We start from the raw sequence: 230686 nt of genomic DNA, 5'->3' as shown, positions 1-230686 counted from the left end.
GATAATGACTTTTTAGTAGTTACAGATAACTGGGGTGGTCTTGAAGTATATAGCCTTTCCAATCCTGCAAAGCCTGAACTTGTGAAGATATATAATAATCATACAGACCTTCAAGGGCTTTATGTATCAGGTAATTATCTTTATGCATCAGATAAAAAAGATGGTTTGATTATCTTTGATATAAGCAATCCTGAAAATCCTGTTGAAATTTCATCGAAGAAGACGTTAAACCTTAAATTTTTGCCTCGACGTCTTGAAAAAACATTAAATGATGCAGTAAATGTATTTTCAAAATATAATTATGCTTATATTGCAGATAGACAAAATGGTTTTACAATTTTTGACATTTCAAATTTAAAGGAACCTAAAGTATTATCCAATTATATAGACGTTAAAGAAAATAACAATGTAATTCTTGGCTATACAAATAATTTTATCATTGAAGGAAATAAAGCATTTATAGCAGATGGATATAAAGATCTTGTAATTCTTGATATAACAAATAAAGAGAAACCTCAGATTTTATCAATTAACAGAGTAACAGGAAGAAGCATGGATGTTGCTAAAGTAAATGATTATATATTCCTTGCAACAGATGATGTTGGATTTGAAGTATTTAAGTTTGATGGTAAAGCAGCTGAAAGAGTAAAACCAAAATTTAGAATAAATGGTTTTGCAAAAGATATAGAAGTTTCAGGAGATTATGCATATGTGGCTGTTGACTGGAAATATAAATTGTCAAATTCAACAGTTATTCCAGCTGGTAATCCAGGCGTTTATAAAATAAACATTTCAAATCCTGAAAATGTATCAATTGAGAAGGTATTTTCTTTTAATAATCAGGGTGTGAATAAAGTTAGAATCTTTAATAATATAGGGTTTGCAGCATTAGGTGAAAATGGATTTGTTATTTTTGATACAGTAAATGGTAATATAATTTCCAGAGTTAATACACCTGGAATAGTAAAGGATTTATTTGTAAAGGATGATTACCTATATGTAGCAGATGGGAAAAATGGTTTAATGATATTTAATATTACAAATCCTGGTAATCCTGTATTTGTAAAAAAGATTTTCTGGATGACATTTGGTAATATAAATTAATAATTAGTTTGAGGGGGTATAACAATGGATAACTCAAAAGCTATAGTGTTATTTGAAAATGATGACCACAAATATATATATCTTGGAGTAGAAAAGAATAACCTTGAAGGGATATTTACAAATCAGTTTTTAATAATTCACAAGGGAAAAGGTGTTTTGCTTGATCCTGGAGGAGTTCATGTTTTTCCAAGGGTGCTGGCAAATGTATCAGAATATATTGATACAGATGATATTATAGGTGTATTTTATTCACATCAGGATCCAGATGTATCCTCTGGTATAGCGTTGTGGAGCTCTACATTAAATAATGCAAGATTTTATGTTTCAGCATTGTGGGAAAGATTTTTACCTCATTTTGGTGTTTTTGATTCATCGTCTCTGGTGCCTTTAGAAGATAAAGGGGGTAAAATTGAATTTCCAGATGGTGCTTATCTTGATATAATCCCTGCACATTTCTTGCATTCTCTTGGTAATTTTATAGTATATGATCCTATTGCAAAAATATTATTTTCTGGAGATATTGGTGTTGGAGTTGTTCAGCCATCTGAAAGTAAGTATTTTGTAGAGAATTTTGATGACTACTCAAAACATATGGTAGGCTTCCATCAAAGATACATGGCTTCAAATATTGCAGCAAAAAAATGGGTGTCCATTGTATCAAAACTTGATGTAGAAATGATGACACCTCAACATGGATTATTGTTTAAAAAGAGGGAATATGAGCAATTCCTTGATTGGTTTAAGAATTTAAAATGTGGAGTAGATTTAATAGATGATATATACGGGATGTGATAGTTATGTCGGATAACAATAGATCCTTAAAAAATACAATTGAAAAATTAGCCCAGGGAATATATCATGAAAATGTTTTAACATCATTTATAGAAAACCTTGACGAGGTATTGGGAGACAGATTTGAAACAGCAAAGGACGTAACTGAACAGGTTGGTAATAAGATTATAGAAACAATTGAAAATACCAATCATATTGCTCATGAGATTGAAGAAATGTCTAAACGCAGTTTCGATGAAAAAGAGGAAATATCTAAACTGAATCAGAGTATAATAGAAAAGTTAAAGAATATAGGTGGAAACCTTGAACAGGTAAAAACAGATGTAAATGAATCTATAAATATGGTATCAGAGGCATTAAGCAGTTTTGATGAAGTAATGGAAATAACAAAGAATATAAATAAAATTGCCAGAAAAACAAATATGTTATCTATTAATGCCTCAATTGAAGCTGCAAAGGCAAAAGAACATGGAAGAGGTTTTGCAGTGGTTGCAGAAGAAATTCAGAAATTATCGCAGGAAACAAATGAAAGTGCCAAACAGATAAATGAGAAGATTAATTATCTTTCTCAGGAGATAAAGAATGTTTTGGAAAAGATTAATTATATTGCAGAATTGTTTGGTGTGGTAGCAGGGGTTACCGAAGGTTCTCTTGAAATTCTTGAAAAAAATGAGAGATTTTTAGAAGAGCTGGTTAATAATCTTCAATCCAATACATTAATATTGGAGGATAATATAGGAAATCTTAATATGTCAAAAGAAGATATTATGGATCTTATAAATACTATCTCTATGCTAAACTCAGTTATAAAAAATGTTTTAATGATGCAAAAAAAGATAAAAGATATAAAAATATAGTGGCTCTCTTAGAGAGCCACTTTGTTTTTCAATATATAATAATTATTTATCCAGTTTATTGTATCTTTCAGTGAAGTATATATACTTCGAGGATTATAATGTAGAATTTTTTTTGCTTTTTCACTGGAAAATTTATAATATCCAGTTAATGTATGAACTGTATAAGGGCTAAAAATGAGGTTTTTATTGGAAAATAGATGATGCAAAACACTTCCGTATGAAATAATGTAAGAATTCACAGGGGAGATAAATTTAATTTTTTCATTTTTCTCCGTAATAGAGTTTAGATATTTAAAAAATCTTCTCATGCTTATATTTTCACCACTTAGAATAAATTTTTCATTTTTTTTATTGAGCTTTGATGCAGCAATAATCCCATCAACTACATCCCTAACATCTACAAAGTCAAATACTCCATCAACACAATATCTAATTTTTCCATCTAAAAAGTCTTTTATTACTTTTCCTATTTCTGAAAGCTTATAATCATATGGTCCAATAACGCCACTTGGGAATAATATTTTATAATTAATTTCTCCTTTTTCACCTGCTTCAATAACCTTTTGCGTAGCGATAGCCTTTGACTTTCCATATGCTCCTGTGGTTAATTTAGGCGAAATGGGAGTTTCTTCGTCTATCGTAGCTCCACGTTCTATTTCTGCAAATGCATGAACAGAACTTACATAAATCAGGTCTTTGATATTATGAAATTTCATAGCATTTAAAATATTTTCCACACCGCCTATATTTACTGAGTATACCTTTTCATTTTTCCAGGGTAAAATGGAAATTATTGCAGCAAGATGAAATATTTTGTTGACTCCTTCTGTTGCTTTTAGCACATCATCTTTATTTCTAATATCTCCATAGACAATGTCCATATCCATGTTATTAAAAATACTTATATCTTCATCCGGTAAAACGAAGATACGTATTTTTTCTCCCGTTTCATATAATTTTTTTACCAGTACATTTCCAATATGCCCGGTGGCTCCTGTAATTAAAATCATAAAATCCCCCTCCATAAGTTTAAAAACTATCTGTATAAACTTATTATTTTTTCAAATCCTTTTTCAATGATTTCAAAATCTTCTTTAGATACTTTTTTCATAAAATCTTCGAAAATTAATTTGAAATTTTCTGTTGTTTCATTAAAAACATTTTTCCCTTTTTCTGTTAATTCTATTAGTATAACTCTCCTGTCATCTTTTGATCTGTTTCTTATAACATATTCCCTTTCTTCAAGACTGTCTATAATATTTGTAACGTTGCTTTTAGTTGTGCTGAATATTTCAGCTATCTTTGCCATTTTTTGAGGTCCTTTTAGTCCAAGAAAAACAATTATATAAAATTCTATAGTTCTTAATTTTTCTGCTTCTGAAAAATTTGATATTATTTTTGTGAAATTGGACATAAGATCAAATAACATATTTAAAATATCCTTTTCTGAAAGTTGCATATTAATCACCTCTATAGTTGTAATTTTTTATAATCAATTATTTAGACTATTAAATTTTAAAATAGTTCAAAAATTTAATAATTTAAAAATAAAAAATAGGGCATTTTACAAATGCCCTATAAAATCTTTTATTTTATATCTTTTGTTTTCCAGCGAATATATATTAGGATTCCATTGCTATATGTAATTTCAATTTTTTCATTTTCTGTTATATTGCTTATTCCTATGGGATTATTAAAGTATAATATTCCATTTTCTAAAGGATATTTAAAACCTTTTAAAGTAATATTATTGCTTTTTTCAGTAAGTGAAAGAATAGACCATGTTTCTCCAATAGAAACTGTTTTTGAGAATTTTTTGGATATTCTGGATATTTCGATAAATTCTTCTTCAAAAATAATACCAATATCCCTGTATTTTGATAATAAGAATAAAGCTCCTAATATATGGTCAAGACGTTCACCGAGAAACGCTGAAACAAAAATATTATCAGCACCTTTTTCAATAGCAAATTTAAAAGCGAGATCAATATCAGTAAAATCCTTTTCTGGCAAATATTTTATTATTTCAACACCATTTGATTCAGCCCATTCTATGCTTTCCTGAGATGCAGAATCAAGATCTCCGATTAAATAATCAGGTTCAATATGGAGTTTTTGAAATATTTCAATGCCTTTATCTACAGCTATTAATATATCCGAATTGTCTATTAATCTTTTATAATAACTTAAATCACTTTTTTGTTCTCCACCTGAAATTATAAATGCGTTAATTATCTTCACCTCTTTTTATTAGATTTTTGTATTTATTTATTGTTCTTCTTGAAACTTTTATATTTAATTCCGAATTTAATAATGATGATATTTTGCTATCAGAAAGATTCATATGTTTTTTTATAAAATCGAATATAATTTTTCTGGTGTTTTTCTGGGAGTCTTTTGTATTAAATATAACAGAAAAAGGGAATATAATATTATTTGTATTCATAAAATATTTCGTTGAAACAATTCTACTCATTGTGGAAGGTGAAATATTTAGATGATTTGCAACTTCACGTATTCCAAATTTCCTGGGATTAATATTTTTTAATAAAAATTCATTATTTGTATCAATAATAAATTGTGCCAGTATTTCCATGTATTCTTTTCTTTTTTTCAATGAGCTTTTTAATAAAGAAAGTTTTTCCATTTCTTTTTCAATATATTTTTGGGTTTTTCTGTCATTTAATTTTTTTAGATTATTTAAATATATTTCGTCAACTTCTGGAAGTTCAGGTATATTTATTTCCCAGATTATTTTATTTCCCTTCTTATAGAAAATAATATCTGGAGATGAATTAATATATGAAATATTGTCCAGATTTTCCAGAGAAGATAACGGCAATCCCATTTCACCGCTTTTTTTTCGTAATTCAATGGCTTTTTCCAATGATTCTTCTGCAAAACCTGTTGGACCTAATTCCTTTAGTGTATACAATAATAAATTTAAATCTTTTTTAGATATTTTAAGTTTTTTAAAAAGTTCTTTTTTCGTAACGGATAAAATGCCTTTGTTGTCTATATAATTAAGAATTTCTTCTCCAGCCTTTTCTAAATGATCTGGTATAATTGCAAGAAATATAGGTTTAATTTTTTCAATATAACTTATTTTTTCGCTTATTTGTTCTGTTATATATTCCATACGATCGAGACTATATAATTCCATATCGTTTTTTTCAATTTTTAAAAATACATTTTCAAGAATCAGATTATTTACCTCTTCTTCTAATTTTGATAAAGGCATCTGTATTATGTGTAAAGCTTGAATTTGTTTTTGAGTTAATAATTGTTTTTGGCCAAGTTTTTGCAATAATTTGCTTTTATACATTCAGTACCTCCGATATAGCTTTATATAGATTTTTTGCAATATCAAGAGGTGTTGCATAATATTCAGTAATCTCATCGCTTATAATTTCTGCTGTTCTTCCAGAAAGATAAGAAGCAACAATACTTGCCTCCATTACATCAAGTCCTTGAGAAACCAAACCTGCAATAATACCCGTTAAGAGATCACCACTTCCGCCTTTTGCTAAAGCTGTATTACCTGTAATGTTGAAATATGTTCGTTCGCCGTTAGTAATAATTGTTGTAGCATCTTTAAATACTATAGTGGCTCTTTTATGTTTTGCAAACTTTTCTGTGTATTCGTAATTCTGTCTTATATTAATTTCATCTGTTCTTACAATTCTTTTCATTTCACCAACATGAGGAGTTAATACTATATTTTTTCTTAAACTTAATGAATCAACTGCATATAATGCATCAGCATCAACGACAATAGGTACTCTTGAATATTCAACTACATTTCTTACAAATTGCATGGTTTCATCAGAGCGTCCAAGACCAGGACCTATAACAATAACAGAAGCTTTTTTGAGTTCTTTAGAGATTAAGTCAAAATCTTTTAAAGAGAATTTGTCTTTCATTAATGATTTATATATAATTCCCGGTTCATGATTTAATACATATGAAGATAATGGTGTAGGAGTAATTAATTTAACAAGTCCAGCTCCAACTTTTTGAGCTCCAATTGCAGATAAAATAGATGCACCAGGAAATTCAGAAGAACCGGCTAAAATTAATACATTTCCATAGTCATATTTTTGAGAAAATTTAGGTCTTTTGGGAAGTAATTTTTTTACCATTTCTGGTGTTACTAATTCCCTATGGGAAATATTGAATAAACTTTTTGGAAAAGAAAGCGGAGCTACTTTTATAGTTCCGGAATATTCTCTGCCTGGGAAGAATATATGTCCCAATTTAACACTGCCAAAAGTAATAGTTTTATCGGCTAAAATAGCGTTTCCCATTATTTCTCCAGTATTTGCATTAATCCCGGAAGGAATATCCACAGATAATACCTTTCCACGTTTAAATGTGTTTATTATATCAATAACGCCTTTAATTAAATCATTTGTATTTCCATTTAAACCAATACCAATTAAACCGTCAATTATACAATCTGCAGTGCTAACATGATTTTTGAAATCAACATTAAATTCAAAAAAGTCTAAGAATCCAAATTGTTTTAAAGTGTTTAATTGCTTTTTAAATAATCTACTACCTTTATTTTCATCACCTATAATACATACCTCTATGTTTTCATATCCTTCATTGTGTAGAATCCTTGCTGCAGCTAAAGCATCTCCACCGTTATTTCCAGTTCCAACCATAAATAATAAATGGGAATTTTTATTAAAGTCTTTTTGAATTTCACCAACAATGGCCATGGCAGCCTGTTCCATTAATACTTCTTCTGTGATTCCAAAATCTGTTGAAGTTTTTTTATCAATTTCTTTCATTTCAGTTGAGGTTAAAACATGCATAGAGAAAGCCCCCTTTTTGGATGGTATAATTTAGGTCTCAATTTAATTTTACCACATAATAAAGACTAAAAAAAACCCGGGAAATTTAATTCCCGGGTTTTTAAACAAATGTTTTTATTGTTCTTTTTTGTCTTTGTTATAACCAGTTAAATAGAAATCTATTCCCTGAGCAGCTTTATGACCATCTGCTATACCGTGGATAATATCAGGACCATGAACAATGTCTCCACCTGCGAATAACCATGGAACACCTACAACCTGGTTATATTCATCTGTTTTAATTCTTCCTCTTACTATTTCAATTTTTTCTTTGATTTCTTCTGGTAAGTATGAATAATCAGGCATTTGACCTATTGATTCAACTACCATGTCAGCTTCTAATTCAAGAATCTGTGATTCATCATATTTTGGATTGAATCTTCTATTTTCATCAAAGATAGATAATACTTTCTTAAATCTTGCCTTTTTAATTTTGTCTCCGTCTGTTACTATTTCAATTGGACCCCAACCTGGATGGAAGATTACGCCTTCTTCTCCACCTTCATGTTTTTCATCCCAATCAGCTGGCATTTCATCTAAAGTTCTTTCCAAACTTACAACATGCACTTCTGATTTTCCATATTCTATGTTCTGTAATCTTACCATTGTTCTGGCAACGTCCATTGCAACGTTACCTCCACCAATTACCACCAGTTTCTTTGGAATATATGGTTTTGGTCCATCGCCAGTGAGATAGTATTTCATATCTTTCAATATTACCATTGCCTGTTTTACCATTGGATGATCTGTTCCAGGTACTCCTGTTGATCTTCCAAGAACAAAACCTGATGAAAGGAATACAGCATCATAGTTATCCTTTAATTCTTCAAGAGTTACATCTACGCCAACTTTTGTATTTAATCTAAATTCTACACCAAGTGATTCAATGTATTTCCAGTCTTTTTCAAATGATTCAAGAGGCAATCTGTAGGTAGGTGCACCGTAATTTAAAACACCACCAGGTCTCTTTTCTGCTTCAAATACTGTAACTTCATATCCCATAAGTACAAGATAATAAGCTGCTGATAAACCTGCAGGACCTCCACCAACAACAGCGATTTTTTTGTCAACTTTCTTGATTATCTGCTGTTTGTGCTGTAATACTCTATCATATTCTTCTGCAGGAATCTGATCTACAATATATCTCTTTAACCATCTTATTGAAACTGCTTCACCTCTATGACCAATAGTACATGCAGTTTCACATCTATGAGTACACATTTTACCACAAACTAAAGGTAATGGGTTTGTTTTATATAACCATCTCATACCTTCTTCTACATTGTCATCATATACTGTTCTTATGTAATCTGGAATATCCATATGTGCAGGACATGTTTTTGTACATATACCACAATCCACACATCTTGCAGCTTCTTCTATTGCCTGTTGTTTTGAGAATCCTTTTACAACTTCTAAGAAAGATTTCTTTCTTGTATCTGCATCAAGTATTTCCATTGGAACTCTTTCGAGATCAAGTAATTCTGATTCTTCGGTTCTCTGATATGCTTTGTCGAATTTAATATGATGTATACCATCTTCTTTTGGTAAGAAGAAGAATGAGTTTGGATCCTGAGAAAGATGTACATATTCTTTTGACATGTTTAAAGAACCTGTGGTACAGATATCAACACATAACCCACAGAAAGTACATCTACCATAATCAAAAGCAGGTCTTTCTGGTTTTGAACCTTCCTCATCTGGTAATTCAGGAATTCTTATCATTTTTATTGCTTCAGCTGGACAGATCTTTGAACATGTACCACAACCTATACATGTCTGCCAATCATTAGTATGAAATCCTCTATAATTATCTGCAGCTTCTCTTGGATTATCAATAATATTTTCTAATGGAATTGAAACAGGTTTCTTTGTTAAATATTTCCAAGCCTTTGCTGGTGAAAAGAAACTTTTATTTATTTCAGACATTTTCTCACCTCACCTACCTATCGATTTCTGGAGCACATACGCCCATAGTATCTAACCATATTGCAACGTCATCAATTCTTGTTCCTGGTAAATATTTTTCAATTCCAAGCAATCCCTGTGGATATGATGCTCCTCTAACCGCAATTCTGTATGGTTTATTTGAACCATCTGATACTATATAATAACCATATTCTCCACGAGCACATTCAATATGGCTGAATACCTGTCCTTTTGGGACTCTCCATCTTAGTGCGCTACCTCTTGAGAAACTAACTCTTACAGGACCTTCTTTTGGCATTTTATCCAATACCTGTCTTAATATTCTTATACTCTGCTGTATTTCTTTGTATTTTATTGTTAACCTTGTATATGCATCAGAATATGTTGCTGTTGGAACGTCAAATTCAACTTCATCATATCTTGCATATGGATCAACTTTTCTTATATCATATGGTTTTCCTGATGAAGACCTTAATCCAATACCAGTTACACCAAGTTCCCAACATACTTCTTCTGGAAGGATTATATTGTCTTTTGTTCTTGCCTGAACCATTGGGTTTTTAAGAATTAAATCTTCATATTCTGGCAATCTCTTTTCTAAATAATCTAAGTATTTTTCTAATTTCATTTCAAGCCCTTTTGGAAGATCTTTTCTAACTCCGCCAGGTACAATATACATATGGTATACCCTTGCACCTGTAATTTCTTCAAACATATCAAGTATTAAATCCCTATCTGATGTAGCCCAGTTAGGACCTGTATACAATCCTGTAGGACCACCAATTCCACCTAAAGCCATTAAGTGATTTGCAATTCTTGCTAATTCGAGAATTATCATTCTGATCCAGTGTGCTCTTTCAGGTATTTCTATATTTGCAAGAGTTTCAACACCCTGAGCATATACCATTTCATTAATATCTGGTTCAGGAACACAGATTCTTGGTATTAAAGCAAGATTATTCATCCATAGTCTTCTTTCCATTAATTTTTCAAATCCACGATGAAGCATACCAGGTAATGGTCTTGCTTTTTCAACTATATCACCATCTACGTATAGATGAACACTGAAGTTACCATGCATACCTGGATGGTTAGGACCTAAGAATAACTTTACCTGTCTTTTCATTCTGCTTCACCTTCTTTCGGAATAAAATCAACTTTATAATCTCTTACATCGAATTTTTTCTTTGAATATGCAAGTGGATCAAAATCTTTTCTCATAGGTGGTATATCATCCCATAATTCGAGGAATAGTTCTTTATTTGCATTTTCATTACCTTCAAAGGTTACACCAAAGAATTCATGAACGTCTCTTTCGTAATATTCTGCTCCAGGGAAGATGTCTATTATAGTTCTGAAATTAGGTTTATCCCTATCTATTTTTGTTCTAACCTGAATTGTAATACCTTCATCCCAGTTGAAAAGAAGGTATACTAACTGGAATTTATTTTCTTTTATCCAGTCTACACATGTAAGCATTGTTAATTGCTTCCAGCCTTTTGATTTTAAGTAAGATAATACTGCATGGATTTGATCGCTTTTAAAATCAAAGGATATTTGATTTTTCTTTGGTATTTCATGAAATTCTGGATTAAATTTTGCTTTTATATCTTCAATTATATTATTCATGGAATTCATCTTTTACATACACCTCCCCAAGGGCGCGAATCTGATTCTTTTTATACCAATCATAATATTTTTGATATCTTTTCCATCCTACAGCTTCACCCTTTTTAATTAAATCCATTAGTTTTTTAAATCCACTCATTACAGCTTCTGGTCTTGGCATACAACCTGCAATATATAAATCTACAGGTATATAGTAATCAAGCCTTGAAATAACTGCATATGAATCGTAATATACTCCACCATTTAATGTACATGAACCAAAACCTACTACATATTTTGGATTCTGCATCTGTTCATATGTATATATAATTCTTCTTAATGTTTTTACACTTAGATATCCTGTAATTAATAATACATCTGCCTGTCTTGGTGTTGCCATTGGTGCCATACCAATTCTTTCCATATCGAATCTTGAAGTCATAGTTGGAGGCAATTCCATAGCTCCACAACCTGTACAGTAGTGAAGCATCCAGATTGATTTGCTTCTGAATATATTTCCAAATTTTTCCCAGAAAGTTAATGTATCAGTACAATCCATTTCATTAACGTCTATTTCATTTATCTTTTCATTTTCATTTAAAGCCATATGCTCACCCCCAAACCGGTGAAGATTATAATTGCTGTTTGAATAAAGGCTAATGCAAGAGGTACTTTATAGTAAAATGCAACTAATTGATCAATTTTAAACCTTGCTACTACTGAAGAAATCATTGTTGCAAAAATATATACTACAAAATATTTGATTAAAAATTCTACAATTGTTCCACCACCAAGGAATAAATTTACAAATAATCCAACTTCAACAAATGTTGCAAAGTCGTGTTGAAGCATAAGCATACCAAGATGTTTTCCGCCATATTCTACCAATGGACCTGAAGCAATTTCTGCAGGTGCAACAGGTGTATCATATGGTTTTTTACCAAGCATACCCATTAATGATATAAATCCAACTATTGTTCCTAAAGGCATTCTAAATAAATTCCAACCTAAAATGCCCATACCTTGTTGTGCTGCTGCAATAGCAGAAATAGATGCAGTTTTATTTGCAAAAATAATTCCAAATACTGTCATTATATATGGTAATTCATAACCGAGCATCTGAGTTAAAGCTCTCATAACACCTATTGAAGCCCATGGGTTTCCAGAACCAACAGCACTCATAGCCATACCCAATGAACCAACTGCTAAAAGATATACAATAACAAAGAAATTATCGAGATTTTTAAATACAACGATATTTCCCGCTGGAACGAAAATTAAAGTTGCTATTGTTCCTCCCAAAGCCATTAAAACACCGAAATCATATATAAAACCGTGTGAAATTGAACTTTTACTGAAAGCTTTGAATAAATCAATAAAGTTCTGGTACCATGGAGAACCAACTCTCATGTGTATTTTAGCAACTACTTTTCTTTGAATACCTGAAAGGGTTACCTGCCAGAAGAAGGCTAATAATACTAACCCTGTGGCCATAAAGAATGTTGTCATATTTTATCACCCCACATAAATATTGCAGTTATTACAATTGAAATCCAGAAAACAGTAAATGCTGGATTTTCATTGAAGAACCATGTTCTTACCAACTGTCCAAGTTCTTTTACCCTTAATGCAATTGCATCATAGAACTTTTCAACAGAAGGATGATTTGCATATAATCTTTCAAATGGGGCATAGTAATTTGCTGAATAGTGATATAAATCTGGATCATGAATAAATTCTGCTGATGTATAAGTATCCATTAATCCTACGGACTTTGATTTTGGCAATACAAAATAAAGTATTGTAGCTACAATAAATCCTGCACCAAATACCAATGTAACTATCCATGAATCCCACATACCATTTGGAGTCATAACTTTAAAACCATCAATTACAATAGGTTTAATTCCTACAACTTCCTGAATTTTAGCTATATATCTTAGCATTAATCCTGGATATACACCATATAACAATGTTAAACCGGAAATGATCAACATTGGTATTTGCATTAAGAAAGGAACTTCTTTTACATCTTCATGTTTTGGAGATAATTGTCCTAAAAATGCGCCTGCTAATGGTCTGAATACATACATAAATGATCCAACACTTCCAAAGAATGCTGCAAATGCAATGAACATGTTTCCTTTTCTAATTAATCCCTGGAAGATTAACCACTTTGATGCAAATCCACTCATAGGTGGTATACCTGCTAATGAAATAATTGCAATAAGATATGCAGCAAATGTTACAGGCATTTTTTTGATTAATCCACCAAGTTCTGAGATCTTTGTTGTTCCTGTTCTGTAAGCTACTGCTGCAAAAGCAAGGAACATTGCTGCTGAAGCCATAGCATGATTAAATACGTGCATCATACCTCCAGCAAATGCTGTTTGATCTGTTAATGCAAGACCTATTAATATATAACCACTATTACTTACTGTTGAGTAAGCAATTAATCTCTTTGCATCGTCCTGTTTTATAGCCATTAATGTTCCAATTATTATACTAATTCCACCGAGTAACATTAAAATATAATTTTCAAATGGGTGACCCATAATCTGGAAATGATTTGAGAATACTTTAAATGTTGGGAATACAGCTGTCATTAAAAATGCAACAAAACCACCCATTTTTACAAGACCACCTGACAATACAGGTGAGAATGTATGTGGAGCATTACCGTGTGCAATTGGTAACCATGTATGGAATGGGAAAATACCCAATTTTGTTAAACCAGCCATTACAATTAAGAAGAAGAATAAAACTGCAAAGTTTGGATCTTCAGCCATTTTTGATACTGTTGTTGAGATATCAAATGTTCCGTATTTTGAATTTAATAATAATATTGCATATAACATTGAGAATGAACCTATTGTACTAATTCCATAATATACAACTGAAGCTCTTCTGGATTTACCTAAAGGAATAATAAACATTGATGACCAAACTACTAATTCCCAGAAGATGAATAAAGTTAAAAAGTCTTTTGAATAAAATACACCTATAGTTCCACCTAAAGATAATACATAGAAAAGATTATATGCTGCTGGATGTATTACCTTTTCCATCCAGTATGGATTAAAGAATGAAACCATTGCATATACAATAACCATTACAATTGAGAAGAACCATGCATATGATGAAGTTACAAGATCAAGTGAATAATTCCCGTATGTAAATACATTAAGTACTTCACCTGCTGAATCCTTTAATGTATATACAACAAATAATGCAACAACTGAGATTAATATTGTTAAATAAGCTCCTGCTTTATCATTGAACTTTGAAACTGCATATGTAACCAATCCGCCGAGTAATATAAATAAGATTAATGTATTTAAAGCCACGTCACATCCCTCCCGCTATGTTGGAAAGGTAATTGCTTATGCCTTGAGTAATAAATTCAGGATTAAAACTTACATAAATGATAAATGCTGCAACTACAACAGCTAAAAGTGCATAAGCAAATGTGTTTTCCAAGGATAATTTTGTTGTGTATTCGTCTTTTGATTCTTTTCCTTCTTCACCAGGATTCCAGAGTTTTACCAACATTCTGATGTAATAAATACCTTCAATTAAACTTGCAAATAAGATAAATGCAGGAATCCAGAAACTTTTTAATGTAAATAATGTTGATAAAGCAAATACCTTTACGTAGAAACCGTAGAATAGAGGTAATCCTACCAATGATAATGCTGCAACACTAAATCCAAAACCAATTAATTTATGTTTTTTAAATAATCCCTGTAATTTTTCTACATTATCTGTTCCAGTATATACAAACATTGCACCGGCTATTGTAAACATTATTAATTTTGCTAATGCATTATTAGCAACCTGCATCATTGCCCCGCCAGTTACACCTGATAAGAACAATGTTGCAATTAAACCAGCCTGTCCAACACTTGAAAATGCAAGAATACCTCGTACATTTCTTTGAGCAAATGCTGCAATTTCTCCAAACACAAATGTCAATACTGCAATTGTTAAGAATATTGTTTTAAGTGTTCCATCGACAACAAGGATTTGTGTAAATAATCTACCAAATACCATTATTGCCGTTGTTGCATATGCTGAAGCAAAAATAGCGCCATTTAAGTCATTTGTGTTTCCATAAACCATTTTTACCCAACCGTTAAATGGTAATAATTTAGATTCTACTGCAAAACCAGCAAAGATAAATGTAAGTGCTAATAATAATACATCGCTATTTATTCCAGAGAGTTTTGCGTGCATGTCAGCCATATTTAATGTTCCTGCAGTGGCATAAAGGATAATTATACCTAAAAGGTATAAATTTGAACCCAATGCACCGAGGATAATGTAATTAAATGTTCCTTTGTAATTTTTTGTCATTGTAGAAAGAATATATGCTGAAATTGATGCAATTTCAAGGAAAACGAATAAATTGAATAAGTCACCTGTCATGAGCAAACCGTTTAATGAAGTTAATGAAACCAATAATACAGTTGAATATTTTTTAATTGATGACATTGAAGTTAATACTGCAAGTGCAAATACAACATTTACTATCATCAATCCATAAGCTGCATATTGATCAACAACAAGATTAATACCGAAAGGAGGCTTCCAACCACCTACGATAATAGTTCCCTGTTGTAAAGCAAATGAAGCAAATGCATTAAATAAAACAGCAATTATTAATAATGTTTTATCTAAAGTTTTAAACATTACAGATAAAAATGCGAATAGTAATGGTATCGCGATTAATAAGATAGGATTAATCATTGCTTTCACTCCCCATCTCGTCCAATTCTAATGTGCCGTATTTTGCGTATAATTTTCTTACAACTGTTAATGCCAATGCTGTTACACCAACACCAATAACAATAGCTGTAAGTACCAATGCTTGAGGTAATGGATCAACAAAAAGACTGTTTGTTGTTTTTACACCGTTGAATAATATAGGAGCAACACCATCATTTACATAACCAACTGAGATTATGAAAAGATTAACTCCTACTTCCAAAACATTTAAAGCTACAACAAGCTTTATTAGATTTTTTTGAGTTAAAAGACCATATATACCAATTAATATTAAAATTATAAATATGTATTGTATCATTTATTTCCCCTCCTCTGAGAGAAAATCTGAGATCAAGTTTGAAAGCTCAGATCCTACTTTTAAACCAACAAAGATGTAAATAATTGGAACAATACCTGCACTGAACAATTCACCAACAGTTCCTGTTGGAAGGAAGTTATAAAGGAAGTATCCTCCATATGCTAATCCTAATAAACCGAATATAAGATATAAACTTCCAGCAGTTCCTTCTAATAATTTAAATGATTTCATCTTTGTTTTAAATTCATCATCTGATAAATAGAATAATAATACTGCTGAAGCGATCATAGAACCGCCAGGAAAACCTCCACCAGGGGTAAGATGCCCATGAATGAAAATGTAAACACCTGTAATTAATATTACTCCAGCAATAACCCTAACTGCAGATTTTAAAATGAAATTAGGCGGTGTTTTAAATTTCATTCTTGATTTTCCGCTTAATAATAATCCAACACCAAGAGCAGAAACAAATAATACAGTAACTTCTCCTAAAGTATCAAAAGACCTGTAATTTACGACAATAGAAGTAACCATATTTGCTGAACCACTTTCTGGGTCTTTTGTTTCTTTATAAACAACTTCACCGTTATCACCGGTTACATTCTTTTTTACAAATTTGTCTGAAACCCTTTCACTTAAATTTGCCTTTCCAAATTCTGGAAAGAATTTTCCTTCACTGCTTTTTGGAGCATAAAGGCTTGTGAAGATAAATATTCCTAAAACTATTACAATTAAACCTGCAATAACTCTTTTCATCATTCTTTATCACCAGCCTTTTTCATGGAAAAGAGTGTAAAGATAAATACAGCGGTTACAAGACCTGAACCAATTACTGCTTCTGTAATTGCAACATCAGGAGCCTTCATAAAGATAAATGAAACAACAGAAAGCATACTTAATATTGATAAATAAATAACTGAAGTAATAATCTTTTTTGATTCAATTGCCAATATTGCGAATACTATTAATGTAATACCTACTAATAACTCAATTATCTGCATTTTCATCACCTCTACTTTTGTTGTAGAGTTCGTCTAACTCATTTTTTACTAATTTAAAAGGTTTTGCGCCGTAAATATATGAAGCCTTAGCTAATACAGAACTTCCAACAGGGTTGGTAATTGTAAGAAATACAACAATTAACAAAGTTTTAATAAACCATGCTGGTTGAGCTATACCTACACCTAAAACCAATGAAAATGTTCCAAGAGTTGTAGCTTTTGTTGCTGCCTGAAGTCTATTGTAAACATCAGGCATTCTGTATAAACCCAAACCACCTAAAACATAAAAGAGCGCACCTATTATCATTAATATATATCCTATAGCACTCATTTTTTCCCCTCCAAATAACGAGCAATTACCACTGTTTCAAGGAATGATAATGCTCCATAAACTAATGCAATATCAAGATATAACTCACTTTTGAATAAGAAAGCAAGGAAAACTATTGATCCTGTGATAATAACGTTTAAAGTGTCGATAGCAACAACTCTATCAGGTGTCGTTGGACCTTGAATTAATCTGATAATAGAGAAAAAAGCTCCAATTGCGATTAATAAGCCTATTAATGTATTCATTCATAAATCCCTCCCAAAATCTTTTCAAATTTTCCAGAAACATACTTCTGATATTCTTCGGGAGTTTCACCTTTTACATCAATCCAGTGGATGTAAATATAATCGTCATCAGCATCAATAGATAATGTACCTGGAGTTAATGTAATGGAATTTGCAAGAGTTAATTTTCCAACGTTTCCTTTTAATTTTGTTGGAACCTTAACAAATCCAGGGTTTAATGGTAATGCTGGATTTAAAACCCTTGCTGCAACGTTGAAATTCGCCTTTACCATTTCAACAATAAACACAGGAACATAGATGAAAACAAACTTTAAAACCTTTGGAATTACAGAAAAACCAAATTCATAATCTACAGTTTTAGCTATAATTCCAGCTAAAACTAAAGATACAACTAGCCCTGTAAGTAATTCTGGAGTGCTGAAATTTGTTAGAGCAATCCAGATAACCCATAGGGTCAAAAATGTGGAAATAAATTTTTTCAATGTACTCCCTCCTTTAGGAAAAATTTGTGAAAAATATCTTTATTTTTGATAAAACCACTTTTTATTTCACAAAAAGCAATCAGGAATTCTTTATGATATCATGAGCTTCATTCAATTCTTGTGAAATTATTCTTTTTCCGTGGGATAAAAGTTCCAGTACACATTGATATTTTAGAATACAATATACAGAATTTCCTCGTTTCTTTTTTACAATGATACCGTTTTCTTCAAGGATTTTAAGATGTTGTGAGATACTTGATTGACTTGTTCCTAACCTTTCAACAATTTCATATACAGATAGTTCTTTTTCACTTAATAATTTTACGATTCTTAAACGAATAGGATGTGCGAGACTTTTGAAAACGTTTGATATTAATTTGCATTCATCCAAAATATCATCCCCTTATAGAAAATAAAAGAATATTAGAAAATTCTAATATTATTATATTACAAAAACACCAGATATTAAAACTATGATTTTAAACTGTTATTATCTATAATTACCTATAATACATTTTAATCTGCTATATTCATAAGAAATGCTAAAAAATAAAAAAAGAGCGCAAAATGCGCTCTTTAATCATATTTTTACAGGTATTTAATCTAAGACCAGTTATATCATAATTACTGATTTTCTTTCTCTCTTTCTCTTTCCTGAATTATTTTTTGTTGTATATCAGGTGTTACTTCCTGATAAGTTGAAAATTTCATTGTAAAGTATCCTTTTCCACTTGTAATTGAGCTTAATCTTGGCGAGAAATCAAGCATTTCTGCAAGAGGAATTTCTGCTTCAATTTTATCAGTTCCTCTACCTAATGATTGCATTCCCATTGGCCTTCCGCGTTTTGAGGAGATTTCACCCATTACATCACCGGTATATTCTGTTGGTGTGTAAATTTCAACTTTCATTACTGGCTCAAGAATAACAGGATTTGCATTCTTCATACCATCTTTAAATGCCTGTCTTGCTGCAATCTGGAATGCTATATCTGATGAGTCAACTTCATGATAAGAACCGTCATATAGTGTAACCTTAATATCAACAACTGGATATTCAGCAACAACACCTTTTTTCATAGCTTCTTTTATTCCTTTATCTACTGAAGGAATAAAGTTCTTTGGAATTACACCACCAACGATTTTATCAACAAATTCATATCCTTCTCCTCTTGGAAGTGGTTCTAATTCAATTTTTACGTGACCGTATTGCCCATGACCACCAGTTTGCTTTTTATGTTTATATTCTGCTTTAACCTTTCTTCTAATTGTTTCTCTGTAAGCAATCTTAGGTTTTCCAACTTCTACATTTACCTTAAATGTTTTCTTTAATCTTTCTATCATAATTTCAAGATGTGTAGTTCCAAGACCAGAAACAATTGTTTCACCTGTTTCTGGATCAAATTCCCATGAGAATGTAGGATCTGATTCCTGTAATTTGGAAAGTGCATTATTAACTTTGTCAATTTCATTTTTGGAAGTTGGTTTTACTGATTTAGAAATCATTGGTTCAGGGAATTCAGGTACATCAACTTTTACCTGTCTGGAATTATGAGCTACAGTATCATTGATTTTACTCTTTTTAAGTTTTGGAACAACGATTATATCACCAACTCCAGCTTCTGATACTTCTTCATTTTTATCAAATCGAGGTATATATATATGAGATACTTTTTCATTGGAATCTTCCTGAACTTCAACAAATGAATCACCTGATTTTACCGTTCCAGCAAGTATTCTAATGTATGTAAGTTTTCCCACAAATGGATCAACGGCATTTTTTACAACAAGACCTACAAATGGCTCATCTTCTTTTCCTTCTATTACCAATTCTTTATCTTCATATTTTGCATTAAATGTTCTTTCATCTGGATGCATACCAACAAGATAAATCATTTCCATAAATCTATCTAAACCAATATTCTTTTCTGCTGAAGCAACAACTATTGGTACAACTTCATCATCTTCAAATGCTACGTGTAAAGCTTTAAAAACATTTTCAGGATTTAAAGCTTCTTCTCCCTCTTCTAAATATTTTTCCATTAATGCTTCATTTGTTTCAACAACATCTTCCATTAATTCCTGATGATATGCTTCATAATATTCTTTTGCTTCGGCTGGTATTTCATCTAATTTTTTATCTTTTCCACTTTGATCGGTTTCATAAACAAATGCTTCATGTGTTAAAAGATTTACAAGTCCTTTAAATTCAGGTCCTTCGCCAATTGGAACCTGTAAAGGAACAACCTTTACACCATCTTCAAATAATTCCTTTAATTCAGAAACTACATTACCAAAATTTACGCCTTCTTTATCCATCTGGTTTATTAAAATAAAGATTGGCTTTTTATTTTCCCTTGCAATTTTCCATATTCTTTCTGTTGTAACTTCAACACCTGATGAAGCATTTACAACAAGAACAACGTTGTCAACAGCATTTACTGCAACATCAATGTCTCCGAGAAAATCTGCCATTCCTGGAGTATCAAAGAAATAAAATCTTGAATCTTTATAATCTACTGACACAATATGATTTGAAAATGTTGAACCTTTGTCTTTTTCTACTTCTTCAATGTCTAAATAGCGCTGTCCAATCCTATCTGCGCTATCAAAGTTTTTTAATATGGCATCCATTAATGTGGTTTTTCCACATCCATGATGTCCAAATAACCCCACTATCCTTTTTTTATCTGACTTGATCATTCCCATATCAATGCACCCCCACTGTAGTAATCTTTATCTATCTTTTTTAAATACCCCTAAAAAAGCAGGTATTTTACTTCTCCAGTTTTCTGATCGATAATTTAAGATGGACCCGTTGTAATAGAATATAGAAGAACTTCCCCCATCAAGCATCATAGCCTGTTTTATATTTCCTATTTTTTCAAGGAGCAATATTGCTTCGTCATAATTTATTCCAGGATTTGATTCCATGTATCCATCTACTACAATAAATAATACCATATCATCGTTATTAATTGCAACTATCGTTCGAGGTGTTTTTCGGTTAATAATGCTCCATGAATAGGCTAATTTCTCTTCTTTCATCGCTTCTGGCATTATATCATTACTTTTAAGTAACGGTCCGCTTTCAATTAACTCTTTTATAGCAATATTTTGATTTATATCTATATCAAATATTACTTCATCTCCTTCTGCGACATCTTTTATGTACTTCAGGTATTTTCTTTCAATTAATAATAATTTTTGATTATTTATGGGTCTTTTTTTACCAATATATACAATATAATCATTTTCTATTAAAAGGAATAAATAATCATCTTCACTTTCTTTTATTTTTCCTTTATATGCACTGGTATATAGCTTTACATCCCCTTTCCATGCTGTATTTATAGCTTTTATCCAGAATGGGACACCTCTTATGTATATTGTGTATTCCATATTTACCTTTTTTATATACGGAACTCCATATTCATCAACAATAAAGCATGGTCTATAATATGAAGAAATGTGCTGAATTTTTCCATCTGTAATTATTTTTCCTATTGGTTCCAGAGTTGAAACATCAAAATATCCAGCATTAATTGCAACTAATGGATTTTCTTCATTTAAATATTTTTCAGCGTCTTCAGGATTTCCAAGATTGTTGAACATAACCTTTATTTCTAATTCTTTTGGATTAATTGTGGCGATATGCACAGGAACAATTCGACCGTTTAAGTCTATCATTTTATTTTCCACTTTTAAAAGTTTTGTATCAATTTGCAATTTTTTAGAGTTTTTTTCCTCACTTGCGTTATTATTGTTTGCTTTTTTATTTTCATTTATGGTGTTAGAATTATTTACTAAATCATTTTCTTTGGTTTCAATATCATTTTTATTTTCAGTTTTTTCGTTGATATTGTTTTCGATATTTTTTTTCTCAACTACATTATTGCTTGAATTGACAGTTTTAATATTTTCAGGAGAATTATTGTTCTTCTGATTTAAAGTTAAGATTATACTTCTTCCTGAAATTTGAATATCATAATTATTAAAATCTTTTATTTCATATTCAACAACATTATCTCCCAGCATTTTAAAGTTAATATCTGATGGAACAGAATATTCATTAATAGCTGGAACTATTACTATACCGTTTTTATTTTTTATTACCATTTCTTTATGTACTATATGACTCACTGAGAAGATAATTTTATTTACCGAATAGTCTATCTTTATTATTCGAGGAATAGAAGCATAAATATAAGTATTTCCATTATAATCGAATTTTTGATATCCCATAAATTTCACAAAAGCATCAACAAGAAGATAATATTGATCATTGTTTTTTAACACTGCAGATGCAAAAGAATCATTAATATTAAAATTGATTCTAACAGTTCCGTTTATTAAATTTAGTTCAAGAACATCCATTTTACTTCCAATATGTCTGATGAGATAGATAATGTTTTTAGAAGGACTTTTCTTGAGGTTGAAGATTTTGGAAATCTCTTCAACCTCAAGATATTTGTTATTGGAAAATGTAATATAATTTAATTCTGTAGATTCTTTTGTTAAATCAACATAAATTATTTTTCCATATGAAATAATAGCAAATAATAAAATGCTTAATATAAAAAGCAATTTTTTAGGCATTATTTACCTCCTGAAATTTTTTCATATATTAATTTCATTTTATGTTCTGTTGGAGGATTGTCTGTAATTTCATATGCTTCTTTCATTAATTCAAGCGATTCTTCTACATTACTTTTATCTGATACATATAATAAAGCAATAGTATCTCCTTTTTCAACCTTTGCACCTAATTTCTTCATAACCTTTATTCCAACTGAATAATCTATTTCATCTTCTTTTTTCTTTCTTCCAGCACCTAACACCATTGAAGCAATTCCAACTTTTTCTGCATCTATATGTGATACATATCCAGATTTTTCTGCTTTGAATTCAACGATATTTTTTGAAATAGGCAATATTTCTTCTGGATTGTCAACTACTCTTTCGTCTCCACCTTGAGCTTTTATCCATTTTCTCATAATTTCTAAAGCTTTTCCATTTTTGATGTTTTCTTCTAATATTTTTCTTGCTTCTTTATATTCATATATACCTGCAAGGTCAATCATGCTTGCGGCAAGTTCAAGACATAATTCAGTGAAATCTTCAGGACCATTTCCTTTTAATGTTTCTATTGCTTCCCATACTTCAAGGGAATTACCAACCATTTCACCAAGTGGTTGATCCATATTTGTTACAACAGCAACTATTTTTCTATTATTAAGTTCAGCAATTTCAACCATTGATTTTGCAAGAGCAACGGCATCATCAAGATTTTTCATGAAAGCTCCACTTCCAGTTTTTACATCTAAAACAATTCCATCAGAATTTACAGCAAGTTTTTTACTCATTATACTTGCAGAAATCAATGAAATTTCATCTACAGTATCTGTAACGTCTCTTAATGCATATAATTTTTTATCTGCTGGTGCAATATTTCCTGTCTGGCCAGCAACAACCATTCCTACTTCATTGGCAATTTTAAAGAATTCATCTTTTGAGATAGCTGTTTTAAATCCAGGTATGGATTCTAACTTATCTATAGTTCCACCAGTATGACCAAGCCCTCTTCCTGAAAGTTTTGATACCTTTAATCCAGCAGAAGCTACAAGCGGTCCTACAGCAAGAGTTGTTTTATCTCCTACACCACCGGTAGAATGTTTATCAATTTTAATTCCTTCAATTCCTGATAAGTCTATTATATCCCCGCTATTTCTCATGGTCATGGTAAGATAATATCTTTCTTCCTTATTCATTCCATTAAAATATATTGCCATTAGCCATGCAGAAATCTGATAATCTGGAATGCTTCCATCTACATATCCATTTACCATAAATTCTATTTCTTCTTTTGTATTAATTCCACCATTTCTTTTTTTATGAATTATGTCTACTGGTCTCATTTAAACTCCTCCCTTTAAATATAATCTTTATTAACGTACCCTGTTGTTCTTCACTATCTACTTCAATATATGCTCTATGTTTTTCAAGTATTTGTTTTACAATATACAATCCTATACCGGTTCCTGGAATTTGTCTTGATCTTGATTTATCAACTCTATAGAATAGATTAAATATTTTATTCCTTTCTCTTTCTGGAATTCCAATACCTGTATCTTCAACTTCGAATATTATTTCATCTTCTTTTCCAGAATACAATCTAATAAATATTTCTTTTGGACCATTTTCTTTTATATAGGTAAATTTCACAGCATTATCGAGAATATTGTAGGCAACTTGCATAAGCCTGTCTTCATCACCGGTAATAATTAATTCCTTTTCTATATCAAGATAAAGTTTTACATCCATATCTTTTACCAGAGATTCAAATATCATATATACCTTTTTTATTAAATTGGAAATATTTAATTCTTTGAAATGATATTCATAGTCCTTTCTTTCAAGACGACTTATATCCTGTAAATCATTAATTAATCTTGTTAGTCTTGAAGATTCATCTTCAATTATTCTCAAAAATCTAATTGCCTGTGGAGACATATTTTCATCGCTCATAAGCAATGTTTCTGCATATCCATGTATAGCAGTAAGTGGTGTTTTTAATTCGTGTGACATAACGGTGAGAAATTCTCTTCTCATTAAATCGAGTTCCTTTTCTTTCGTGATATCTCGTAAAATAACTATTCTATAGTTTTGTTCATGTTCTGTATCTAAAGTTACTTTTTTTATCTCGCAATTAAAGAAAGATTTTTTAGGGCTATATATAATGATCTCTTCCTTTAAGTTCTCATTTTTTCTATAACTTTTTAAAATTAAGTCTATAAGTGTATGATCTTCAAGGATTTCTGATAACGTTTTCCCTAAAAAATCAGAAGTTATGAAAAGATTTTGAGCTCCTTTGTTGGCATAATCAAGTATTAATCTATCAGAACTTTCATTATAAAAGACGAGCATTATAGCTTCAGAGATATTATTCAAAATAGAATAGATATTTTTTCTTTTTCTTTTTTCTATATCCATTTTTTTATTTAAGTCTTTTATCTTTTCTTCAAGAGAATGTACCAAAAATTCAGTGGCAGGATCGCTGGCACTGATAGATAATACTCTTGATATAGATGATTTTAATTTCGAAGTTTCTTTTTTTAAAGACATATATGCGGTTACAACATAATATAGTACAACCAAAAAAATGGATATTAATAAAAAGTATGTCACCATTTTATCACCTATTTCAAAAAAGCGACAGAAATCCTTCTGCCGCTTTTAGTTTTTTATTAGTCTAATTTTTCCTTTCCAGGATCTCTGAATTTATAACCTTTTCCTCTAACTGTAATTATGTATTTTGGATTTGAAGGATCTTCTTCGATTTTTGTTCTTAATCTTCTTATATGTACGTCAACTGTTCTTGTGTCTCCAAAATAGTCATAACCCCATAATTTATCCAATAATACATCTCTGCTGAATACTTTTCCTTCGTTTTTAGCGAGGAAGGTCAATAATTCAAATTCAAGAGGTGTTAATTCAACAGGGTTACCTCTAATAAGAACTTCATATCTTTCTGTATCAATTTCAAGATCCTTTGCAATAATCTTCTTTGGACCTTCTTCTTTTATTTGCATTGCCTGTTGTTGTCTTCTGAAAATTGATTTAATTCTTGCAATTAATTCTCTTACGTTAAAAGGTTTTGTTACGTAGTCATCACTTCCAAGTTCAAGTCCAGCAACTTTATCAGCTGGATCATCTTTTGCACTTAAAATAAGAACAGGTGCATTTTTGAATTTTTCATTGCTCTTTATTGTTCTTATGAAATCAAATCCATCCATTGAACCAGGTAACATAATATCAACTATGAAAAAGTCTACATCCTTTTCTTCTATTACCTTTACTGCTTCATCTGCATCTGAAGCTAATACAACATCATAACCTTCCTTTGTTAAATTAAAATTCAGCATTTCGGAAATTGCTGGATCATCTTCAATGATCATAATAACCTTTTTACCCATTTTAATTTCCTCCCTTCGAATATTGAAAATTTACATTAATTTTGTTGATTTGTCGTTTGTTCTTCTTTTTAAAGCTTTGCTGTTGACTATTACACGTTTAAATTCTACTTCTGCAATTTTTTCCATTTCATCAAAAACTTCTACAAAGAATTTTATCTTATTTCCCTTTACATATACAATCTTTATTTTCATATATACTTTAAAACCATATGGTGTTGGAGCGATATGATTTATTTTAGCCGAGGATACAACCATTACATGTTCAGGAATTAAAGGACTGACTATTTCTGTAGAAGCCCTAAAAACCTCTTCTAATAATGCTGTTGTTGATAATAGATGAAAATCTTTAAACTCTTCTTTTTCAGACCATAAGAAGCTTTCATCATTAACGGAAAAAGAGTAGTTAAATTCTTTCCCCTCTAATTCCTTAACTTCTTTCCAGATCACCTCCATCGTTTTCCACCCCCTCGGAATCTTCAATAGGTGAATCTTCATTTTTGGAATTTGATACACCCAATAACTCGTTTAATTCTTCACCGCTTAATGTTTCCTTTTCAAGCAATATTGCAGCAATAGAATCAAGTTTATCTCTATTGTCAGATAAAATCTTTTTTGCTTTTTCATAAGACTCTATAATAATTCTTTTTACTTCATTGTCTATTTCGCTAGCGGTTTCTTCACTGTAGTTTTTCATTTTTGCTAATTCTTTACCAAGGAATACTTCTTCTTCTTCAGCACCCCAGGCTACTGGACCAAGTCTTTCACTCATTCCAAATTTTAAAACCATAATTCTTGCATATTCTGTAGCTTTCTGGAGATCATTTGCTGCTCCGCTTGTTATTTGATTAAATACAAGTTCTTCTGCAGCTCTTCCGCCTAAAATACCTGTTATTCTATCCAATATCTCTTCTTTTGTCATTAAATATCTATCTTCAAGAGGTAATTGCAATGTAAAACCTAAAGCCTGATGACCTCTTGGAACTATTGTAACCTTATGGACTGGATCTGCATTTGGCAATAATGCACCAACTATAGCATGACCTAATTCATGATAGGCAATAATCTTTCTGGTTTTTTCAGATATTACCCTGCTTTTTCTTGCTGGACCTGCAATTATTCTATCAATAGCCTCTTCCATTTCTTCCATTTCAATAATCTTTTTACCCTTTCTTGCAGAAAGTAATGCCGCTTCATTAATAAGATTTTCAAGATCTGCACCTGAAAATCCTGGAGTTCTTCTTGCAAGTACATCAACATCAATATCTGGAGAAATAGGTTTTCCTCTCATATGTATTTTTAATATTTGAGCTCTTCCTTTTACATCAGGCATATCAAGGACAACTTTTTTATCAAATCTTCCAGGTCTTAATAATGCCTTATCTAAAATATCCGGTCTGTTTGTAGCAGCCATTATAATTATACCTGATCTTGGATCAAAACCGTCCATTTCAACAAGTAATTGGTTAAGTGTCTGTTCTCTTTCATCGTGGCCGCCACCAAGTCCTGCGCCTCTTTGACGACCGACGGCATCTATTTCATCAATAAATATAATTGCTGGAGCATTAGCTTTAGCCTGAGAGAATAAATCCCTAACTCTTGCAGCACCAACACCAACAAATAATTCAACAAAATCGGAACCACTTATATAAAAGAACGGTACCTTTGCTTCACCAGCTACTGCTCTTGCTACAAGAGTTTTACCGGTACCTGGAGGTCCAACAAGCAAAATTCCCTTTGGCATTCTTGCTCCAAGTTTGTTAAATGATTGTGGATTTTTTAAAAACTTTACTATATCCTGTAATTCTTCTTTTGCTTCGTCAACACCAGCAACATCATCAAATGTAACTCTTTCCTTTTCTGGATCATATTTTCTTGCAGGACTTTTTGTAAAGTTCATTCCCTGTGGTCCTCTACCGGTAAGAGGTCTTAACATTATCATCCACAGGAATATTAGTATTACAAATGGAACTACATAGCTTAAAATTCCATATATCCATCCAGAAGTTACATCCTGTTTGAAATCAACTTCCACTTTATTTTGAATAAGCTTATCTATAAAATCAGTATCTTTTAAAACAACCGGAGCAAAAAGTTCATAATTTTGACCATCAATAGTTTTTATTTTTACTTTACCTGTATCTTCAACAATTACCTTTGAAACTTTATGGTTATCAACGAGATCTAAAAACTGTGTGTAACTAATAGTAAGATTTGTTGTATCAACTGACATACCTTTTATAATAAAGAATATAATCAGACCAATTACTAAATATACAGAAATAATTCCTATATGCTTTTTGAAATTTTTTCCATCATTATTCTTATTTTCCGCCAAGAGAATTTACCTCCTTTGATATCTCTAACTTATCTTTATTCTTTATTATTATTAATCCGTTGATTTTTCTTTTTCCTTTTGATTTCATTTTTAATAATTTTTCTGTTTCTTCTTTTGAAGGTGGTAACTTGTTTAATTTTAAAAAAATAAGCCTTAGAATTTCATTGTCAATAAAGTCATTTTCTAAAGAAAGAATGTAAATGTTTTCTTTTATTTCAACTCGCGAATTAAAGATATTTTCTACGAAATTCCTGTATTCCCATGTTATTTCAGCAAATCTAAATATTGCATTTTCGTATTCTTCATTTATTTCTTTGAAATAAGGAAGGATTTTATGCCTTATTTTATTTCGGGTATATTTTGTATCAAAATTCGACTGATCAATTACATAGTTAACATTGTTAATTGTAACATATTTTTCGAGATTTTCAAAATTTAAAATTAATATCGGGCGTGTAACATTTTCGTTTATGGGAAGCAATCCTCCAATGCCATATATTCCTGTACCTTTTATCAGTCTATAAACCACAGTTTCGCTTAAATCTCTGGAATAATGAGCTATAGCTATTTTATTATATTTTTCTTTTTTTAAAATTTCCCTAAAATAATTATATCTTAAAGTTCTTGCAGCTTCTTCAATGCCAATTTTATGCGTTTTTGCATAGTTTTTAACATCTTCTTTTTTAGAATAAAATGTAATTTTTCTTTTTAATACTTCACTTTTTACAAAATCTTCTTCAGAATCTGCTTCTTTTCTGAGCGAATGATTAAAGTGCGCAACTCCTATCTCTATTTTCAAAATATCTTTTAATTTATCCATTATATCAAGCATTACCATTGAATCACGTCCGCCGGAAACCCCTAATAATACCCTATCTCCCGGAGAATACATATTATATTTTCTAATAAATTTTAATACTTTAAATTCAATTTTCATAAAATCACTCCATTTCAAAATTAATTATAACATAAAATTAACTCAGGAAAATGATATACAAAAAAGAATTATTATAATGAAAAAAACAAAAAAATCTCCTGTTTTAATACAGGAGATTCTGGAGCCGGTGAAGGGAATCGAACCCCCAACCTACTCATTACGAATGAGCCGCTCTACCGTTGAGCTACACCGGCAAGAATATTGACGAAATAATTATATATTTTAAAGATGATTTTGTCAAGTATTTATGCTTAAAAAACATAAATATGGTATAATTATATAGAAATAACATTTTTTTTGAATGGAGGCATGAAGATGGGATTCGAAAAACATAAAATCTACGATCCTACAGGATTAAGTAGAAAGGTTTTAAATAAATTTTTATTTGAATATGTAGATACCCCTAAAAATACGGTTATAAGAATTTCCGATAAGCAGATGGAATGTGAGATGCCCTACATTTTGATAAAAGATAAAGAAATACAGTTAATTAATGATGAAAGGTTTCCGAAATCAATTCCAAATTCTGAAAAGGCATTTCAACTTCTCTTATTGAGTATGTTATCTGATTCATTTGAGGAAGCTCCATTTGAACTTTTATATTTGCTTGAAGAAAAAAGAAAAGAGGTTGCAGAGTTTATAAAAAATTTAATAGTACTTCTTGAAGTTGAAGATAAAAAGACAAGTATGAGTCATACACAACGTGTAGCATTTTATTCAAAAAAATGGGCGGAATATATGAAAAAAGATCCTGAAGAAATTGAATTAATATATGATGTAGCTATGTTACACGATGTAGGAAGAATTGGTATTGAACAATTAATGCTATTTTCAAAAACAAGGGTTTTTGATTTAGAACAATGGGATTTAGAACATACAGTAGCAGGTTCTGTATTTTTAGGAAATAGAAAAGAACTCTGGTATGCCATGGATGTAGTAAGATCTCACCATGAGTTCTGGAATGGAACAGGATTTCCAGATCACCTAAAAGGTGAAGAAATTCCATATCATGCACGTTTAATAGGAATTGTTGATTGGTTTGATTGGGCCACTCACACAGCAACTTCTGAACATTTTGGAATTTTATCTCCGGAAGAAGCTTTAAATTATATTGAGTTTAATCTTGGAAAGAAGTTTGATCCAAATCTTGGACAATCATTTATAGATTTTATGAAAGATTTTCTTAAGACAGAAAAATTTATTTAAGTATTAAATATCCCCCATTTTCAAAAAGATGGGGGATATTTTTGTTAAAAAATGGGGGGATATAATGAAAATACTTATAATTGAAGATGAAAAAAGCATTCTTGATCTTATTAAAATGAATCTTATTTTAGAAGATTTTGAAGTTATTTCCTCAGAAAGAGGAGAAGATGGGATAAATTTGTTTAAAAGCGAAATGCCAGATCTTGTTATATTGGATTTAATGCTTCCTGATATTGATGGATTTGAGGTTTTAAAAAAGTTGCAAAATATGGATTATAATATTCCAATTATTATTTTAACTGCTAAAAATAATCAAAATGATAAATTATTAGGTCTGGAATTAGGGGCGGATGATTATATTACAAAACCATTTGACAGCAAAGAATTGATATTAAGAATAAGAAATATATTAAAAAGAATAAAAAAATCAAGATTTTCTAATGATGATAAAACAGCTCTTAATGTGAGGAATAAAATTTTAATTTATCCTGATGAAAGAAAGGTATTAATAGATTCAAAGGAAATATATTTTACAAAGAAAGAATTTGAATTATTCTATTTGCTTGTAAAAAATACAAACAAAGTTTTATCAAGAAATGCTATATTGGAAAAAATCTGGGGGTTTGATTCATCTATAGACACAAGAGCTGTAGATATGACTGTTCAAAGAATAAGAAAGAAGATAGGCAAATGTGGATATTTAATAAAATCTTTATATGGAGTTGGTTATAAATTTGAAATTTCAAATGAAGAATAGCATTAGAAATGAGATATTATTTTTGAATATTTCTCTCACATTTACCATATTATTAATTATATTTTTTGTTATTCTGAATATTTTTCAGAATAACATTCTGGATAATGTAATAAAAAAAATGATAAAAAATAGTCAGGAATCACAGATATATATAATGGATACATTAAAAAATTTCAGTTTTGAAGATGTATATTTTCAACTTGAAGAACTCTCGCCATTTCTTGCCGATTATATCTCTAATAAATACAATCTTCGGGTTCAATTGTATAATAACAAAAAAAGACTGTTATTTGATACTGCTTTTTCAAATAAAAAGTATTTTGTTTATCAGGATATACATTATGCATCAAATAATATGAAAAATTATATAATAAAAAAATATGGAAAAGAAAAAATTCTTTTCTTTTCCTCACCCATATTATTTAAAAATGAGGTAATAGGGGTTATCAGATTTATATATCCAATGAATAATGAATTTAGAATAATAAATTCTATAGCTAGAAAGCTTATATTTCTTGATTTCATAGCTATAATTTTTGTTATATTATTGAATTATTATTTTTCTAACAGTATAGTAAGGCCAATAAAAAAATTAAAGTTAGAAACAGAAAAAATAGCAAATGGTAATTTTGACTCAAGAATATATATAAAAAGCAATGATGAAATAAATTCACTTGTTAATTCATTTAATAAAATGGCAGAAAACCTTGAAAAATATATATATTCTTTGAAAGAAGAAAAAGAAAAACAAAAAATGTTTATAGATAACGTAACTCATGAATTAAAAACACCCATAACCTCTATATTAGGACATGCTGAATTAGTAAAAAGATTAAAAAACAAAGAAGATATAAATAAATCCTTAGATTATATCCTTTCAGAAGGACATAGACTTTTAGATATGGTAGAAGAAGTATTATATCTTTCTAAAATAAACAAAAATTCATTTGATTTTGAATTTTCATTTATAAGAATCGAGGAACTTATAAATGATGTTATCTCTTTATTGAATCCAAGATTTAAAAAGTTTGGTATTAAAATAATAAAAAATTTTGAAGAAGAATTATTATGTATAGATTATCTCAAGATAAAAGAGGTTTTATTAAATATTCTGGATAATTCAATTAAACATAGTAAATGTACAGAAATATTTATCTCATCTTATAAAGAGTTAAATTATTATTGTCTGGTAATATCAGATAATGGAATTGGTATCGATGAAAAAATAAAAAAAGAAATTTTTCAGCCATTTATTTCGTCAAAAGGGAAAAACAGCTTTGGTCTCGGACTGACAATTTCAAAAGAGATTATGGCAAAGCATAATGGTGAAATTCAAATGGAGTCTTCGAATACCGGAACAAAAATAGTATTAAAGTTTCCGCTTGATAAAAAGAGGTGCAAAGATAATGAATAAAACCATAAAAAAATATATAATAATATTTTTATTTATAACGATTTTTATAGGTTTTTGGGGAGTTATTTCATTAAATAGAGTATTTGATAAAGTTTATTTTATAAATGATTCAAATGAAGTATTAAAAAAATATATGTCTTCAACACCAATAAAAATAACGTTTAAGATTGATTATTTGCCTCAATGTGAGATTACAGAGCCGGAGATTATTTTAAATGTATGGCGAAGAATTTCAGAACTTCCTGTATATAAATATATAGAAAGTTCTAATAATCCTAATTTGACAATAATTGGAAGTATCTTTTTTCTCGATGGTTCAAAAAAAGATTTTTTGGTTAATAAAGACCTTAAAATTGGAAAATATATATATGGTTCAGATGAAGATATAGAATTCTTTAAGGAGATATTGAAAGAAAAATTATTCAACATTTCAAATATTTCAAAATTACTTTTTGACAATAGGGCTAAAATAATTTTTTTTGATAAATTAAATGGTGCTTTAATAAATGATGAGAAGCTAATAATGGAAATATATAATACAATAAATACATCGCTTCAAATATATTCTTCAGAAAAGATAGGGAAAATTCTTCAAAATAAAAAAAATTCCATATATAAAGTAAAAGTTATTTTTGACAATATAGATGTTATAACCTTTGAAATATTTGATGCAGAGACTTTTGCTGTATATTATATGGACAAATTTTTGTATCTCAGAAAAGGAAACATATTAAAGGTATTGGAATTTGGGAGTAAAGAATAGTATGATATAATAAAATGTTAAAAAGAAATAATTAGAGGTGATAGTCTTGAAAATAGCTATAACAGGAGTTACTGGTTCTATTGGCACTCAAACGCTTGAAGTTTTGGAATTTCTTAAAAATAAAGGGTTTGATTTTGAAATTGTTGGAGTAAGTGCAGGTTCAAACGATAAAAAATTAATTGAAATAATAAAGAAGTGGAATCCAAAATATGCTGCAATTGAAAAAAAGGAACTATCGGAGAAAATTGAAAATACGAATGTATTTTCTGGCAATGGAGCAACATTGAAAATGCTTAAAAATTCAAAACCTGATTTTACTATTGTTGCAACTGGTGGTGCAGCCGGGATACGCCATACATTAAAAGCAATTGAAGTTTCAAAAAGAATAGGCCTTGCAAATAAAGAATCAATAGTATGTGGTGGAAATATGCTCTTAAATTATGCAAAAGAGCATAATACTGAAATAATACCTGTTGACAGTGAACATAGCGCGCTTTTTCAATTAAAAAACGGTGATGATATTCCATATAAATTAATAATAACAGCATCAGGTGGTGCATTAAGGGATGTTCCGCTGGAAGAATTAGAGAACGTAACAGTTGAAGATGTGTTAAATCATCCTGTATGGTCAATGGGGAAAAGGATTACAATTGATTCAGCAACAATGGTTAATAAGGGATTAGAAGTAATAGAAGCATATTATCTTTTTGGAATAAAGAATATAGATGTTGTAATAAATAGAAATAGTCACATTCATAGCATAATTGCATATAAAGATGGGGTTATGAAATTTCATTACGGTATTCCAGATATGAAAATACCTATTGCATATTCAATTACATATCCAAAAAGAATATTTGAATATAAATTGCCAGATATAACCTTAGAACCTGTAAAGTTTGAAAAGGTGGATTATAATAGATATCCGGCATTAAAACTTGCTTTTGAAATTTTAGGGAATCAAAAGCTTCAGATAACTTTTAATGCAGCCGATGAAATTGCAGTTAAATTATTTCTCGAAAGAAAGATTAAATATACAGACATCTATAAAATTGTAAAGAACAGTGTTGATTATTTTGAAAAGCAAAATATAGTTTTAAATGACTTTGAGGATATTATTAATCTTGATAGAGAAGTTAGGATATACGCTGAAAAAATATTTTCTTAATTTGTGGAGGGGATTTAAATGACCCGATATGATTTTATTTCAAAACATTATGATACATTTTTAAGAAGCCTTGAAAGAAATACATTGGATATGTTCAGACAAAGATTTGTACCGATGATAAAAGGATATACACTCGATCTTGCAGTTGGAACCGGGAATAATATAAAATATTATCCTGAAAATTCAAAAGTTGTTTTAATAGATAAAAGTGTTAAAATGCTGGAAATTGCAAAACAAAAGTCTTTAGATAGAAAAGATCTGGATCTGAAATTTATAAACACATCTGTTGAAAATATGCCTTTTGAAGATGAGACATTTGATACTATATTATCTATAGACGTATTTTGTTCGGTAAAAAATCCATTTAATTCTATGTTGGAGGTTAAACGAGTTTTGAAAAACGGTGGAACCGGGATATTTGTTGAACATGGATTAACAGGAAATATTTTAAAGGATTTTATGTTATATCTTACAACGCTTATTACCTATCCGCTTGCAGGTTCTTCGATGGTTAGAAAACCTCTTGACTATATTAAGCATGCTGAATTTCAAATAAAGGAATATGGATATCTTAAAGGTTCTTTTTATTATTTTATTGTAAGGAAGGAGTTTTAAAATGAAATATGAAATAGTATATTTTGATTTAGATCATACGTTATTGGATTTTCCAAAATCTGAAAGATACGCATTATTTGAAGTGTTAAAATCTTTAAATGTTGAACCTAAAGAAGAATTTATAGAAATATATGTACCTATAAATGAAAAATGGTGGAAATTATTTTCTGAAGGGAAATATCCTAAAGAAGTGATTATAGTAGAAAGATTTAAAGAATTTTTTAAAGAAGCGGGCATAAATAAAGATGTGGATTTTCAAAAAATTTCTAATTTATATCTTGAAAACCTTTCAAAAGCCGGTTTTTTCTTTGATGGAGCTGAGGAATTTCTATTTAAGTTAAGAGAAATGGGACAAAGAATGGCAGCAATTACAAATGGTGTTGAAAAGGTTCAACAGGGAAGAAGCAAAATTTTAAAATTAGATCGTTTTTTTGAATTTGTCTTAACTTCTGAAAAAGCTGGAAAACCAAAACCTGACCCCATTATTTTTTATAAAGCTGCAGAAATTTCTGGTGTTCCAATTGAAAAATCAATATATATTGGTGATAATCCTGATTCTGATTATCTGGGAGCCAAAAACGCCGGAATGGATTTTATACTATATGATCCAGAAGATATTCATCAGGATTTACAATGCAAAAGAGTAAGAAATTATGAAGAAATATTAAGGGAGTTATTATAAAAAATCCTGCACATAGAAGTGCAGGATTTTTTATAATAATATCCAACACTCTCGCAAATTTCATCAGGATTTATTTTTTTAATATTTGACACACCTGCATCAATAATATATAGAACTATGCTGAGACACTAGTTTGAACCTACTGACCTGTATTTTTCAGTAAAGATTTGAAATAATATTATTCCTGTTAAAAATAAAATTATAGCCAGTAGTGTTGAAATACATAAATAATTTATTTTCACATTTTTATTCAGTATGAAAGAAATTGGTAAATAGGATATATAAGCATATGGAATAAAATAGGTTAGTATTACCTGGATAAATTTATCGAAAAAACTTAATGGATATTTTGCAAATCCTGTTATAAGCGTTAAAAATGATGCTGGTGATTGCCTTGTTTTCATCACAAAACTAAATGAAGTTAGAATTATTGTCAATCCAAAAAGTATTAAAAATCCTGTTATTATATTCCAAAACATTAAAAATAAAGATAATATATTTAATTTTACATGTATCATTATCCCAAATATTATTGTAAGCGCTATATTGAAAATTAATGGAATTAATCTATAGAGAGATATATTTTCAAATATTAAAAGGCTTAATGTATTAAATGGATATGCAAGTAATTTATCAAATTTTCCGCGATGAATATACATATATGGCAATGTGAATAATCCACCGCTGAATATATAATATATATCCAGTATTATACTGGTATAAGAAAACAAAAACAATAATTCATACTGACTCCAGCCATTAATGATTATATCGTTTTTATATACAGTAAATATCAAAATTAAATTCATTAATTGAAATACAAGCGTTTGCAGGGAAGATATATATACCATATTTTTAGCTCTTTTTAACTTCCTAAATTTTATTTTTATATATTCCATAAATATTGTTGTATAATATCTTATTTCGCTATCCATTTATATACAACCTCTCTCCTATATGATTATGTATCCACTTTACAATAATATATAAGATTACTATCCAGAATATTTGAATTCCTATAATCCTGAAAAATATATTTTTATTAAAAGATATAAAAAGTATTATTGGTTCATATGCCATATATCTAAATGGTAAAATACTGGCTATTTTTTGCAACCATAAAGGAAAGAAATTTAACGGTATTAAAAAACCGGAGAATATTGAATATATCATTGTATATATATGCTTTACCATAAGGCCATAAGTATTTGAAAAACTTATAATACCATTTTTCCATTATAATAATCATTTTTAATTGAGGCATGTACTTCTGTAAAGGTCAATTGTGAAATCAGAAAATTTATAATAAAGTATTGTAAAAGATTTTCTTTTGTAAATCCGTTTATTACTTGTTTTTTAGCATAAAAAAGATTGGAAAACAAAGCGTACTGAATAAAGACCATTGTTACATTCATTATCAGCATCATTATATATTCCTGTGTATATAAAAAATATCGCTTTAATTCTATTTTGAAATTTTCAAAATAATAATTAAAATTGGCCATATTTTTCACTTTCCTTTTTTGTGATTGAAATTATTATATCTTCAAGTTTTTTATTTGTCATTTCATTTATTCTCACCACATTATAATTCTTAAAGCAATAATTTATAAATTCAATATGGACATTATGATTATTTGATACAAAAGATATTTTATTATCGCTTGTTTTAAACTCAAGGAATTTATCTTTAAAATCTAAAAAGTTATTTATATCAATCTTCTTATCAAATTCAATCATAAATGATTCCGGTATTTTATAATTTTGTTTTAATTTTTCAACCTCACCTGAATATATTTTCTTTCCTTTATCTATTAAAATTAATTTTGTATTTACCTTTTCCACCCAGCTTATATCATGCGTGGTTATAAAGAATGTGGTTTTATTTTTCTCATTATGTTCCTTTATAAATTCGAATATTATCTCTTTTGATAATATATCAACCCCTATTGTTGGCTCATCAAGATATACAATTTCAGGTTCATGAATTAAAGCACATATCATATCAGATTTTACTCTCTCACCAAGAGATAAAAACTTTGCAGGTTTATTCAGTACATGTGTGATATTTAACTTTTCGGCCATATATTTTATCCGTTCATCTGATACTTTTTCAGGGACTTTATATAATTTCCCCACCAATTTAAGCGATTCTATAACTGGAATGTCCCATATTAAATGGGACTTGTTACCTATACTTATTCCGATTCTTTTCAAATATTCTTTTTTATATTTTTTCTTTAATTCATTATTGTTTATTAATATTTTTCCATCATCTGGTTTTAATATTCCAAGCAATAATTTTATTGTTGTTGATTTCCCAGCTCCATTTGGCCCGAGATAAAAACAGATATCTCCCTTTTCTATTTCAAATGAAATTCCTTTAAGTGCTGTTACCGCCTTATCTTTTTTTAACTTATATTCTTTTACAACATTTTCAAATTTTATCATTTTTTTCACTCCTGTTTATTAATACCATATATTAATTATACATTTTTCATTTTCACAAAGTTTTTATGTATTTTGCTATAAAGCTTTTGATTTTGAATTAATTCATTGTGTGTTCCTTTTTCAATTATTTTTCCTTTATCTATAACTATTATCTCATCTGCTAATTCTTTTATAATATTTATCTTATGCGATATTATTATTCCATTTTTGTTTTTTATATATTCTTTTAATATTTTGAGATTTTTTTCTTCAGATATCGCATCAAGACTTGTAAATGGTTCATCTATTATAAATGGCCCATTATGTTCTGGCAACAAAAATCTTGCCATACATACTCTATTTTTTTCACCACCGGATATTTTTTTACCTCTTTGCCCTAATTTTCTATTTCCCAATTTCTCAAGTTCCAATTCTTTTATTATATTTTCATATTTTTCCAGTATGTAGTAATCACGCGAGAATAATATTTCAGCCACAAATGAGACATTAATTTTGTTATCTTTTATTTTTTCAATTATTTCATATAGAAGATTTTCTTTCTCTACATAACAATCATTAATATTAAAGATTTCATATATCATATTTATATATTCATAATCAAGATTTTTTAAATTTAAAGGCTCTTTCATTGTCTTTATTTTTTTTATAAGTTTAAATAATTGTGCTTCATAATTTTTTAATTTTTCCATATATTCATTTTTAGATAGTCCAATTTTTCCAAGGGTTACATTAAAATTTAAATCTTCATCGAATATTTCCATTTCCTGTGAATAATATCTTATACTGGAATAAACAAAAGGTTTATGTATATTTCTTACATCTTTATTTCCAAATTCCACATATCCTCTAAGCGGTGAAATTTCTCCAAAAATCATTTTTAATATTGTGCTCTTTCCCTCTCCTGATAATCCAACAAGCCCTATTTTTTTATTTATCTCTAAATTAAGATTTTCTATTATTTCTGTATTAGAATATGAAAATGAACAATTGCTTATTTTTATTTTATTGTTCTCAGGTAAATCCAATTTAGGTTTCTTTAAAAGATTGTCTTCTATACGTTTGTAAAACATTTCGAATTTATTTATATTGGAATATATTTCCTGAATTGAATCTATGGGTTTAAACACTATAGGGAAATATGATAATATTGCTATAAATGCTGATAATTCAAGATTTCCTTTCTGTATTTGAAACATTGAAAGTATAAAAAATATTGTCAATACTATATTTTTTATTGCTACTATTGATGAATTACCAAATATTGATGCATATGATGCTTTTTTAAAATAATTATCTCTTTCTTCAAATAATTTATATATCCTATTTTCAAGCTTTAATATATTTCCATATCCGCTTATACTCCTTTTGTTTTCAATAAATTCCAGTACTTTTGGATTTGTTTCAAATACCAATTCTCTTGCTTTATTGAAATTACTTATATGAATTTTGTTTGTTATCTTTATTATTGAAAAAATCAATATATAAGAGCCTACAATTAATAGTGGAAATGTTAATGTCCATTTTGCAGAAATTATCAATGCAAATAAACTTACTATAATACCTATAATCATAGAAAAATAATTCTTTTTTAATAGCATAGCTATTTGTTCTGAATTACCAAAAAGACCTGTCATATATGCGCCAGGTCCTCTTTGGTCAATAATTTTATTACTTTGTCTTGTTATGGATGTCAATAATTCATATTGTATGCGTCCCTTCAAATTTCTAAATAGTTTTTCTAATAATAATGATTCAATTATATATATCAACGAAATGGTTAATCCTGATATAAGAAAAATAAATATTAATCCATTTTCTAAATTACTCTTAACAATAGCGTCTATTATATTTTTTTGGAACAATGGCAAAATAATGGCAAGAATATTTGCAATTAGTGAGACTATTATTATTAAAAATACGCTTCCTTTTATTTTATTTCCTAATCTTGAATATATGAAATTTATAATATTTTTTATCTTTTTCATATTCAACTCCTTTCAAGAGAATATAAAAAACAAAAACGTGTATTTGTCAGTTAATATTTAAATTTTTGTAATTTTTTTATTTCTCTTCCATTTTTTAGAGGTCAGGCCGATTTATATATTTAAAGAAATATAAAGCATTTATTTAATGAAATTTATTTAGATAATTTAAATTTCACCTCTTATTTTGAATTTTACCATTTCTGACATGACTTGCAAGTGTTTTTTCAAAAATAAAAATCCGCTTTTTATCAGTATTTCAGAAGTTGATTTTTATTACATTTTAATTAACTCATGTAACATCGAAAAATCCGGGATTTTATTTCGTTTTTTAAAATACTTTTATATTCATTATTTTGTCTTTTTCTTAATTTTTTATTATGTTACAAGAGAATGTTAATTTTAAAGTTTCTTACTTTCAAAAAAGATTAGTAAAAATAGTTTTAACTTTTTGTAAGTTGGAGATTAAAAGAGTATTTGAAGAAAACTGAAAGGAAATTATTGAATTCTGAAGATGTTGAAGATACAGAATATAATATTTCACCATTTTATTTAGCAAGAAAAAAACTCATCACTGAGCTTTTTAAGAAACCAAAGAACTTTAAGGAATTTGTTTTTAATTATTTTAAGCTCAGCGATGAGGAAATGAAAGTTTTTGATATGTTTTTAAAAAATTGCGTTCGATACGATATTAAATGGCCAATTACTCCTTATCCAAAAGGGAAGGTTCGTGATTTTGCTCTTAAATATGGTTTAGGTTATAAGCGTGTTGCTTTAGGATATTATTTTTTTGAAGATGATGAAAGAATTTTACTTGATAATATTATTGAGAGGTTTTTAAAATAGACCTTCCAGAATTTCTGGAAGGGTTATCAGATTGAAGAATCCTGCACTTCTATGTGCAGGATTCAATTTTTTGATATGGAGTAGGTATATCAAGTACTTTTTCAACAGCGGTTATAGCATTATATACAGAGTTTTCAATATCGAAATTTTTAATATAATTATCGATAAAAAAAGCATCAAAAATATCTCCAAGTCCGGTGGTGTATTTTGCCTTTTTACCATTTGAAGGATATAATTTATTATTATAATAAACGCCGCGTATTCCTGCTTTTATAATATCAATTTTTTTATTAAATAATTTAGCTTCATTTTCATTTCCTAAAATAAAGACATTTTCAGAAAAGGAAATATCATTAATTAAAAAAGGTCTTGGTCCTATATCTATAAATATATAATCATAGTTTAAAGCTAATATTTTTTCAATATTTTTTATAGATATTTCACTTGTTATTACAGCAACTTCGCCATGTTTTTCAAAATCAGAAAATTCAATATCATTTATTTTTCTTTTTACTGCCAGTGGAATATCGTTTTTGGAAATGAAAACAGCTGTTTCCTGATTTTTAATTTCCTTTATATTCTTAAAAGGTGTTTTTTCTTTTAAAAAGTTTCCCTTAAAGTCATTTCCTATAACTCCATTGAAATAAACCTCATTTCCTAATTTATATAAAGTATAGGAAATATTAAAACCGGAACCTCCAGGAAATTCTAAAATCTCACTTTTATGTGGTTCTTCTCCGTAAATATAAATGTCATAAAATATAGCGCCATATACATCTATTTTCATAATTATACCTCGATTAATTCGTAATCTCTTGTTCCAAGTCCTATTTTTTCTCCGTGAATTAAACCTGCTTCCCAATCAGCATTTGGATGAACAAATTTGAATTTATCTTCACCTACAAATTCATGTTGATGTTCATGAGAATATATTTTACTTCCAGGAAGTACCGGAGCACTTTTTACAAGATCAACACTGGCCATATCTAATGCAACTGGATCAAAAGATGCAGCAATTCCAATATCAGGAACAAGTGGATAATCATTATGTGACCAGCAATCACAATCTGGAGAGACGTTCATAATAAAATTAATATAAAAGGCAGGTTTATCCTTGACAATAGCATAAGTATATTCAGCAATTTTTTTATTCATAATTTCTGAAGCTTCATTCCATACTACCTGAGCAGCATTATATTGGCAAACAGCCACACATTGACCGCATCCAACGCATTTGTCATAATCAATTACAGCAACTCTATTTTCGTTTAGATGAATGGCATCATATGCACAGCTATTTACGCATATGCCACACCCCACACAGTTTCTTGTTTTTATAACAGGTTTTGAAGTAGAATGTAATTCGAGTTTTCCACCGCGTGATGCACAACCCATACCAAGATTTTTTAATGTTCCACCAAAACCAGCCTGTTCATGTCCTTTGAAATGAGCCATAGAAATTATTACATCACTTTCTGCAATTTCAGTTCCAATCTTTGCGGTTTTACAATATTCAAGATTTATTGGAATCTCTTTATAATTTGTCCCTTTTAAACCATCTGCAATTACAACATGACAACCAAGAGTATGTGGGTTAAAACCATTTTCGTAGGCACTTTCTAAGTGGTCTAAAGCATTTGAACGTCTTCCAGTATATAGCGTGTTTGCATCAGTTAAAAAAGGCTTTCCGCCCAATGACTTTATAATTTTTACCAATCTTGCAGCGTAATTAGGTCGTATATAAGCAAGGTTTCCAGGTTCTCCAAAATGAATTTTTATTGCTACAAACTTATTTTTAAAATCTATATTTTCAATTCCAGCTTTTTTCACCAATCTTTCGAGTTTATCAAGCAAATTCATTCCAGGTCTTGTTCTTAAATTGGTAAAATAAACCTTTGATGACATATTAACACCTCCAGTATTTAAATCCATTCAATATCAATTATAACATAAAATATGTGTTGAATATTATGGATAATATACCTTGATTTTTTGTGAAATTATATTTATGATATAATATTAAATATAAAATATATTCAAATATTTGAGGTGAGTTATGAAAAAGAGTATTTTAAATACTATGGCTATAATCCTTGTTTTTTTAGGTATTTTAGCAATTTCAGGTAACTTTTTTTTACAAATCCAAAAGGAACAAAAAAGCCTGGTTATTTTAAAAAAATCAATAGAAGTTATTAAAAATACATCTAATGCAATATTTCATCTTCAAAAGGAAAGAGGATATATGAATATGCATATATGTGGAGATGAAAATATTATAGAAAAAATCAAACATGAGCAAAAAGAAGTTGATTTTTATCTCAATAATATAGAAAAAGCTTTTGTGGACGATAGTTGTTGTGCAAATATTGAAAAAATCAAATACTCTATTGAAAATATTAGAAAGGAGAATTTTCAGAAAAAGAGTAATATAGATATATTTGTTGAATATACCAATATCATAAATGAATTATTGAGATTTTATTATTATCCATTAAAAGAAGATTCTTTTCCTGAGACAGCAAAAACTCTTTTATCTATATATCTAATAGAGGAAAATAAGGAATTTATCGGTGAATTTAGAGGAATTTTTTCTGCTCTGATTGTTGATAAAAGGCCACCGTCAGAAAGAGAATTATATATCATTAATAAGAGCTATTATGGATTAACAGAAATAATTAATTTTATGGAATTTCCATTTAGAGAAGAAACATTAAAAAAATTAAAAAATATTAAAAATATGGATCAATATAAAGATCTTGAAAATTATTACAAATCTCTTTTTAATTTAACTTATTATCATTTAAATGCTGGAGAGGTATTTGACAATTTATCAGAGCTTATTTCTTATACACAGGAAATAATTAATATTGAAATTAAAGAACTTGAAAGTAATGTGGCAAGTATATTAAAAGAAAAACAGAAGATGATAGTTCTTGATGCGGGATTTATATTATTTAATATAATTCTATTGACATTTATAGTATATAATTATATGGCTTTAAATAAAGTAAAAGAAAATCTTGACTACACGGCAACACATGATTCGCTTACAAAATTACCAAATAGAAAATTCTTTTTTGATAATGCAGAAAAAATGCTGGAATTGGGAAAAAGAAATAATTTAAAGTATGCAGTTTTATTTATGGACCTTGATAATTTCAAATCAGTAAATGATAATTTTGGACATGATAAAGGTGATGAATTACTAATTGATTTTGCCAATATTTTAAAAGCACATATGAGAAAATCAGATTTAATAGCAAGATTTGGTGGAGATGAATTTGTTGTTTTAATGCAATATAAAGAAATAGAAGATATAACTCTTGTTATAAAAAGGATTCAGGAGAGTACAAAAAGGGAATATAAAATAAAAAATAAAAGCTTTATTGTAACTACGAGTATAGGAGTTTCATTATTTCCTGAACATAGTCAGGGAATTGAAGAATTGCTTAAATTAGCGGATATGGCTATGTATAAAGCTAAAAAACAAAAAAATACCTACGTAATATATGAAATGGAGGAGAAATAATGACATTTTTTGAAAGATGGAAAATGAGATGTCCCATAATTAGATTTATTGAAAAAATAAGGATGAGAAAAGTTAAAATAAAAGTAAAGGATATAAACTTAAAAAAATAAATTTAATATTTAATTAAAATTTTTGTAAATCTTTTTTGTTAAACTACAGCAAAAGTTAATATGTATAACGAACAAACGGAGGCGCAACCAAGAAGAGTAATCTATCTATCGCCCGGGTAGGCTTGGGATAGATGAAAGGCGAGGTTGCCGAAGGGTACAGGACTTACCCATCCTGTATGCCTGGTTATATGGGGAATACCCATGTAACTGTCGCATTTGAGAAAATGCGGAGAGCCGTTTGGAATAAAGGTTGTTATATGCTGAAATAGTATATAACATAGATTATTTCAAATATAGGGTCTTCCGTATTTTCGGAAGACCTTTTTTTATATAAATTTTTAAGGAGGAGAGAGAATGAAGGTTGGAATTGTAGGCGCTACAGGTGAGGTAGGTAGAACAATGATAAAAGTTCTGGAAGAATCGAATTTAAAAGTAGATGGATTAAGGCTATTTGCTTCAAAAAAATCAGCAGGTAAAAAATTAAAATTTAAAGATAAAGAATATACAATTGAGGAAATATCAGAAAATGTTATGAGAGAAAAATATGATTATTTATTGTTTTCGGCAGGTGGAAATGTTTCAAGGAGATATGCACCAATTGCTGCTGAAGCTGGAAATGTAATTATTGATAATTCATCAGCTTTCAGAATGCAGGAAAATATACCATTGGTTGTGCCAGAAATAAATGGTGAAATAATAAAAAATTACAAAGGAATAATTGCAAATCCAAATTGCTCTACTATTCAAATGGTCCTTGCATTATCTGAAATTCAGAAACAAATAGGAATAGAAGAAATATTTGTAAGTACTTATCAGGCAGTTTCTGGAGCAGGTAATAAAGGAATTCAAGAATTGTTAAATCAACAAAATGGAATTAATAATACAGCCCATTTTCCGGATATAATTATGAATAATGTAATTCCGCAAATTGGTCCTATATTGGAAAATGGTTTTACTGAAGAAGAGATGAAAATGGTTAATGAAACAAGGAAAATTTTTAATGATGATTCGATAAGTGTTTATCCTACTGCAGTTAGAGTTCCTGTATTATATGGGCATTCAGAAAGCGTAGTTTTCAGGATAAAGAAAGATATTCCTTTAGAAACAATTAAAAATCTTATTTCCGCAACAGAAAATGTTGTATATACAGAAAAGTTGTTAACTCCTTTAATGGTTGCTGGAAGTAATATAACCTATGTTTCACGTTTAAGAAAAATGGGAAAAAATACCTTTTTAATTTGGATAGTTGCCGATAATGTAAGGGTTGGAGCTGCAACAAATGCGGTAAGAATATTATTAAAACACCTGGAAATGAGGGATTAAATGAAAAAAATACCTATACCTGAAGAAAAAATTTATGAATTATCTAAAAAATATCCAACACCATTTTATATATATGATGAAAAAGGAATCATAGATTCATTAAAAAGTCTTCAAAATGCATTTAATTGGTGTAATTACAAGGAATACTTTGCGGTAAAAGCAACGCCTACTCCATATATATTAAGAAAATTAAAAGAAAACAATTGCGGTATGGATTGTAGCTCTATGACAGAATTAATACTTTCAGAAAGGGTAGGAGCAGTGGGTGAAAATATTCTATTTACTTCAAATAATACTCCTATGGAAGAGTATAAAAAGGCATTGGAATTAAAAGCGATAATTAATTTTGACGATATTAATCACATTCAAAAGCTTAAAAGATTATATTCTCTTCCTGAAATTGGTTCTATACGGTATACACCTGAAAAAGCATATGGAACGGGAATTATAGGGAATCCTAAAGAAGCAAAGTTTGGGGTGCCATATAACAGGTTAATTGAAGGATATGAATTATTAAAACAAGAAGGAATTAAAAAATTTGGATTACATGCCATGATAATTTCAAATACTCTGGACATAAATATAATTGCTAGAAATACAGAATTGATTTTTGAAGCAGCTTTAAAAATATCCAAAAAATTAAATATAAATTTTTCTTTTATAGATATTGGTGGCGGATTTGGTATTCCTTACCATCCGCAGGAGAAAGAAATTAATCTTGAAGAATTGAGTATAAGGATTAAGGACTTATACTTTGAGTATTTTATAAAAAACAATATGAAACCACGTATTTTTACAGAAAATGGAAGATATATAACAGGTCCTCATGGTTACTTGATAACAAAGGTTTTGTATATAAAGGAAAGTTATAAAATATATGCCGGGGTAGATGCAAATATGTCCAGTTTAATGAGGCCTGCAATATATGGAGCGTATCATCATATAAGTGTGTTAGGAAAAAGCAAAACAAAAAAAGTTAGAAAATATGATGTTGTTGGATCATTATGTGAAAATAACGATAAATTTGCTATAAATAGAGAATTGCCAGAATTAGAGGAAGAAGATATTTTGATTATTCATGACGTTGGAGCACATGGCCATTCAATGGGATTTAATTATAATGGAAAATTACGTCCTGCGGAATTTATTTATGATGGTAAAGAATTTAAAATGATTAGAAGAGCAGAAACAATAGATGATTATTTTTCAACAATACAGGGAGGCGATATTTATGTTTAAAGGTGTAGGAACTGCAATTATTACTCCATTTGATAAAGATAAAAAAGTTGATTTTAAAGCATTAGAAAAATTTGTTGAATTTCAGGCAAAATATGTAGATGCAATTATAGTTCTTGGAACTACCGGTGAAGCACCAACAATTTCAGAGTATGAAAGAGAAAAAATTGTTAATAAAGTTGTTGAAGTAGTAGATAAAAAAATACCTGTAATTGTGGGGACTGGTTCAAATAATCCAGAACACGTAATTACGAATAATATGCTTGCTAAAAAGTCTGGTGCAGATGGGTTATTAATAGTTAATCCGTATTATAATAAATCCACACAAAATGGACTTGTTGAATATTACACATATATAGCCGAAAGAACAGATTTACCAATAATCTTGTATAATGTTCCTTCAAGGACAGGATCAAATATTTTACCAGAAACAGCAGTAAAAATATTTGAAAAAAATGAAAATGTAATTGGAATAAAAGAAGCAAGTGGAAATATATCTCAAATTGCAGAATTAATTTCAGTAAAACCGGAAGATATGAAAGTTTATTCCGGGAATGATGATCAGGCTTTACCTCTGATGGCTTTGGGAGGAGATGGGGTTATATCAGTATTTTCAAATGTTTTACCGGAAGTTATGAAAAAGCTTACTCATGCGATAATAAAAAATGATTACAAAACTGCACAGGAAATAAATAAAAAATATAATGTTTTAATGAGAAAGCTATTTATTGAAGTGAATCCTATACCGATAAAATATGCCGTTTCAAAACTTGGATATTGTAAAAATATTTTAAGATTACCGCTTGTTGAATTAAGTGAAAATTCAAAAAAGATAATTGATAATTTGTTTGAGGAGTTGGGAATATGAAGTATGGATTAATTGGAAGAAATGGAAGAATGGGAAATGAAATATATAATTTATTTTCTGAAAAGGGACATCAGCTTGTTTTTTCATATGATAAATCAGGTGAGTTTTTTGAAGAAAAACCAGAAATATTAATAGACTTCTCTTTGCCAGAAGCTTTTAATAAAGTTATAGAATATGTTGATAAATTTAAGGTTCCTTTAGTAATAGGAACAACAGGATTAGATGAAAATCAAATTAAACAATTACATGAAATTTCGCAAAATATCCCTGTTGTTCAAAGCTATAACTTTTCAATTGGAATTCAGGTTTTATTAAGGCTAACAAAATTAGCAGATTCATTATTAAAAGATGTAGATATAGAAATTTTAGAAACGCATCATAGATTTAAAAAAGACAAACCTTCTGGTACTGCTAAAATGCTAAAGGATGTGTTAAATAAAGATGTAAATATTTCTTCGATAAGAGTTGGAAATGTTCCAGGAGATCATACAGTTTATTTTGGTACGCTTGGTGAGGTAATTACTATTTCACATAGAGCATTGTCGAGAAGGACATTTGCAGAAGGGGTTTTGAAATCTGCGGAATTTGCAATAAAAAGCATAGCAGGATTTTATACATTCAATGATGTGTTCAATCTAACAATAAATTAATAAATGAGGTGATATCTATGAATTCATATGAGATAATAGAGTATATTGCAAAATCCAAAAAAACAACTCCTGTTAAAGTATATTTAAAAGGAGATCTTAAAGATTTGCCTTTTAATGATTATTTTGGTGATGAAAAAAGTGGAGTGTTATTTTGTGAATTAGAAGAGTTTGAAAGTTTTTTATCTGAAAATCGAGAAAAAATAGAAAATTATAAAATAGAATTAGATAGAAGAAATTCTGCCATACCTTTATTGGATTTGAAAAAAATTAACGCTCGAATAGAACCAGGTGCAATAATAAGAGATCTTGTGGAAATTGGAGATAATGTTGTAATTATGATGGGAGCTGTAATAAATATTGGAGCTAAAATTGGAAGCAAAACTATGATTGATATGAATGCGGTAATTGGTGGAAGAGCAATTATAGGAAACAACTGTCATATTGGTGCAGGAGCAGTTATAGCCGGTGTAATAGAGCCGCCAAGTGCAGATCCAGTAATTATAGCAGATAATGTATTAATTGGAGCAAATGCAGTTATTTTAGAAGGAATAAAAATAGGGGAAAATTCCGTTGTTGCAGCAGGTGCAATTGTAACCTCTGATATTGAGCCTAATTCGGTTGTAGCAGGAGTTCCAGCAAAAATAATAAAAAAAGTAGATGAAAAAACCAAGAGCAAAACACAAATTCTTGATGCTTTAAGAGAATTATAGGTGATAATATGAATATAGTTGTTCAAAAATATGGAGGTTCATCTGTTGCAACACCAGAAAAAATAAAATTTGTGGCGAAAAAAATTTCTAATAGAGTTCAAGAAGGCTTCAAAGTAATTGTAATAGTTTCTGCAATGGGAAAAACCACAGATAAGCTGATAGAGCTGGCAAAAAAAGTTTCCAATTCTCCACATCCAAGGGAATTGGATATGCTTTTAACAACTGGAGAACAAATGTCTGTTGCGTTATTGTCCATTGCATTAAATGATTTAAATATTTCATCAAAATCGTTAAATGCTTTTCAGGCAGGTATTTTTACAACAGGTGATTATAACAATGCAAGAATTCAAAAATTCAAAACAGATAAAATACTTTCTCTTTTTAAAATATATGATGTTCTTGTTATTACAGGATTTCAGGGAATTAATGAAGATGGCGACTATACCACACTTGGTAGAGGAGGTTCTGATACATCTGCAGTAGCTATAGCTGCTGCTTTAAATATTAATTGTGAAATATACAGCGATTTTGCAGGTATTTATACATTTGATCCTAAAATATATCCAGAAGCAAAAAAATTAAAATATATTACATATGATGAAATGTTGGAAATGGCAAGTTTAGGAGCTAAGGTGTTACATAGTCGAGCAGTGGAAGTAGCAAAAAAATTTAATGTAAAAATATACTGTGCCTCGACTTTTTTAAATGAGGAGGGAACATACGTGATAGCAGATAATATAGAAAATCCAGTTGTTACAGGAATGAGTATATTGGAAAATCAAACTCAGGTAACAATAACAAATCTACCACTTGATCATGAAAAGGTGTATAATATATTTGATAAGATTGCCCATAAAGGTTTTAATGTGGATATGATATCTATAATAAATATAAATAATAAATTGAATCTTTCGTTTACAATAATAGAAGAAGAAATGGAACATTTTGATAGATATTTAAAAGAAGCTCTGGAAGATGTAGATGGTTCTGAAATAAATTATGAACACGGATATGTTAAGGTTTCTGTTGTAGGAATTGGTATGAAAACAGAAAAAGGAGTTGCTTCAAGATTTTTTAGAGCTTTGAGAAATATACCTATAAAAATGGTTACAACATCTGAAATAAAAATTTCATGTTTAATTGAAAAGCAATATCTTTCAGAAGCTATAAATTCTATAACAAAGGAGTTTGAATTATGATTCTTGAAATGTATGATTATTTTGATATTGAAGTTGAAAAAGCAGAAGGAATATATATATACGACAAAAAAGAAAATAAGTATATTGATACATTTTCTGGAATAGGAGTAATGGCATTTGGACATTCATACAAACCATTATTACTAAAATTTCAGGAAAAAATGAAAAAATATATGCATATTTCAAATTTTTTTCTTGATGAAGATGCATTATATGTTGCAGAAAAACTCATATCTTTTACTGGTAAAAAAGGGAAAGTCTTTTTTACTAATTCTGGAACTGAAGCAGTGGAAGCAGCTCTAAAAGCAATAAAAAAGATTTCTCATAATAAAAAGAATAAAATAATTTATTTTAAAAACGGATTTCATGGAAGAACATTGGGAGCATTATCTATAAATGGTTTTGAAAACTTAAAAGCTCCATTTAGACCGTTGCTTTCAAAATGTCAGGAATTTTTATTTAATGATGTCAACGGATTTAATGATTATATGGAACATCATGGGGAAGAGGTTATTGCAATTTTTGTAGAACCAATTCAGGGTTCAGGAGGAATTATCCCCATAACTGATGATTTTTCAAAAGCAATTAATTTTTGGAAAGAAAAATATAATTATTTAATAATATCTGATGAAATACAGGCTGGAATAGGAAGAACAGGAAAATTTTATTCATATGAACATTTTAATTTGAAACCTGATATAATTACATTGGGGAAAGCCCTTGGTGGAGGATTACCATTAGGAGCTACATTATTTCTTGAAGAAACAGCTGAAATTTTAACAAAGGGTGATCATGGTTCAACATTCGCACCTAATCCAGTTTCAATAGCTGGTGCAAAATATATTGTTGATAATATTCCTCATATGTTAAATGATATTGAAGAAAAAGGTAATTATTTCTTTGAAAAATTAGAAAATTTAAATTCATTTAAAATTATGGATATTAGAGGAAAAGGTTTAATGATAGGAATCGAATTAGATGATTCATATCATGAATTAAAAAAGATTGCATTAAGTAAAGGATTATTATTAAATATGATTCAGAACAATTTTGTTATACGATTGCTGCCAGCATTAAATATCAAATATGATGAAATAGATAAAATAATTAATATTATGGAGGGTTTGATATGCTAAATGCTGTTGAATTAAGACATATTTTACATCAAAATCCAGAATTGGGATTTCAGGAAATAAAAACTACTGCAATGCTCAAAAAGTACATATCTAATTTAGCAGAAGCGTATGAAGTCGATATAAAAATTCATACACCATTAAAAACAGGATTGATTATAGAATATAGCCCTCTGGAAAATGAAAATGAATATATTTTATTTAGAGCGGATATTGATGCATTACCTATAAAAGAAGAAACAAATGCTATATTTAAATCATATAATGGAAATATGCATGCATGTGGTCATGATGTTCATATGGCAATTTTATATGGATTGATAGATTATGTTTTGAAAGAAAAAATTCAAAAAAATATTTTATTTTTATTTCAACCTGCAGAAGAAGGTGGAGGAGGAGCTTTAAAAATTATAGAAAGTGGTATATTTGATAAATTTAATATAAAAAGAGCTTATGCGCTTCATGTTACTGATGAATATGAAAAAGGAATTATTGCCACAACAGAAGGTATATTATTTGCATCGGCTGTTGAAATAGATATTGAATTTTTTGGTAAAAAGTCACATATAGCATTTCCACAAGATGGAATCAATGCATTTAATGCGTTAAGAACATTTCTTGATAATGTAGACAGATTGAATTTAAACCCTGTTGAGCCAATATTATTTGGAATTGGAAAGATAAAATCAGGAGATGTTAGAAACGTTATTCCTTCATATGCAAAAATAGAAGGAAGTATAAGATCATTAAGTTTGGAATATACAGATAAATATATAAAAAAATTAGAAGAAATTCTTAAATCAATTAAACAAAGCATGGGAATAAATTATAAAATAACTATTGGTTCAAGGTATAAGGAAGTAATTAATAACAAAAAATTGTATAAGGATTTTATAGAAAAAGTTTCAGATGATTTTAAAGTTATAGATTGTGGATATAAAATGACAGGAGAGGATTTTGGGTTTATTGCTGAAAAGTATCCGTCATTAATGTTCTGGCTTGGTACCAGAACTAATAAAAGAGTAGGTTTACATTCACCCCTTTTCTTACCTGATGATAATATTATTGAAATTGGAATAAAGGCATTTCAAAAAATATTAGTTTGATTTTTATAAACAAATTAGTTTCAATTTTGTAATTTTTGTGATATAATAAAAATGAGGAGCGATTATAATTAAAGTTTTTATAATAATAGGCGATATATATATTTGAAATTTTTGAAAGGGGTGGTTTAAAATGAAAAGAAACATTATTTTTATCCTTACCATATTTATGGTTATTACAGCATTTTCTGCCATTAACGCATTATCGCCATGGAACCGGGAAGTGAATCCGGCTTTAATAGCATGGTCAGCAAGAAATAATATTGAATTAGGAGGAACTTTAAACTTAGGAATAGTACAGGATGCAAATTTATCCTTTGAAGAAGCAATGGACTTGAATCTTGTTGGAAATATATCTGGTTTATATGATTTAGAAGAAGCTAATATTCTTGGAAGAAAACAAATTCTTGATTTATATTCAAAACTAAAGTTAGGTGCATTAGTAGTGGCTCCTGAATTAAATATAACAAATAAGGATTTTATCGATTATAACAAATTTCTTGAAAATTCATTATGGGTAACAGGAGGAGTTTATTTTGGATTAAAAGGAAAGGATTTTTCATTTGGAGCAACTGTAAAAAGTCATGTTCCTGTGTTTGATGTGAGATGTGATAGTGAAAGCGAAAAATTTATTGTAGTATCAGCATTTAAAGGAAGAATCCATGAACTTCCATATGACTATTCCCTTTTATTTGATGATATGAAGATATTTGAAGATATTGAAGATTTATCAGATAAACTTATGAATAATGGAATAATCACAATGGACATAGGATTTGTAGCAGGTAAAAATTACCCTGCAATAGGTTTTGGATTAAAGGATATTACAATTTCTCAGGGTAGTGATATATATAAATATGATACAAATTTTGTATATGGAGAAATGGACACTGAATATGTTGAATTTACAAACTTTGAAATAGGTAGCTTAACAAATGAAGAGCCATTTAAAAGTATGCCTCCATGGAAAATGACCTTCTTCCTGACATTACCTATAATATTTGATTTTGTTCCATTTATTGAATATGCACCAGATACAGAGGATACAGTATGGGGCGTTTCTGCGGGAAAAGCTTTATTCTGGGGATTATTACCAGTATGGGCAGAAATAAGAAATTACTCATATGATGGAGGAAATATAAATTTCTGGAGATTTGATGGAGGACTTGGAGTTAATGTTTTCTTTGGTGAATTAAATATATCAGTACAGTCAGAAGCACCAGATACAGACAAATTATTTGATGGTGTAAATACTGGATTAAATATTAATTTTGCTGTAGGATTTTAATGTATAAAATAAAAGCTCCCATATGGGAGCTTTTATTTATTATATTATTCAACAGAGTTAATAATTTCCATTATTTTTTCTTTCATAAGAGCTAATTTTTCTTTTGATTTTTCTTCATTTTTATCCTTTGAGTAAATATAAATTTTTAATTTTGGTTCTGTTCCTGACGGTCTTACAGCATACCATGAACCGTCATCAAAGAAAAATCTTAAAACATTGGATTTTGGTACATCTGTTTCTTTTTCTTCACCTGAAACAAGATCTTTATCCTTTCTTTCAAGATAATCTATATATCTTACAAGTTTCATATCTCCAATTTCTTTTGGGAATTCTTTTCTGTATGTTTCCATAATTCTCTTCATCTTTTCCATTCCTTCAAGACCTTCTATAATCAATGAGAAGTTGTTTTCAAAATAATATCCAATTTCGTTGTATAAATCGTATAATACATCTACAAGTGTTTTCCCCTGTGTTTTATAATATGCAGCAGCTTCTGAAACAAACATTGATGAAATTACTCCATCTTTATCCCTTACAAATGTACCTGTTACATAACCAATACTTTCTTCATAGCCAAATTCAAAATCATATTTCCCTTCTAATTCATTTTCAAGACCACAGATATTCTTAAATCCTGTTAAAGTTTCAAAGGTTACAATTCCATATTTTGCAGCAAGTTCCTTACCGAGATCTCCTGTAACAATAGATTTTATAATCATACCTTTATTTGATAAAGTGCCTTTTTCTTTTCTTCCTTCAATAATATATTTTATTAAAATAGCACCTGTTTGATTTCCGTTTAGAGGAACATATTCTCCATTGTGTTTAACTACTACAGCTGTTCTATCACAATCTGGATCAGTTGCAATAATTAAATCAGCATCTTTTTCTTTAGCCAATCTTTTTGCATATTCAAAAGCCTTTAAATCTTCCGGGTTTGGATAACCAACAGTTGTGAAGTCAGGATCTGGATTTTCCTGTTCAGGAACAACAAAAACATTTTTAAATCCTCTTTCTGCAAGTACTCTTCTTACAGGTTTATTTCCTGTCCCATTTAAAGGTGTATAAACAATCTTTATATCTTTATCAATTTCTTCTCTTATTGCAAGACCTTTTACTTTTTCAATATATTCGTCTTCAATTTCTTTTCCTACATATTCCAATAATCCTTTATTTAAAGCTTCTTCCTCAGTAATCTTTTTAATCATAGAGAAATCTGTTAATTTCTTTATATTTTCCATTACAGGAATAGCAACATCATCAAGAATTTGTGATCCCTGTTCCCAATATACTTTATAACCATTATAATTTTTAGGATTATGACTTGCTGTAATAACAATACCAGCAGCAGTTTTTAATCTTCTAACAGAATATGACAATAATGGAGTTGGTGCAATATGATCAAATAAATAAACCTTTATGCCATTTCCAGCTAAAACTAAAGCAGCTGTTTTTGCAAATTCAGGTGACATATGTCTAACATCATAGGCAATTACCACACCACGTTTCATATATTCTTCGCCTTTTGATATGATAAAGTCTGCCAATCCCTGAGTAGCCTTACCAACTGTGTATATATTCATTCTATTTGTTCCTGCACCAAGCACACCTCTTAACCCTGCAGTTCCAAATTCGAGTTCTTTGTAAAATCTTTCCATGATTTCCTTTTCATTATCCTTTATGGATAATAATTCTTTTTTTGTATCTTCGTCTACATATGGGCTATTTAACCATTCTTCATATACTTTCATGTAATCCATTTTCATCACTCCTTTTTTATGATTTTAATGGTATTATTTGTATTGATAACGTTTTCTGTTTATAATAATATTATACCATAACTTTTTAGAATTTATAATAAGAAACATTATAACGATATTTTATAAATTCTTGAAAAAAATGAAATATTATGATATAATATGCATGATTTATATATATATTCTTTTTTTAAAATAAAAATTTACACTAAGTTGTGAATAAATTCTCATTAAAAGGAGGGGATTTCATGAATAACGAATTAAAAACAGCGAAAATTTTAGCGGGAGTGGGGGCAGTATTGGGATTTGCTGGGCATTTTGGAATAATTGGAGCAATTCTTGAACTTATAGGAGTTTATAAGATAAGTCAGATTGTAAGAGATAAACGTATTTTTAATTATTTGTTATGGCCAACTATATTTATTTATGCCATTTATGCATTTGGTTTTTTAGGAATTTTAAAAGATTTTCACGATACTGTCACAGGGGTTAATTATTATAACGTGGAAACAAATTTCTTTTTTTCATCTTCCTTCAGGGTTTTGTTATTATTTATTGCATTAATGATAATTCCTGTAATTTATAAAATTAAAGCATATAATCTTTTAGGTGATTATTTTGGGAATGATTATTTTTATAAAGCAGCAACCTTTACAAAATGGGGGCTTATATTATTTGTAATTCTTATAGGGTTTGTTCTTTACTTTATTGCCTCTATATTTGTGATAATAGGTTATTTCTCTTTACCAGATGAATATTATCAACCGGAAAATAATGCAGAATTTAATTGAAGCCAGAGGAATTTCCTCTGGCTTTTTTAGATGTTAATTGACTTTTGAAGGCATTCATTATATAATATTTATAAATTATATCGAGAAGGTGAAAATATGAAAAAAAACACAAAGTCCAATATTGAAATATGCCAGACAATAGAAGTTCATGGGGATATTGTAAAAAAAGTTCAGACTAATACTCCGGATGAAGAAACATTGAATAAATTAACAGAACTTTTTAAGGTTATTGGTGATAAAACGAGAATGAAAATTTTATATACTTTAATGCAGGTTGAAGAAATGTGTGTATGTGATTTGTCTTATGTTCTTGGAAAAACAATTTCTGCCGTTTCACATCAGTTGAGGGTTTTAAGACAGGCTAATCTTGTAAAATATAGAAAAGTTGGAAAAGTAGTGTATTATTCCCTTGATGATGAACATGTAAAAGAATTAATAGAAGTTGGATATATTCATATAAATGAAAAAAAATAACACTCGCAAAGTCGCGAGTGTTATTTTTTTAAAATTCTTAATGTATTAAATACTGCCATTAAAGTTACACCAACGTCAGCAAATACGGCCCCCCACATGTCTGTTTTTCCTAATGCACCAAGTGTGAGAAATAATACTTTTATTCCAAGAACTAATATTATATTTTGCCAGGTTATTTTTAAAGTTTTTCTTGAAATCATTATTGAATCAATTAATTTGGAAATATCATCGTCCATAATAACAACATCAGCTGCTTCTATTGCTGCATCTGAGCCAAGACCTCCCATTGCAATACCAACATCGGCTCTTGTTAATACAGGAGCATCATTTATTCCATCGCCGACAAAAGCAGTAGAAACTCCATTTATAAATTTTTCAAAAAGTTTTATTTTATCCCCGGGAAGTAATTCGGCATAATATTCATCAATTTCAAGTTCTTTTGCAACAGATTCCGCTACTTTTTTATTATCTCCAGTAAGCATTACTGTCTTTTTAATTCCTAAATTCTTTAGATTTTTTATTACTTCAGCGACACCAGGCTTTATTCTATCTGATATTTCAATATATCCTGCAAATTTACCCTCAATAGCAACAAATACTATAGTTCCATTGTATTTAATTTCTGGAGTTTTTATTCCATACATACTCATTAATTTTTTATTTCCTACTAATATTTCTTTTTTATTTATTTTTGCTTTTATTCCATAACCTGAAATTTCTTCATAATCTTCTATATTATCTTTAGTTATATTTTTTCCAAATTTTCTTTTTATTGATTCCGCTATTGGATGATTTGAATGCTTTTCGGCATATGCAGCTATTTCAAGTATTTCTTTTTCTTTAAAATTATTAAAACCTTTTATATCAACAACTTCAAAAACTCCCTCAGTTAATGTACCAGTTTTATCAAAAATTATTATATCTAAATTTTTAAGCCGTTCCAGGTAATTTCCGCCTTTTACAAGAACTCCACGTTTAGACAAGGCACCTACTCCTGCGAAATATCCAAGAGGTATGGAAACAACAAGACCACATGGACAGGAAATAACAAGGAAAATCAAAGCCCTGTATAACCATTCATTAAATGATGCACCTGTAATTAATGGAGGTAATGTTGCTAAAGCGATAGCCAGAAATACAACAACAGGTGTATAATACTTTGCAAATTTTGTTATAAGTTTTTCAGTTTGTGCTTTTTTTGCTGCAGCATTTTCAACCATATCAAGTATTTTAGAAATAGTAGATTCTGCATATTCTTTATCAACCTTTATTGTAATAACACCATTAAGATTTATAAACCCGCTCATCACTTCATCATTTTCTTTTATTGTTCTGGGAACAGACTCACCTGTTAAAGCAGATGTGTCAACCATAGAATTTCCTTTTACTATAAAACCATCTAATGGTATTTTCTCACCAGGTTTTACAATTATTAGGTCACCTTTTTTAACTTCTTCTGGAGATACTTTTATTTCTTTTCCATTTTTCAAAAGATTTGCATAATCCGGTCTAATATCCAACAAAGCTTTTATGGATTTTTTTGAATTATCTACAGCTATGTCCTGTAATAGTTCACCTATTTCATAAAATACCATAACTCCAACTGCTTCAGGAAATTCACCTATTGAAAAAGCACCTATTGTTGCAACACTCATTAAAAAATTTTCATCAAAAAAATTTCCACGTATAATATTTTTAAAAGATCTTATTAATACCTTTCCACCAGAAATTAAGTATGCAATAATGTATAATGAAATCTGAAGCCAAACAGGCTCTTTTACAAACAAGGCAGTTAAAAATATACCAAGTGCAGAAATTAATCTGATAATTTCAAATTTTCTGTTAAATTCTTCATCGCCATGATTATGACCGTTTTCATTATTTTTTTCATTTTTATTGTTTTTTTCGTATACCAATACTTCTGGTTCAATATTTTTTACTAATTTTTTTATTTCTTCTATTTTATCTTCATCATCTACATTAACAGACAATGTTTTGGTAATAAAATTTAATTCTACTCCTTCAACATTTTCCAGATTTTTTACGTTTTCTTCTATTTTTGCAGCACAACTTGCACAATTTAAACCGTCGAGTACAAGTTCCTTTTTTTTCATTTTTCTCACCTCTTTTATTTGAATAATTGAATAATCATTCAAATATATTATAACAAAAAAAATAAAAAAAGCAAAGGACTTAACAATCCTTTGCTTCTTTCATTATATACATCTCCTTATCGGCTTTTTTTAATGCTTCAAGGTAGTCTTCGCCTGAAAATTCAGATATTCCGTAAGAGATTCCAACTTCAAAATCAAATTCATTATTCTGAATATCTTCACAAATTTTATTCATTTTTTTCTTTATATGATTTATATCCGTTTCTGGAAAAACAATTAAAAATTCGTCACCACCATATCTAACAGCTATATCCATTTTTCTTATTCCATCATTTATCTTTTCTGCTACGTATTTTAGCACTTTATCACCAGTTAAATGCCCATATGTATCGTTTATTTTTTTAAATTCATTAACATCAATCATCACAAAAACAGAGTTTTTCTGACTTCTTTTCAGGTATTCTACATGTTTTATAATCCATTCATTAAAGAAGTATCTGGAATATAATCCTGTTAATTGATCTTTATTGGCAATACTTTTAAAGTATTCTTTTTCTTCATTATAATTTTTTATAACTCTTTTATATTGAAATGTAATATATATCTGATTCATAATTAGTGAGATTAATTTTTTATCTTCTTCCGAAATGGCTTTATTTTTGCCAAATATAAAGATTGCAGAAGCATTTTTGTCGCCGGAATGGTATAAAAATATTCTGGAATAAAATATTTTATTTTTAAATATTTCATGATTTAGTATGTATTTTCTATTGCCGATTTTTATTTCATTATTGAATATTGGCACATCTAATTCTTTCATATTGTTTTTTCTAATATATTCAAGGGCCAAATCAGGTGTGGGTTTTAGAATTCCATTATAAAACACGTTATTGTAATATATAAATTCTTCATAATAACCATTTTCTTTTTCATATTTAAAAACACCAAAAAGGTCTATCATATTTATTTTTTTCAAATAATTGTATATTATTCCTATGTCATTTTTTAGATCAAAATCTGTTGAATATGAAAGTTTAAGGATATCATTTAATATTTCTGTTTTTTCCTTAAATTCTCTTAATTCATTTTCTTTTTTTATTATTTCTGTCATATCTTTATAGATACTTAGAAATAATTGTTTTCCAAATACATCTATTTTTTGTGTATTTAAATAATAAATTTTATTGTTAATGGTTCTAAATCTATCTGGAACTTCTTTTCCCTGTTTTAACGCTTCATATGTTTCTATTATTTTTTTTCTTTCAGATTCAGGAAAGAGTTCAATATACTCTTTGCTTGTATTAATATCTTTTCCAATCATTTTTTTAAATTCTAAGTTGTTATAATGTATATTTTCTTTATCATGTATAACAATGGAAAACGGTAGCATATCAAGAATCTTATATGCATCTTTTATAATGTTGTTTAATTGTTCATGTCTTTTTCGAACAAAGTAAAGATGGAGAATAATTAGAATTATTCCAACAGATATAAAATACAATAACATCTTTAAAACTCCCTTTGAATTTCATCAGGATAGGTTAAATTAATTAAAGGATTTTCTTTAAAGATAATATAACCATTATTTCTATCTTTACTGTCAATTAATTTTGGCGAATAGATTATTGTCTTTAAAATATAATCCATGGGTAATCCTGAGAAATTTAAGATTTTTGCATCTCTTACCCAATCTGGTGTTTCAACTGGTGCATCAGAAGAAAAGAACATAGGAATATTATGATTATAAATTTCTTTAAATCTATATGTGAGAACTTTTCTATTTCCTAATCTTTCATTTAACATTTTATCATCGGATTTCATAAATTGCGGTTGCATATCTAAAATAAGTTTAAACCTTTTAATTTTTTCAATTTGTTCATCATGTAACATTGAAGCGTGAATAATTCTATGCCATTTTTCAGGTTTTAATTCCTCAAAAGAGTCAAGAATAATATCTATAGCCTTATCTCCTATTGCGTGCATTGCAAGGTGTAAATTGTTATTTTCACAAAATTCTATCACCTTTTTAAGTTCATCTTTTTTCCAATTTAATATACCGTATGTATTTTTATTATCATTATATACTTCTCTTAAATATGCGGTTCTTCCTCCAAAAGAGCCATCTATATAAACTTTTACAGCTTTATATTTTTTGAATATTTTCTTATTATTTAATTGAATTAATTCATCAAAATTATTTACAGCTATTTTTTCATATATAAATAATTCCTCATCTTGTGGAAGTTCATTTATATCAATTCCGTGTAAATCATCAGAATGTATATAACCATATCCTCGTTTTAATAGATAATCTTTTGCAGTAGAAAATGCTTTATTAATATCAGAAAAATAGCCATATTTATTATAAATTTCTTCAAGTGCTTTTTCTTTTACTAATCCGGTTTTTACATCAATATTTTCTTTATTTTTAAAATCAATATCTTCAAAAACTTTAGAATTAACTAAAGCAATATGACCACAATTTCTTATCATAATAATAGGAATATCTTTGGTAATATTATCCAGCATACCAATATTTATTTTTGTATTCATCCAACCTCTTAGAATGATTTTTTCAGGTGCTTCATTTATTTTTTTTAGAATTAGCTCAATTATTTCATTATCTTTCATATGTAAAAGGTCAGGATTTAAAAGTTTTTCACCAAATCCCAATATATGCATATGTGTATCTGTAACCACTGGAATTGCAAAGCTTTTGTTATTAAATTTAGTGTTTTTATATATGAATTTTCCATCTTCATTGAAATAATACATAATTATCCCTCTTTAACATTTGAATTTTTTTTCTTTTTTTTCATTATATACATTTTTTCATCAGCTTCTTCAAAAGAAGTATAGAATTCTTTAAAATCAGAAATACCATATGAAAAGTCATAACCAGTTTTGTTTTTAAAAATATTTCTAATACGCTCTATAATATTTTCAGCATTTTTGGCATTAATAATTAATATAAATTCATCTCCGCCCATTCTTATTACATAGTCTGATTCTCTCAGATTGTTTTTTGCAATTTCCACAAATTCTTTTAATATTTCATCGCCTTTTTTATGGCCAAATTCATCATTTATCTTTTTTAAATCATCAAGGTCTATTAATACTAATTTCCCCTTATGTGGAATTTCTTCAAGAAAACTTCTATTATATGCATTGGTAAGTGGATCCATGATAGCTTTTTTATACATTTTATTACTATGTTCAGCAAGAAGTCTATAATTAATTACCAGATGAAAACCATAGCTTAAACTTACAATTAACATACCATAATTAAAGATTACCGGTTGATTTATTTTAAATAATACTACTATAATTGATTGAAATGACGTAAAGAGCAAAAACCATGTTGAAAAATAATAAAGGTTTAAAGCGTTTTGATGTATTCTAAATACCGCTGCCAAAAGATTTAAAATAATTATTAAATTGGATATGTCATAGACCTTTTTTAATATATAAAAGTTAGGAGTGGCCCAGATTATCAAAATAGCTAAAAATGTTAATATAATTAAAAATTTATCCTTTATATAGCTGTAAATATAGAATTCTACACTTTGCATTATATATAGAGAACTTAGAAAAGAAAAAGTTATCAGTATTTTCTTTAAAATAAAATATTGCATTAAGCTTCCATTGCTTACACGTGTATGGAAATCTATTAAATATAAACCCACAAATATTAGAGATAGCCCGAGAAAAAAGAAATGTTTTCTATTAATTTCTCTATAGGATAAAAGTATTAAAATAATACCGAGAATTAAAGAACTACCAATTATTATCAGGTAAATATCTTCGTTGAATATTTTTATCAATAAATAATATTTATTGGCTACATTTTCTGAAACCAAATATGGATAATATCTTAAACCATAATCATATGCACCTTCAATTACAAGTTTTAAAGTATTATTTTCATTTAATATATTTTTGTTGAAACGTACAAGAAAAGCTTTATTCCAGAGATTTCCAGAACTGCTTCCAAAATCATATATCATATTATTATTGATAAAAACCTGTATTCTTGTTCCCGCTATTTTTGGGATTATCAAAGAATTATAATCAACTTTTTTAAAAGTTGTTTCTAAGGTTATTTTATCTGGAGTTTCAAGAATTTTATAAAATGGAACTTCAATATTCCAATCTTTTAAAACATATCCTCTTGGTAGAAATAACCATGAAACAAAAAAAAGCAATGCCATAAAAAGAAGTAAAGAGGTAAGAAATTTTTTCATAACGGGCCCCCTTATTTTAATGTTAAAATAATTATATTAATATTATTATAATAATAGATTACAATCTAAAACCAATTCTTGAATTAATTTTAGCTTTTCCCATATTATATGTTTTTCCTAAAGCTAAAACAACAGCTAATTCAACAGGTAATCCAACATTTACAATTTTTTCTATGGTAGTTTTTACATTATATTTTACTTTAATGAATTCATAAAAATAAATGCCATTGAATATATCCATAATTAAATATGTAGCTAAGGGTTCCCCGTCTTTTGTTCTTCCTACACTTCCAGGGTTAAGTATAACTTTTCCATTAATATGTTTTGCCATCATTAAATGTGTATGACCAAATACAAATATTTCTGAATTATTATACCGGGATATTTTTATGAACTTTTCTGCATTATCAGAAGGTTTTATATACTCAAATAAATTATCAAAAGGGCTACCATGGGTTAGAAAAAATCTGAGATTTTCTTTTTCAAATTCCATATATAATGGTAATTCCCTTAAAAATTTTTTATTTTCTTTTGAAGTATTTTTTATAGTCCAGTTTATCGATTCATCACCAACTTCTGTTTCTCTTCCAGGGTTATATGCACATCCGCAGCTTTCTTTTTCAAATCCTATTGCATCATCATAATTTCCTCTGACACATTTAATATTTTTATTTTTAATTATTTCAATAACTTCATTTGGATTTGGACCATAGCCAACTATATCTCCAAGACAATAAATTTCATTTATTTCTTTTTTTTCAATATCCTTTAAAACAGATTCAAAAGCTTCTAAGTTTGCATGTATATCTGAGATAAAAGCTATTTTCATTAATTTGCTCCTTTCTATTTTAACTTTATTTTAATTATATCCATAAAAAGTTTATTTTATATTAATTAAAGTATCAGACGCGTTAAAAAAAATCAAGGATTAAAATCACGTTTTTAGATTTTTCAATGAGATATAATTAAATATGACAGATTATATCTTTAATTTTTTCTTAATAATATCTATTTATAAAAATCCATATTTTTATTTTTATTTTAATTTTTAAAGGAGTATAATGTATAACAGAAGGAGGTGTAAAAATGGAATATTCCCCAGAAGAAATAGTTAAAAAACTTGTAAATGCTGAAGTTGAACATTCTAAAAAATTGGAAACTGCTGAACAGGAATTAAAAAAGCTTTTTGAAAAAAAGAAAAAAGATATTGACAATGAAAAAGAAAAATTATTCCAAGAGATTGAAAACGAATGTAAAGAAATAATAAATTCTGCAAAGGAAAAAGAAAAAAAGCTTTTTGAAACGCTTGAAAACGATATCAAAAAATTAAAAGAAAGGTATGATAAATTAAATGATAATATAGATGAGATTAGTAATAAAATTATTGAAAAAATTATAATAAAATAAAATTGGAGATGATAGCCTTGAAATTTCCAGCCCTAATGTCAAAGGTTAAAGTCTTGCATTCAAAAATATTGACAGAGGAAGACTTTAATAATTTGATAAATACAGAAACGGTTACAGAGGTAACCGAATATCTTAAAGCAAATACACATTACAAAGAATATTTTGAAAATGTGGATATTTCAAAACTACATAGAAGAGATGTAGAAATACTTATAAGACAGGCAATTTTAAAAGATTTTTATAATATATATTTCTATCTTCCAGTTGAAGGTCAAAGATTCTTCAAATTAATGGAAAAGAGATTTGAAATAGAAAATATAAAATTTATCCTTCGTTCCCTGCATTCTGAACATCCTGAATATATTACAGAGGAGAAATTCTTCCCCTTATACCACCAGAGTATATCCACAGATACCCTGCTTACTATTAAATCTTTTGATGATGCATTAAATGTATTTAAAAATAGTGTGTATGGCTCCATATTTGAACCTGCTTACAGTAATTATCAAAAGAATGGAAAAATTCAATATCTTCTTAATGCTTTTGATTTCTGGTATTTTACCAATATGAAATCGATGTTGAGTTTAATGCCAATGTTTGGAAAAAACTTGAAATATCTTTTCTATGAACAAATGGATCTTGCTAATATACAGTGGATATATCGTTCAAGAATATTATTTAAGTTGTCTCCAGAAGAGGTTTTGAATTTTCTAATGCCTATACATTATAGATTAACTCAGGATGAATTAAGAGAACTTGCAAATGCTTCCAATACAGATGAATTTCTTGCAAAATTAACTGAAAATAAATATGGTGAATTCTTTAAAAATATTGATCCGGAAATTTTTCCATATATTATTGAAAGGTTATGTGAAAGAATTTTGTTGAAATCATCAAGGAAGCTAATATCTCATACACAAAATGGATTTGATGTAATGAGTGGATATTTGTATATAAGGGAATATGAATATAAGGATTTAATAACATTAATTGAAGGAAAAAGATATAAATTGCCAAATGAAAAGATTAAAGAGTTTTTGTTATTAATGGGGGTGTAATAAGATGAAAAAAGAAATGATACCATTCACTATAATATCCAATAAATATGAATTGGAAATTATTTCAAAAAAGATTCTCGATTCTAATAATATAGAAATAGTTCCTCTTGAAAAGGTAATAGATAAAAAAATATTAAAACAATTGAAAACAGAAAAAGAAAATCCATATAAACAGATATATGATGATTTTATGAATATATTCAATAGTGTAAATAGAACCCCCAAACCAAAAGTTAAAGAAATAGATTTCCCTATGATTATAGATAAGGATGAAATAAGTAATTTTTCAGAAAAGTTGAATACAGAACTGGAAAATATATCAAATAAAATGTCAGAGTTAAGCGAAAAAAAAGAAATTTTGTCAAAGGAAATTGAATTATTTGAAAAATTGAAAAATATAGATATAGATGTATCAGATCTAAAAAAAATGAAACGTTTAAAATATAGGATAGGAAAATTAAATAAGCTTTATTTTGAAAGGTTTTGTGACAGTATAAAAAAGGAGAATATAATAAGCATTATCCTTGACTCGGATGAGGTAAATACCTGGGTTTTTATAATATATGATTCCAATTTAAAAATAGAAAAGATTTTATCCATAGCAAATTTTGTCGAATATAAGATTAATGAAGACTATGCAGGTTATCCAAAAGACATATTACTTTTATTATATGATGAATACAAGTCCATTGAGTATGAAATAGAAATGCTAAATATGGCAAAAAAGAAGATATTTTTCGAAAATAGAAGATTTATATACAAATATTTTGATTACATATTTGTTCTAAAAAACATATATGATCTTGCTCAAAATGTTAAGTTTACAGAAAACTTTTTTGTAATATCTGGTTGGACTACCAGAGAAACATATCAAGAACTTGAAAAACATGTAAATACAAATGATTACATATTACTTTTAAGATATGCATTTAATGATAAAGCACCAACTATTTTAAATAATAAGGGATTTTTCAAACATTTTGAATTTATTGTGAAAATGTTTGGTGTTCCATCAAGTGATGAAATTGATCCAACGCCGTTAATAACTTTAATGTTTTTGTTTTTCTATGGAATGATGTTTGGTGACGTAGGACATGGTTTTATACTTTCGGCATTAGGTTTTTGGTTATATAAAAAGAAAGGTTCCGATTTGTTTTATGTAATAGGTGCGTCAGGGTTATCTTCAATGCTATTTGGAGTTTTATATGGAAGCGTTTTTGGGTTTGAAGATATTATACATCCATTGTGGAAACGTCCTATGGATAATATAAATTATTTCTTATTGCTTTCTGTGTATTTTGGTATAGCAATTATAACTGTGGCAATGATTTTAAATATAGCAAATAGAATTAGACGTGGAGAAAAAAGCTTTTTATTATTTGATCCAAATGGTATATCTGGAATAGCCTTGTATTGGATATTATTAGGTTCAGTATTCTATATGATGAAAAATGGGGTATTTCCAAAAATAAGTTATATATTCATAATTACATTAGTAGTTTTAATATATTTAAGAAGTATTTTATTTGAAGAAGGGAAATTTGGAGAGAAAATTGTTCAGGGATTCTTTGATTTATTTGAAGTATTATTGGGATATTTGAGTAATACGCTTTCATTTATAAGGCTTGGTGCTTTTGCAATGAATCATGCAGGCTTGTTTTTGGCTTTTTATATGATGGCAAAAATGACAAATAATCCCGTATCGTCATTTGTTATTTTATTGCTTGGAAATATAATAATAATCGTTCTTGAAGGTCTTGTAGTATTTATTCAAACGTTGAGGCTTGAGTATTATGAATTTTTTACAAGATTCTTTAAAGGTGATGGAAAGGAATTTAATCCTATAAAATATAAATTTTAGTAAAATTTTTTTAAAGGTTAATATGAAGAAAATAGTACGAATAATGTTCGCTCAAACGGTAGAAAATTCTAATCCTCAAAAATTCTCGTTCCTGCCGGTCGTTGCAGACTCACATCCATGTTCGTCTTCACTCAAAATCACATCCGTGTGATTTTGACCGGCTCCACTTCGAATTTTTTCGGGAATTTTCAAGTTTTCGCTCACATTATTCTAACTATTTTCTTATAATAAATACAAACTAAAAAATTTCACTATCTAAAAGAACTTTTATTTTTAATTATTAAAAATATATTTAAATTTTAAAATCACGGAGGTGTTAGTTATGGCATATGTTATCTCATTGATGTTTTTAGTTATTTCAACAGTATGGGCAGGTTTTTACTTTTCAAAAAATCCAGAAAAAGCTAGATTATTCGCTAAAAAGGTGTTTGCCGGAAACATAGCTTTATTTGTGGCTATTTTAGTGTTTGCAGTAATAGGACTTTTCCCAACAAATGTATTTGCTGAAGGAACTACACAAGCAGCAGTAACAGATACAAATAACAACCTTGGATTAGGTCTTGTTGGTGCCGCATTGGCAACAGGACTTGCAGCTATTGGTGCAGGTGTTGGTGTAGGTATGGTAGGTGCTGCTTCAGTTGGTGCAATTAGTGAAAAACCAGAATTGTTGGGTAAAACATTGATATATGTTGGTCTTGCTGAAGGTATAGCAATTTATGGATTAATTGTTACTATTATGATTCTTGGGAGGATTTAACAATGAAATTCTTTCTTATTAGCGATAATATTGACACATCTATAGGATTGAGATTAAGTGGTGTCAATGGTGTTGTTGTTCATGAACGTGAAGAGATATTAAAAGAATTTAATAATGCAATTGAAAATAAAGAAATAGGGGTAATCTTAATAACTGAACTTGCTGCAAATAAAATACCTGAGGAGCTAAAAAATCATAAATTATCAGGTAAATTACCTTTGATTTTTGTAATTCCCGATAGACACGGTTGGCGTGGTGAAAAAGACTTTATTACCAGGTATGTTGAAGAAGCAATTGGGGTGAGAGTCCATGAGTAGTATAGAGAATAAATTAAATAAAATGATAAATTTATTAGAAAAAGATTTTGAAGTTGAATACGAATCAATGAAAGAACAATATGATGAAAAATTAGAAGAGTATAAAAAACAGATTAAAAAGGAAATTGAAGAATATAAGAATAAGAGGCTTTCAGATGTGAAATTTGAAAGTGAAAGGATAATAAAGATAGCAAAATCAAAAGTGGAATTAAAATTAAATCAAGAAAATACATATTTAAAAAATAAGTTTTTAGAAAGGATTTTAGAAAAGGTTAAGGAAGATTTATATAATCTTGATGCCAAAAGAAAAAAGTTTTTTTATCAAAAATTATATATAGAAGCAAAAAATTTAATAGATGAAGAATATGTTGTCTTATGTAATCCCGATGATATTGAAATTGTAAAGTCTTTTGTAATGGATCACGAAGTAATTGGTGATTCAAATATTGAAGGTGGAGTATTATTAAAAGGTGAAAAGGTGAATATAAGAAACACAATAGATTCATATATTGAAGAAATAAAGGGCGAAATATTCACTCTTGTTTTAGAAGAGGTAGGTGATTTAAATGCAAATTAAAGAAATAAATGGTCCTGTTGTTAAGGTAAAAGATGCAAAAACTTTATTTATGAATGAAATGGTAAGAGTTGGTAATTATAAGTTAATAGGTGAAGTTATTGGGATAGATGGAGATATTGCTACAGTACAGGTATATGAAGAGACATCTATGTTAAAACCTGGAGAACCTGTGGAATCTACAGGGAAAATGTTATCTGTAGCTCTTGGGCCGGGATTGTTAAGCAGTATATATGATGGAATACAGAGACCTTTAAATGAGTTGATAAAAAAGTCTGGATCGTTTATAGGAAGAGGAATAGATGCATTTGGATTAGATACCAATAAATACTGGGAAGTAAAGATAATAAAAAAACAAGGGGATTTGGTTAAAGGTGGAGAAGTAATTGCAGAGGTTCAGGAAACAGAACATCTTGTCCATAAAATAATGGTATTCCCAAATTTATCTGGTAAAATCGTTGAAATTGTAAATGATGGAAATTATAAAGTAACAGATATAATTGCAAAAATAGAGGATAATAATGGAAATATTCATGAAATAAAACTATATCAAGAATGGCCTGTAAAGGTTCCAAGACCTGTAAAAAAAAGATTGGAACCATCAATACCATTAGTTACAGGGCAACGTGTAATAGATATATTCTTTCCAATAAGTAAAGGTGGAACTGCAGCTATTCCAGGAGGTTTTGGTACTGGAAAAACAATTACGCAACATCAATTGGCAAAATGGTCAGATGCTGATATTATAGTGTATATTGGTTGTGGAGAACGTGGAAATGAAATGACAGAAGTTTTAGAAGAATTTCCACAGTTGAAAGACCCAAGAACAGGAGCACCTTTAATGAATAGAACTGTATTAATAGCAAATACATCTAATATGCCTGTTTCAGCAAGGGAAGCTTCCATCTATACTGGAATTACAATTGCAGAATATTTTAGAGATATGGGATATAATGTTGCGATTATGGCAGATTCAACATCAAGATGGGCTGAAGCTCTTAGGGAGTTATCAGGAAGACTTGAAGAGATGCCAGCTGAAGAAGGTTATCCTTCCTATCTTGCATCAAGAATAGGGCAATTTTATGAACGTGCTGGAATTAGCGAAAATCTTAACGGAACAAAAGGTTCTATAACAATTATAGGGGCTGTTTCTCCTCCCGGTGGTGATTTTTCAGAACCAGTTACTCAAAATACAAGAAGATTTGTAAAATGTTTTTGGGGATTGGATAAAAACCTTGCATATTCAAGACATTATCCATCGATAAACTGGTTAACGAGTTATAGTGAATATACGGAAGATTTAAATGACTGGTTTAAAGAAAATGTGAAATCCGATTGGAATGAATATAGAGATGAAGCAATGAAACTGCTTACAGAAGATGATAGATTACAACAAATTATTAAAATAGTTGGTGAAGATGTATTGCCAGATAATCAGAAATTAACGGTTTTAATAGCTAAGATGATAAAAATTGGTATATTGCAGCAAAGTGCATTTAGCGAGGTTGATTCTTATTGTCCGCTTGAAAAACAATATTATTTATTAAAAATAATAATGGATACGTATCAAAAGGCAAAGAAATATGTTGATAGGTCTATTGCATTAAGTCAGGTTTTACCACCTGAAATAATATCAAAGTTACTAACTATGAAGGAAGAAATAAAGGAAATAAAAGAATTTGAAGGTATTGAAAAGATGCTTGATGAACATTTTGAAAAACTTGAAAGTACCTATCATGATTAAGAGGTGATACAATGGCAGTACGCGAATATACAGGATTATCTCAAATAAAAGGACCACTTGCAATTATTGAAAATATAAAAGATGTAAAGTATGATGAAGTTGTAGATATAATTCATAATAATCAAAAAAGAAGCGGAAAAGTTATTATGGTTAGTGAAGATGCTGCTGTAATACAGATTTTTGAAGGTACTCAGGGATTATCTTTGGGAGATACAACAGTTAGATTTTTAGGGAAACCGCTTGAAATAAATCTCTCTCCAGATATTCTTGGGAGAACATTTGATGGTTTAGGTCGCCCAATTGATGGAATGGGAGAAATAATTTCCAAAAAAAGTGTTGATATAAATGGTTCCGCTATTAACCCAGCAGCAAGGGAATATCCAAGAAATTTTATTCAAACAGGAGTTTCGGCAATTGATAGTATGCTTACTCTTATAAGAGGACAAAAATTACCTATTTTTTCAGGAAATGGACTTCCTCATAATAAACTGGCAGTTCAAATTGCAAAACAGGCAAAATTAAAATCAAATGAAGAGTTTGCAGTTGTGTTTGGTGCAATTGGATTAAAGAAAGACGATGCAAATTTTATAATCAAAAACTTTGAGGAAAGTGGATCAATAAAAAATATGGTAGTTTTCTTAAACCTTGCCAGTGACCCAATAGTAGAAAGAATTGCAACTCCGAGAATAGCTTTAACTGTTGCTGAATATCTTGCATTTGAATTAGGAAAACACGTATTGGTTATATTAAATGATATGACAAATTATTGTGAAGCGTTAAGAGAATTATCAAATTATAGAGGTGAAATTCCAGGGCGTAAAGGATTTCCGGGTTATCTATATTCTGATCTTGCTTCAATATACGAAAGAGCTGGTATGATTAGAGGAAAAGAAGGTTCTGTTACACAAATTCCAATTCTGACAATGCCAAATGATGACATAACGCATCCCATACCGGATTTAACAGGGTTTATTACTGAAGGGCAGATAGTTTTATCAAGGGATTTACATAGGAAAAATATATATCCACCTATTAGTGTATTGCCTTCTTTATCAAGGTTAATGAAAGATGGTATTGGTAAAGGATATACAAGGGAAGACCATCCAGATATTTCATCACAGCTCTTTGCAGCATATTCAAGAGTATTTGAAATTAGGTCATTGGCAGCTATTATAGGTGAAGAAGATCTTTCTGATATCGATAAATTATATCTAAAATTTGGTAAAGAGTTTGAGGAGAAGTTTATTAATCAGGGATTTGATGAGGAAAGACCACTTGAGAAAACACTGGATCTGGCATGGGAAATGCTTTCAATTTTGCCAGAAACCGAATTAACACGTGTGAAAAAAGCATATATAGAAAAGTATTATAAACCTCAAAATGCATAAGTTTATTGCATTAAGAATGAAGGTGAAATTATGATATTCAATCAAACTATTCCAACAAAAGGAAATCTTATAAATTTAAAACAACAATATAAACTTGCCAAACAGGGGCACGATTTGCTTGAAAAAAAGAGAAATATAATAATGAAAGAGTTAGTTGATTTAATTGAACAGGCACAGGAAATACAGGAGAGAATACTTAAGATCTTTGAAATAGCTTATGAATCATTGCAACTTGCAAACCTTGATCTTGGAATAGAAAATGTAGAACAATACGCTAAGGGGGTTCCAGAATTCGATGGAATGAAAATACGATTTAGAAGTATTATGGGTGTTGAAGTACCTGAAATATATAAAAATGAGAAAAAAACAGAAATACCATATGAAATATATAGAACCGATGCAGCTTTAGATAAAGCGTATATATCTTTTAAACAGGTTCTTGAACTAATTACAGAGGCAGCAATGATAGAAAATAAAGTATATAAGCTTGCATATGAAGTAAAGAAAACAAAGAAAAGAGTTTCTGCACTTGAAAATGTTGTAATTCCACAGTTACAATCATCTATCAAATTTATTCAGGATACATTGGAAGAATTTGAGAGAGAAGAATTCTTTAAACTGAAAAAATTAAAAAAATAGTAACTTTTATCCTGTTGACAAAATATAAATTATATGATATAATGAAAATGAGATGTTTAAAAATTCGCGACCTGAGAAGAATCAGGTCGCTTTTTATTTATATCATAAATTTAAATTCAGGAGGAGAGAATGTGATTAATGTAGCATTAATAGCACACGATAAAAAGAAACTTGATCTCGTGATGTTTGTTAGAGAGTGGAAACATGTATTTGAAAGATGTAATTTATATGCAACTAATTCAACAGGAAGCTTAATAGAGGAAAAGGTTGGTTTAAAAATTACAAAATTTGCATCGGGACCATATGGTGGTGATTTACAAATAGGAGCGTTAATAACATCAGGTAATATGGATTTTGTTATATTCTTAAGAGATCCACTTACTGCTCAACCCCATGAACCAGATGTATCTGCTTTACTAAGAGTATGTGATGTTCATAATATACCTTTGGCAACAAATCTTGCAACAGCTGAAGGTTTAGTACTTGAAATAGAAAAAAAACTTAATAAGGGGGATGAAAAATGAGTACAAAAAATACTGAATACAAGGAATATACTCTTGGTGAAGAAATCGCCAACGCCATAACTCATGGTGTTGGTATTATCTTCAGTCTGGTGGCATTGATTATATTGATAATATTTTCTGCAAAAACAAATAACTTTTTGAAGACATTAAGTGTTGCTATCTATGGTTCAACTTTACTTCTTTTGTATACTGCATCTACAGTTTATCATAGCATTCAAAAACCACGAATAAAAAAATTTTTAAAAATAATTGACCACTCGTCAATTTATTTGCTTATAGCAGGAACATATACACCATTTACTCTTGTTACACTAAATGGAAAAATTGGATGGACGTTATTTATTACCATTTGGAGTCTGGCAATAGTCGGTATTATTTTAAAGATATTTTTTGTAAAGAAATTCAGAATCCTTTCAACGATTTTTTATCTGATGATGGGATGGTTAGTAGTCGTAGCTATAAAACCATTGGTTGCAAATTTACCATATGGTGGATTAATGTGGCTTGTAATAGGAGGACTTGCATATACAATAGGTGCTGTATTTTATATATGGAAAAAATTGCCATATGGACATATGATATGGCACTTATTTGTTCTTGCTGGTAGTGTTGCACATTTTATTGCTGTATTTTTCTACGTTTTACCGGAATAAAGTTTTAATATGAGAAGAAAGATTATTTTAAATATAATAATAATTTTTTCTTCTATGACATTTCCGTATAAAATTTTCATAACTCCTTCACAGGAACTCTTTTATTTTATAAAAGAGAAATCTTTTTTATCTGAAAATATAAAATTCGTTTCTTTAAGTATTTCACAACCATTTATAGATATACTCGATTCCAGAAAGACAGAAGGATTTATAGAAAATGATTTAAAGGGCAATTTAAATTATATATTGCCTGATAGAAACTATGAAGGTTATTTACACGAAAAGTTTATAATTTTTAACAATAAAAGCGTGTTATTTGGAACTGGAAATTTTACGTCAGGAAGTATTTTTGAAGACATAAATCTTTTTATATATTCTGAAGATATAAAAATTGTAAATTTATTTTTAAAAGAATTTAAAAATTTTGCATCAGGAAAATTTGGTAAGAAAAAAGAAATAATAAATGAAGAAATTTTTACAAAAGAATTTGGAAAAATAAAAATAGTTACCGGTCCTTCTGAAAACATATATAATACGGTAAAAGATTTTATTACGAATACAAATGAGTTTCTAAACATATATACCTTTTCTTTTACTGATTCAAGAATTGCGTATTTAATAGAGAAACTTTCAACAAGAAAAAATATAAAAATAAAAATATATGCAGATGATTGGAATCTGGAAAATATAAATATTCTAAGATACTTAAAAGGTGTTGAAGTAAAATTTATAAAGGATAATAAAAAAAATATGCATTTAAAAATATTAATTAATGAAAAAGGGGTATTAATTGGAAGTTATAATCTTACATATAGAGCTCGTGAAAAAAATGATGAATACCTTTTTATAGTTTTTAATAATAAATTTAAAGAAGAAATTCTTGAAAAAATTGAAAAAAGCTTACAAAAATATTAAGAATATCGAATGTTATAACTGAAATGTTTACAAATTTTATTTTTTTGTATATAATCTAAATGAAAAACTTTTTTTGTGAGGGATTTCAATGAAAAAAAATATTAAAATACTATCTATTACTTTAGGAGCCATACTTATAATTTATGTCATATATTCAATTATGATGCCATTTAAGGTTGGGGTTATAGCCAGTCTAAATGGCAATGAAGCGTTTATGGTTTCTGATACAATAAATGGTATAGAATTGTTTAAAAAATTAAATCCTGATTCTAAAAAACTTGAAATTATTATAGAAGATGATGGGGGAAATATCAAAGATGCGCAAAAAGCTTTTGAAAAATTAAAAAGAAAAGGTGTAAGGGTAATATTATTTGATTCATCGTCCACATTATTTGAACCTATATATAGAAAATTAAAGGATGAAAAGATTATAGGTATTGGCATTTCAATTACTGCAGATAAATTTAAAAACAAAAACGATAATTTTTTTAGGTTAAATATATCAAATGAAAATGAACAAAAAGCAATTGCTAAATATTTAAATAAAACAACAGATGAATTACTTGTGATAAAAGATTTTGAAAATCCGCTTTATATAAATAATTCTTTCGTTAATTTTAAAAAATATTATAACGGAAAAATATATTATGGTGTATTAAAAAATTCTGATATTTCAATATTGGAACAGGTTAAAAATATATACGAAGGACAGAACTTTGTGTATTTATTAATTAATTCTGTAACCAATACAGCAATGATAGCTAATTATCTTAAATCAATTAATAAAGATGTATATATAGTGATAACGCCATGGATTGATAAAAATCAACTCTCTGATTTATTAAATGTAAAAAAGAATGTTATATATTCATATTATTTAAGATATAAACCTCGAGAAGATGTAGAATTTTTTGTAAAATATAAAGAACTATATCAAAGAGAACCAACAATATATGCATGTGGTACCTACGAGGCTCTTGAAGTAATATCTAAAATTATAAAAAATAAAGGTAGAGAAGTTAATGCGATAAGAGATTCATTTTTTAAATATAGGTTTAAAACAACATTTGGTGAATTATCCTTTGATGAATATGGTGAATCTAACCATACAATTCAATTAGGGGTGTTGGAATGAAAAAAGAAATGTTTCTTTTTTTTATTATAATAATAATGGTAACGATTACGATAGCAAGACCATTGACGGTGGTTATATATAGTGCACCACCGGTTATGTATATTGATAATGGGAAGGTAAAAGGTATATTTCCGGAAATATTTGATTATATAGCTAAAAAAGAAGGAATAGATTATAAATATATTTATTTAAATTTTGCAGATGGTCTTGAATATTTAAAAAATGATCTTGCCGATATTATGTTTGGTGTGGCATATACAAAAGAGAGAGCAAAATATTTTGAATATAGCAGAGAACCTTTGCTATTTGATTGGGGACAGATATTTTCCAGAGAAAATGTTACACTTCATGGTTTTATGGATTTGAAAAATAAAAGTGTTGCTGTATTGAAAAAAGATGTATATTATGAAGGACCACAGGGGTTAAAAAAGATAGATAGTGATTTGAATTTAAATATAAAATTTAAAGAATATAATTCATATGAAGAAGTTTTTAAGAGTTTGGAAGATGGTGAAGTTGATTATGCTCTTGCCAGCAGGATTTTTGGTCTAAATACCAGAAAAAAGTATGATATAAAAGAAACACAATTGATATTGAATACAGTTGATATATATATGATATATAGTAATAAATCATTAAAACCAATTATAGATAGACTTGATTTAAGACTTAAAGAATTAAAGAGAAATGATGAATCTTATTATTATAAAATTATCAATAAATATTTATATAAAAAGCAAATTCCAACCTGGATTTTACCGGTACTTTTGCTTATAGGCATAATAACCTTTATATTAATTATTTTTATTTATCTAATGAGAAGAAATATAGAAAAAAAGACAAAAGAATTGTTAGAAAGAAATAAAGAGCTGGAGAAAAATAAAAAGAAAGTTGAAAAATTATATAACACTTTAAAACATAATATGGAAGAGCTTCAAAATACCAAGGGGAAACTCGAAGAATCTCAGGCACTTCTGGAATCATTTATAGAACATAGTATAGATGGAATATTATTTGTAAATAAGAATTTTGATGTTATACTTGTTAATAATGTTTTTAAAGAGAGGACAAGAACGGATTTTCATAAAAATATCACAAAAGGTTCTAATTTAAGAAAAATTTTTGAAGGAGAATTGTTATTTTTATTAGAATTGGAAAAAGCATATAATGAAGAAAGAAGTTTCGTTATAGAAAAACCTATAAAAAGAAGAGATGGCAGTATATATTGGGTAAGTAATAGCTATTATCCAATATATAAAGGTGGAGAAAAATATGGTGTTGCTTTAATTAGCAGAGATATTACAAAGTTAAAGGAAAATGAGATTTTACTTGAAAAACTTGCTCATTATGATTCGTTAACAGGGTTATATAATAGAAGAGCTGGCATGGAAATTTTAAAAGAACTGGCATTATTGTCAAAACGAGAAAACAAGCCTCTTGTAATAGGTTTTGTGGATGTTGACAATTTAAAAACAATAAATGATGTATATGGCCATTCTAAAGGTGATGAAGCTATAAAAAATATAGCAAATATATTAAAATCTTCTGTTAGACATTCAGATGTTGTTGCGAGATATGGTGGCGATGAATTCTTTATGGGGTTATATAATTGTACTATTGAAGATGCAGAAAGAATTAGAGATACAATAAATAAAAAACTGGAGCATTTAAATAAATATAGTTATATTCATTATAGTATAAGTCTTGGATTTGCAAGATATATTCCAAATAGTGATATTGATGAGATTTTATTAAAAGCGGATCAGAATATGTATAGTTTAAAAAATATGAAAAAGAAATTAAAAGATAAAAGTTAATATAACAATGATTAATACCAGGTTTTAATGGTTTTGCATTAAAACCTGGTATTTTTGTTGTTTCATAAAATTAATATATCAATGATATATTAATTTTTATAAAAAATGTGATATAATATTAATAAGAAATTATATATATAATTTTTGTATATATGAAAAAGGGAGTGAAAGTATGAAAAAACTTAAATTTCATCAAACGTTAGGTTTTAAAGTAATTTTCTATGTAACAGTGGTTATAGTTCTTGGATTTTTAATAAATGGATTTTCAACACATAGAAATATTAAAAATCTAACAGACAGATATGTAAAAAATGGAATTTTAAAACAGAGTGTTGAGAGTATAGCAACAACAATGGAAACATACAGAGTTGGGACACAGGAATTACAAAATGAAATGATGAAAGCAGCTATTGATAGACTGGAAACATTAAATGATATAGCTAAAGATATAGTGAATGTATATATTGAAAAAATGAAAAAAGGAGAGATTTCAAGCGAAGAAGCAAAGAATATTATAAAGGAACAGATAAGGATTTTAAGATATGATAATGGAACAGGATATTATTTTATTTTTGATGAAACTGGAAAAACGATAATGCATGCGGCTTCACCATCTCTTGAAGGAAAAAATCTGTCTTCTTTACAATCTAAAGATGGAAAATATATAGTAAAAGAAATGATAGAGTTATCTAAAAAAGCATATGAAAAAGGGGATAATACAGCAACTCTTCAATATGAATGGGGAAAACCTGGAGAACCTGAAGATAAAAAGTTTCCAAAAATAAGTGTAATATTCTGGATTCCTGAATTTAAATGGTTGGTTGGAACGGGAGTATATATAGATGATATTGATAAAAAGTTAGCTGAAAGAAAAAAAGAATTTTTAAATAATTTGTATAATGATTTGTATACTGCTTCATATGTAGGAGATAATACATATCCTATAGTATATACCAGAGATGGTAGGTATTTTATATATAAAGATAAATCTAAAATAGGAAAGCCAGCAACGTCTGTTGATCCAAAAACAGGTAAAAAAATAGTTGATCTGGCTATAGAAAAAGGTGAAGGTTTTTATGAATATTATTATCCAAAGTCAAAAGATTCTGATAAATTGTATAAAAAGATAGCTTATGTAAAAAGGATGAGTGGGGATTTATATGTTGTTTTAGCAGCATATGAGGATGAAATATATAAACCTTTATATGATTCAACCATGCAAAATGCAGTTATTTTAGTTGCTATACTGGTTATTTTGGTTTTTGTTATTTTTTATATAATGAAGATATTAATTACAAAGTCAATAAATATGCTGGTATTAAATATTAAAAAAATTGAACAGGGAATATTAAATGAAGAAATCAAGATTACATCAAAATCAGAAATAGGACATCTGGAACAATCTCTTGAAAATATGAGAGTATCTCTTAAAAATCTTATAGAGTCAATTATAGCCGGTAATAATGAATTAAGTATAGAGAAAAACAATGTGTTAAACGCATCTAATAAATTGAGAGAAGTAACTCAAAAGGTTGAACAAACATTAGACATTGCATTAACAGAATCAGATAATGCAGCATCTTCCATTGAAGAAACAACATCAGGAATTGAAGAGGTTGCATCAGCAGCTCAGATGGTAAGCTCGGCCGCACAGAATTTAAGTCAGAAAAGTACAGATGTAGAAGAATCAGTTAAAATTGGGGAAAAAAGTATAAATGAAATTTTAGAAATAGCATTAGAGGCTAAAAATGCAGCGATAGAAAATACAAAGAGTGTAAAGAGCTTACAGGAAAAATCAGCAAATATTGGTGAAATTGTTGATACAATTATCAGCATTGCAGAACAAACAAATCTTTTAGCATTAAATGCTGCAATTGAGGCTGCAAGAGCTGGAGAAGCTGGTAAAGGATTTGCTGTTGTTGCAGATGAAATAAGAAAGCTTGCAGAAGAAACACGAAAGGCTACAGAAAACATATCAGATCTTTTAAAAGGAATAAAAGATGAAGCTGATATGGTAAGTAAGAAATCAATAAATGTTTCTGAAATAATAGAAAGGGTTTCTTCAAAAAGTTCAGAGGTTTCAAATGAATTTACAGCGATAAAAGATGCTGTTGTAAATATAGTAAGTATGGTCGAAAGTCTTGCTTCAAGCTCCGAAGAACAGAGTGCATCATCTGAAGAAATGGCAGCTGCTATGGATCAGGCATCGAAAAATGTATTAAACGTAAATGAATATGTAAGAGAGTCAAAAGAAGAATTTATTCATATAGAGAGGAGTAGTGAAGAACTTTTGAAAACTTCTCAAACATTGGAAGACTCAGTTAAAAAACTTGAAGATTTAATAAAAAGATTTAAAATTTAAATAATAAAAAAGGGACGTTTTAAACGTCCCTTTTTTATTATCCTTCGATTATTTTTACATAAAATTTTCGCATTCTTGGACCGTCAAATTCGCAAAAATATATTCCCTGCCATGTTCCTAAAAGCAATCTGCCATTTTCTATTATAACAGTTAAAGACGGACCTATTAGTGAGGATTTTATATGAGAATCAGAATTTCCTTCCATATGTGTAAATTCCTTTAAATTAGGAATAAGCTTGCTTAAAAATGATGTCATATCATATCTTACAGAAGGATCTGCATTTTCGTTTATTGTTATTCCAGCAGTAGTATGTGGAACATGAATAATTGCAATACCTTCTTTAACATTGGATTCAGAAATATAACTTTCAACTTGAGAGGTAATATCTATAAATTCATTTCTTGTAGAAGTTCTAATATGAAATTCTTTAAGCATCTAAATCACCTCTTTTACTTGAAAAAGATATTTGTTACTATTGTATAACCATTTTCATCTTTACTAATATGAATTTTGACATTTTTCTTATCAATTTTAGCTTTTTTATAAACATAATCCCTTATCATTTTTGACATTTCATTTACATTAATATTTACATTTGTTCTTTCCATAACAGCAACATTGCCTCTGCTTTCACTTGAGACAACCCTTGTTACCTTTTCTCTCCTATTTCCAACGAGATTTTGCATTCTTTTTAAAGCAATATCTCTACTTGCTTTTTTCTTTCCGAAATTAAACCAGCCCATTCATATCACCTGCCACCAAATATCTTTTGCAGGAATCCTTTGAATCCGGTTTTTGAGGATTCTTTTAATAAAGCAAGGTCGTTTTCAATAGGATTCTCTTCACCTGAGATTCTTTTTGCTATATTCATAAAGATTTTTGAAATCTTTGATTCATCTTCCATTGTAACAGGGATTCCTTTATTCGTTGCAATAATTATTTCTTCGCTATCCGGAACAATACCTAATAATTCAACAGCAAGTCCAGACCTTATATCTTCAGGAGATAGCATTTCATTTCTATTTACCATGTGAAGTTTTACTCTGTTTACAATTAATGATATACTATCTTCATCATATTTTTCATTTTCCAATAACCCAATTACTCTATCAGCATCACTAATAGCTGTTAATTCAGGAGTTGTTACAACAATTGCGTGTTGTGCAGCAACAACAGCATTTTTAAATCCTCTCTCAATTCCAGCAGGTGAGTCAACAATTATATAATCAAAATGTTTTGAAAGTTCATTTATTATCATTTTCATATCTTCTGGAGAAATCATATCTTTATTAGCTATTTGCGAAGATGCAAGTAAGTTAAGCTTTTTTAATTGTTTGTGTTTTACAACAGCTTCAAGAGGAGATTTTCCGCCTTTTACAACATCAAGGATAGTGTAAACTATTCTATTTTCCAATCCCAATACAAGATCAAGATTTTTTAATCCAATATCCGCATCTATTAAACATACATCATATCCCAATAAAGCAAGAGAAGTGCCTATGTTAGCGGATATGGTGGTTTTTCCTACTCCTCCTTTTCCAGATGTAACAACAATTACTTTGCTTTTTTTCATATTAGCCCCCTCCAGATTGTAATTAACAAAATTTCAATTCTTATTATACAACATTTTTTCAAAATATCAAAATCTATAATTCGCAAAACATGCATTTTGCAATTTATTGAATAAATTTTATATAAAATTGAATAAAAAAGACCAACCTTTTCCAAGGTTGGTCTGTAAGAGGATATTATTCTTCAATTGAGATAGCCTGTGTTGGACATGAATCAGCTGCGTCCTGTGCGCATGGTAAATCTGTTTCTTCCATTAATGTTTCTGCTTTACCTTCGTCATTGATTTTGAATACATCTGGACAAAGGTTTTCACAAACACCACAACCGATACATGCATCTCTATCTACGAATACTTTCACGGTTAACACCTCCATATTTTAAATTTTACAAGTATATTATAACTCAAAATATAGCAAAAATTATTAAAATAATTTAACAAATTACATATTTTTTACTATATCAACAATTTTATCTACCAATTCAAGCCCTACTCTTTTTTGCGCTTCTTTTGTTGTTGCGCCAATATGAGGGGTTGCAACAACCATTGGGTGATTTAATAATTTCATTTGTATTTCTGATGTTGGAGGTTCAGTTTCAAACACATCCAATCCAGCACCAAGAACCTTTCCGTTTTCGAGGTATTTTAATAATGCTTCTTCATCGACAACTCCACCTCTTGCTGCGTTGATAATTACAACATTATCCTTCATCATTTCAAATTCTTTTTCTGAAATGAGATGTCTTGTTTTTTCTGTTAAAGGTACATGTAATGTAATTATATCAGAGTTTTTAATTAATTCTTCTAAGGATACCTGTTTTACATTATATTCTTTTTGAACTTCTTCTGGAATTTCGAAAACATCAAAAACAAGCACTTCCATATCAAAACCTGTTACTAATTTTCTTACTAATTTTCCAATATTTCCAAATCCTACTATACCAAGGGTTTTTCCTGTTAATTCAAAACCCTTTAATTTTTTCTTTTCCCATTTTCCTTCTCTTAATGTAACTGTTCCTGTTACTAAATGTCTGTATACTGAAAGCATGTATCCAACAACTAATTCAGCAACTGATAATGAATTTGCACCTGGTGTATTTATAACCTTTATTCCTTTTTCTTTTGCTGCTTCAAGGTCTACATTATCTAACCCCATACCTGCCCTTGCAATTAATTTTAAATTAGTTCCATTTTCGATAACTTCCTTTGTTGCTTTAGTTGCACTTCTTACAACCAAAACATCAAAATCTTTAACCTTTTCAATTAATTCATCTTTTTCAAAATGTTCTATTGTTATTTTTGCTTCAGGTAAAGCGGCCTTAAGTTTTTCTGTTGCTTCACTATCAAGAGGGTCATTTATATGAATCCACATATTAAACACCTTCTTTCATGAATACTTCCTGTGCAGCTTTAACGCCTACACCTAATTCAACATCAAATCCGAATTTCTTTAATGCCATTTCAAGAGCACTTATTCCAACAATTACATCGTATTTTGACATATAACCAAGATGTGCAATTCTTATTATTTTACCTTTTAAGTGATTTTGACCACCAGCAAATGTTACTCCTTCTTCATCTCTTAAATATTTTAATATTTTACCTCCATCAACACCTTCAGGAACTTTTACTGAAGTTAAAACATTTCCAGGATTTTTAGCAAATAATTCTAATCCCATTGCTTGAACTGCAGCTCTTGTGGCATCAGCCATAATTCTGTGTCTTTCCCATACATTTTCAATACCTTCTTCTTCAATCATTTGAACTGATTTTGCTAATTGATATACTAGGTTAACTGGTGGTGTGTATGGTGAATCTGGATATTTCTTTTTGTATGCTTTTAAATCAAAGTAATAATGATAATTTTTATTTTCGTCGATTACTTTCCATGCTTTATCGCTAACTGATATTAAAGCGATACCTGGAGGCATCATAAATCCTTTTTGAACACCTGTTACTACAATATCAAGATTCCATGCATCCATTTCTAATGGTTGAGCTAACATACCACTAATAGCATCTACAACCATTATTGCATTTGTATCTTTAACTATTTCAGCAATTTCTTTTATTGGATGAACTGTACCTGTTGATGTTTCACTTAATGTTGTAAATACAGCTTTTACATCAGGATTTTTTTCTAATAATTCTTTTATTGTTTCTGGTTTTACATAATCTCCCCATTCAAGGTCAACTACTATTGGATCTATTCCATAAGCTTTTGCAATTTCCATCCATCTTTCTCCGAATTTACCTGCTACAACAACTATTGCTTTATCTCCTGGATTTAAGGTATTTGCAACAGCTGTTTCCATAGCTCCTGTACCTGAAGAGGATAAAATAAATACAGGATTTTCAGTTCTGAAAATATATTTAGCACCATCTAAAGCAACCTTTTGAATTTCTAAATACTGAGGTGTTCTGTGGTGAATTGTATCCTTTGCACCTTCTAATAATAAATCAATTGGAACTGGTGTTGGACCTGGTGCCAACAAATAATTTTTTCTTATCATCTTTGCCATTTTTATATCCCTCCTTATTGGATTGTAATTTTCCATCTTATTATACCATACTTATTTTACCTCAAAAACTTTACAAAGCAACGGTTATTCTCGAAATTTATCAAATAATGAAAAATTTTTCATTATATTTGTCTTTTTTGCATTTTTCCTATTTTTTAGTATAATTAAAGATGAATTAACAAAAAGGAGGTTTTTTATATGTATGTTGAAAAAATGAAAGATTTAAACTATGATATTAAAGATACTGCAATTTTATGTGTTGATTGCCAAAATGGTTTTACTCTTAGATGTCCAGAAGAATTGCCTGTAGAAGGTACGGATGAAAAATGGATAGAAAAGGTTAATGAATTTATAGCGGAAGCAAAAGATATTGGTTATACCATTATTGCAAGTAAAGATGATCATCCTGAAAATCACAAATCATTTAATGAATGGCCACCTCATTGTATAAAAGGAACATATGGAAATGAATTATTTATAAAACATTATGATTTCCTCGTAAAAAAAGGAACAACAGAAAATACAGATAGTTATTCAGCATTTTACGAGGATATGGAAACAAAAAATGAAACAGAACTGGATAAATTTCTTAGAGAAAATAACTTTAAAAAACTTATTATTTTTGGACTTGCTGGTGATGTATGTGTCCTTGCAACAATTAAAACTGCAATTAAAAAAGGATATGATGTTGCTGTAATTGAAGATTTCATAAAAAGTGTAAATGGAAAAAGTATGAAAGAAATTTTGGACTTAGAAAAATTAAAGGTTAATATTGAAATTATTTAAATTAAAATCATATAATAAAATTATTTGAATATGGATTTTTATTTTTTTAATAATACCACTTGACTTTTTTAAAGTTAAGTGGTATTATTTATTATGTAAATAAAAATTTTTAAATTCCTGGAGGTGACATGATGAAGAAAAAACGTTTAACCAGATGTCCTGTATGTGGTGGTGATCTTGTTATTTCTGAATTTAGATGTCCAACATGTGATATTACAATAAAAGGTAGTTTCCACCTTGATGATTTTGCAAAACTTTCAGATGAACAATTATATTTTTTAAAGATATTTATTAAAAACAGAGGAAATCTTTCTGATGTTCAAAAAGAAATAGGCATATCATATCCAACAGCAAAAGCAAGGCTTGAAGGTGTTGTAAGGGCTATGGGATTTGATGAGAAAAAGAATACAGTTGATACCTTGAAAATCCTTGAAAAAATAGAAAAAGGAGAACTTACTCCTGAAGAAGCCAAAGAAATCTTAAAAGGAAAGGGGAATAAAGAATGAATGGAATCTTAACGCGGGATGGAGTGAAGAAGATTGTTATTAAAGCAGTAGGTATTGATCTTGATGTTGTTTCATCAAAAAATGAAACAAATATTTTTGAGTATGATGATCTTCCATCGGATTGTGAAATTGTTGAAAACGTAAAAGGAGATACATGGATTATCGAGGTAAAAAAAGAAGAAAATTCCTTTTTAAAGAAATTTTTTGGATTTTCAGGTGGAGTATATGGTGATGCAACATTAAAAATTTCTAAAGATATTGAAGAACTTTCAATTAATAGTGTTACCGGTGATTGTGACTGTAACGGCATAACTTTAAAAAAATTTGATATAAAAACTGTTTCTGGAGATACTGACATAAATAACTCTTCCATTGATGTAATCAATTTTTCAAGTACCAGTGGTGATCTTGATATTTCAAAAACTCCATGTAAGGTTATAGACTTTAAGAATGTTTCTGGTGATTTAAGTGTGGATTATTTAATCGAAGACTTTGAAAAGGTTTATGTAAAGAATGTTTCTGGTGATTGTGATTTAGTTATTGCTGGAAATGAAAAGGTTTATGTAAATAAAAAAACAGCAAGTGGAGATATATATTTAAAAGGTATAGATGTGGAATTTAATCAAAAAAGAGAAAATAGAATAATTGATTTTATAAGTGTTTCTGGTGATTTAAATATTGAATTAAAAAGAATTGAAAATGTTGAAAAAATAAACAAGGAGAATAATAAAGTTAATGAAAATTTAAAAGACTCTTCTAATTTAAAGGAGGAAAATATGGTATTAACAATTGAAGAAAAGAAGATTTTAGAGTTATTGCTTACTGAAAAAATAACACGTTCTTTTGCCATAGAACTTCTTGAAAGTATAGGTTATACAGAAGAAAATGCTGTTAAATTCCTTGATGAAATGCTTGGAGGGGGAAATAAATGAAAAAGGTATTACTGATTATTATGGTTATATTATCTTTTGTGATAGTATTTTCAGCAAAATATACAATTGATTTAACCTTTCTTCCTGATGAAGCAGCTGTTTGGGGAAATATGACTGTTGAATTGGAAAATGGCGAAAAACCTCAATTTATATTATATCCAAATTTGGATAGCAAAGACAATCCATATCTAAATGCATTATTTGAATCTAATAGTAAAACAAAAATGGAGATTTTAACGGTTACTGATGAGAAAAATGAACCTCTGGATTATACAATTGGAGATTATAACTCTAAATATTTGAGAAAATATCAATTGAAAAATAGCGTGTTACTTGTAAAAACAGATAAAAGGAAGATACATATCAAGTTTAAAACATATTTTGTAAAAATGAACGGTGCTGATAATGTTGCATATCAGGACATATTTATATGGCGTTTTGGATGGTATCCAATGATACTTCCAGAGAATGGCGGATATGTATTAAAAGCGCATAATATAAAAGTTAGGTTTAATTCTATTAATAATAAAGATTATATTCCTGTATTTTCTGGCAAATATATAGATGGTTATTATGTTTCAGAAGGAAAATTTCGTTCTTTTCCAATAGTGTTTGTGAAAAAAAACGTTTATAATGAATTAAAGCTTAAAGCCAGAGATTATGAAATTTCTATCTGGTATAAAAAAGGCCAGGAACAAAGAGCTGCTGTAATGGCAACGCATGTAATAAAAGCGCTTGAAATACATACAGAAAATTATGGGAAATTAAAGTATTCTCATATAAATGTAGTTCAGGATCCATATCCGGGAATGTATGGAATGGCAGCAGATGGAATGTTTTTGCTTGGGGATGGATTTTTTACCACAGCAGATTTATTATTGCCGGGATTGACTGAGCCACTTACATTTTATGTAGTATCACATGAATTGGCACATCTCTGGTTTGGAATAGGTGTTGGCGTTGATTTTTTTGACAATAATTTCATGAGTGAGGCTTTTGCAGATTATTCTGCGCATATTTCCATGTTTGAAAAGTATGATAATGATCCATTAATGAACTTTTATTTGCCAGATTTTTTAACAGAATCTCTTGTTAAAAATATGCCCAAAACATTTTCAGAAATGGATCAAAAAAGTATATTTTATTTAGAGTATTTTGATATAGAAAATGCAGTTTCTGATAACATTGATGAAATTCCATATAACTTTGCTTCCTCAATTTATTATATAAAAGGAAAAAGAGCATTATTTTCTTTAGAAGAACTATTAACCAGAAAGAAATTCACAGAACTACTTGCGAAGTATTATAAACAATATAATGAGAAAGATCCTTCAGAGGAAGAATTTTATGAATTTCTTATAAAGAATGGAGTTAAAAAAGAAATTGTATATGATTTATTTGAAAGTAAAGAGAATTTCGATCCATCAATAAAATATCAGGATAATCATTTCGTTATAGATTTAGATAATAAGCATGTTCCAGTTAGAGTTCAGGTTATAACTAAAGAGGCTACAATAGATTTTGTAACAACAGATAGTACCGTATTAAAATACGATATTTCCAATATAAAAAGAATAGATATTGATCCTGATATGCATACATTTGATGTGAATAGAAGAAACAATCATTATCCTGTAATAATAAAATCAAATTTAATTCCTGAAAATTCAAATTATTCAGATTATGATTCGTATTCTATAAATTTTGAAACAGATTATGAACCAATAAATATTTTAGAATCAAAAAGTACGGCTTATTTAGCATTTGAAGCATATCCATATTATTCTTTAGGTGTAGGATATTTTTCATTAATGAAAAAACCAAAAGATTTCTATTCATGGTTTGATAAAAAACTAATATATGAAGGTATTTATTTTATTGGTAAATACAATCCGTCACCATGGCTTTCACTTTCATCGGACTTTTCATTTGATTATATTAATAAATTTCAGGAATTTAATGTTGATTTATTATTTGCATTATCTCAAAAACTTGATATAGGATTACCTTCAAAAATATTAACAGGGAATAAAGCTTTTTATGGTGGTTTAAAACTTTTTGATTTAGAAAATTATTATGTATATACTGGATTTGAAGTTTCTGAATTATTTAATTCAGGATTATATACAAATGGTAGTTATTATTTTATGAATGAAGATAATGAATATAATTATGGAATTATTGGAAATGCAGCATATTTCTTTGATAATTATTCAAAGTTTTTTAATTCTTTCAGTATAGAAGCTGCATATTCAAATGCTGAGATGTTTAATGCGCTTAATGGCAGGGAAGTAATATTTGATGAAGAATTTCCAAATACATTTACTTTTGAATTTAGCAAGGTTAAATATTATTATGGATTGGATGTTGAATTGTTTCATCAGACTTTTTATGCTGAAAATCGTTTAAATGTATATAATCTATTTTCTTTAGGTAATGTAAATATATCATTGAATGCTTTATATAAATATACCGATGAAAAGAATTTATTAGGGACATCAATTGTATTATCGCCAAAACTTTATTTCTTAACCGATTCAATGATTCCTTTAAATTTTGAATTTGCAGGATTCTATTCTCCAGAATTAAATAAATATAATTTAACCTTATCATTAACAACAACATTGAATGTAGCTATAAGAAATTTAATACAGTAATAAATTTAATTACTTTTCTCTAATGTGGGTATTTATTATATTTAATACCTGCATTAGAGTTTTTTATTATTATGATGTATTATTTGTTTTTATTATTGATTATAAGGTGATATTTTTAATTTTTGTATATTAACTTTTATTTTCTATCTTTTTAAAATTAAACTAAGAATTATATAATTTCTATACTTAAAAAAAAATAACATCTTTTATGAAAGGAGAGGAAAAATGAAAAAGTTAGTGGTAACTTTTGTTTTTATGTTTTTTTTATCTTTTTTTTTCATTTTAAATGGATGTGTTAACCAAACTCTGAAAACATCATATCATGAAAAGAAACAAATTTTAAAAGAAGTTAAAAGTGAATGGGGGAATGCATATTTTAGAGGCACACCAAACAATTGGGGAATTACTCATATGTCTAAAATAGGTCCTCATACATGGCAAATTATAATTAAATTTAATAATGGAGATGGTTATGGAAAACCAAGATTTAAGATAGATCATTTTGGTGATTGGAAAGAAAGTTATCCCGCTAATGATTATGAAGTTGAACCTTACACCACTTATAAAATAACTTTTTATGATGATACTCATTATATAAAAGTTGAAAAATATATAAAAGCTGTAAATGGTGTAATGCTACAGGCCTTTCAATGGTATTTGCCAGAATATAATGAGAAAACCAAAAGCGGATTATGGGTAGAGTTATCAAAAAAAATTCCAGATTTAGCCTTAATGGGGATAACGGCATTATGGCTTCCACCAGCATATAAAGGGCAGGCAGGAAAAAGTGATGTGGGGTATGGAGTCTATGATTTGTATGATCTTGGAGAATTCAATCAAAAAGGTACTATTTCAACAAAATACGGAACGAAAGAACAATATTTAAAATTAATTGAAAATGCCCATTTATATAATATACAGGTTTATGGCGATATTGTATTTAATCATAAAATGGGAGCAGATAATACAGAATGGGTTAATGCAACAAAAGTTTCATGGAATAATAGGAATATTGAAATTGAAAATAAAACAATAAAAGCATGGACACTTTTTAATTTTCCAGGACGAAATAATAAATATTCAGATTTTAAATGGAGATGGTATCATTTTGATGGTGTAGATTGGGATCAAAACACTGGTGAAAAAGCTATATTCAGGTTTAATGGAATTGGAAAGGCATGGGATTGGGAAGTGGATGATGAAAATTTTAATTATGATTATTTAATGGGTGCAGATCTTGATATGGATCATCCTGAAGTTGTACAAGAACTTAAAAAATGGGGTAAATGGTATGTTAATTTTACAAAAATTGATGGATTTAGATTAGATGCTGTAAAACACATAAAATTTAGTTTTTTTAATGATTGGCTGGATTATATGAGAAATGTATTAGGAAAAGAATTATTTACAGTTGGAGAATATTGGAGTACAGATATTAATAAACTAGAAAATTATATATCAAAAACAGAAGGTAGAATGTCTCTCTTTGATGTTCCATTGCATCAACATTTTTACGAGGCATCGAATTCTGGGGGCTATTATGACATGAGAAATATTTTTAATGGAACACTTGTTCAGAAAAATCCTATAAAAGCTGTTACTTTTGTTGAAAATCATGACACACAGCCTGGTCAGTCTTTATCTTCTCCTGTACAGGATTGGTTTAAACCTTTAGCTTATGCAATGATTCTATTGCGAAAAGATGGTTATCCATGTGTTTTTTATGGGGATATGTATGGTGCTCCTGGAATAAAAGAACAATATGGGACAATTAAAAAACTTATTGAAGCAAGAAAGTTATATTCATATGGAAAGCAATATGATTATTTAGATCACCAAGACATAATTGGTTGGACAAGATTGGGAGACGAAGAACACCCAAAAAGCATGGCAGTAATACTTTCGGATGGTCCTGGTGGAAGCAAATGGATGTATGTTGGAAAGAAAAAAACAAAGTTTATAGATTTGCTGGGGAATATAAAAGAGGAAATTTGGACAAATGATTATGGATGGGCAGAATTTAAAGTTAATGGAGGTTCTGTCTCTGTTTGGGTAGAAGAATAAAATTAATATGGTCACCAAAAAGGTGACCATATTAATTTTAAAAAATAAGGTTTATTTACCAAAATAATGGATAACAAAATTTATACTATATACTATGCCAAAAAATATACCATAATACAATTTTTTATTTTTTAATTCGTCAGAAAATAAAATAATCATTATCAGTATTCCAATAAAATTTGTAAATACAAGTAATATATAAAATTTTATTTTTATTTTTAAAAGGAAGATACCTATCAATATAGAGAAGATGTTACTTATTAAAATACCTATTGCTAACTTTAATTCTTTAATTTTCAAATAGAAAAAATCAAAAAATAATTTATTTAACCATATCTCTATTACAAATGAAAAGAAAAAAATAATAAAAGAAATAACTATAATTATTTTATCTAAATATAAAATATTTATATCTATATTTTGAGCTAAATCAACAATATTTTTTTTCATTTCAGGATTATTTTGAAAATATTCAAAAATAAAAGAAATAAATATATATAATGCACCAATATAAGTTAAAAGAAAAATAATGTGTTCTTTTTTAATCACAAAATATCCCTTCCTTTTTTAAGGTTAATTCTATAAATTTATGACTATTTAAAATTCCGTGATAAGTAAATATTATTATTGTTCCTTCAGATACTCTTTTTTTTAACTCATTAAATATAATATTTTGTGTTTTTATATCAATATGAGAAAGAGTTTCATCAATTACAATTAAACTCCACACTTTTGGTATAAAAATTAATGAAAAAATTGTTTTTAAATTTGTCCCCATAGACGCTTTATAAGGAAATATGGAAAAATCATTTATATTTAATTTTTTTAAAATCTCTTTAAAGGTATTTTCTGTAATTTTTATATTATGATAATACATAAATAATCTTATATTTTCTTCTAATGTTAGCCAGTCTTCATTAAGTGAAAATTCTGGAATATACAAAATTTTTTTAAAATTATTTTTATATATTCCTTCACTAAATTCTTCTATATTTGAAAGGCATCTAAGAAATACACTTTTTCCTATTCCGTTTTCTCCTTTTAACCAATATATATTATTATAAAAAGTATAGGATACATTTTCAAAAATAACTTTATTTCCATATTTCTTAGAGCAGTTTTTAAGTTCAAGCATTTAGAATTTTCCTCCTATTATTTATTAGGATATTAAACCTTCTACAAACCCACTTATTATAATAGAAAAAATATTTATTAATAAAATGCTCTTATATTCAGAAAATATTTTTAAAATCACATTGTATTTAAATCTATAAAAATTAAGCATAAGGCAATAGGATATATAAGAATAGATAATATAATTTGGAAATTCTATAACAATATGTGGAAAAAGTTTATCAAAAGTATTATATAAACCTACTGATTTTATACCAATATAAATACTCCAGGTTGTTGAAAATAGATCAATTATCCAGAATACTGGCATTAAAGGAAATAAAAATATATAAGATATAAAATTTTTTAAATTATTTAATATAATATCAATAGCTAATTTAAAGCTATGTTTTTGTGGTATTGCATATATTTCCCCGGATAAACAAAATATCTTATCATAAAAATATATTAATTCAAAACATAAAAATAGGTACAATATTAGATAAATAGAAATATGTCTTTTTCTTGGCATACATTCACCTTTTTTTAAAAATATAATCAGATATCAGTTTATGGATATTAAATATATTTAAAATCATCAAAAAGGTAATTTTAAAGAATTCTCCATATATTTTGCGATACCCTTGGATTTTAAAAAAGATTTTACTATACATATCAGGAACTTGAAAAATTATTGCTACAAATATTATAAATGCAAACAAAAAATAATGATTTATTTTTCTTTTATTTTCAAGAGATTTGTAATAAACGAAAATATAAGATTTTACTATGTACACCATTAGTAAAAGAAGATTTATAAAAAATAATAAAATATAAAAATTTAATCCTTCAGAAAATACTATAAAAAACAAAAATAAAAATATAATAACGGTAAAAATAATTCCTATTTTCAATTCATATGAATTAAGAAACCAATTTTTATATGGACGTATTGTGGTTTTAAAAAATATATATTTACTATATTCTCTGTCAAAATTCAAAAAATTTTTTTCAAAAACTATCTCTAATTCTGCTAGTAACAAAATTATTAAAAAATATTCTGCTGAATATAATCCAAAAAAATGATAGGTAATAATTGCTCCAAAACAAACGAATATGAATTCAGCATACTCTTTTAATGGTAATCTCTTAAAAAAAAGTATTAAAGAGTGACATGAAGTAATTTTTTCTGAATAAAAAAGGTATTCTGAAAACTTTTTATCATTAATAATTATATTTTTTAATTGTGAAAACCATGTGCGATATAAAAATATAACATTAATAATAATAACAGGAATAAAAAATAATATGTTTATTTTTAAAATATACAATAAATAAAGAAAAACAAAAACTATAAGTATATACTTTTCCTTCTTTGTATATATTTTCACAAAAAATAAGGTAATTTGAAGTAAAAAATTAATTAACAAAAATAATAGTTTTTTATAATCATTGTAATATAATAAAAATAACAATATATTTGAAATAATAAATATACTGCTAAAAAGATTCAATCTTAAAAAAGTAAATATAACATATTTAGCAGTAACTTCCCTGGATACTAAATAATGTACATTTCTATACTGTTTTAATAGTGAAATAATATTAGGAAAATTATAGTCAAATAATAGAAATGAAAAAAAATAAATTATTAAAAAATTATTTTTATCTAGAAGAAAAATATATAGAAAAAAAGAACTTAAGATCATGAAAATATATATGAACAAAAAAATAAAGGAGTTTATAAATGTATCTTCAACTATTTTAAAATTATTTATCCAATATTTTATGAGTAATTTGATATTTATCTCCTCCTTGAAAAGGGAAGAATGATTAAATCATTCTTCCCTTTTTAATTAAAAAAGATTACCACATAGTTGCATATCTTTTGCCATATTTTTTTATCATTTTTTTTGCAACAGCAACAAGTCCTGCTGTAATTGCTCCTGCTCCAATAACTGCTGTAATAATTGAAATAATTGTTGTTACCGTTGAAAATGTATCAATGATATCTATAACCTTTTCAGCTGCATGTTTTGAGATTCCAAGCATAGATGCTAAATTAATACTTGAAAAAGTAAAAAAGACACTAAAAAGACTAAGGGTTATAAAAATTTCTATAAAAAATATATTTTTATTCTTCATAAGACTCCTCCTCCTTTGATTAAGTATTATATTAAAGTTTGAGAAAATGTTTTCAAAGAGTTTTTATAATATAATTAAGAAAGTTCTATCGTATATTTCATCTGGTACCAGAAGAACTCAGCCGACTGAATGCAAATGTCAACTAATAACTTTTGACCCCCTGGGGTAAAAAATTGACCTCTTACTTATAATATTGATTTGAATAACGGTTTTTAAAGATTTTTTTCTGTAACTATATCCATTTATACCAGCTATTATAATAATATCATTGATAATATTGTGAAATTTATAACTAATAATTCATAATAAAACCTAACAAATATATATTTTTAATATTTGTTACACTATAATCAAAAGATATTAGTTTTTAATTATTTATTTCACAATCATTATATCAAAAAGAAAAAAAGATATCAATATATAATGTGAAATCCGAGTAAAATTATAATTAATTTTTCTTTTTTTGTCGCATATTTAGAACAACAAACCTCTTTGCTTGATTTAGCAAAGAGGTTTGTTTTCAGTCTATCAGACACATAATATATGGCTGTTTTCTTTTTATAACTTATTAATTAGTTCTCTTTCTATATATTTAAAGCCTTTTTCCCAGAATTCTTTTTTAGTAATATCAATATCCAGTTTTTCAAGTAATTTTTCTGGAGCTGCATTTCCACCGCTGGATAATAATTCTTTATATTTCGGGATAAATGCTTTTCCTTCTTCAAGATATTTTTCATATAATGCAATTACAAGAAGATTTGCAAAGTTATATGCATATACATAGAATGGTACTGCAAGCATATGAGGTATTGTGCTCCATTCGTATTTGTATTCTTCAGGGATTTTTACAGAATCACCAAACATTATTTTTAATTCTTTTTCATATAATTCTGACAATTCTTCCCATGAAGCCATTCCATTTTCATCAATCATTTTGTGTGACTGTATTTCGAATCTAGCAAACATGTTTTGCCTGAACATTGTTGCGAACATATCCTCTATTTTTGAAGCTATAAACATCTGTTTTTCTTCGCCTTCTAATTCCTTTAGTAATTTGTCCATTACGAGCATTTCGCCAAATACAGAAGCTACTTCTGCCATTGTTAATGGTGTATGATAATTTAATAATGACTGTTTTGAAGATAATGTCCCATGCACACCATGTCCTAGTTCATGTGCTAATGTCATTACATCTCTCATGTTTCCTGTATAGTTGAGTAATATAAATGGTTTGTAGTTAGGAATATTATATGAACAGAATGCTCCACCACGTTTTCCAGGTTGAATTTCAGAATCAATTCTGTTTTCATCAAAGAATGATTTTACAATATCCCCAATCTCTTTGTCAAATTCATAGTAGGCATCAAGTACCAATTTTTTTGCATCTTCAAAGGATATTTCCTTTTTTACCGGTTTTAATGGTGCATAGATGTCAGCAAGGGTTATATCGTATCCAAGGAAATCTCTTTTCCATTTATAGTATTTATGAACAATAGGTGTTTGCTCTGTGGTTACATCTATTACCATTTTTACAATTTCATCTTTAACCTCATTTGCCATATTTCTCATGGAAATTGGTTCTGGATAGTTTCTTAATTTGCTTTCTGTATCGTAATATTTTGCAACTGAATTAAATGTGCTTTCTAATATGATTTTATCCTTTTCATATCTTTCAAAGAACATTTTCATTGCTTTTTGTCTTAAATCTTTGTCAGGATGTTGTCTTAATGAACGAATTTCAGCACCTGTCATTGTTTTTAATTCACCGTCAATTTCAATTTCAAATGTATATGAGGAAACTAATTTTTCATATAACTTGCTAAATGCTCTTCTTCCAGCAGGTTCTAAAGCAGATAAAGCTTTTTCAGCGTCTTCACTTAAAACATGAGGTTTTTCTTCAATTAATACTTCAAGTACATGTTTATACTTTTCTAATTCAGGTGAATTTTTTAATTCTTCAAGCTTTTCAAGTGAATGGCTTAATAATACAGGTTTCCAGAATGAAAGTTCCATTTCTCCTTTTGTAAGGTAATCCTGTCCCATAGCAACTAATTTTTGAGCTGTTTTATCCTGAGTATTTGCAGAGTATAATAAACTTGCATATTGCATTGCAAAATATGGTTTTTCAATAAGTTTTTCCAATTCTTCAAGAAAATTTTTAACCTCTTTAGCTGATAATTCTTTTGAAGAAAGTATAGGATAATATTTTTCTTTTAACTTTTTTGCTCCTTCAAGCGCATTTTCAAAATCCTTTTTAATTTGTTCATTTTCTGGTGAATCATAGAAAAAAGTTAAATCCCACTTCATTTTCACACCTCCTGAAATTTAATTATTAAATCTTTTTTTATTTTTATAGTATATAGGATATATTATACCAAGAAATATGGAAAATATGCTAACGCTATATAAAACAAAAGAGACGTTATTTCCAAAAATTGCAGCATATCCACTGGATATGAAATTTCCTATAGCCCAGGCAAATCCCATTGATACCGATGAAGCAAAACTTTTATTTTTAGGCATTAGACTCTGTGCCTCAACAATATTTGCTGACATTGTTAAAAATCCAAAGGCATCAAATAATGCAAAGGCTATTATTCTTAAAAATGATGTATCAACCATTAATAATAATATACCGGCAATACCCATTCCAAGGAAACCAATTAAATTTATAAACCTAATACCTATTTTTTCCATTAATTTTGTTCCATAGAAATTGGTAAACATTCCGATAATCATACCAATACTTAAAGTAGCACCACCTACAACAAGACTGGCACCGTGCAAATTAACGTATATAGGTACAAATGTATGGAATATATCCATTACAAAACCTCTTAGGGTTACCATTAAAAAAATAGGAATTAATGTAAGTGCTTCAGAAAGTTGAGGGAATCTTTTTTCTGCTATTTGTTGTTTTTCATATTTCCATAATTTTTTATATAAATAAGGAATAAATAATAATGCTATAAGCCCAACGTAATAGATTTTTTCAAATCCAACTATGCTGAGATACATTGTAATAAATATTGGTCCCATTGCAGCTCCAAATGTTCCAAATACTGAGAACCAGGCAATATGATGTCCTTTGTTCTCTCTTCCTGCAAAACTGGCACCAATAGGATGAAAAGCAGAATTAAACAATCTTGTAAAAAATATTACTATCAGTGAAATCCAGAAACTGTTTACAAATCCTAAGATAGAAATCAATATTATTTCCATTATCAATATAGAAATAATATATACACCATCGCGTTTTCTCCTATCAAAATATAATCCAAAAAATATTTGCAAAATCGATGACAATGCACCTATTAAAGAAAGTAAGCTTGTAAATGTTCTACTGTCAATATTATATCTTTCAATGAAGTATGGACCTAACGGTTTAAAGAAAGAGTTTAAAAAGTCGGCTAAAAAATGAGCAATTGAAATGGCGAAAGTCACTGTATCACCCCTTTGTTAGTTTTACGAACAAAATTATACCACAAAAATTAAAAATTGTCCAATAATTTATTATATATATAATGCGGCTACAAATGTAGCCGCATCATAAATAGTATTACTTTATTGAATAATTTGGCGATTCTTTGGTGATGGATATATCATGAGGATGACTTTCTTTCATACTTGCAGCTGTGATTTTTATAAATTCTGCTTTTTCATGCAATTCTGCAATATTTTTTGCGCCTATATATCCCATTCCAGCCTTTAATCCGCCAAGCAATTGATAAATTACTTCTTTTGCTTTTCCTTTATAAGGCACCATTCCTTCTACACCTTCTGGTACCAGCTTTTCTGTTTCTTCTACATTGCTCTGGAAATATCTATCTTTACTGCCTCTTTTCATTGCTCCAATTGAACCCATTCCTCTATATGTTTTGTATTTCCTTCCCTGATAAAGTATAGTTTCACCGGGAGCTTCTTCTGTTCCTGCAAATAAACTTCCAAGCATTACGGTATTGGCACCAGCAGCCAATGCTTTTACTATATCTCCTGAATATCGTATTCCCCCATCGGCTATTACAGGTATATTATGTTTTTTTGCAACGCTAACTACATCCATTATTGCTGTTAATTGCGGAACACCTATGCCAGCAACTATTCTTGTTGTACAAATAGAACCGGGACCAATTCCTACTTTTACAGCATCTGCACCGGCTTTTATTAAGTCTTTTGCTGCTTCTGCTGTTGCAATGTTTCCAGCAATAATAGGTACTTCAGGATATTTGCTTTTTATTTTTTTCAATGTCTCCAGTATATTTTTTGAATGACCATGTGCTGAATCGAGTACCAATACATCAACACCTGCTTTTATAAGAGCTTTTGCACGTTCTAACCCATCAGAAACCCCAATTGCTCCACCAACTAATAATCTTCCCTTTTTATCTCTTGAAGCATTTGGATGTTCAACTACGGATATTATATCTTTTATTGTTATTAAACCAATTAATTCATTATTTTCATTTATAATAGGTAATTTTTCTATTTTATTTTGATGAAGTATTTCTTTTGCCTCAACTACTGTAATGTGTGGCCCTGCGACAACAAGGTCTTTAAAAGGTGTCATTAATTCTTTTGCCTTTTTTGATGTGTTTTTTTCAAAACGCATATCTCTATTTGTCAATATTCCCAATAATTTATTATTTTCATCTACAACAGGTAATCCCCCTATTTTGTATTCAGCCATTAATTTTTCCGCTTCGTATATTGTTGTGTCTGGAGTTATTGTTATTGGATCGTATATTATGCCATTTTCCGCTTTTTTTACCTTTTCTATTTCATGAGCCTGTTCTTCTATAGTTAGATTTTTATGAATTATACCAATACCGCCTTCATGGGCTATTGCTTTTGCCATTAAGCCTTCAGTTACTGTATCCATTGCTGCTGAAAGAAAAGGTGTGTTTAAATATATATCTTTAACAAGTATGGATTTTGTTTCAATTTCCGAAGGAATTACTTCACTGTATTTTGGTAATAATAATACATCATCAAATGTCAATCCTTCTCTAAACATTTTATCGCTCCTTTCTATTCCCATTCAATTGTTGCCGGGGGTTTTGAGGTTATGTCATATACAACTCTTCCAACACCATTTACTTCATTTACAATACGACTTGAGGCTTTTTCAAGTATTTCAAAAGGGATTTTTGACCAATCAGCAGTCATTCCTTCTACGCTATCTACAGAGCGTATTGCAAGCACATAATCATAACTTCTTTCATCGCCAACAACGCCAACGCTCTTTATTGGTGTTAAAACAGTAAAAGCCTGCCATACTTTGTTATACCAGTTAAACTCTTTTAATGTTTCTATAAATATATGGTCCGCTTTTTTTAATATATTTAGCTTTTCTTCTGTGATTTCTCCAATTATACGTATTGCCAATCCTGGACCAGGAAATGGATGTCTGTATAATATATGTTCAGGTATTCCCAATAATTTTCCAACTTCTCTTACTTCATCTTTGAAAAGATTCCTTAAAGGTTCTATTATTTTAAATTTCATATCTTCCGGCAATCCGCCTACATTGTGGTGGCTCTTTATTTTTGCCGTATTTTTTCCTGATGCGGCACTTTCAATTACGTCAGAATATATAGTTCCCTGAACGAGAAATTCATATTCATTAGTTGCTTCGTTTTCAAATACGCGTATAAACTCTTCTCCTATTATTTTTCTTTTTTTTTCAGGATCAGTAACACCGCTTAATTTAGATAAAAATCTTTTTTGTGCATCTACAACTGTAAGATTTATACCTAATAATTCATTGAATATCTTTTTTACTTCAATTTCTTCATTTAATCTCATTAATCCGTGGTTTACGAACACTGCTTTCAATTGTTCCCCTATGGCTTTGTGTACCAATACTGCAGCAACAGAAGAATCTACTCCGCCAGAAAGTGCAATGATGGCTTTTGAATTACCAACTGTTTCTTTTATTTCTTTTATTTTATTTTCGATGAGATTTTCAAGAGACCAGTTTTTTTCCAGTTTTGCAATTTTAATGAGGAAATTTTCAAGTATTTCAAATCCAAATTCTGTGTGTTTTACTTCTGGATGAAATTGAATCCCGTAAATTTTTTCAGAAAACTTTACAGCAGCATTTATACCATTATAAGTAGTAGCAATAATTTCGCTTCCTTCTGGAAGTGCAACAACAGAATCGCCATGGCTCATCCAGGTTATAATCTTTTCCGGTATTTCTGAGAATAATACGTTATTGCTTACTTTTATTATTGTTTTTCCATATTCAGAAACTTCTGTTTTCTCAACTTTGCCCCCAAGTTTTTTTGCCAATGCCTGCATTCCATAACAGATTCCCAATATTGGAACATCTAACTTGAATATCCAATCAGGAATTTCTAACGCATCCTTATCGTTAACGCTTTTTGGACCTCCAGATAGTATAATAGCTGTTATATCTTCTAAATTGGTGATTTCAGCGTCATGTGGAGCAACTTCAGAGTAGATTTCCATTTCTCTAATACGTCTTGCTAATAGTTGTGTATATTGCGAACCATAATCAATAATCAATACTTTTTTCATAGGCACCTCCTATAAAAATAATGCACCTCTCAGGAAAAGAGGTGCATTATATATTATTATATATATTAAGCTCCCCTTTTCCTATAGTCAGATGGTTTACGGCCATCTGGTAGAGACTTCCGGACCATATTACCGGAATTATATAGGAAAAGAAAAATTCCAGAATATTTAATTTTTTCTGTATTTTAACAGATAAAAACGTTATTTTTTTTGCTTTATAATTAATACTCTGTTAATTGATTTTCTTTATATAGACCAGATATTCAATATTACCGTCTTTACCTCTAATTGGCGATTCTACCATTCCTTTTATTTCAAATCCATTTTCAATTAATGAATTAAAAACCTTTTTTATAGCTTCTTCTCTATATTCTTCCTTTTTAACTATACCTTTTGATAATTTTGATGGTTCCAATTCAAATTGAGGTTTTATGAGTATTATTCCCTCTGCATTATTAGCAGTAATTTCTTTTATTGATGGAATAATTTTTGTAATTGAAATAAAAGAAACATCACTGGTAAAAAATTCTACAGATTCAAAATCTTCTTTTCTAAGGTATCGAGCATTTGTGTTTTCCATTAAAACTATTTTTTCGTTATTTCTTAAGCTTTCATGAAGCTGATTTGTTCCTGAATCTATACAGTAAACTTTTTTTGCACCATTTTCCAGTAATACCTGAGTAAATCCTCCTGTAGAGGAACCAATGTCTACACATATTTTGTTATTTATTTTAGGTTGAAATTCTTTAATAGCCTTTAATAATTTATATGCAGCTCTGCTTACGTATTTTTCTGTTTCTGTAATTTTTATTGTAGCATTTTCATCTACTTTTTTAGATGGTTTTGTAATTTTTTGATTATTTACATAAACCTTTCCTTCTTTTATAAGCCTTTGTGCTTTTTCACGTGAATCAACGTATTTATTATTAACTAAAAATATATCCAATCTAATTTTTCCATCACCCTTTCTATAAAATTCAAGATTTTTCAATAAGCCTTTTATTAAATTATATCATACCGTGCTTAAAATGAAATGAGGCTTTTTATTCAAAGCCTCATTTGCAATAATTTTATTATTCCTTAAATACCTTACACAATTCAGGGACAATGTCTATAGAAACTGCAGCACCTTCCGGGAAAATCTTTTTTTGTCCAGGATTATCAATTTGAACCATTATTTCACCGTATTCTGTATCAATAAATGATTCTACAGTATTTCCGAGATATACATTTATTTTTATCCTTCCTTCTATTAACCCTTCTTTTTCTTCTTTTAAAATTAGAGACTCTGGTCTTGCCATTAAAACACCTTTATCTCCGCTATTTAACTCTTTATCATACTTTTTCATAATTAATTTTCTTCCTTTAAAATCAATTACTATATTGTCATTTTCTTTTCCTATTACATCAACTGTAAAAAAGGCAACCTTCCCTATAAATCCGGCTACAAATTTAGAGATTGGATCTTCATATATTTCAACAGGTGTTCCAATTTGCATAATTTTTCCATCTTTCATTACTATTATTCTGTCAGACAAACTCATTGCTTCAACACGATCATGCGTAACATATATAGCTGTAATTCCTAATTTTCTCTGTATTTTTTTAATTTCAATTCTCATTTGTTCCCTGAGTAAAGCATCTAAATTGGAGAGTGGTTCATCAAGGAGCAATATAGCCGGTTCTACTATAATTGAACGTGCCAGCGCAACCCTTTGTTGTTGTCCTCCTGATAGTCTTGATGGTGCCCTTGATGCTAAATCCTTTAATCCAACCATTTCAAGCGCTTCAAAAACACGCTTTTCTATTTCTTCCCTGGATAATTTTCTTAATTTCAAACCATATGCTACATTGTCAAATACTGTCATATGTGGAAACAATCCATAACTCTGGAAAACAGTTGCAGTATCTCTTTTATTAGGAGGTAGGAAAGTTACGTCTTCATTTCCTATATATATTTTTCCTTTCGTTGGTAATTCAAATCCGGCAACCATACGCAATGTAGTAGTTTTTCCGCAACCAGAAGGTCCAAGCAATGTAATGAGTTCTCCTGGTTTTATTTCAAAGGTAGAATTGTTTACTGCTATTACCTCTGTATTATTTTTCCTGTCCTTGAATATTTTAGTTACATTTTCCAATCTTAAGGATACCTGTTTTTTCTTCATAATTTTCACCTCTCACCGGAAACGGTTTTTTCAAGTGTTTCACTTTGTCTTACTATTAATCGCATTAATCCGAAGGCTATAAGCACTATAATGATTAATGTTGTTGCAAGAACACTGGCTAAACCAAATCTCAGATTTTCTGAGAAATTATATATCAAAACAGTAATGTGATACCATTTTGCTGATATTAAGAATATTACAGCACTAACAGCTGTCATTGACCTGACAAATGTGTAGGATAAACTTGAAATAAATGCAGGCCTTAATAATGGCAATACTATAGTTTTAAATACCGTTGGTACATCGGCACCAAGATCTTGAGCAGCCTCTTCTATTGATGGATCTATTTGTCTTAATGCTGCAACTCCGCCTTCAACGCCAACAGGCAATTCCCTGATAATATAATTTATAACTATAATAGCTCCTGTTCCTACTAATATTAATGGTGGTTTATTAAATGCAAGAATATAACTGATACCTATTAATGTTCCAGGAATAGCAAATGGAGCCATTATAAGTATTTCAAATATTCTCTTTCCTTTAAAGTTTTTTCTAACAAGAATTAATGCTGTGAGCATTGCAAGAATTCCAGCAAGAGGTGTTGCAATTGTTGCAAGCGTTACAGTGTCTGTAATTGCATCTTTACCTCTTTGAAGAGCCTCTTTGATGTTTTCGAGTGTAAATGTATAATCAATACCCCAATTTCTCACGAAACATCCAGCTACAATTGTACCGTATAATGAAATCAAAAATACCACTATTAATACCATTAAGGTTACCAAAGTTACTTTAACAGTTTTTGATACCAATTCAGTAATACGTGGTGAAGGTTTTCCTGTTACGGTAACAAATGATTTTTTTGATACCCAGAATCTCTGAACAAGAAAAGCAGTAATGGTTGGCATTAATAACAACAATGATAATGCTGCACCATTTCCCAATCTATTCATACCAGTAACTTCAAGATAAGCCTCAACAGAAAGTACTCTATAATTTCCAGATAATATCAATGGATTTGCAAAATCAGCAAGTGAATTGGTAAATACAAGAAGCCAGGCGCTTAATATTCCTGGTACTGACAACGGTAATGTAACCGTTAAGAATGTTTTTAATTTTGATGCGTTTAAATCAAGTGCAGCATCTTCCAATGTTGAATCTATTGCATGAAGTATTCCTGCCATTGTTAAATAGGCTATTGGGAACATTCCCATTGTTTGAACAAGGGTTAATCCCGTTAAACCGTATATACTAAAATTTTGCAAATGCAATATTTTTTTTGTGATAAGTCCATTGTTTCCAAATAGCAATAATATGGATAATGTTAAAGAAAATGGTGGAGAAATAACAGGTAATGTAGCCATTGTGCTGAAAAATTTCTTTCCTTTTATAGATGTTCTTGTTAAGGTAAATGCAAATAGAAAGCCTATTAATGTTGAAAGTGTGGCAGTTGAAATACCAAGTTTAATACTTCCCCAGAAAGCCTTTAAATATTGATCAGTGGTGAGTATTTTTTTCCATATTTCCATGGAAAACTCACCGTTTTTTATAAATGTAAGCCTTACTGCTTCGAAAAGAGGATATGCAGTGAATATACCTACAATAACAAATAATCCTAATATAATAAAATTCATTACAGGATCTCTTGAAAAGAGAATAATCCCATATACTAAAACAAATGCCATAATTATTGAAACAGCAAAAATATTTAATAGTCTATAGAATTTTAAATATCCTTCCATATTAAAAAACATTATTCCTATTCCTACTATATCATACTCAGAAGTTAATATTGGGGCAAAAACTATCTTATACTGCGAATTATCTAACGAATACATATTATCCGTTAAAAAGTATTCGCTATATACAGCACTTTCTAATCCTTTTTCAAAAATAGGATCGGAAAGTTTAGATTTATAAAATTCATAAAATTCTTTATCTTTATAAAACTCTGTAGTTTCCTCAAATTGAGGAAGACCTTTTATATATATAATTCTTATATTTTCATAATTATTTTCGACGTTAGAAATCCATGAATCAATATCCTCTGTTTTATCAGAAACAGAAGAAAATATTATCTTTCCAGTTTCAAGAATATTATCATTTATTATTTTTGTATATGAATCCTTTATGCTGGAGAATATCCATATATCTGCAGAAGCAACAATAAGTAAAAATAATAGAAAGTATATTATCTTCTTTTTTGTGAACATATTTTCAACTCCTGAATATTATTTTAACCAGACGGCTATATGCCGTCTGGTAGGTTTAATTTTTACTTTGCACCAATTTCTTTATTCCATCTTTCTACTAATCTTTCTCTGTTTGCAGCATCCCATACAAAATTCTGATTTACAATTCTTAAATCGTCAATGTTTAAAGGAGCCTTATCCTTTGGAGCAAGTTTTGATACAGGAATTACAAACCATTTTGCTATCATAGCCTGTGCTTCTTTTTGAAGCATCCAGTTATATAATTTCTTTGCATTTACTGGATTTGGTCCGTTTTTAATTAATGACATTGAAGCAAGTTCAAAACCTGTTCCTTCTTCTGGTACTGTAACCTTTAATGGAGCACCGTTTGCGATTAATTTAAATAAATCATGTGCATAACCTATTGCAAATGGAATTTCACCTATAGCAGCCTGTTTTCCACCAGCTGAACCTGATTTTGTATATTGGTCTATACTTCTATCAAGATGATGTAAGAACATAAATGTTAATTCTTCGTCTTCATGGAATAAATGATAAATTGTTGTAATAACATTATATGCTGTTCCTGAAGTATTAGGATTTGCAACCCTTACAAGTCCTTTGTACTTTGAATCAATAATATCAAACCATCCTTTTGGTGCTTCTAAACCTAATTCCTTTGCTCTTTCTTCATTTGTAGCAAATGCAAGTACACCTATATATAAACCAATCCAATAATTTTCTGGATCTCTAAACTGTGCAGGTGTATATTGTGCAAGAGGTGATTTGTAAGGTGTGGTTAAACCCTTTTGTTTTGCTTCAACGTGTCCAAGACCTACTCCTCCTACCCAAATTGATGCTTGTGGATTTTCTCTCTCAGCTTCAAGTCTTGCTACTGTTTCACCTGTGGATAATCTTACCCATTCTACTTTTATCCCTGTTTCTTCTTCAAATCTGTCAAATAATTCCTTGGCAAGCGGTTCTTCAAGCGTTGTATAAGCCTTTACCACATTTGCTGAAAATACCATAATGCCAACGATTAACAAAACTACCAAAAAAATACTCTTTTTCATAAGAACACCCCCTGTGATGTGATGGTTTAATTATTCTTTATTATCCATGCAGCTTTTTTGCTGAAATATAATTTTATTTCTTTGCCAATTGGTGGGATTTCATTTTCAATAGGATTAAAGAGTACTATATCTATTGTTTGACCATCTTTTAATTCCACTTGATACTCTACATGCGCACCAAGAAATACCAACTTTTTTATAATTCCGGTTATATTGTTTTCCTTAGGCTCTGTATTTATAGCTTCAGGTCGTAAGGCAATTAATACGGAATCATTTATACTGAATTCTTCACCACCAATTCCTGTAAAACTTTGATTAAGCGATTCATTGAATATGACATATTCATCATCTTTTTTTTCTATAACCTTGCCTTCTATGAAATTAACCTTTCCAATAAAATCTGCAACAAATTTGTTTTTGGGTTTTGAATATATTTCAAGAGGATTCCCAACCTGCATAATTTTTCCCTGATTCATTACAACAATAACATCTGAAATGCTCATTGCTTCTATTTGATCATGAGTTACGTATATACTGGTAATATTGAGTTCCTTTTGTATTCTTCTAATTTCAGAACGCATACTTTCACGAAGTTTGGCATCAAGATTTGAAAGTGGTTCATCAAATAACAATACCTTTGGTTCCATAACAAGACTTCTTGCAAGTGCAACACGCTGTTGTTGACCACCGGAAATTTGGTCAGGTCTTCTGTTTTCCATGCCTTCAAGATTGGTTAATTCTATTATTCTTTTCACTTTTTCAGTTATTTCATTTCTTGATAATTTTTTTAATTTTAAACCAAATTCTATATTTTCTTTTATAGTCATATGAGGAAATAACGCATAGCTTTGAAACATCATAGAGATATCTCTCTTGTTTGGTGGCATATTGGTAATATCCTCTCCATTGAGAAATATCCTTCCATTGGTAGGAATTTCAAATCCTGCAATCATCCTTAATGTAGTGGTTTTTCCACAACCTGAAGGCCCTAAAAAGGTTACCAATTGCCCTTCTTCTACTTTTAGATTAAAATCATTTACAGCAACTGTTTCTGTCCCTTCGCTTTTAAATATTTTATAAATATTCTTTAATTCTAAACTCATGGGTTATACACCTGCCTATTCTGAAGCAAAATTTTCATTCATCAGAGAAACTTTATTTTTTAAGAATACCTTTAATAGGGAAATAAATATTATAATTATCATTATTAAAATTACAGAAAATGCACATGCTTCTGATAATCTTCCTGAATCCGTTTGGCTTAATATTTGAACAGTCATTAAATTCCAATCCGCAGAAACAAGGAATATAGCAGCACTAATTGCCGTCATTGCCCTCACAAATGAATATACAAGAGCTGAAAAAAATGCAGGAACAATGAGAGGTAAAGTAATCTTTGAAAATACCTGTCTATCATTAGCTCCAAGTGTATATGCAGCCTCTTCTATTGCCGGATCTACCTGATTTAAAAGTGAAATTCCAGATTGAATACCTACTGGCACATATCTAAATATAAAATTCAATACAAGTATCGCAAAAGTCCCTGTTAATAACAATGGCTTTGAATTAAATGCTAATATATATCCAATACCAACTACAGTTCCCGGAACTGCAAAGTTTAATAACGAGACAAACTCCAAGGTTCTTTTACCGGGAAATGTTTTTCGTACAATTAAGAATGCAATAATCATTCCAAGTAATGCAGAAATAGGAGTGGAAGTTAAAGCAATTGTAAGCGTATCTTTAATAGCTTCTCTTCCAACGTCAAATACATATTTAAAGTTCTCCAATGTAAATTCATTATTCATACCCCATATTTTTGTAAATGCACCCCAGAAAATGGTTACATAGATTAATAATATGAATAATGAGACTATCATGCACAGGGAAAATAATACCCATTTTGCACCTTTGCTAACGCTTTTTAATTGAGATGTATTTGGTTTTCCGGTAACAGTAATATATTTTTTCTTTCCTATCCAGTATTTTTGTATGATAAAGGCTATTAAAGAAGGTAATAATAACCATACAGCAAGAGCTGCACCGCTTCTCAAATCGAACATGCCGGTTATTTGAAGATATGCCTGAACAGAAAGAATAGGAAATCTTGAACCAGCTAATATTAAAGGATTACCAAAGTCTGCAAGCGATTCTATAAATAATACAAGCATTGTACTGGCTATTCCCGGAATAGATAATGGAAGAACAACCTTAAGGAATACCTGTAATCTTGTTGCTTTTAAATTAAAAGCAGCATCTTCCAGTGTTGGTGAGATTGTTGAGATTACACCATCTAAGGTTATAAAGGCTACAGGGAAAAAAGTAATTATTTGTGCTATTAATAATCCCCATAATCCATAAACAGGGAAGGTTCTTATACCAAAGATTTTTGCAGTAATTAAACCATTAAAACCAAAAAGCATTATTATTGACAATGCCCCTATAAATGGTGGGAAAACCATTGGAATTACTGCAATTGTTCTGAAAAACCGTTTAAAAGGTATATCTGCCCTGTTTATTGTATATGCATATAAATATCCTATTAATGTTCCTAAAATAGCTGTTAAAGAGGCTACAAGAATACTGTTTCTAAATCCCTGTTTCATATAATCATTGGATAACATATCCTTATATGTCTGCAATGAAAAATTGTTTTCATTATCTGTAAAGCTTATTATAAAGACCTTCAATAATGGAAAAATTATAAATATAAATAGCGATATAAATATTAGAATAAGCAATATAATTAATGAAGGGTTCTTCAGCATATTTTTGAATTTATTTGAAAACTCTTGATTAGCGATATTCATTAAAATCCCTCCAAAAAAAGGGGGAGATTTCCCCCTTTTTATTAAATTACTTTACAGGTAATACCTCTTTTATCCATCTATCTACAATTCTCTTTTTATTCTGTGCAGCCCAGTTTTCATCAACACTGATTAATTTTATAGTTGATAATGGTTGTAATGTTCCAAAATCAACGTCTGGTCTTACAGGATAGAAGAAAGTTTTTGTATCAACAATTGTTTGCTGACCTTTTTTTGAAAGTAACCAGTCAACAAGTACTTTTGCTTCATATTTGTGTTTTGCACCTTTTACAATTGATACACATGCTGCCTCATATGGAACGCCTTCAACAGGGAATACAACTTCTATAGGATAGCCCTGTTCTTTAAACTGGAAGAATGCAGGTGTAAATTGAATTCCCAATCCTGCCTGACCTACACCTACTGATTTTGAAGGACCTGTTCCACTTTGTGTATATGACTGAACGTTCTTTGCTAATTTCTTTAAATAATCAATCATGCCATCTTCTCCATAAATTTCAATAAGTCCTGTGATAAATGCATATGCAGTACCTGAAGTCTGAGGACTTGGATATTGAATCATATTTCTATATTCTGGCTTTAATAAATCCTGCCAGCTTTTTGGCATATCTGCCTTTATCTGTTCCAAAACCTTTAAATTAATTCCAATACCAAGAGGATTCATATAGAATGCGTGATAATAACCTTCGATATCATAGAAATTTGGAGCTATTCCATAAATGCTGGTTGTTTTATAAGCTTCTGTAAGCCCTCTTTCTTTTGCAATAATATGATTTGGCATTGGAGCTCCAAACCATACGTCTGCCTGTGGATTCTTTTTTTCTGCTTCAAGTCTTGCTAATGCAGGTCCAGAAGAAAGGAATATATATTTTACTGTAATGCCTGTTTCTCTGGAAAATGCGTTTAAGATTTTTCTTGCATTTGCCTCATCAACACTACTATAAATAATCAGTTCAGCAAATGAAACAGTTAAAGCGAAAATCAAAAATAATACTAACATCAATCTTTTCATCAGTAATACCCCCTTATGTAGAATATGAAATAACATTCTACTATTATATTAAATAAAAAAATCATCAAAATATCCACAAAATTGTATTAAAAATGTAACAAAATTTTATGTGATGAATTTTGAATATATAAATTAATATTTATATACATATATATATTTTTGTATTAGATTTCTTTGCATTTGTGTAATATAATTAAGAATATGAGAATATTAGAAATATTTAAAATTCTAAAGTAAGGGGGAAGATAATTATGGATATAAAAAATGTAACTATTATTGGTGGAGGTGTTTTAGGTTCCCAAATAGCTTGGCAGGTAGCATATAAGGGATTTGATGTAATTGTTTATGATATTAATGAAGATGCTTTAGAGAAATCAAAAAATTTTCATAAAGGATATGCACAATATTTTCTAAAAAATAAAGGGGCAACTTCAGAAGAAATTGAAGCAACTTTTTCAAGGTTAAAATATACTACAGATCTTAATGAAGCAGTAAAAGAAGCTGATCTTATTAGTGAATCTGTTCCAGAAGTATATGAAATAAAAAAGGATATTTATCAAAAACTTGCTGCTGTTGCACCAGAAAAGACTATTTTTACAACCAACTCTTCAACTATGTTGCCTTCACAATTAGTGAACTTTACAGGAAGGCCAGAAAAATTTCTTGCTTTACATTTTGCCAATCCGGTTTGGGAAGCAAATATTGGAGAGGTTATGGGTCATGAAAAAACATCAAAAGAAGTTTTTGATACGGTAGTTGAATTTGCTAAAGCCATTGGAATGGTCCCAATTCCATTGAAAAAAGAACAAAGTGGATATGTTTTAAATTCGCTTCTTGTACCTTTATTACATGCAGCTGAAACATTGTATTTTGATGGAGTAGCGGATTATAAAAGTATAGATAAAACCTGGATGATAAGTACCGGCTCTAAGTTTGGACCATTTGGAATTATTGATTTAATAGGAATGAACACACTTTATAATATAATAAAAATGCGTGGTGAAAAATTACAGGATGAAAAAATTTTAAAACGTGCAGAAAAAATAAAGGAAATGTTTATTGATAAGAATAAATTAGGAGTAAGTACAGGCGAAGGGTTCTATAAATATCCAAATCCAGAATATTTAGATCCAGAGTTTTTAAAATAAGGCTGTCCGTATGGGACAGCCTTATTTTATATTATAATATTTAAATACACAATCTTTAAATATTTTCAATGTATCAACCATATATTTATTTTTTAACCATGAAAATCCTATTGTCCATTTAAATTTTGGTTCTTTGAGTTTTAATGTTTTTGCAGGGAAGTCTGAATATAATTCAACTATGGATTTTGGAACAAGGGCAACTCCAACACCTGATTTCATTAATTTTTCTAATAAAGATAATTCACCCTCAAAAACGATATTAGGTGTAAAACCTGCTTTTTTATAAATTTCATCGGTTACTTTTCTAAAGTCATAATGATCTACAAGATTTATAAATTTTTCATCTTTTAATTCATATAGACTTATTTCCCTATTTTTAGAAAAACGATGATTTTCTGGAATTACAAGCATTATTTCATCTTCAAATAATATAACAGTTTCTATGTTTTCGGATTTCAGTGGAGGATAAGTAATTGCAAAATCTATTTCCCCTTTTTCTAACAGCTCAATAGCCTCTTCATTATTTGAAATAAATTGTTTTAAGTTAATATCCTTATTTTTTTCTAAAAACTCAATAATGAAATTTGATAAAAATATGGTTCCGGTGGTTGCTAAAATTACCTTTTTATGACAGGCTTTTTTTGCTTCTTTAATTTCTTCTCTGGCATATTCCAGTTCATTAAATATAGTATCAACGTGTTTTAAAAAAATTTTCCCATATTCATTTAAAACAATTCTTCTACCAATTCTATCAAATAATTTTACTCCCAATTCTTCTTCGAGTTTTGAAATAGTAATACTTAAAGATGGCTGAGAGATATGTAGTTTTTCTGATAATTCAGTCATGTGCTGGGAGTATGCCAATTCCCTGAAATATTTTAATTGTAAGAGGTCCATTTCCTCATCTCCAATTATCAAATTTTTAAAATTTATGATATAATTAATATCGTCAAATTTTGGAGTTTAGATATAAAAAAAGCCGGCTTTCGCCGGCTCTGGCTGGGGCGGATGGATTCGAACCACCGAATAACGGAGCCAAAATCCGCCGCCTTACCGCTTGGCCACGCCCCAATCACAATACTTATTATATCATAATTTTTGATTTTGTCAACACCAATATGTTTCTGGATTTAAATAAGATTATTACGAAAAAATAAAAAATGGAGGAGGTATTTTTATGAGATACGAATTGAAGATAAAAGATAAAATTTTATATGCAGAGAAAGGAACAAAGTATATAGAAATTATTAGAAAGATTCAAAAGGAACATCCTTTTAAAATTCTTGCAGTAAAACATAATAATAATATAAAAGAGTTGCTTAAAGAAATAGAGGATTCTGGAGAAATAGTACTTTTGGATACTTCTACGCTTGATGGATTTAGAATTTACCAAAGAGGTGTATTATTTTTATTGTATATGGCATTAAAGGATCTTTATCCAGAAGATAAATTATATGTTCATCATAGTATAGGAAGCGGCTTATACTGTGAATTAAGAAGTGGAAAACCTTCACAGAAAAAACTTGAAATGTTAAAAGAAAAAATGTTAGAATATGTAAAGGAAGATCTCCCTTTTGAAAAGAAAACAATTTCTAAATTTAGAGCTATAAAGATGTTTGAAAATGTTGATTTAGTAGATAAATCTAAATTATTTAAATATAGAAAGAAAGATAAGGTTAATATTTATATATGCGATAAATATTTCAATTATTTCTATGGTTATATGCCACCATCTACGGGATATGTTGATTTATTTGATTTAAAATCTATAGATGATGGATTTGTAGTATTGCATCCAACACCAAAATCTCCTGATAAAGTTCCTGAGTATAAACATTATCCAAAATTATCTTATACCTTTAACGAATATAAAGAATGGTTGAAAATATTAGAAGTAAGTACTGTTGGCGAATTAAACAGTTTAATTGCTAAGGGACCAGAAGAGGCAACTGAATTAATTAGGGTTTCTGAAGCTTTGCATGAAAAGAAATATGCGCAAATTGCAGATGAAATTATTAAAAGAAAAAATATAAAGGTTGTTTTAATTGCAGGACCTTCTTCATCAGGTAAAACAACAAGTGCTAAAAGACTTGCTTTGCAACTAAAAGTAAATGGATTAAAACCTATTCCAATATCATTGGATGATTATTTTGTTGATAGGGAAAAAACACCTCGTGATGAAAATGGAAATTATGATTTCGAATCTATATATGCACTTGATTTAGATTTGTTTAATACTCACCTTTCAAAATTATTAAAAGGTGAAGAAATAGAATTGCCAAAGTTTGATTTTGTTCATGGAAAAAGAGTTTGGAGTGGAAATAAGATTAAAATGGAAGAAGATCAGGTTTTGATTATAGAAGGAATTCATGGGTTAAATGAGCTATTAACAGAAAGTATTCCAAGAGAATTTAAATATAAAATTTATGTAAGTGCGTTAACGCAAATGAATCTTGATTCAATGAATAGAATTACCACAACTGATACAAGGCTTATTCGAAGAATTGTTAGAGACTTTAATTTTAGAGGACATTCCGCTTTAGCAACACTGAAAATGTGGCCAAGTGTTAGAAGGGGTGAAGATAGAAATATTTTCCCATTCCAGGAAGAAGCGGATATTATGTTTAATTCAAATCTTATTTATGAATTATCTGTTTTAAAGATATTTGCAGAACCATTATTATTAATGGTAGATAATTCAAATCCAGAATATTCAGAAGCAAAAAGATTATTAAAATTTCTTGATTATTTCTTGCCAATTACTGTATTGGAAGAAATACCAAGAAAGTCTATTTTAAGAGAATTTATTGGAAGAAGTACATTTAAATATTAATAAATTAATTTATGAGGTTGAAAGGAGAGATTTTCTTTGAGTAAAAAAATGAAAAGTATTATCACAGTCGTTCTAATTATTTCCTCTTTTGTTTTGTTATTAGCTAACACAAAAACTGATACAAGAGATATAGAAAAAATATATCTTGAAAAATTTCAGAATCCTATATATAGTCTTTTATATTATATTGAACATATGTACTATGAAAGAGATAAAGTTGATTATGATAAAGTTTTAGATTCAACATTAAAAGGGTTAGTTGATGGTTTAAATGATCCTTTTGCATGGTATCTTGATGCTCAGCAGGTTAAAGAAAGTGATATTGAAGAATCTGGTGAATATGGCGGCCTTGGGATATTGGTAAGTTATGATTCAAAATTAGAGGCAATCAGAATAGTCAGTCCAATGGTTGGAACACCTGCATATGAAGCAGGATTACAGGCTGATGATTTAATTATAAGTGTTGATGGATCACCAGTTTCTGAAATTGGATATATGGGTGCAATTAACAAGATGCGCGGAACACCAGGAACAACAGTTGAAATAGAAGTGTTTAGAGAAGGTTGGGAAGAAGCTAAAAAAATAACGCTTGTTAGGGCAAAGATTGAAACTATTACAGCAAAATATAAAGTTTTTGAAGATAATGGATTTAAGATAGGATATATAAAATTAACCAATTTTGGTGAAAAAAGTGCGTCTGAAATGAGAAAGGCATTAAAGGCTATTGAAAGGGAGCATGTAGATGGAATAATTTTTGATTTGAGAAATAATCCAGGTGGATATTTAAATGTTGCAATAGATATAGCAAGTATGTTTATTAAAGATAAAACAATAGTTACAGTGCGTTATTTTGATGGTTCTGAAGAAGTGGTTAAGCCAAAAACATTTGAGCATTTTGATTTTCTTGATAAATTACCAATAGTATTATTGGTAAATAAATCCTCAGCATCAGCCTCTGAAATTATGACAGGTGCTTTGAAAGATAATAAAATTGCTACAGTAATTGGAACCACAACATATGGTAAAGCCGCTGTTCAAAGACCAATTCCTCTTGAAAATGGTGGAGAAGTTTGGTTGCCAATAGGACATTATTTCACACCAAATGGAAATGATATACATTTAAAAGGTATTGAGCCAGACATTAAAATTGAAAATCCCAAAAAAGAACTTAAGAATGTTGAAAAATTAGAAGCTAAAAATACAACTACATATGAAGCTGTTATTGATCCAGAAAATGATGTACAACTTAAAAAAGCCATAGAAGTTTTAATAATGGGGGGAAAATAAATTGAGAATATATGGAATGGTAATAGTTTTTTCTATTACCATTCTTTTGTTGAGCTCTATTGTATATTTTCTTTTTGCAAATATTGACGTTGAAAATGTTGTTAGAGAACCAATGCCAGTATATACAATAAATACTTTTCATCAGGGAATAAAAGATTCCCTTGTTAATATTACTATTAATTCCAAAAATTTATCTACTATGTTATTTATTATTGAGGATCTTGGTGTGTTTATAGGGAAAATTAAAATAGATTATCTTAATAATCATATTACTATAGCAGTTATTAATGATGAAATGTTTCAGGAATTAAAGACATCTTTAAAATCCTTTGATTCAAACATAAAAGAAATTCAAAAAAATGTTTTTTATTATGGCTTAAAACTAAAAAAAAGTATTGTTTATTCAAAGAATTTTACTTTATTAAATTATCCCACAATAGCCATTATTGATTTAAATAATCTAACAAATGAAGAATTGACATTTTTAAAATTAAAATATTATGTTATGGATAAAAAAAGTTATAAATCTTATTCATTCAAAACCAAAGTTCTTGAAGCTTTGAAGAATGAAAATGGGGTTATTATAGATAAAGAAATACTTGATTATCCGGGAATTAAACCATTACTTGATGTTTTTGAAAATCTGGGTTTTTCTGTGGTCTATGATATGAAAGTTTATACCGGAGGTTTACACTGATGCTTGAAAATATTTTTAAAATTATTTTTACTCCTCATAGAATAAAAAATGTGAAATATGAAAATATATTTGTGGGAATAATTACATTTATTTTTTTATCGTATTTTCTTTTAATACGTAATTTTTCATATTATATATCATTAAAAAAAATCTTTTTCCTGTTTTTGTTTTTATTTGTAAATAATGCAATAAGAGCATTTCTTTATCCTATTGAAGAATTTAGAAAAATTTTTCCTTATTATATATTAACCTCTGCTGTATTTTTAATGATGGGATTTTTTTCGTTTTATAATAATTTTTATTATTATCCATTTATATGGTATGAAATATTAAAAGGAGTTAAGGACATTAATGAAAAACGATTTTATGCATTGATAGTAGGAATTGTGATTGATATTTTACTATATTATATAATCTGGAGTTGAAAGGTATGCAGAAAAAGTATTTGAAACTATCAAAATTTTTGACAGATCACTACAAGATTATATTATTATTATTTTTAATATTTTCAGTTCTTTCTATTTTAAATTTAAAGAATTTGAAAATAAATTCTGATTTATTGACAATACTTCCGGAAGATGATCCTATAGTTCTTTCTTTAAAAGAGGAAGAGAAAACCAAGAGCAATTCCTCAGTATTGATAACAGCATTTTTTATTGATGAAAATACAGATTATAAAAAAGTTGCGTTGGACTATTATAATAATTTGAAAGAACTTCCGGATTTTAATGGGTTGGCAAAGACAGATCTTTCACTTTTGCTTTCATATGGTTTTTTAAACGTTTCAAATTCAAAATTAATAGATGATCTTGTGAAAAACCTTGAAAGTACGTTTGATTCGTTTTCGAAATTAAATCCATATGATTTTAAATCATTTGAATATATAAATACTACACTTTCGCTTCTAAATCAGGTTGATACAAATTTTAAAGCATCAAATGAGAATGATCCTTTATTAGGTTATTATACTTTGTCTCCTGATAAAAAGGTTATGGTTATGGGATTAACCTTTTTAAAACCAACTTCAGATCTTAACTTTGTTAAATCGATAATTCCCAGGGTAAAAAAGATATCTCAGAATATTTCTCAAAAATATAATATAAGATCTGGTTTAACAGGTTCTTATATATATGATTATGAAGCGAACGAAACTGTAAATTTTGATTTTTCAATTACAACATATCTTTCAATGTTTTTGATAATTTTAATTTTTTATATTACTTTTGCCAATTTACCTTCTACAATAATTGTTTTTATTTCTTTAATTTTATCGACAGGAATTTCTTTAGGTATTTCTACATTAATATTTAAAGAATTAAATATTATTACATCATTTGTTGCGGCTATTACATTAGGTCTGGGTATTGATTATGGAATCCACATTACAAGCCGTCTTATTTCTGAATATAAAGAGAGAAAAAATTATATTGAAGCATTGTCTATAACTTATGAAACTGTATTAATTCCTTTGTTTTATGGCGTGGCAACTACAATTCTTGTTTTTCTTTCTTTAATTTTAATGAATTTGCCGGGATTTACCCAGATGGCGATCATAAGTAGCATAGGACTTATTGTGTTTTTTATAAATATGATTTTTATTGTACCTGTTTTATTTTATCCATTTAGAAATATGATTTTAAAATCATATAAGGAAAATAAAATAAATTTATGGTTTCAGAAACTTGGAGTTTATATACCTAAAAAAAGAAGGTTTATTCTTACGCTTTTGCCATCAGTAATAATTTTCTTTTCAATATTTGGAATAATTAATTTCTCAAATTTTTCATATACACCACCAGGATTGGCTCCGACTAATTCAGAAAGTATAAGGGTTTTCAATGAACTTGCAGAACATTTTGGTGCATCATTGTTTAATGATTTAAAGTTTATTGTTAAAATAGATGAAGATTCTGACAAAATTATTAAGGAGTTAAAAAAATCGCCTTATATTGAGAAAGTGGAAAGTTATCTTGATGTTTTAAAAAAGCAAATTGGAGATTTTAACAAATTAAAATTAAAGACACAGGAAATTTCAAAATTGGTAAATGATCCATTTTCTGTTTCTGTATTGAAAAAATACAATATATATTCTGATACCCTTAAAATTATAGATCTTGCATCAAAATCAAAAAATCAAAAGGATTTTATTCTTGGAATTACATCACTTATACCAGAAGAGTTAAAGCGAAGTATTATGATAACAAAAAATAATCAGGAATATTTTATTATCTATGTTACACCTAAAATTTCCCTTGCAAGAGATAACGGATTAAAATATTTTTTTGATTCAGTTGGAAAGTATCGAGAGAGGTTTTTAGGAGAAAGAAAAGCTTTATATTATATAATGAAATTAATAGAAAAAAAGTTCCCGTATGTTATAGTTGTATCAATTATTTTAATAGGAATATTGACATATATGTCCAGAAAATCACTTAATGAAACCTTTATTGCAATATTTGGATTGTTATTCTCGATTTTAGCTACATTTGGTATTATTTACTTTTATAATATTAAGGCAACCTTCTTAACAGTAATTTCATTTCCATTAATATTTGGTATAGGTGTAGATGGTTACATACATCTTTTCCATGCAATAGATGAAGACAAAGTGCATTATTGGCACACTTTAAAAGCTACAACTCTTTCGTTCTTAACAACCATGTCTTCATTTATAACATTTCAATTATCTCGTGGTGAACTGCTAAAACAGTTTAGTTTAACTATGGTTTTAGGCGTTTTTATTGTGTGGCTTATGACAGTTATTTATATTCCAGCTTTAAAAATAAAGAGATAATTTTAATTTACATTACTGATTTTTTTGTTACTTAGAAAATTCACAATTAATATAAAGGTATTGAAAAGTAACATTTGATTTTGTATACTATAGATGTAAAAAGAAAATCCCCCTATCCCCCCCTGAAATAGATGGATAGACATTTAGCGGATCCGTTGGATCCGTTTTTTTTATTTGTGATATAATAAATGTGTATTATATTTTTTGGAGGAAAAAATATGAAAAATTTCAAAATATTTTTTTATTCAATTTTTTTATTAATTGTCATTACGTTATTTTCATTTTCTATATATATAAAAAATGAGTTGAATATTTTTGTAGCAGATCAACATCAAACAGCGATAAAAAATGAATTTTTAAAGCTTAACAATAAAATAGAAAGTGGAATATCTTCTTATTTAAAAAATAAGAATTTTACATTTAAAATTCTTGATATTATTATCTGGGATGAAAATAAACATATTGTGTATAATGATTTTTATATAAACTCTATAAATGAAATCAATAAAAAACTTTTTATAATAAAATCTCTTATTATTAAAAATAAAAAGTATTTTTATGCATATAGAGTTTCAGATTTAATAGATTTTTTAAATGCATTTACACCTCTTCCAATAATAGCAGTTAAAAAAGGAATATATATAAATAAAAGTGGTGAAATTAATGAGATCTTTTTTGACAATGATTTAATAAAAATCTTAACCTTTAATAATATTGATTTCTATTTTCTAAAAAAAGTGCAATTTCTTGATATATTTGAACCACATATAATATTGATTTATGTGCTGTTGCTTTTCTTTGAGTTATTAATGCTATATTTTCTTATTAAATATACAAAAGAATATACTACTATTGATTTAAAATTTTTAAATGAAAACTTTGATAAATTAGAGGAAGTAGAACCAAAATTAGATGAAGCATTAAAATTAAAAAATAAAATAATAAAAACTCAAACTGAATTGAAAAATAGTTTGGAAGGAATAGAAGAGTTAAGAGAACAAATGGAGACATTATATGTATCATACAAAAGTTTTATTAATGATTTTTCCCATATGATTAATAATCCACTCCAGAATATTTTAGATTATATATTTTTAAATGGCGGTGATGAAAAAAGTATAAAAATAATTAACAATAACATTATAGAAATTAGAAATATTGTTCGAAAATTTCAGGATATTTCAAAATTTGTATATCTTGAGAACGATAATACATTATTTATCTTTTTTAAATTAAATGGATTGCATAATGAACTAATATATTCAATATCGCCAATTTTAAATAATAAAAACATAAAAATTATTTCAGAAATAAAAACTGAAAAGGAATATGTTTTTTCAAATAAAAATGCAATTTTTAGAATAATGTATGAATTGCTTTCGATGTTACTTCAAAATTCAGATAATTGTGATATTACTATTGAATATATAATGCTAAAAAATAATTTAGAGATAAAAATAACTACAACAGATACATTATTAAATGATTTCTTGTTGCTGTTTAATAATAAAAATATAACTAAGATAATAAATTTCGAAGTTTATGGAGTATTGATAATAAAGGAATATTTAAAAATATTGCGAGCTACATATTATATAAATCAAACTTCTGAAAATACATCTATATTATTTAGGATACCGATTAATTATAAAGAATTTTTTGATAAATTTGATTTTGAAAATTTAAAATCAAGGTATATTGAATATCTTGTTGAGAAGAAATACACAGTTTTGCAGGCTGAAGAATTAATAAATGAAATATTGGAATTATACATAGAAATATTAAAAGAAACGAATATTAATAATTCAAAAGAAGTAGGGAGATTAAAAGATTATCTAAATAATTATGAATTTACTGAATTGTACAATTGGTTGAATTATATAGAACAAAATCCAGAAGATAAAGATGTTTTATTTTTTAAAAAAATATTATTAGAAAAACTTTCTTAAAAAATAAAAGAGGCTTGAATCATCGATTCAAGCCTCTTTTAACATTAAAATTTTTCTTTTATTTTATCTGGATCTTCACCAATTTCTTCCCAGATTTTTTCTAATTCTTCATCAGACATTTTTGCAAGTTTTTGAAGTTTTTCAGGCACTCCCTGTCTTTTTCCAGGTAAACATCCATCAGCTTTTACATCGCCATTTACAAATCCTTTTGCGAAACCAGGACATCCAGGATATCCACAAGCACCACAGTTAATACCGGGTAATAAATTTTCTGCGAATATTACTCTAAGATCTTCTTTAACTTCAAATTTCTTTTCAGCAAAAGCAAGAAATGTTCCTGCTAAAAACCCCAATATAGCAAGCAAGATTACTGCATTTATGATTATAGACATTATAACTCCTCCCTTATATTTTTATGAGACCGGAGAATCCCATAAATGCCATTGATAACAATCCAGCTGTAATTAATGCAATTGCTGTTCCTTTAAATGGTTCAGGAATATCATAATAATCCAATCTTTCTCTCATAGCAGCAAAAATTATTAATGCCATACCAAAACCAAATCCTGCACCTAAAGCATTTATAATTGTTTCAACAAGTGTATATCCATTCATTACATTAATTAATGCAAGACCTAAGATAGCACAGTTTGTTGTAATCAAAGGAAGGTAAATACCCAATGCTTCATAGAGATTTGGAGATACCTTTTTTATGTAAAATTCTATAAATTGAACTAATGTGGCAATAACAAGTATAAATACAATTGTTGTTAAGAATTCAAGGCCAAGTTTTACAAGCAATAAATTCAAGAACCATGTTATAGTACTTGCAACAACCATAACGAAAATAACAGCCATTGACATACCTGAAGCTGAACTAATTTTTTTAGAAACTCCAAGGAACGGACATATACCAAGGAATTTAGATAATACAAAATTATTTACTAAAATTGCTGATAAAAATATAAAGAAAAGCTTCATTTCTTATCACCAGCCTTTGCCTTTTTTCTGTTATTAATTGCAATAGCATTAAACATTGCAAGTAACATACCTAAAACTAAGAAGGCTCCTGGTGGTAATATCATAACATATAACTTCATAGCATCTCCCCAAATTGGGAAACCGAAAATAGTTCCATTACCGAGTAATTCTCTTACTGAACCAAGTAATACTAACGCTCCTGTAAAACCTAAACCCATACCTAAAGCATCGTATATAGAATCGAGAATAGAGTTTTTTGAAGCAAATGATTCAGCTCTACCGAGGATTATACAGTTAACAACAATAAGAGGAATAAATAAACCTAAAGTTTTCCATAAATCATATGTATAGCCATGCATTAATAAGTCAACCATAGTAACAAATGATGCGATAACTACAATATAAATAGGAATTCTTATGTTTTTAGGTACCCATTTTTTAATTATAGAAATAACAATATTTGATAATGTTAAAACTGATAATGTAGCAAGTCCCATACCTAAAGCATTTTCTGCATTTGTTGTAGTTGCAAGTGTTGGACACATGCCCAAAACCTGAACAAATACAGGGTTTTGCTGTACTAAACCAGCTTTAAAATTTTTAATATCAGCCATTATTGAATCACCCCTTTAGATTTGAGGTACTCAAATCCAGCATTTATTGAATCTGCTACTGCTCTTGGTGTAATAGTAGCACCTGTCATAATATCACTTGTTTGAACAATACCTTTTTCTTTTCCTTCTTTCATTTGTTCTGGTGTAGAAAGAATTACTCCAGCATCTTTATTAACCTTTACACCGTTTAATAATCCTTCATAACTTATAGGATAAAATCTCTTTTTTACCTTATCTAAAGCTATATTGGCACCTAAGCCAGGAGTTTCCTGTGAGTATGAAATTACTTCAAGATTATTGAAATATAATTCTTTACCATCTTTTACAAAAGAAATTACAGAGATAACTTCACCACCGAATCCTATACCTGAAACTGTTAATACATATATATCTTTACCATCTTTATTGGTATATTTATATACAGGTGAATAAACCTTTGTACTTTTTCCTTCGTATAATATGCCTGTATCTGATGAATCCCATTCAGCACTTTGTAATTGTTGTAAAGAAGTTGGGATTTTATCTTCAGAAAGCAATAATCCACCGTTTCTTGAATCAATTAAAACCTTTTTTATAGCTTTTAATTTTGCATTTAATTCTGCGTTATCAATTGCTGGTTTTGTAGATACATAAACTGTTGCAACAATAAATCCAGAAATGACTATAAATAACATTAATATAAAACCTGTTTTCATGTATTCCTTCATTTTTTACCACCTCTTGTTGTGCCGAAAATGCGTGGCTTAGCATATATATCAATAAGAGGAACTAGAGCATTCATGATTAATATTGAGAATGAAACTCCTTCTGGATAAGCTCCAAAAAGTCTAATAACCATTGTAATAATACCTAAACCTATACCAAATATAATATGTCCTTTTGGTGTCATAGGACTTGTTACCATATCTGTAGCCATAAATAATGCACCTAACATTATACCTCCACTTAAAATGTGGAATAATGGACTTGCGTATTTTGTTGGATCAATTAAATAGAATATACCAGAAATTACGAATACAGTTGTTATATATGAAACAGGAATCAAAATCTTTATTCTCTTTTTATATACAAGATATGCAAATCCTAATAATAATGCTGCTGCACTAACTTCACCAATTGAACCAGGAATTGTACCAATAAATAATGTTTTTAAATTTATTGTATAGTCTGCCCAGTTGTTTAATGAGTCTAAACCTTTTTCTTTTAATATAGCAAGTGGTGTTGCTGTTGTAATAGTGTCATATTTGTAATAAAATGGTCTATACCATGTGGTCATTGCAACAGGGAAAGAAATAAGCATAAACACCCTTCCAACTAATGCAGGGTTAAAGATATTTCTTCCAAGACCTCCATATACATGTTTTCCTAAAACAATAGAAACAAATACACCTATTAATATTTGCCACCAGGTTACTGCTAAACTTAAATTCATTGCCAATAATAAACCTGTGACTGATGCACTAAAATCAGGTTTAAAGTCTTTTTTCTTTCTTAAAACTCTCATTATATAAAATTCAAGAGCTTCTGCTGCAACCATTGAGAATAACATAATCCATACAGCCCTGAATCCAAATACCCAAGCTGATACGAGGAATGATGGGATGAGGGCTATTAATACATCAACCATTACCTTTCTTACACTATCATCTGTCCTTAGATGTGGACCAGCTGCCATATTTAACTTCATTTTTTGGCCCTCCCTTTTAAAGCTCTTGCAACTTTTTTACCTGTTTTAAATGTTTTTACAAGATCAATATTTGCAGGACATCCATATGAACAAGAACCACATTCTATACAATCCATAAGACCATATTCCATAGCTTTATCATATTCTCTCTTATCAATTTGCATTTTAAGCAAATAAGGTAAGAGATTAATTGGACATGCCTGAACACACTTTGAACATCTTATACATGGATATGTTTCTCTATTTGGAACTACATCTTTGGTCATTACAGTTAATGCATTGTTTCCTTTAAATGTTGGTAATTCAATGTTAGGAAGTGGGATTCCCATCATTGGACCACCATATAATATTCTATCGATTTTATCTTCTTCAACAAGACCTACATGATCCAATAAGTCTTTTGCTAATGTACCTATTCTATATATGAAATTACCTGGTTTTTTAACGCCTTCTCCTGTTAATGTAATTCCTCTTTCAACAAGCGGTTTTCCTTTTTCAACAGCTTCGTAAATAGCATATGCTGTTGAAACGTTAAAAACGACAGCTCCAACATCAAGAGGTAATCCCCCTGAAGGAACTTCTCTATTGGTTATTGCATAAATTAATTGTTTTTCAGCACCCTGTGGATATTTGGTTTGAAGAACTTTAATCTCAATAGGTTCACCTGAAGCAGCTTTTTTCATTTCTTCAATCGCATCAGGTTTGTTGCTTTCAATTCCAACATATGCTTTATCAACGCCAATAGCTTTCATAATAATTTTTATACCTTTGATGATGTCTTTTGATCTTTCGAGCATCATTCTGTGGTCTATTGTTATATATGGCTCACACTCTGCAGCGTTGATAATTAAAAACTCTGCTTTTTTCCCTTCTGGAATTGACATTTTTACATGTGAAGGGAACATAGCTCCACCAAGCCCAACAATACCAGCTTCTTTTACAATCTCAACAATTTCCTGAGGTGATTTCTTTGTGTAATCACCGTGGTTTGGAATTAATTCCCATTCATCTTCTCCAGTTCTTTGAATAACGATAACGTCATTCTTTGTACCAGTAGCAGCGTTTGTCATTTTTGTAATTTCCACTACTTCACCGGTAACAGGAGAATGAATGTTTGCTGAAATAAATCCGTTAGCTTCACCAATCTTCTGACCTGTTTTAACCTTCTGACCAACCTCAACAATAATCTTAGCAGGTGCTCCAATATGATTTGTAGTATAAACATATACCTTTTCTGGTAAAGGTAATACCTTAATTGGAACATGTTCTGCTAATTCTTTTTTTTCTGGTGGATGAACCCCACCTTTAAAGGTTAAAAATCCCATCGCCAGCCTCCTTTCAGAACTTCCTACTTTCTGGAATATTATATAATACCTTATTTGGCTTTTCGTTATAATATGGTCGTGTACAATAACTACATCCACTGGTTTTTATTGCTTCTTCTACATCAAAATCTATGTGAGGTAATCTTACTAATTTTTGATTTTCATCAAATACAAAATCTTCTATTGAAACATCGTTTTTTTCTATTATTTCACGAGCATATTGTATAATTCTATATCTTTCAATAGAAGGAGGCTCAAGATTTTCCAATTTAGTGCCTTTTATTGGAGTGAATGAAAATAAAGAAACCAGTACATTTATTTTTTTCATTTCTAGCATTAGTTCAACTAAATCTTTATCACTTTCACCAAGACCAACAATTATATGTGTTGTAATCTTATTAGGATATTTTTTTGATGCATCTGTCAACATACCAAAGAGGAAGTCAAAACTTCCTCCTCTAATTTCAGAATACAAATCTTTATTAGCAACATCAATGGAAATACCCAGATTATCTATTCCATATGAAAATATTTCATCTATTTCGTGAAAATCTTTTGGCCTTAATGAAACTGCTTTTAATACATTAAAATCTTTAATTTTCTCCAAAAAACTTTTTAATTCTTCAAAATATCCAATAGAATTTACTACTTGAATACATAATCTTTTAAATGGATTAAGTTCTTCTAATTTGTTTAAAAATATTTCAACATCATATTCTGGCCATTTTATTCTTGATAAATAATCAACATCTGATTTTGCATCTTTTGCCTGAGCACAAAAACTACAATTATATTGACATTTTTCACCAAGCATTAAATATGCAGTAGGCATTTCAAAGTTGATTTTTCCTTTTTTTAATCCCAAAATTGCAGCTGTTGCATAGGATAATTTTATTTTCATTTTATTCCTCCTGAATTTTTATCCCCTCCACCCCATTGTCGAAAATTAATTTTATTAATGTAGCCTCTTTTGAAGAATATATTATAAGTGTTTTATAATCGCCATTTGAAAACATTTTTTCTGTTTCATTTATTTTTTTTAATCCATTTTCAAATTCTTTATTCCTATATACAGCATTTCTATATATATAATTTACCATATATAAATTAAATACAATACCTATAATTATTAAAGAAATTATTAAGAATAAAGAGTAAATTTTCACTAAAAGACCCCCATCCAGATTCCAAGGAGCAACGCTCCTACAATTAATCCTAATGAAAGTCCTAATATTATAAGAATATCAGATGTTCTAACCTTATTTTCTGGTAAATTTGCTTCTTTTTTTAAACCTGCAATTGAATCTTTTATAACATCGCCTATTATTTTATCTTCTGGTGGATTAAAATATTCTTCTCTTTTTTTATGCATTTCTTCAATTTTTTTTGCATCGACCATCATTTTTAGATTTTTTGATATTACAGCTTTTCCAATAAGCCCACTTCCCAGATCGACCTTAATGAAGAAATAGTCTGTTTCAGGAATCAATTCTTTAGCTACAAGCTGAGATTCAATAGGCATTATATTTTTTCCGCTATCATCAAATTTATCTGGATAAAGTTCCTTTAATTTGTTTACATTTGCAGGATCTATTGGATCAATAACCAATGAATAAATAGGGTCTCCAACATCGAGATTGTTAATGGTTAATCCGGTTAATGGATCAGATAAAGGTAAAACTTCAGGTGAGTTTTGAACATCAATTCTATTTAAATATGATTTTTCTTTATCAGTAAAACTTCTATTTTGTGTCATTAACCATACTAAATCCTGATATGTAAGTTTTTCAGCAACAACTTTTATGTTTACTTCTCCTTCCCATTCTTCCAGGATTTCAGAAAGTATAGCTTTTACAATAATAATGTCTGAATCTCGCACTCCTAAAAACATTTTAGCATTGATAATTTCAGGACCATATTTTTTTATTGTTGATTGAACAAAAGCTAAAAATTGCTTATTTAAGTCAAGAACTGTTGAATCCTTGATAGCATTGTAATAAAGTTCTTCAATTTTAGATTTATACTCAATATATGAGAGATTAATATCCGGTATTTCAAACTTCGGAAGTTTGGATTTTGGTATTGATAACATTTTATATTCAGGGGCACCCTTTTGTTTACCAAACATATACCCAACTATTACTTCGGCTGTTAACGATGATGTTGCAAAGAACTTAACTGCATAAAAATCCATAATTTCCCCTCCTAAAGAATATACCCTCCTGAAGGAATATTGTTTTCAATTTCCTTCACACCATTTCCAATTAAAACATTTTTCCCAATTTCAATTCCTGAAGGGATTTTTACATCGAACCCTATTAAAGTTATTTCAGAATTATAAACTTTTGAATTATAAGAGTTTTCTGCATATTCACCTATACCTATTTTAGAATTTTCACCTATTTCAGCTCTTTCACATATTATAGCTTTTTCAATATAAGCACCTTTTTTTATTACACAGCTGTTCATTATAACAGAATCTTTTACCACAGCACCCTCTTCGATTATTACACCCTGGAAAATTACAGAATTTTCAACAGAGCCATACACTTCACTTCCTTCACTTACAAGTGAACCAATTAAATGGGCTTTTTCTGAAATATATGCTGGGGGTAATTCTTCAGATTGTGTATATATTTTCCAGTTAATTTCATGTAGATTTAATAATGGCATAGGTCCTAATAATTCAAGATTAGATTCCCAGTATGATTGAAGAGTTCCAACATCTCTCCAATAGCCTTCATAATTAAAAGCATATAATTCATTTTTGTTTTCAAGCATTTTTGGTATTATATTTTTACCAAAATCATGATCTGAATTTACGTCTTCAGCATCTTCTATTAATAATTTTCTTAAAATTTCCCACGAAAATACGTATATTCCTAGAGAAGCAAGGTTTCCTTTAGGTTCTGCTGGTTTTTCCTGAAATTCAACAATTTTTCCAAAAGAATTTGTAACCATTATCCCAAATCTATGTGCTTCTGAAATAGGTACTTCCATACAGGCAATTGTTATATCAGCACCTTTTTCAATGTGGTAATCAATCATTTCATTGTAATCCATTTTATATATGTGATCACCTGAAAGAATTACTACAAAATCAGGGTTATGGCTATCAATATATTCTATATTCTGGTATATGGCATCTGCTGTTCCTCGATACCACGATTGATCGGTATTGCTTACGTAAGGTGGAAGTATAGTTAATCCTCCGGTTTTTATATCAAGATCCCATGGACGACCTATTCCAAGGTGTTTATTTAAAATATGGGGTCTATATTGAGTTAAAACTCCTACATTATGTATTCCAGAATTTACACAATTACTTAAAGCAAAATCTATAATTCTATATTTTCCTCCATATGGAACTGCTGGCTTTGCAAGGTATTCGGTAATAGCGCCAAGTCTTGTCCCCTGACCACCAGCAAGTATTAAAGCAACAACATTCATCTTTCTCCCCCCAATACTATATAATAGTACCTTTCTCAATTACTTTAATGCCATTTTCACCAATAATTTTCCTGCCTTCACGTATTTCACAGTCTTTATCAATAATGGCATTTCTTATAACGCTTCCTTCAGAAATTATTGTGTCCTGTAATATAATGGAATTTTCCACTACCGCACCTGCTTTTATTCGAACACCTCGTGAAATAATGGAATTTTTAACCATTCCATTTATTATTGTTCCATCGGCAATAAATGAATTTTTAACGCTGGCATTAATGTTAATTTTAGGTGGCGCATAATCTTTTAATTTGGTATATATTTTATTTTGATAGAATAATTCCTGTCGTATTTCCTTTTTCAATATATCCATATTTGTATTATAATAAGTTTCTATGGATTTTTTTATATTTGACCAGTATCCTTTGAAATCATAGGCATATACTCTTAATTTTTTTAGATTCGGAATTATAATATCTTTTACAAGGTCTTTACCGCCATTAGGAATACTGGTGTAAAGTAATTCTATTAAAAGTGCTTTATTTATAAAATAAACTCCAAGTGAAATTCTTTTTGATTTTATTTCTTCAGGTTTTTCGTAGAATTCTGTAATTCTTCCATCATTTTCTGTAATTACCTGGCCATATTGAGACAATTCCTTTTCATTATCAATTTCTTTTGTTAATATGGATATATCAGCAGCATTTGAAAGATGAAATCTATATAATTCTGAAAAGTCAAAATTATATATATGATCACCAGAACCAATTAAAACGAAATCTTCGTCACCACGCCTTAATAACGTCATATTCTGAAATATGGCATCAGCAGTACCTTTATAAACAGGGATTTCGTCTTTTTTTCTAAAAAAAGGTTGTAAAATAAATAAACCGCCTGTTTTTCTGTCGAGATCCCATTCTTTACCGCTTCCGAGATGATCCATTAAACTTCGTGGATAATATTGTGTCAGCACACCAACTTTTTTAATTTTTGAATTTACAAAATTACTAATTGTAAAATCTATAGCTCTATACTTTCCAAATACCGGAACTGCTGCACTGGCTCTTTTCATTGTTAATTGTTCAATACCGCTTTTTGATGAACCTGCCAGAATTAAACCGAGAACTTTCATTCTATCATTCCCCCTCAAATAAGTCGAAAAATTCCCTTTCAAGATGTTTTAATTTTTCAATATCCTTGTCTTTGATATCTGGATATAAATATGAATAATCCAGGCCAATTAATTTTATAACAGGCATTAAAAGATTTTTTTTGAATATTGGATATTGAAATAATAATTTTAAATTTTTAAGCATTTTTTTGTACGCATAACCATAACTTATACCTGTTATTCCAAATTCTTTTTTTAATACATCATTGAATTTTCTGTCAATAATTTCTATATTTTCAATCTGTAGAATTTTCCACCATTTTTGTTCAATAAAATGCATTCCATATATTTTTAAAGATAATAATTCGTCAAAATTATATTCAAAATGCGTATGAGAAATTGGTTCTGAATAATATGAATTAATGATACCATGTAATTTTTCATCAAGTTCCATATGCAATATGAAACCTTTATAAAAATCATTCGGGAACCCTTTCATTATTTCTTTAAATTCATTAGATGATATTTTATGCAATATATCTCCAATTTCTTTATATTTTTTTTCATTTGCGTAAAAGAATACATCTGGCCCTTGAGCTCCAAGGTATAGTTCCGTGTTCCAATTATTGTGTTTTTTCATTGCGTATATAATATGTGCAAGCATACTTGGCATAAATTCACCTCAAAATTCTTATCCACATACATTTCAAATATAAGCTTTCAGGTATTTGAAGTATCCATGGATGATCGTTAGATTGAGTAATGATATCTATTGCATTTAATCTAATTCCTTCAAATTCAACACTTCTTCTTAAAGATTCTACCAACAAATCTATATCTGCCTGATAGGCGCAGCTACATACGCTTAATATGCCATTATCTTCGAGTTTTAGAATACCGGATCGAGATATTCGTTTGAATATTTGAACGCCTTTATGCCTTTCAGTTTTCTTTTTTATTAAAGATGGTGGGTCTAACATCATAAGATTAAATTTATAATCTGTATTTTCAAGATATTTTTCTACATCTCCATATATTGCTTCGATTTTATCTTCTACACCATTCAATTTTGCATTTTCCTTTAATAATTCAATAGCGTATTCATCTTTATCAACAGCAACAACGCGTTTTGCGCCAAAAACAGCCATGTTTAATGCAAAACCACCTGTATATGAATATCCGTCAAATCCTGTAGCATCTTTTGAATATTGTCTTATATATATTCTATTTTTTCTTTGATCGAAGAAAAAACCAGTTTTTTGGCCATTTTTTATATCGACAATATATTTTATACCTTCTTCTTCAATAGTAAATCTATCTGGTGGATTTTCTCCATATAAAAGACCCACATTTCTTTCAAGATTTTCTTTTGAAGATGTTTCAAAATCACTTCTTTCATATATTCCTTTAATTTCATTTCCAAATAAGTCAATCAATGCATCTATAATTTCATTTTTGAAATTTTCTACACCTTTATTTCTAAACTGAATTACAAGAAATTTTTCATATTTATCTATTATTATTCCAGGAATTCCATCAGCTTCTGCATGGAAAAAACGATATGAATCTCCATATCCTTTTCTTATTAATAATGCGGTTTTGAATTTATTTAAGAAGAAATTTTTATCTATATTTTCATCTTTTAAGGTTAAGATTTTTACAGCAATATTTGAGCTATTTGAAAAAAATCCTTTTCCTATATATTCAAAATCTTTTGAAAAAACATTGCACAATTCACCGTCTTTTTTTTCACCGGTGATTTCGGAAATTTCATCTTTAAAAATCCATAAATATCCATTTTTAATCTTTTTTTCTTTTCCTTTTTTTAAAGTCACTACTATCATAAATCGCCCTGCACATCCAATCTATAGTTTAAAATTTCCTCTTCACTGAAGAAGATTTTCATTTCTCTTTCTGCTTTTTCTGGTGAGTCTGAAGCATGAACAATATTTTTTGTAACACTCATTCCAAATTCTCCTCTTATACTTCCTGGAGAAGCTTTTAATGGATCTGTTGCACCTATTATGTGTCTTACCATTTCTATAACTCTTGGTCCTTCTACTACCATAACAACAGAAGGACCAGATAATACAAAATCAATTAACTCATTATAAAAAGGTTTATCTTTGTGTTCTTCATATAGTTTTTCAGCCTGTTCTCTTGTAAACTGTATCATTTTTAAGGCAATAATCTTTATTCCTCTTCTTTCCAATCTACTGATAACTTCTCCTGTTAATCCTCTTCTTATAGTGTTGGGTTTCAAAAAAATAAATTCTCTTTCTACCATACTTAAATCCCCCCTGTCTCCTTGATTTTACCATTTTCTAATTTTATTGAATAATCACAGTATTGAAGAAGTTTTGATTCGTGAGAAACAACAACAATTGTTTTGCCGATATTTTTTAACTCTTTAAAAAGGTTAAAAACAATTTCTTTGTTTTTTAGGTCTAAACTTCCTGTTGGTTCATCTGCTAAAATTATTTTTGTATCACCAACAATGGCTCTTAAAATACTGGCTCTTTGTTGTTCACCACCAGATATTTCATGAGGATATTTATTTATAATTGATTCTATTCCTAATAAATTAGCATAATCCATAATTTCATTTTTATTTTCTTTTTTTACGCGTATTAATTGAGCTAATCTGGCATTTTCAAAAATAGTGAGCTCGTTTATTAAATTGAAAAATTGAAAAACAAAACCAATTTTTTTCTTATGAAATTCAAAATTATATTCAATTGTTCCAGTTTGAATTTTTAATAAGTTTCCAATTAAAAATAATAAAGTGCTTTTCCCGCTTCCAGAATGACCATAAATGCCGAAATATGAATTTTCCGGAATTGAAAAATTTATATTTTCTAAAACATTATGATTTCCATCATATGAATATGAAATATTTTTTATCTCAATAATATTATTCACCATGAAGCACCTCTACAATATCAAAAGAAAGAAGCTTTCGAGATGAAATAAAAGAAAAAGTAAAAGATAATAATGTGATAAATATAAAGGCTAATATTATATCTGTTGAGGATAAATAAAATGGGATTTTATCGATATAGAAGATATTTTGTGGTATAGGAATATTAACATTTTCAAGTATTTTTACTGTAATTATTGATAAGATGCTTCCAAAAACAAATCCTACAAGAGCAATTATCATACTTTCTCCAATAAAAACCATAGCTATTTTTTGTTTTCCCATACCAAGCGATTTTAAAATTCCAATTTCTCTTTTTCTAACAAAAATAGAGTACATAACAGAATTTGAAATGCTAAATCCGCTCATAAAAACTACAAAAAAGGTAATTAACATTGCAAAATATGAATCCATTTCAACGGCTTTGGCAAAATTTTCATTTTGCTCTTCCCAGGTTGTAGATAAGATTCCATTTAAATATTTACTTTTAATTTCCTGAGCTTTTTCTGGATTTTTTAAGTAGATACCTATATAATTATAAGATTTTTTAGTTGATTCTTGTAAAATGAAAGCAGAATCTACAATGTATATTCCTGATTTGAATATTCCAGAAACTTTTAGTATTTTCATCTTAATATTTCCAGAGTCATCTGTATATATAAGATTTAAATTGTCCCCAATATCTATATTTAAATTTTGAGCTAAAGCATTTCCTATTACTGCTTTTTCAAAGGAACCTTTTACCAATAACTTTTTAAATATTGTTATATCATCTACTTCCATTAAACTTGCGCCGATTTTTTTACCGTAAATATTAAAAAAACCCTGATATGTGGAAAATTTTATTCTTGAAATTTCTTCAGGAATTTTTTTGTTATATTGTTGAAAAATGGTGATGTGTGGATTAAAAGAGGTAATAGACCTTATTAACAAAACATCAAAACCTTTTATTACAGATATAACAACAATCATTCCCCAAACACCTATCAAAATGGATAAAAAAGGAAACAAGAAATGTTTCCTGTTTTTTTTCAAAAATCCTTTAATAAGTATAACTATTTCTTTCATAAATTACTCCCCACTAATATAATAGCATCTGATTTTAAAGTGTTATAGTAATTATTGCTTAAAAATTTTATCAGAGAAAAATACACCATCTCATTTCCTTTTATATCAACAATTTCAAAGGTTTCATTTTTATATCTTTTGCGTATTTCTTCTAATATCTTTTCCTTGTATTCCGGAGTTTTTATAAATATGTATGATTTATTATGTTTTATTCCATCGACATTTGGAAGTATATCTACTATTTCAATTAAATATCCACGCGCATTTGTCCATCTGTTTCTGGTTACAGTATAAAAACTTAAACCAAAACTTTCCATGTTGTTTATTAATGTTACCCATATTTTCTTATTTTCTTTTGGTTCTTCAAATTTTACAAGGTATTGATGCATATATTCTGCATTTTTGGAAGAAAGCTTTACGTAATCATTAACGATTTCAACAGGCAAATTCAAAAAATTAATTTCTGCATTTTTTGAAACCAGAAACAGAGAGAATAATTTTTTAAAATCAAATGAATTTACTGTGTTTTTTAAAACTATATCAATGGATTTAATTATTTTTGACATTCCTGAGCTTTTTGCTGCGTTCATTAAGGCGAATAATACGTCCTTTTGTCTTTGAATTCTCCCTAAATCCCCCATTGCATCATGTCTAAAACGAGCGTAATATAAAAGCTCTTCTCCATTTAAATAGTTATATCCCTGTTTAAAGTCTATATGCAAATTTTGATGATAATCTTCATAATACATATCTTTTGGAACGTATATTCTTACAGGTGCAAATAGATTTCCGACTTCTTTAAATAGACCATAGTCAAAAACAAGATAATCAGATATTTTCACCTTAAACATATTTTCTAATAAATTTATTAATTCTTTAGCACCGTATTTTACATATATTGCATTTACTCTTAAAGTGTTGTTATTTATAGTAACAAGTAAATCTCTGGGAATAGGTAAAACCAGTATTTTTTCTTTTTTTGTATTTACTCCAACTAACAATATAGAATCTGTTCTTGAAACCTTTTCATTAACATCTGTTGTATCCATTCCAAGAACTAAAAAATAATATGTTTCAGGAAGTTTTTCTATATTGGCATATGTTTTTACAAAAGGATATATCATGGAAATAATAACCATGATAGAGAAAATAATTCCCAGAAAATACATGAAATATTTCATTTAATCACTCCATAATAGTTTTCAATGATTCAATATTAGTTTTATCTATATAATTCCTTTTTACATCTTTTTTTAAGTCTGGTAAGTTAATCTCTATTGGCTGAGATAAAAGTGTTTTTATTTCCAATTTATCATAACCAGTAATTGAATATTTTGAAAAAGCCTGTAATAATGCAAACATTCCATTATAAGAGATATTTGTGCTACCGTCTTTTCTGATTATGTCTATTAACTTATTAATTGTAAACATATCCATGAGTCCTGATTTTCGAGTTTTTAAAGTATCAAAGAAATTATCGATGGTTGTTCCACTTCCCTTTAACTTTGCAACTAATGAAGGAACTGTATCTTTTTTTATTGAAAAGTAATATTTTATTGTTGATGGATTAATTTCAAAGATTTCTTCAAAATTTGTTAGAGCTTCCTCCGGTTTTAAGGAATCAATATAAAGGTTTTTTTCTGAATAATAAACATTATCAGGACTCTTTACAATAAATATTTTTCTTGAATTATTTTTTATTCTAACAAAATAAATTTCCGTATTCTTTCCATCTTCATATGAAATGAGATAACTAATTGAGTCGGCCTTTAATTCTGTGCTGTTTTTTAAATTATTGTAAAAATAATATACTCCACCAATACCTGCAATTATTATAATTAATAAAATTATCCATATAAGACTTCCTGATGAACCTCTTCTTGTATTTCCAACCTGTAATCTTGTTGCCACTTACTCCACCTCCATAATATTATAATTCCATGCTTCAACAGTTTCATACAGCAATAAATGTTTTTTTTCAATAGCATAAATTATTTTATTTTTTAATATTTCTATATAAGCTTTTTCAATATCTCTTTTTGCTAATTCTCTCAAATACTCAACATTTTCATAATTCCTTGTAGGTTCAATTGAATCTGAAATAAATAATATCTTTCCAATTATATTTGTATTAAAGCATTTACAGCCACTTGTATGAAAATATATAGCCTCATAAATATCATTACAAATATTATATTTTTTTTTCAAGAATTCAGCGGCTATTTTTCCATGCAATAATATTGGATTTTTGACTTCTACCTTGGAGAGTTCCAATCCATAACTTTTTGCCATATTTAAGAAACGATAAGGTTTCACATCCCTAAAAAGGTCATGCCCAAAGGCGGCTATTTCAGCTTTTAATTCAGATACACCATATAGATTTGCGAGTATTTTTGACATATATGCTACACCCATAATATGTTTTAATCTATAAGGGCTTACGAGTTTATTTAATAGTTCTTTTATTTCTTCTTTTATTGTTTCCAATATATCACCTCATAAAATTTCAAATTCTGAAGAATAAAGTGTAAAACCTTCTGTTTCTATTTCTTCTTCTATGGTTTCAAAAAAGGATATAAGGAAATCTTTATCTTTGGAAAGCGTAACTATAGATATTTCAAGCAATTGTTTATTGTCATGGAAATCGCTTTCAGTTATTGCAAGATTAAATTTTTTTCTCAGTTTATTTATAAGTCGTTTTACAATGCTTCTTTTTTCTTTTAATGAATGTACATCAAATAATCTAATTTGATAATATGCCAATAAAACTCTCATATTCACCACTTTTTATATTCGATTTTATCTTCGATGTATTCTTCAAATCTTGCCATAATAAATAAAAGATCAGATAATCTATTTACGTATTTTATAAGGTATTCATTTACTTTATTTTTTTTAGAAAGAGTTATTATTCTTCTTTCTGCACGCCTTGCTATAGTTCTACAAATGTCAAGTTTTGCTGATTGTATAGTTGTTCCAGGTATAACAAAGCCTTTTAATTGCACTGCATCTTCAAAATAATGGACAAGTTTTGTGATTTCATCTACATCTTCTTTTGTTATTGGTTGAACAAAAAGTTTGCTTTCAGATGCAAGTTCTCCTGCAACCCTGAAAAGGTTATCTTGAACTTTGTGGATAATATCTTTTACTTTATAGGATTTTACATAATGTTTTGCTTCTCCTAAAAAAGATGATAATTCATCAATAGTTCCGTATGCTTCAACCCTGGCATCATCTTTGTCTACTCTTTCGCCAGACCATAAACTTGTTTGACCTTTATCTCCACCGCCAGTGCTAATTGACATTATCTTCCTCCTTCCAGAATCTTTTTCACATATATTATACCATTTTAAGTTACAAAAACAGAAATTAAAATTCAAAAAGTTTTTGAGAAAATAAAAAATACCGCCAGAAGATTTTTCAACTGGCGGTATTTTTATAAAATTATGAGTTTATTATTTCCATATATCTGTCTACAAATGCCTGAACTTCATGCATACCAAAGTTTCTATAGAAACGTGTAATTTCTTTATTATCCTCATCAACAAATACAAGTGTTGGTACAGAGAAAACAAGCATTTGACCTGCGACTTCCATTTTTTCATCAATATCCACATATTCTACTTCAATATTGTTTTCTGCCATTAAAGCTTCGACCTTTGGCCATAATGCCTTACATGTTCTGCATGTTTTGTTTGCAAAGTACATAGCTTTTATCATTTCATAACCCCCTTACTTTTTATTTTTTCTTTCAGGGGGATTTTAACAAATAGACTTTAAATATTAAAGAAATTTTGTTAACAGTGCTTGAAATTTAAAATTCAATATATTCTCCTGGTTTTAAAATTTCACAATTTACTCCGAGACTTTCTACTTTTGTTTTAAATGCCTGTGGATCAGCACTGATAATATCCCATGTATTATAATGGAATGGAACTACTACTTTTGGTTTTATCATCTTTGTTGCAATTACTGCATCTTCAACATCCATTACGAAATTTCCGCCAATAGGTAAGAATGCAATATCAATATTTTCAAGTTCCAATAATTCCATATCTTTAGTTAATCCTGTATCACCAGCATGATAAATCTTTTTTCCATCTATTTCTACAATAAATCCTCCAGGATTACCACCATATATTATTTTATCTCCTTCTATAATTCCAGAACCATGTAAAGCAGGGGTCATTTTTAATGAACCAAAATCAAATTGTTTTCTTCCTCCTATATGCATTGGGTGTATATTTTTTACTCCTTTTGAACCAAGATATTCACAAATTTCAAAGTTTGATATTACAACTGCTCCAGTTTTTTTCGCAAGCTCTACTGTATTTCCAAGATGATCTAAATGACCATGCGTTACAAGAATATAATCTAATTCTTTTACATCGTCAACTTTTAGTGTTGATTGTGGATTGTCATTGAGAAAAGGGTCAATAATAAACTTTTTGCTTCCTTCTATTAATACTGTAGCATGCCCGATAAAAGTTACTTTCATAGTATCCCCTCCTTAGCCGATGTTAATACTGATTCCAATGTATATACAATATAACAACAACAAAATTAACCCCTTAAAAAATCCCATTTCTCTTTTTCTAAACATAAATAATTCTGTTAATATTATTATTCCAACCATATAATAAGCATCGAATATTACATTTCTATCAGGTACAATTGGATGAATACTTGCAGAAATTCCAAGAACAACTAAGATATTAAAAGCATTAGAACCTATTAAATTGCCAACAAGAATATCGTTTGTTCCTTTTTTTGCTGCGATAATACTTGTAACAAGTTCTGGTAAAGAAGTTCCTAAAGCTATAATAGTTACACCAATAAGTGTTTCGGACAATCCCATCGCTATAGCCAGTCCTGATGCTCCATTAACAGTTACGTCTCCACCAATAGCCAACATTACAATACCAAGCAATGATAAGAATGTAATTTTACCCCAGGACATATCTTTAGTTTCTACTTCATTTAATTCTTCAGAAAATTGTTCCTGAAAGGTTTTATCCATTTTTGCCATATTATACATATAAGCTATAAATATAATTAAGTATGTAAGTAGCATAAAACCATCGTAATTTGAGAGAGAACTATTTCCATCAAGCAACATAAATAACAATGTCATAGAAATAAGAATAACAAACGGTATTTCATATAATAAAGTGCTTTTTTTTATTATGCTCTTTCTAACCATCGATGAAAGCCCAAGAATTAAAGCAATATTTGCGATATTACTTCCTATTACATTTCCTAAAGCAATACCTGCTGAACCTTTAAAAGCAGCACTTATACTAACAAATAATTCTGGAGCACTTGTGCCAAAAGCAACTAATGTTAGTCCTGTAAATAATTCTGAAACTCCCATTTTTCTTGAAAAGCCAACAGCACCGCTAATAAGATAATCTGCACCTTTTATTAGTAAAATCATTCCAATCACTACAAGGACAAAATCCAATAACAATTATTCCATCTCCCTTCTGTATTTATTCAAAAGACTAAAAAACTCATCATCAGACATCTTTTTATTATAATATTGTTCTTTAAAAGTAGATATAAATTGATATATATTATTCACCAATATAGGATAATCTAAAACTTTACTATATATATCCTCACTTTTATCTTTATCTTCAATAACTTTTTTATACAAATTTCGGTTTGTTGATTTTAAATAGTTTAACCTTATTGCTTCAGCAATTAATTCAGGCCATATATCACTTTTTTTCTTTTTTTGTATTTTATATCCAAAAACATAGTGCGAGAGTTCGTGCACAAAAATACCGTTTTTGAAATCGATATTTCTTAGAAATATATAGTTCGGATAAAGAAAAAAGGATTGTGCATATTCATTATTAAATATATATAACTCTTCTGGAAGTTCAATATTTACTGATTTTAGGAAAATAATTCCCTCTGTTATATAAGAAACATCGAAATTATCTTCATAATATATTTTAGTATTATCTAAAAGAATTTTATTTTCAGGAATTGAATATGCAATATATAACTTATTTGTATTTCTTACTTCAAAATCAGTGTTTATTTTAATTGGTATATGTATAGTATAGTTTTTCTGAAAATTAATAAGCATAATTTCATCTATTTTTATTCTTTTTATTCCAAAATTATATTCAGTAAAATTTTTCCCATTGAAAAACTCTATAGTTTCAAAGGGATTTAAATTAATTATGGTAATGCTATCCTTTTTAAAAATTATAAAGTTAAAGAGAAATAGAAAAATTACCAGGAGAAAGAGATAAATCCTTCGAGATTTCCACCAACCCATTTTTTATCACCTATTTTTATATGTGTTTTTCCAAGATGCGGTTGAGTTAAATATACATAATTTTCAAAAGCCTTTATATTATCGATATTTTCAATTTCAAAATTAGGATTTATAATTACATTTAATTTTTTATTATTATCTTCAATATTTGAATTTACAGCAATTATTTTGCCGCTATTCAATTTTAATTCAAAATCTTTTTTTATTTCCAATTCTTCAAAAGGTTTTTGAATAAGTAATTGATATTTCTTTTGATAAAATTGCCCTGTAATAATTGTTAAATTATTATAGTCTGCAATTGCTGATAGGAAATCAGATATTTGTTCTAATTCATCATCGTTTATAGAACCATTTTTAAAAGCATTTCCGTTTATAAACATAAAAGAAGGATTTTTATGATAAACAAAATCTACCATTCCTTCAATAAACTCTATATTTTCTTCAAGGGAATTTAAAGGGTTAAACTGCAAAACAAGAAAATTCAAGTTCATAATTCACCTCCGAAAGTTTTTCTTTCTATAATTATATTATAAAACAAAAATATGACATTTCAAATAAAAAAATGAACGTTATGTCGGAAAACTTATAAAAAAAATAATATTTAGGTGTAAAATATAATTGTTAATTAATTTTAAAAGGGGTGGAGATTGTGAGAAAACAACTTTATCGTTCGAGAAAGGATCGTGTAGTTGCAGGAGTTTGTGGTGGCATTGCTGAATATTTTGATATAAGTTCTATTATAGTAAGGTTAATATGTATAGCTTTATTTTTAAGTAATGGTATTGGAATATGGGTATATATTATTGCGTGGTTAATAATCCCTACGGAACCTTTAAATAACAAGTTTGAAACTGAAACTATTGAAGGAAAAAACTATAAAAAGAGAAATAGAGAGATGGAAAGCATATTTATAGGCTCAGCGTTTATTATAATTGGAATACTTCAAATACTTTATAATTTTTTTCCTGAAATTGTTCATTTTTCTTCAGCTCTAATAGCAGGTATAATACTTGTATTTTTGGGTATATATTTAATCTACAATGAATGGGGTGAAAAAAGATGAAATATGTAATGGGGATATTTTTCGTATTAATGGGTATTTTTCTTATTTTAAATGGTTTTGACATTGATTTATTTACAAGAATAGTTTTCAATTTCACAAGATTCTGGCCGTTTATTTTTATTATGATAGGAATTTCCATATTATCTTCAACCAAAAAGCTAAAATGGATGAAGCATCTTAATACTGTAGTTGGAATTATATTTATTTTACTCTTATTATTCTGGAATAAAAATACCTTTGATACATCTTTTTCATTTGATTATAATGAAGAGAAATATGAAAAAAATTATTTTGAAATATTGCCAGATGAGTATGAGAATAAAACCTTTAAAATGGATTTTTCTGCAGTAACTGTAAAAGTAAATATTAGAGATGATATAGATAAAATAGAAGGAACATATTATGGTCCTGAACCTCTTGAAATAATGAATAATGGTAATGTAATAAAGATTAATTCTGATACTTTTTTAAAAAACGGATATAAAATTATTTTGGATCTTCCTTCAAAATATACATATAATTTTGATATTAATGCAGGTGCCGCTAACTTTGAATTAAAAGAACAATATAATAATATAGAAAAAATTTCAATAGACGCTGGTGCCGCTAATATAAAAGGAGAAATAAGAGAAGGATTTAACATTCCGCTTGTAATAAATACAGATAGCGGAGCTTTGAAATTATCTTTGAAAATACCAGAAAACAGCACATATTTTTATTCTCTTGATGGTTTGGTGAAAAATACTCATATTGATTCTGGATTGATAAAAACAGATATTAATCCAGATATAAGAATTATTTCTGATAGTGGAGTTTCAAGTATCTCATTGAAAATTGTAGGAGAGGTGGGAAATTAATGAAAAATAGAATAGTAGTTTTTTATATATTATTCTTTTTTTCAACAATATTTTTTGGTATTGAGGCAATAAACGATAATTATAGACAGAGTTATGATAACAGAAAGATATTACCAATTGATACAAAAGTTACACCACAGCAGATGAAAAAGGATATTGATTATCTGGTTAATATTTTAAAAGAAGTTCATCCTTCTACTTATTCTGGATTTTCAGATGAACAGGAAAAAATAATAAAAAATGCATATAATAAGATAACTCAACCAATGAAAGTATTTGATTTTTATTTTATTTTAAATGAAATAATATGTTCAATTAAAGATTCTCACACTCATCTTGTATTTCCATCTCTTACAAATTATATATTTTATGATTTTCCTATTATATGGCTTAATGATGGTATATATGCGTTGGATAATATTTATGAATTAAAAAAAGGAGATAAAATACTTACAATAAATAATAAATCATCCGAGGAAATTTTAAAAGAACTAAGAAAAATAATTCCATCAGAAAATGATTTTTGGATAAAACAAAATGCCCGAAGTATACTTTCTTCAGAATTATATTTGGGATATTTAAATTTAATAGATAATGGAGTTATTAAATTAACAATAATGAGAAATAATGATATAAAGACATTCAATATAAAATTACAAAAATACAAAGGAATTCATAAACAAAAATCAGACTGGATATCTTATAAAATAGATATTTCTAAAAATATTGGCATATTAAAAATAAAGAAATGTATATATGATGAACATTATAAAGAAATCTTATTTAAGTTTTTTAAAGATGTTTCACTAAATAATATTAAAAATATTGTTGTTGATTTAAGATATAATTTAGGTGGAAATTCTCTTGTGACAGATGAATTTTTAAAATATATTGATATTGAAAAATATAAAACATATGGTGCTGAAATAAGATTCTCCAAACCTGTGGAAAAACAAAGAAAAATATATGGAACTGGATATAAGAAATATTTACCGTCAATTCAACTTAATGAAAAAATAGAAGATAAATCTTTATTATTTAAAGGGAAAATTTATGTACTTATTTCTGGAAAAACATATAGTAGTGGTAATTGGTTTGCTGCTGTATTGGGAGATAATAATATAGCAATGTTAGTAGGAGAACCAACCGGAAATAAACCTTCACATTATGGAGATATTTTATATTTTCAGACACCAGAAGTTGGAATACCATTTACAGTTTCATTTAAAAGATTTATTCGTCCTGATACCTCAAAAAATGATGAAGATGCTTTATATCCAGATATAACAGTTTTTACAACTATAAATGATATTATAAATAAAAGGAATCCTCAACTTGAGAAGGTAATAGAAATTATAAATTCATCTCAAAAGTAAATTTTCTATAATATGAATAGAGCTTTTATATAGTCTAGATTATCCTGGAGAGTGAAAGTATGAAAAAAATAATTGAGATTAAGCACTTAAAAAAGTATTATAAAAATGTTAAGGCTGTAGATGACATTTCCTTTGATGTATACGAAGGTGAAGTGTTTGCTTTCTTAGGCCCAAATGGTGCAGGAAAAACCACTACACTTGAAATTATAGAAGGACTTAGAAAAAAGGATTCCGGAGAAATAATATATTTTGATAAATATACTGACCCTTCGGATAATTACATAAAACAAAGAATAGGTGTTCAATTACAAAACAGTGCTTTTTTTGATAACCTTACAGTATATGAAACATTAAAAATGTTTGAAGGTTTATATCCCAAAACCAGAGAAGCGGATGAAATACTTGAAATTATGTCATTAAATGAAAAGAAAAATTCAAAAGTAAAGAAATTGTCCGGTGGTCAAAAGCAACGTCTTGCTATAGGCGTTGCTTTAATCAATGATCCTGATATACTGTTTCTCGATGAACCAACTACAGGACTTGACCCACAGTCAAGAAGAAATATATGGGAAATTGTTTTAAACCTTAAAAAAGCTGGTAAAACCATAGTTTTAACCACACATTATATGGAAGAAGCTGAATATCTTTCAGATAGAGTTTACATAATAGATCATGGAAAAATAATTGCAAATGGCAGTGTTAATGAATTAATTAAATCTCTAAATAAAAAATCAATTATTACATTTGAAACAAAAACACCTGATCTTTTTTTAGATAAGTTTAGAGAAATAAATGTTACGAATGAAAAAGTGGAAATAGAAACAAATGAAGTTGAAAAAGTATTATTTGAAATATTGAATTTAACAAAAAAATCAGAAATTACTGTTGATAACTTAACTATAAGAAAACCAAATCTTGAAGATGTTTTTCTACATCTTACCGGTCGTTCATTAAGGGATTGAGGTGAATGACTATGTCTAAATTAATCATATTGACTAAATCAATGTTAAAAAACAATATTAGATCGTTTGATAGTTACTTTTGGGCATTTATCTTTCCTGTGGTTCTTTTTGTTATCTTTGTAATGATTTTTGATAATATTAATTATAGTGAAGACCTTTCTTTTAATTCATTAAAAGCAGGAATTGTATATGAAAAAAAACTTACAGGATTTGGGAAAACCATTATCTCTCAAATGCTTAAACATACAAATTTCAAAACAGAAAATATAAATACTTTAGATGAAGCATTAAATGAATTGAAAAATAAAAAATTGGATATTATAATTTACTTTCCAGATGATTTTTCTTTAAATCTTAATTCTTCATTGTTTGGAATAAAACAAAAAGAAGCAAATGTGGATATATATTATGTAGAAGGCAGAAATAACTCAGAAATATTAAAGGAAATATCAAAAATCTTTTTTGAATACTCAAATATAGAGATAATAAAAAATGTAAAAAAAATAAAAGAGCCTGAAATAAAAAAAATTGCTATAGATTCAAAAGATGTTTTTAGATATAGGGATTTTTTATTTCCGGGAATATTGATTATGTCCATAATGTCTATAGGATTCTTTTCAATTCCATATGACATATTATTTTCGAGGGATTCTGGCATTAACAAGAAAATGCTAACCACACCGGTAAATGGTTTTACATATTTCTTGAGTATACTTTTAAGTGATTTAATTATAGTAATGTTATCCAGCATATTTTTATTTTTAGCTGGAATTATAATGCATGTTTCTTCAGAATTTTTCTCTGTAAGATTTTTTCTCTTATACCTTTTTTCTATAATTACTATTTTTTCTTTTGGATTGTTAATAACAGCATTTTCGAAAAATATTAGTTCAACTATGTCAATTTTAAATATTCTTTTTCAAATATTTATGTTTTTAGGGGGATTATATTTTCCTGTATTTAATATTCCCTGGGCAATAAAATGGATAGTATATATAAACCCTATTACATATCTTGTAGAAGGTATGAGAAGAACAATAGGAATGAATATATCTCCTATTTCAAATGCCTGGCTAATAATAGTTCCGATGCTATGGATTATTATGTCTTTTATGGCGTTTTCAATAAAATATAGGAAGGTGATGGGATATGAATAAGATTTATATTTTAAGCAAATACATCACCAGAGATATAATAAAAAATAAAGGGGATATGTTCTTTGTTATATTTTTTCCTGTAATATTACTTATTATTTTTGGTTTTGTTTTTGAACAGCAAAACTCTAAGTCTATTGTTGCATTATATGCTGATAGTAACTATTATAAAAATGAATTAGATAAAATATACAATGTAATTCCGGAAAAGTCTGAAAACGATGTAAAAGATTCAGTAAAAAAAGGAAAAGCAAATATTGGAATATATATTTCGGAATATAATGCAATTATTTTCTATAATTCTTCAGATATAAAAAATTCTCAGGATATAAATTTTCTCGAGTTAACCTTAAAAAAATTACTTATAAAAAATCGTTCTAATATTAAAAATGATTATATAGTTGTCAGAGAAAATAAAGTATTAACAACTGAAAAAGAGCATAAATATATAGACTTTCTTTTAGCTGGTTTAATTGGGATTTCCTTACTTTCAAATGGAATGTTTTCTGTTATTACATTGTTTGGGAAATATAAAAAACAGAATATATTAAAACGTTTTATACTAATTCCAATGAATCCAATTGAATTTGTGATTGGATTTTCAATATCAAGAATTTTTATGACATTTATTTCCTCAATAATACTTATATATGCCGGAAAAATAATATTTTCTTCTACAATAACAGTTAATTGGAATGCGTATATTATATTAGCTTTAAATGCTACATTTGGAATGATGGGGCTTGGCTTATTGTTTTTATTCTTTTTTAAAAATACTGAGACAGCACAGAATGCTGCTTCTGCATTCTTTACATTAATGATGTTCTTTTCCGGAGTATATTTCCCTATAGAATTTTTACCCAAATATTTTCAACCATTATCCTATATACTTCCAACAAAATATGTTATAGATGGAATTCGTTATACATTTGGAATTGACAATATGAAAATTCAATATCTTGTTTTTTTAAATATCGTCTTGTTAATAACAGGAATTTTTCTTCTCATAATTGCATCAAAAAAATTCTTAATGCCGGAAAAGTGAGATAAAAATAGCAAAAAAAATAAAAAGAGAGGGAATTATCTCCCCTCTCTTTTTTATGTTTATTATAAATTCTTAATTACCATAGCAGTTCCCATTCCGCCGCCTATACATAATGAAGCAAGACCATATTCGAGATTTCTCTTTTTCATTTCATAAAGCAATGTAACGGTGATTCTGTTTCCAGAGGCTCCTATTGGATGTCCTAAAGCAATAGCTCCACCATTTACATTTGTTCTTTCCATAAACCAGTCTTTTGAAAGGCCATATTTTTCTCCGAGTTCTTTTATTACTGCTAATGATTGTGCTGCAAATGCTTCATTTAATTCCAATAATTCCATTGCTTCTAACTTTATGCCTTTCTTTTCAACAAGGTTTGTTATAGCTGCAACAGGACCAATTCCCATTATACTTGGATCAACGCCACCTTGCTCATATGCAACTATTTCTGCTAATGGAGTTAAACCGTATTTCTTTACGGCTTCTTCTGAAGCAAGGATTATTGCACTTGCACCATCGTTGATTCCTGAAGAATTACCTGCTGTTACTGAACCATCTTTTTTAAATGCTGGCCTAAGTTTTGCAAGTGTTTCCTTTGTAGTTCCAAATCTCGGATATTCGTCAGTATCAAATATTATTGTTTCTTTTCTTGTTTTTACTTCTACAGGAACAATTTCATCTTTGAATTTTCCTTCCTTGATTGCTTTTTCAGCTCTTTGCTGACTTGTTGCAGCAAATTCATCCTGTTCTTCTCTTGTAAGATTGTATTTTTCAACAAGGTTTTCTGCTGTAATTCCCATATGATATTGATTAAATACATCTGTTAATCCGTCGTATACCATATGGTCAATCATTTCAATGTTTCCAAATTTTAATCCGGCTCTTGCTTTTGCTGGTAATAACATTGGAGCATTTGACATACTTTCCATACCAGCTGTTACAACAATATCTGAATTACCTAGTTTTATTTCATTTGCGCCAAGCATAATTGCTTTCATACCGCTTCCACATACCATATGAACTGTATATGCAGGTCTGTCTACAGGAATTCCTGCGTATATTGCAGCCTGTCTTCCTGGTCCCATACCCTGACCGGCCATTAATACATTACCAACTATTGTTTGATCAACATCTTCAGGTTTTAATCCAGCCTGCTCTAAAGCACCTTTTATTGCGACAGCACCTAATTCAGCTGCTTTTTTGTCTTTTAATGTTCCAAGAAAACTTCCAATTGCTGTTCTTTTTGCACCTACAATATATACTTTACTCATTATTTATTTCCCCCTTTTTTTACTTTTATTTATTTTTAAAGTATAAGTCCTCCATCTACACCAAGTACTTGACCTGTTATAAATTTAGCTTCATCACTTGCAAGGAAACATACGGCATTTGCTATATCTTCAGGATCCCCCATTTTTCCAAGAGGTGTTTTGCTTACAACATAGTCTATAACCTTTTGAGGTACCACTTCTGTCATAGGAGTTTTTATAAATCCTGGTGCAACTGCGTTAACCCTTACCTGAGCACCCTTTCTTGCAAATTCTTTTGCCCATGTTTTTGTCATTGCAATTACACCACCTTTTGTTGCTGCGTAATTTGTTTGACCAACATTTCCATAAATACCAACTACGGAAGAAATATTTACAATAGCGCCTTTTCCGGCTTTCATCATTTCAGGTGCAAAGAATTGTGTCATATTGAACACACCTTTTAAGTTTACATCAATTACAATATCCCAATCTTCTTCTGACATTTTTTGAATTAATGCATCTCTTGTTATACCAGCATTATTTACAAGTACGTCAACATGTCCTTCTTCTTCCATTACTTTATTTTTAAACTCCTCTATTGCTTTTCTATCGGTTACATTTAATACATAACCCTTTACATTTGAATATTCTTTTTCTAAATCTTTTAATGCTTCTTCATTTAAATCACAAGCATATACTACTTTTGCGCCTTCTTTTGCAAATTTTTCAACCATTGCTTTTCCGAGACCTCTTGCTCCACCTGTTACTATACATACTTTTCCTTCCATTCTCATTTTTTCAACCTCCCATTTATGTTGAATTATTTATTTTTTCCTTCCTGTATTCTTCTGTATAATTCCTGTGCAATATATGAAGCAACATCATCAGCATATGTATTTGGACCAAATCCTGCGTCATAACCTATTTCCTTTACAAGTTCATGTGTAATTCTTGGACCACCGGCTATAAGAATTACTTTATCCCTTATTCCTTCAGCTTCCAATATTTCCACAAGTTCTGTAAGATTCTTTATATGAATATCCTTTTGTGTTACTGTCTGGGATACAAGTAATGCATCTGCATTGAACTCTATAGCCTTTGCAACAAATTCTTCATTTGGAACCTGACTGCCGAGATTTAAAGCTTCAAACATTTCATATCTTTCAAGGCCATAATGCCCTGCATATCCTTTCATGTTCATAATTGCATCTATTCCAACTGTATGTGCATCTGTTCCAGTACTTGCACCAATTACTCTTATTTTTCTTCCGATATTTTTTCTTATAAAATCATCTGTTTCTTCCATTGACCATGTTGTTGATTCAACCTTTGGAACATGGATTGCTGTGTAATCTACTGTATGCGTACAGCTTCCGTAAGCAATTATAAATGTAAAGTCTTTTGTAAGTTCTTTATGATATACAACCATTGGATCTTCGAGCCCCATTTTTTTCATAAGCTGTTTTGCAGCTTCTACAGCTTCATCACCATCTGGAACTGGCAAAGTAAAGCTCAATTGTACTTTACCATCGTTCATAGTATCTCCATATGGTTTTATTGCCTTTAAGTTTAATGTTTTATCAAAATTCTTTTTTTCTGTTGAATATAATCCTCCACTCATGGTCTTTCCGCCTCCAACATCTTTTTGATAAATGGATTAAAGTAATGTGTTCCTTTTTCAAATACACCGTCTAAACCTTTACCGCCGTCTATAGGTCTCTTGATATTTGCAAATGTGCCTTTTGAAAGAGAAACAAACAATCCATCTTTTACCATTTTTTCAAGTAATTCTATTGATTCATCGAGTACTTTTTGTGCTCTTTTCTGGATAATTCCATCTTTTTTGAATTCTATTTCATCACCGATATTTTTTAGGTTATTGAAGATATATCTTGCATTTTCAATTGAAAGATATCTGTCTGACATAAATGGTGTGTGTATTGCTTCTGTTAACATACCAAGCAATTGAATTCCCTGATGTGTCCAGATTGATATAACATTGAATAATGCATCCTGAACATGACCTCTGAAAATATTTCCTGTCATATATTTTGTTGGTGGCATATATTTTAAAGGTGCTTTAGGGAATATTTCTCTTAGCATCTGTGCCTGTGCCAATTCGTATAAAAATCCATTTGTAAGGTCAGGATTCATTTCAAATGCATGTCCTAATCCCATTTGTTCTTCCGGTATTCCTGCCATTAAAGCGAGTTGCTCATTTATTAAATCTGAAGTTAATACAGTATGTGCTTCTTCATAGGCATCAGCTGTTGTAAGATAATTATCTTCGCCAGTATTTATTATAATGCCGGAAAAACCATTTATTACCCTTGAGAAGTATTGGTCAATTATTGTTCTTTGCATATTTATATCTCTAAATAATATTCCATATAATGCATCATTAAGCATTACGTCTAATCTTTCAATAGCTCCCATAGCTGAAATTTCTGGCATACATAATCCTGATGCATAATTAACGAGTCTTATATATCTTCCAACCTCTTCTCCAACTTCATCAAGAGCTTTTCTCATTATTCTGAAGTTTTCCTGTGTTGCCATTGTTCCACCAAATCCTTCTGTAGTAGGGCCATATGGAACAAAATCAAGCAAACTCTGACCAGTAGTTCTAATAACAGCAATTATATCTGCACCCTGTCTTGCTGCAGCCTGGGCCTGAACAACATCTTCATATATATTTCCTGTTGCAACAATTACATATAAATATGGCTGAGGACCTTCTCCGAGTTTTTCTATATATTCATTTCTCTTTTTTCTATTATTTTGTATAAGTTCTATCATTGAGTTCACATAAGGTTCAATAGCTTCTCTAATTTTGTCATCAGAATTTATTTTTAATTTTGAAAGGTCAAGTTCTTCCTTTGCTATTTTTTCAGCTATTTCCTGTGGTGTATAGCCTGTTTCTATTATTGCATTTCCAATTAAATAAGCAGCACCTTCTTTTAATAATCCTTTTTCTTTTATATGGTCTACAACTACGTTTGGTAATGGAACTTCATTTTCATCTACTCCATCTATTCCCAATAATCTACATACAGTTCTTTCTACTGAAACTGTGGAACGTTTATCTACGAAATTTTGAACATCTTCAGCTATTTTCCTTGCAAGACTTCTTGCATATTCAACCTTTTTAAAATCAAGTCCTAATTTACTCATGGAATGTTTCCTCCTTTTTTATTCTTTCAATAGTATCGAGTAACTCTTTGTCAATATTCAAAAGTCTGGCTATTGTTATTGCTTCTTCAGGAACTATTTCTTCGTTTTCCTCGATTAATGAATAATCGATTATTTCGGTTATATTTTCAGGATTTATATTTTCTGTTAGTTTTTCCTTTTTTATTCCTTTTATTCTTAGTTTTCTAATCCCTTTATCTGCAACGTTATTAAAGTGTGTAGTGATAAGAGATATGGATTTTTTATTGTTTAATATTTCTATGACGCCCTTTACTATTAATTTGCCTTCATGTGGATTCGTGTTTCTTGCAAGTTCATCAAGGAGTATAAGAGCATTTTCATCAGTTTTGATATATTTTAGTATTTCGTTAATTTTTAGCATTTCTGCTGCATATGATGAAAGCCCTGAGAATAATGATTGATAATCGCCGGAAATAAGAAAGATTTTATTGACAGGATATAGTTTTGCGCTTTTTGCTGGTATATAAAATCCATATTGAAACAAATTTTGCAATAAAGCTATGGTTTTTAATATTACTGTTTTTCCTGTCATATTGGCTCCGGTAATTAATGTAACTCCGGGTTTTAAGGTTATATCAACGGGCTGATACTCTTTATTTTCTTCTTCCAGTTTTTCTTTTATAACAGGATTAAACATCCCTTTTATTTCATATGTTTCTGATATTTCCGGTTTTGTAAGATTAAACTTTTTGGTAAAATAAGCTTTAGCAATTGTAAAATCCAATTCCGCTATATCTCTCAATCCCTGTTCTATATCAGAAGCATACGTTCTTAATTTCTTAGAAAGTTCTTCTCTTATCTCATCTTCAATTTGCATTTCTAATTCATATAGTTGTTCTCGTTCTTCTTCATTATCAGTCTTTTTTCTTTTTTTTCTTATTTCTGATAATTCATGTGAGTATGAATCATAGATATAGAATGTTGATAATCTATTTCCATCTGGATCGAGGATATTTATTACTTCATTTAGAGTTGGAAATGAAAGAAAATCCAAAGGATTTATTTTTTTAATTTCTTCATATGTAAGAGCAAATGATTTTAATTCAAATAATTCAATATCGTCAAGTATATAACCGGATTTTAATCTTTCAGTTGTTCCAGAGATATCCTTTATATTCATTAATTTTAGTTTTATATTTTCTATTGTATCTTTTTTATTCTCATAAGCTTTTATAGCTTTTTCAAGCTTGATAATTTCATTGTTTATTTCATCTTTTGATTTAAGAAATTCTATATTTCTTAAAAATTTTTGTCCCAGAGGGGTTATTATTTCCAGTTTTTTAAAAAGATATTCTAATTCAACCATAATTCATCTTCCCTTACATTTATTATTGGAAGGTTTATATGCTCTTTTAATCTTTCTTTTATTACTTTTGAATCAAGCATATAGCCTCGTGGTGAATATGGGTTTATTGTTATTGCAATTAAATTTGTTTTTTGCAATACCGATATCTTTCCCCCTTTTTTTATAAATCTTCTGTATGTTTCAGGGGTTATGAATATCTTTGTGAAATCATTTACTATTATTTCAGTTTCGTTTAATCCCTTTTGTTTTGTAAGATAATCAAGGAATTTATCGGTTAATGCACCTGTTATATATATCTTTTTACCATATTCCAATATATGTTTGTCGAGCGATTTAAAGGATAGTAATGATTTTATGGGCAATTTTGTTATTTTATTATTATCTATAACATATACTCCATCTTCTACTTCTGGAATTTTACCGTTATATTTTTCAAGTTGTATCATTTCTACCACATGCTTTGTTTTTTTTACTAATTCGTTTATATTTATTGTTAATGCTGCTCCTGTTGCAAGAATCATTGCGTCAGTTATAGTGGGAGAAGCGGGGCTGAGCCTTGATAGCGCCCCATCTACCAAAACCTGTTCAGCCCCAAGCTCAAGCATTTTATTAATCACTTTCTTTATATTTTTTGTGTTTTGAGGACCTGCTAATATAATCTTTCCTCTTTCTTTAGCTTTTGCAATTACTATTCTTCCAATAGATGTACGTATATCTTCAATGCTTAATATTTCAGCAAGGAATCTTTTTTGTCTGTAGAATTTCTCGGCAGTAGCAAATATTGTTCCTTCTATTATTTCAATTTCTGGTTTAGGTGTAGAGGTTACCTGATCTATGGATTCACCATCTATACCTATTGAGGTTAATCCGAGTTTTTTATTTATATGTTTTATAATGTAATTTAATGTTTCGGTCTTTCCCGTATTTTTTTCGAGACCAACTACAGAGACGCTTTTATATTCCAATTTGCAAATCTCCCTTATTAATTTTTAAATAATACAAGTGCTTCTCCATCTACAGCAATATCACCATTTTCATTGAAAATTTGAGTTGTAAGCAATAGCCTTGATTTTGCTTCTATTTTTTCTTTTACTGTTATTTTTATTGTGATTTCTTCATCGATATATATAGGTTTTAAAAATTTTGTATCCTGCTTCATATATATTGTTCCAGGGCCTGGAAATTCCATTCCCAAAACAGCTGAAATTAAACCTACACTTAAAATTCCATGTGCGATTCTCTTTTTAAATATTGTTTTGCTTGCATATTCTTCATCGAGATGCACAGGGTTTTTATCCCCTGTGATCTCGGCAAAGGTTTCAACCATATGTGCTGTTATTTTCCTTTTTACTTCATATATCTGACCTAATTTTATTTCATCATACTTCATTTTTTATCACCCAAATGTTCATATTTTTCCCTCAATTTAGCTCTTTCATGTCTTTCAAGATGGCTTGGTTCAAGACTGATTCTTTCTTTATTATCAAATAATCCCGCTACACCGTACCATTTATATTTTTCTCTATATTCTGAATCATCTACATCTGTTGAAGTATCTTCTGGTTCATGATATGTTGTAATTACGCCTTCATAATTTCTCAGGATAACTGTATGATCTGTTTGAGAAATAAGATAGTTTGGCATTAATCTAATCTTACCTCCGCCACCTGGTGCGTCAACAACAAATGATGGAACTGCGAATCCAGAAGTATGTCCTATTAATGATTCCATTATTTCAAGACCTTTGGCAACAGATGTTCTGAAGTGTTCTATTCCCTGTGAAAGGTCACATTGATAGATGTAGTAAGGTCTTACTCTTATTTTTACCAATTCATGCATTAATGCCATCATGATATATCTGCTATCGTTTACACCTCTTAATAATACTGTCTGATTTCCAACAGGAATACCTGCATCTACAAGTTTTCTAACTGCTTCAGTTGATTCTGGTGTAATTTCTTTTGGATGATTGAAATGTGTGTTTAACCATATTGGATGGTATTTCTTTAACATATTTACCAATTCATCTGTAATTATCTGTGGGAATACAACAGGTGTTCTTGACCCAATTCTTATAATTTCGACATGAGGTATCTTTCTAAGTTCACTAATGATGTATTCAAGCATTGGTACCCCAACCATTAAAGCATCTCCACCAGATAATAATACATCTCTTACCTGTGGTGTATTTCTTATATATTCAATTGCTGCGTTAATATCATCCATACTTTTATGTGCATCTGTTTGTCCAGCAAATCTTCTTCTTGTACAGTGTCTACAATACATTGAACACATATCTGTAATTAAGAAAAGTACTCTATCAGGATATCTATGTGTCAATCCAGGTGCAGGTGAATCTTCATCTTCATGAAGAGGATCAACCATATCCCACATGCTTTTTACCAATTCTTTAGATGTTGGTACTGCCTGTCTTCTTATTGGACATTTTGGATCATCTGGGTCCATTAATGACGCATAATATGGTGTAATTGCCATTCTTAATGTTTTTAATGCATTTCTTATTCCTTCTTCTTCATCGGGAGTTAGGTTTATTACCTGTTTTAATGTATCAACGTCTGTTATTCTGTTTCTCATTTGCCAGTGCCAATCATTCCATTCCTCTTCCGTTACATCTTTCCATAATGGTATTTCTGTATAATGTCGCCTTTTAGCCATTTTAACGTCTCCTTTCTTTTCTTCTTTTTTGATATTTAAATATATAATTTTTCAAACAGTTCTCTAATTTCCTTTGATTCCCTTAAAATATCAAGGGTTAATTCAGCATGTCCTTTTGTATATCCGTTTCCTATAATCATTGTTATATCTTTTCCAACACCTTCAGCACCAAGTGCGGCTTTTGTAAATGATGTTGCCATAGAGAAGAAATAAACTGTACCTTCATCTTTTGTTATTAATATTGATGACATTTCGGTATTTGGTACATTTACGTTATTTATTGTGATATCACAATATTTTCCTCCTGTTACATCTAATACTTTTTCATATATGTCTACAGGTTTTGTAGCATCTGCAACAATTACTTCATGTGCAAGGTTCATATCTTTAATTCTTTTGGCATTCTCTTCTGAATATTCTACAACTATAACTTTTCCAGTATTACCAGCATTTTTCATAGCCTGATATGAACACAATACCCCTGATTTTCCTCCACCACCGATAATACAAACAGTATCTCCTTCATTTACGAGCTTGTTTACCTGTGCTGGTGCTCCAGCAACATCTAATGCTGCAAGAGCTAATTTTTCTGGTATATCTTCTGGCAATACTGCATATAATCCAGTTTCAAATAATATTGCCTGTCCTTCAATATCAACCTGGTCATTTTCTATGTTAATCTTTTTGATTTTTTCAATCTTTAATGGTGTTAAGGATAAAGATACAAGTGTAGCGATTTTGTCTCCAACCTTTAATTTTTTGTCTGGAAAATCAGGTCCAATTTCTTTAACTATACCAATTAACATTCCACCAGAACCTGTAACTGGATTTTGCATTTTTCCTCTTTCATTTACTATGTCAAGAATCATCTTTTCCATTTTTTCTACATCATGATCACATGCTTCTTTGATTTGAGTAAAGCTTGCTGAATCGATATTTAATGTAATTACATCAATCAATATTTCATTAGAATAAATTTCCATTGTGTTATCAATTTTTTTAGCTGCTTGTGGTAATAATCCTTTTGGTTCTATAACTCTGTGTGTACCAAATGGACAACCTTTTTTCATTATTTTCCCTCCATTATTTTCTTTTTATATTTAAAATTTCTCTTGCTTCATCTGGTGTTGCTACTTCTCTCCCCAATTCTTTTGCCAATCTTACAATTCTTTCTACTAATTGAGCATTGGATTTTGCCAATTCTCCTTTTTTATAGTAGATATTATCTTCAAATCCAACTCTTACATGTCCCCCCATTAATATTGCATGAACAGCAAGTGGAAGTTCGTATCTCCCTATTCCAGCAACTGTCCATGTGCTTCCCTGCGGGATTCGGCTAACAAGATATACCAAATCCTCAATATCTCCAGGTATAGCTCCAGGAACCCCCATAACAAAATCAAAATGGATAGGCATATCTAGCAGACCCTTTTTTACCAATCTCAACGCATTTGCAATATGACCTCTTTCGAACACTTCTATTTCCGGTTTTATTCCTCTTTCCTTCATTTCTGCTGCAAATTTTTCCATGTATTCCTGCGTATTCATAAATACATCTTCACCAAAATTTGTTGTTCCAGCAGAAAGGGTTGCCATTTCTGGATTTAATTCAAGTGGTTGTTTTCTTTGTTCGAAAGTATGATATACCGCTCCCCCAGTAGATGGTTGAAAAATCATATTGCATTTTGCTTCTATTTTTTCTTTTATTTCTTTATATACTTCATAGGATTGTGTGGGTTTTCCATCTTCATCTCTTGCATGAACGTGGGCAATTGATGCTCCTGCAAGATAACATTCATAAGCAGCTTCTGCAATTTCATTAGGTGTAACAGGGAGATTTGGCTGTTGTTCTTTTGTAACCTCTGCACCTGTTAAAGCAACTGTGATTATCAATTTATCCATTTTCTTTTCCCTTCCTTTGTTTGTCTTTTGGTACTACACATGTACCACTTGCTCTACAAACAACTATAGGCTCTTCAAGATAATCTGCAGCTGAATCAGAGATATCTGGTCTTGGAGCAATTACCTTTCTTGCTTCAAACACCATTTTTCTTGATGTATTTCCAACCTTTACTATTTCTCCAACTGCTTCTATATAATCACCTGCATATACAGGAGCTATAAATTCTATATTGTCATATGCTTTAAATAATCCTTCATCTCCATCGTGTCTTATTAAAAGTTCTGTTGCCACATCTCCAAAGAGTTGTAAAATTCTCGCGCCATCAACAAGATTTCCACCATAATGTGCATCATGTAAACTCATTCTTACTCTTATCATTACTTTTTCACCCATATTTTAAACCTCCATCGTTTTTAAATCTTCTGGAATTATAAGTTCAGCATCAGTTATTTCTTTTAATTCTTCTAATGTAATATCTGGAGCAATTTCTTTTAATAATAAACCATTATCAACAGGCTCTATTACAGCATATTCAGTAACTATTAAATTTACTCTTCTAACTGAAGTAAGAGGGAGATCGCATTTTTTTACTATTTTAGGTTTTCCTTTTGCTGTATGAGTCATAGCTACTATAACCTTTTTAGCTCCAGTAACAAGATCCATCGCTCCACCCATACCTGGAATTAATTTTCCTGGAACCATCCAGTTTGCTAAATGACCTTCTTCATCAACCTGTAACCCTCCTAAAACAGTGAAATCGAGATGACCTCCTCTAATTAAGGCAAATGAAAATGCTGTATCAAACACCATTGCACCTGGTAAGGTATCAATATATTTTGCGCCAGCATTTGTCAAATCAGGATTTGCAATTTCTTCTGGTACTTCAGATCCAATTCCTAATACACCGTTTTCTCCATGAAAGAATATATTCATATCTTTTGGAACGTAATTAGCAACTAATGTTGGTAATCCAATTCCAAGATTTACTATATTTCCTGGTTTAAATTCTTTTGCTACTCTTTTAGCAATTCTTTCTTTTGCATTCATTATTCTCTCCCCCTTATTACAACATAATCAACAAGTGCTCCAGGGAATTGCACTTCTTCAGGTGTAATTGTACCTACTGGAACCAATTCATCTACTTCAACAATTACAGTATCTGCTGCCATTGCAATTATAGGGTTAAAATTACTTGCAGTAAATGAAAATGTAAGGTTTCCAAGATGATCAGCTTTTTTGGCTTTAACAAGTGCAACCTTTGCTCTTATTGCCTTTTCAAGAATATATTTTTTTCCATCAATTTCTATTATTTGCTTTCCTTCTTCAACAATAGTTCCAATACCTGTAGGGGTAAGAATGCCGCCAAGACCAACTCCACCTGCTCTTATCTGTTCTATTAATGTTCCCTGAGGAACAAGTTCAACTTCAAGTTCTTTTTCAATCATCTGTCTCTGTGTTTCTTTATTTGTTCCAATGTGTGAAGTTACAACCTTTTTAGCAAGTTTGTTGTATATAAGTCTTCCGATTCCTTTTGTTTCAAAGGATGTGTCATTACAGATAATTGTTAAATCTTTTTTCTTTTGCTTAATAATTTCGTCTATAAGCGTTTCTGGAGTTCCAATTGTTAAGAATCCTCCAATCATAATTGAATCGCCATCATTAATAACTTTAATGGCCTCTTCCGCCTTAACAACTTTCAACTGAATCACCTCTTTTTTTAAATTTCGATGAAAAATATTTCATTCATATTATATCAGTTTTTACAAACAGATAAAAATATAGTTTCAACTAAATAATCATTATTAATAGTCTTAAATCATTCTTAATTATGTGAAATGAATCTTTTCTCACTTTCACAAATTGTTACATAGAACTATAGCTAAATAAAAAATTTTTTTAGAACATTGTGAAAAAAGAAGCAGAGTTTTCATAAAGTAAATAAAATATGAAGAGATTGTGTTATAATTAAATTATAAAAATCATAATTTTTTAGGGGGGAGAAAAATGGCTTACTATCTTGCAATTGATGAGGGAACAAGCAGTACAAGAACGTTATTGTTTGATGAAAAATTTAACCTTATAGACTTTTCTCAAAAAGAAATAAATATGTATTATCCAAAACCTGGATGGGTAGAGCAGGATGCTGAAGAATTGTATCAAAAAACTGAAGAAACAATGTTAGAAGTTTTAGAAAAGAACAATATATCCTGGAATGAAATAATTGGGATTGGAATTACAAATCAAAGGGAAACTGTTGTAGCCTGGGATAAAAACACAGGAAAAGCTTTAACTCGAGCAATAGTATGGCAATGTAGGAGGACAGATGAATTAATTAATAGATATTCTGCATCATTCTGGAATGAAGTAAAGAGGAAAACAGGATTGGTAAAGGATCCATATTTTTCAGGTTCAAAAATAGTGTGGATGATAGAAAATGTTCCAGCAGTTAAAGAAGCATATGAAAATGGAAATTTAAAAGTGGGAACAATAGAATCCTGGTTGGCATTTAAACTTTCTGGAAAACATATTAGTGATCTTTCAAATGCTTCCAGAACGCAATTGTTAAATATACATACATTAGATTGGGATGATGAAATATTAAACACATTTGGTATTAAAAAAGATATTCTGCCTCAGTTGGTTAATACAGCTATTGAAGGTGGAATTGAAACGAAATTTGGCCCAAAAATTTATGGAATGATTGGTGACCAGCAATCTGCATTATTTGGACAAAGAGCATTTGAAATTGGTGATTCAAAATGTACTTATGGAACAGGTGCTTTTGTATTAATGAATTCAGGTAATACCCCACCCAAACCACATCCAGGATTATTAACTTCAATTGGTTGGAAAATTAAAGATGAAACTATTTATTCTCTTGAAGGAAGTATATTTACCGTTGGTGCATTCTTTAAATGGTTAAAAGATATAGAGATTATAGATGATTATCCTGATCTTGAAAAATATTCTCTTGATAATGACAACGGAGGAGTTTATATTGTTCCAGCATTAAGTGGTCTTGGAACACCATATTGGGATGCAGATGCAAGAGGTTTAATAATAGGGTTAACCAGAGGTACTAAAAAAGAAAATATAATCAGGGCTGCTTTGGAATCAGTAGCTTTTAGTGTTAGAGATGTTATAGACTCAATGCAGGAAGCAGTATGGACAAAGATTAAAAAAATGAATGTTGATGGTGGAGCTACAAAAAATAAATTATTGATGAAAATACAAAGTGATTTGTTAAATGCAGAGATATTTGTTCCAGAATTTCAGGAGATAACAGCATTAGGTGCAGCATTTATGGCAGCAATTGGTTCAGAAAATCTTTCTATTAATGAAATAAAAAATTTGCAATTTTCAGGTATAAAGATAATGCCAGAAGAGAATGAAAAATTAGAAAGGGATTATTATATCTGGAAGGAGGCAGTATTAAGATCAAAAGGCTGGATAAAATCAACGAACATAAACTTTTAGAAATAGCAAGAGTAATAGCAGAATATACATTTCCTGGAATGAATATCCTTTTATATGGAGATTTAGGTACAGGAAAAACTACTTTTACCAAAGGATTTATCAGAAGTTATTTAGGTGATGAAGAGATAAACGTTACATCACCCACTTTTGCGTTAGTTAGAATATATGAAAATTCTGTAAAAATATATCATGCGGATTTATACAGGTTATCTGATCCAGAGGAAATACCTTATGTAGGTTTATTCGATGATTCTGACGGAATATATTTAATAGAATGGCCTGAAAGATTAGAATATTATATGCCTGACGAATATCTAAAAATACAATTATATTACAATGAAAATATAGAATATAGAGATATAGAAATATCATATGTTGGAGAAAAATACGAAAAAACATTTGAAAAAATAAAGGAGGAATTACAATGAAGATAGGAATTTTAGGGTTACCTATGACAGGAAAAACAACAATATTCTCGTTATTGACAAATAAACCATATGACGGAACATATAAGCAAGATGCAGAAGAAAGAATTGCTAATGTTAGAGACGAAAGGATTGAAAAACTTACAGAAATGTATAATCCTAAAAAAACAGTATATGCAACATTGAACTTTATAGATATTCCAAGTTATAATCCTTCAGCCGATAGAAAAGAAAAAAATAGAATCTTACAGATGATACAAACTGTTGATGCAATTATACTTGTTATTAGGGCATTTGAAAATGATTCAGTTCCATTTCCAGAAGGTTCAGAAACACCTTTAGATCAGCTTGATACATTAAAAACGGAAATGATAATTAGAGATCTTGAAGTAGTTGAAAATAGATTATCAAGATTAATAGAACAAAATAAAAAGAAGAAACCTACCAAAGAGGAAGAGAGACAGGTAAAAATATTGGAAGAGATTAAACCTGTACTTGAAGATGGAAAATTTGCATCAAAGGTTGAATTATCAGATGAAGATAAAAAATTAATAAGCTCTCTTGCATTATTTACATTAAAACCAATAATCGTAGTTGTAAATGTTGATGAAAATCAATTGATGGAAAAGAATTATCCAGGAAAAGAAGAATTAATGAAAACATGTAAGGAAGAAAATTTTGCATATATTGAAATATGTGGTAAAACCGAAGCAGACCTCATAGAATTAGACGAAGAAGAAAGAAAAGAATTTATGGAAGAATTGGGAATTGAAAGACCAGGAATCGATAGGTTGTCTAAAACAGTATATGATCATTTAGGTTTAATCACATTCTTTACAGTTGGTGAAGATGAAGTAAGAGCATGGACAATTAATAAAGGAACTACAATGAAAAGAGCAGCAGGTAAAATACATTCAGATCTTGAAAAAGGTTTTGTAAAAGCAGAAGTAATGCACTACGATGATTTAATAAGACTAGGAAGCGAAGATGAAGTGAAAAAAGCAGGATTATGGAGATTAGCTGGTAAAGAAGAAATTGTAGAAGATGGAGAAATATTAACCATAAGAGCAAATGCTTAAGTGTTTATGGAGGGAGAAATGAGAAAACCATTATACAAAGTAGAAGATTTTGATTATCATTTGCCTGAGGAATATATAGCTCAAAAACCAGCAGAACCAAGAGATTCTTCAAGGTTAATGGTATTAAATAGAAATATCAGAACTATAGAACATAAAATTTTTAGAAATATAATTGATTACTTAAAACCTGGAGATTTAATGGTATTAAACAATACAAAAGTAATTCCAGCAAGATTATATGGTCGGAAAACAACAGGTGCAAAGGTTGAAGTATTATTGCTCGAGAAAACACACGAAGAAAATACATGGAAAGCACTTGTTAAACCCGGTTCAAAATTAAAAAAAGGTGCAGAAATAAAATTTTCTGACCATCTATATGCTAAAATAATAGAACATAATAGCGATGGTTCAAGAATTATTCATTTTACATCTGATAAAGATGTATGGGAAGAAATTGAAAGAGTTGGAAATATGCCTTTGCCACCATATATAAAAAGCACTGATGTTCCAGGTGAAAGGTATCAAACAGAATATGCGAAAATTCAGGGAGCTGTTGCGGCACCAACAGCAGGGTTGCATTTTACAAAGGAATTATTAAATAAGATAAAAGAAAAAGGAATTGAATTTGCTGAAGTAACTCTTCATGTTGGTCTTGGTACATTTAGGCCTGTAAAAGTGGATAATATAGAAGAACATGAAATGCATGAGGAGTATTATGAAGTTCCAGCAGAAACAATGAAAAAAATACGTGAATATAGACAAAATAAAGGAAGAATAATCAGTGTAGGAACTACTGTGGTTAGAACACTTGAAACAATAGCACAACTTCCAGAACAGGAATCCTATATGGGGACTACGGATATATTTATATATCCGCCATATGAATTTAAATTAATAGATGCATTGATAACCAATTTTCATTTACCAAAATCCACACTTTTAATGCTTGTTGCAGCATTTGGAGGATATGATTTTATAATGGAAGCATATAAAAAGGCTGTTGAAGAAAAATATAGATTCTTTTCATTTGGTGATTCAATGTTCATATATTGATATTCAGAGGGTGATAAATTGAAAAATAAAACCAGGGGTTTAATTTATATGTGGATCACTGTAATATTCTGGGGGATTTCTTTTGTAGCAACGAAAATAATAGTTAATACCGTTCCACCGATAACAGCAGCATTTTTGAGATTTTTTCTTTCAAGTTTAATACTTGTATTATTTATAAAAACTAAAATAAAATATGAAAAAAAAGAATATGTTTATATGCTTTTATCAGGTTTTTTTGGAGTTACAGCATATTTCTTATTTGAAAATTCAGCTTTGCAATATACCACAGCAACAAATGGTTCTCTCATTATTTCGGCTACACCGGTAATATATCTATTATTTTCAGATATACTAAGAAAAAGCTTTTCACATAAAATTCGATATTTTGGAACATTACTGGCATTTTTTGGTGTTGCATTAATTGTGCTTAACGGAAGATTTGTTTTAAAATTAAATCCACTTGGAGATTTATTAATGTTTGGTGCAGCATTTAGCTGGATTTTATACACTGTATTTATAGAAAAATTGCATCATCACGATAATCTGGCAATTACAAGAGATTTGAATTATTACGGAATGTTATTTTTTATACCATTTTCTCTTTATGAATTAAAAAGTGCAGGCACATGTCCAGCATTTGAATTATGGTTAGATCCAGTAGTAATAACAGCATTTTTGTATCTCGGTATATTCTGTACAGCCCTTGGATATATATGGTGGAATAAAGCCATTAGGCTTGCCGGAGCAAAAACAACAACAAATGGAATATTTTTTATACCAATAGTTACTGTTATTGCTGATGCAGTATTATTAAAAAATTATCCAAATTTTTATACATTAATAGGTGCATCTCTTGTATTAGCAGGAAATTATATAGCAGAAATAAAAGATTAAATGGTGCAGAAAATCTGCACCATTTAACATTATTATATATCAATTTCAATACCTATTGGACAATGGTCAGAACCCATAATTTCTGATAATATAAAAGCATCTTTAACCTTTTCTTTTAAAGAAGTACTAACAAAAAAATAATCTATTCTCCAGCCTACATTTCTTTCCCTTGCCCTTGTTTTATAATCCCACCAGGTGTAATTTCCAGGTTCTTTATTGAACATTCTAAAGGTATCAACAAATCCACTTTCAAGCAGTTTATCAATCCATTCTCTTTCAATTGGTAAGAATCCCGAAGTATTTTCATTTTCCTTCGGTCTTGCAAGGTCTATTTCTTTATGTGCAGTATTAACATCTCCACAAATAATTATATTTGGTTGTTTCTTTTTATAATCTTCAAGAAATTCTAAAAGATAATAATAAAAATCCATTTTATATTGTAGCCTTTCTTCACGAGCTTTTCCATTTGGAAAATAGATATTAAATAAGGAAAAATTATCATATTCAGTAATTAATGTTCTACCTTCAGAATCAAACATTTCATTACCTAAACCTTTTAAAACATTTTTAGGTTTAATTTTTGTAAATGTTGCAACACCACTATATCCCTTCTTTTCAGCAGAAACAAAATATTTTTTCCAATCACCGTAAGTTAAAAACTTTTTTGTTAATTGCTCTTCTCGCGCTTTAGTTTCCTGAACGCATAAAATATCAGGATTTTCCTTATCAAGAAAATCTAAAAATCCCTTTTTTATAGCTGCTCTAATTCCATTAACATTCCAGGATAATATCTTCATCTTTAGTCTCTCCTTTAAAATCTGGTGTCTCCCCCAAATAATCCTCCTAAGAGGTTACCGCCTATTCCATCAATACCTTTTGTTTCGCCTCTATTTGAAAAATTAGCTGCAGAGTAAATCCTATCAGCCAATCGCGAGAATGGTAAACTCTGTAAATAAACGGTTCCAGGTCCAGTTAAATGAGTTAAGAAAATACCTTCTCCGCCAAATAAAGCATTGACAAATCCACCAACAAATTGAATATCATAATCTACAGTATTGGAAAATCCAACAATACAACCAGTATCAACTCTTAAGGTTTCACCAGGCATTAATTGCCTTTCTATAATAGTTCCACCAGCATGTACAAAAGCAAGGCCATCGCCTACAAGCCTTTCGAGAATAAAACCTTCACCCCCAAAAAGACCTGCACCAATTTTTTTAGTAAATGTAATTTCAATATCTATTCCTGCTGCAGAACAAAGATAACTATCCTTTTGACATATAAATTCTCCTCCAAATTTTGTCAAATCAATAGGAATAACCTTTCCTGGATAAGGCGCTCCAAAAGCAACGTGAGATTTTGAATGTCCGGTATTTAAAAAATTGGTTATAAAAAAGCTTTCACCAACTAACATTCTTTTTAATCCGCCGAAAATTCCTCCTGTTGCCTTTGTCTGCATTTCTATACCAGGTTCCATATACATCATTGCACCTGCTTCAGCTCGAACTCCTTCCCCCGGATCCAATTCAATTTCAACAATCTGCATATCATCACCATAAATTTTATAATCAATAACATCAGCCATAATTTCACCTCCAATAATTCTAATAATAATTATACCATTAATTTATAAATTTTGTAAAAAGTAATTATAACTCTATAATAAGCATATGAATAGAGTTATAAAGATGACTTCTTATAATGTGATTTTTTTAACGTGAAAAAAATAACATTGAAACAATGATGATTGCAATTTAATATTTCATATGTATAATTATATTTGAAAAAAAGAAATTTAATTAAAATTAATGTGAATAAAAGCACTAGTTATTGGGAGAGGGATTTTATATTTTTTGGAGGTGAAATTATGTTATTAAATGGTGCATGGGAGAGTAAAGTAGATATTTACAACGTTTTTGAGTTAAGATGTAAAACAACAGCTTATTTTGGAGTAGGTGCTATAGAAAAGTTCAAGGATATTTGTGAATTTTTAAACAAAAAGGATATGAAAAAGGTTTTAATTTTAACCGACGAAGTTGTATATAACGTGACAGGAATAAAAGAAAAAGTTGAAAAGTTTTTAGGTGAAGCTGGTATTGAATATATTGTATATTATGGAATTAAACCAAATCCAAATGTAAAAATGATTGATGAAGCAAAGAAAATGGGATTAGATTTTGGAGCAAAAGCTGTTATAGGAATTGGTGGCGGAAGTCATATTGACACAGCAAAGAGTGTTGCAGTATTATTACATGAAAAATATAAGAATTATACAGGTTCTGACTTATATGAATTAAAATTTGTGCCAGAAGAAGCATTGCCAATAATTGCAATAAATACAACTCATGGTACAGGTACTGAAGTTGATAGATTTGCAGTTGCAACAATTGAGGAAAAAGGTTATAAACCAGCCTTAGCTTATGATAGTATATATCCAATATTTGCTATTGATGATCCAGAAATTACAAAATCATTACCATGGTCACAAACAACATACACAGCTATTGATGCAATAAACCATGTTACAGAAGCAGCAACAACATTAGCAGCATCCCCATATTCAATTTTATTAGCTAAAGAAACAATAAGATTAGTTTCAAAATATCTTCCTCAAGCTCAGGCAAAACCAGGAGATTTAACAGCAAGATATTTCTTATTATATGCTTCAACAATAGCTGGTATTTCATTTGATAATGGATTGTTACATTTCACACATGCTTTAGAACATCCACTAAGTGGAATCAGACCAGATTTACCACATGGTTTAGGATTAGCAATGTTATTACCAGCAGTAGTAAAAGCAATTTATCCTGCACAGGCAGAAGTGCTTGCAGAAATATATAGTCCAATTGTTCCAGGTTTAAAAGGAGTGCCGGGTGAAGCAGAAGAAGCAGCAAAAGGAATTGAAAAATGGTTATTTAATATTGGAGTTACACAAAAATTAACAGATGAAGGATTTAAAGAAAGCGATATAGACAAATTAGTAGAATTGGCATTTAATACACCTTCACTTGATTTATTATTGAGCTTAGCACCTGTTAAAGCTACAAAAGAAATTGTAAAACAGATTTATATGGATTCATTATATCCTTTAAATAAATAATAATAGCGGGGGATGGGATAAAATAAAAAATGCAGGTGCTCAGCACCTGCTATTTTTATTGAACATTAACATATATAGTTTTTGAAACTTCAAGCCATAATAATTTGTCTTTTTTTACAGAATAAATAAAGTGAAGATATCCTATACTATCAGCATGATATAATCCGGAAATTGCTATGCTCCCTTTTAATTCATATGTTCCATCATTTCCAAAATCAAAAGGTTCTAATTCAGAAAAACCACCTATCATAAGTTCATTGTAGTTTTTTATAAATCTTCCATATTGATCATAGGCTTTAATTTCCTGATATAATTTTTTTCTGTCTGAAAGGTCAATGTATGTAAAGGCATCTTTATAGCTAATAACTGCTTTGTATTGATCCATGAAAAATCCTTTGATATCCTTAATAAAAGGTTTTATATCATATGATATTACATCGTCTCCTGTATATAAATACAAATCATACATTATGTAATTTCCACTGCCGCCGCTTCTTGTTGTTAATAAAATATCTTTATATCCGTCACCATTAAAATCAAAATATTCTATTTTAGGGTTATATCCATCTATACCAGTCATTATATCAAAAGTTGTTCCGGCGTCTTCAATTGTTAATAAAAAGCTTCCCCAATAAATTTCACTAACCTTTTTGCCTTTTAAAGTTACATGTTCAAGTGATTTGTCTGAATCAAGATTAATTTTTGTTTTATAAACTACCTGATAATCATCGGAAAAAACCAAAATGCTGGTAATAATCAGAAAAATTATAAAAAAGCTTTTTTTCATTAAATTTCACCTCCGTGAAAATAATTAAATATTTTTTGAGACAATTGTTCCTGTTTATGCCAATATCCGGCAAGTTTTTCATTCCTTGATAAATCTCCAAGTTTTTTATAATATTTCTTATTTAATTTACCAGGTCCAACATCAAATAAAGGTGTTCCTGGCAATGGCATAAAGGTATGTGAATGTATTACAGCATTATATTTTTCTGTAATTTTGTCCATAAAGTCAAAAGTCTTTTTAATATCTTCATCTGTTTCAAAAGGGAATCCAAAAATAAAATCTACATACGGTATAAATCCATGAGCAGAAACAAGGGATAAAGCCCTTTCTATTTCTTCTAAAGAATGTCCTCTATTTATTTTTTTTAGAATTTCATTGCTACCGCTTTGCGCTCCTATGATTATCATCTTGTTATCAACATATTTTTTTATAAGTTTTAAAACTTCTTCAGTTACAGATTCCGGTCTTACATCTGAAGGAAATGAACCAAGGTAAATTTCTTCTATACCAACTTTTCTCAAACCAGATAGCAATTCTTCGAGTTTTTCTATATTAGGTGTAACACCATTTTTTGAGCCATAACCAAAAGAATTTGGTGTAATAAACCTCGCAATTTTTCTGTTATGTTTAACGCCTAATTTTGCATATTCATGAATAATTCCCGGTTCTCTATGACGAACAATTCTACCAAAGAGATAAGGAGTTTGACAGTATCCACATCCGAAAGGACAACCCCTTGTAATTTCTATTGGCATAAAATGTTTGTTTTTAATTGCAAATGGCGGGTAATAATTTAAATCAACAAATTCTTTTGATGCTATGAATTTTTCTGATATTTTGCCCTTTAAAAAATCGGTGAAGGTTTTTTCACCTTCACCAATAAAAATATGGTCAAATCCTATTTTTTCTGTTTTTTCAGGCATTGCGCTTGGATGTGGACCACCGGCAATAACCTTAAACCCTTTTTCTTTTAATAGTGGAATTTCTTTTTCAACCTGAAAAATATCAAAACTCATAAATGAATAAGCTATTAATGTATCTTCAGGATTATATTCCAGTATTTTTTCAAAATTTTTTTCAAGTATAGTTTCTATTTCTATATTTTCTTTTTCCATTGCTGCAATAAGAGCTGTGATAGAATACCTATTTGATTTTAAAAGTCTGAAAACAATTCTTTTCAAGAATTTTCTTCCTCCTCTGTACTTTTTTGAGGCATAATGTCCCTATATCCAGCTAAGAATACGAGAACAGCTATTAAGATCGCTCTGCTTAAAGAAACATTCAAATATACATACGTTCCAATTGCCATGGCATTAAATAACCAGGCTAATACAATATATAGTTTTTTGTTTTTAAATGAAAAAAGAGATGAAAATGTTGTAGAAATCAGTGTAATTACCATGAATAAATCAATAGCATAGCCTCTTATATATCCAAAACCAGCTAATAACAATCCTATGAATAAAAATACTATAGTCAATTTATCGTATTTTTTTGAAAGAAATGAAAAAAACGCTGTGGTCAATGCAAATATACTCATCAATACAATATACAATACAGGACTTTTAAATAAGACAACAGCTAAAACTGGGAAAATAATTGAAAAAACTATAGAGTAAATCACTTAACACACCTCACATTACATTTTATCTACTACTCTTATACCAAGCAAGTCAAGACCTCTTTTTAATACTTCTCCAGCTAAATGAGATAATAATAACCTTGATTTTAATGTTTCTTCTTCTTCTTTCAATACAGGAAGATTATTGTAGAATGAATTATATGTTTGTGCTAATTCAAAGAGATAATCAGCAATTAAATTAGGTTTATAATCTTCAGCAGCTCTAATTGCAACAATTGGTAACTGGGTTAATAACAATCCCAATTTTCTTTCGAGTTTTTCTGTTATTTTTAGATTTGCATTTTCAAATGTATAGCCTTTTTCTTCAGCTTTTCTTTTTAATGATTGTATCCTTGCATATGTATAAAGTAAGTAAGGAGCTGTATTTCCATCAAAGGCGAGCATTTTATCCCAGTCAAATATAATATGGCTTATTCTGTTTTGACTGAGGTCAGCATATTTTACAGCACCGATTCCAATTGCTTCTGCAATTTCTTCTTTTTCTTCTGGAGACAATCCTGGATTCTTCTCTTCAATGATTTCCTTTGCTTTTTCAACAGCTTTATCAAGTAATTCTTCTAATTTTATCACATTACCTTTTCTTGTAGAGAAAACACCATCAGCAAATCTCATTAATCCAAACCATATATGCTGATAATTATCATCCCAGCCTAACTTTCTTGCAATATTAAATACCTGTTTGAAATGTGTTTGTTGTCTTTCATCAGTTACATATAATATTCTATTAGGATTATATGTTTCTCTTCTAAATTTTATACATGCAAGGTCTGATGTTGCATATAAGAAAGCTCCATCCTTTTTCTGAATAATTGCTGGAGGTAGATTTTCTTCTTCGTCAAAAAATACAACAACAGCACCTTCACTATATGTTGCAATACCTTTATCAAGAAGCATTTTTACAATTTCAGGCATAATATTGTGATAATGTGATTCTCCATAATATGTATCAAATTCTATATCCATTCTTTTATATATTTTATTATATTCTTTTAATGATAAATCAATAAATTCCTGCCATAATTTTCTATTTTCTGGATCTCCATCCTGTAATTTTTTGAGTTCCTGTCTTGCTTCTTCTAAAAGATCAGGATTATTTTCAGATTCTTTTTCGAATTTCACATAAATTCTTTCCATTTCACCAATAGGATCTTTTTCATAATTTTCCTTATCAAGCCATAATCTATAACCTACAATTAATTTTCCAAATTGTGTTCCCCAGTCACCAAGGTGATTATCTCCAATTACATTATAACCAAGATATCTATAAATTCTTTTTATAGCATCCCCAATAACAGTACTTCTTAAATGACCAATATGCATAGGTTTTGCAATATTTGGTGAAGAATAATCGATAATAACATCGCCTTCTCTATCAATAAATGAAAAATCAGGATTTTCTTTTTCAATTTTTGGCAAGTATTCAGTTAAAAATACATCTTTTACATAGAAATTTATAAATCCTGGTCCTGCTATTTCGATTTTTTCTATAATATCATTTTCGGGGAAATTATCAATGATTTCTTGTGCTATCATTCTTGGAGCTTTTTTTAAAACCTTGGCATTTATCATAGCAAAATTTGTTTGAAAATCACCAAAGTTATCATTAGCAGTTCTTTGTACTACAGGTTCTTTTAATTCAACATTATATAAATTCTTGATAGAATCCATTAACAACTCTTCGAGCATTTTTTCAATTAATTTCATAATATCACACTCCTCTTTCTTTATTTTTTATAATCATATTATATCATAACTTGTTAAAAAAATAATAAATCATAGATGTATTTTTTGCATATAATCAAAATTTTAACCATAAAAAACTGTATTTAATAAGCAAATAAAAGTTAAGAATGCTATAAAATTTAGTAACGTTAAAATTATAACAAATAAAATGTAGTAATAATAAGTGTTATAGAATAATATTAAAAAAATATTTCAATTGAACAATTTTGCTGATTTTGAAGTATAATATATACGGAAATCAAAAAACGATGAAAATAAGGAGGGTGATAATATGGCTGAAAAAGAATACGTAGTTGGTATCGACCTTGGTACAACTAACTCAGCTATAGCATGGATGAAACCAGATGGAAATGTAGAAGTTATTCCTAATGCAGAAGGAAAAAGAACAACTCCTTCTATAGTACATTTTTCAAAAGATGGAACTGTAATTGTAGGTGAACCTGCAAAAAGACAGGTAATATTACATCCAGATAGAACAATCAGATCAATAAAAAGAAAAATGGGTTCTGATTATAAAGTAAGTATCGATAGTAAAAGCTTTACACCACAACAGATAAGTGCTTTTGTATTACAGAAATTAGTAAGAGATGCAGAAGCATATCTTGGTGGAAAAATTAAGAAGGCAGTTATTACAGTTCCAGCATACTTTAATGATGCACAAAGACAGGCAACAAAAGAAGCTGGTGAAATTGCTGGTTTAGAAGTATTAAGGATTATCAACGAACCAACAGCAGCTTCAATTGCATTTGGTTTAAACAAAACACATGAAGATAAGAAAATAGTAGTATATGACCTTGGTGGAGGTACATTTGATGTATCAATACTTGATGTTGGAGAAGGTGTAATCGAAGTTGTATCAACATCAGGAAACAACCACTTAGGTGGAGATGACTTTGACCAGAGAATTATCGATTGGTTAGTTGAAGAATTCAAGAAAGAACATGGTTCAGATATTTCAAATGACAGACAGGCAATGCAGAGGTTAAAGGAAGCTGCAGAAACTGCAAAGATTGAATTATCAACAAAACTCGAAACAGAAATTAACTTACCATTCTTAACAGTTGTTAATGGTCAGCCAGTACACTTACAGAAAACATTAACAAGAAAGAAATTCGAAGAATTGGTAAGAGATTTAATTGAATCAACAAGAGGTCCAATTGAAACAGCATTAAAAGATGCTGGACTTTCACCAGAAGAAATTGATGATGTATTATTAGTTGGTGGTTCAACAAGAATTCCAGCAGTTCAGGAATTGGTAAAATCAATATTCCACAAAGAACCAAGTAAAGGTGTTAACCCTGACGAAGCTGTTGCAATAGGTGCTGCTGTTCAGGCTGCAATTATGACAGGAAATACAGATCAGGACTTAGTACTTGTAGACGTTACACCACTTTCACTTGGTGTTGAAGTAAAAGGTGGATTAATGGAAATTATTATTCCTAAGAACAGTAAGATACCTATTAGAAAGAGTAAGGTATTCACAACAGCTGCTGACTTCCAGACAGAAGTTGAAATCGGAGTATTCCAGGGTGAAAGGCCAATTGCTAAGGATAACTTCTTCCTTGGAAGCTTTAAATTAACAGGAATACCACCAGCACCAAGGGGAGTGCCACAAATAGAAGTTTCATTTGATATAGATGCTAACGGTATAGTAAATGTTTCAGCAAAAGATTTAGGAACAGGAAAACAGCAGTCAATGGTTGTAACAGGTAGAAATAAACTTTCTTCAGAAGATATTGAAAGAATGATACGAGAAGCTCAGGAATATGAAGAGCAGGATAAGAGAAAGAGAGAAGAAATCGAACTCAAAAACCAGGCTGACGACCTTGCATATCAGGTAGAAAAGTTAATCAATGAAAATAAAGATAAAGTACCAGAAGATCAGAAAGCAAGATTAGAAACATTAATTAACGATGTAAGAGATGCTATAAATAACAATGATATTGCAAAATTAAAGATAGTAATGGAAGACTTAAAGAACGAATCAATGAAACTTGGTCAGTTGATTTATCAACAGGCACAGCAAACAGCTAATGCTGACGCAGGCGCAGCAGGACCAAATCCTGAAGACACACAAAATCCAAATAACTAATAAAAAAGCCGGATTTCAAAATCCGGCTTTTTATTTTATATAATTTTTAATAACTTCTATGTCAATATTTCCTATAATACTTCCCCTATTTTTACCACCGCCACCTTTAAGTTCAGGATAATCTTTTCTAATATTGTTTATTAATTCCTTACAATCAATGATTCCTGAAGATATTTCGTATCTGTTTTCTTTTTTTGTAACAAATAAAATTTCATTCATCGGAAGGAATTTGGGAAGATAATTTATATAATCTTCGTTTGAATCAATATAGATAAATTTTATATTATTTATTGTTTTAGCATTTTCTAAGAATTTTTTAGCCATTATTTCAGCATATTTTTCGCTTAATTTTTCGTATGCGCTTTTATATTCTTTCATTTTTTTCAATGTTTCTTCAACTCTTATAGGTGTTTCTTCTATTTTAGCAGTTAAAATATGTGAAATATCTTTTGTAATATTAATTCTTTTTTCATAATCCTCAATGGCCCTGTTTCCAGCTACAAAATATAATCTCGTTAGATTCCCTTTTACCTTTTCCTTTGAAATGATTTTTACCAATCCAATTTCGCCTGTATTTTTTACATGAAATCCACCACATGGATTTATATCAAAATCACCAATCTTTATTAATCTTACATCTCCTTGAACCTTATCGCTTAACTCTTTTCTGAGATTATATTTTTTTATTTCTTCTTTTGAAGTAATAATTTCTTCAACAGGTAAACACTTTTGTATTATTTCATTGGATAATCTTTCAGCTTCTTTTTCTATTTTTTCATCTAATTTTGCGGTGTTTAAATCTATTGTAGTATATTCTTCAGCCATTCTAAAACCAACGGTATCAAGATCAGTAATTTGTTCAAAAGCAGCTGATAAAATATGTTGAGCTGTGTGTTGTTGTGAAATATCCTTACGTCTTTTTAAATCGATTTCATAATCATATTCTCCGGGTTCTATTTCTTTATCGATTTGATGATAATATTTGTTATTTTTATATTCCACAAAAAGCACGGTTGCTTCTCCTATTTTTCCTCTATCTCCAAGTTGTCCGCCTTTTCCGTCTGGATAAAATGGTGATTCTAAAGAGATTGCATATATTTTCTTTTTTTCTTTTATAACTTCTTCAATCTTTATCATATTGCACCTCCTGAGATTATAATAGATTATAATATCAAATATCGTCCGTTTTCTCTAAACCATTTTCTGCTTTCCTGATAATCCTCACAGTATTTTTCTACATAATTCCAGAAACTTTTTTGATGATGTTTATATATAATATGAGCTAATTCATGTACAATAATATAATCCAATTTTCTTTTTGGAGCCATGATTATTTTAAAGTTAAAACTGAGATTGTTTTTGCCTGAACAACTGCCCCAACGTGTTTTTTGATCTCTGATGAAAACTTTGCCGTATTGTAATTTCATTATTTTTGAATAGTATTCCAATCTTTCGTTTATTATCTTTTTGGCCTGATTTTTATACCATTTTATAACCATATTTCTTTTTAAATCATAATTGTCGAAAAAGTCTTTTTTTAGTGAAATATATAAAAAATCATCTAAAATTCCAACGCCATAATTCCCTTCCATAATCATTAAAGTATATGTCTTACCAAGATACAAAAACTTCTCTCCTGAAACATATTTTCTTTCAGGAATTTTTTGTTTTTTAAATATCATTAGTTTCGAAACAATCCATTCTCTTTTGTTAAATACAAATTTCTTTGCTTCGTAATCTGAAATCCAATTTGGAATTCTAACAATTACTTCACCGTCTTCGGAGATTATTATAGACATTGTTTTTCTTTTTGGTGATTTTATTATATTATATTCAATATCAAAATATTCCGTTTTCAAGATATTCTGTTTCTTCACCGTAACACACCTCTAATATTTATTCAGTGTGAATTATAACATATTAATACACTTTTTACAAACTATTATATTTTCGATATTTTATGTCAGGAATTTTTACAATAATTTGATAGAATTATAATAGTAATCCTAAAAGATCAGGGAGGAAGTATAATGTTAGAATTACAAAATATAAGTTTTAATGTAGGACCAAGAAAGATTATTGAAGATATATCTTTTAAATTTGAAGAAAAGAAAATATATGCAGTTTTAGGGAATAATGGTGTTGGAAAGTCAACCTTGGCAAGAATAATAATGGGACTTGACGGATATAAAGGAAATCATGGTGGAAGAATAATATTTAATGGTGAAGATATTACAGATTATTCGATAACTGAAAGAGCTAAATTGGGAATTACAATGGCATGGCAGGAACCAGTGAGATATGAAGGACTTGGAGTAAAGGAATATCTTACATTGGGAAAGAGGATAAATTTAAGTGATGCGGAATTAATAGAGATATTAAACCTTGTGGGTCTTAATCCTTTTTATCTTCATAGAAAGGTTGATAAGACACTTTCGGGTGGTGAAAGAAAGAGAATAGAATTAGCATCATTAATTATATTAAAACCAAAATTTGCTATTTTTGATGAACCGGATTCCGGAATAGATATGATGTCAAATATAATGATTGAAAGAATATTCAAAATGATAACCTCAAATGGCGGAAGTGTTTTAAGTATTACTCATAGGGAGGAAATTGCAGAAATAGCCGATGAAGCATTTTTAATCTGTTCAGGAAGAATTAAATCACAGGGAGATCCAAAAATTGTTTCTGAAGTATATAAAAGCACATGCGATAATTGTGCACATATAAATGTACCTGTTGAAGATATGGATAATGAGGTGAAATTATGAACATAGAAAAAAATTATGCTAAAGAATTTGAAATGATAGAAAAAGCCTATGAACAGGCTGGTGGTGATATAAGTAACTTATTAAGTAAAGATATAGTTTCTATTATTATCAGTGGAGATAAAATACTTGGTAAGAATACTGTAGAAGGAATAAATATAATAATTCATAAAGCAGAAGATGGTGTTGTTGATTATGAAATGATTATAGATGATGGAGTTAAAATGGATAAACCTATTCATTTATGTGTTGGCTTTTTAAGGAATCAAGGAGAACAATACATAAAGGTTAAATATACAATAGGAAATAATTGTGATGTAAAATTCCTTTCTCATTGTTCGTTCCCGTTTGGAAAGATTCACCATAAAATGGATTCAGAAATGTATATTGGTGAAAACTCTATTGTATTTATGGAAGACGAGCACTTTCATAATGAAAAAGATGGAATATTTTTAGAAACATATTATTATACAAAGGTTGCAAAAAATTCTGTATTTGATAGCAGATTTAGATTAACGAAATCAAGAGCTGGTGAGTTAAAAATTGAAATGACAGTGGATCTTGACGAATCTTCTAAAGCATTGCTTGAATCCAAAGTCTGGGGTAAAAAAGATGATAAGATTAATATAAAAGAAGTAGTGAATTTAAATGGCGAAAAGGCTTCAGGTATTGCCAAAACATATGTTTTTGCTCAGGATTCAACAAATGCAGAAGTAATAAATGAAGCTTATGGTAATGCACCATATTCAAAGGGGCACATTGAATGTACAGAAATCAGTAAAGGTTCAAATGTTCATGTAAGTACAATTCCAATATTGAGAGTTAATAACGATTTAGCAGAATTGACTCATGAAGCATCCGTTGGAAGAGTTAATCCACAGCAATTAGAAACGTTGATGGCTAAAGGACTTACAGAAGATGAAGCCACGGAATTGATTATAAAAGGAATTTTAAAATAATGTATTCTTGACATAAGAAATAAATTTTTTTATAATATTTCATGATAAATATATTTTTAAGGGGGGATCTAAATGGGGATGGAAGATCAACTATTTAAAAATATATTATCTGATAAGGAAATGCTTGTTGAATTTATAAATATATTTTTACCAAAATTGAGATCCTATAACATAAAACCAGAAAATATAAAAATAGAGAATACACGTTTCACTGATTTAGCCTATGGAGATAAGGAAAGTGATTTATTGTTTAAAATAAAGTATGATGAAAGAGAAATGTATTTATTTTTGTTAATTGAACATCAGTCAAGTGTTGATTATTTGATGCAATTTAGAATATTAGAATATATGATTAGAATATGGAGAGAATATATAAAAAGTTTTAAAAAAGAATCAAGAACAAAAGGTTTCAAGCTTATACCTATAATCCCCATAGTATTCTATACAGGGAAAAGAAAATGGACAGCCGAGAATTGGTTTATGAAAAAAGTAGAAAATTGGGAAATGTTTTCAGAATATGTACCATCATTTAAATATGAAATAATAGATCTAAGTCAATTAGAGGAAGAAAGGTTATTAAGAATAAAAAATGCATTGGGACTATTATTAACCTTAAATAAGTCGGAAACAGAAAGGATAATAGAAACGTTAAAAGAGATAAAGAAAGAATTAGAAACTCTTCCGGAAACTGAAAAAGCGAAATTTAAAGAATATGTAGGTATAGTAATTAATGTATTAACGAATAAAACTGGAATCGATAAAAAAGAACTCGAGATATATGAAAATGAGGAGGTGGAGGGAATGTTTGAAAACTTTATAAGAACAGTTGAAGAAGCGATAAAAGAAAGTAAAGAAAAAGCAATGATTGAAGGAAGAAAAGAAGGTTTAGAGCAGGGATTACAAGAAGGATTACAACAAGGATTACAGCAAGGATTACATAGCGCAAAAGTTGAAGATGTAATAAAATTATTAAAAAGAAAATTTAAAGAAAAAGATATAGAAAAATTAAGAAATAAAATTGAAAATCTGGATATAGATGATTTAGATTATATTATAGATAATATTTTCGAAATTTCATTTGATGAATTGAAAAAATACTTAAATAAAAGAATGAATTAATAACATAAAGATTTATTAGGAGGAAGATATAATGGATAATATAGAATTAGTTGTTAAGGTATTATCTGAATCAAAAGAACCTTTAAAATCTGCGGAAATAGCAGAAAAAGCGGGAATTGATAAAAAAGAAGTGGATAAGGCAATAAAGAAATTAAAGAAAGAGGAGAAAATTGAATCTCCAAAGAGATGCTACTATACTATAAAAAAGTAATCTAGACTGAAACCTTTAAGGTTTCAGTCTATTTTTTTGTAAGGGAAATATACATTTGAAAGGAGAGGTTTTAATGAAAATAGCAGTTATAGGATTTGGTGCAGCAGCTGTTGGATTTTTGAAGGAAATAGACACATCTAAACATGAAATTACAGTTTTTGAAATGAATGCAGATATTTATTCATCCTCTATTAGTGGAATTAGAGCTGATGGGAAGCTCTTTGTCTCTTCAGAAATGGGAGGAGATTTAGAGGAAATTTTATATAATAAAACATTGCAAAAAGAAATTGTGGATTATTATTGTAAGCTTGCAGAGACAGAACCTGAAATTGGATCTAGAGAGAATCTTGAAGAACTACAAAAGAAATTTTTTATTAACGGCTTTAAACTTGTAGAATCAGAATTTTTTCATATTGGAACAGATAAATTGAAGATTTTTCTAAAAAATGCACATGAGGAATTTTCTAAAAAAGGAATAGAATTTAAATTTAATTCCTTTGTTAAAGATATTGAAGTTAATGAAAAAATATTAATTAAATATATCGATAGAAAAAGTCGTGAAGAAAAAAAGGAAGAGTTTGATAAAGTGTATATTGCAGTTGGAAGGAGTGGATTTAAGCTAATAGATACCTTAACAGAGAAATATCCGGATATAATATTATCGAATACAAAGGTGGATTTAGGAGTAAGATTTGAATTGCCGGATATAGTTGTTAAAGAGCTTAATGAGGCATTATATGAATTTAAAGTGAAATTTAAGTCTTCAAATGGTCAATTGGTAAGAACATTTTGTAATAATCCTTCGGGATATGTTGTTACAGAAAAATACTCTGATTTTATTACTGTAAATGGTCACGCAATACATGATCAAAAATCGACAAATACTAATTTTGCAATTTTGGTAACTCATTCGTTTACAAAACCTTTTAATGATCCAAATGGATATGGTTCATATATAGCAAAATTATCCAATATTTTAGCAGGCGGAGATAAAATAATACTTCAAACATATGGTGATTTTAAAAAAGGAAAAAGAACAAAAAAATTATGGAAGGTATTTCCAACTTTAAATAATGATGAATATGTTCTTGGTGATCTTAATTTAGTTTTTCCAAGTAAGACCTCTACATCATTAATAGAATTTATAGATAATTTAGATAAAATAATTCCTGGAATTGCAGATGAAGAAAATTTATTATATGGAGTAGAAGTAAAATTTTATGGTAAAAAATTAAATAACGATTTATTTGAAAATCTTAAATTTATAGGTGATTGTTCTGGACATACAAGAAGTATAGTTCATGCTACAGCACACGGTATTCTTGAAGCGCGAAAAATAGCAGAAAATTAATTTTTCCTTGAATATATCGTAAAACTAAAACTTTATACTTTACTTAGAAATACTAAAAGATGGAGTGTTGAATATGGATAATTGTGATTTATTAGCAGATATATTTAAAGCTTTATCTCATCCTACAAGATTGAGAATTTTAAAAATATTAAATAATAAAGAATGTAATATTCTTGAGATTTCTGAAAAGCTAGGGCTTACGCAGTCAAGCATATCTCAACATATAAAAATTCTTGAAGATGTTGGTTTAATTAAAAAAGAAAAGGTTGGGAATATTGTATATTGTGAATTAAAATATCCGCATATTTTTGAACTCTTTGATGATGCAAAAAATATTATTCATTCAGAACTTAAAAGTGCACATAGTATTATAAATAATGAATAAAAAGAAGCTCCGAAAATTTCGGAGCTTCTTTTTTTAGGAAGGAGTAGCAATAAAAGTTACAATTGATATCTTTTCATTTCTAATAATACATCTTTTAATTCAGTCATTGAATCAAATCCTTCGTAGTATGATCTTGTCTTTTTTTCTTTTAAAAAATGTTTTTTTCTTTTCAACATATTAAAACCCCCTTTTTAAAAAATATTATTATTTAATTTCTCTCCATCTTAATAGACGTGGTTATTTTAATTTTATTTATATATACTTTAATTTTTATAAGTTCAACCCTATTATAACAAAAAAATTTTTATTTGTCAATAGCAAATATTAAAATATCATAAATTTTTTTATAGAAAATTCAATTTTTTTATAAGTGGCTTTAAAAAAATTAAAGTATATATTATAAATAAAAAAGTCAGGCGTTAAGCCTGACCTTTCAAAATACAATTATTGAGTATATTTGATTAAATGAGGTGGTATTTTATTCGATTGAACTATATTGGAAAAAACTTTAGCGCTATGTCGAGGATTTATGCGATTATTTATAGAATCAAATTCAAATAATCCGTATTCGGCACTAAACCCTTCTTCCCATTCAAATAAATCAAAGATATTTTTGTGAAAATACCCCATAATCTTAATATTATTGTTTAATAACTCATGAATATAGGAAATTGTTTTTATCAAAAATTGAGATCGATAAATATCGCTTTCATCAGCAATGCCGATAGAAGAAATTACAATAGGTTTATCATATTTCTTTAATTCTGGTATCTCAATATTCAATTTTTCTGGATAAATATTATTTCCAATATCATCTTTTTGAACTGTACGGGGTAAACCTGATGTTTTATCATCGTAAAATGTAATTCCCAGAAAATCCATATAATTTTTTAAAACATTAAAAAAAGTATTATCATAATTTGTATTTTTGATAATTCCGACCTTGGAATAAATATTATTTTTGTGTATTAAAAGATATAATTCCTTATAAACTTTTATTATGTTTTCTTTAACTATTTCAGAAATTTTTTCATCGCTAATCCCCGGAGGATATAAACCTTTTTTATACGCATAATCAATATATTTTAAAGGTTCATAAAAAGGAATATAGTAATCAACTATATCTTTAAATTCATTTACTATTTCTTCAGTGTATGAAATTAAAAATTTAAGATTTTCATCATTCTGAAAACCACCTTTTTCTTCAAACCAGATTGGAAAAGTAAAATGGTTTAAAATTAAAAATATTTCAATTCCTTCTTTTTTCAGAGATAGGATAAAGTTTTTATAACTTTCTAATTTTGCACGATTGATATATCCCATTTCAGGATATATTTTTGCCCATTCTATTGAAAACATTAAGGAATTTAATCCTATATTTTTAGAAATTTCAAAAGTTTCAGAAAATAAATTCTTCTGAAACTTTTCTATGATTTTTAATGTAGTACCGTCTTTTATTTTTCCTTTTTTCTGCCATTCATCCCAGTTTGTACGATCATTCATTTTTTCTATTTGATAAGAATCAAATATTCCACCCCATAAAAATCCATCATAAAAATAAACTTTTTCCATAAAATCCCCCATTTATTTCATTTATTTTGAGATTCCAAAAGCTTTTAATATAACCCTTTTTCTTCTTTGTCCGTCAAATTCAGCATAAAAAATCTCCTGCCATGGTCCCAAATCAAGATCACCATCTGTTATAGGAACTATTATTTGATGGTGCATAATTAGATTCTTTAAATGAGCATGACCGTTGACCTCACCTGTCCAATGATGTTTATATGGATAATTTTGAGGAGCTAATTTTTCTAACCATTCTTTAATATCTTCAATTAATCCGGACTCATAATCATTAATATAAACTGATGCTGTAAGATGCATAGCGGAAACCATTACATATCCATCAATAATACCGCTTTCTTTTACAAAATCTCTGACTTCATCTGTTATATGAATTATTTCTATGGGTTTTTCAGTATTGAACCATAAATATTTAGTAACGCTTTTTACAGAATTTCCGTAGACTTCTTTATCAAACGCCATCTTCCCCCTCCTAAACTTTAGGTTTTTCTCTCATTGATTTCATGGCAATCTTTTCGAAAAATCTTAGTATTTTGGTAAATACTCTTTCATGCTTTGAAATTGGTTTAACTTTTATTGTATAAAAATTATTTTTATTACCTGCAATTATATCAGTAAATAATTGATCACCAATTAAAACACATTGAGATGGAGGAATATTATATTCCTTAATTTTTTTTCTAATCTTAAAAGGAAAAGGTTTTAGAGAATATCCCATTACATCGATATTATATCTTTTTAATTCTTCTCTAATATTATGAAATCTATGCTCTTTACCATTAGATGCAATTAGAATTTTAAAATCTTTTGATAAATTATCAAATAAATTTAATATCTCATCTGGCAATTTTTCATTTCTCCAGGTAGTTAATGTGTTATCAAAATCAAAAATCAAAAGTTTAAAACCTTTATCTTTTAATTTTTTATAGTCTATTTCAAAAACATCGTTAACAAATTCGTTTGGTATAGTATGATCAAGCATTCTAAACAACCACCCCAATGTATAAAAAAATGTATAATATAAAATTTTAGAAAGAAAAGCGGCAATTTTTTTAAAAAAAGAATCAATTTCGTATGTATATGGATTAACCAGAATAGTATATAATCCCAATCTGTTTCCTAATAAAATATCTGTAAAAAATAAATCTCCAATTATCACAGTTTCAGCAGGTGTTGTTTTTAAATCTTCAAAGATTTTTTTAATTTTTATAGATAACGGTTTATGCATACGCCAATATATATGGATATGTTCTCCAGCTTTTTCTTTTACATGTTTTATTCGTTTTTCTGGGGCATTTGATACAATTGCAATCTTAAATCCAAGATTAGATAATTTTTCAAATAAAACAATAGTTTTATCATCAATCTGTTGTTTCCAAGGAGCAAGAGTAAAATCATAATCAAATAGTAAAGTTTTAAAACCGAGTTTTTTTAATCTGTTATAATCAATTTCAAAAATACTTGGATAATTTTCATAAGGTATAGGGATAATTCTATATATCCCTTTTTTTCTGGAATTAGACTTCCCCGTTGTTGGGTTCAATCTTTACAACCTCCAGATCAGTCATTTCTTTTAAAGAATTTATTAATTTTAAAGATTCATCAAGAGTATCTTTTGGACATATGATTTTCATCATGTTGTTTTCAACAACATTTCTTACATTCATTAAATTATCAACAGACTCAAGTAAATAAGTGACAAGATGTATATCCTCTTTTTTTACTTTAACGTATACATCATATTCTAAAACATCGGAATTATTCATTTTTCTCATCCTTTCTCATATTTAGATTTTCTATATTTTACCGAATTATTCTTAAATATATTTTACAAATCACAGAATTTCTGCTGCTTTAGATGCAAGTTCAGACCTTTCTCCTTTCAAAAGATACACATGAGCAGCTAAAGGAGATTCTCTAAATTTTGAAGAGACATATGTAAGACCATTTGATGAAAAACCTAAATATGGATTATCAATCTGGAATGGATCACCGGTTAATACTATCTTTGTATTTTCTCCTACTCTTGTAATTATAGTTTTTATTTCATGAGGAGTCAAATTTTGAGCTTCATCAATAATCATATATTGTTCCGGAATAGATCTTCCTCTAATATATGAAAGAACCTCTATTTCTAATATTTCTCTTTTTTCAAGGTATTCATCGGGTTTTTTCCCTTTTCCCTGGAATAAATAATCAAGATTATCGTATATAGGCTGCAACCATGGTTTCATCTTTTCTTGAATTGAACCAGGTAAAAAACCTATATCTTTTCCAACAGGAATTACAGGTTTTGAAACAAGTAATTTTTTATATTTTTTCTCATCTAAAACCTTGAAAAGTCCCACTGCTAATGCCAATAACGTCTTTCCGGTTCCAGCGCTTCCAACAAGAGTTACAAGTGGAATTTCATCATTTAGTAAAGCATCAAATGCAAAAATCTGTTCTCTGTTTCTCGGATTAATCCCAAAAACTTCTGTAAATAATGAAACATCAAGTTTAACCAAGGCTTTTTCTTTTTCAGAATATCTATAATAATTGCCATTATTAAGATCAAAATATGTGTTAGGTGAAATGTTTTCGTGATTTTCAATGAGGTTTATATTTATCTTATCCTTTTCAATAAGTTTTTCTTCAATATTTAACTCCATAAATCCTTCAAAATAATCTTCATATTCAATACGATCTGTAAGGTAGTCTTGAGCCACTATTCCAATGGCTTCTGCTTTTATTCTAATATTAATATCCTTAGAAACAAGATAAGTTTCATGTTTTTTATCGTGTTCCTTTAAATACATTGCATACATTAAAATAAAATCATCCATCTTTCTCCCTAAATATTTAGGAATCTTAAAGCCATTTTCTTCAAGGGTTAATATTCTTAAACAACCTCCATTTTCGAGTTTTACGCCTTTTCTTAAATTACCGTCTTTTCTTAATCCGTCTAATACTCTATTTACTTCTCTAGCAGCGGCACCTGTTCTTTCACCGCGTGTTTTTAAATTGTCAATTTCTTCTAAAACAGGAAATGGAATAATAACATTGTTGTCCTGGAAATTAAAAATAGCTTTTGGATCATGAATTAATACATTTGTGTCGAGCACAAAGTTTTTTACCATAACTATCCCCTCCATCTTTTTATGAAATCAGATAGACTCTTTAAGCCAAAACGTTTTATAAAAATTAAAAATAATTTTGCAGTCATCAAAGCATCGTCATATGCTCTATGAGATTTTCCCTCATATATTTTGAAGCGTTTTGATAAATGTTCCAATGAATATGGGCCTGTTTCCAATAAAGCTTTTGACAATTCCAGAGTATCGATATAATAATTGTTTAAAGGTAAAATACCGCTTTCTTTTGCAGCAACATCAAGAAATTTCATATCCATTCTTGCATTATGGGAAACCAAAATTGTACCTGAGACATATTCTTTGAACCTTGGAAAAACCTCTAAAATAGTTGGTGCATTTTCTATATCAGTATTATTAAGCTTATGGAACTGTGAAACTTCACCAGGAATTCTAATATTTGGATTTACCAATGTATGAAATTCATATTTTCTTTTTATTCTCCCATTAAATATAGGAATAGCAGCTACCTCAATAATTCTATCTCCTAAATAGGGTTTTAACCCGGTAGTTTCAAGATCAAAAGCAACAAAAACCTGTGTATCTATTCTTTCCATTAGAATACCTCCTAATATAAGTATAACACAAATTTGATATGCAAAACAATGAAGAGTTTCTATAATTTATTTTTTTTGATAATTTTATGTTAAAAGCTTTTTATTTGAGACTTTTTTTGATATAATAATATGGCAAAAATTCCGCTCTTTTAAATAAGGGCCAAAAATGTCCGAGGAGGTGTATGGTAGTGAAAAGGATTTATGAAGTTATGTTTATTGTTTCTCCAGAATTATCTGAAGAAGCAAGAAACGCAGAAGTAGAAAAAGTTAAATCATGGATCGAAGAAAAAGTTGGTGGAGAAATTGAACACTGGGAAAGATGGGGTATGAGAAAATTAGCTTACAGAACCCATCAAGGTTATACAGAAGGTGACTATGCTTGGGGAATTTTCAAAGCAGAACCAGATAAGGTAAACGAATTAGACGGTCTTTTCAGAATTAACAGCCAGAACACATTCAGATGGCAGGTATTCAGAAGAGAAGACTTAGAAAAAGCTGAAAAAAACAAAGCAAAAAAAGCTGAAGAAACACAGGAAGTTATTGTTGAAGAACCAGTAGCTGCTGACGAAGAATAAGGGATGATATTATGAGCTATTCATTCAACAGGGTTATACTTGTTGGAAGACTTACAAGAGATCCAGAAGTAAGAATGACAACTTCAGGAGATAAAGTCGCAAATTTCACACTTGCTGTAGATAGACCAAATTGGAATAATGATTTCAACGGTCAAAAAACTGACTTCATAAGGGTTGTTGTTTTTGGAAAAAAAGCAGAATTTGCTGAAAATTACCTCAAAAAAGGTGTTTTGATTCTTGTTGAAGGTGCTTTAAGAATAAATACCTGGAGAGATCAAAACAATAATTATAGGGAAAGAGCAGAGGTTTCAGCTTCCACAATACAATTTATGGAGTCAAAAGCAAGCAGAGATGCATATATAACAAATAATTTTGAAGATAATTCAAATATAGAAGTTATTGAACCGACTATCGACGAAGTAAATGATGATTTTGATGACTTTTCAAATGATGAATTTCCTCAATTTTTCCCAATTGATGATGCGGGAACCGAGGATGATACCCCACCAAATTTTTAGGAGGTGAACAACATGGCATTTAGAAGACCAAGAAGAGTAAAAAAATGTAAATTATGTTCTCAAAAAATAGAATATATTGATTATAAAAACGTTGATTTATTAAAAGATTTCATTAACGAAAAAGGTAAAATAATTCCAAAAAGATTAAACGGAAATTGTTCAAAACACCAGAGAATGGTTAAAAAGGCAATTAAAAGAGCAAGACACATGGCATTATTACCATTCATTAGTGACTAATAATATAAGGAGGCTGAGGCCTCCTTTAATTTTTGTTATTCCATTTTCACATTAAATTTAACTAAATTGTGATATACTTAATAAAGAAAGAAACAAGGAGGGGTTATATGAAAGTAATGTTATTGAAAGATGTAGCAAAAGTTGGTAAAAAAGGGGAAATAGTAAAAGTTTCTGACGGTTACGGAAGAAACTATTTAATACCAAGAGGACTTGCAATTGAAGCGAAAGAAGGAGAAATAAAACACGTTCAAAAAATACAGGAAGTAAAAAAAGAAGTAAAACAAAAAAGAAAAGAAAAAATGGAAAAATTACTTAAACAACTCCAGGAAAAAGTTTATAAATTAAAAATAAAATGTGGAAAAAATGGAAAATTATTTGGAGCAATTACAGCAAATGATATTGCAAAACATATAAAAGATAGTACAAATATCGATTTTGATAAAAGATGGTTTACAGAAAAGGTTAATATTAAAGAAGTAGGGTTATATACACTAACAATAAAACTTCCAGAAGGTGTAAAAGGAGATATTAAGGTTAAAATAGAACCGTTAGAAGAATAATGGATGGTGAAAAATTTTGGAATTTATAATTCGTTCAAAGGCATTATATACTACATGGGTTTATTATAAACCTGATAGGCTTTTATTTGATGTAGGCGAAGGAATAAGCGCTGCGTTAGGAAACAAGATATACAGTATAGAAAAGATATTTATTTCACATTCTCACGTTGATCATATTGCAGGTTTGTGGGGATTTATAAATACCAGAAACAATGCAATGGGAAGTCGAGAAAAAGGGTTAACAATTTATTATCCTAAAGGTTCTAAAAATATAGAAGAATATCTAAACTTTATCCAGAGAATGAATAAATATTTAAGATTCAAACTTGAATTTATTACCGTTGAACATGGTGATATTATCCCTTTAAAAAATAACAGATATTTAAAGATTTTCAAAACAAGGCATACACCAGGCGAAAAATCTGTTGGTTTCCAGATTCTTGAAAACAGAAAACGTTTAAAAAGTGAATATCAAAATCTATCTGGAAATGAAATAAAGGAATTAATAAGTAAAATGGGTAAAGAAAATATATTGGAAAAATATACAAAAAAATTAGTTACTATTAGCGGAGATTCGTTACCTGTATCACCGGATATTATAGAAGATAGTGATATATTGGTACATGAATGTACTTTTATAAGAGAAAAAGATAGAAAATTGCGCAATCATACATCATTAGACGAAATAAAAAAATTATTAACACAAATTAAGCCAAAAAAGGTTATTCTTTATCATATTTCAAGCCGATATACAAGGTTAATTAAAAAAACAAAAGAAGAATTATCCAGTGAATTTAAGGATATAGAGTTTCATATTGTACATCCAGAAGAAATTTCCATAATATAGCGAAACATATGGAAAGGGGGAGTTAAAATGCTGGAATGGCAATTCTGGATAATATTGGGGATTATTTTTGTTATTCTTGAAATTATTACACCAACATTTTTCTTTTTATGGTTTGGAATTAGTAGTTTTATTACTGCCATATTAGGAATATTTACAACAAACAAAATAATTACAACCACATTTTTTATAATACTATCCTTTATACTTGTGATTTTTTCAAGAAAAATTGTAAGGCCATGGCTTAAAAGTTCTGAAAATAGAAAATTCAGTCTTGATGAATTAGAAAATGCAACAGGAATTGCAATTTCAGATGTTGGGAAAAATAAATCTGGAATAGTAAAAATTTTCGGTGAAGAATGGAAAGCAATGTCGGATGAAGAAATAAAATCAGGGGATAAAATTGTAGTTTTAAAAAGAGAAGGTAATACATTAGTTGTAAAAAAACTTTCTTGAAGGGGGATGATTAAGGATGTATTTATTAACTATTATAGCTGTATTTGTCATTTTAATAGCAGCTACAAGTTTAAAAATTATAAGGCCATATGAAAAAGGTTTAATTGAACGTCTTGGGAAGTTTCATAGAGAGGCTCAACCAGGATTACAGTTTATTATTCCTTTCCTTGATAGAATGATAAAGGTTGATATGAGGGAACGTGTAATTGATGTTCCACCACAAGAGGTTATTACAAAAGATAATGTTATTGTAACCGTTGATGCTGTAATCTATTATGAAATAACAGAAGCATTTAGAGTTATCTATAATGTAAATAATTTCCAGCTTGCAGCTATAAAACTTGCACAGACAAATTTAAGAAATGTAATAGGTGAACTCGAACTTGACCAGACATTAACCTCAAGGGAAATGATCAATACCAGATTAAGAGAAGTGCTTGATGACGCCACGGATAAATGGGGTGTTAAAGTAACAAGGGTAGAAATTAAAAAGATTGATCCACCAGATGATATAATGGAAGCAATGAGTAAACAAATGAAGGCTGAAAGGATGAAAAGGGCTGCAATATTAGAAGCTGAAGGTTATAAACAGGCAGCTATCTTAAGAGCTGAAGGAGATAAACGTTCTGCTATATTAAAAGCCGAAGGTGAAGCTGAATCTGTAAAAAGAGTTGCTGAAGCTAAGAAATACAAATACGAAGTTGAAGCAGAAGGTCAGGCAAAAGCTATTATTAACGTATTCAAAGCAATACATGAAGGTCAGCCAACAGAAGATTTATTAAAGGTAAAATACTTAGAAACTTTACAGGAAATGGCAAATGGTCAGGCTTCAAAATTATTTATACCTTATGATATAATGGGCGTTTTAGGATCTGTTGCAGCAATGGTTGAATCAAAATTGCCACAGGAGAAAAAAGAAGAAAAAAAGGAAACTTCTGAATAAAAAGAAAGGAGTTTTTTAATGACGTTTTATTACATATATTTGATTTTTGAATGTTTTGTAGCATCATTTCTGGCATTCTTCCTTGCACAGTATTTTATAATTTCAAACAAAAGACCTTTCTTTATAATTGAATTCTTTAACATGTATAACTTTTTAGGAAGTGTTGTGCTTCTAAAAATGCTAAATGTGGAATATTATAAATTAAGTAATCTATTATTGTTTATTTCGCTTATTCTATTTTATACAAGATCATTTATGACAGCTAAGGATAAATTTGATAGCAGATTTAGATCAATGATACTTTCATTTGGATACACAAGGGAATCATATTTCTATCGTTTTCTTATGAAAAGAATCTTGATTAGAGGACTTGAAGGCTTTTTCTTTTCAATAGCGGCGATATTAATGATTAATAAAATTCCATTCTGGTATAACTTTTCAAATAATTTTGATGAATTTATGTATGTTGTGTTATTTTTATTTGGTGCTGGACTTATTAAATCATCTAACTATGGAAAAATTTCAAGAACATAAATCAAAAAAGCTTCCTGATTTTCAGGAAGCTTTTTTATTAATATAAAAAACCTATAAGCCAGAGAGGAATGGAATTTTTAACTGGAATTTCAATGTCATCTTTTAAAACAAAATCAGCCTTTTTAATTTTTTTATTTTTCCCACCAACTTCAATAAGTTTTTCATCAATTACAAAGTCACCATATTCTTCTTTTTTAGATGAATATACCTTCATTCCCGCTTCTGAAAAGAGTGCAGCAACATATGCTTCTCTTAAGTTTCCAGAATCACCATTAAAAATTTTATATATTCCAGGATCATATAAAAATATTTTTGAACCTACAGAATTGAGTTTATAATCTTTTTCATGTCTTATAATTCTTATTACTTTTATAGCTTCAAGAGCATTTAGAAGTTGATAAAGCTTTTCTTTTCCAATTGAAAATTCTTTACACAGTGAATTTATTATAAGTCGTGGTATTTTAGCTAATGCTAGATATCCAATGATTGCATTTATTATTCTTAAATAATTTTCTCGTAATTGTGGAAGTAAAAATAAAATATCTGATTGTATGGACTTTTCTACAATTTTTAAAAGCTTATTATCATACATATGTAAATCTTCAAGAAAAATTGGTCTAAATCCATGGTCTATATAGTCTCTATATAATGAGAGTACGTTAATTTCGGAAATTATTTTCTTGATGATTTTGGGATCATAATCAAAAGGATCGATTATAGGATAAAGTTTTCCATCAACAAGATAAATAAATTCGCGAAGTGAAAGCAAAGGAATTTCTATAATTGGAAAACGTCTTGAAAGATCAGAAACTCCTTTTTGTAAAATTATACTGCTACTATCACTTACCCATATATTCTTATCAGGAAAGACATCATAAATTCCTTTTAAATGAATACTCCAATCATTTGCAAAATGAACTTCATCAATAAAAACACTTTCATAGCCTTTTAAAAATGCGGCTTCTACAAGATCAAATAATGGTATTGTTGAAACAATAGGGTTATCTGCTGATATATATAGAGCATTTTTTTCTTTTAAATTTTTTAATAAAAAGGTTGTTTTTCCAGTTCCACGAGAACCAACTAACATTAAATTTTTTGTATCTTTGTTAATAGTATCAAAAAAAGGTCGGAATTTTTCAGGTAAAATATAAAGCAGTTTTTCCTGAAAAATTTCTAATTTTTCAATTATTAGATCTTTGTTCATCCTTACCACCTCTTTAAGTCCTGAATCAGAACTAAATATGCATAAAATAGTTCTATATAAATATATTATACCATAAAAATACATAATTTAAGAATATATTGGTTCTGCCTCAGAACTAAATATGCATAAAACGGTTCTGTCCCAGAACTGTTTAAAGAGTATATATAATAAAAATAAAAAGCCCTTAAAGGGCTTTTGGTGGGTGCTGCAGGGATCGAACCTGCGGCCTCTTCCGCGTCAAGGAAGCGCTCTCCCACTGAGCTAAGCACCCTAATTACCGTATAAATTCTACCATAAAGAGATTATTTTGTCAAGAATTTAAAACATCTTTATATACCTCTATAATTCTTTTAACCGATACTTCTATTGAATAATTTTCTTTTACAAATTTAATTCCATTTTCTGACAATTGTTTATGCAATTCATGGTCTTTTAATACTCTTAAAATTTCGTGAACAAAATCATCTTCATTTAATTCTTTGATCATTATTCCACCAGCATTTTCGTGATTTAAAAGATCGTAAACTCCCATTTTTCCAAGTGCTACAACAGGAGTTCCTGCTGCCATAGATTCTAAAACCACAAGACCTTGAGTTTCTGTATATGAAGCAAATACAAAAATATCAGCCTGTTTATATGCTTCTAATACCTTTTCACGTGGTTGACCACCTGTAAAAATAACCTTTTCCTGTAAACTTAAATTAACTACCATTTCTTCTAATTTTTCCCTCTCTACTCCGTCACCTATAATGACAAATTTAGTATTCTTTTCATTATTTACAACTTTTGAAAATACATTAATTAAGAAATCTATATTTTTTTCTGGCCCAAGCCTTCCTACAAATAATAAAATTCTTTCATCAGGCATTATATTATACTCTTCTCTAAGATTCCAGGTTATTTCTTTATTAAAAATTTCTGTTTCTATTCCAGTAGGAATAACCACTATATGGTCTTCAGGAACACCATAATCAACTAATACTTCTTTTATATTTTCTGTAGGTGAAATTACCTTGTCTAATTTCAAACACCAATTTCGTATCATTTTTTGAGTTTGTTTTAAAGTTGGTCTAATAATTAAAGGTAAATATTTTCTATAATATTCATACATTGTATGATGGGTTCCAACATGTTTTATTTTTAATAATTTTGCTAAAAATTCTGCAAGAATTCCCATTGAAAAAGGATCTTGCGAATGAATTATGTCTAATTCTAAATCCTTTATTTTAAAAATATCTCCTGAAATTGGAATGGCAATTCTTTGTTCTTTTTCAAATAAGAATTTAATTGCAGGAAATTCAAAAACGTTTTTTTCATTTCTTTTATAATTATGAGAATATCTTGGTACAAATAAATATACATTATGTCCTAATTTTTCCATTTCCTGTTTATATAATTTTACAGCAGTAGATACACCATTCTTTTGTGGGAAATATACATCTGAAAATATGCCTATATTCATTGTTCCACCTCTTTAAAAAATAATTTAACGAAAACTCTTAATAAACTTGCAAATAAAATTTGTAGATAATAAGTGGCAAATCTCCATCCAATAATAGAAATTAATACACCACTTTTTATAGAGAGAATTGATGAAAATACTAATTGATAAGAAGCTTCTATACTTCCGCTTGCACCGGGAGTTGGAATATAATATACTACCATATTTAATAATGTCATTGCTCCTAAAACAATCCAAAAATTAAATAAATTTATTTCGATATTTGTATATTTATAAAACATATAAAAAAGAGAAAAAGCTTGAACAATGAGAACTAAAAAATTTAAAGATATATCTATTATCATATATCCTAACTTTTCACTCCATAAAAAGGAAATACTTTCTTTTAGATTAGAAGACCATTTTTCAAATTTGCTTTTAAGTTTTTTTATTCGTTTAGTTGGAAATAAATTTAAAATTTTTAAAATCCATTTACTATTCAAAAATAAAGTAAGAATCAAAATAGTAATTGCTACAGAAATAAATAATCCCATATTAATTAATATAGATTCTATATTTGTATTTTTTAGAGAATAAATCACTTTATTGTAGGATATAAAAGCAATAAATAAGTTTAAAAACATTAATGTTATAAATCTAGAGATAACAATGTTTGTAGAATGTTCTAAATCTAAACCATATTTGTTTAAATGATAAATTTGATAAGGTTGCCCCCCGGCAGCAAAAGGTGTAAGAGATGAAAAAAGAAGTCCCATTACATTATTATAAAATAATTGAAAAAAAGAAATTTTTGTTCCAAATTGTCTTATAATTATTTTATACCTAATTGTATCAATAAAGTACCCTATAAAATAAATAAAAAAAGAAATCATTATATCCTCTATTTTAAGTTTTTTTAATTCATGGAGTAAATTAGCATCAGTTAGTTTTTCAATCATAACTATTGTGAAAATAGCAATAAAAATGGAAATTATTAGAGAAATTAAATTTTTATACTTTTTCAGCATATAAATCACCATATATGTTTTTAAGTTTTTCACCGATAACTTTCAAATCCCTTTCAAGAGCAACAATCCTTTCGTTTTCTTTAAGTTTTTCAACATCAATTTCTTTATTTATTATCTTGAATATATTTTTTTCAAAATCTTCTAAAGAAGAAGATTTTAGACAATTAACTTCATTTGTAAGCCAATCTTTATATACAGGAATATCCCTTATTATTAAAGGAGTTTGAGATGATAAGGCTTCTAAAACTACAATTCCTTCATTTTCTTCGTAGCTAGGAAATAAGAAGATATCTGCAGCACTATATGCATTAATTAAATCTTCTGTAGGAATATATCCGGGAAATAGTAAATTTTTAATAGATTTTTCATTTAAGATTTTTCTAATTTTTTTGGGTACTATTTTCATTTTAGCTCCTAACCAGATAAATTGGAATTGAGGGAGCTTTTTTGCTAATTTATAGAAATCTAAAATACCCTTTCTTTCAAAAGGCAAACCAACTGAAAGGATTAAGGGTTTATTTAATTTATATTTTTCTTTGAATTTTATTGCAGACTTTGCATTATATTTAAATTTATTTGTGTCTACACCGTTTGAAACTACAGCACTTTTGGTTTTTATACCATAACTCCTTACAAGATTTTGAGTATATTTAGTTGGCGATATTAAAAAATCCGCATTAGAATACATTTTTATTAATCTTTTTTTTATGAAAAAAGCTAATTGGTTGCTGAATATAAAACTATTTCTAAAATCTTCATATGTAGTATGTGTATGCACAATAATTTTTTTTCCCTTTTTTTTAGCTTCTTTTAAGATTTTTTCGCTTGTAAAACCAATAGTATTTATATGAACAATGTCATAATTATCTTCTGGGTTAAGAGTATAATCAACTCCAGCTAACTTTAAAGCTTCTTGTTGAAGCTGTAAAGCTTTCCCTACTCCTGATCTTTGAAACATATTTTTTCCTTCAGAAAATAATAAAATCTTCATATGTTCCTCCTTATATAAATTTCAGTGTTCCATCTGTTCTCAATCTCGCAATATTTGATTTAAAAAGGTAATCGATAACTTCATTTGGTTTTTTATCAGTAATTCTAAACAAACTCAATATTTCTTCAATTTTTAAATGAGATTTATTCAATGTATTTTTACCATATTTTTTAATCATATATGTTAATTTTTCGTCAAAATTCATTGGAGAAGCCCAATATCTTTCGAATTCTAGTCTCATAATAAGCTTCTTTACTATTTTTAATCCAAAACCAGGATCATTGGTAACCAATGAATCTAAATTATTTTTTTCAATTTTTATCATTTGTAAAGGTGTTGAAGTAAATACAGTTGCAGTTCTTTCAACATCTTTAAAACAAGCAATTTCACCTACTATTTCTTCATTTGATAAAATTGCTAACAATTTTTCACCGTGAGGTGAAAATTTTGATACTCTAACATTTCCCGAGAGAATCATAAATGCCCAATCTCCTTCTTCCCCCTCATGAAATAATACAGTATGAGATGGAAGCAAATATCCACTTTTTAAGTAAGTGACAAGTGGTTTTATTAAAGGTTTATTTGTAATAACCGACTCAAAAACCATAAATGAAAATAACTCTTTTATAAACGGATATTTTTCTCTTAGAGTTTTTTCAAGATAATATTTTTTATCTGGAGAGATTAATATCATGCACAAATCTTTCCAGATTTCAACTTCTGCCTGAAAATACATATCGAATTTATTAAATTGAATCTTTTTAAATTCATTTAAAGCTTCCTTTATTTTTCCTGCATTAAAAAGTTTTCTACCGTTTTCATATAATTGTATGTTATGATCTTTTATACTTGTATATTCCCTTCTTCTATGTCTTTTAAGGTATTTTTTCGAAATATCAACAACATCTAAGTTTTTATCAATAAGATGCTCCGAATTTTTCTTATTCTCATTTTCCTTCTTTATATCTCCGAATATTTTTTTATTTAAACTAATAATTTTTTCTATATACTTTTTTATAAGATATATAACCAGACTGGAATTTGATAACAAAAATTTTTCTACGAGTTCTTTTTCCAATAAAAGAACCCTACTATTTTCAATAACTCTTATTGATTCAAAAGATTTTATCCCTGGAATAAGCAATTCAGCACCAAATATTCCTTTAGTTTCATATGAATGATGAGCACAAAAAGAAGATGTTGTTTCTAACATCCCTTCTTTTAAAATTATCAAGTTTTCAACTTCGTTTCCCTCATTTACCAAAATAGTTTCCGGAGCATATAACCTTTCTTTCATATAATCACATCCCAAAAATATTATTTAAAATAAAGAGTTCCATCAGGTCTAATTGTGGATATTTTATTTTTGGATAATATTGTTATAAATTCAGAAATATCCATTGTTAAACCTGATAGATTTAAAAACTGTTGGGGGGTTAGCTTAAATTTATTTAATCTTTGACGGCTGTATTTATTAATCAATACTTTTGTCTTATCGATTAAATCTGTATTAGCTATTAGTTTTTTTTGAAAATCAACTCTTTTAATAAGGGCTTTTAAAATATTTCTACCCAATAAATAACTTTCATTTATCAAACTTTCCAGATTATCTGATGTTATATAAATAAACTGTAAAGGAGTTTTTGTAAAGACGGTAGCTGTTCTTTGAACATTTTCAATTACAGCAATTTCCCCTACAATTTCTCCTTCAGTAAGAATATTTAATAATATTTCTTTATTGTCTAAAAATTTTGAAATATATACACTCCCGCTAACGTTTAAAAAGGACCAGTCACCTTCTTCTCCTTCGAAGAACAAAACGGTCTTGGCGGGAATTAAATACCCTTTTTTAAAATAAGTTTTTAAGTTGCTGTCAATTTTTTTATCCTTTATGCTTTTATTTAAAATAAAGAAAGATATAAGTTCATTTAAAAAATCATATTTATAATGAAGCGTTTCAAGCATTTTTTCATAGTTATTATTTTGCATAAAATAAAGGCAATATATTTTCCAGATTTCTATTTCGGCTTTAAAGTATTTATCTTCTATATTTGATAAATCTATATTTTTTAAGTTTTCATAAGCTTCTTCATATTCTTCAGATAATATTAATTCTCTTGCTGATATATATTTTTGTATAAAATCATCAGAAAAATAATGCCAGTTATATTTATATATTTTTTTAAAAATCTTTTTAACTTCTTCAACCTCAATTTCAGTTTTGAAATCTTCAGCAAGTCTTCGTTGATTTTTTTTGGTAAAAAAATCAGTAGCTATTTTATCATTCATATTAACAAGCATTTTTATTCTCTTTTTTATAGCCAGACTTAATAATTCTTTATTATTTTTTAAAAATTCTTCCGCTTCTTTTTTATCTGTAATTAGTTCGACTTCCGAATTTCTAACATTTCTCAGCGATTCAATGGTCTTTATGTTAAAAAGGAATTCTTCAGAAAAAATCCCCTTTTTAATAAAGACTTTTTTATAATTACAAAATTTTGATTCACTTAACAAATGGCCGTTTTTTAAAACAACCAAAGCTATTGGGTCCTCGTTTTCTAATTGTAATATTTCGTCATTTTTATATTTTTTTATCATAAATATTCCCCCAATACTCTCCATTATAATTATACTCTTTATAGATTTAAAAATCAAATAAGGGAATTTCCATTTTTTGAAAATAAAAATACAGTTGCGGTTTATTTTTTAAACCGCAACTGTACTTAATTAATTTTAATAGCTTAACTTTAAGCTTCTATTTTTCACTTCTTCATGTATAGTTTTAATAATATCTTCAAGAGAAATATCTTCTACAGTATTACCTTCTCTTGTTCTTACATTAAATTTATTTGATTCAACCTCTTTTTCACCAATAACAATCATATATGGAATCTTTAATAATTGTGCATTTCTAATTTTGTATCCTACTGTTGCATTTGAATCATCAAGTTTTACTCTTATTCCTTCTTTGTCTAATTTTGCTGCAATTTCTTTACTGAATTCAACATATTTATCAGAAACAGGAATTACTGCAACCTGTTCTGGTGCAAGCCATGTTGGGAATGCACCTGCAAAGTTTTCAATTAAAATTCCAAAGAACCTTTCAATAGAACCATATATTGCCCTGTGTATCATAACAGGTCTTTGAAGTTCATTATTGTGGTCTACATAGTGAATATCAAATCTTTCTGGCATCTGGAAATCAAGCTGAATTGTAGCACATTGCCATTTTCTTCCTAATGAATCCTTAATTTGGAAGTCGATCTTTGGACCATAAAATGCACCATCACCCTCGTTAATATTATAATTTATTCCTGATTTTTCAAGTGCAGCCTTTAATGCATTTGTAGCGATTTCCCAGGTTTTTTCATCACCCATATGGTCTTCAGGCATTGTACTTAAATTTGCTTCATATTCAAAACCAAAAGCGTTGTATAATTCATTTGTAAAGTCCATAACCTTGATTACTTCTTCTTCAATTTGATCTTTTGTACAGAAAATATGTGCATCATCCTGAGTGAATGCTCTTACCCTGAACAACCCATGAACAACACCGCTTCTTTCATATCTATGAACCTTACCAAATTCAGAATATCTTATTGGAAGGTCTCTATAACTTACAACCTTTGATTTATAGATTAAAATATGTCCAGGACAGTTCATAGGTTTAATTGCATATTCCATCTCATCTTTTTCTGTGAAATACATATTTTCTTTATAATGATCCCAGTGACCTGACTGATGCCAGAGCTTTACATTCATCATTAATGGTGTGAGTATTTCTTCATATCCATATTTTTTATGTAATTCTCTTGAGAATTCTATAAGCTGATTAATAACTTTAGCTCCTCTTGGTAAGAAGAAAGGCATTGCAGGTGCCAATTCGCTATCAAACATAAATAATTCGAGTTTTGGACCTAATTTTCTATGATCCCTTTTCTTTGCTTCTTCAAGCATTTTTAAATATTCATCTAATTGTGCCTTTTTAGCAAATGCTGTACCATAGATTCTTTGAAGCATTTTATTTCTTTCATCGCCTCTCCAATATGCTCCTGATACAGATAATAATTTAAATTGTTTAATTTTCCCTGTTGAAGGAAGATGAGGCCCTCTACAAAGATCAATAAATTCTCCTTGTTTATAGTATGTAACTGTATCATCTTCTATATCTTCAAGCAATTCAACCTTATATGGTTGATTCATTTCTTCAAACATTTTCTTTGCTTCTTCTTTTGAAATTTCAAATCTTTCGATTTTTAAATCTTCTTTTATTATTTTCTTCATCTCTGCTTCTATTTTTTCGAGGTCTTCTTCGGAAATCTTTTCTTCCATATCAAAATCATAATAAAATCCATTTTCTATTACAGGACCAATTGCAAGTTTTACATCTTTTCCATATATTCTCATTACTGCCTGTGCCATAATATGAGCCATTGTATGTCTGAAAATTACAGGTGCTTCAGGATCTTTATCTGTAATTAATTTTACTGTTGCATCAACTTCAATAGGTCTTGTTAAATCATATAATTCTCCGTTTACCAATGCACCTACTGATTGTCTGTATAATCCTTCAGAAATTCCTTTTGCAATTTCTGCTGCAGTAATTCCTTTTTTATATTCCTTTTCTGAACCATCAGGCAATACAATCTTTATCATTTCCATATATAATCACCCCTTCTTTATTATTATTTATTACTTTTTAGCAATACATGCAATTTCAACCATTGCATCTTTTGGTAATTTAGAAACTTCTATAACAAATCTTGCAGGATAAATTTTTTTAAAGTAATTTTCATATACAACATTAAATTCATTAAACTTAGACATATCAGTAAGAAAAACCTGCACCTGAACAACATCTTTTAATGAAAAACCGGAAGATTTCAAGATAGTTTTAATATTCTCCATAACTTGTTTTGTCTGTTCAACAAAACTTTCAGGTATTTCACCAGTTTCATAATTAATAGGCAATTGACCTGATATAAATAACTCATCATCTTTTAATATTGCATGAGAGTATGGACCAACAGCAGAAAAATTCTTTGGTGTTACACTCTTTTTATTATTAAAGAGTTTTAATCTCATTTGATGACCATCAAAATAATCGAAATAGCTTAAATTTAGAGTTTTTAATAAATCCTTCAAATGGTCTTTTTCCTCAAAATACTTAAAGTAATTATTTAATATAAATGCGTATAAAACATTATAGAGCATATAATATACAGTAAAAGTATATACATTTAATTTTATTAATGACATAGAAATCATATACGCAGAAGCAATTACTATCATACTAAAATAATGTATTATTGTATGTAATCCATCTTTTGTTCTTGAAAATAAATATGTTCCTGTCAATAATATTAAAGTAGTTAAAGTAAAAAAGAATAAGAAAAATCCTGTAACCCCAGATGATGTGCTAACACCAGAGAATCCAATTATAAATGTCAAAATCCAGGACAGTTTATAAGCAACATCAATATAAAACTTCATACTCTCATCCCCCTTAGATTTCCAGATTTTCCAATTTTTCTGTTAAATCCCATTCCATTAATTTATCGATTATTTCATCTAAATCCCCGTCGAGTATAAATCCTAATCTATATGATGTATAACCTATTCTATGATCTGTAACTCTATTCTGAGGGAAATTATATGTTCTAATTTTTTCACTTCTTTCCCCGGTTCCAATTTGCGATCTTCTTTGAGAGGTTAATTCTTCATGTTGTTTTCTTAATGCTTCTTCATACAACTTTGCCCTTAAAATACTCATAGCAGCTTCTTTATTTTGATGTTGTGATCTTTCATTTTGACATGTAACAACAATCCCTGTCGGTAAGTGGACAATTCTCACGGCAGACTCTGTTTTATTGACGTGTTGTCCACCAGCACCTCCCGCTCTATAGGTATCAATCCTTAAATCTTTATCCTCTATTTTAACATCAACATCTGTTGCTTCAGGCAATACTGCAACAGTTGCTGTTGAAGTATGTATTCTTCCTCCTGATTCTGTAACAGGAACTCTTTGAACCCTATGAACACCACTTTCATATTTCAATCTACCAAAAACACCTTTACCTTTTATTTTTATAACTGCGTTTTTTGTTCCGCCAATACCTGTATCGCTTAATTCCATTATTTCATGTTTCCAACCCTTATTTTCCGCATATCTTAAATACATTCTCATTAAATCGGAAGCAAATAATGCAGCTTCTTCTCCGCCTGTACCAGCACGGATTTCCATAATTATATTTCTTTCATTTATTTCATTTCCAGGTATTAAAAGACTTAGAATTTCAAGGTAACAACTTTTCAGATTTTTTTCAGATTCTTCAACCATGGAATTATATTCTTCTTCATCTATTTCTTCGGCATGTTTTAATTCTTCAAGTGCTTTTATGTCTTCTGTGATTCCTTCATATTTTTCAAATAATTCCTTTAATGTTGAAAGTCTGTTATGTTCTTTTCCAAGAGATTGTAATAAATCGAGGTTAGAGGTTACATCAGGATCTGCAAGTTTCTCTTCAACCTCTTTTAATTTTTCTAAAACCTTTTCTTTAAAAGATAGTATTTCCATATGCACACTCCTTATACCCTTTTTTGCTATTATATCATATTTTTATATATTCTTGAATACCTTTAAACTTCTTCTTTTAATAAAGATGTGGAAATATAGAATATTAAAAATATTATTATTACAGTTATTGAGGACATTGCCTGACTTTCCAGATAATATCGTGCGTTTGATAGAGTGTAATTAATATTGGATACTATGGGGAAATAATTTGAAACTTGCATTGTATAAGAAATTGTAAATTCACCAAAAACTATGGCAAATATCTGTAAAAAAGAACTTATCAGGGAATTTTTTAGTATAGGCATTTCAATAAAAAGAAATGTTTGGAATTTATTTGCTCCGTCAATTTTAGCAGCTTCAATAATTGAGTTATCAAAGGATAAAACTCTTTGTTGTAAAAATGTGTATCCAAGAGGTATTGAAATTACAAGATATCCAATAATCAATAAAATAGCATAAGGAATTGAAAATTCAATATTTAGAATAAGCAAACTCATAGCAATAAATGTTGAAGACACTCCCAGAGAAGAGATAATAAAAATATTTGCAAATCTCATATCTTTATGATTCTTAATATTCCTTAAAATGATATAAGATAAAAAAATAGAAATTATTCCTACTATTAACGCGATAAGTGTTGTATTATAAATACTTTTTATGACAGGATAATATTTGTTCAAACTTTTAGAAAACAGATTATATAATCCTTTTATTGTAAATCTATTATTTATAAAATCATAAAATCCTGAAAAAATTCCCACAAATACAATACTATATTCAAATAATACATAAAATATAGAAATAAAAAAGGTTATCATAGAAGTTTTAGAAACATATAGCTCTTCTGATGGAATTTCATGGATCTTTGGAAGTGAAATTATAAAATTAAGAATAATTAGAATTAAAAATTGAATCAATGCGTAAGACAAAGCTTTTGAAAAATTCAAAGAACTTCTTAAAGTAGTGAAAATCGCAACCTCAAATGTGGAATATTTTATTCCACCAAGTGAAAGAACAATTGCAAAACTAACAAATGAATACATAAAAACAAGAAATCCACCTTTTAAAACAGAAGGGATAATAAGCGGAACCTTTATAAATCTTATTATATCCTTTTTGGAAGCACCGTCTATTATTGCATTTTCAATATAATTTTTAGGTATATTCCTTAATGCGTCTGAAATGTATTTTACAAATATTGGAGAATTATAAAACGAATGAGCTATTATAATAGCTGTTAAGGTGTATAATATATTCAAACCAAAAATTTTATTTATAATTCCATTATTTCCATATAAAATCGAAAATGAAATTATCGTTGAGATTGGTGGAAAGAAAAATGGAATAAAAAATGAATTTTCAAGGATTTTACTTAATGTATTTTTATTATTAGCAACATATATTGCAGGTAATATCGAGATAATAAATGAAAATACAGTTGATAATGAGGCTTGATAAACAGTGTTTTTTAGTATCCTTAATGTTCTTGCTCTAAAAAATACATTTAAAAAAGTATGAAAATCAAAGTAGTTAATCATTAAGATGGATACTGGAAAAACCCACAATATAGCAAATATTATTATATATAAATGTATTCTTCTCATAATGTCCTCCTGAAAAAAAGTTATAAACCAAATAATTGTATATTTGAGGTGAAAGAATGAAAAAATATATTCTATTATTCATATTATTATTTTCAGCTTTATATCTCTTTTCAAAATCACTATTTTTATGGCCACCATACATTACATATAATGGTAAAGATTTATTTTTAAATTTCAAAACAAATGGAATAATTAAAGGACTTTCCATTCATATTATAGATAAAAATCTAAACGAAGTATATTCTATTAAATTACAGGAAAATGAACTTTATCATATACCAATAAATATTGATTATGTTAATGAAAATTTTGAATATATTATAAAACAAAATTCAAAAGTTATATACAAAAATACATTCAACGAATTTAATCCGTTAAAAAAGGATTTTACATTTGTTGTATATGGAGACACCAGATATTATGATAAACTTCATAGAATGATAGTAGATAAAATAATAGAAGAAAAACCAGATTTTGTAATTAATGTTGGAGATATGGTTGAAAACGGAGAAAATATCAATTATTGGACCAATTTTTTCAATACAATAAAAGGACTAAACATTCCATATTTCCCTATTCCTGGTAATCATGAAAAAAATTCAAAATATTATTATGATGCCTTTATATTGCCAGAGGGCGGAGGATTTCAAAACAAACAATGGTATTCATTTAAATATGGGAATTTAAATTTTATTCTTCTTGACTCAATTATTATCAATAATTCAGAACTATTTAAACAGGAAACAATATGGCTTGAACAAACTTTGAAAAACAATAAGAACTATATAAATATAATAATTTTCCATTATCCGTTTTGGAACAATTCAATTTATGCATGGAGAAGAGATAATAAAATACTTGAAAAAAAATGGCGTCCAATATTTGAAAAATATAACGTTAAACTTGTTTTTAATGGACATGTTCATGCATATGAACGATTTAAATTAAATGATATTACATATATCACCACTGGTGGTGGCGGTGCGCCGTTTGATCCGGGGCATAAAGAAAAATTAAATCCATACACTCAAAAGATACATTATGGATATCTTGAATATGTTCTTTTAAAAGTAAAAGCTGGTAAAATCACAGTCATAACAAAAGCAGTTGGAAAATCGGATAATTATAAGATGAATAATGTAAAATCTTTAGATATGGTTTTAGATTTTTTTGAAATTGATAAATAAACAGTATTAATATTATGCATACAATAGCTTAAAAGAAATTTTTGCTCATATTTAATTATATCCTATAAACATTATAAAAGATTGAATTTCACTTTATTTTAAATTTGTGATATCCTATAATTACGAAAACGTTTTCGAAACTACAAATAAAACAATGGGAAGGGATTCAATATGAAAAGAATAAATATCAAAGATGTAGCAAAGGAAGCTGGAGTCTCGATCTCAACAGTTTCAAGAGTAATAAACAAAAGTGCTCCTGTAAAAGAAGAATTGAGAAAAAAAGTAGAAGAGGCAATAAAAAAATTAGAATATAAACCCAGTATAGTTGCAAGAAGTCTTAGAAAAGGGAAAGCGAAAACAATAGGACTTGTTATTCCAGATATTACAGACCCTTATTTTCCACATATAGTTAAAGGCATAGAAGATTATTTAAAAAAAGAAGATTATACATTGCTATTAAGTAATTCCGGTCAGGATTTAGAACAAGAAACAAAAATCATAGAAACATTTGAATCAAATCATATAGATGGAGTTATTTTTATAGGTAGTGGTCTTACCAATCCTTATTTAAAGCATTTAAAAGAACGTGGGATAAAAGTTGTATATCTCGACAGAATATTAAAAGGGATAGATGTTTCTTATGTAGTAAGTGATAATAAACAGGGAATGCATGATTTGCTCCAATATTTATACGATACAAATCATAGAAGTTTTCACTTTGTAAATGGCAATGAAAATACATTTAGTGCTCAGGTGCGTTACGAAGCTTTTGCTGAATTTATGGAGAAAAATAATATTAAATCATATAAACATATATATTCCTGTTTTTCATATGATGCAGGGTATCAGTATGGAAAAGAAATAGATTTAAAAAAACTTCCAGATGTTATAATGGGTGGTAATGATCTTATAGCCTATGGTTTAATGGATGCGCTTGATGAAAGAGGTGTGAAAATACCTGATGATGTTAGCATTACAGGATTTAATGACATTCCATTTAGCAGACATTATAAACCTTCTTTAACTACAGTAAGACAGCCAATATATAAAATGGGATATACAGCAGCTAATCTTATTATTCAAATAATTAATTCAGATGGCCCGGTATTCAAAGGCATAGTTCTGAAAACTGAATTAATAGTAAGGAATTCAACCAGAAGAAGAGATTAAAAATCTTTAAAGATATTTTTATTCAAAATATAAATTTTATTTCCTTCCTTTTTTATAATACCTTCCTCTTCGAGTTTAGAAAACGCTCTTGAAAGAGATGGTCTTGTAACGCCAAATAAATGAGATAATTGCTCAACAGAATATTCGAGTATTACATAATCATCAGAAGAATCTTTTAATTTTCCTTTTATATGAAATAAGATTTTATCTTTAATATTGTTAAGAGTGATAAACCATAATCTTTGTGAAATAAAAACAAATTTTGTACCCAGATATTCGATCAATTCCTGCAGAAAGTCTTTATTATGCATACATAAATTTAAAACTTCATCTTTATTTATAAATGCTACTGTAGATTTCTCAATTGCAATTATATCAACAGGAATTATAGAATTTTTAGAAAATGTGGCTCCAACAGCAAGAAGGTTTGGAGCCTTTATTTCTTCTATTTCTATAATCTTTCCCTGAGTATCAGACATTTCAGCCTTAACCTGTCCTGATAACAAAATCATTACTTCATTAACCTTTTCTCCACGAAATCTAATAATTTCATCCTTTTCATAAGATTTTATAATCATCTTTTCTGAAGAAATTAACTCTTCTATTTCAGTTATTTTTAATGATTTAAAAATAGGAGTTTTCGATATTTGCTCAAAAATTTGTTGCATAATTTCCCACCTTTATTTCAGACGCTCTAGATTATCAATTGAATTATATCATAATAAAATTTATTCTCGACACTGATAATTTAATATAATATAAATAATTAGTTTTACGAATTTTTAGGGGGGTAATTGCAATTTTCGACCTGATCCCTGAAAACTAATAAATATAACAGGATATTTATTTAAATACTTTTCTAATATTTCCTTTTCATTCCAGATTTTTAAATCTTTAAATAAATTCACACTGTTTTCTTTCATTGAAAAAATGTTCTAACATGCTTATATTTAATGTTTTTTCAAATCTTCTTGGTCTTGTAATTAATATTACATCTCCACCTTCCGAAATATCTTTTATAAGCATACTTTTATTTATGAAAAACATATTGTTTTCTATTATGGTTTTAAAGTTGCTTTCTCCCAGAGGAAGATTTTTTAATTCTTCCATACTTTCACCTCACGGTGTTATTATACCATATACAAAAACTCCTGCATTGAAAAATGCAGGAGTTTTTTGTCTCTTTTAGAGAGTGGTTGTAAATTAGATGATGAAAAGTTTAAACACTATGTTTTCAAACAATCATAGTTTCGTTTCTATCTCTTTCAGAGAGCAGTTATATTCGGAATACCTGAATCAATGAAGGAAGAAAAAATCGAGGAAATGAAGTTTCTATCTCTTTCAGAGAGTAGTGATATTCGGATTATAGACAGAATCGATTTATCACCAGAAGCAGACGAACTTGGTTTCTATCTCTTTCAGAGAGTAGTGATATTCGGATAAGAATATTTTTTGATTGCAGAAGGAGCATTTGATTATTTTGTTTCTATCTCTTTCAGAGAGCAGTTATATTCGGATGAGGTAGTTCCTATTGGAAATTGGAGAGAGTTTAAACCGCAGTTTCTATCTCTTTCAGAGAGCAGTTATATTCGGATTATGATGAATTGTCATTCCTCGATTTTCCAACCATTATTAGTTTCTATCTCTTTCAGAGAGTAGTTATATTCGGATTGAAAAAAATTAGAAAATTTTTAAATATAATGAAAAAAGTGTTTCTATCTCTTTCAGAGAGTAGTTATATTCGGATAAGAAGAGTATCATTTCACTATTGCTGATGTTGTAACAATGTTTCTATCTCTTTCAGAGAGTAGTTATATTCGGATTATATCCCCAATTCTTCTCAGATTGGGGATGTATGATACCCGTTTCTATCTCTTTCAGAGAGTAGTTATATTCGGATTGTTAGAAAGAGAAAGAGTAAAAAAATTGATTGAAAAATTGTTTCTATCTCTTTCAGAGAGTAGTTATATTCGGATTATGGAAAACAAAACCCAGAACAATGATTAAAAAAGTTGCGTTTCTATCTCTTTCAGAGAGTAGTTATATTCGGATTTCCTTAGAGAAAGGAGATGACAGCTTAGATGGTGGATCGAAGTTTCTATCTCTTTCAGAGAGTAGTTATATTCGGATGGAATCATTGAATATAGAAAGCCAACTCCAGAGGAGGTGAAGTTTCTATCTCTTTCAGAGAGTAGTTATATTCGGATGCCCACCTTAGAATATTCGGGTGGGTAGAAAAAGAAGAAGAGTTTCTATCTCTTTCAGAGAGTAGTTATATTCGGATTCCTCTATTGGAGACATAGAGTCCGAGTATTTCGATGACCTCGTTTCTATCTCTTTCAGAGAGTAGTTATATTCGGATTTAATAAAAAAAGTAAATAAAAAAGGTTTTAGAGGTATTTGTTTCTATCTCTTTCAGAGAGTAGTTATATTCGGATAGCCTCTACGATGGTTCATTCGATGAAAAATTTTCTATTTGTGTTTCTATCTCTTTCAGAGAGTAGTTATATTCGGATTTGCAACATTGAAAAGAATTATTATTATTCAGCTAAAGTTTCTATCTCTTTCAGAGAGTAGTTATATTCGGATATACTTTCAGACAATAAAAATTACGAGATAGTTTATTTATGTTTCTATCTCTTTCAGAGAGTAGTTATATTCGGATAGCTGGTTTCTAGAATGGTTATTATTAGCGTTTTTTAGAAGGTGATTTTTCGAACCTGTTTTTTAATTTTGAAATTTTCAGCATTTTTTCGAATAAAATCTCTATAATCGGCTTTTTATCTATATTCGTACCTGTTTTTCAGTTTTTCTTTGTTTAAGCCGCTTTCAGAGATTTTGTGTTTTTGGATTTAGGTCCGTATACGAACTATTTTTATTATAACATTCTAAAATCCTTTTGTCAAGTGATTTTTGAAAAGTATTACAAAATCATAAACCTCTGCGAACCTCATAGATATGTTTTAGTTTATTTATGCGTATTTTATGGTTTTGTTATTTTTGCGGATATCTTTCTTTTGTTTTTCTTTTATATTTAGTTTATTTATAAATTTCTTATTTCCGAATATTGCTGTTTTTTTTATCCATTCTTTATTATTGCTTATATTCCCTTGTACATTGTAATAATCTCATATGCTTCCATTATTGTTTTCATCCCCCATTCTCCTTTCGACGAGTTATATTTCTATTTTACTACTCATCATAAGCTTTTTCTTCCTTAGAGGGGGCGATTTATTTTACCATATACAATACTCTCCCTCTATTTTGAAGGAGAGTATACAAAAAGTCTTATTTTTTCTTCTCTATATTTTTGGAAAAATATGACATCACACTTCTAAAAATTTTACTATCAATAATAGCTTGAATATTATCAATCATTACCGAGACATTTTTTAAAACTTCTTTATCACCCGGCCATTTTTCTTCTACATACTCATATGGCAATTCCTTTAAAAGAGTTCTGAGGAATAATAATCCCATTAATACATCATCTAAATATCCAGCTGGTCCCAAAACCATTTCAGGCATAATATCTATTGGAGAAATAAAATATGCAAGATATCCAGTAATTTTTAGCTTATAGTCAACATATACATCTTTATCTTTTAAAACGGTAAGAAAAAAATAAAATAAATCTGGCGCAAGCAATATATATTCAAGGATTTTATTATCTTTATTCTTCCCAGCCCATTTTTTAATTTTATTTCTTAATTTTTTGTAAAATGAATCAGACTCTATTTCAACTTTATTTTCATAACTATTTACTTCATTTTCAAAGTCTTTGAAATTATTATTTGGCATAAGTACACTCCTTTTAAATTTTTTATTTCAGTATAGAAGATTAAAGGATTTTTTAATTTTATTTATTTCAGTATCTATTGTTTGGCTTAATAATTTTTTGACAATATTTGAAATATTATCTGCATATTTTTCTATTTGCGAAGAAATTTCTACAGCTAACTCTTCCTTTTTAATATTGTTTTTTTCACTGTTTAAAGTGAGGATAATAGTGTAAAATATACTTGTTGCTACAAAGATAGGGTTTTGGGTACTAAGACTAATCCAGAATGAGCCAACAATACTTCCTGATTTTAATGTTGCAGAGAATAACTTTTTTTTTAATATGGAATTTTGATGAGTTGAAACTAGATTTATTATTTGTTCAGAAAAAATTTCATTATTGTTTTTGAAAATTCCATTTACATCAAAAGCATTTACAAAAGATTTAAAATCATCATCATTTTCAAGTATTTTTTTATCTTCCATACTTAGTTTTTTATCTAAATTTTCTATAAAAGTATATAATTTTTCATTGATTTTTATGTTGAAAATATTTATCTCGTCTACTATTATTTTTTTAATTTTTTCTTCATTGAAAAAATGATGTTCAAACATTTTTTTTATATAATTTTCATAGCTATTAGAATTTCTTTTTATTAGTTTTAGAAGAGAATCTTTTGACATATAATAAATAGATTTTGAAGTGCTTCCGAGATCGGTAATATCCTCCACAAAAATTTTTGAATATTTTTCATAATCTGCAATTTTATTGTATATTTTCTCAGTTGTATTATCTATTTCATTAATAACTTCTATATTAAAACGATTTAATTCTTCTTCAAGAATTTTTTTACCTTCTGTTGAAAGAAGAATTTGCGCATAAACAAAAACAGTTAAAAATGATAACAAAAAAAATAAAAGAATTTTTTTCATACATTATCCTCCTAAAACAATTCTTTTTTCATCAAAATATTTGCAAAATAATGCCCTAAGGCACTAAATATATTAAAATCTTCATTATCATCATACGAATTATATTCATCTAGATTCTTTATAAAATCTTCTATAAATACTTTTAATATTTCAGGTGTGTATATTTCTCTGATAATGAATTGATAAATGATTTCAGCTTTTATCTCAGGATTTTTTTCAAATTTATATATATCCAATAACATGTTATATCTTCTTTTTGAGCTTATAATGATCAGATTATGAATTATATTTAATTTTGTATCATATGAAAAAGTTGAAAATTTTTTATATATTATATCCTCCACATATGGAGTATCAAATAATGAAATAGCAATATAATCTTCTTCCCTTAAATTTTCAAATTTAATATTGTCCTGTTTTTTACAATTATTTTCATATTTTAATATACATATTAGTGTTGCCAGTTCTTTTAAAGGTAAATAATTTGATTTCATTGCTTCCTTTGTTATTTCAAATAATTCTTCTAATTCATATTTTAATAATATTTTGTATGTAATATATTTTAATTTATCATTTTGTGTTTCAAAAAATAAATCTTTTATATCTTCAGATAATTCTTCAATATAAAATCTGTTTATAGTTTCAAGATATGTAATTTTATCTTCGTCATCATTCAGCATAAAAATATCATAAATGTCTATTAATCTGTTTATATATTTTTCATTATAATAAACAGCTATATTCTGGCTCTCTTTAATCCTTATTAATGCATATACAGAAGCTAATTTACATTTTGGATCCAAAAATTCATATAAAAACATAGAGCAATACTCATCGGTTAAAACATCTATAATTTTTTTTATAAAAAAAACTAGTTCTTCATTAGGTATTTCACAAAAAATTCTTTTTGCTATATTTGTTTCTAATAATAAATTTTTGGGATGTTTTAAAAATTTTTCTAAGAATTCCTGTATTTTCTGTTTATTCTCAGCATCTTTTAATATATCTTCAAATACTTTTTCAATTTCTATATATTTAAAATTTTCTGTATTTTTTAAATCCGTATTTAAATTTTGTTCTAATATTTCATCAAAATATTCTACTATTTCTTCTCGGTCTAAGCGTTTAGCTAAAATATATGGATTTAAAATATCATTATTGTTTAAAAGAGCATAAACTATATTATATCCGCTTTTTTCCATGAGTTTTATAACTTCTATGTTATCTGAAATAATTGCTGCATGAAGAGGAGTAATAGTTGTTTCTATACTTTCTCCAAATAAAAATTCATTATTTAAATACTTTTTATATATTATATCATTTTCGTGATTTAATATACTAAATATAATTTTTTCATCCATATTTTCCCCTCAATTTATTTAATCGAAACTCTTTTTGTTATTATAATTAAAGTTTTTGTATTATAATTATAACAAGAATATTTTGAAAAATCAATTATTATTTCAAAATTCATTAAAAAGGAGCTGGTTTTATGAAAAAATCATTTTTTCTACTTTTTATAGTATTATTAATTTTTAGTATTTTTTCTTTTGGGGATATAAAAATACTTAATATTTCAATGGAAGATAGAGATGAACTTTTTTATTATGCGCCTATAGTTACAAATAATTATATTATTTTAGCTTCTCCAGGAACTCCGGATAAAGATTATAATGATGCGGGAATATATTTATTAGATAAAGAAAATTTGGAAATTCTTGATGTTTTTAAGACGTATTCTCCCGTTTCAATAGTTTCTGGTGAGTGTTTTTATCCAGGATATTTTAGTACATATTATGCATATTATGATAATACATTAATTTCTTTTTATGTATCAGATTCTGAAAAAATCAGTGTTGAATGGAAAAAGTCATTTGAATATAAAGATATTGAGATAACCAATGATTTTGACAATGATTTTATTATTAAAGAGAATAAATTAAATGCAAGAAAGAACGATATTATCATAAAAATTAACGATGAATATCTATATAATTATTCCGATATGGCAAAATATCTTGAAAATTATTCTGAGGATGTAGCTACATTACATCTCTTAAGGAATAATAGTAATATTTCTTATGTTTATAAAACCAATATTGTTACAAAACCTGATTATATAATTTCAGGTGTTATTTATAGGGATGAATTTGATTTTTCTGATAATTTGTTTATCCAAACTGAAAAATATATATACCAATTGGATTATGAAGGAAATATAATAAATAGATATTATGCTGAAAAAAAGTCTCATAAACTCCCTCCTACATTTTCAGACCTTAATCAGGATGGGAAAATTGAAGTGGTGTTTTTTGAAGATAATTATATTAAAATATTGGATAATGGTAATTTGATAAAAATAGATTTTGATTATTGGTATCAAGATGAAGAGGATATTTTTGCACCAATTTCAACAGTTTATTACGCAGATGTAGATAATGATTATTATCCAGAAGGCGTTTTTGTAGATAAAAATTTTACTATCAATTATATAGAATATGATCCTACAACAAAGTCTTATTATATATCTTATAGTGAACTTCCCAATAAAGGTAATTATAAGTATCCGTTAGTTTCAGGGAATGTTGTTTATGACTTTAATTTTACTGGAGATTTATTGACGTTAATTACATATAATAAGGAAATATATATGCTGTCGTCTGATGAAAAAATAATTTCAAAAAAGATTTTAAAATTTCCAATTATTTCAAGACCATATATTTATTGGAAAAATGGTTGGTTTATTGTTTTAACACAATATGATTTTGACAATGAAAAAACATTTTTAACTAAATTAAAATATAAAGATGAGAAGTTTGAAATAATTGATACATATGAATATAATGGTTTTTATTTATTGGAAGGTTATATACCTTATAATGATAACATTTATGCTTTATTATGTAGTTCTGAAAATACTATTTTACAATATATAGAAAAAGATGGAACTGAGATTTTTGAGGCATACAAAACATATATGTCAAACAACAATAATTTTATTGACTATATACAAACTTTTAAAAAACATGATTTAAAAAATAAATTATTAATAGCAGAAAGAGGAGAAGAAATTATTTCTCCAGAAGAGATTGCAAAGAAAATGGAGAGTGTTGTAAGAATAAATAATTATGTTTATTCTTCTTATGAAGAATTGGAAGGTTCAGGTAGCGGTTTTATAATTGCTGAAGATGATTTTTACTATTATATTGCAACAAATGCACATGTTGTTTCCACAATAGGTGAAGATATAACGAAAGATATATCTTATTACGGACTTTCCATAACTTTTTTTAATGGCGAAACTGTTTCTCCAGAAGAAGTTTTTATAAATACTACATTTAAAGATATAGCGATTTTAAGCATATCTAAATTTTATCTTGATAACACATATCCGGTATTGCCTTTAGGATTATATTCTCATACTATTGGAACAAAGGTTTATGCTTTAGGAAATCCAGAAGGATTAGATTTTACATTTACTCAAGGTATTATATCAGCACTAAGATTTGCAAGGATTAATGAATTTTATAATATAAACAATAACAAATTTTTTGAATTAATTCAAACAGATGCTGCAATAAATCATGGGAATTCTGGAGGTCCTCTTATTGATAAGTATGGAAATGTAATAGGAATCAATTCTTTGGGGGGGGATAAAAATATTACCGAAGGCTTAAATTTTGCTATTTCTGCAAATGATCTATATTATGAAATAAAAAAAGATAATTTTATTAAATTATTTTATGATTCCAGATTACCAAATGATTGGCTTTTTAAAACGTTAAAGAATAAATTTAGTAAATATTATAATTATTGATAAAAAACAGGAGGGATTTTATGGACGAGCAGGACAAAGTTAAAAAGAAAAATGGAATGTTAAAAAGATTTGCTGTAATCCTGTTTTATATAGGGATTTTTATATTATTTGTTTTTATTTTTAATTATTTCTTTCCCGTTGAAAATGAAGTGTCAGCTCCCAAGAAAAGTTATTTTGACAATATAGAATATATTGTGTTTAAAGAAATTCAATTTAATAATTATATTGTGTATAAAGACAATAATCAAAACAAGGCAAGAGTTTATTATATTAAAGGTAGAGCAGAAATAAAGTTTAATGTAGAAGATTTAAAAAAGAGAATCGAAAGTGATTCGGTAACAGGTAAGGAAATAGTGTATATTTCTATTCCACAAAAAGATATGTTGAAAATTGATGTTGAAATAGAAAATTCAAAAGAAATTGATACATTTCCAATTGAAGTAAAAAGTAATAATAGTAATTTGATGGATATTACAGAAAAATTTTCACCAGTAGTAGGAACAGTTTTGGGAGCCTGGATTGGTAGCAAATTAACAAATATTTCTATTTTAAAGAATTTTAAAGCTATAAATATTGTTGGAACATTAGGTGGAGCTGTTGGAGGATATCTTTTAACGAAGCATTTTGTTAGAAAATTAGAAAAATCTTCTTCTCAAAGCTCAAATACAGTTAATGATCTTTCACTTGGATTAGACGAAGAGATAAAAGCAAAAGCAAAGGATTTAATAGCTCTTGAGTTTTTATACGGGAATGATAATGAATTTAAAAAAGATATTATAGAATACTATAAATCGGAATTCTTAAAAGCTGTAAAACCACTATATTCAATTCAAGATGAAAATGTTGAGGTTGTATGGGATAATAGTTTATTGGAAGTGATACAATGAAGAAAATGATAATTAGAATACTAACTCTAGCATTAATAATAGGAATAGCCTTTTTGGTTTCGAGATATAATATAATTTCTAATTTTTTTGCTAAATCTAAAGAAGTTTCAGTACAAATTCCAAGTCTGAATATTGAAGCTATAAGAGATTTAGCCCAATTAAGAGTATTCTCATATAATATGGATTTTCTGTTTATAGCAAAGGATGAAAATAATAATTATTATGTCGCTATATATCCATATACTGTTGAAGCAGGGATAGATTTGAATAAGATAAAATCAGAAGAAAAAGTTTATTCAAAAGGAGTAATTTATTTTCCAAGTCCTGAAATTTTCTATTATGGTGAATCTTTTGATAAAAAACCTATTATTGTAACTGATCAAATAAAAATAGATTCTTCTTATTATAAAGACAATATAAAAGAAGGATTTAAGATGTATTCAAGGGATATTGCAATAAATAAAGGAATTTATGAAAAAACAGAAAAAGCGTTAAAAGAATATTTGAAAAAGTTTGTTCCTGAAGAATATGATTTGAAATTTTCCGAACCTGATAATAACTTTACAAAAATTAATGCCGAACGTTTTCAAGCGTATTTTAAATTAACTAATGAGTTATATAGAAAATACAAGTTTTCTGATGAAAATGGCAAATATTTTGCAGAGTTTTTAAATAAAGAAGATCCAGAAATTAAATTTACTTTTAATTTTTCACAAGAATATAAAAAGGATCATAAAACATTTTTTAATGATGTGGAATCTAAGTTTAAAGGGGAATTATGTTATAAACTGGTAAACCCAGATAATCCTTTTGATTATAATTATTCCTTTAAAATCAATCGAAATAAAAATACCTTAATTGGATTCATATTAAATGGTGGAGATTTAATAAATTTCAAATTTAATACTCAGAATGAAGAGGATTTTAAAAAGTATACATCAGATTTTATTTATTACATGTTTGCATATAGAAATAGTCAAAATAAAAATTATACAGAAGTTGGAAAATATAAGGATTTTATAAATTATTTATACAAAAGTCAGATTGCGATAGATGAAGAAAAAATAAATACGCTCGAAAACTTAGGAGAAAATATTCTTTCCTTGCAAAGAGATGTTTATAGTGAATATGGAAATTTATTTATTAACCTTGAAAAATTGATAGAGAAAAATATAGATACTTCAGAAAATATAAACGATTATAATTTGAAATTATTAGCCAAAGCATATTATTACATAAATAATAAGGATAAACGTATAATTGAATTAATAGATGATTTAAAAACATGGTTTGAAAAAAATGAAAATATAGAAAATGCTTTTGAGCCTTATCTTATGCAGGAATATTATAATTGGAATATAAATGAAAAAATAAGTTTATTAAAAGATAAAGTGATGACTTATTTGATGATTAACTATAAAAACTATCTAAAAAATGATGAAATAGAAAAATATAAAAGAGAAATAATCAATGAAGGAATTTATTATTCAAATGTATGGAATAATATTATTAATTCCGATATAGAACGAAAAGAATATCTAAAAAGAATTTATCTTAATATTGTAAAAAATCAGAAATTAGAGCATTATCTCTATTATGATAAAGATAAGAAATTAGTTAGAATTAAGGATTTTAACGATCCAGACTTTTATCTTTCTGACATTTATTATGATTTTCAGGTTAAGGATAAATATAATAACATTATTCTTGATTCAGATTCATTAGCAAATGCCTTTGTTGAAATGTATGAAAAGTTTTCTGAAAAAGAAAAGGAAAATTTCAAATCTTTAATTAAAGATAATTTTGATGATGAATATTACTTTTTTAGTGATGTAAATTCCAAAAAATTCTTTAAGAATAACTTTATTATTGTATTAACTCGAAATGCTTTTAACCTTCCAAAAAATGCATTTAAAGTATATACAGTATTTGTATTTGGAAAAAATGGTTTGCTTCTTTTTGAAACATCAAAGAAAATATTTGGAGATGGATTTAAACTAAAATATCAGAAATTTATTGAATATTCTGAATTACCAGAAAAATTGGAACATAAAAACGCTTCTATTAAAGCTATATTGGATGTTTTAAATGATACTGAATCAAACAATCTAACAGAAGAAATATGCGAAAATCTCAAGTATCTTATTCGATTTATTCTCAGAAATAAGGTTAATGTGTTTGTATTATAAACAAAAAGGCTCTTCAAAACGAGGAGCCTTTTTTATTTAATTACAATCTCAACCTCTTTTTTATCAAAAGCAATAGCAACTTTTATTATTCTTTCTATTCCATGGCTTTTTATTTCCGTTTCATAATTCTTTTCTTCTATTTGTTTCATTCCTTTTTCTGCGCTACTTTTTAAATCTCCATCTTTTTTATAGTATTTTTTAAATTCAAATATTATCCCTGGATTGCTTCTCTTTTTTGGAATTAATATTAAATCCGCTCTTCCATATCCTGATTCTCTATTGCTTTTTATTATATATTCCTTTTGTAATCCCACACTCAGTCCCAATATAAGTCCATGATAAAACCTTTCTGGTTCTTTTCCACTTACATCAAAATAACTTATTGTATTTTCTACTAATTCTTTAAAATTTTCTTTGAATTCTTCATAATTTTCCTCTATTAAATCTTTTAACAGTGTTTTGTATTTAAAACCTGAATCCTCTAATATGTTAACCACTGTTTTTTTAAAGAAATCAAGAGCTTCTTTGTTTGTTATTTTTAGTCTGTATTCTGCACTGTTTCCTTCCCCTATTTTGTCTATCCAGGTTAAGTATCCTGTAAATAAAAAGAGTGTCCATACGCTTTCTTCTACATTGACATTTAAATCTCCATATACCAAATTTTCATTTATTGTTGTTGTTACTGTTTCACCTTCTATTAAATCATAAATCTTTGATTTTATTTCTGCACTTCCTTTGGCTATTAAATCTTTTATTAACTTATTCCCGCTGGTGTTTATCCAGTAATTCTTTATTTCCTTTTCAAAGATTAAATTCATTATTGAATATGGATTGTATATTTCAAATCCTCCAAAATTAAATCCATTATACCATTCTATTATCTTTTCTTCTTCGTATTCCATTCCATAATATTTCAAAGCTTCATGTAATTCTTCTTTTGTCATTCCGAATTTGTCATTAAATAATCTGCTTAATACAGTTGAAATTTGGAGGTTATTTACTCCTGTAAATATACTCTCTTTTGCCACTCTTGTTATTCCTGTTAATACAGCTTTTTCTAAATACTCATTATCTTTTAATGCATTTCCAAGTATATTTCCTATAAAATCTATTAGCTCATCATAATATCCATTTAGATATGATTGTTGTATCGGTGTATCGTATTCGTCTATTAATAATATTACCTTTTTACCATGATATATATATAAATATTCTGTTAGATTTTTTATTCCATCTTCGAAAACAGCGTCTTCTGCAGTTTTATCTAATATACCTATAATTCTTTTTTTATCCCATTGTGTTATTTTATCAGTATTAAGTAGATATACATACTTTGTGTATAATTTTGATATTAACTCTCTTATTCCGTTTTTCATATCTTCATATTTTTTCTTTTTTAAGCCTTTAAAACTAATAAATATAACAGGATACTTGTTTAAATACTTTTCTATTATTTTCTTTTCATTCCAGATTTTTAAATCTTTAAATAAACTCTCACTGTTTTTTTTCATTGAAAAGAAATGTTCTAACATGCTCATATTTAATGTTTTTCCAAATCTCCTTGGTCGAGTGATTAATATTACTCTTCCAGCTGATAATATATCCTTTATGAGCATACTTTTATCTATGAAATACATATTGTTTTCCATTATGGTTTTAAAGTTGCTTTCTCCCAGAGGAAGACTTTTTAATTCCTTCATTTTTTCACCCCCATGGTGTTATTATACCATATACAAAAACTCCTGCATTTTTCAATGCAGGAGTTTTTTGTCTCTTTTAGAGAGTGGTGATATTCGGATAATAAAAAATTACAGAATACAATTAGAAAAGATTTATCGGAGTTTCTATCTCTTTCAGAGAGTAGTGATATTCGGATAAAGAAGTAGAAAAGTATTTTAACGAGGGGATTACACGTCCGTTTCTATCTCTTTCAGAGAGTAGTGATATTCGGATTACGATGGAAGTTTTGATAAAAAGTTTCAAATCAGTGAGGTGTTTCTATCTCTTTCAGAGAGTAGTGATATTCGGATATTTTTATATGGGATGACGTTGTCATCCCAGAAGATTACCAGTTTCTATCTCTTTCAGAGAGTAGTGATATTCGGATGAATCAATTAATAGTTTATATGATGGGAGTTTTGACGAAAAAGTTTCTATCTCTTTCAGAGAGTAGTGATATTCGGATAGCTGGTTTCTAGAATGGTTATTATTAGCGTTTTTTAGAAGGTGATTTTTCGAACCTGTTTTTTAATTTTGAAATTTTCAGCATTTTTTCGAATAAAATCTCTATAATCTGCTTTTTATCTATATTCGTACCTGTTTTTCAGTTTTCCTTTGTTTAAGCCGCTTTCAGAGATTTTGTGTTTTTGGATTTAGGTCCGTATACGAACTATTTCTATTATAACATTCTAAAATCCTTTTGTCAAGTGATTTTTGAAAAGTGTTACAAAATTATAAACCTCTGCGAACCTCATAGATATGTTTTAGTTTATTTATGCGTATTTTATAGTTTTGTTATTTTTGCGAATATCTTTCTTTTGTTTTTCTTTTATATTTAGTTTATTTATAAATTTCTTATTTCCGAGTATTGCTGTTTTTTTTATCCATTCTTTATTATTGCTTATATTTCCTTGTGCATTGTAATAATCTCATATGCTTCCATTATTATTTTCATCCCCCATTCTCCTTTCGACGAGTTATATTTCTATTTTACTACTCATCATAAGCTTTTTCTTCCTTAGAGGGGTCAATTTGTTTTACCATATACACACTTTTTATTCTTTTCTACTTTAACCTTTACAATTAATTTCAGGGGTCTTATATTTTCTTGAAATTAATTTTGTGATGTGTTAAAATAGAAATGTATAATTTAATTCAAGATTAATTAGAATATATTTATATTATTAATATATCATTGATTGGTTGAAGATGTTAATTTTTAATAAATAGGAGGGAAAAAATGAACATTCTAGAATTTGAGTTACTTACAACATCGCCCATGTTTGCAAGTAGAGACGGAAAAACATTTTCTTTAACTCCGCAAAGCGTAAGAGGAGTAATGAGATTCTGGTTTAGAGCTGTTGTTCCAAGAGTAATAGATATTCATTATTATAACGGTGAAAGAAAACCATATATAGGATTAAAAAAAGCAGAAGAATTAATATTTGGTTCAACAGAAAGAAAATCAAGTTTTGATGTGATAGTTGATTTAATATCGCCTACTAATATTACAAACAATCACGATTATTTTACTTTTGCAAGAATAAATAAAAGAAACAGAAAAATAAATTACATTTATGGAATTTATGGTGTAGAAGAGAGAGAATTTTTAAAAGAAAAATCAAAATTAAATATAACTTTTATCATAAAAAAGCAACCAGATAAATTATTAAATATCATAATAAATTTAATGAACTTAATTTCTTTAGTAAGCGGGTTTGGTGCAAAAACAAGAAAAGGTTTTGGAAGCTTTAAAATAGAGTTAATAAAAACGAATAAAGAAAATTCATCAGAAATTAAAAACAGTGTAAAAAATATTTTAAATGAATTAGATGAAAATTTGAAACGATATTTTAGCTCTATATCCGATACTCATTTCAAGTATTCTCAAACAGAATTTTTAGATATACCTGAATTTCCTGTATTATTATCAGATCCCAAAACTTATAGAGTCGTTTCGACAAAAAAATCTCCAATCAAGAATTTTTCTGATATCTATAAAAAACTCTATGCAACTGAAATGCAAGAATCTAAAAAAGGAGTTTATATAAAAGTTAAAAAGAAACTAAGAACTTTGAATAACACTGATTCTTTTACAAATGCTTTAAGAGAAGTTGAAGCATCTTCAAAAAATACAATTGAAAGTAATATTATTTTTTATCAGGCATTAATGGGATTACCTATAAATTATAAATATAATATTACCTCTAAAAAATTGCGTAATTATAAAGGTAATGAATACACTTTAACAAACGGTGAAAGAAAAGCTTCACCATTTTTCTTCTCGTTTCATTTAAATGAAAAAAATGAATATTATGTAAGAATATTAATGATAACAAGTAAAATTTCTTTAAATAACAAAATATATTTCGAAGGAAGAAGAAATAAATTAATAACTGAGAGTCCAGAAAGTTTTGAAATATATAATCAAGCAATGGATATATTTAAAAAGGAAGTTGAAAAAAAATTAACGAATAAGGGGGAGAAAAAGTGAATTGGGAGAAAAAAATTATAGCGCTTTTGCATGATCCGATAGAAAAAGCGTTAAATCTTGAAAAACATGAAAATATTGCAAATAGAAGATTAAATAAATTGGGAACATATTTAAAAGATGATTATAAAAATCCCGATTATCTTTCAAGTGCTGCAGATAGAATATTATTTCCAAAAGAAAAAGAACATTTCAGTAAAAGAATCAGCATAAATATATACCATTATCCAGAATATTTACATCCATTAAATGGTGAAAAATTAGAAGATTATTTTAAAAATGATTTTAAACAAAAAATTGATAAACTTAATTCGGAAAAAATAACTGATAAATTAGAAAAATTAGAAGATTTCAAAAAAACATATTATAAAACATGGTGGGAACTTCCAGAACAAACTGAATTATCATTTATGTTACCTGGAGATACAAGAATCCCAAGTCATTCGATAATTGATCATCTTGATAGTGCTTCTGCAATGAGTGTTAGCAATAAAATGTCTTTATTATTAGTATCTATAGGACCTGTTCAAGAGTTCATAGCGGCTGCAAGAAAAACTATAGATTTAAAAGTTGGAAGTTATATGTTATCCTATTTAACCTTCCAAGGAATAAAAGTAATAGGTGAAGAGTATGGATATGACAATGTAATATTCCCATACATGAGAGGCAATTATTTTGTGAAAAAAGAATTCGAAAAAATCGGTATATTCGTTGAAACATCTGCTGATCCTGGCGTTGCTTCACTTCCTAATATTTTCACTGCCATTGTTCCAACAAAAGATCTAGAAAAAATAAAGAGCAAAATCAAAAAAGCAATAAAAGATGAAATGTCAAATATAAGTCAATTTATAAAAATATATATTGAAGATTTAATTCAATCAGAAAAAAAATATAAAGAAACAATTTTTCAAAAACTTGAAGCATTCAAAAACTGGGATAAACAAATTTCTCAATTCCCAATAATAATTACAGTTGATCAAGAAATTAATAACATTGAAAAATATATTGAAAAACATTATATTTATACAGAAGATGAAAATATTAAAAAATTATATCAAAAAATGAAACAACTTGAATCAACATATCAAATGAAAGATATAGCTTTTTATGGAATGTATAGTGAATTATTGGGTATAAAAAGTTCTCTAAGAAAAACTACACGTGATTTTATTCAACTATTTGAAGATGATGTTGTAAATGGGGACGATTTAAGCGGAGCAAATAAAGCAGTAATCGAAATCATAGACAAAGATGAAAAAAAGGAAAGATTATCGGCACTTTCAGCAATAAAGAGATTATTTGTTGAATATCTAAATGAAATTGGATACAAAGAAGCTTATGAAAAATTAAAATATGTAAAATCAACTGAAGAAATAGCAGGAAAATATAAACTTGCAGTATTATTGATGGATGGAGATAATATGGGAAAATGGATATCGGGAACATTAGCTCCATCATTTAAAAAAAGACTACATTCAAAAGTTATAAAAGAATTAGAAAGAGAAGACAAAGAATACACAAAACTATTGGAAAATATAAATCTTGTAACTCCATCATATCAGAGGATGATTAGTAGAACTTTAAATAATTTTTCAAATTTTGTACCAAAAGTGGTGGAAGAATTTGATGGATTATTAATATATGCTGGCGGAGATGATGTGCTAGCTCTTTTCCCTTCTAATAAAGTTTTTGATGCTGCTAATAAATTGAGAAAAGTTTATTCTGGAATTGGTGAAGAAAAAGTTGGAGAATATGTATTCAAAAATGGCTGGTGCTATAAAAAAGAAAAAAATCTGGAATATCCTGTATTTAATATGATGGGAAAACAGGCAACAATGAGTGCTGGAATTGTTATATCGAAACATAATTTTAATTTAAAACTTGCACTTAACAAGGCTCGAGAAATGGAAAAACTTGCTAAATCTAATGAAGAAAAAAGTGGTAGAAAAAAAGATAGTTTTGCAATAGCTACAATAAGAAGAAGCGGACAAATAAATATATCAAAAAGTTTTTGGGAATTGAATAGATTTGATATTCTTTTAAAAGGTTTAGAATTTATAAAAGATTTTGAAAAAGAAAAATCCATTAAAAATATAATTTTACGTTTAAAATCTGAATATATAAATTATTGTTTTGATGAATTTGGAAACGAAATTTTAACCATTGAAGATTTTAAAAATAATATTATACCATTTCTTGAAAAAAGAATGGAAATAAAAAAAGATAAATTAAAAAATTCATTTGTAAAATTAATTACACTTAATGAAAGATTCCTTACTGGAAATAAATTAATGGAATATTTCAATACCCTTGAAAATATAGAATATGCAAGAAGGGAGAATATATATGAAAAAAATTAAAACATTGTTTATTAAACCAGTGGATTGGGTTGGTTTTAGAAAATCAAAAACTTTTTCTCACGCTGAGGAAACAATATTTCCTAATCCAAAAACATTTTATGGTGCAATAATGACAGCATATATGAGAAAGAAAAATTTAACCCAGGAAGAAATAGAACAAATAATAAAAGATAAAAAACTGAAAATTATAGGTCCATTTTTAACCGATAGTGAAAGTAACATATACTTTAGAATGCCTGCAATAATAAAACAAAATGATATCACAAAAGAATTTTATAAAGGCGAAATAGATGAAACATTTACTTTTAATTTAAACGGTAAAGAATTATATGGGATAAAATATAAGAGTATGAGAAATTTAAAAGAGCCTGAAAAAACGTATATTTCATTAAATGAATTAGAAGAACTAAAAAAAGGAAATTTAAAAATTTCCAATGATAATTCTGAGATATATTTTAAAGAAGAAAAAATAGGAATTGCTCTTGAAAATAGAAAAGCAATGGAGGGTATGCTATATTCATATTCATATTTTAGATTTATAGACGATGCAGGATTTGCTTTTTTTATAGAGCGAGATGAATTAAATATATTAAATGAAATTGAAATAATTACTCTTGGTACAAAAGGAAAAATGGCAAAAATTGAAATAAAAGAGATAGAAACTTCTATCTTTGACCCAATAATTGATACTCAAAAAGGTTTATTGTTACTAACTCCAGCATACTTTGAAGATGGAGTAAAACCTATATTTGATAGTAATATTATAGCTATTGCCAATTATAAACCTGAAACAATTGGATACTGGGATCTTAAAAATAATCATCCTGGTGAACAATTTAAAGTGGTTCCTTCGGGAAGTGTTTATGTAATAAAAGGTGATTTTGAAAAAGAAAATTATAAAATAAATTTTACTGATAAATATGATGAATATAATTTTGGAAAATATATTGAAATAAAAATTTAAGGGGGTTATTAACTTGAGTGGAAAAGTTGGATTTTTATATGCAGTAACACAAATTCATGCAGGTAAAGGAATGGATGTTGGAGTTGTAGATCAACCAATACAAAGGGAGGTACATACTGGATTCCCAATAATAGCAGGAATAAAAGGAGCAATAAGAAATGAATTATCTTTCAATAAAGAAGAAGAAATATTTGGTTCTAAACCAGGTAATAACAATAAAGAATCAAAACCAGGTAATATAACTTTCTCAGAAGCCAAAATATTATTTTTCCCATTAAGAAGTATAAATAGAGGTTTAGTATGGATAACATGTCCAATGGTATTATCCAGATTAAAAACCGCTTTTGAAATTTCAGGGAATACTGAAATGGCGTCAAAAATAAATAAATTTCTCAAAACAATAAAAAATAAAAAAGAATATTCAACATTTAAAAGTACTGTTGTTAATGTGGAAGAATATGCTATAGAAACCGAAGAATCTAACGAATTAAAAGAACTAATGAAAGAATTAAAAAAAGTATCTCCTGATGAATATTTACAAAAAGTATTAGAAGAAAATGTTATTGTATTAAAAGATGAAGATTTCTCTTTTTTTGTTAGAAACGCTACAGAAGTATTACCAAGAATTAGAATAAATCCTGATACTGGTACAGTAGCAGAAGGTGCATTATGGTATGAAGAATATTTACCCCAAGACACTGTAATGTTCTTTTTAATAAAATCGCTAAAAAATAGCGAAGAATTGCTTAACGAAGTAGAAAAGAATTTAGATAAAGAATACATAAATATTGGTGGAAAGGCCTCTGTTGGAAAAGGTTTTTCATATATAAAATTAATGTGAGGTGAAAATGTGAAAAGAGAAAACAGCACAAAATTATTAGCAAAAAAATTTGTTATTCAGAAAATAAATAAAAAATATAAAGATGATTATAGATCTTTGATAAAAGGGCTTGGTTCAATGATAATACAAAACGGGTTATATGGAACCCTTGTATTTTTAAAAGCAAAAAACAAAGATCATCATAAAGCTGTATTTAATGATATTGAACAATATCTTAAAGAAAAAGGGTTGTTTAAGGGAGAGGATTTGCTTACATTTCTTGAAAATACAGAAGAACTTTCTACTATACAGGAAAAAGTGTTAGAATTTACAAATTGGTATAGGAGATATGTTGATATATTTATTCAAACAGGTGGTGAATAAACTTGAAGTATTATACCAATTATAAACCAGAAAATTTAAAAAACGCGAGTTTGTATTATGATAAATTTGTATACCATGAAGCAAATCCAGAAGATCTAAAAAAAATAAAAGATGATTATAAAGATATATTAATAAATTTGGATAAAAATATAATAAAAAAGAATATAGAGATTATAAAAAATATAAGAATTCAAATGATAAATAAAATAAAAAAACATTATAACGTTAAAACTTATATAGTAAAAAATAAAACACCATTTTTAATAGGAGCAGGAATTCCTTCAATAGATGAAATAGGATTTTATTGGAGTAGAAATTATGGACTTCCAATAATTCCAGGTACGTCAATAAAGGGAGCTTTTAGAAAATATATCGAATCAAATAATGATTTAAAAAGTATTATAGATGTAGTTTTTGGAAATGCTGAGAAAAAAGGATATATTGATTTTTTAGATGCAATACCTATTAATACTATAAAATTAAATATTGACTATCAAACACCACATTTTCAGGAATATTATATGAATAATCAACCTCCAAATGATGTATATAATCCCATTCCATTGAATTATTTAAATGTTTCTAATGGAACTTTTAGAATAGATTTATTAATTTCTGCAGATTCCAATGAAGTTATAAATATTATAAACATTCATTTTAAATACTTTTTAGAATATTTTGGAATTGGTGCAAAAACTTCTATGGGATATGGAAGATTTAAAATTCAAGAATTAAGTAATTTTGATAGAAGGTGATACTATTTTTTATAGTATAGTCATAGAATTAAAAGCATTAGAAAGTGGGGTTATCCCCACTTTTCCTGGTAAAAAGATACATGGCCTTTTTTTTAATATATTAAAAGATGTTGATAAAGAAATTTCTTATAAACTCCATGAAGACAAAAATTATAAACCTTTTACAGTTTCCTCTTTTCTTGGGAAAAAAATTGATGAGCCAGTAACTATTTTAAAAGGAAAAAGATATTATATAAGAATGACATTTTTAGAAGAAAAAATTTTTATCTTATTTACAACAAAAATATTTAAAAATAAAATTTTCAAAGAAAAAATAAATATTGAAGATATTTCATTTTCAATAATCAGGATAATTTTTGATAAGGAACACAGTAAATGGGCTAATTTATTAACTATTGATGATTTGCTAAAAGAAAATTATGATAATAAAATTTCTCTTATTTTTATTACTCCGACACTGTTTAAAACTGGAGACAAACATTTAAGATATCCGGATCCGGAAAAAATATTTAATAGCTTATTAATAAAATTCAATAAATATAGTCCTTATAAACTCAATGAAAAAGTAAAAGAAAAATTTAATACTATTAAAATAATTCAAAGAAAAACTCATTTAAAATACATATATTTTCCAAATTTTTATTTACAGGGATTTACAGGTAATGTAGTTTTTGAAATTCCTGAAGATAATTATGAATTAAAAAAGACAGCAAATATTTTATCTGATTTTGCATTTTATGCCGGAGTGGGGTATAAAACCACCATGGGATTAGGTCAAACACGAAGGGAGGAACCAGTTAATGTATAGTAATATTGTTCTTACAGGGGGAAAATCAATTTTAGGCAAATTTAATTTATTAGGAAAATTTATTGAAGATAATAATATCGAACACGTTAAAAATTTAAAAAGTGAAGATGTTGAAAAATGGATAGAAAAAGTAAAAGTCGCCTTTCAAAACTCAAAAAGTGATCCTAAAAAAGTTAGTGTTGAATATTCTTTAGTACATACTTTAAAAGAAATGAATAAATTAGCAAATAATCCTGATATATCCATTATTCATACAAACACTAAAGAAGGTATTATCTCTGCAAAATTAAATGAATATATATTTAGAAAAGATTTTAATGCAAATGTGATTTTAAAAGGTGTAGATTTTGATATAAATGATAGAATAAAATTAAATAAACAATATGGTGAATTTATGGATATTCTTGTAACTGAATTACAAAAAGGAAATATTTATAACACCTTTTTCTCGCCAACACCTGGATATAAAGTTATGTCTTATTTAGGATATGTAGCTGGTTCATTTTATGGTTATAAAATGGGATATTTATATGAAGAAGGTTCTGTATTTCAGGAAGTTCCTCCAATCCCTATAAAGTTTGATATTGAAGAATCTATAGATTATTTATACTTAATAAAAGAAATTCAGGAATCAGAAATTAAATATAATTCTTTATCAAAAATGGAACAAGAGTTTATTGATAATCATACATACTTTTTTGATACCATTGATGGAGTAGTTGTTTTAAATGCCTTTGGATTATTTTTATTTAAAAATATTCTTACAACTGAAATATTTATTTCAGATGAATTAAAAGAAATGTGGGATAAACTTGATAATGATAAAAGAAAATTTGTAAAAACTCAAATTTTTGAGCTTATACGAAAAATAAAATTATTTAAAAGTAATAACAATTCTTATAAAGGAGAATTAATGCATAACAAATCCTGGGAAGGAAAAAGATTTAATAAACCTTATTTATATAAATCAATTACCGGAAATATTTTTAGAGCTGTTTGGGATACAGATGAAAATAAATTAAATTTATACTATATATGGTTAGATCATGATAAATATGAAAGAGAATATGAGAAAATAATGCAAAAATATCAAGACTATAAATGCAAAAATCTATTAGAACTTATATAGGAGGTAATTTATGGAAAAAATATTATTATTATCTTTTCTTGGAAAAGGAAGATATAATGAATCATTATATTATAGATTAGAAGCTGAAAACAAAAAAGCTAAAAGTTATTTAAGCCCTTTAGCTAATGCATATTTAGAAAAAGAAAGAGGAAATGATGTTGAAATAAAATTCTTTATAACAAAAGAAGTTAAAGAAAATTTTCTGGAAAATCCTAATAGCGAACATGGTCAAAATATAAATAATGAAATAAATAATCTGCATCAAAAAGGAATAAGTGTAACCTTTGAAAATATTCCAGAAGGAAGGAATTATAATGAACTCGAAGAAATAATTTCAATTATAAAAAAGTCAATAAGTGAATTTTCGGAAAAAGAAATTATTTTTGATTTAACTCATGGTCTTAGGCATATATCAACCTTTACCACTGGAGTAATTTTTTATTTAAAAAATTTACAGCAGGATTTTGAAGAAAAAAATATTATATTATATTATGGTGCTTATGATATAAGAAAGGAATTTAAAAACAAACCTCCAGAAGTACCGATTCTTAATATTTCATCGACATTAGAACTTTCAAACTTAACCCTTGCTTTGGAGGAATTTAAAGAATATGGAATTACAAAAAGAATAGAAAAAGCTTTAAGAAATATCCAGAAATTAGTTGCAACAAATAAATTATGTAATGTGAATAAATTGAAATTTTCTTCTCTTTCTACTGAGTTATCTAATTTTAATAATATTATAAAAATTCCAGCATCACCTGAAAAAATTATAAATTCTATACTAAAAATAAAGGAAATTTTGGATAATAGCATTATAGAATTTAGAAATTGTTCAAAAAGCACAGAAAAGTTATTTTTCATAGAACCTATTAATTATTTTTTGGCCACTCTTAGAAAAATTATCGTGGAAGATTTATTTTATAATATCGATTCAATAAAAAATGATAATACATTAACCAGGGAAAAAATTATATTTATGGCAAATTTCATAAAATTATTATTAAAATGGGAAATGTATTCAGAAGCAATGATTCAGATTAGAGAACTTTTAATTGATTTACATCTATTAGCAAAAGGGCAAATATTATACTATGATGATAAAGAAAAAAGAGAAAGAATATTTTGGGAAGATTCTTTAAAAAGAAATGAAATTGCAGAAAGATTGGATAAACTAACTAAAAATATTATAGACACAAGAAATAAAATTGCACATGCCGGAAGAGGCACTGATGACTTCAAAAA

General features: G+C 28.4%; 221 protein-coding genes, 3 tRNA genes, 2 CRISPR repeat arrays and 2 riboswitches (2 of these 228 only partly in view). Of the genes, 91 read left to right on the top strand and 133 right to left on the bottom strand.

Features of this window, described 5'->3' with window-relative positions; all coding sequences use genetic code 11:
* The 3 genes in view from MARPI_RS03115 to MARPI_RS03105 are tightly spaced (at most 24 nt apart) and all read left to right on the top strand, a layout consistent with a single transcriptional unit that may run on beyond the window.
* A protein-coding gene (locus tag MARPI_RS03115) for an LVIVD repeat-containing protein (RefSeq protein ID WP_014296144.1) crosses the window boundary here: on the top strand, nt 1–1104 show its 3' portion. 873 nt of this gene lie to the left of the window's left edge; only the last 1104 of its 1977 coding nucleotides appear in the window; the start codon falls outside the window, past its left edge; the stop codon is at nt 1102–1104.
* 24 nt (nt 1105–1128) lie between these two features.
* Complete coding sequence (locus MARPI_RS03110; protein ID WP_014296143.1) at nt 1129–1896, top strand: oxygen-binding di-iron domain-containing protein; 768 nt, start codon at nt 1129–1131, stop codon at nt 1894–1896.
* A gap of 5 nt (nt 1897–1901) precedes the next feature.
* Nucleotides 1902–2753 (top strand): methyl-accepting chemotaxis protein, encoded by an 852-nt coding sequence (locus MARPI_RS03105; protein ID WP_014296142.1) that lies wholly within the window; start codon nt 1902–1904, stop codon nt 2751–2753.
* Between the two features lie 8 nt (nt 2754–2761).
* Here MARPI_RS03105 and MARPI_RS03100 read toward each other — a convergent pair whose 3' ends face one another.
* The 28 genes from MARPI_RS03100 to MARPI_RS02965 form a co-directional block, all read right to left on the bottom strand.
* Nucleotides 2762–3763, bottom strand: a complete 1002-nt coding sequence (locus tag MARPI_RS03100) for an NAD-dependent epimerase/dehydratase family protein (RefSeq protein ID WP_014296141.1) — start codon at nt 3761–3763, stop codon at nt 2762–2764.
* A 26-nt stretch (nt 3764–3789) separates the two neighbouring features.
* The gene (locus MARPI_RS03095) at nt 3790–4212 is read right to left on the bottom strand and encodes a MarR family winged helix-turn-helix transcriptional regulator (RefSeq protein WP_014296140.1); all 423 of its coding nucleotides are present in this window, start codon (nt 4210–4212) and stop codon (nt 3790–3792) included.
* A gap of 128 nt (nt 4213–4340) precedes the next feature.
* Complete coding sequence (locus MARPI_RS03090) at nt 4341–4994, bottom strand: thiamine diphosphokinase (protein WP_014296139.1); 654 nt, start codon at nt 4992–4994, stop codon at nt 4341–4343.
* Nucleotides 4981–6078, bottom strand: a complete 1098-nt coding sequence (locus MARPI_RS03085; RefSeq protein ID WP_014296138.1) for an RNA polymerase factor sigma-54 — start codon at nt 6076–6078, stop codon at nt 4981–4983. The genes MARPI_RS03090 and MARPI_RS03085 overlap by 14 nt, the downstream gene beginning before the upstream one ends.
* Nucleotides 6071–7576, bottom strand: coding sequence for a bifunctional ADP-dependent NAD(P)H-hydrate dehydratase/NAD(P)H-hydrate epimerase (locus MARPI_RS03080; RefSeq protein ID WP_014296137.1), 1506 nt, complete (start codon nt 7574–7576; stop codon nt 6071–6073). Before MARPI_RS03080 ends, MARPI_RS03085 begins: the two co-directional genes overlap by 8 nt.
* A gap of 114 nt (nt 7577–7690) precedes the next feature.
* Complete coding sequence (locus MARPI_RS03075; RefSeq protein ID WP_014296136.1) at nt 7691–9544, bottom strand: FAD-dependent oxidoreductase; 1854 nt, start codon at nt 9542–9544, stop codon at nt 7691–7693.
* 13 nt (nt 9545–9557) lie between these two features.
* Nucleotides 9558–10670, bottom strand: a complete 1113-nt coding sequence (locus MARPI_RS03070; protein WP_014296135.1) for an NADH-quinone oxidoreductase subunit D — start codon at nt 10668–10670, stop codon at nt 9558–9560.
* Nucleotides 10667–11182, bottom strand: coding sequence for an NADH-quinone oxidoreductase subunit C (locus MARPI_RS03065; protein ID WP_014296134.1), 516 nt, complete (start codon nt 11180–11182; stop codon nt 10667–10669). Before MARPI_RS03065 ends, MARPI_RS03070 begins: the two co-directional genes overlap by 4 nt.
* The gene (gene nuoB, locus MARPI_RS03060) at nt 11166–11711 is read right to left on the bottom strand and encodes an NADH-quinone oxidoreductase subunit NuoB (RefSeq protein WP_041638792.1); all 546 of its coding nucleotides are present in this window, start codon (nt 11709–11711) and stop codon (nt 11166–11168) included. The genes MARPI_RS03065 and nuoB overlap by 17 nt, the downstream gene beginning before the upstream one ends.
* 38 nt (nt 11712–11749) lie before the next feature.
* Nucleotides 11750–12661, bottom strand: coding sequence for a respiratory chain complex I subunit 1 family protein (locus MARPI_RS03055; protein WP_014296132.1), 912 nt, complete (start codon nt 12659–12661; stop codon nt 11750–11752).
* Nucleotides 12658–14499 carry a proton-conducting transporter transmembrane domain-containing protein gene (locus MARPI_RS03050; protein WP_014296131.1) on the bottom strand — a complete coding sequence of 614 codons (1842 nt, stop codon included), beginning with the start codon at nt 14497–14499 and terminating at the stop codon, nt 12658–12660. The genes MARPI_RS03055 and MARPI_RS03050 overlap by 4 nt, the downstream gene beginning before the upstream one ends.
* 1 nt (nt 14500) lies before the next feature.
* Nucleotides 14501–15901: a complex I subunit 5 family protein gene (locus MARPI_RS03045; RefSeq protein ID WP_014296130.1), complete on the bottom strand. Its 1401-nt coding sequence runs from the start codon at nt 15899–15901 to the stop codon at nt 14501–14503.
* Nucleotides 15894–16238, bottom strand: coding sequence for a sodium:proton antiporter (locus tag MARPI_RS03040; RefSeq protein WP_014296129.1), 345 nt, complete (start codon nt 16236–16238; stop codon nt 15894–15896). The genes MARPI_RS03045 and MARPI_RS03040 overlap by 8 nt, the downstream gene beginning before the upstream one ends.
* Nucleotides 16239–16994: a Na(+)/H(+) antiporter subunit B gene (locus tag MARPI_RS03035; protein ID WP_041638790.1), complete on the bottom strand. Its 756-nt coding sequence runs from the start codon at nt 16992–16994 to the stop codon at nt 16239–16241. It lies immediately after the preceding gene.
* The gene (locus MARPI_RS03030; protein WP_014296127.1) at nt 16994–17239 is read right to left on the bottom strand and encodes a Na(+)/H(+) antiporter subunit B; all 246 of its coding nucleotides are present in this window, start codon (nt 17237–17239) and stop codon (nt 16994–16996) included. Before MARPI_RS03030 ends, MARPI_RS03035 begins: the two co-directional genes overlap by 1 nt.
* A complete protein-coding gene (mnhG, locus tag MARPI_RS03025) occupies nt 17226–17570 on the bottom strand; it encodes a monovalent cation/H(+) antiporter subunit G (protein WP_014296126.1) in 345 nt (114 codons plus the stop codon). The genes MARPI_RS03030 and mnhG overlap by 14 nt, the downstream gene beginning before the upstream one ends.
* Nucleotides 17567–17815: a cation:proton antiporter gene (locus MARPI_RS03020; protein WP_014296125.1), complete on the bottom strand. Its 249-nt coding sequence runs from the start codon at nt 17813–17815 to the stop codon at nt 17567–17569. Before MARPI_RS03020 ends, mnhG begins: the two co-directional genes overlap by 4 nt.
* Nucleotides 17812–18297 (bottom strand): Na+/H+ antiporter subunit E, encoded by a 486-nt coding sequence (locus MARPI_RS03015; protein ID WP_014296124.1) that lies wholly within the window; start codon nt 18295–18297, stop codon nt 17812–17814. Before MARPI_RS03015 ends, MARPI_RS03020 begins: the two co-directional genes overlap by 4 nt.
* Nucleotides 18298–18376: 79 nt before the next feature.
* Nucleotides 18377–18688, bottom strand: a complete 312-nt coding sequence (locus MARPI_RS03010; RefSeq protein ID WP_014296123.1) for an ArsR/SmtB family transcription factor — start codon at nt 18686–18688, stop codon at nt 18377–18379.
* A gap of 233 nt (nt 18689–18921) precedes the next feature.
* The gene (fusA, locus tag MARPI_RS03005) at nt 18922–21003 is read right to left on the bottom strand and encodes an elongation factor G (protein ID WP_014296122.1); all 2082 of its coding nucleotides are present in this window, start codon (nt 21001–21003) and stop codon (nt 18922–18924) included.
* 27 nt (nt 21004–21030) lie between these two features.
* Nucleotides 21031–22893 carry a phosphodiester glycosidase family protein gene (locus tag MARPI_RS03000; RefSeq protein WP_014296121.1) on the bottom strand — a complete coding sequence of 621 codons (1863 nt, stop codon included), beginning with the start codon at nt 22891–22893 and terminating at the stop codon, nt 21031–21033.
* The gene (locus tag MARPI_RS02995; protein WP_014296120.1) at nt 22893–24212 is read right to left on the bottom strand and encodes a pyrimidine-nucleoside phosphorylase; all 1320 of its coding nucleotides are present in this window, start codon (nt 24210–24212) and stop codon (nt 22893–22895) included. The genes MARPI_RS03000 and MARPI_RS02995 overlap by 1 nt, the downstream gene beginning before the upstream one ends.
* Nucleotides 24187–25482, bottom strand: coding sequence for a sensor histidine kinase (locus tag MARPI_RS02990; RefSeq protein WP_041638465.1), 1296 nt, complete (start codon nt 25480–25482; stop codon nt 24187–24189). The genes MARPI_RS02995 and MARPI_RS02990 overlap by 26 nt, the downstream gene beginning before the upstream one ends.
* A gap of 59 nt (nt 25483–25541) precedes the next feature.
* Nucleotides 25542–26270, bottom strand: a complete 729-nt coding sequence (locus MARPI_RS02985; RefSeq protein ID WP_014296118.1) for a response regulator transcription factor — start codon at nt 26268–26270, stop codon at nt 25542–25544.
* Between the two features lie 30 nt (nt 26271–26300).
* The gene (locus MARPI_RS02980) at nt 26301–26723 is read right to left on the bottom strand and encodes a thioesterase family protein (protein ID WP_014296117.1); all 423 of its coding nucleotides are present in this window, start codon (nt 26721–26723) and stop codon (nt 26301–26303) included.
* Nucleotides 26698–28605, bottom strand: a complete 1908-nt coding sequence (gene ftsH, locus MARPI_RS02975; protein WP_014296116.1) for an ATP-dependent zinc metalloprotease FtsH — start codon at nt 28603–28605, stop codon at nt 26698–26700. Before ftsH ends, MARPI_RS02980 begins: the two co-directional genes overlap by 26 nt.
* Nucleotides 28592–29542, bottom strand: coding sequence for a tRNA lysidine(34) synthetase TilS (tilS, locus tag MARPI_RS02970; protein WP_014296115.1), 951 nt, complete (start codon nt 29540–29542; stop codon nt 28592–28594). The genes ftsH and tilS overlap by 14 nt, the downstream gene beginning before the upstream one ends.
* 119 nt (nt 29543–29661) lie before the next feature.
* A tRNA-Thr gene (locus tag MARPI_RS02965) sits at nt 29662–29736 on the bottom strand.
* Between the two features lie 121 nt (nt 29737–29857).
* Between MARPI_RS02965 and MARPI_RS10630 the strand changes: the two genes are divergently transcribed.
* The 7 genes from MARPI_RS10630 to MARPI_RS02930 all read left to right on the top strand — a co-directional run bounded on the left by MARPI_RS10630 (nt 29858) and on the right by MARPI_RS02930 (nt 36147).
* On the top strand, nt 29858–30748 hold the full coding sequence (locus MARPI_RS10630) for an HD-GYP domain-containing protein (protein WP_014296114.1): 891 nt from the start codon (nt 29858–29860) through the stop codon (nt 30746–30748).
* A gap of 64 nt (nt 30749–30812) precedes the next feature.
* Complete coding sequence (locus MARPI_RS02955) at nt 30813–31505, top strand: response regulator transcription factor (protein WP_014296113.1); 693 nt, start codon at nt 30813–30815, stop codon at nt 31503–31505.
* Entirely contained in the window at nt 31483–32919 is a 1437-nt protein-coding gene (locus MARPI_RS02950) for a sensor histidine kinase (protein ID WP_050899150.1), read from the top strand. Before MARPI_RS02955 ends, MARPI_RS02950 begins: the two co-directional genes overlap by 23 nt.
* Nucleotides 32912–33682, top strand: coding sequence for a DUF3919 family protein (locus MARPI_RS02945; RefSeq protein ID WP_014296111.1), 771 nt, complete (start codon nt 32912–32914; stop codon nt 33680–33682). The genes MARPI_RS02950 and MARPI_RS02945 overlap by 8 nt, the downstream gene beginning before the upstream one ends.
* Before the next feature lie 37 nt (nt 33683–33719).
* Nucleotides 33720–34850, top strand: coding sequence for a 1-deoxy-D-xylulose-5-phosphate reductoisomerase (gene dxr / locus MARPI_RS02940; RefSeq protein ID WP_238528149.1), 1131 nt, complete (start codon nt 33720–33722; stop codon nt 34848–34850).
* An 18-nt stretch (nt 34851–34868) separates the two neighbouring features.
* Nucleotides 34869–35465: a class I SAM-dependent methyltransferase gene (locus tag MARPI_RS02935; RefSeq protein WP_014296109.1), complete on the top strand. Its 597-nt coding sequence runs from the start codon at nt 34869–34871 to the stop codon at nt 35463–35465.
* Nucleotide 35466: 1 nt separating this feature from the next.
* Entirely contained in the window at nt 35467–36147 is a 681-nt protein-coding gene (locus tag MARPI_RS02930; protein WP_014296108.1) for a YjjG family noncanonical pyrimidine nucleotidase, read from the top strand.
* Nucleotides 36148–36275: 128 nt separating this feature from the next.
* Here the strand turns inward: MARPI_RS02930 and MARPI_RS02925 are convergent, their stop codons facing one another.
* From MARPI_RS02925 to MARPI_RS02905, 4 genes are all read right to left on the bottom strand, one after another.
* On the bottom strand, nt 36276–37082 hold the full coding sequence (locus tag MARPI_RS02925) for an ABC transporter permease (protein WP_014296107.1): 807 nt from the start codon (nt 37080–37082) through the stop codon (nt 36276–36278).
* 282 nt (nt 37083–37364) lie between these two features.
* Nucleotides 37365–37652 (bottom strand): hypothetical protein, encoded by a 288-nt coding sequence (locus tag MARPI_RS02915; RefSeq protein ID WP_014296106.1) that lies wholly within the window; start codon nt 37650–37652, stop codon nt 37365–37367.
* On the bottom strand, nt 37639–38598 hold the full coding sequence (locus MARPI_RS02910) for an ATP-binding cassette domain-containing protein (RefSeq protein WP_014296105.1): 960 nt from the start codon (nt 38596–38598) through the stop codon (nt 37639–37641). Before MARPI_RS02910 ends, MARPI_RS02915 begins: the two co-directional genes overlap by 14 nt.
* Nucleotides 38599–38633: 35 nt before the next feature.
* The gene (locus tag MARPI_RS02905; protein ID WP_014296104.1) at nt 38634–40583 is read right to left on the bottom strand and encodes an ATP-binding cassette domain-containing protein; all 1950 of its coding nucleotides are present in this window, start codon (nt 40581–40583) and stop codon (nt 38634–38636) included.
* A 474-nt stretch (nt 40584–41057) separates the two neighbouring features.
* Between MARPI_RS02905 and MARPI_RS02900 the strand changes: the two genes are divergently transcribed.
* Nucleotides 41058–41426 (top strand): hypothetical protein, encoded by a 369-nt coding sequence (locus tag MARPI_RS02900; RefSeq protein ID WP_041638463.1) that lies wholly within the window; start codon nt 41058–41060, stop codon nt 41424–41426.
* A gap of 49 nt (nt 41427–41475) precedes the next feature.
* On the opposite strand, the gene MARPI_RS02895 is transcribed toward MARPI_RS02900, so the two are convergent.
* The gene (locus MARPI_RS02895) at nt 41476–42213 is read right to left on the bottom strand and encodes a PfkB family carbohydrate kinase (protein WP_014296102.1); all 738 of its coding nucleotides are present in this window, start codon (nt 42211–42213) and stop codon (nt 41476–41478) included.
* A 2-nt stretch (nt 42214–42215) separates the two neighbouring features.
* A complete protein-coding gene (locus MARPI_RS02890; RefSeq protein ID WP_014296101.1) occupies nt 42216–43331 on the bottom strand; it encodes a DUF362 domain-containing protein in 1116 nt (371 codons plus the stop codon).
* 151 nt (nt 43332–43482) lie between these two features.
* Between MARPI_RS02890 and MARPI_RS10625 the strand changes: the two genes are divergently transcribed.
* The 10 genes from MARPI_RS10625 to MARPI_RS02840 all read left to right on the top strand — a co-directional run bounded on the left by MARPI_RS10625 (nt 43483) and on the right by MARPI_RS02840 (nt 54575).
* Nucleotides 43483–44955 (top strand): GGDEF domain-containing protein, encoded by a 1473-nt coding sequence (locus tag MARPI_RS10625; RefSeq protein ID WP_014296100.1) that lies wholly within the window; start codon nt 43483–43485, stop codon nt 44953–44955.
* Between the two features lie 178 nt (nt 44956–45133).
* Nucleotides 45134–45310, top strand: a riboswitch (Lysine riboswitch).
* 109 nt (nt 45311–45419) lie between these two features.
* Entirely contained in the window at nt 45420–46388 is a 969-nt protein-coding gene (locus tag MARPI_RS11075) for an aspartate-semialdehyde dehydrogenase (RefSeq protein ID WP_014296098.1), read from the top strand.
* On the top strand, nt 46389–47627 hold the full coding sequence (locus tag MARPI_RS11070) for a diaminopimelate decarboxylase family protein (protein ID WP_014296097.1): 1239 nt from the start codon (nt 46389–46391) through the stop codon (nt 47625–47627).
* Nucleotides 47620–48492 (top strand): 4-hydroxy-tetrahydrodipicolinate synthase, encoded by an 873-nt coding sequence (dapA, locus tag MARPI_RS02870; protein WP_014296096.1) that lies wholly within the window; start codon nt 47620–47622, stop codon nt 48490–48492. The genes MARPI_RS11070 and dapA overlap by 8 nt, the downstream gene beginning before the upstream one ends.
* Nucleotides 48489–49142, top strand: coding sequence for a 4-hydroxy-tetrahydrodipicolinate reductase (locus MARPI_RS02865; RefSeq protein WP_014296095.1), 654 nt, complete (start codon nt 48489–48491; stop codon nt 49140–49142). The genes dapA and MARPI_RS02865 overlap by 4 nt, the downstream gene beginning before the upstream one ends.
* Before the next feature lie 17 nt (nt 49143–49159).
* Nucleotides 49160–49852: a 2,3,4,5-tetrahydropyridine-2,6-dicarboxylate N-acetyltransferase gene (dapD, locus tag MARPI_RS02860; RefSeq protein ID WP_014296094.1), complete on the top strand. Its 693-nt coding sequence runs from the start codon at nt 49160–49162 to the stop codon at nt 49850–49852.
* Nucleotides 49853–49860: 8 nt separating this feature from the next.
* Entirely contained in the window at nt 49861–51051 is a 1191-nt protein-coding gene (locus MARPI_RS02855; protein ID WP_014296093.1) for an aspartate kinase, read from the top strand.
* Entirely contained in the window at nt 51048–52187 is a 1140-nt protein-coding gene (locus MARPI_RS02850) for an aspartate aminotransferase family protein (RefSeq protein ID WP_014296092.1), read from the top strand. Before MARPI_RS02855 ends, MARPI_RS02850 begins: the two co-directional genes overlap by 4 nt.
* On the top strand, nt 52181–53290 hold the full coding sequence (locus MARPI_RS02845; RefSeq protein ID WP_014296091.1) for an amidohydrolase: 1110 nt from the start codon (nt 52181–52183) through the stop codon (nt 53288–53290). Before MARPI_RS02850 ends, MARPI_RS02845 begins: the two co-directional genes overlap by 7 nt.
* A 130-nt stretch (nt 53291–53420) precedes the next feature.
* A complete protein-coding gene (locus tag MARPI_RS02840) occupies nt 53421–54575 on the top strand; it encodes a hypothetical protein (protein ID WP_014296090.1) in 1155 nt (384 codons plus the stop codon).
* Nucleotides 54576–54619: 44 nt separating this feature from the next.
* On the opposite strand, the gene MARPI_RS02835 is transcribed toward MARPI_RS02840, so the two are convergent.
* Nucleotides 54620–56335: a phospho-sugar mutase gene (locus MARPI_RS02835; RefSeq protein WP_014296089.1), complete on the bottom strand. Its 1716-nt coding sequence runs from the start codon at nt 56333–56335 to the stop codon at nt 54620–54622.
* Nucleotides 56336–56580: 245 nt separating this feature from the next.
* On the opposite strand from MARPI_RS02835, the gene MARPI_RS02830 reads away from it, so the two are divergent.
* Nucleotides 56581–57123, top strand: coding sequence for a DUF996 domain-containing protein (locus tag MARPI_RS02830; RefSeq protein ID WP_014296088.1), 543 nt, complete (start codon nt 56581–56583; stop codon nt 57121–57123).
* A 96-nt stretch (nt 57124–57219) separates the two neighbouring features.
* Entirely contained in the window at nt 57220–57597 is a 378-nt protein-coding gene (locus MARPI_RS02825; RefSeq protein WP_014296087.1) for an ArsR/SmtB family transcription factor, read from the top strand.
* 20 nt (nt 57598–57617) lie between these two features.
* Here the strand turns inward: MARPI_RS02825 and MARPI_RS02820 are convergent, their stop codons facing one another.
* The 5 genes from MARPI_RS02820 to MARPI_RS02800 form a co-directional block, all read right to left on the bottom strand.
* Nucleotides 57618–59711, bottom strand: a complete 2094-nt coding sequence (locus tag MARPI_RS02820) for a heavy metal translocating P-type ATPase (RefSeq protein ID WP_014296086.1) — start codon at nt 59709–59711, stop codon at nt 57618–57620.
* 79 nt (nt 59712–59790) lie between these two features.
* Nucleotides 59791–61218 carry a sensor domain-containing diguanylate cyclase gene (locus tag MARPI_RS10620; protein ID WP_014296085.1) on the bottom strand — a complete coding sequence of 476 codons (1428 nt, stop codon included), beginning with the start codon at nt 61216–61218 and terminating at the stop codon, nt 59791–59793.
* A gap of 2 nt (nt 61219–61220) precedes the next feature.
* Nucleotides 61221–62486, bottom strand: coding sequence for an amidohydrolase family protein (locus MARPI_RS02810; RefSeq protein WP_014296084.1), 1266 nt, complete (start codon nt 62484–62486; stop codon nt 61221–61223).
* Nucleotides 62487–62488: 2 nt separating this feature from the next.
* Nucleotides 62489–63955, bottom strand: coding sequence for a GGDEF domain-containing protein (locus MARPI_RS02805; RefSeq protein WP_014296083.1), 1467 nt, complete (start codon nt 63953–63955; stop codon nt 62489–62491).
* A 58-nt stretch (nt 63956–64013) separates the two neighbouring features.
* Nucleotides 64014–64784 carry a metallophosphoesterase family protein gene (locus MARPI_RS02800; protein ID WP_014296082.1) on the bottom strand — a complete coding sequence of 257 codons (771 nt, stop codon included), beginning with the start codon at nt 64782–64784 and terminating at the stop codon, nt 64014–64016.
* Nucleotides 64785–65041: 257 nt separating this feature from the next.
* On the opposite strand from MARPI_RS02800, the gene MARPI_RS02795 reads away from it, so the two are divergent.
* From MARPI_RS02795 to MARPI_RS10615, 15 genes are all read left to right on the top strand, one after another.
* Complete coding sequence (locus tag MARPI_RS02795) at nt 65042–65362, top strand: hypothetical protein (RefSeq protein ID WP_014296081.1); 321 nt, start codon at nt 65042–65044, stop codon at nt 65360–65362.
* 17 nt (nt 65363–65379) lie between these two features.
* Nucleotides 65380–66420, top strand: a complete 1041-nt coding sequence (locus tag MARPI_RS02790) for a V-type ATPase subunit (protein ID WP_014296080.1) — start codon at nt 65380–65382, stop codon at nt 66418–66420.
* A 4-nt stretch (nt 66421–66424) separates the two neighbouring features.
* A complete protein-coding gene (locus MARPI_RS02785; protein WP_014296079.1) occupies nt 66425–68281 on the top strand; it encodes a V-type ATP synthase subunit I in 1857 nt (618 codons plus the stop codon).
* 322 nt (nt 68282–68603) lie between these two features.
* The gene (locus MARPI_RS02780; RefSeq protein WP_014296078.1) at nt 68604–69038 is read left to right on the top strand and encodes an ATP synthase subunit C; all 435 of its coding nucleotides are present in this window, start codon (nt 68604–68606) and stop codon (nt 69036–69038) included.
* A gap of 2 nt (nt 69039–69040) precedes the next feature.
* Nucleotides 69041–69355, top strand: a complete 315-nt coding sequence (locus MARPI_RS02775) for a V-type ATP synthase subunit F (protein ID WP_014296077.1) — start codon at nt 69041–69043, stop codon at nt 69353–69355.
* Nucleotides 69348–69932 (top strand): V-type ATP synthase subunit E, encoded by a 585-nt coding sequence (locus MARPI_RS02770; RefSeq protein ID WP_014296076.1) that lies wholly within the window; start codon nt 69348–69350, stop codon nt 69930–69932. Before MARPI_RS02775 ends, MARPI_RS02770 begins: the two co-directional genes overlap by 8 nt.
* The gene (locus MARPI_RS02765; RefSeq protein WP_014296075.1) at nt 69922–71673 is read left to right on the top strand and encodes a V-type ATP synthase subunit A; all 1752 of its coding nucleotides are present in this window, start codon (nt 69922–69924) and stop codon (nt 71671–71673) included. Before MARPI_RS02770 ends, MARPI_RS02765 begins: the two co-directional genes overlap by 11 nt.
* Before the next feature lie 11 nt (nt 71674–71684).
* A complete protein-coding gene (locus MARPI_RS02760; RefSeq protein ID WP_014296074.1) occupies nt 71685–73061 on the top strand; it encodes a V-type ATP synthase subunit B in 1377 nt (458 codons plus the stop codon).
* 30 nt (nt 73062–73091) lie between these two features.
* Nucleotides 73092–73700, top strand: a complete 609-nt coding sequence (locus tag MARPI_RS02755; protein ID WP_014296073.1) for a V-type ATP synthase subunit D — start codon at nt 73092–73094, stop codon at nt 73698–73700.
* 131 nt (nt 73701–73831) lie between these two features.
* Nucleotides 73832–74224 carry a methylglyoxal synthase gene (locus MARPI_RS02750; protein WP_014296072.1) on the top strand — a complete coding sequence of 131 codons (393 nt, stop codon included), beginning with the start codon at nt 73832–73834 and terminating at the stop codon, nt 74222–74224.
* Entirely contained in the window at nt 74221–74877 is a 657-nt protein-coding gene (gene trhA, locus MARPI_RS02745) for a PAQR family membrane homeostasis protein TrhA (protein WP_014296071.1), read from the top strand. The genes MARPI_RS02750 and trhA overlap by 4 nt, the downstream gene beginning before the upstream one ends.
* Nucleotides 74878–74886: 9 nt before the next feature.
* Nucleotides 74887–75792, top strand: coding sequence for a phospholipase D-like domain-containing protein (locus MARPI_RS02740; protein ID WP_014296070.1), 906 nt, complete (start codon nt 74887–74889; stop codon nt 75790–75792).
* A gap of 88 nt (nt 75793–75880) precedes the next feature.
* Nucleotides 75881–76927, top strand: coding sequence for an ABC transporter substrate-binding protein (locus MARPI_RS02735; RefSeq protein ID WP_014296069.1), 1047 nt, complete (start codon nt 75881–75883; stop codon nt 76925–76927).
* On the top strand, nt 76924–78744 hold the full coding sequence (locus MARPI_RS02730; protein ID WP_014296068.1) for a diguanylate cyclase: 1821 nt from the start codon (nt 76924–76926) through the stop codon (nt 78742–78744). Before MARPI_RS02735 ends, MARPI_RS02730 begins: the two co-directional genes overlap by 4 nt.
* 172 nt (nt 78745–78916) lie before the next feature.
* Entirely contained in the window at nt 78917–81106 is a 2190-nt protein-coding gene (locus MARPI_RS10615; protein WP_014296067.1) for a methyl-accepting chemotaxis protein, read from the top strand.
* A gap of 37 nt (nt 81107–81143) precedes the next feature.
* Here MARPI_RS10615 and MARPI_RS02720 read toward each other — a convergent pair whose 3' ends face one another.
* The 6 genes from MARPI_RS02720 to MARPI_RS02695 form a co-directional block, all read right to left on the bottom strand.
* The gene (locus MARPI_RS02720; protein ID WP_014296066.1) at nt 81144–81542 is read right to left on the bottom strand and encodes a secondary thiamine-phosphate synthase enzyme YjbQ; all 399 of its coding nucleotides are present in this window, start codon (nt 81540–81542) and stop codon (nt 81144–81146) included.
* A gap of 14 nt (nt 81543–81556) precedes the next feature.
* Nucleotides 81557–81850, bottom strand: a complete 294-nt coding sequence (locus tag MARPI_RS02715) for a hypothetical protein (protein WP_014296065.1) — start codon at nt 81848–81850, stop codon at nt 81557–81559.
* A gap of 5 nt (nt 81851–81855) precedes the next feature.
* The gene (gene minD, locus MARPI_RS02710) at nt 81856–82680 is read right to left on the bottom strand and encodes a septum site-determining protein MinD (protein WP_014296064.1); all 825 of its coding nucleotides are present in this window, start codon (nt 82678–82680) and stop codon (nt 81856–81858) included.
* 175 nt (nt 82681–82855) lie between these two features.
* Complete coding sequence (locus MARPI_RS02705; RefSeq protein WP_014296063.1) at nt 82856–83038, bottom strand: ferredoxin; 183 nt, start codon at nt 83036–83038, stop codon at nt 82856–82858.
* Nucleotides 83039–83119: 81 nt separating this feature from the next.
* Nucleotides 83120–84049 (bottom strand): D-2-hydroxyacid dehydrogenase, encoded by a 930-nt coding sequence (locus MARPI_RS02700; protein ID WP_014296062.1) that lies wholly within the window; start codon nt 84047–84049, stop codon nt 83120–83122.
* A 1-nt stretch (nt 84050) separates the two neighbouring features.
* Entirely contained in the window at nt 84051–85199 is a 1149-nt protein-coding gene (locus tag MARPI_RS02695; RefSeq protein ID WP_014296061.1) for a pyridoxal-phosphate-dependent aminotransferase family protein, read from the bottom strand.
* A 198-nt stretch (nt 85200–85397) separates the two neighbouring features.
* Between MARPI_RS02695 and MARPI_RS02690 the strand changes: the two genes are divergently transcribed.
* The 5 genes from MARPI_RS02690 to MARPI_RS02670 all read left to right on the top strand — a co-directional run bounded on the left by MARPI_RS02690 (nt 85398) and on the right by MARPI_RS02670 (nt 92144).
* Nucleotides 85398–85985 carry an isochorismatase family protein gene (locus MARPI_RS02690; protein WP_014296060.1) on the top strand — a complete coding sequence of 196 codons (588 nt, stop codon included), beginning with the start codon at nt 85398–85400 and terminating at the stop codon, nt 85983–85985.
* A gap of 131 nt (nt 85986–86116) precedes the next feature.
* On the top strand, nt 86117–86491 hold the full coding sequence (locus MARPI_RS02685; protein WP_014296059.1) for a DUF2089 domain-containing protein: 375 nt from the start codon (nt 86117–86119) through the stop codon (nt 86489–86491).
* On the top strand, nt 86488–87423 hold the full coding sequence (locus tag MARPI_RS02680; RefSeq protein WP_014296058.1) for a DUF4097 family beta strand repeat-containing protein: 936 nt from the start codon (nt 86488–86490) through the stop codon (nt 87421–87423). Before MARPI_RS02685 ends, MARPI_RS02680 begins: the two co-directional genes overlap by 4 nt.
* On the top strand, nt 87420–90080 hold the full coding sequence (locus tag MARPI_RS02675) for a M1 family aminopeptidase (protein WP_014296057.1): 2661 nt from the start codon (nt 87420–87422) through the stop codon (nt 90078–90080). The genes MARPI_RS02680 and MARPI_RS02675 overlap by 4 nt, the downstream gene beginning before the upstream one ends.
* Before the next feature lie 225 nt (nt 90081–90305).
* Nucleotides 90306–92144 (top strand): alpha-amylase, encoded by a 1839-nt coding sequence (locus MARPI_RS02670; RefSeq protein ID WP_014296056.1) that lies wholly within the window; start codon nt 90306–90308, stop codon nt 92142–92144.
* A 51-nt stretch (nt 92145–92195) separates the two neighbouring features.
* On the opposite strand, the gene MARPI_RS02665 is transcribed toward MARPI_RS02670, so the two are convergent.
* The 15 genes from MARPI_RS02665 to MARPI_RS02590 all read right to left on the bottom strand — a co-directional run bounded on the left by MARPI_RS02665 (nt 92196) and on the right by MARPI_RS02590 (nt 111212).
* Nucleotides 92196–92693, bottom strand: a complete 498-nt coding sequence (locus MARPI_RS02665) for a hypothetical protein (RefSeq protein ID WP_014296055.1) — start codon at nt 92691–92693, stop codon at nt 92196–92198.
* Entirely contained in the window at nt 92686–93279 is a 594-nt protein-coding gene (locus MARPI_RS02660) for an ATP-binding cassette domain-containing protein (RefSeq protein WP_014296054.1), read from the bottom strand. Before MARPI_RS02660 ends, MARPI_RS02665 begins: the two co-directional genes overlap by 8 nt.
* Nucleotides 93280–93303: 24 nt before the next feature.
* Nucleotides 93304–93789 carry an integral membrane protein gene (locus tag MARPI_RS02655; RefSeq protein ID WP_014296053.1) on the bottom strand — a complete coding sequence of 162 codons (486 nt, stop codon included), beginning with the start codon at nt 93787–93789 and terminating at the stop codon, nt 93304–93306.
* A 1334-nt stretch (nt 93790–95123) separates the two neighbouring features.
* Nucleotides 95124–95402 (bottom strand): uberolysin/carnocyclin family circular bacteriocin, encoded by a 279-nt coding sequence (locus MARPI_RS02645; protein ID WP_014296051.1) that lies wholly within the window; start codon nt 95400–95402, stop codon nt 95124–95126.
* A 558-nt stretch (nt 95403–95960) separates the two neighbouring features.
* A complete protein-coding gene (locus tag MARPI_RS02640; protein ID WP_014296050.1) occupies nt 95961–97709 on the bottom strand; it encodes a M3 family oligoendopeptidase in 1749 nt (582 codons plus the stop codon).
* 18 nt (nt 97710–97727) lie between these two features.
* Entirely contained in the window at nt 97728–98846 is a 1119-nt protein-coding gene (locus MARPI_RS02635; protein WP_014296049.1) for an MFS transporter, read from the bottom strand.
* 115 nt (nt 98847–98961) lie between these two features.
* Nucleotides 98962–100416: an IMP dehydrogenase gene (gene guaB / locus MARPI_RS02630; RefSeq protein ID WP_014296048.1), complete on the bottom strand. Its 1455-nt coding sequence runs from the start codon at nt 100414–100416 to the stop codon at nt 98962–98964.
* Nucleotides 100417–100430: 14 nt separating this feature from the next.
* Nucleotides 100431–101945, bottom strand: a complete 1515-nt coding sequence (gene guaA / locus MARPI_RS02625; protein WP_014296047.1) for a glutamine-hydrolyzing GMP synthase — start codon at nt 101943–101945, stop codon at nt 100431–100433.
* Nucleotides 101946–102009: 64 nt separating this feature from the next.
* Nucleotides 102010–102111: riboswitch (purine riboswitch) on the bottom strand.
* 66 nt (nt 102112–102177) lie between these two features.
* The gene (locus tag MARPI_RS02620; RefSeq protein WP_014296046.1) at nt 102178–102936 is read right to left on the bottom strand and encodes a TlyA family RNA methyltransferase; all 759 of its coding nucleotides are present in this window, start codon (nt 102934–102936) and stop codon (nt 102178–102180) included.
* Between the two features lie 82 nt (nt 102937–103018).
* The gene (locus MARPI_RS02615) at nt 103019–104110 is read right to left on the bottom strand and encodes an ABC transporter ATP-binding protein (protein ID WP_014296045.1); all 1092 of its coding nucleotides are present in this window, start codon (nt 104108–104110) and stop codon (nt 103019–103021) included.
* Between the two features lie 5 nt (nt 104111–104115).
* Nucleotides 104116–106320 (bottom strand): ABC transporter permease, encoded by a 2205-nt coding sequence (locus MARPI_RS02610; protein WP_014296044.1) that lies wholly within the window; start codon nt 106318–106320, stop codon nt 104116–104118.
* A gap of 62 nt (nt 106321–106382) precedes the next feature.
* Nucleotides 106383–107372 carry an ABC transporter substrate-binding protein gene (locus MARPI_RS02605; RefSeq protein WP_014296043.1) on the bottom strand — a complete coding sequence of 330 codons (990 nt, stop codon included), beginning with the start codon at nt 107370–107372 and terminating at the stop codon, nt 106383–106385.
* A gap of 26 nt (nt 107373–107398) precedes the next feature.
* Nucleotides 107399–108475 (bottom strand): ABC transporter ATP-binding protein, encoded by a 1077-nt coding sequence (locus MARPI_RS02600; RefSeq protein WP_014296042.1) that lies wholly within the window; start codon nt 108473–108475, stop codon nt 107399–107401.
* A gap of 15 nt (nt 108476–108490) precedes the next feature.
* On the bottom strand, nt 108491–110182 hold the full coding sequence (locus MARPI_RS02595) for an ABC transporter permease (RefSeq protein ID WP_014296041.1): 1692 nt from the start codon (nt 110180–110182) through the stop codon (nt 108491–108493).
* Nucleotides 110183–110228: 46 nt separating this feature from the next.
* Nucleotides 110229–111212 (bottom strand): ABC transporter substrate-binding protein, encoded by a 984-nt coding sequence (locus MARPI_RS02590; protein WP_014296040.1) that lies wholly within the window; start codon nt 111210–111212, stop codon nt 110229–110231.
* Between the two features lie 251 nt (nt 111213–111463).
* Between MARPI_RS02590 and MARPI_RS02585 the strand changes: the two genes are divergently transcribed.
* A complete protein-coding gene (locus MARPI_RS02585) occupies nt 111464–112360 on the top strand; it encodes a 3-hydroxyacyl-CoA dehydrogenase (RefSeq protein WP_014296039.1) in 897 nt (298 codons plus the stop codon).
* A 21-nt stretch (nt 112361–112381) separates the two neighbouring features.
* Here MARPI_RS02585 and MARPI_RS02580 read toward each other — a convergent pair whose 3' ends face one another.
* Both MARPI_RS02580 and MARPI_RS02575 read right to left on the bottom strand, forming a co-directional pair.
* Nucleotides 112382–113257: a LysR family transcriptional regulator gene (locus MARPI_RS02580; protein WP_014296038.1), complete on the bottom strand. Its 876-nt coding sequence runs from the start codon at nt 113255–113257 to the stop codon at nt 112382–112384.
* A gap of 99 nt (nt 113258–113356) precedes the next feature.
* Nucleotides 113357–113431, bottom strand: a tRNA-Gln gene (locus MARPI_RS02575).
* A 106-nt stretch (nt 113432–113537) separates the two neighbouring features.
* On the opposite strand from MARPI_RS02575, the gene MARPI_RS02570 reads away from it, so the two are divergent.
* From MARPI_RS02570 to MARPI_RS02545, 6 genes are all read left to right on the top strand, one after another.
* Nucleotides 113538–115193, top strand: coding sequence for a nucleoside kinase (locus MARPI_RS02570; protein WP_014296037.1), 1656 nt, complete (start codon nt 113538–113540; stop codon nt 115191–115193).
* Between the two features lie 36 nt (nt 115194–115229).
* Nucleotides 115230–116480 (top strand): S41 family peptidase, encoded by a 1251-nt coding sequence (locus tag MARPI_RS02565; RefSeq protein ID WP_014296036.1) that lies wholly within the window; start codon nt 115230–115232, stop codon nt 116478–116480.
* 1 nt (nt 116481) lies between these two features.
* Entirely contained in the window at nt 116482–117177 is a 696-nt protein-coding gene (locus tag MARPI_RS02560) for a hypothetical protein (protein ID WP_014296035.1), read from the top strand.
* Nucleotides 117177–117602: a hypothetical protein gene (locus MARPI_RS02555; protein WP_014296034.1), complete on the top strand. Its 426-nt coding sequence runs from the start codon at nt 117177–117179 to the stop codon at nt 117600–117602. The genes MARPI_RS02560 and MARPI_RS02555 overlap by 1 nt, the downstream gene beginning before the upstream one ends.
* A 5-nt stretch (nt 117603–117607) precedes the next feature.
* Complete coding sequence (locus MARPI_RS02550; protein ID WP_014296033.1) at nt 117608–119971, top strand: efflux RND transporter permease subunit; 2364 nt, start codon at nt 117608–117610, stop codon at nt 119969–119971.
* A gap of 218 nt (nt 119972–120189) precedes the next feature.
* The gene (locus tag MARPI_RS02545; RefSeq protein ID WP_014296032.1) at nt 120190–121920 is read left to right on the top strand and encodes a HAMP domain-containing histidine kinase; all 1731 of its coding nucleotides are present in this window, start codon (nt 120190–120192) and stop codon (nt 121918–121920) included.
* A 44-nt stretch (nt 121921–121964) separates the two neighbouring features.
* Here the strand turns inward: MARPI_RS02545 and MARPI_RS02540 are convergent, their stop codons facing one another.
* From MARPI_RS02540 to MARPI_RS02415, 26 genes are all read right to left on the bottom strand, one after another.
* Complete coding sequence (locus MARPI_RS02540) at nt 121965–122312, bottom strand: (Fe-S)-binding protein (RefSeq protein ID WP_014296031.1); 348 nt, start codon at nt 122310–122312, stop codon at nt 121965–121967.
* Between the two features lie 13 nt (nt 122313–122325).
* The gene (gene rsxA / locus MARPI_RS02535; RefSeq protein ID WP_014296030.1) at nt 122326–122901 is read right to left on the bottom strand and encodes an electron transport complex subunit RsxA; all 576 of its coding nucleotides are present in this window, start codon (nt 122899–122901) and stop codon (nt 122326–122328) included.
* Nucleotides 122898–123515 carry an electron transport complex subunit RsxE gene (gene rsxE / locus MARPI_RS02530; RefSeq protein WP_014296029.1) on the bottom strand — a complete coding sequence of 206 codons (618 nt, stop codon included), beginning with the start codon at nt 123513–123515 and terminating at the stop codon, nt 122898–122900. The genes rsxA and rsxE overlap by 4 nt, the downstream gene beginning before the upstream one ends.
* The gene (locus MARPI_RS02525) at nt 123515–124222 is read right to left on the bottom strand and encodes an RnfABCDGE type electron transport complex subunit G (RefSeq protein WP_014296028.1); all 708 of its coding nucleotides are present in this window, start codon (nt 124220–124222) and stop codon (nt 123515–123517) included. The genes rsxE and MARPI_RS02525 overlap by 1 nt, the downstream gene beginning before the upstream one ends.
* The gene (locus tag MARPI_RS02520) at nt 124219–125202 is read right to left on the bottom strand and encodes an RnfABCDGE type electron transport complex subunit D (protein ID WP_014296027.1); all 984 of its coding nucleotides are present in this window, start codon (nt 125200–125202) and stop codon (nt 124219–124221) included. Before MARPI_RS02520 ends, MARPI_RS02525 begins: the two co-directional genes overlap by 4 nt.
* Nucleotides 125199–126527, bottom strand: a complete 1329-nt coding sequence (gene rsxC / locus MARPI_RS02515; protein WP_014296026.1) for an electron transport complex subunit RsxC — start codon at nt 126525–126527, stop codon at nt 125199–125201. Before rsxC ends, MARPI_RS02520 begins: the two co-directional genes overlap by 4 nt.
* A 13-nt stretch (nt 126528–126540) precedes the next feature.
* Nucleotides 126541–127428: a LipS2 family lipoyl synthase gene (locus MARPI_RS02510; RefSeq protein ID WP_014296025.1), complete on the bottom strand. Its 888-nt coding sequence runs from the start codon at nt 127426–127428 to the stop codon at nt 126541–126543.
* A gap of 1 nt (nt 127429) precedes the next feature.
* Nucleotides 127430–127693, bottom strand: a complete 264-nt coding sequence (locus MARPI_RS02505; RefSeq protein ID WP_014296024.1) for a hypothetical protein — start codon at nt 127691–127693, stop codon at nt 127430–127432.
* On the bottom strand, nt 127693–128721 hold the full coding sequence (locus MARPI_RS02500) for a DUF4899 domain-containing protein (protein WP_014296023.1): 1029 nt from the start codon (nt 128719–128721) through the stop codon (nt 127693–127695). The genes MARPI_RS02505 and MARPI_RS02500 overlap by 1 nt, the downstream gene beginning before the upstream one ends.
* Before the next feature lie 11 nt (nt 128722–128732).
* A complete protein-coding gene (locus tag MARPI_RS02495; RefSeq protein WP_014296022.1) occupies nt 128733–129977 on the bottom strand; it encodes a glucose-1-phosphate adenylyltransferase in 1245 nt (414 codons plus the stop codon).
* Nucleotides 129978–129993: 16 nt separating this feature from the next.
* Entirely contained in the window at nt 129994–131106 is a 1113-nt protein-coding gene (glgD, locus tag MARPI_RS02490; RefSeq protein ID WP_014296021.1) for a glucose-1-phosphate adenylyltransferase subunit GlgD, read from the bottom strand.
* Between the two features lie 4 nt (nt 131107–131110).
* Nucleotides 131111–131758, bottom strand: coding sequence for a hypothetical protein (locus MARPI_RS02485; RefSeq protein ID WP_014296020.1), 648 nt, complete (start codon nt 131756–131758; stop codon nt 131111–131113).
* Nucleotides 131759–131762: 4 nt separating this feature from the next.
* Nucleotides 131763–132929 (bottom strand): class I SAM-dependent rRNA methyltransferase, encoded by a 1167-nt coding sequence (locus MARPI_RS02480; RefSeq protein WP_014296019.1) that lies wholly within the window; start codon nt 132927–132929, stop codon nt 131763–131765.
* Complete coding sequence (gene ndk / locus MARPI_RS02475) at nt 132926–133372, bottom strand: nucleoside-diphosphate kinase (RefSeq protein ID WP_014296018.1); 447 nt, start codon at nt 133370–133372, stop codon at nt 132926–132928. Before ndk ends, MARPI_RS02480 begins: the two co-directional genes overlap by 4 nt.
* A gap of 2 nt (nt 133373–133374) precedes the next feature.
* Nucleotides 133375–134010 (bottom strand): ABC transporter ATP-binding protein, encoded by a 636-nt coding sequence (locus MARPI_RS02470; protein ID WP_014296017.1) that lies wholly within the window; start codon nt 134008–134010, stop codon nt 133375–133377.
* The gene (locus MARPI_RS02465) at nt 134000–135073 is read right to left on the bottom strand and encodes an ABC transporter permease (RefSeq protein WP_014296016.1); all 1074 of its coding nucleotides are present in this window, start codon (nt 135071–135073) and stop codon (nt 134000–134002) included. The genes MARPI_RS02470 and MARPI_RS02465 overlap by 11 nt, the downstream gene beginning before the upstream one ends.
* The gene (locus MARPI_RS02460; protein WP_014296015.1) at nt 135070–136254 is read right to left on the bottom strand and encodes an LCP family protein; all 1185 of its coding nucleotides are present in this window, start codon (nt 136252–136254) and stop codon (nt 135070–135072) included. Before MARPI_RS02460 ends, MARPI_RS02465 begins: the two co-directional genes overlap by 4 nt.
* 4 nt (nt 136255–136258) lie before the next feature.
* Nucleotides 136259–136984 (bottom strand): hypothetical protein, encoded by a 726-nt coding sequence (locus tag MARPI_RS02455; protein ID WP_014296014.1) that lies wholly within the window; start codon nt 136982–136984, stop codon nt 136259–136261.
* Complete coding sequence (gene yqeK / locus MARPI_RS02450; RefSeq protein WP_014296013.1) at nt 136985–137560, bottom strand: bis(5'-nucleosyl)-tetraphosphatase (symmetrical) YqeK; 576 nt, start codon at nt 137558–137560, stop codon at nt 136985–136987.
* Nucleotides 137561–137569: 9 nt separating this feature from the next.
* On the bottom strand, nt 137570–137848 hold the full coding sequence (locus MARPI_RS02445) for a DUF503 domain-containing protein (RefSeq protein ID WP_041638455.1): 279 nt from the start codon (nt 137846–137848) through the stop codon (nt 137570–137572).
* A gap of 2 nt (nt 137849–137850) precedes the next feature.
* Nucleotides 137851–138378, bottom strand: a complete 528-nt coding sequence (locus MARPI_RS02440; RefSeq protein ID WP_014296011.1) for a cob(I)yrinic acid a,c-diamide adenosyltransferase — start codon at nt 138376–138378, stop codon at nt 137851–137853.
* 139 nt (nt 138379–138517) lie between these two features.
* Nucleotides 138518–138793, bottom strand: a complete 276-nt coding sequence (locus tag MARPI_RS02435; RefSeq protein WP_014296010.1) for a thioredoxin family protein — start codon at nt 138791–138793, stop codon at nt 138518–138520.
* A 94-nt stretch (nt 138794–138887) separates the two neighbouring features.
* On the bottom strand, nt 138888–139571 hold the full coding sequence (locus MARPI_RS02430; protein WP_014296009.1) for a metal-dependent hydrolase: 684 nt from the start codon (nt 139569–139571) through the stop codon (nt 138888–138890).
* Nucleotides 139572–139583: 12 nt separating this feature from the next.
* The gene (locus tag MARPI_RS02425) at nt 139584–140543 is read right to left on the bottom strand and encodes a calcium/sodium antiporter (protein WP_014296008.1); all 960 of its coding nucleotides are present in this window, start codon (nt 140541–140543) and stop codon (nt 139584–139586) included.
* Nucleotides 140544–141173 (bottom strand): hypothetical protein, encoded by a 630-nt coding sequence (locus tag MARPI_RS02420; RefSeq protein ID WP_148265130.1) that lies wholly within the window; start codon nt 141171–141173, stop codon nt 140544–140546.
* A 149-nt stretch (nt 141174–141322) separates the two neighbouring features.
* Entirely contained in the window at nt 141323–141859 is a 537-nt protein-coding gene (locus tag MARPI_RS02415; RefSeq protein WP_041638453.1) for a hypothetical protein, read from the bottom strand.
* A 158-nt stretch (nt 141860–142017) separates the two neighbouring features.
* Here MARPI_RS02415 and MARPI_RS10910 point away from each other — a divergent pair, with 158 nt between their 5' ends.
* The 6 genes from MARPI_RS10910 to MARPI_RS02385 are packed head-to-tail and all read left to right on the top strand — an operon-like array spanning nt 142018 to nt 147825.
* A complete protein-coding gene (locus tag MARPI_RS10910) occupies nt 142018–142431 on the top strand; it encodes a PspC domain-containing protein (RefSeq protein ID WP_014296006.1) in 414 nt (137 codons plus the stop codon).
* Nucleotides 142428–143288, top strand: a complete 861-nt coding sequence (locus MARPI_RS02405) for a LiaF transmembrane domain-containing protein (protein WP_014296005.1) — start codon at nt 142428–142430, stop codon at nt 143286–143288. The genes MARPI_RS10910 and MARPI_RS02405 overlap by 4 nt, the downstream gene beginning before the upstream one ends.
* Nucleotides 143288–144664, top strand: coding sequence for a S41 family peptidase (locus MARPI_RS02400; protein ID WP_014296004.1), 1377 nt, complete (start codon nt 143288–143290; stop codon nt 144662–144664). Before MARPI_RS02405 ends, MARPI_RS02400 begins: the two co-directional genes overlap by 1 nt.
* Before the next feature lie 59 nt (nt 144665–144723).
* Complete coding sequence (locus MARPI_RS02395; protein ID WP_014296003.1) at nt 144724–145626, top strand: ABC transporter ATP-binding protein; 903 nt, start codon at nt 144724–144726, stop codon at nt 145624–145626.
* 11 nt (nt 145627–145637) lie between these two features.
* On the top strand, nt 145638–146783 hold the full coding sequence (locus MARPI_RS02390) for an ABC transporter permease (RefSeq protein ID WP_014296002.1): 1146 nt from the start codon (nt 145638–145640) through the stop codon (nt 146781–146783).
* Entirely contained in the window at nt 146776–147825 is a 1050-nt protein-coding gene (locus MARPI_RS02385; RefSeq protein WP_014296001.1) for an ABC transporter permease, read from the top strand. Before MARPI_RS02390 ends, MARPI_RS02385 begins: the two co-directional genes overlap by 8 nt.
* A 62-nt stretch (nt 147826–147887) precedes the next feature.
* On the opposite strand, the gene MARPI_RS02380 is transcribed toward MARPI_RS02385, so the two are convergent.
* From MARPI_RS02380 to MARPI_RS02320, 13 genes are read right to left on the bottom strand one after another with little or no spacing between them, the layout of a single operon-like run.
* Nucleotides 147888–149093 (bottom strand): acetyl-CoA C-acetyltransferase, encoded by a 1206-nt coding sequence (locus MARPI_RS02380; RefSeq protein WP_014296000.1) that lies wholly within the window; start codon nt 149091–149093, stop codon nt 147888–147890.
* A 35-nt stretch (nt 149094–149128) separates the two neighbouring features.
* On the bottom strand, nt 149129–149866 hold the full coding sequence (gene fabG / locus MARPI_RS02375) for a 3-oxoacyl-[acyl-carrier-protein] reductase (RefSeq protein ID WP_014295999.1): 738 nt from the start codon (nt 149864–149866) through the stop codon (nt 149129–149131).
* A 26-nt stretch (nt 149867–149892) separates the two neighbouring features.
* Complete coding sequence (kamE, locus tag MARPI_RS02370) at nt 149893–150693, bottom strand: lysine 5,6-aminomutase subunit beta (protein WP_014295998.1); 801 nt, start codon at nt 150691–150693, stop codon at nt 149893–149895.
* On the bottom strand, nt 150690–152246 hold the full coding sequence (kamD, locus tag MARPI_RS02365) for a lysine 5,6-aminomutase subunit alpha (RefSeq protein WP_014295997.1): 1557 nt from the start codon (nt 152244–152246) through the stop codon (nt 150690–150692). The genes kamE and kamD overlap by 4 nt, the downstream gene beginning before the upstream one ends.
* Nucleotides 152239–153591 (bottom strand): lysine 5,6-aminomutase reactivase ATPase KamC, encoded by a 1353-nt coding sequence (kamC, locus tag MARPI_RS02360; protein WP_014295996.1) that lies wholly within the window; start codon nt 153589–153591, stop codon nt 152239–152241. The genes kamD and kamC overlap by 8 nt, the downstream gene beginning before the upstream one ends.
* Nucleotides 153579–154556 carry a lysine 5,6-aminomutase reactivase subunit KamB gene (gene kamB / locus MARPI_RS02355; RefSeq protein WP_014295995.1) on the bottom strand — a complete coding sequence of 326 codons (978 nt, stop codon included), beginning with the start codon at nt 154554–154556 and terminating at the stop codon, nt 153579–153581. The genes kamC and kamB overlap by 13 nt, the downstream gene beginning before the upstream one ends.
* A 17-nt stretch (nt 154557–154573) precedes the next feature.
* Complete coding sequence (locus tag MARPI_RS02350) at nt 154574–154981, bottom strand: MaoC family dehydratase (RefSeq protein ID WP_014295994.1); 408 nt, start codon at nt 154979–154981, stop codon at nt 154574–154576.
* Nucleotides 154978–156267 carry a lysine 2,3-aminomutase gene (kamA, locus tag MARPI_RS02345; protein ID WP_014295993.1) on the bottom strand — a complete coding sequence of 430 codons (1290 nt, stop codon included), beginning with the start codon at nt 156265–156267 and terminating at the stop codon, nt 154978–154980. The genes MARPI_RS02350 and kamA overlap by 4 nt, the downstream gene beginning before the upstream one ends.
* 35 nt (nt 156268–156302) lie before the next feature.
* A complete protein-coding gene (gene kdd, locus MARPI_RS02340) occupies nt 156303–157337 on the bottom strand; it encodes an L-erythro-3,5-diaminohexanoate dehydrogenase (protein WP_014295992.1) in 1035 nt (344 codons plus the stop codon).
* Nucleotides 157338–157350: 13 nt separating this feature from the next.
* Nucleotides 157351–158169, bottom strand: a complete 819-nt coding sequence (kce, locus tag MARPI_RS02335) for a 3-keto-5-aminohexanoate cleavage enzyme (protein WP_014295991.1) — start codon at nt 158167–158169, stop codon at nt 157351–157353.
* Nucleotides 158162–158563, bottom strand: coding sequence for a 3-aminobutyryl-CoA ammonia lyase (gene kal, locus MARPI_RS02330; protein WP_014295990.1), 402 nt, complete (start codon nt 158561–158563; stop codon nt 158162–158164). The genes kce and kal overlap by 8 nt, the downstream gene beginning before the upstream one ends.
* A gap of 3 nt (nt 158564–158566) precedes the next feature.
* Complete coding sequence (locus tag MARPI_RS02325; protein WP_014295989.1) at nt 158567–159217, bottom strand: 3-oxoacid CoA-transferase subunit B; 651 nt, start codon at nt 159215–159217, stop codon at nt 158567–158569.
* Nucleotides 159217–159870, bottom strand: coding sequence for a CoA transferase subunit A (locus tag MARPI_RS02320; RefSeq protein WP_014295988.1), 654 nt, complete (start codon nt 159868–159870; stop codon nt 159217–159219). Before MARPI_RS02320 ends, MARPI_RS02325 begins: the two co-directional genes overlap by 1 nt.
* Nucleotides 159871–160174: 304 nt before the next feature.
* Here MARPI_RS02320 and MARPI_RS02315 point away from each other — a divergent pair, with 304 nt between their 5' ends.
* Genes MARPI_RS02315 through MARPI_RS02295 form a run of 5 tightly spaced genes read left to right on the top strand, consistent with a single transcriptional unit; the run spans nt 160175 to nt 165098 of the window.
* Nucleotides 160175–161647: an FGGY family carbohydrate kinase gene (locus MARPI_RS02315; RefSeq protein ID WP_014295987.1), complete on the top strand. Its 1473-nt coding sequence runs from the start codon at nt 160175–160177 to the stop codon at nt 161645–161647.
* 38 nt (nt 161648–161685) lie between these two features.
* Nucleotides 161686–162075, top strand: coding sequence for a tRNA (adenosine(37)-N6)-threonylcarbamoyltransferase complex ATPase subunit type 1 TsaE (tsaE, locus tag MARPI_RS02310; RefSeq protein WP_050899148.1), 390 nt, complete (start codon nt 161686–161688; stop codon nt 162073–162075).
* Nucleotides 162072–163151 (top strand): redox-regulated ATPase YchF, encoded by a 1080-nt coding sequence (ychF, locus tag MARPI_RS02305; protein WP_014295985.1) that lies wholly within the window; start codon nt 162072–162074, stop codon nt 163149–163151. Before tsaE ends, ychF begins: the two co-directional genes overlap by 4 nt.
* An 18-nt stretch (nt 163152–163169) precedes the next feature.
* Nucleotides 163170–164204 (top strand): tRNA preQ1(34) S-adenosylmethionine ribosyltransferase-isomerase QueA, encoded by a 1035-nt coding sequence (gene queA, locus MARPI_RS02300; protein ID WP_014295984.1) that lies wholly within the window; start codon nt 163170–163172, stop codon nt 164202–164204.
* 18 nt (nt 164205–164222) lie between these two features.
* Nucleotides 164223–165098, top strand: a complete 876-nt coding sequence (locus MARPI_RS02295; RefSeq protein ID WP_014295983.1) for a DMT family transporter — start codon at nt 164223–164225, stop codon at nt 165096–165098.
* 32 nt (nt 165099–165130) lie between these two features.
* Here the strand turns inward: MARPI_RS02295 and MARPI_RS02290 are convergent, their stop codons facing one another.
* The gene (locus tag MARPI_RS02290; protein ID WP_014295982.1) at nt 165131–165895 is read right to left on the bottom strand and encodes an exodeoxyribonuclease III; all 765 of its coding nucleotides are present in this window, start codon (nt 165893–165895) and stop codon (nt 165131–165133) included.
* Nucleotides 165896–165909: 14 nt separating this feature from the next.
* Nucleotides 165910–166683, bottom strand: a complete 774-nt coding sequence (locus tag MARPI_RS02285; RefSeq protein ID WP_014295981.1) for a TIGR00266 family protein — start codon at nt 166681–166683, stop codon at nt 165910–165912.
* A gap of 282 nt (nt 166684–166965) precedes the next feature.
* Between MARPI_RS02285 and MARPI_RS02280 the strand changes: the two genes are divergently transcribed.
* Nucleotides 166966–168201 carry an iron-containing alcohol dehydrogenase gene (locus tag MARPI_RS02280; protein WP_014295980.1) on the top strand — a complete coding sequence of 412 codons (1236 nt, stop codon included), beginning with the start codon at nt 166966–166968 and terminating at the stop codon, nt 168199–168201.
* A 55-nt stretch (nt 168202–168256) separates the two neighbouring features.
* On the opposite strand, the gene MARPI_RS02275 is transcribed toward MARPI_RS02280, so the two are convergent.
* Genes MARPI_RS02275 through argS form a run of 4 tightly spaced genes read right to left on the bottom strand, consistent with a single transcriptional unit; the run spans nt 168257 to nt 172334 of the window.
* On the bottom strand, nt 168257–168988 hold the full coding sequence (locus tag MARPI_RS02275; RefSeq protein WP_014295979.1) for a hypothetical protein: 732 nt from the start codon (nt 168986–168988) through the stop codon (nt 168257–168259).
* The gene (locus MARPI_RS02270; protein WP_014295978.1) at nt 168988–170169 is read right to left on the bottom strand and encodes a TIGR04013 family B12-binding domain/radical SAM domain-containing protein; all 1182 of its coding nucleotides are present in this window, start codon (nt 170167–170169) and stop codon (nt 168988–168990) included. The genes MARPI_RS02275 and MARPI_RS02270 overlap by 1 nt, the downstream gene beginning before the upstream one ends.
* On the bottom strand, nt 170166–170612 hold the full coding sequence (locus tag MARPI_RS02265) for a hypothetical protein (protein WP_014295977.1): 447 nt from the start codon (nt 170610–170612) through the stop codon (nt 170166–170168). Before MARPI_RS02265 ends, MARPI_RS02270 begins: the two co-directional genes overlap by 4 nt.
* Before the next feature lie 15 nt (nt 170613–170627).
* Nucleotides 170628–172334, bottom strand: a complete 1707-nt coding sequence (argS, locus tag MARPI_RS02260; RefSeq protein WP_014295976.1) for an arginine--tRNA ligase — start codon at nt 172332–172334, stop codon at nt 170628–170630.
* A gap of 310 nt (nt 172335–172644) precedes the next feature.
* On the opposite strand from argS, the gene dnaK reads away from it, so the two are divergent.
* The gene (gene dnaK / locus MARPI_RS02255; protein WP_014295975.1) at nt 172645–174465 is read left to right on the top strand and encodes a molecular chaperone DnaK; all 1821 of its coding nucleotides are present in this window, start codon (nt 172645–172647) and stop codon (nt 174463–174465) included.
* Between the two features lie 30 nt (nt 174466–174495).
* Here the strand turns inward: dnaK and MARPI_RS02250 are convergent, their stop codons facing one another.
* Both MARPI_RS02250 and MARPI_RS02245 read right to left on the bottom strand, forming a co-directional pair.
* Nucleotides 174496–175602 (bottom strand): alanyl-tRNA editing protein, encoded by a 1107-nt coding sequence (locus MARPI_RS02250; protein WP_014295974.1) that lies wholly within the window; start codon nt 175600–175602, stop codon nt 174496–174498.
* A 26-nt stretch (nt 175603–175628) separates the two neighbouring features.
* Nucleotides 175629–176342 carry a M48 family metallopeptidase gene (locus MARPI_RS02245; RefSeq protein WP_014295973.1) on the bottom strand — a complete coding sequence of 238 codons (714 nt, stop codon included), beginning with the start codon at nt 176340–176342 and terminating at the stop codon, nt 175629–175631.
* A 153-nt stretch (nt 176343–176495) separates the two neighbouring features.
* Between MARPI_RS02245 and MARPI_RS02240 the strand changes: the two genes are divergently transcribed.
* The 6 genes from MARPI_RS02240 to MARPI_RS02215 all read left to right on the top strand — a co-directional run bounded on the left by MARPI_RS02240 (nt 176496) and on the right by MARPI_RS02215 (nt 181261).
* The gene (locus MARPI_RS02240; RefSeq protein ID WP_014295972.1) at nt 176496–177239 is read left to right on the top strand and encodes an ATP-binding cassette domain-containing protein; all 744 of its coding nucleotides are present in this window, start codon (nt 176496–176498) and stop codon (nt 177237–177239) included.
* Nucleotides 177236–178195 (top strand): SufB/SufD family protein, encoded by a 960-nt coding sequence (locus MARPI_RS02235; RefSeq protein WP_014295971.1) that lies wholly within the window; start codon nt 177236–177238, stop codon nt 178193–178195. Before MARPI_RS02240 ends, MARPI_RS02235 begins: the two co-directional genes overlap by 4 nt.
* Nucleotides 178196–178267: 72 nt before the next feature.
* Nucleotides 178268–179314 (top strand): Rpn family recombination-promoting nuclease/putative transposase, encoded by a 1047-nt coding sequence (locus tag MARPI_RS02230; protein WP_014295970.1) that lies wholly within the window; start codon nt 178268–178270, stop codon nt 179312–179314.
* Between the two features lie 31 nt (nt 179315–179345).
* Complete coding sequence (locus MARPI_RS02225; RefSeq protein ID WP_014295969.1) at nt 179346–179525, top strand: HTH domain-containing protein; 180 nt, start codon at nt 179346–179348, stop codon at nt 179523–179525.
* 73 nt (nt 179526–179598) lie between these two features.
* The gene (locus MARPI_RS02220) at nt 179599–180876 is read left to right on the top strand and encodes an NAD(P)/FAD-dependent oxidoreductase (protein WP_014295968.1); all 1278 of its coding nucleotides are present in this window, start codon (nt 179599–179601) and stop codon (nt 180874–180876) included.
* A 73-nt stretch (nt 180877–180949) separates the two neighbouring features.
* Entirely contained in the window at nt 180950–181261 is a 312-nt protein-coding gene (locus MARPI_RS02215) for an ArsR/SmtB family transcription factor (protein WP_014295967.1), read from the top strand.
* Between the two features lie 444 nt (nt 181262–181705).
* Here MARPI_RS02215 and MARPI_RS02210 read toward each other — a convergent pair whose 3' ends face one another.
* The 6 genes from MARPI_RS02210 to MARPI_RS02185 all read right to left on the bottom strand — a co-directional run bounded on the left by MARPI_RS02210 (nt 181706) and on the right by MARPI_RS02185 (nt 186533).
* Nucleotides 181706–182833: a family 1 glycosylhydrolase gene (locus MARPI_RS02210; RefSeq protein WP_014295965.1), complete on the bottom strand. Its 1128-nt coding sequence runs from the start codon at nt 182831–182833 to the stop codon at nt 181706–181708.
* A 21-nt stretch (nt 182834–182854) separates the two neighbouring features.
* The gene (locus MARPI_RS02205) at nt 182855–183307 is read right to left on the bottom strand and encodes a secondary thiamine-phosphate synthase enzyme YjbQ (protein ID WP_014295964.1); all 453 of its coding nucleotides are present in this window, start codon (nt 183305–183307) and stop codon (nt 182855–182857) included.
* Between the two features lie 10 nt (nt 183308–183317).
* A complete protein-coding gene (locus tag MARPI_RS02200) occupies nt 183318–184388 on the bottom strand; it encodes a YqeG family HAD IIIA-type phosphatase (protein WP_014295963.1) in 1071 nt (356 codons plus the stop codon).
* Nucleotides 184363–184611 carry a DUF4911 domain-containing protein gene (locus MARPI_RS02195; RefSeq protein ID WP_041638449.1) on the bottom strand — a complete coding sequence of 83 codons (249 nt, stop codon included), beginning with the start codon at nt 184609–184611 and terminating at the stop codon, nt 184363–184365. Before MARPI_RS02195 ends, MARPI_RS02200 begins: the two co-directional genes overlap by 26 nt.
* 69 nt (nt 184612–184680) lie before the next feature.
* Nucleotides 184681–185964, bottom strand: coding sequence for a PhoH family protein (locus MARPI_RS02190; protein ID WP_014295961.1), 1284 nt, complete (start codon nt 185962–185964; stop codon nt 184681–184683).
* A 2-nt stretch (nt 185965–185966) separates the two neighbouring features.
* Nucleotides 185967–186533 (bottom strand): 3'-5' exonuclease, encoded by a 567-nt coding sequence (locus tag MARPI_RS02185; RefSeq protein ID WP_014295960.1) that lies wholly within the window; start codon nt 186531–186533, stop codon nt 185967–185969.
* A 188-nt stretch (nt 186534–186721) separates the two neighbouring features.
* Between MARPI_RS02185 and rpsF the strand changes: the two genes are divergently transcribed.
* From rpsF to MARPI_RS02145, 8 genes are all read left to right on the top strand, one after another.
* Nucleotides 186722–187108: a 30S ribosomal protein S6 gene (rpsF, locus tag MARPI_RS02180; protein ID WP_014295959.1), complete on the top strand. Its 387-nt coding sequence runs from the start codon at nt 186722–186724 to the stop codon at nt 187106–187108.
* Nucleotides 187109–187119: 11 nt separating this feature from the next.
* Complete coding sequence (locus MARPI_RS02175; RefSeq protein WP_014295958.1) at nt 187120–187626, top strand: single-stranded DNA-binding protein; 507 nt, start codon at nt 187120–187122, stop codon at nt 187624–187626.
* A 12-nt stretch (nt 187627–187638) separates the two neighbouring features.
* Entirely contained in the window at nt 187639–187863 is a 225-nt protein-coding gene (gene rpsR, locus MARPI_RS02170; protein ID WP_014295957.1) for a 30S ribosomal protein S18, read from the top strand.
* A 107-nt stretch (nt 187864–187970) separates the two neighbouring features.
* Complete coding sequence (rplI, locus tag MARPI_RS02165; RefSeq protein WP_014295956.1) at nt 187971–188423, top strand: 50S ribosomal protein L9; 453 nt, start codon at nt 187971–187973, stop codon at nt 188421–188423.
* Between the two features lie 16 nt (nt 188424–188439).
* Nucleotides 188440–189270: an MBL fold metallo-hydrolase gene (locus MARPI_RS02160; protein ID WP_014295955.1), complete on the top strand. Its 831-nt coding sequence runs from the start codon at nt 188440–188442 to the stop codon at nt 189268–189270.
* 27 nt (nt 189271–189297) lie between these two features.
* Nucleotides 189298–189723 (top strand): NfeD family protein, encoded by a 426-nt coding sequence (locus tag MARPI_RS02155; RefSeq protein ID WP_014295954.1) that lies wholly within the window; start codon nt 189298–189300, stop codon nt 189721–189723.
* Between the two features lie 16 nt (nt 189724–189739).
* Complete coding sequence (locus MARPI_RS02150; RefSeq protein WP_014295953.1) at nt 189740–190666, top strand: SPFH domain-containing protein; 927 nt, start codon at nt 189740–189742, stop codon at nt 190664–190666.
* 18 nt (nt 190667–190684) lie between these two features.
* A complete protein-coding gene (locus MARPI_RS02145) occupies nt 190685–191200 on the top strand; it encodes a hypothetical protein (protein WP_014295952.1) in 516 nt (171 codons plus the stop codon).
* A gap of 37 nt (nt 191201–191237) precedes the next feature.
* On the opposite strand, the gene MARPI_RS02140 is transcribed toward MARPI_RS02145, so the two are convergent.
* The 11 genes from MARPI_RS02140 to MARPI_RS02090 all read right to left on the bottom strand — a co-directional run bounded on the left by MARPI_RS02140 (nt 191238) and on the right by MARPI_RS02090 (nt 204048).
* Nucleotides 191238–192407 (bottom strand): ATP-binding protein, encoded by a 1170-nt coding sequence (locus tag MARPI_RS02140; RefSeq protein ID WP_014295951.1) that lies wholly within the window; start codon nt 192405–192407, stop codon nt 191238–191240.
* 196 nt (nt 192408–192603) lie between these two features.
* Nucleotides 192604–192678: transfer RNA gene (locus MARPI_RS02135), tRNA-Val, on the bottom strand.
* A 39-nt stretch (nt 192679–192717) separates the two neighbouring features.
* On the bottom strand, nt 192718–193869 hold the full coding sequence (locus tag MARPI_RS02130; RefSeq protein WP_014295950.1) for a glycosyltransferase: 1152 nt from the start codon (nt 193867–193869) through the stop codon (nt 192718–192720).
* Nucleotides 193866–194876, bottom strand: coding sequence for a lysylphosphatidylglycerol synthase transmembrane domain-containing protein (locus MARPI_RS02125; protein WP_014295949.1), 1011 nt, complete (start codon nt 194874–194876; stop codon nt 193866–193868). The genes MARPI_RS02130 and MARPI_RS02125 overlap by 4 nt, the downstream gene beginning before the upstream one ends.
* Nucleotides 194860–195867: a glycosyltransferase family 4 protein gene (locus tag MARPI_RS02120; protein ID WP_014295948.1), complete on the bottom strand. Its 1008-nt coding sequence runs from the start codon at nt 195865–195867 to the stop codon at nt 194860–194862. Before MARPI_RS02120 ends, MARPI_RS02125 begins: the two co-directional genes overlap by 17 nt.
* A gap of 10 nt (nt 195868–195877) precedes the next feature.
* The gene (locus MARPI_RS10605) at nt 195878–197164 is read right to left on the bottom strand and encodes a cyclic nucleotide-binding domain-containing protein (protein WP_014295947.1); all 1287 of its coding nucleotides are present in this window, start codon (nt 197162–197164) and stop codon (nt 195878–195880) included.
* Nucleotides 197165–197184: 20 nt separating this feature from the next.
* On the bottom strand, nt 197185–198465 hold the full coding sequence (locus tag MARPI_RS02110) for a Crp/Fnr family transcriptional regulator (RefSeq protein WP_014295946.1): 1281 nt from the start codon (nt 198463–198465) through the stop codon (nt 197185–197187).
* Between the two features lie 135 nt (nt 198466–198600).
* Complete coding sequence (thrS, locus tag MARPI_RS02105) at nt 198601–200523, bottom strand: threonine--tRNA ligase (protein WP_041638749.1); 1923 nt, start codon at nt 200521–200523, stop codon at nt 198601–198603.
* 36 nt (nt 200524–200559) lie between these two features.
* The gene (locus tag MARPI_RS11175) at nt 200560–201360 is read right to left on the bottom strand and encodes a RidA family protein (protein ID WP_014295944.1); all 801 of its coding nucleotides are present in this window, start codon (nt 201358–201360) and stop codon (nt 200560–200562) included.
* A gap of 13 nt (nt 201361–201373) precedes the next feature.
* Nucleotides 201374–202438, bottom strand: a complete 1065-nt coding sequence (gene prfA / locus MARPI_RS02095) for a peptide chain release factor 1 (protein WP_148265186.1) — start codon at nt 202436–202438, stop codon at nt 201374–201376.
* Between the two features lie 68 nt (nt 202439–202506).
* On the bottom strand, nt 202507–204048 hold the full coding sequence (locus MARPI_RS02090; RefSeq protein WP_014295942.1) for an ABC transporter permease: 1542 nt from the start codon (nt 204046–204048) through the stop codon (nt 202507–202509).
* Between the two features lie 56 nt (nt 204049–204104).
* On the opposite strand from MARPI_RS02090, the gene MARPI_RS02085 reads away from it, so the two are divergent.
* Together MARPI_RS02085 and MARPI_RS02080 are read left to right on the top strand one after the other, a co-directional pair.
* Nucleotides 204105–205235, top strand: coding sequence for a metallophosphoesterase family protein (locus MARPI_RS02085; RefSeq protein ID WP_014295941.1), 1131 nt, complete (start codon nt 204105–204107; stop codon nt 205233–205235).
* Between the two features lie 171 nt (nt 205236–205406).
* Nucleotides 205407–206405: a LacI family DNA-binding transcriptional regulator gene (locus MARPI_RS02080; RefSeq protein WP_014295940.1), complete on the top strand. Its 999-nt coding sequence runs from the start codon at nt 205407–205409 to the stop codon at nt 206403–206405.
* On the opposite strand, the gene MARPI_RS02075 is transcribed toward MARPI_RS02080, so the two are convergent.
* The 5 genes from MARPI_RS02075 to MARPI_RS02055 all read right to left on the bottom strand — a co-directional run bounded on the left by MARPI_RS02075 (nt 206402) and on the right by MARPI_RS02055 (nt 212479).
* Nucleotides 206402–207073, bottom strand: a complete 672-nt coding sequence (locus MARPI_RS02075; protein ID WP_014295939.1) for a Crp/Fnr family transcriptional regulator — start codon at nt 207071–207073, stop codon at nt 206402–206404. The two genes, MARPI_RS02080 and MARPI_RS02075, sit on opposite strands and share 4 nt — an antisense overlap.
* A 226-nt stretch (nt 207074–207299) precedes the next feature.
* Complete coding sequence (locus tag MARPI_RS02070; protein WP_014295938.1) at nt 207300–207515, bottom strand: AAA family ATPase; 216 nt, start codon at nt 207513–207515, stop codon at nt 207300–207302.
* 142 nt (nt 207516–207657) lie between these two features.
* Nucleotides 207658–209070: direct repeats of the CRISPR family, unit length 36 nt; unit sequence GTTTCTATCTCTTTCAGAGAGTAGTGATATTCGGAT.
* Between the two features lie 623 nt (nt 209071–209693).
* Nucleotides 209694–210206, bottom strand: coding sequence for a YkvA family protein (locus tag MARPI_RS02065; protein WP_014295937.1), 513 nt, complete (start codon nt 210204–210206; stop codon nt 209694–209696).
* Between the two features lie 27 nt (nt 210207–210233).
* Nucleotides 210234–211118 (bottom strand): hypothetical protein, encoded by an 885-nt coding sequence (locus tag MARPI_RS02060; RefSeq protein ID WP_014295936.1) that lies wholly within the window; start codon nt 211116–211118, stop codon nt 210234–210236.
* An 11-nt stretch (nt 211119–211129) separates the two neighbouring features.
* Nucleotides 211130–212479: a hypothetical protein gene (locus MARPI_RS02055; protein WP_014295935.1), complete on the bottom strand. Its 1350-nt coding sequence runs from the start codon at nt 212477–212479 to the stop codon at nt 211130–211132.
* A 131-nt stretch (nt 212480–212610) separates the two neighbouring features.
* On the opposite strand from MARPI_RS02055, the gene MARPI_RS10600 reads away from it, so the two are divergent.
* Genes MARPI_RS10600 through MARPI_RS02040 form a run of 3 tightly spaced genes read left to right on the top strand, consistent with a single transcriptional unit; the run spans nt 212611 to nt 218011 of the window.
* Nucleotides 212611–214935: a S1C family serine protease gene (locus tag MARPI_RS10600; protein WP_014295934.1), complete on the top strand. Its 2325-nt coding sequence runs from the start codon at nt 212611–212613 to the stop codon at nt 214933–214935.
* Between the two features lie 20 nt (nt 214936–214955).
* Nucleotides 214956–215822, top strand: coding sequence for a hypothetical protein (locus MARPI_RS02045; protein WP_014295933.1), 867 nt, complete (start codon nt 214956–214958; stop codon nt 215820–215822).
* Nucleotides 215819–218011 carry a DUF4230 domain-containing protein gene (locus MARPI_RS02040; protein WP_014295932.1) on the top strand — a complete coding sequence of 731 codons (2193 nt, stop codon included), beginning with the start codon at nt 215819–215821 and terminating at the stop codon, nt 218009–218011. The genes MARPI_RS02045 and MARPI_RS02040 overlap by 4 nt, the downstream gene beginning before the upstream one ends.
* Before the next feature lie 32 nt (nt 218012–218043).
* On the opposite strand, the gene MARPI_RS02035 is transcribed toward MARPI_RS02040, so the two are convergent.
* Nucleotides 218044–219711 (bottom strand): AAA family ATPase, encoded by a 1668-nt coding sequence (locus MARPI_RS02035; RefSeq protein ID WP_014295931.1) that lies wholly within the window; start codon nt 219709–219711, stop codon nt 218044–218046.
* 63 nt (nt 219712–219774) lie between these two features.
* Nucleotides 219775–220196: direct repeats of the CRISPR family, unit length 36 nt; unit sequence GTTTCTATCTCTTTCAGAGAGTAGTGATATTCGGAT.
* A 774-nt stretch (nt 220197–220970) separates the two neighbouring features.
* Between MARPI_RS02035 and cmr1 the strand changes: the two genes are divergently transcribed.
* The 9 genes in view from cmr1 to MARPI_RS01990 are tightly spaced (at most 13 nt apart) and all read left to right on the top strand, a layout consistent with a single transcriptional unit that may run on beyond the window.
* The gene (gene cmr1 / locus MARPI_RS10595; RefSeq protein WP_014295930.1) at nt 220971–222224 is read left to right on the top strand and encodes a type III-B CRISPR module RAMP protein Cmr1; all 1254 of its coding nucleotides are present in this window, start codon (nt 220971–220973) and stop codon (nt 222222–222224) included.
* The gene (cas10, locus tag MARPI_RS02025) at nt 222221–224581 is read left to right on the top strand and encodes a type III-B CRISPR-associated protein Cas10/Cmr2 (RefSeq protein ID WP_014295929.1); all 2361 of its coding nucleotides are present in this window, start codon (nt 222221–222223) and stop codon (nt 224579–224581) included. Before cmr1 ends, cas10 begins: the two co-directional genes overlap by 4 nt.
* Entirely contained in the window at nt 224568–225545 is a 978-nt protein-coding gene (cmr3, locus tag MARPI_RS02020) for a type III-B CRISPR module-associated protein Cmr3 (protein WP_014295928.1), read from the top strand. Before cas10 ends, cmr3 begins: the two co-directional genes overlap by 14 nt.
* Before the next feature lie 13 nt (nt 225546–225558).
* Nucleotides 225559–226386, top strand: a complete 828-nt coding sequence (gene cmr4 / locus MARPI_RS02015) for a type III-B CRISPR module RAMP protein Cmr4 (RefSeq protein WP_014295927.1) — start codon at nt 225559–225561, stop codon at nt 226384–226386.
* Nucleotides 226387–226395: 9 nt separating this feature from the next.
* Entirely contained in the window at nt 226396–226749 is a 354-nt protein-coding gene (gene cmr5, locus MARPI_RS02010) for a type III-B CRISPR module-associated protein Cmr5 (RefSeq protein ID WP_014295926.1), read from the top strand.
* Between the two features lie 2 nt (nt 226750–226751).
* Nucleotides 226752–227504, top strand: a complete 753-nt coding sequence (gene cmr6 / locus MARPI_RS02005) for a type III-B CRISPR module RAMP protein Cmr6 (protein ID WP_014295925.1) — start codon at nt 226752–226754, stop codon at nt 227502–227504.
* Nucleotides 227491–228312, top strand: a complete 822-nt coding sequence (cas6, locus tag MARPI_RS02000) for a CRISPR-associated endoribonuclease Cas6 (protein ID WP_014295924.1) — start codon at nt 227491–227493, stop codon at nt 228310–228312. Before cmr6 ends, cas6 begins: the two co-directional genes overlap by 14 nt.
* Nucleotides 228305–229441, top strand: a complete 1137-nt coding sequence (locus tag MARPI_RS01995) for a CRISPR-associated protein (RefSeq protein WP_014295923.1) — start codon at nt 228305–228307, stop codon at nt 229439–229441. Before cas6 ends, MARPI_RS01995 begins: the two co-directional genes overlap by 8 nt.
* Before the next feature lie 10 nt (nt 229442–229451).
* Nucleotides 229452–230686 carry the 5' portion of an STIV orfB116 family protein gene (locus MARPI_RS01990; RefSeq protein ID WP_014295922.1) on the top strand. Its footprint extends 457 nt past the window's final position, so 1235 of the gene's 1692 nt are visible here — the first part of the coding sequence; the start codon lies at nt 229452–229454; the stop codon falls past the right edge of the window.

This window comes from Marinitoga piezophila KA3 (genome assembly GCF_000255135.1).
Classification (GTDB): domain Bacteria; phylum Thermotogota; class Thermotogae; order Petrotogales; family Petrotogaceae; genus Marinitoga; species Marinitoga piezophila.
This window is presented reverse-complemented; position numbering and strand designations above follow the sequence as displayed.

Bases quoted from the DNA above. Each gene is read 5' to 3' on its own strand.
- MARPI_RS02740 (WP_014296070.1), top strand. From the start codon at position 74,887: ATGAGAAGAAAGATTATTTTAAATATAATAATAATTTTTTCTTCTATG.
- rsxE (WP_014296029.1), bottom strand. From the start codon at position 123,515: ATGGCTGATATTAAAAATTTTAAAGCTGGTTTAGTACAGCAAAACCCT.
- MARPI_RS02400 (WP_014296004.1), top strand. From the start codon at position 143,288: ATGAAAAATAGAATAGTAGTTTTTTATATATTATTCTTTTTTTCAACA.
- MARPI_RS02755 (WP_014296073.1), top strand. From the start codon at position 73,092: ATGATATTCAATCAAACTATTCCAACAAAAGGAAATCTTATAAATTTA.
- dnaK (WP_014295975.1), top strand. From the start codon at position 172,645: ATGGCTGAAAAAGAATACGTAGTTGGTATCGACCTTGGTACAACTAAC.
- MARPI_RS02995 (WP_014296120.1), bottom strand. From the start codon at position 24,212: ATGAGACCAGTAGACATAATTCATAAAAAAAGAAATGGTGGAATTAAT.
- MARPI_RS03040 (WP_014296129.1), bottom strand. From the start codon at position 16,238: ATGATACAATACATATTTATAATTTTAATATTAATTGGTATATATGGT.
- MARPI_RS02110 (WP_014295946.1), bottom strand. From the start codon at position 198,465: ATGATAAAAAAATATAAAAATGACGAAATATTACAATTAGAAAACGAG.
- MARPI_RS02430 (WP_014296009.1), bottom strand. From the start codon at position 139,571: ATGAAAGTAACTTTTATCGGGCATGCTACAGTATTAATAGAAGGAAGC.
- MARPI_RS02055 (WP_014295935.1), bottom strand. From the start codon at position 212,479: ATGGATGAAAAAATTATATTTAGTATATTAAATCACGAAAATGATATA.
- MARPI_RS02190 (WP_014295961.1), bottom strand. From the start codon at position 185,964: ATGGTAAAAAACTTTGTGCTCGACACAAATGTATTAATTCATGATCCA.
- MARPI_RS02275 (WP_014295979.1), bottom strand. From the start codon at position 168,988: ATGAAAAAAAGCTTTTTTATAATTTTTCTGATTATTACCAGCATTTTG.
- MARPI_RS02865 (WP_014296095.1), top strand. From the start codon at position 48,489: ATGAAGTATGGATTAATTGGAAGAAATGGAAGAATGGGAAATGAAATA.
- MARPI_RS02645 (WP_014296051.1), bottom strand. From the start codon at position 95,402: ATGAAGAATAAAAATATATTTTTTATAGAAATTTTTATAACCCTTAGT.
- MARPI_RS02695 (WP_014296061.1), bottom strand. From the start codon at position 85,199: ATGGCAAAGATGATAAGAAAAAATTATTTGTTGGCACCAGGTCCAACA.
- MARPI_RS02830 (WP_014296088.1), top strand. From the start codon at position 56,581: ATGAATAACGAATTAAAAACAGCGAAAATTTTAGCGGGAGTGGGGGCA.
- MARPI_RS02785 (WP_014296079.1), top strand. From the start codon at position 66,425: ATGAAAAAAGAAATGATACCATTCACTATAATATCCAATAAATATGAA.
- MARPI_RS02730 (WP_014296068.1), top strand. From the start codon at position 76,924: ATGAAAAAAGAAATGTTTCTTTTTTTTATTATAATAATAATGGTAACG.
- MARPI_RS02140 (WP_014295951.1), bottom strand. From the start codon at position 192,407: ATGAACAAAGATCTAATAATTGAAAAATTAGAAATTTTTCAGGAAAAA.
- MARPI_RS02215 (WP_014295967.1), top strand. From the start codon at position 180,950: ATGGATAATTGTGATTTATTAGCAGATATATTTAAAGCTTTATCTCAT.
- MARPI_RS02700 (WP_014296062.1), bottom strand. From the start codon at position 84,049: ATGTGGATTCATATAAATGACCCTCTTGATAGTGAAGCAACAGAAAAA.
- MARPI_RS02460 (WP_014296015.1), bottom strand. From the start codon at position 136,254: ATGAAATATTTCATGTATTTTCTGGGAATTATTTTCTCTATCATGGTT.
- MARPI_RS02445 (WP_041638455.1), bottom strand. From the start codon at position 137,848: ATGAGAGTTTTATTGGCATATTATCAAATTAGATTATTTGATGTACAT.
- MARPI_RS02470 (WP_014296017.1), bottom strand. From the start codon at position 134,010: ATGGTGAATAATATTATTGAGATAAAAAATATTTCATATTCATATGAT.
- MARPI_RS03045 (WP_014296130.1), bottom strand. From the start codon at position 15,901: ATGATTAATCCTATCTTATTAATCGCGATACCATTACTATTCGCATTT.
- MARPI_RS02895 (WP_014296102.1), bottom strand. From the start codon at position 42,213: ATGAAAATAGATGTATATGGCGCTATATTTTATGACATTTATATTTAC.
- MARPI_RS03075 (WP_014296136.1), bottom strand. From the start codon at position 9,544: ATGTCTGAAATAAATAAAAGTTTCTTTTCACCAGCAAAGGCTTGGAAA.
- MARPI_RS02285 (WP_014295981.1), bottom strand. From the start codon at position 166,683: ATGGCTGATGTTATTGATTATAAAATTTATGGTGATGATATGCAGATT.
- MARPI_RS02800 (WP_014296082.1), bottom strand. From the start codon at position 64,784: ATGAAAATAGCTTTTATCTCAGATATACATGCAAACTTAGAAGCTTTT.
- MARPI_RS02040 (WP_014295932.1), top strand. From the start codon at position 215,819: ATGAAGAAAATGATAATTAGAATACTAACTCTAGCATTAATAATAGGA.
- MARPI_RS02210 (WP_014295965.1), bottom strand. From the start codon at position 182,833: ATGGAAAAAGTTTATTTTTATGATGGATTTTTATGGGGTGGAATATTT.
- MARPI_RS02510 (WP_014296025.1), bottom strand. From the start codon at position 127,428: ATGAAAATAAAATTATCCTATGCAACAGCTGCAATTTTGGGATTAAAA.
- cmr1 (WP_014295930.1), top strand. From the start codon at position 220,971: ATGAACATTCTAGAATTTGAGTTACTTACAACATCGCCCATGTTTGCA.
- cmr3 (WP_014295928.1), top strand. From the start codon at position 224,568: ATGAAAAAAATTAAAACATTGTTTATTAAACCAGTGGATTGGGTTGGT.
- MARPI_RS02155 (WP_014295954.1), top strand. From the start codon at position 189,298: ATGCTGGAATGGCAATTCTGGATAATATTGGGGATTATTTTTGTTATT.
- MARPI_RS02685 (WP_014296059.1), top strand. From the start codon at position 86,117: ATGAAGAAAAAACGTTTAACCAGATGTCCTGTATGTGGTGGTGATCTT.
- MARPI_RS02640 (WP_014296050.1), bottom strand. From the start codon at position 97,709: ATGAAGTGGGATTTAACTTTTTTCTATGATTCACCAGAAAATGAACAA.
- MARPI_RS02670 (WP_014296056.1), top strand. From the start codon at position 90,306: ATGAAAAAGTTAGTGGTAACTTTTGTTTTTATGTTTTTTTTATCTTTT.
- MARPI_RS02820 (WP_014296086.1), bottom strand. From the start codon at position 59,711: ATGAAAAAAAAGGAACTTGTACTCGACGGTTTAAATTGTGCAAGTTGT.
- MARPI_RS02060 (WP_014295936.1), bottom strand. From the start codon at position 211,118: ATGAAAAAAATTCTTTTATTTTTTTTGTTATCATTTTTAACTGTTTTT.
- MARPI_RS02660 (WP_014296054.1), bottom strand. From the start codon at position 93,279: ATGCTTGAACTTAAAAACTGCTCTAAGAAATATGGAAATAAAGTTATT.
- MARPI_RS02435 (WP_014296010.1), bottom strand. From the start codon at position 138,793: ATGATAAAAGCTATGTACTTTGCAAACAAAACATGCAGAACATGTAAG.
- MARPI_RS02395 (WP_014296003.1), top strand. From the start codon at position 144,724: ATGAAAAAAATAATTGAGATTAAGCACTTAAAAAAGTATTATAAAAAT.
- MARPI_RS02205 (WP_014295964.1), bottom strand. From the start codon at position 183,307: ATGGCGTTTGATAAAGAAGTCTACGGAAATTCTGTAAAAAGCGTTACT.
- MARPI_RS10600 (WP_014295934.1), top strand. From the start codon at position 212,611: ATGAAAAAATCATTTTTTCTACTTTTTATAGTATTATTAATTTTTAGT.
- MARPI_RS02840 (WP_014296090.1), top strand. From the start codon at position 53,421: ATGAAAAGAAACATTATTTTTATCCTTACCATATTTATGGTTATTACA.
- MARPI_RS02120 (WP_014295948.1), bottom strand. From the start codon at position 195,867: ATGAAGATTTTATTATTTTCTGAAGGAAAAAATATGTTTCAAAGATCA.
- MARPI_RS02240 (WP_014295972.1), top strand. From the start codon at position 176,496: ATGTTAGAATTACAAAATATAAGTTTTAATGTAGGACCAAGAAAGATT.
- MARPI_RS02605 (WP_014296043.1), bottom strand. From the start codon at position 107,372: ATGAAAAAGAGTATTTTTTTGGTAGTTTTGTTAATCGTTGGCATTATG.
- MARPI_RS03070 (WP_014296135.1), bottom strand. From the start codon at position 10,670: ATGAAAAGACAGGTAAAGTTATTCTTAGGTCCTAACCATCCAGGTATG.
- MARPI_RS02825 (WP_014296087.1), top strand. From the start codon at position 57,220: ATGAAAAAAAACACAAAGTCCAATATTGAAATATGCCAGACAATAGAA.
- kce (WP_014295991.1), bottom strand. From the start codon at position 158,169: ATGGATAAATTGATAATCACAGTTGCTTTAACAGGTGCAGAGGTTACA.
- queA (WP_014295984.1), top strand. From the start codon at position 163,170: ATGAGAAAACCATTATACAAAGTAGAAGATTTTGATTATCATTTGCCT.
- kamD (WP_014295997.1), bottom strand. From the start codon at position 152,246: ATGAGTAAATTAGGACTTGATTTTAAAAAGGTTGAATATGCAAGAAGT.
- guaA (WP_014296047.1), bottom strand. From the start codon at position 101,945: ATGAAAAAAGTATTGATTATTGATTATGGTTCGCAATATACACAACTA.
- MARPI_RS02350 (WP_014295994.1), bottom strand. From the start codon at position 154,981: ATGAAGTATGATGAAATAAAATTAGGTCAGATATATGAAGTAAAAAGG.
- MARPI_RS02770 (WP_014296076.1), top strand. From the start codon at position 69,348: ATGAGTAGTATAGAGAATAAATTAAATAAAATGATAAATTTATTAGAA.
- MARPI_RS11175 (WP_014295944.1), bottom strand. From the start codon at position 201,360: ATGAAGTTTTATATTGATGTTGCTTATAAACTGTCCTGGATTTTGACA.
- MARPI_RS02760 (WP_014296074.1), top strand. From the start codon at position 71,685: ATGGCAGTACGCGAATATACAGGATTATCTCAAATAAAAGGACCACTT.
- kdd (WP_014295992.1), bottom strand. From the start codon at position 157,337: ATGAAAAAAGGTTGTCCATTTGGTACACACAGAGTTATAGAACCAAAA.
- MARPI_RS02925 (WP_014296107.1), bottom strand. From the start codon at position 37,082: ATGGATAGCGAAATAAGATATTATACAACAATATTTATGGAATATATA.
- MARPI_RS02655 (WP_014296053.1), bottom strand. From the start codon at position 93,789: ATGCCAAGAAAAAGACATATTTCTATTTATCTAATATTGTACCTATTT.
- MARPI_RS02075 (WP_014295939.1), bottom strand. From the start codon at position 207,073: ATGCAACAAATTTTTGAGCAAATATCGAAAACTCCTATTTTTAAATCA.
- fabG (WP_014295999.1), bottom strand. From the start codon at position 149,866: ATGAGAATGGAAGGAAAAGTATGTATAGTAACAGGTGGAGCAAGAGGT.
- ychF (WP_014295985.1), top strand. From the start codon at position 162,072: ATGAAGATAGGAATTTTAGGGTTACCTATGACAGGAAAAACAACAATA.
- MARPI_RS02195 (WP_041638449.1), bottom strand. From the start codon at position 184,611: ATGAATAATTCCGATGTTTTAGAATATGATGTATACGTTAAAGTAAAA.
- MARPI_RS10625 (WP_014296100.1), top strand. From the start codon at position 43,483: ATGAAAAAGAGTATTTTAAATACTATGGCTATAATCCTTGTTTTTTTA.
- MARPI_RS02175 (WP_014295958.1), top strand. From the start codon at position 187,120: ATGAGCTATTCATTCAACAGGGTTATACTTGTTGGAAGACTTACAAGA.
- MARPI_RS02220 (WP_014295968.1), top strand. From the start codon at position 179,599: ATGAAAATAGCAGTTATAGGATTTGGTGCAGCAGCTGTTGGATTTTTG.
- MARPI_RS02780 (WP_014296078.1), top strand. From the start codon at position 68,604: ATGGCATATGTTATCTCATTGATGTTTTTAGTTATTTCAACAGTATGG.
- MARPI_RS03100 (WP_014296141.1), bottom strand. From the start codon at position 3,763: ATGATTTTAATTACAGGAGCCACCGGGCATATTGGAAATGTACTGGTA.
- glgD (WP_014296021.1), bottom strand. From the start codon at position 131,106: ATGAAAGTTCTCGGTTTAATTCTGGCAGGTTCATCAAAAAGCGGTATT.
- fusA (WP_014296122.1), bottom strand. From the start codon at position 21,003: ATGGGAATGATCAAGTCAGATAAAAAAAGGATAGTGGGGTTATTTGGA.
- MARPI_RS02520 (WP_014296027.1), bottom strand. From the start codon at position 125,202: ATGAAGTTAAATATGGCAGCTGGTCCACATCTAAGGACAGATGATAGT.
- MARPI_RS02385 (WP_014296001.1), top strand. From the start codon at position 146,776: ATGAATAAGATTTATATTTTAAGCAAATACATCACCAGAGATATAATA.
- trhA (WP_014296071.1), top strand. From the start codon at position 74,221: ATGAGTACAAAAAATACTGAATACAAGGAATATACTCTTGGTGAAGAA.
- MARPI_RS03035 (WP_041638790.1), bottom strand. From the start codon at position 16,994: ATGAAAAGAGTTATTGCAGGTTTAATTGTAATAGTTTTAGGAATATTT.
- MARPI_RS02420 (WP_148265130.1), bottom strand. From the start codon at position 141,173: ATGCTTATTAATTTTCAGAAAAACTATACTATACATATACCAATTAAA.
- MARPI_RS11075 (WP_014296098.1), top strand. From the start codon at position 45,420: ATGAAGGTTGGAATTGTAGGCGCTACAGGTGAGGTAGGTAGAACAATG.
- MARPI_RS02985 (WP_014296118.1), bottom strand. From the start codon at position 26,270: ATGGGTAAAAAGGTTATTATGATCATTGAAGATGATCCAGCAATTTCC.
- MARPI_RS02715 (WP_014296065.1), bottom strand. From the start codon at position 81,850: ATGGGCTGGTTTAATTTCGGAAAGAAAAAAGCAAGTAGAGATATTGCT.
- MARPI_RS02070 (WP_014295938.1), bottom strand. From the start codon at position 207,515: ATGGAAGAATTAAAAAATCTTCCTCTGGGAGAAAGCAACTTTAAAACC.
- MARPI_RS02540 (WP_014296031.1), bottom strand. From the start codon at position 122,312: ATGTCTATAATCATAAATGCAGTAATCTTGCTTGCTATATTGGGGTTT.
- MARPI_RS02380 (WP_014296000.1), bottom strand. From the start codon at position 149,093: ATGAGTAAAGTATATATTGTAGGTGCAAAAAGAACAGCAATTGGAAGT.
- MARPI_RS03030 (WP_014296127.1), bottom strand. From the start codon at position 17,239: ATGCAGATAATTGAGTTATTAGTAGGTATTACATTAATAGTATTCGCA.
- MARPI_RS02465 (WP_014296016.1), bottom strand. From the start codon at position 135,073: ATGAAAGAAATAGTTATACTTATTAAAGGATTTTTGAAAAAAAACAGG.
- MARPI_RS01995 (WP_014295923.1), top strand. From the start codon at position 228,305: ATGTATAGTAATATTGTTCTTACAGGGGGAAAATCAATTTTAGGCAAA.
- MARPI_RS03110 (WP_014296143.1), top strand. From the start codon at position 1,129: ATGGATAACTCAAAAGCTATAGTGTTATTTGAAAATGATGACCACAAA.
- MARPI_RS02690 (WP_014296060.1), top strand. From the start codon at position 85,398: ATGTATGTTGAAAAAATGAAAGATTTAAACTATGATATTAAAGATACT.
- MARPI_RS02500 (WP_014296023.1), bottom strand. From the start codon at position 128,721: ATGGATTTTTATGCAGTTAAGTTCTTTGCAACATCATCGTTAACAGCC.
- kamA (WP_014295993.1), bottom strand. From the start codon at position 156,267: ATGGCTAAAAGGCGACATTATACAGAAATACCATTATGGAAAGATGTA.
- tsaE (WP_050899148.1), top strand. From the start codon at position 161,686: ATGAATATCCTTTTATATGGAGATTTAGGTACAGGAAAAACTACTTTT.
- MARPI_RS02850 (WP_014296092.1), top strand. From the start codon at position 51,048: ATGATTCTTGAAATGTATGATTATTTTGATATTGAAGTTGAAAAAGCA.
- mnhG (WP_014296126.1), bottom strand. From the start codon at position 17,570: ATGAGTGCTATAGGATATATATTAATGATAATAGGTGCGCTCTTTTAT.
- MARPI_RS02845 (WP_014296091.1), top strand. From the start codon at position 52,181: ATGCTAAATGCTGTTGAATTAAGACATATTTTACATCAAAATCCAGAA.
- MARPI_RS03080 (WP_014296137.1), bottom strand. From the start codon at position 7,576: ATGCATGTTTTAACCTCAACTGAAATGAAAGAAATTGATAAAAAAACT.
- MARPI_RS02680 (WP_014296058.1), top strand. From the start codon at position 86,488: ATGAATGGAATCTTAACGCGGGATGGAGTGAAGAAGATTGTTATTAAA.
- kal (WP_014295990.1), bottom strand. From the start codon at position 158,563: ATGGGTGAAAAAGTAATGATAAGAGTAAGAATGAGTTTACATGATGCA.
- MARPI_RS02480 (WP_014296019.1), bottom strand. From the start codon at position 132,929: ATGATAGTAGTGACTTTAAAAAAAGGAAAAGAAAAAAAGATTAAAAAT.
- MARPI_RS03095 (WP_014296140.1), bottom strand. From the start codon at position 4,212: ATGCAACTTTCAGAAAAGGATATTTTAAATATGTTATTTGATCTTATG.
- MARPI_RS02610 (WP_014296044.1), bottom strand. From the start codon at position 106,320: ATGTTCACAAAAAAGAAGATAATATACTTTCTATTATTTTTACTTATT.
- MARPI_RS02415 (WP_041638453.1), bottom strand. From the start codon at position 141,859: ATGAACTTGAATTTTCTTGTTTTGCAGTTTAACCCTTTAAATTCCCTT.
- MARPI_RS10605 (WP_014295947.1), bottom strand. From the start codon at position 197,164: ATGAAAGAAAGGTTATATGCTCCGGAAACTATTTTGGTAAATGAGGGA.
- MARPI_RS02935 (WP_014296109.1), top strand. From the start codon at position 34,869: ATGACCCGATATGATTTTATTTCAAAACATTATGATACATTTTTAAGA.
- MARPI_RS02615 (WP_014296045.1), bottom strand. From the start codon at position 104,110: ATGAAGAAAAAACAGGTATCCTTAAGATTGGAAAATGTAACTAAAATA.
- MARPI_RS02855 (WP_014296093.1), top strand. From the start codon at position 49,861: ATGAATATAGTTGTTCAAAAATATGGAGGTTCATCTGTTGCAACACCA.
- MARPI_RS02315 (WP_014295987.1), top strand. From the start codon at position 160,175: ATGGCTTACTATCTTGCAATTGATGAGGGAACAAGCAGTACAAGAACG.
- thrS (WP_041638749.1), bottom strand. From the start codon at position 200,523: ATGATAAAGATTGTATTGCCTGATGGTTCAGAAAAGGAATATAAAAAA.
- MARPI_RS02225 (WP_014295969.1), top strand. From the start codon at position 179,346: ATGGATAATATAGAATTAGTTGTTAAGGTATTATCTGAATCAAAAGAA.
- MARPI_RS02980 (WP_014296117.1), bottom strand. From the start codon at position 26,723: ATGGAGGTGATCTGGAAAGAAGTTAAGGAATTAGAGGGGAAAGAATTT.
- MARPI_RS02485 (WP_014296020.1), bottom strand. From the start codon at position 131,758: ATGCCAAGTATGCTTGCACATATTATATACGCAATGAAAAAACACAAT.
- MARPI_RS02495 (WP_014296022.1), bottom strand. From the start codon at position 129,977: ATGAATGTTGTTGCTTTAATACTTGCTGGTGGTCAGGGGACAAGACTT.
- MARPI_RS02600 (WP_014296042.1), bottom strand. From the start codon at position 108,475: ATGAGTTTAGAATTAAAGAATATTTATAAAATATTTAAAAGCGAAGGG.
- MARPI_RS02595 (WP_014296041.1), bottom strand. From the start codon at position 110,182: ATGAATATCGCTAATCAAGAGTTTTCAAATAAATTCAAAAATATGCTG.
- MARPI_RS02915 (WP_014296106.1), bottom strand. From the start codon at position 37,652: ATGGCCAATTTTAATTATTATTTTGAAAATTTCAAAATAGAATTAAAG.
- MARPI_RS02735 (WP_014296069.1), top strand. From the start codon at position 75,881: ATGAAAAAAAATATTAAAATACTATCTATTACTTTAGGAGCCATACTT.
- rpsR (WP_014295957.1), top strand. From the start codon at position 187,639: ATGGCATTTAGAAGACCAAGAAGAGTAAAAAAATGTAAATTATGTTCT.
- MARPI_RS02405 (WP_014296005.1), top strand. From the start codon at position 142,428: ATGAAATATGTAATGGGGATATTTTTCGTATTAATGGGTATTTTTCTT.
- dapA (WP_014296096.1), top strand. From the start codon at position 47,620: ATGTTTAAAGGTGTAGGAACTGCAATTATTACTCCATTTGATAAAGAT.
- ndk (WP_014296018.1), bottom strand. From the start codon at position 133,372: ATGGTAGAAAGAGAATTTATTTTTTTGAAACCCAACACTATAAGAAGA.
- rsxA (WP_014296030.1), bottom strand. From the start codon at position 122,901: ATGAAGCTTTTCTTTATATTTTTATCAGCAATTTTAGTAAATAATTTT.
- MARPI_RS02720 (WP_014296066.1), bottom strand. From the start codon at position 81,542: ATGCTTAAAGAATTTCATATTAGAACTTCTACAAGAAATGAATTTATA.
- guaB (WP_014296048.1), bottom strand. From the start codon at position 100,416: ATGTTTAGAGAAGGATTGACATTTGATGATGTATTATTATTACCAAAA.
- MARPI_RS02065 (WP_014295937.1), bottom strand. From the start codon at position 210,206: ATGCCAAATAATAATTTCAAAGACTTTGAAAATGAAGTAAATAGTTAT.
- MARPI_RS02555 (WP_014296034.1), top strand. From the start codon at position 117,177: ATGCTTGAAAATATTTTTAAAATTATTTTTACTCCTCATAGAATAAAA.
- MARPI_RS02290 (WP_014295982.1), bottom strand. From the start codon at position 165,895: ATGAAGATATTATCCTGGAATGTTAATGGAATTAGAGCAGCTATAAAA.
- MARPI_RS02130 (WP_014295950.1), bottom strand. From the start codon at position 193,869: ATGAATATAGGCATATTTTCAGATGTATATTTCCCACAAAAGAATGGT.
- MARPI_RS03000 (WP_014296121.1), bottom strand. From the start codon at position 22,893: ATGCCTAAAAAATTGCTTTTTATATTAAGCATTTTATTATTTGCTATT.
- kamC (WP_014295996.1), bottom strand. From the start codon at position 153,591: ATGGTTGAATTAGAATATCTTTTTAAAAAACTGGAAATAATAACCCCT.
- nuoB (WP_041638792.1), bottom strand. From the start codon at position 11,711: ATGGATTGTACTGATACATTAACTTTCTGGGAAAAATTTGGAAATATA.
- MARPI_RS02810 (WP_014296084.1), bottom strand. From the start codon at position 62,486: ATGTATTATTTCAATGAAGATGGAAAATTCATATATAAAAACACTAAA.
- MARPI_RS02675 (WP_014296057.1), top strand. From the start codon at position 87,420: ATGAAAAAGGTATTACTGATTATTATGGTTATATTATCTTTTGTGATA.
- MARPI_RS03020 (WP_014296125.1), bottom strand. From the start codon at position 17,815: ATGAATACATTAATAGGCTTATTAATCGCAATTGGAGCTTTTTTCTCT.
- MARPI_RS02045 (WP_014295933.1), top strand. From the start codon at position 214,956: ATGGACGAGCAGGACAAAGTTAAAAAGAAAAATGGAATGTTAAAAAGA.
- MARPI_RS02230 (WP_014295970.1), top strand. From the start codon at position 178,268: ATGGGGATGGAAGATCAACTATTTAAAAATATATTATCTGATAAGGAA.
- MARPI_RS02145 (WP_014295952.1), top strand. From the start codon at position 190,685: ATGACGTTTTATTACATATATTTGATTTTTGAATGTTTTGTAGCATCA.
- MARPI_RS02080 (WP_014295940.1), top strand. From the start codon at position 205,407: ATGAAAAGAATAAATATCAAAGATGTAGCAAAGGAAGCTGGAGTCTCG.
- MARPI_RS10620 (WP_014296085.1), bottom strand. From the start codon at position 61,218: ATGTTATTGTATTTTATATCTGTTGGAATAATTCTAATTATTCTCCAT.
- kamE (WP_014295998.1), bottom strand. From the start codon at position 150,693: ATGAGTGGAGGATTATATTCAACAGAAAAAAAGAATTTTGATAAAACA.
- MARPI_RS02910 (WP_014296105.1), bottom strand. From the start codon at position 38,598: ATGATAAAATTTGAAAATGTTGTAAAAGAATATAAGTTAAAAAAAGAT.
- MARPI_RS10615 (WP_014296067.1), top strand. From the start codon at position 78,917: ATGAAAAAACTTAAATTTCATCAAACGTTAGGTTTTAAAGTAATTTTC.
- MARPI_RS02525 (WP_014296028.1), bottom strand. From the start codon at position 124,222: ATGAAGGAATACATGAAAACAGGTTTTATATTAATGTTATTTATAGTC.
- MARPI_RS02930 (WP_014296108.1), top strand. From the start codon at position 35,467: ATGAAATATGAAATAGTATATTTTGATTTAGATCATACGTTATTGGAT.
- MARPI_RS02325 (WP_014295989.1), bottom strand. From the start codon at position 159,217: ATGAATGCAAAAGAAAGAATTGCTAAAAGAGTAGCAAAAGAATTTAAA.
- argS (WP_014295976.1), bottom strand. From the start codon at position 172,334: ATGAAATTAATTGAAAAAATGCTCGAAGAGTTGTTAATGGATTCTATC.
- MARPI_RS02775 (WP_014296077.1), top strand. From the start codon at position 69,041: ATGAAATTCTTTCTTATTAGCGATAATATTGACACATCTATAGGATTG.
- minD (WP_014296064.1), bottom strand. From the start codon at position 82,680: ATGAAAAAAAGCAAAGTAATTGTTGTTACATCTGGAAAAGGAGGAGTA.
- MARPI_RS02805 (WP_014296083.1), bottom strand. From the start codon at position 63,955: ATGAAAAAATTTCTTACCTCTTTACTTCTTTTTATGGCATTGCTTTTT.
- MARPI_RS02440 (WP_014296011.1), bottom strand. From the start codon at position 138,378: ATGTCAATTAGCACTGGCGGTGGAGATAAAGGTCAAACAAGTTTATGG.
- MARPI_RS03065 (WP_014296134.1), bottom strand. From the start codon at position 11,182: ATGAATTCCATGAATAATATAATTGAAGATATAAAAGCAAAATTTAAT.
- rplI (WP_014295956.1), top strand. From the start codon at position 187,971: ATGAAAGTAATGTTATTGAAAGATGTAGCAAAAGTTGGTAAAAAAGGG.
- MARPI_RS02550 (WP_014296033.1), top strand. From the start codon at position 117,608: ATGCAGAAAAAGTATTTGAAACTATCAAAATTTTTGACAGATCACTAC.
- MARPI_RS03105 (WP_014296142.1), top strand. From the start codon at position 1,902: ATGTCGGATAACAATAGATCCTTAAAAAATACAATTGAAAAATTAGCC.
- MARPI_RS11070 (WP_014296097.1), top strand. From the start codon at position 46,389: ATGAAAAAAATACCTATACCTGAAGAAAAAATTTATGAATTATCTAAA.
- MARPI_RS02545 (WP_014296032.1), top strand. From the start codon at position 120,190: ATGAAAAATTTCAAAATATTTTTTTATTCAATTTTTTTATTAATTGTC.
- MARPI_RS02580 (WP_014296038.1), bottom strand. From the start codon at position 113,257: ATGGACCTCTTACAATTAAAATATTTCAGGGAATTGGCATACTCCCAG.
- MARPI_RS02235 (WP_014295971.1), top strand. From the start codon at position 177,236: ATGAACATAGAAAAAAATTATGCTAAAGAATTTGAAATGATAGAAAAA.
- MARPI_RS02765 (WP_014296075.1), top strand. From the start codon at position 69,922: ATGCAAATTAAAGAAATAAATGGTCCTGTTGTTAAGGTAAAAGATGCA.
- MARPI_RS02390 (WP_014296002.1), top strand. From the start codon at position 145,638: ATGTCTAAATTAATCATATTGACTAAATCAATGTTAAAAAACAATATT.
- MARPI_RS03085 (WP_014296138.1), bottom strand. From the start codon at position 6,078: ATGTATAAAAGCAAATTATTGCAAAAACTTGGCCAAAAACAATTATTA.
- MARPI_RS02090 (WP_014295942.1), bottom strand. From the start codon at position 204,048: ATGAGAAGAATACATTTATATATAATAATATTTGCTATATTGTGGGTT.
- MARPI_RS02590 (WP_014296040.1), bottom strand. From the start codon at position 111,212: ATGAAAAGATTGATGTTAGTATTATTTTTGATTTTCGCTTTAACTGTT.
- MARPI_RS02890 (WP_014296101.1), bottom strand. From the start codon at position 43,331: ATGTCATCAAAGGTTTATTTTACCAATTTAAGAACAAGACCTGGAATG.
- MARPI_RS02085 (WP_014295941.1), top strand. From the start codon at position 204,105: ATGAAAAAATATATTCTATTATTCATATTATTATTTTCAGCTTTATAT.
- rsxC (WP_014296026.1), bottom strand. From the start codon at position 126,527: ATGGGATTTTTAACCTTTAAAGGTGGGGTTCATCCACCAGAAAAAAAA.
- MARPI_RS02150 (WP_014295953.1), top strand. From the start codon at position 189,740: ATGTATTTATTAACTATTATAGCTGTATTTGTCATTTTAATAGCAGCT.
- MARPI_RS02835 (WP_014296089.1), bottom strand. From the start codon at position 56,335: ATGGATTACATGAAAGTATATGAAGAATGGTTAAATAGCCCATATGTA.
- MARPI_RS02125 (WP_014295949.1), bottom strand. From the start codon at position 194,876: ATGCTGAAAAAGTATAAAAATTTAATTTCTCTAATAATTTCCATTTTT.
- MARPI_RS02280 (WP_014295980.1), top strand. From the start codon at position 166,966: ATGTTATTAAATGGTGCATGGGAGAGTAAAGTAGATATTTACAACGTT.
- dapD (WP_014296094.1), top strand. From the start codon at position 49,160: ATGAATTCATATGAGATAATAGAGTATATTGCAAAATCCAAAAAAACA.
- MARPI_RS02945 (WP_014296111.1), top strand. From the start codon at position 32,912: ATGAATAAAACCATAAAAAAATATATAATAATATTTTTATTTATAACG.
- MARPI_RS02250 (WP_014295974.1), bottom strand. From the start codon at position 175,602: ATGATAAAGATTGAAGAAGTTATAAAAGAAAAAAAGAAAATATATGCA.
- MARPI_RS02905 (WP_014296104.1), bottom strand. From the start codon at position 40,583: ATGAAAAAGATAAAAAATATTATAAATTTCATATATTCAAGATTAGGA.
- MARPI_RS03055 (WP_014296132.1), bottom strand. From the start codon at position 12,661: ATGACAACATTCTTTATGGCCACAGGGTTAGTATTATTAGCCTTCTTC.
- MARPI_RS02570 (WP_014296037.1), top strand. From the start codon at position 113,538: ATGAGATACGAATTGAAGATAAAAGATAAAATTTTATATGCAGAGAAA.
- MARPI_RS02795 (WP_014296081.1), top strand. From the start codon at position 65,042: ATGGAATATTCCCCAGAAGAAATAGTTAAAAAACTTGTAAATGCTGAA.
- MARPI_RS02035 (WP_014295931.1), bottom strand. From the start codon at position 219,711: ATGAAGGAATTAAAAAGTCTTCCTCTGGGAGAAAGCAACTTTAAAACC.
- MARPI_RS02585 (WP_014296039.1), top strand. From the start codon at position 111,464: ATGGATATAAAAAATGTAACTATTATTGGTGGAGGTGTTTTAGGTTCC.
- MARPI_RS02185 (WP_014295960.1), bottom strand. From the start codon at position 186,533: ATGGAAAGAATAGATACACAGGTTTTTGTTGCTTTTGATCTTGAAACT.
- tilS (WP_014296115.1), bottom strand. From the start codon at position 29,542: ATGAAAATTGAATTTAAAGTATTAAAATTTATTAGAAAATATAATATG.
- MARPI_RS02955 (WP_014296113.1), top strand. From the start codon at position 30,813: ATGAAAATACTTATAATTGAAGATGAAAAAAGCATTCTTGATCTTATT.
- MARPI_RS10630 (WP_014296114.1), top strand. From the start codon at position 29,858: ATGGGATTCGAAAAACATAAAATCTACGATCCTACAGGATTAAGTAGA.